Consider the following 230,686-nt stretch of genomic DNA (forward strand, 5'->3'; position numbering starts at 1 on the left):
TAATATTCAGCCATCATGTCGGTGGCGACGTCGCCGGCGCCGGCCCGTGAACGGGTCATGGGCGGCATGACGATGCGATTGTTCAGCGATAAACCGTTTAAAGAATACGAGTCAAAAAGCATGACGCTTCCCTCATGTGAATTAGGCCGTAGGGCGATGATGTTTTGCTGAGGCCATTATATTTCGTCGTTTAATTCTAAAAACGCGCACAATAACAAAACACTTTTGCTCTGTGTTCAATAGTCGCGGCAGCCGCCGGTGAGCCGGTATGGCGGGCGGACCAGGTGGCGAGAATGAACCCGATGTGCGCACGGGCGACGGCGGCTATTGCCTGTCGGCGCGTGGCTGAGATAGAGTCGGCTGCTGTTTTCCCCACGATTTTTAACAAAATCGCAAAAGTCTTTTAGCCTTCCGCCTGCTTATCTTTGGTGTGATCAATGTCATACTTTTGGCATCTTAACTTTCCCGCGCTTCGGCAGCGGTTAACCGGAGTTGTTGAATGAAAATTAACTTTCCCTTATTAGCCCTGGCGGTGGGGGCGTTCGGCATCGGCACGACCGAGTTTTCCCCGATGGGGTTGCTGCCGACGATCGCCAAAGGGGTGGACGTCTCCATCCCGATGGCCGGCATGTTGATCAGCGCCTATGCCGTTGGCGTGATGGTCGGCGCACCGCTGATGACGTTGCTGCTTTCTCACCGGGCGCGCAGAAGCGCGCTGATCTTCCTGATGGCGATCTTTACCCTGGGTAACGTGCTGTCGGCGGTTGCGCCTGACTACACCACCCTGATGCTGTCGCGCATCATCACCAGCCTGAACCACGGCGCGTTCTTTGGCCTCGGTTCAGTGGTGGCCGCCAGCGTGGTGCCGAAGGAGAAACAGGCCAGCGCCGTGGCGACCATGTTTATGGGCCTGACCATCGCCAATATCGGCGGGGTGCCCGCCGCGACCTGGCTGGGTGAAACCATCGGCTGGCGCATGTCGTTCCTGGCGACGGCCGGGCTGGGCGTGATCGCCATGCTGGGGCTGTGGTTCTCGTTGCCGAAAGGCAGCGCCGGCGCGCGCCCTGATGTGAAACGCGAGCTGTCGGTGTTGGTGCGCCCGCAGGTGCTGTCCGCCTTGCTGACGACCGTGCTGGGCGCGGGCGCAATGTTCACGCTCTATACCTATATCTCGCCGGTGTTGCAGCACATCACCGATGCGACGCCGCTGTTCGTGACGGTCATGCTGGTGTTGATCGGCGTCGGTTTCTCCATCGGCAACTACCTGGGCGGTAAATTCGCCGACCGCTCCGAGAGCGCGACGCTGAAGGGTTTCTTGCTGCTGCTGGTGGTCATTATGCTGGTGATCCCGTTCCTGGCGCGCAGTGAAATCGGCGCCGCGGTCAGCATGGTGATTTGGGGGGCGGCGACCTTTGCCGTGGTGCCGCCGCTGCAGATGCGCGTGATGCGTGTCGCCAGCGAAGCGCCGGGCCTGTCGTCCTCGGTCAACATCGGCGCCTTTAACCTGGGCAATGCGCTGGGCGCCGCCGCCGGTGGCGCGGTAGTCTCCGCCGGGCTGGGATACAGCTTCGTGCCGGTGATGGGGGCTATTATTGCCGGATTGGCGCTGTTGCTGGTGCTGTTCACCCACCGTCAGGCCGAAAAAGTGGCCTACGCCAACGGGTAAACGATAACGTGCGGCGGGGTTCCCCGCCGCGCTCACTCAAAGCCGAGCAGGCTGAACGCATCGTCCTGCGGGGCGTAGCCGAGCAGGCGACGGGTCTCTTCCAGCGACAAACGCGTATAGCGGTTATTGGAAACCCCGTGCACCACCGCATATTGCACCCCTTCGACACGAATGCAGCGATCCAGCAGATCGGCGGCATCGCGATGGCTGAGAAAAGCGCTCATGTCGCGGGCGCTAAGCTGTTCGCCCCGGCTCAGAGTGGTGAAGTTGGCGATGCGCACCGACAGGGCGGAAAGCCCCTCCTGATGGGCGAAATAGGCGGCGATGCCTTCGCCGAACGCCTTGCTGGCGCCGTACAGATTTTTCGGCTTCGGCGCGTCATCCGGACGGATTTGATAATCGAGCGGGTAGCCTTCCACCGCCTGCGCGCTGCTGGCGAACACTACCCGGCAGCAGCCGGCGTCTTTCGCCGCGCGGAAGATATTGAAGGTGCCGAGAATGTTGTTGTCCATCAGCGAACCGCAAAAATCGGCGTCGGGAGCCGGATCGGCGGCCAGGTGCAACACGGTGTCGATATTGGCGCAGGCCTCACGGCAGGCGTCGAGATCGGCGATGTTGAAGCTGATGACCTCATCGCCGGGCCGGCGATCGCGCAACAGAGCGAGATCTCGTTCCGCCAGCCGCAATGCATAGCGATCGCCCACTGCCTGGCGAAACGCGGTGGCGACTCGGCCGCCGGCGCCGGTAATCAAAATCCGTCCTACATCAGTACGCAACACCATGGTGACTGTCATCCCTACTCTCGATTAAGCGTTGACCAGTAATAATCCCCCGTGTGATTTTTGTCTAGTTGTTTTAATTAGTTATTCTGATGTTTATTCGCCGTATTCAATTGCGCACGGTGATTTTTGCGCGGGTGAATATCGTGGAATGCTAACAATATTCGATGAGGTTTGGCGATGTATTTGCCTTAATGGCTGCGAATATTGCCAGAAAAGCCGATTGGCCGCTGGAAAATGCGTGTTTCGCTTTAGCTTGATAGTGAATTATTAGGTTAGTTAATCTTATGTTTTTTGGCGTGAAGCCAGGCGATACTCTCTCATCCCTCTCTATCGCTCGCGCGATATATCATCGGCGCAGTGATCCCGGTAGAGGGCGGCATGCATTATTTCGCGCATTGAGGCCGTTTTGCCTTTGCGATCACAGTTCGGCAATTTGCCGTCGCAAAGCCTTGCTCCGCTAAAATCTGCGGTGTTAACGTCATAACTCAACCGATTTAGGGTTGTTACTGCTGCGGCAGGCAAAACCTAAACCTCGCGTTTCTGTTCCCCGATGGGGCAGAGGCCGCGAGGTTTAGGTTTTTTTTTGCGCCGAATTTCGCTCCTGCGCCAGGCCAGCGCAAAGGCGGGATCGGCAGAACGCGAAGTCTAAGGATAACCGTATGAAATATGACACATTAGCCAGTGAGATTTTGGCCGGCGTCGGTGGCCGCGACAATGTGAAAAGCCTGGTGCATTGCGCCACCCGCCTGCGTTTCAAGCTGCGTGACGACCGCCGCGCCAACGCGGCAGCGCTGAAGAAAAACCCGGGCGTCATCATGGTGGTGGAGAGCGGCGGCCAGTTTCAGGTGGTGGTGGGCAACCACGTGGCCGAGGTGTTCGACGCGGTCAACCGGGTCGGCGGGTTGGCCGAAGGCGCGTCGAGCGGCAGCGATGCGGACGGTAAAAAAGACAATCTGCTCAGCCGCTTTATCGACGTGGTTTCCGGCATCTTCACCCCATTGCTCGGGGTGATGGCTGCCTCGGGGGTGTTGAAGGGATTGCTGGCGCTGAGCCTGGCCTGCGGCTGGCTGCTGGAAAGCAGCGGCGCCTTTAAAATGTTGTTCGCCGCCAGCGACGCATTGTTCTATTTCTTCCCGATCATGCTCGGCTACACCGCCGGGAAAAAATTCGGCGGCAACCCGTTCGTCACCATGGCGATCGGCGGCGCGTTGACGCATCCGCTGATGATGGCGGCGTTCGAGGCGGCGCAACAGCCGGGCGCGGTGCGCGAATATTTCTTCGGCATTCCGCTGACTTTTATCAACTACAGCTCGTCGGTGATCCCCATCATCTTTGCGGCCTGGGTATCCTGCCGTCTGGAGCCGCTGTTTAACCGGGTGATCCACAGCGCGCTGCGCAATTTCATCACGCCGCTGCTGTGTCTGGCGATCACCGTGCCCCTGACCTTCCTGCTGATCGGCCCGGCGGCGACCTGGCTCAGCCATCTGCTGGCCAACGGCTATCAGGCCATTTACGCCTTCAACCCGATCATCGCCGGCGCTTTCATGGGGGCGATGTGGCAGGTGTGCGTGATCTTCGGCCTGCATTGGGGGCTGGTGCCGTTGATGATCAACAACCTGAGCGTGCTGGGGCGCGACACCATGGTGCCGCTGCTGCTGCCGGCGGTGATGGGGCAGGTCGGTGCCACGCTGGGCGTGATGCTGCGCACCCGCGACGCCAAGCTGCGGGCGCTGTCCGGTTCGGCCATCGGCGCGGGGATTTTCGGCATCACCGAACCGGCGGTGTACGGCGTCACCCTGCCGAACAAGCGTCCGTTCATCTTCGGCTGCATCGGCGGCGCGCTGGGCGGGGCGGTGATCGGTTACTTCCATACCTCGGTCTACTCGTTCGGCCTGGTGAACGTGTTCACCTTCGCGCAAATCATTCCCAACGGCGGCATCGACGCCACGGTGTGGGGCGCGATCGGCGGCACTCTGCTGTCGTTTGTGTTCGCCGCGCTGGCCAGCTACCTGTTCGGCGTCGCGCCGGCGGAAGAGACGGCGCAGACTGAAGCCGCCGCGCCGCTTAACCGCAAGCAGGCCATTCTCAGCCCGATTGCCGGCGACATCGTGCCGCTGGAGCAGGTGAACGACGCGACCTTCGCCAGCGGCCTGCTGGGGAAAGGCGTGGCGATCGCGCCGCAGCAGGGGCGAGTGGTGGCGCCGGTGAGCGGCAGCGTGGCGTCGCTGTTCAAAACCAAACACGCCATCGGCATCGAATCGGACGACGGCGCGGAGATTCTCATCCACGTCGGCATCGATACCGTGAAGCTCGACGGGGCGCATTTCACCGCCCACGTGCGGGAAGGCGAGCGGATCGTGCCGGGCGATCTGCTGATCGAGTTCGACCAGGCGGCGATCCATGCCGCCGGCTATGACACCACCACGCCGATCATCATCAGCAACAGCGATGACTACGTGGACGTGTTGACCAGCGGCCTGTCTCCGGTGCAGGAACAGGCGCCGCTGCTGACTTTATTACGTTAATTGAGGAGCAAGCGATGAACGGCAAGTTTCCGCAACATTTTCTGTGGGGCGGCGCGGTAGCGGCGAACCAGGTAGAAGGCGCGTATCAGGCCGACGGCAAGGGGCTGTCGACCTCCGATCTGCAGCCGCAGGGCATCTTCGGCGCCATCACGCCGCGCACGGCGGGCGACAGCGGCATCAAGGACGTGGCGATCGATTTCTATCATCGTTACCCGGAGGATATCGCGCTGTTCGCCGAGATGGGTTTCAAGTGCCTGCGCACCTCGATCGCCTGGACGCGCATTTTCCCGCAGGGCGATGAAGAGACCCCGAACGAAGCCGGGCTGGCGTTTTACGATCGGCTGTTCGATGAGATGGCGAAATACGGCATTCAGCCGCTGATCACGCTGTCGCACTATGAGATGCCTTACGGTCTGGTGAAGCGCTACGGCGGCTGGGGCGATCGCCGCACCATCGATTTCTTCGAGCGCTATGCGCGCACCGTGTTCGAACGCTATAAGCACAAGGTTAAATACTGGCTGACCTTCAATGAGATCAACATGTCGCTGCACGCGCCCTTCACCGGGGTTGGCCTGCCGCAAGAGAGCGACAAGAGCGCCGTCTATCAGGCGATCCACCATCAGCTGGTGGCCAGCGCCAGAGCGGTGAAGGCCTGTCACGAGATCGTGCCGGAGGGGCAAATCGGCAACATGCTGCTGGGCGGCATTCTGTATCCGCTGAGCTGCAAGCCGGAAGATCTGCTGGAAACCCAGCGGCAAAACCGCGACTGGCTGTTCTTCGGCGATGTGCAGGCGCGCGGCTATTACCCGGCCTACATGCAGCGCTTCTTCCGTGAAAACGGCATTCAGGTGGCGATCACCGAGGAAGATCGGCAAACGCTGCGCGAAACCATCGACTTCATCTCGTTCAGCTACTACATGAGCGGCTGCGTTACCGCCGACCCGGAGCAGTATGAAACGGCGCGCGGCAACATTCTCGATATGGTGCCGAACCCGCACCTGGCCAGTTCGGAGTGGGGGTGGCAAATCGACCCGATCGGGCTGCGCTACCTGCTCAACGTGCTGTACGACCGCTATCAGAAGCCGTTGTTCATCGTCGAGAACGGGCTGGGCGCCAAAGACCGCGTCGAGGCCGACGGCAGCATCAACGACGACTACCGCATCAACTACCTCAATGACCACCTGGTGCAGGTGGCCGAGGCGATCGACGACGGCGTCGAGGTGATGGGCTACACCAGCTGGGGGCCGATCGATCTGGTCAGCGCCTCGAAGGCCGAAATGTCGAAGCGCTACGGCTTCATTCACGTCGACAGAGACGATGCCGGCAACGGTAGTCTCGAGCGCCGCCGCAAGAAGAGTTTCTACTGGTATCGCGATGTGATCCACAGCAACGGCGCCAGCCTGAAAGACCGACGCTAACCCTTCAGCCCGGCGGCAAGCGCCGGGCGTTAACTAACCTTATTCGCTGCTGTTCATGATGGGAAATTCTCTCCCAGGGAATGCTGTTGCCCGCAGTCAGCCGTTATGCGGAGAAATATAATAATGATGAAAAGCTTATTACCTCGTTCCATGACCCTGGCGGCGCTGGCGCTGCTCTGTAGCCAGGCGCAGGCGAAAACGCTGCAAACCGGCAAGGACGTTGAAGCTCCCACCGCCAAATGGGAAGGGGTGGCGCTCGGCTTTGAACCGCCGCAGCCTGGGCTGTTGGGGGATATGCTGGGGATCAGGCCGATCCTGGAGGATCACGGTTTCCACTATAATCTCGGCTACCTCAGCCAGCTGTCGTATAACGCCGGCGGCGGTTACAACCACGATAAACAGGCGTCGTACATCGACCAATTTTCGCTGACCTTCAGCCAGGATCTGCAGGCGCTGACCGGCATTCCGGATGCGGCGATCGAAGGCAATATCGTCAACCGCAACCATGACAACAACCTGACCCGCGATCGGCTGCAGGATCCGCGCGTCGGCCTGACCGATCTGTCGCAGGAGAGCTTTGGCGGGCAGTCGATCACCCGGCTGGGCTGGTTGACCTTCAGCCGTTCCTTCCTCGACAGCCGGCTGCAATGGCGTATCGGCATGATGAACAAGGTGCAGGATTTCGATCAGATCATCCCCTGCGATTTTCAGACGCTGACGCTGTGCGGCGGCAAGTCCGCCAACTCGTTGACCTGGTACAACTGGAACGTGCATTACTGGGGCACCACGCTGCAATACAAGCTGACCGACGGCCTGACGCTCAAGGGCGGCGTGATGGAGCAGAACCCGAGCGCCCCCAGCCGCAGCCACGCCTGGAGTTGGTCCACCAAGGGCAGCAAAGGCTTCCTGTTGCCGATGGAGCTGGAGCTGAAAACCCACGCCGTCAACCAGCTGCCGGGGGTGTATAACCTGGGCGTGCTGTTCACCAACGCGCGCCAGCGCGATCTTTATGAAGGGGTGTCCGGCGGGCCGGGCGCCAGCGATCCGCAGGGCTATCGCAGCCACGATCGCACCTGGTTCCTGTATACCGGTTTCAACCAGCAGGTGACGCGCCATGCGGATGACGTCAACCGTGGCCTGAGCGTGTTCTACAGCCTGGGGCTGGGGGATCAGCGCAGCAACTACCTGCACTGGTCCACTTCGACCGGTATCCGCTATCGCGGGCTGTTCGATGCGCGGCCGGACGACTGGCTGGGGCTGGGCGTTTCGGTGGTGAAACTGAGCGACCGCTATAAAGACAATCAGCGTTACCTCAACGAGATGAGCGGCATCAGCGATTATCACGATCCGAACTACCGGCCGGTGCCGGGCCACTCGGTGACGGCGGAGCTGTACTACCGCGTTAACGTCACGCCGTGGCTGCAGCTGCAGCCGGGCCTGCAATACTGGCATCATCCGGCGGGCGTCAGCGAGACGCAGGACGCCTGGGTGACGGCGTTGAAAACGGTGGTGACCTTCTGATCAGGCCGCGTCGTTCTCGCGGTAGCGCCGGCGGGCGTGCTCAAACCAGCTGGCCGGCACGTTGTGCGGCGGCTGCTGTAATCTGAGCAGCCCCTGTTCGACGATATGGCTGGCCTGATGCCACAGCGTCGGGTCGCCTTCGGTCAGCACTTCCAGCAGGCGCTGTTTCTCGATCAGATAGGTTTGGGCGAAGTGGCTGTCGTAGTCCAGCAGCGAGCGGGTGTTGTCGATCAGATCCGCCAGTTTGATGGTTTTGGCCTGCGGCGATGCGCCGGCGCTGTGGCGCCGATCGCGGTTTTTACGCTCGAAGCGGTTGCCGTCCTCGGCGTGGCTGACGTTGGTCAACATCCGCACCAGCTCCGCTACCTGCGGCCCAAAGTGGCTTTCGATATCGCCGAGGGTGGTGGGCGTGTCTTCCACCGTGTCATGCAGCCAGGCGGCCGCCAGCATCTCTTCGGTGTGCGGCACGCTGCGCACCAGCTCCATGACCGCCTGCGGGTGGACGATGTACGGATCGTTGGTGTATTTGCGGCGCTGATCGATGGCCGCATGCGCCTTGGTGGCGTAGCGGCGCGCGCGTTCTGCAAGCGTATTCGTCATTTCCTTTTCCTCCAGGCATCCTCTGCATGAAAAAAATGTAGCATACCTCACAAGAAATAGCTTGCGATTACATCGTGCGCTATCTATATTCACTCACATGAAAAGCACCGATACCGAACAACCCAACGCGAAGAACCTGCTGCTGCTCGATCAGCAGCTCTGTTTCGCGCTGTACTCCACCAACCTGGCGCTGCACAAAGTCTACCGCAAGCTGTTGAATCAGCTCGAGCTCACCTACCCGCAGTATCTGGTGATGATGGTGCTGTGGGAACGCGATCGGGTGACGGTATCGGATATCGGCGAGCGGCTGTTCCTCGATTCCGCCACGCTGACGCCGCTGCTGAAACGGCTGGAAACCGCCGGTTTGCTGGTGCGCTATCGCGCCACCACCGACGAGCGCCAGGTGATCATCGCGCTCACCGAAGCCGGCCGCGCGCTGCGTGAACGGGCGCAGTCGGTGCCCGAGGCGGTGATGTGCGCCACCGACTGCAGCCTGGACGAGATCGTCTCGCTCAAACAGCAGCTGGAAAAGCTGCGCGGCAGCCTGATCGATCAGATTTGACCCACCGACGCCGGACGCAAGAACGGCAGGGGTGGTCTACACTGGTTAATAAGCGTCAAAAATAAGTAGTGCACGATTTAATCGTAAAAGATATATCTGTGACCGGCTACCCCTCGCGGGGGCTGTTGTCATCTCGCCAACCAGCAAGAAGGAATGAACGATGTCTATTGAGAAAGTGGTTTACCGCGCTCACGCCACCGCAACCGGCGGCCGCGACGGCCGTGCGACCTCCTCCGACGGCGTGTTGGACGTGAAACTGGGCGTACCGAAAGAGATGGGCGGCGCCGGCGGCGAAGTCACCAACCCCGAGCAGCTGTTCGCCGCCGGTTACTCGGCCTGTTTCCTCGGCGCGTTGAAGTTTGTCGCGGCGAAAGAAAAGGTCAAAATCCCGGCCGAAGCGAAGATCGACGGCACCGTCGGCATCGGTGAAATCCCGAACGGCTTCGGCATCGAAGTGCAGCTGGATATTTCGCTGCCGGGCATCGAGCGCAGCGTGGCGGAAGATCTGGTGAAAAAGGCGCACGTGGTGTGCCCGTATTCCAACGCCACCCGCGGCAATATCGACGTCACGCTGAACGTTAAGTAAGTTTTTTGCCGACACCATGGAAAAAATGGAGGGTTTATCCCTCCATTTTCTTTGATATCCCGTCTGAAAAGTGCTCAAAAAAGCGGTAAATTTTGCCCGTTTTGTGAGAATTCTCTTGATTATTACTCGCAAAATAACGCTTATTGCCGGTTGGCTGAACCAGAAGCCGCAATCAGTGTCTGACTGAGTCAGAACCGCTACACCGTCCCCGGAGCCACCGCGTTACATGAACAAAGTTAAATCGCTATCACAGCAGAATTTATCGTTATTGTTAGCGATCTATATCGGCATCTTTCTAAACCTGTCCGTTTTTTATCGCCGTTTTGATTCGCTGGCGCACGGCATTCAGGGAATTAAGCTTATTTCGGCGGTGACGGAAGTCATCGCTATCGTCCTGTTCACGTTCTTCATCATGCGGCTGGTGTCCCTCGGCGGCCGGCTGTTTTATCGCATCGTCGCCTCGCTGCTGGTGCTGATTTCGGTTGCCGCCAGCTACTACATGACGTTTTTCAACGTGGTGATCGGCTACGGCATCGTGGTGTCGGTGATGACCACCGATATCGATCTGTCGAAAGAGGTGGTCGGCCTGCATTTCGTGCTGTGGATGGTGGCGCTCAGCGCCTTGCCGCTGCTGCTGATCTGGAAAAACAGCCTGCGCTTCACCCTGATCGAACAGCTGAAAACCCCCGGTCACCGCATCAAACCGCTGCTGGTGTTGTTGGCGGTGGTGGCGTTGGTCTGGCTGCCGCTGCGCATGCTGGACGACGAGCAAAGCGTGCAGGAGAAGCTTTCCAACGTCGATCTGCCGAGCTACGGCGGCGTGGTGGCGCACTCGTACCTGCCGTCTAACTGGCTGTCGGCGCTGGGGCTGTTCGCCTATACCCGCTATGACGAAAGTCAGGATCAGAGCACGCTGTTCGATCCGGGCAAACACTTTACCTATGTGCCGCCGGCGGACATCGACGATACCTACGTGGTGTTCATCATCGGCGAGACCACGCGCTGGGATCACATGGGCATGCTGGGCTACGAGCGCGATACTACGCCGCGCCTGTCGAAAGAGAAGAATCTGGTGGCGTTCCGCGGCGAGTCTTGCGACACCGCCACCAAGCTGTCGCTGCGCTGCATGTTCGTGCGCGAAGGCGGTACCGAGGACAACCCGCAGCGCACGCTGAAAGAGCAAAACGTGTTCGCGGTGATGAAGGAACTGGGCTTCTCTTCCGAGCTGTTCGCCATGCAGAGTGAGGTGTGGTTCTACAACAACACCGAGGTGAACAACTATTCGTTCCGCGAGATGATCGCGTCCGAGAAGCGCAACGACGGCAAGGCGGTCGACGATATGCTGCTGGTGGATGAAATGAAGGAGTCGCTGGCGCGTTATCCGAAGGGCAAACACCTGGTGATCCTGCATACCAAAGGCTCGCACTACCTGTACTCGCAGCGTTATCCGCGCAGCTATGCGCGCTATCAGCCGGAGTGCATGGGGGTGGATGACTCCTGCACCAAGGCGCAGCTGATCAACGCCTTCGACAATACGGTGCTGTATACCGACAGCTTTATCAGTAATGTTATCGACCAGGTGCGGGACAAGAAGGCCATCGTGTTCTATGCCGCCGATCACGGCGAGTCGATCGGCGAGAATACGCACCTGCACGGCACGCCGCGCGAAATGGCGCCGCCGGAACAATTCCGCGTGCCGATGATGGTGTGGGCGTCGGACAAGTTCCTCGAGAACCCGCAGCACCTCAGCGCCTTTGAGCAACTGCAGGCGCAGCAGCGCATCGGCAGAACGCATCGCCACGTCGAGCTGTTCGACACCATCCTCGGTTGCCTCGGCTACACCTCGCCGAACGGCGGCATCGTGGATAAAAACAACTGGTGCCATCTCCCGCAGAATAAAACGGCGCCTGCCAGCCTGTAATCCCTCCCGCCGGGTGCCTTGCGCACCCGGTAATTTCCGCCAATACATTCTCTTCATCAATTATTCCGGTGTGTGCATACGGTATACTTGCGCACTTCCCCTTCTAACCGGAGATTTCCATGACCCTGCGCGTGGCGTTTATCGACGATCATGACATTGTGCGTTCGGGCTTTGTGCAGCTGCTGTCGCTGGAGGCCGATATTCAGGTAGTGGGCGAGTTCAGCAGCGCGGCGCAGGCGCGCGCTGGCCTGCCGGGGCTGGAGGCGGAAATCTGCATTTGCGACATTTCGATGCCCGACGGCAGCGGGTTGGATCTGCTGGCGGACATTCCCTCCGGCATCCGCGTGGTGATGCTGTCGATGCACGATAATCCGGCGCTGGTGGAAATGGCGCTGGAACGCGGCGCCAGCGGCTTTCTCTCCAAGCGCTGCAAGCCGGAAGATCTGATCACCGCCGTGCGCACCGTCGCCGGCGGCGGCGTCTATCTGATGCCGGAAATCGCCCAGCAGCTGGCGCGGGTGAAGGTGGATCCGTTGACCCGCCGCGAGCGCGAGATCGCGCTATTGCTGGCGCAGGGCCAGGAGGTGCGCGAGATCGCCGCCGCGCTGGGGCTGTCGCCGAAGACGGTGCATGTGCATCGCGCCAACCTGTTCGCCAAGCTGGGCATCACCAATAACGTCGAGCTGGCCAGACGGATGCTGAACCTGTGACGCAGCGTCTGATCACCCAGCTGGCGCTGTTCTTCATCTATGCCGCCAGCGCATTTTGCCTGTGGGGCATCGGCACCGCGCTGATCGACCCGCCCTGGCAGGCGCTGTTGCTGTTCCCGTTCGGCCTGCGCATGGGCATTTTGCTGCAGAGCCCGTACCGTTTCTGGCCGGGGATCCTGCTGGCCGACCTGCTGCTGATGGCGCTGCTGGCGGACCAGTACGGCTACGGCCCGGCGCTGTGGGCGTCGGTGGCGGTACTGGTGCTGACGGTGCTGCTCAGCCTGCTGGCCTCGCCGTGGCTGTTGCGCCATCAGCAGAGCGACAGCGAATGGCGGTGGCCGCTGTTGCAGGGCGCGGTGGTGGCCGCCGCCGCTTTGCTGCAGGCACTTGTGTGGCAGCTGGTGAGCGGCGAAGGCGCCCGCGCGCTGCTGCTCGGCCTGACCGGCGGTTTCACCATCGCGCCGACCTGCCTGCTGTTGTGGCACTATCTGGCGCGCCAAATCTGGGTGCCGCTGGAGCCGGGGCTGATCCACAAGCCGGTGGAGCTGCGCCTGGGCCACCTGGCCAGCTATCTGCTGCTGTTTGCATTCAGCATCTGGCTGCAGCAGCAGGTTAACGCCGCCGAGCTGCGCCGCTTTGCGCCTTTCTGCCTGGCGATCCCGATCGTGTTCATGTCTTACCGTTATGGCTGGCAGGGCGCGCTGTTGGCGACGCTGCTCAACGGCGTGGCGTTGATGGTCAACGAGCCGCCGCAGCCCGAGTCGCACCGCGACTTGCTGTTGTCACTGCTGGCCCAAAGCCTGACCGGGCTGCTGCTGGGCGCCGGTATTCAGCGCCAGCGCGAACTGAATCAGCAGCTGCGGCTGCGGCTGGCGGAGAACCGGCAGCTGGCGCGGGCGCTGGTGACGGCGGAGGAACAAACCCGGCGCGAGGTGGCGCGCGAGCTGCACGATGAAGTGGGGCAGACCATCACCGTGATCCGCACACAGGCCAGCATCGTTAAACGCCTGGCGCCGGAGCCGGCGGTGATCGGCTGCGCCGACACCATCGATGCGTTAGCGCTGCGGGTCTACGATGGGGTGCACGATGTGCTGACCCAGCTGTGGCCGGCGGCGCTGAACAACCTGCCGCTGTCGGCGGCGGTGGCGGCGATGCTGCGGGAGTCGCTGCCGCAGGACGCCTCGCTGGTGAGCAGCATGCAGTGGCAGGTGCCGGACGAACTGCTGGATGAAACGCTGAAAATCACGCTGTACCGGGTGTGTCAGGAAGGGGTGACCAATGTGTGCCGCCACGCCGGCGCCAGCCGCCTGGAATTGGACGCGCGTCTGCAGCCGCGCAAAGGCGCCGCGCCGCAGATTGCCTTGACCATCCGCGATAACGGCGTGGGCTTCGATGCGGACCACCATCAGCCGGGGTACGGCCTGCGTGGCATGCAGGAGCGCATCAGCGCTCTCGGCGGCAGCCTGCGGCTCACCTCTGAGCGGGGCGCCTGTTTGAGTGTGATCTTGCCCACAGTTTCACCGGCGCAAGCGCAAAACTAGGAAAAACTCCTAACCGAGTCGGGAATCCGGCGTAAGCCTCCCGCGCGCGCGGGGAGCATCATAGCGGCACTTTATTCAATCCTCTGAGGTTCCACATGTGGTCTTTCCTTAAAAGCCGCCCGGATGCGCCGCAGGTCACCGATCAACGGCAGATCGACGCCAGCTACAAATACTGGCGCATCCAGCTGATGTGCACAATGTACATCGGCTACGCCGCGTTTTACTTCACGCGCAAAAGCTTCAACTTCATCATGCCGGCGATGCTGAGCGATCTGGGCCTGACGATGTCCGACGTCGGCATCCTCGGCACGCTGTTCTACATCACCTACGGCTGCTCGAAATTCATTTCCGGCATGATCAGCGATCGCTCCAACCCGCGTTACTTTATGGGGCTGGGCCTGATCATGACCGGGGTGCTGAATATCTTCTTCGGCCTCAGTTCGTCGTTGCTGATGCTCGGCACGCTGTGGATCCTCAATGCCTTCTTCCAGGGTTGGGGCTGGCCGCCGTGCTCCAAAATCCTCACCAGCTGGTATTCGCGCTCCGAGCGCGGCAGCTGGTGGGCGATGTGGAACACTTCGCACAACGTCGGCGGCGCGCTGATCCCGCTGCTGGTGGGCTTTATCTCGCTGCACTTCAGCTGGCGTTACGGCATGATCATTCCCGGCATCATCGGCGTGGTGCTCGGCCTGCTGATGTGCTGGCGCCTGCGCGACAAGCCCTCCACCCTGGGGCTGCCGAGCGTCGGCAAATGGCGCAACGACGCCATGGAGCTGGTGCAGGAATCGGAAGGCCAGGGGCTGAGCAACCGCGAGATCATCAAGCGCTACGTGTTGACCAACAAGTACATCTGGCTGCTGGCGGTCTCTTACGTGCTGGTGTACATCGTGCGCACCGCGATCAACGACTGGGGCAACCTCTACCTGACGCAGGAAAAGGGCTATTCGCTGATGACCGCCAACTCGGCCATTTCGCTGTTTGAAGTGGGCGGCTTTATCGGTTCGCTGGTGGCCGGTTGGGGTTCCGACAAGCTGTTCCGTGGCAACCGCGGCCCGATGAACCTGATCTTCGCCATCGGCATCTTCCTGTCGGTGGCGGCGCTGTGGCTGATGCCGGGCGTCACCTACCTGCTGCAGGCCTGCTGCTTCTTCGCCATCGGCTTCTTCATCTTCGGCCCGCAGATGCTGATCGGCATGGCGGCGGCGGAGTGCTCGCATAAAGATGCGGCGGGCGCGGCGACCGGTTTCGTCGGCCTGTTCGCCTACCTGGGCGCGGCGCTGTCCGGTTACCCGATCGCGCGGGTGATGGAAATCTGGCACTGGAACGGTTTCTTTGTGGTGATTTCCATCGCCGCCTGCCTGTCGGCGCTGTTCCTGCTGCCGTTCCTGCGTGCGCAGACGCCGGTGCTGAAAACCGCCAAAGCCTGAGTAAAATGCGCTGCGCAACCCCCGGCGCAGCGCATTATGGCGCTTTTATCACCACTTGAAATGCAGGGGAAAAAAAGTGATTGACGCCTATAACCGCCAGCAGTAAGATGCGCCCCGCATCGGCGAGTAGCGCAGCTTGGTAGCGCAACTGGTTTGGGACCAGTGGGTCGGAGGTTCGAATCCTCTCTCGCCGACCACCATTCGAAAAACCTGCTTTTAAAGCAGGTTTTTTTTTCGCCTGCGGTTTATGAGGATGAGCACCTCCTGCGATACGACCGGCTTCGCTTTATGGCACGTGTCAATCCGCCATCCTCGTGAAATATATTTATCCTTTACGCTTAATTAATTCAAACTCCTTATTCCAGTTAGGTTCTTTTTCTCATATTTAAATAAATTCACGCTTGCTGAATAAAACCCAGTTGATAGCGCTCTTGTTTTCACGCCTTTTTTATTTATAGTCTGAATGTACGCGGCGGGAATGATTTTTTCCGTTACGTGGAAAAACGCTGTTTTTATTTGTTGACTTTAATCTTCGTGGATTATTGCGGAATTTTTTCGCTTCGGCAATGCGTAGCGACGATTAACTCTTTTATGTTTATCCTCTCGGAATAAAGGAATCAGTTATGCGCAAATTTAATAAACCGCTGTTGGCGCTGTTGATCGGCAGCACGCTGTGTTCCGCGGCGCAGGCCGCCGCGCCGGGCAAGCCGACCATCGCCTGGGGCAACACCAAGTTCGCCATCGTTGAAGTTGACCAGGCGGCTACTGCTTATAATAATTTGGTGAGGGTAAAAAATGCCGCCGATGTTTCCGTCTCCTGGAATTTATGGAATGGCGACGCGGGCACGACGGCCAAGATTTTATTAAATGGCAAAGAGGCGTGGAGCGGCCCTTCAACCGGATCTTCCGGTACGGCGAATTTTAAAGTCAATAAAGGCGGCCGTTATCAAATGCAGGTGGCATTGTGCAATGCCGACGGTTGCACCGCCAGCGACGCCACTGAAATTGTGGTGGCCGACACCGACGGCAGCCATTTGGCGCCGTTGAAAGAGCCGCTGCTGGAAAAGAACAAACCGTATAAACAGAATTCCGGCAAAGTCGTCGGTTCTTATTTCGTCGAGTGGGGCGTTTACGGGCGCAATTTCACCGTCGATAAGATCCCGGCGCAGAACCTGACTCACCTGCTGTACGGCTTTATCCCGATCTGCGGCGGCAACGGCATCAACGACAGCCTGAAAGAGATTGAAGGCAGCTTCCAGGCGCTGCAGCGCTCCTGCCAGGGCCGCGAGGATTTCAAAGTCTCCATCCACGATCCGTTCGCCGCGCTGCAAAAAGCGCAGAAGGGCGTCACCGCCTGGGATGACTCCTACAAGGGCAACTTTGGCCAGCTGATGGCGCTGAAGCAGGCGCGTCCCGATCTGAAAATCCTGCCGTCGATCGGCGGCTGGACGCTGTCCGACCCGTTCTTCTTCATGGGCGACAAGGTGAAGCGCGATCGCTTCGTCGGCTCGGTGAAAGAGTTCCTGCAGACCTGGAAGTTCTTCGACGGCGTGGATATCGACTGGGAGTTCCCGGGCGGCAAAGGCGCCAACCCGAATCTGGGCAGCCCTCAGGACGGGGAAACTTATGTGCTGCTGATGAAAGAACTGCGGGCGATGCTGGATCAGCTGTCGGCGGAAACCGGCCGCAAGTATGAGCTGACCTCCGCCATCAGCGCCGGCAAGGACAAGATCGACAAGGTGGCATACAACGTCGCGCAGAACTCGATGGATCACATCTTCCTGATGAGCTACGACTTCTACGGCGCCTTCGATCTGAAAAACCTGGGGCATCAGACCGCGCTGAATGCGCCGGCCTGGAAACCGGACACCGCCTACACCACGGTGAACGGCGTGAATGCGCTGCTGGCGCAGGGCGTCAAGCCGGGCAAGATCGTCGTCGGCACCGCCATGTATGGCCGCGGTTGGACCGGGGTGAACGGCTACCAGAACAACATTCCGTTCACCGGCACCGCCACCGGGCCGGTCAAAGGCACCTGGGAGAACGGCATCGTGGACTACCGCCAGATCGCCAGCCAGTTCATGAGCGGTGAGTGGCAGTACACCTACGACGCCACGGCGGAAGCGCCTTACGTGTTCAAACCTTCCACCGGCGATCTGATCACCTTTGACGATGCCCGCTCGGTGCAGGCCAAAGGCAAGTACGTGTTGGATAAGCAGCTGGGCGGCCTGTTCTCCTGGGAGATCGACGCGGACAACGGCGATATTCTCAACAGCATGAACGCCAGCCTGGGCAATAGCGCCGGCGTTCAATAATCGGTTGCAGTGCGTTGCCGGGGGATATCCTTTCGCCCCCGGCTTTTTCGCCGCCGAAAGTTTTTTTACGCCGCACAGATTGTGGGCCTGCCCGGCGAAAAATGCGCTCATCGGACTCACCCTTTTGGGTAATCCTTCAGCATTTCCTTCTGTCTTTAACGGCGATCACAAAAATAACCGTTCAGATATTCATCGTTCAGCAACAAAGTTTTGGGGTTTTTTAGCGGAGTTTAAAACCAGTAAATTTATCAGGGTCAGACCAATGCGCTAAAAATGACCGCTTAGCATAAATTTTCATGCTGGAACTGTTAACAAAAGGTTTTTTTTATTGTTTGTTTGCTGTTTCTCACAGTCTGCGTAAATCCCCACTGGTTATATTGACGACACCCCAAACAGTTGGCAACTTGATAGCCTCAGGGGTAAGAGCGAGAGTTGTTTGAGTGAATTCCACGCGCTCAGACGTCCCCGTCGCGATGCGTTCCATCCGGCATCCTCTCATCGTACGCCTTCTGCCTTCGGGCGCTGACCGCACAGGCCACGCAATAAAAAATACAGGTCTGGCGGCAATTACACACATCACATCACACAATGGAGCACTAACGATGACACGTTCCTTGGGTAAATCGGGGGTTCTGAAATTCGGCATTGGGCTGATCGCGCTGACCGTGGCGGCCAGCGTACAGGCCAAGACGTTGGTTTACTGTTCTGAAGGTTCCCCGGAAGGGTTCAACCCGCAGCTGTTCACCTCCGGCACCACCTACGACGCCAGTTCGGTACCGATCTACAACCGCCTGGTCGAATTCAAAGTCGGCACCACCGAACTGCAGCCGGGCCTGGCTGAGAAGTGGGACGTCAGCGAAGACGGCAAAACCTATACCTTCCACCTGCGCAAAGGCGTGAAGTGGCAGAGCAGCAAAGATTTCAAACCGACGCGCGACTTCAACGCCGACGACGTGGTGTTCTCCTTCGAACGCCAGTTGGATGCCAATAACGCCTACCACAAAGTGTCCGGCGGCAGTTACGAATACTTTGAAGGCATGGACATGCCGAAGCTGATCGCCAAGATCGAAAAAGTAGACGACAACACCGTGCGTTTCGTGCTGAACCGCCCGGAGGCGCCGTTCCTGGCTGACCTGGGCATGGACTTCGCGTCCATCCTGTCCGCCGAATACGCTGACGTCATGATGAAAGCCGGTACGCCGGAAAAAGTCGACCTGAACCCGATCGGCACCGGTCCGTTCCAGCTGCTGCAATACCAGAAAGACTCCAAAATCCTGTACAAGGCGTTCGACGGTTTCTGGGGCACCAAGCCGAAGATCGATCGTCTGGTGTTCTCCATCACGCCTGACGCTTCCGTGCGTTACGCCAAGCTGCAGAAAAACGAATGCCAGGTGATGCCGTTCCCGAACCCGGCCGATATCGCCCGCATGAAGCAGGACAAATCCATCAACCTGATGGAGCAGCCGGGGCTGAACGTGGGTTACCTGTCGTTCAACACCGAGAAAAAACCGCTGGATAACGTGAAGGTGCGTCAGGCGTTGACCATGGCGGTCAACAAGCAGGCGATCATCGACGCGGTTTATCAGGGCGCGGGCCAGGCGGCCAAGAACCTGATCCCGCCGACCATGTGGGGCTATAACGACGCGGTGCAGGATTACGCTTACGATCCGGCCAAGGCGAAAGAACTGCTGAAAGAAGCGGGCATGGCCGATGGTTTCAGCATCGACCTGTGGGCGATGCCGGTACAGCGTCCTTACAACCCGAACGCGCGCCGCATGGCGGAAATGATCCAGGCCGACTGGGCCAAGATCGGCGTGAAAGCCAAAATCGTGACCTATGAGTGGGGTGAATACCTCAAGCGCGCCAAAGCGGGCGAGCACCAGACGGTGATGATGGGCTGGACCGGCGACAACGGGGATCCGGACAACTTCTTCGCCACGCTGTTCAGCTGCGCGGCGGCGAAAGACGGCTCCAACTACTCCCGCTGGTGCTACAAGCCGTTTGAAGATCTGATTCAACCGGCGCGCGCCGAGTCCAACCACGACAAACGCATCGAACTGTACAAGCAGGCGCAGGTGGTGATGCACGATCAGGCTCCGGCGCTGATCGTCGCGCACTCCACCGTGTATGAGCCTGTGCGTAAGGAAGTGAAGGGCTACGTCGTGGATCCGCTCGGCAAGCATCACTTCGAGAATGTCTCTGTAGACTGATTCCGACCTAAACCGGAGATGCACGAATGGATTTGCAGGGGCGCAACAGGTTTGCGCCTCTGCTGACCAGTCTCCGGCGTATGGCCGTTGGATCGTTCAAAGGCATGTGAGCGTTAATAAGCCTGGCGGACGATGAGCTGCCGGGCATTGATACAGAGAGTTCGGGATATGTTGCAGTTCATACTCCGACGTTTGGGGTTAGTTATCCCAACGTTTATCGGCATTACATTGCTGACTTTTGCATTCGTCCATATGATCCCCGGCGACCCGGTGACCATCATGGCCGGGGAACGCGGTATCTCCGCCGAGCGCCACGCGCAGCTGATGGCGGAAATGGGGCTGGACAAGCCGCTCTATCAACAATACTTCTCCTATGTGTCCAACGTGCTGCACGGCGATCTGGGCACCTCACTCAAAAGCCGCATCTCCGTCTGGAGCGAGTTCGTTCCGCGCTTTCAGGCCACGCTGGAGCTGGGCCTGTGCGCGATGATCTTCGCGGTGCTGGTGGGCATCCCGGTCGGGGTGCTGGCGGCGGTCAAACGCGGCTCGGTCTTCGACCATACCGCGGTGGGCATCTCGCTGACCGGCTATTCGATGCCGATTTTCTGGTGGGGCATGATGCTGATCATGCTGGTGTCGGTGCAGCTTAACCTGACGCCGGTGTCGGGGCGCATCAGCGACACGGTATTCCTCGACGACAGCCACCCGCTGACCGGCTTCATGCTGATAGACACCCTGATCTGGGGCGAACCGGGCGACTTTATCGATGCGGTGATGCACATGATCCTGCCGGCCATCGTGCTGGGCACCATCCCGCTGGCGGTGATCGTGCGCATGACCCGCTCCTCGATGCTGGAGGTGTTGGGCGAAGACTATATCCGCACCGCGCGCGCCAAGGGCGTGAGCCGCATGCGGGTGATCGTCGTTCACGCGCTGCGCAACGCGCTGCTGCCGGTGGTGACGGTGATCGGGCTGCAGGTCGGCACCATGCTGGCCGGCGCCATTCTGACCGAAACCATCTTCTCCTGGCCGGGTCTGGGCCGCTGGCTGATCGATGCGCTGCAGCGCCGTGATTACCCGGTAGTGCAGGGCGGGGTGTTGCTGGTCGCCTGTATGATCATTCTGGTTAACCTGCTGGTAGACGTGCTCTACGGCGTGGTCAACCCGCGTATTCGCCACAAGAAATAAGGGGCGCTCTCATGTCTCAAATCACTGAGTCTGCAGTTAAAGGTGCGCCGAAGCCGATGACCCCGTTTCAGGAGTTCTGGCACTATTTCAAGCGCAATAAAGGGGCCGTGGTCGGCCTGGTGTATATCGTTTTGATGCTGGTGATCGCGCTCGGCGCCGGGGTGCTGGCGCCGCATGCGCCGGCGGACCAGTTCCGCGACGCGCTGCTCAAGCCGCCGGTGTGGCAGGAGGGCGGCAGTTGGCAATACATCCTGGGCACCGACGACGTGGGCCGCGATGTGCTGTCGCGCCTGATGTACGGCGCGCGCCTGTCGCTGCTGGTCGGTTGTCTGGTGGTGGTGCTGTCGCTGGTCATGGGCGTGGTGTTCGGCCTGCTGGCCGGCTACTTCGGCGGCGCGGTGGACGCGGTGATCATGCGCGTCGTCGACATCATGCTGGCCCTGCCGAGCCTGCTGCTGGCGCTGGTGCTGGTGGCGGTATTCGGACCGTCGATCGTCAACGCCTCGCTGGCGCTCACCTTCGTCGCCTTGCCGCACTATGTGCGTCTGACGCGCGCGGCGGTGCTGGCGGAGGTGAACCGCGATTACGTCACCGCTTCGCGGGTGGCGGGCGCCGGCGCGCTGCGTCAGATGTTCGTCAATATTCTGCCTAACTGCCTGGCGCCCTTGATCGTTCAGGCTTCTCTCGGTTTCTCGAACGCCATTCTCGACATGGCCGCTCTCGGCTTTCTGGGCATGGGCGCGCAACCGCCGACGCCGGAGTGGGGCACCATGCTCTCCGACGTGTTGCAGTTCGCGCAAAGCGCCTGGTGGGTAGTGACCTTCCCCGGCCTGGCGATCCTGCTGACGGTGCTGGCATTCAACCTGATGGGGGACGGTTTGCGTGACGCTCTCGACCCCAAACTCAAGCAGTAACAGAGGACGAGAGAGATGGCGTTATTGAATGTAGACAAGCTTTCGGTGCACTTCGGTGACGAAGGCACCCCGTTCCGCGCGGTAGACCGCATCAGTTACAGCGTGGATCAAGGTCAGGTGGTCGGCATCGTCGGTGAATCCGGCTCCGGCAAATCCGTCAGTTCGCTGGCGATCATGGGCCTGATCGATTTTCCCGGCAAAGTGATGGCCGACAAGCTGGAGTTCAACGGCCAGGACTTGCGCAAGATCTCCGAAAAAGAGCGCCGCCAGCTGGTGGGCTCCGAAGTGGCGATGATCTTCCAGGATCCGATGACCAGCCTGAACCCGTGCTACACCGTCGGTTATCAGATTATGGAGGCGCTGAAGGTGCATCAGGGCGGCAACCGCCGCACCCGCCGCCAGCGCGCTATCGACCTGCTGACGCAGGTGGGGATTCCCGATCCGGCCTCGCGGCTGGACGTGTACCCGCATCAGCTTTCCGGCGGCATGAGTCAGCGCGTGATGATCGCCATGGCTATCGCCTGTCGGCCGAAGCTGCTGATCGCCGATGAGCCGACGACCGCGCTCGACGTGACCATCCAGGCGCAGATCATCGAACTGCTGCTGGATCTGCAGCAGCGCGAGAACATGGCGCTGTTGCTGATCACCCACGATTTGGCGCTGGTGGCGGAAGCGGCACATCACATCATCGTGATGTACGCCGGCCAGGTGGTGGAATCCGGCAAAGCGGCGGAGATTTTCCGCGCGCCGCGCCACCCGTACACCCAGGCGCTGCTGCGCGCGCTGCCGGAGTTCGCCGCCGACAAGGCGCGGCTGGCTTCGCTGCCGGGCGTGGTGCCGGGCAAATACGATCGCCCGACCGGCTGCCTGCTCAATCCGCGTTGTCCGTACGCCAACGAGCGCTGCCGTAACGAGGAGCCGGAACTGCGCAGCATTCCCGGCCGTCAGGTTAAATGTCACACACCGCTGGATGATGCGGGGAGGCCGACCGTATGAGCCAGAATCAACCTTTACTGCAGGCGATCGACCTGAAAAAGCATTACCCGGTGAAAAAGGGCCTGTTCGCGCCGGAGCGGCTGGTCAAGGCGCTGGACGGCGTGTCGTTCACTCTGGAGCGCGGTAAAACGCTGGCGGTAGTCGGTGAGTCGGGCTGCGGCAAATCCACGCTCGGCCGCCTGCTGACGATGATCGAAGTGCCGACCGGCGGCGAGCTGTACTACCAGGGACAGGATCTGCTGAAGCCGGACGTTTCCGCCGAGAAATTGCGGCGCCAGAAGATCCAAATCGTGTTCCAGAATCCTTACGGATCGCTCAACCCGCGCAAGAAGGTCGGGCAGATCCTCGAGGAGCCGCTGTTGATCAACACCTCGCTCAGCGCCGCCGAACGGCGGGAAAAAGCGCTGGAGATGATGGCGAAGGTCGGCCTGAAGACCGAGCATTACGATCGCTATCCGCACATGTTCTCCGGCGGCCAGCGTCAGCGTATCGCCATCGCCCGCGGGCTGATGCTGAATCCGGACGTGGTGATCGCCGATGAGCCGGTGTCGGCGTTGGACGTGTCGGTGCGCGCGCAGGTGCTGAACCTGATGATGGATCTGCAGCAGGAGCTGGGGCTGTCCTACGTGTTCATCTCGCACGATCTGTCGGTGGTGGAACACATCGCCGATGAAGTGATGGTGATGTACCTGGGCCGCTGCGTGGAAAAGGGCAGCAAAGAGGCGATCTTCAACAACCCGCGCCATCCGTACACCCAGGCGCTGCTCTCGGCGACGCCGCGGTTGAACCCGGATATGCGCCGCGAGCGCATCAAGCTGACCGGCGAACTGCCCAGCCCGATGAACCCGCCGCCGGGCTGCGCATTCAATGCCCGCTGCCGCCGCGCCTTCGGTACCTGCGTACAGCTGCAGCCGCAGCTGAAGCAGTACGGTGAGCAGATGGTGGCCTGTTTTGCGGTCGATCAGGACGAACATCCGGGGGCGTAAAGCGTCGGATTTCACCGCATAAACCCACGCCGGCTTAACGCCGGCGTTTTTTATTATTTAATCAATCAGTTAATCGAATCGCTTTTCGGGGCGTTATTGAATGCTTAACGAAAATCTGACGAATGCTTATTTTTATAGGAATTTTCGCAATGAATTAATAAGCGAATAAAAAATTTAACGGGAGGTGAGTAATAATATTTTTGCCAGACGGTTAACTTCGCCTTTTGTCGGACTTGCTCAATAAAAAAAGCACGCCGTCGGCGTGCTTTGGGTCGATAAGGCCGCGCTTATTGCGGATAAGGCACCCAATCGCCGCCGTTCAGGCGAATGTAAGGTTTCCCCTGATATTGCATCACGATGGCGTTGTCGTTTTCGGAGATGACCGGCGTCTGCGGCAGCCCTTGCGTCAGCGCCTGCCAGTCGACGCTGGACTCGCTGAAGACTTTGCCGTCCACCAGACGTGATACCAGCCCCGACAGCGCCAGATAGCTGCTCGGCGTTTTGATCTGCAGCGGGCTGCCCTGATGCGGCGCCTTCATGCCGATCAGTTTGATGCCGACCGGCGTATGGGTGATGTTCGGGCTGGGGATATCGCGCAGGCCGGACATTTGCATCTTGTCACCCACCAACGCCGCGCCGTGCTCCGGCACGATCACCACCACCACTTTGCGGCCGGATTTTTCCAGCTGATCGAGGAAAGTGTTCAGCTGATCGAACAGCTTCTGCGCGCGCGGCTGATAGTCGGCGCTCTTGTTAGAGCCGACGAAGCGGTTGCCGTCGTGCAGCGGAATGACGTTGAAGAAGGTGGCGGTGCGGGCGTCTCCGGCTTTTTGCTGCTGATCCAACCAGCGGGTCAGCAATTCCAGATCGTTATAAATCGGCTCACCGTCGAACGACGTCAGTTCGTTGCCGACGCCGGCCTGCGACATCAGCGGCGCCTGCATATCACCCTGTTCACGCAGCTCTTTCAGGAAGTTGCCGAACACCCCGGAGTGATCGAGCATCAGCTGTTCCTTGAAGCCGAGCTTCGCCAGGTTGTCGAACAGGTAACACTGCTGGTTCACCGGCTGGTACAGATCGTGATGCGAAAGCTGGCCGCAGCTGGCGCGCAGCAACCGTATGGCCGCCGGGCCGCTGTAGGCGGTGGCCGAGTTGAAGCTGTCGAACATGATATCCATCTTCGACCACAGCGGATGATTCTGCAGGTTGACCGCCTCCATATCGGCCCAGGCCAGCGAGCAGATGTTGATCACCAACAGATCGAACGGTTGGGCGTCGGCGGGCAAAGTGGCCGGGAACGCGGTGGCGCGGCCTTTTTCCCGCTCGTAGAACTGGTTCAGATAGGCCGTCAGGTTGGCGCTGGTCGGCGGCAGGCTGTCTGCCGGCGCATTATCTCCTGCCGTCGGCGCGGCCGTGGCCGGCGTGCCGGCGCCGCCGGCGGCAGCCGTGGAACTGGCGGGCAGCAGTGAGACCGCCGGCCCGGCGATGTTGACGATATTGAGCCACACCAGCGCGGCCACGGTGAACACCGTAACGCGCACCCACTGGGCGACGAACAGGTAAGCGATAAGCAACACGAAGGCGGCGCCGACCATCTGCCAGTTGATAAAGCGGCTGACCAGCTCCAGCAGGTACTGGGCGCTGAAGCCGGCCAGCTGAGAGCCCTGGCTGAGAATGCTGTTGATGCCCGGCAGCCAGGTATCGTGGTAGAACAACGCGATGCCGATCGGGATGGCGAGGTAATGGCGCCAGCGGTGCAGCCGCGGCGAGGGGATCGGCATCAGCAGATAGGCCATGAACACCAGGTTCGGCAGCGCGTGGAAATTCAGGTAGCCGAACCACAGCAGGGCGAATTTCGCCAGAAAGTAGAGGTTCCAGCCACCCAGCCCGCGCCAGTAGCGCCACAGAGCGTTATCGGATTGCGTATTTGAGTTTGGATTCATGGCTGCTTCTTATGACGTTTAATCTGGGAGGATGAGCCTGTGCGCACCCATAAACCGGCGGATTTCAAATAGCGCGGCGATAACAACAGGTTTTGCCAGTATTGACGCAAATGCGGAAAACGCCGGTGAAAGGCGTAGCCCAGCGGAATGAAGACCAGCGCGCACAGCAAGATCAGTTGCAGGATGTCGTTAAGGTTCAGCATGCTTTTCCTCCTGCGGGCCAAGCGGCAGCGTGAAAGCGATCGGCTGGCGGCGTTCTGCGGGCTCTGCGGCCGTCACCACGGGGGGCGGCGGCGCGACGCCCGCGGCGCCGGTGGCGGTAAGCTGCCAGCGCCCCTGAGCCATGCGTTTGATTTCCGAAATGATATCGACATCCTGGTGCCACACCACCCGGTTGCTGAAGGCTTCATCCACCGGCAGGCGGAAGATGAACTTCAGCGCGGTGTTCAGATCGTTGATGCGGCAGGTGGAGAGGAACAGCACCAGGCGCCCCTGCACCACGGTCATCACGTCGCCGAAACGCCGCAGGTGGCACAGGGTCATCGCCTGTTCGGCGCGCAGGCCGGTGGCCGGGCGCAACGCCACCATCACGCCTTTGCCGTCCTCGGGCAGCAAGGTGTTGGCCATCAGCGAAAGCACCGCCTGGCTAAACGGTTCCGGCCGCATGTAGCCTTTCAGCTGCAGCGGACGCAGCCCGGCCAGCAGTGCATCGATGTCGGCGGGCACGTGACGTGAGAAACGCTGCCCCTGAATGCCCTCAAGCATGGTCAGAAAACGTGACAGCGGCGCGACGTGCGGCACGATCAGGTTGGCGCCGCAGGCCAGCAGCAGCCGTTCGTCGCTGTAACGCAGGCTGGCGCTCATTTCGCGCACCGCGATTTTCATCCCGTTGCCGCGGCTGCGGCGCAGGGTGTGGATCTGGTGCGCCAGGTGATCGATTTGGTCGCTTTGGTACAGGGCGAAAATCAAGGTCGCCGAGAGTCTCAGCATGCCGTGCTGCGCCAGCTCGTCGTTGCTCTCCAGCAGTTGCCAGTTGGCGGACAGCGGCGGCGCGCCTTCCAGAATGCTGCGTTCGGCCAGATACAGGCCTTCGTCGCTGCGCAAGGCGGTGGGGGAGGGTTGGCTATTTTCATCCTCGCCCTGCCAGCCGCCCTCCGCGGCGTACAGCGTCAGCAGCTGATTGGCGTTGATGCCGTTCTCGGTGCTCCACCAGTTCACCAGGTATTGCGCGCTGTCCTGCTGCCATTGCAGGCTGGACAGGCCGTTCAGGATGCGGTGCTGTGTACTGAGCTGCCCTTTGAGCTTATTGATGCCGCCGCCGTGGCTGAGGATCAACAGCGTACACCCCTGCCGCCGCAGCCAGGCGGCGAGGGTGCGCGTCCATTCGCGCAGTTCTTCGGTGGTGAAGGTTTGCCACAGGCTGGCGTGGGCCAGCAGGATAAGTAAGCGATTTTGCGGTCGCAGGGCGCGCATCAGATCGTCGCTCAACTGCGCCAGCGCGGCTTTTTTCTCCGGTAGTTGATACAGCGGCAGCTTCTGCAAAGCGGGCGCAGCCAGCTCGGCCAGCAGGCGATCGGGTTTGTCTCCGCTGCAGATCAGGGCGACTTTGTGGGTGGCCGGTTGGGCGGCGATGGCCTGACGACACAGCAACGCGGCATCGCTTTGCCGATCGATATTCACCCAATAAAGGCCGGGGGCCTGCATCACCGACAGCTCTTCCCAAATCTGCCGAATGCCTAGAGAAAAAGAGTGCGCCATAGGATGTGTTCTACTTTCGTTGAAAGCCGACTAAAGGCGTTTATATTTAAAGATAGCCATTTTTACGCTGGCAATAACAAATCTCCGATGCTCTTCAATAATATTTGTTGAGAATCATCTTATTGCCTGTCTCTTTTTGTATCGTTGCTATAGTTAATTAACATAGCCTATTTTCGCCAAGGCGGAAGAATGAATAACGCACCCAGCCATTTTCGTGCAGCGGCGCCGGAGGAGAGCCAGGATGACCTGCAGGCGCTCAGCCAGGCTTTTTCATTACCAAAATTAAGCTATGTCGATATTTCGCGGCAGGAGCGGTTAACGCAAATGATGACGCGCTGGCCGCTGCTGGCCGAATTGGCGCAAAACGCGGGGAGCCACTGATCTATGCCGGCGATCGCGCTGCAAGGGTTGCGGGGTGGAATGGGGACGACGTCAGTCACGGCGGCGCTCGCCTGGGCGTTGCGCCAGCTTGGCGAGTCGGTGCTGGCGATAGACTTTACGCCGGACAATCTGCTGCGCCTGCATTTCAACACGCCGTTCGAACTGGCGCGCGGCTGGGCACGCGCGGAACAGGACGGCGGCGGTTGGCGGGAAGGCGCGCTGCGTTATTGCGAAAACCTCGACTTTTTACCGTTTGGCCGCCTGAATGCGGCGGAACGGCTGGAAGTGCAACATCGGTGTCAGGCGCATCCCGATCGCTGGCGCGATAATTTGCGCCAGCTGATGGCCGGCGATCCGCAGCGCTGGATCCTGCTGGACGTCCCGGTCGGGGACGGCGTTTTGGCGCAGCAGGCATTGCAACTGGCCGACAGCGTGTTCGTGCTGTTGAACCCCGACGCCAACTGCCAGGTGCGGCTCCATCAGCAGGCGCTGCCGCACGAAAGTCATTTCCTGATTAACCATTACTCTTCGGCCAGCCGGCTGCAGCAGGATTTGCATCAGCTGTGGCTGCAAACGCTGAGCGGCCTGTTGCCGGTGGTTATCCACCGCGATGAAGCGTTGGCGGAAGCGCTGGCGGCCAAACAGCCGCTGGGCGAGTACCGCCCCGAGAGCCTGGCGGCGGATGAAGTGCTGACGCTGGCCAACTGGTGCCTGATCAACCTCAAACGGGGCATTGCGCCATGAGTCGGGTGCTGAGCCTGCTGCTGGTGCCGCCGGTGCGCCAGGCGGTGCAGGCGCGCTACCGCGCCTATCGCCGCAGCGGGGCGTCGGCGCTGACCGCCTTTTTCACTACGCTGTTGGTGGCGCTGGGGTGGATGCTGCTGCGTTTGGAGTCACCGGCCTGGCGGCGCGTGCGCGCCGGCCGCGCTTACTGGTTCCCGCATCTGTCCGCCGAACGCCCCCGTCCGGCGGATGCGCTGCGCTATTTGCTGCAGGGGGCGTGGCTGCTGCTGTTCCGCAGCGGCCGCGCGCCGGTGCAGCGCGATTATTTCGCCGGTTGGCGGCGGCTGCAGCAGCGCTATGCCGACTGGCTGCAGGGCTTGCCGCAGCGGCTGAAAAACGCCGGCGTGGAACAGCGCTCGGTAGAGCGACTCGGCCGCATGAACCGCGGATTACGGCGCGCGCTGTTCATTCTGGTCGGCGTGCTGGCGGCGATCCTCGCCATGCTGTGCATCTCGCAACCCTTCGATCTGTCGGCGCAGTTCGTGTTCGTTCTGCTGCTGTGGGGGATCGCGATGGTGGTGCGCCGGGTGCCGGGGCGCTTGCCTGCGTTGATGCTGATCGTGCTGTCGTTGACCGTCTCCTGCCGTTACCTGTGGTGGCGCTATACCGCCACGCTGAACTGGGACGATCCGCTCAGCCTGGTATGCGGCCTGCTGTTGCTGGTGGCGGAAACCTACGCCTGGGTGGTGTTGGTGCTGGGCTATTTCCAGACTATCTGGCCGCTTAACCGCCAGCCGGTGCCGTTGCCCGAAGACAGCGCCACCTGGCCGACCATCGATCTGATGGTGCCGACCTACAACGAAGACCTCGGGGTGGTGAAGCCCACCATCTATGCGGCGCTGGGGATCGACTGGCCGAAAGAAAAAGTGAACATCTATATCCTTGATGACGGTAATCGCCCCGAGTTCCGGGCGTTCGCCGCCGAGGTGGGAGTGAAGTACATCGCCAGGCCGACTCACGAACACGCCAAGGCCGGCAACATCAACAACGCGCTGAAGCAGGCCACCGGCGAGTTCGTGGCGATTTTCGACTGCGACCATGTCCCGACGCGCTCCTTCCTGCAGCTGACCATGGGGTGGTTCTTCAAAGACAAAAAGCTGGCGATGCTGCAGACCCCGCACCACTTCTTCTCGCCGGATCCCTTCGAGCGCAACCTTGGCCGCTTCCGTCAGACGCCCAACGAGGGCACTTTGTTCTACGGGCTGGTGCAGGACGGCAACGACATGTGGGACGCCACCTTCTTCTGCGGCTCTTGCGCCATCCTGCGCCGCAGCGCGCTGGACGAAATCGGCGGCATCGCGGTGGAAACCGTCACCGAAGACGCCCATACCTCGCTGCGTTTGCACCGGCGCGGGCATACCTCGGCCTATATCCGCATTCCGCAGGCCGCCGGGCTGGCGACCGAAAGCCTGTCGGCGCACATCGGCCAGCGCATTCGCTGGGCGCGTGGCATGGTGCAGATCTTCCGGCTCGACAACCCGTTGCTGGGCAAGGGGCTGAAACTGGCGCAGCGCCTGTGCTACGCCAACGCCATGCTGCACTTCCTGTCGGGCATCCCGCGGCTGATCTTCCTCACCGCGCCGCTGGCGTTTTTGCTGTTGCATGCCTACATCATCTTCGCGCCGGCGCTGGCGATCGCGCTTTACGTGCTGCCGCACATGATCCACGCCAGCCTGACCAACTCGCGCATCCAGGGGAAATACCGCCATTCGTTCTGGAGCGAAATCTATGAAACGGTGTTGGCCTGGTATATCGCGCGGCCGACGACGGTGGCGCTGTTCAATCCGCACAAGGGCAAATTTAACGTGACCGCCAAGGGCGGGCTGGTGGAGGAGGAGCACGTCGACTGGGTGATCACCCGGCCTTACATGTTCCTGGTGGTTCTTAACCTCGCCGGGCTGGCGTTCGGCGCCTGGCGGCTGGCCTATGGCCCGACGGACGAGGTGATGACGGTGATCATCAGCCTGGTGTGGGTGCTGTACAACATGACCATTCTCGGCGGCGCGGTGGCGGTGGCGGTGGAAGCCAAACAGGTGCGTCAGGCGCACCGCGTGGAGATCGCCATGCCGGCGGCGATCGCGCGTGCCGACGGCCATCTCTACCCCTGCACGCTGCGCGATTACTCCGATGGCGGCGTGGGCATCGAGATGCGGGTGGCGGACACGTTGAAAGAGGGCGACAAGGCCTCGCTGCTGCTCAAACGCGGCCAGCAGGAGTACAGCTTCCCCTGCGTGGTGACGCGCGCCTTCGGCAACAAGGTGGGGGTGCGTCTGGTCAGTCTTTCCACCCGCGAACACATCGATTTTATTCAGTGCACCTTCGCCCGCGCCGATACCTGGGCGCTGTGGCAGGACGGGTTCCCTGAAGACCGGCCGATCGAAAGCCTGCGCGACGTGCTGGCGCTGGGCTTCCGCGGCTATGTGCGCATGGCGGACTACGCGCCGCCGCTGGTGCGCGGTCTGCTGGTCGGGGTCACGTCGCTGACCGCGTGGGTAGTGTCGTTTATTCCGCGCGGCGTCGGCAGGGATCCGACCTTGGGTCAACAAGAAACCGTGGGTTAGCTGCGAGTTCAACCGCCCGCTCACTCGCCCGGTGAACAGGCTCCAACATTGATGATGATACGATGACGAGAAAAATAACCTGGTTAACAGCTCTGGCCTTAGGCATCAGCACCCTGTCGCAGGCCGAAACCGCCACCGCGCCGACCGTGGCGGCCCAGCCGCCGATCGCCGCGACGGCCGATACGGCGACCGCGCCGCAGGATCCGAATGCGCCGGTGCGCGACGTGTCGCTGCCGTTCGCGCAGATAGCGCCGCCGCCGGGCACCTTTGTTCTGCGCGGCACCCGGCCGGACGGGCAGATCGAATTCGGCGTGCGCAGCGATGAGGTGGTCTCGCAGGCGATGCTCGACCTGGAATTTACGCCGTCGCCGGCGCTGATCCCGGTCGAGTCGCACGTCAAGGTCTACCTCAACGACGAGCTGATGGGCGTGACCACGATCGCCAAGGAGCAGTTGGGCAAGCCCAATCGCATCCAGATGGCGATCGATCCGCGCTATATCACCGATTTTAACCGCGTCCGGCTGGTGTTCGTCGGCCATTATCAGAACATCTGCGAAAACCCGGCCAGCACCTCGCTGTGGCTCGACGTCAGCAAATCCAGCGCGCTGAAGCTGCGCTTCCAGACGCTGCCGGTGAAAAACGAGCTGTCGCACTTCCCTGAGCCGTTCTTCGACAGCCGCGACAATCGGCCGCTGACGCTGCCGATGGTGTTCGCCGGCCAGCCGGATCTGGCCCAGCAGCGCGCGGCGGGCATTCTGGCCTCGTGGTTCGGCAGCAAGGCGCAGTGGCGCGGGCAATCCTTCCCGACGCTGTATAACGCGCTGCCGACGCAGCACGCGGTGGTGTTCGCCACCAATAAGCAGCGCCCGGATTTCCTGCGCGATTACCCGGCGGTCAACGGCCCGACGGTGGAGATGATCAGCCACCCCGACAATCCCTACGTCAAACTGCTGCTGATTCAGGGGCGTGACGACAACGATTTGATCACCGCGGTGAAGGGCATCGCGCAGGGCGACATTCTGTTCCGCGGCCAGAACGTGACGGTGGACAAGGTGGAACAGCTGGCGCCGCGCCAGCCTTACGACGCGCCGAACTGGGTGCGCACCGATCGGCCGATGACCTTCGCCGAACTGCAGCAATACGCCGAACAGCTGCAAACCAGCGGTATCGAGCCCGGCCCGATTTCATTGACCATGAACCTGCCGCCGGATCTGTTCCTGATCCGCAGCACCGGCATCGACATGCACCTCAAGTACCGTTATACCGCACCGCGCATTCAGGACGGTTCGCGGCTGAGCGTCAGCCTGAACAACCAGTTCGTGCAGGCCTACTCGCTGGTGCCGGAACACGAACAGGGGGCGCAGCTGCTGCGCCTGCCGTTGACGCAGGGGCTGCTCGATTCCGACAAGAACGTCAGCATTCCGGCGCTGCGGCTCGGGGCCACCAACCAGTTGCGCTTTGACTTTGACTACACCACGCTGCTGGCCAGCGGCGCGGAAGGGCGCTGCGAAACCTACTCCTTCACGCCAAACCACGCGGTGATCGACGGCGCGTCCACCATCGATTTCTCCGGCTACCGCCACTTTATGGCGATGCCGGACCTGCGCGCTTTCGCCAACGCCGGTTTCCCGTTCAGCCGCCTGGCGGATCTGTCGCAAACGCTGGTGTTGGTGAACCAGAAACCGCAGCCGGCGCAGGTCAGCGCGCTGCTGAACGCGCTCGGCGTGATCGGCGCGCAAACCGGTTATCCGGCGCTGGCCTTCACGCTGAGCGACGACTGGTCGCAGGCCAAGGATCGCGACGACGACATCCTGATGGTCGGCACCATTCCGCCGGAGCTGCGCGACGACAAGAAAATCAGCCTGCTGGTGGACGCGACCCAAAGCTGGGTGAAACAGCCGACGCGCCAACCGCCGCTGCCCAGCTCGGAAGTGCTGGCGGAGGACGCCAAGCCGGACAGCAAGACCACCGTCAGTTCCGAGGGGGCGATGTCGGCGATCATTGGCGTGCAGTCGCCGTTCAACGACCAGCGCAGCATCGTGGCGCTGTTGGCGGACAGCCCGCGCGGCTATGAGCTGCTGAACAATGCCCTGCTGGACAGCGGCAAGCGCGCCGCGGTGTTCGGCTCGGTGGCGGTGATCCGCGAATCGGGGGTCAACAGCCTGCGCGTCGGCGATGTTTACTATGTCGGTCACCTGCCTTGGTGGGAGCGGCTTTGGTATGCCCTCTCCACCCATCCGGTCCTGCTGGCGGTGCTCGCGGTGGTGCTGGTAGTGATCCTGGGGTTGATGCTGTGGCGCGGCCTGAAGGCCTTCAGCCGGCGGCGTCTGGCGCCTGAAGATCGGGATTGACGGCGGTGAACGCGATGCTGCAACGCCTGTCGCTCGGCATGCTGCTGCTGTGCGCTTTCAGCGCGGCGGCGGCCTGCGAATGGCCGGGCTGGCAACAGTACAAGCAGTTCTACATCAGCCCGCAGGGGCGGGTGATCGATCCGAGCAGCCCGAACAAAATCACCACGTCGGAGGGGCAGAGTTACGGCCTGTTCTTCGCCCTGGTGGCCAATGACCGGCCGACCTTCGACCAGCTGTTGACCTGGACGGAGAACAACCTGGCGGCGGGCGATCTCAGCGCCCGTTTACCCGCCTGGCTGTGGGGCGAGGGCGACGACAAGCAGTGGAAGGTGCTGGACGCCAACTCGGCGTCGGACGCCGATCTGTGGATTGCTTATAACTTGCTCGAAGCCGGCCGCCTGTGGAAAAGCCGGCGTTATCAAACCCTGGGGACGCTGCTGTTGCAGCGCATCGGCCGCGAGGAAGTGGCCGACATCCCCGGCCTGGGGCTGATGCTGCTGCCGGGCAAAGTCGGGTTCGTGGCGGAAGATCGCTGGCGGCTGAACCCCAGCTACCTGCCGCCGCAGCTGTTGACGCGTTTTGCGGCGCTGAACGGCCCGTGGCGCGCGATGCGCGAGATCAATCAGCGGCTGTGGTTGGAGACCGCGCCGCACGGCTTCTCGCCGGACTGGGTGGTATGGCGGGTCGGTGCCGGCTGGCAGCCGGACACCGTCAAGCCGAACGTCGGCAGCTACGACGCCATTCGGGTCTATCTGTGGGCCGGCATGCTGGCGGACGACGATGAACACAAGGCGGCGCTGCTCAAACGCTTCCAGCCGATGGCGCAGCTCACCGCCAGCCAGGGCGTGCCGCCGGAGAAAACCGATACCGCCAGCGGCAAAACCACCGGCGACGGCCCGGTCGGCTTTTCCGCCGCGATGTTGCCGATGTTGGCGGCGCAGGCCGACGCGCTGGCGGCCCAGCGGCAACGGATCGGCGAACACCCGCCGGGTGACGACGCCTATTTCAGCGCCTCGCTGACGCTGTTCGGCCAGGGGTGGGATCAACAACGTTATCGCTTTAATCGTCAGGGTGAATTGCAACCCTCGTGGGACGGCCAATGCACAACTTCAAAATAAACTGGCTGAATTTGATTCCGCTGAGTCTGGCGATGCTGCCGCAGGCGCGCGCTGCGGAGGCCGTGGCGCCGGAGCAGTGGCTGCTGGAGCAGGTGCGCATTGGCGAGGCCGGCAACAAGGACGATCTGGTGCGTCAATCGCTGTACCGGCTCGAACTGATGGATCCGAACAACCCGGACGTGATCGCCGCGCGCATGCGTTTGGCGCTGCGGCAGGGCAACATGGCGCTGGCGCAGCAGCAGTTGGACAAGCTGAAAACGCTCGCGCCGCAGTCCAGCGCTTATCGCCAGGCGCAAATGAACATGCTGCTGACCCAGCCGGAAACCCGGCAAAAGCTGCAGCAGGCGCGCCTGATGGCGACCGCCGGCCGGTTGCCGGAGGCCAAGGCGCAGTACGATGCGTTGTTCCACGGCGAGCCGCCGACGCTCGATCTGGCGGTGGAATACTGGCGGTTGGTGGCGCGCTTGCCGGGACAGGAGGCGAAGGCGTTAAAGCAGCTGCAGGCGCTGGATCAGCAATATTCCGGCAACGCGGCGCTGCGCATGTCGCTGGCGCGCATGCTGTTCAGCCAGAATCAGGACGCGCAGGCCTATGAACTGCTGCAGAAGATCGCCGCCGATCCGGCCGGGCGCGGCGATGCCGCCGATCTGTGGCTGGACAAGGTCAAAGCGATGCCGGTCAGCGCGCAGAGCGTAGCGGCGCTCAACCGTTTCCTCGGCGTGTTCGACACCGGCGATCAGGCGACCAGCGCCCGTGAAGAGCTGGCCAGACAGCAGAAACTGTTGGCCGATCCGGCTTATCAGGCGCGGGTGCGCGGCCTGGCGCAGGTGGATAAAGGCGGCAGCCGGGCGGCCATTCCTGAGTTGCAAAAGGCGTTGGCGGCGACGCCGAACGACGCCGAGGTACTGGGCGCGCTCGGCCAGGCCTATTCACGCGCCGGTGACCGCCCGCAGGCGCTGAAGCTCTTTCGCCAGGCGCTGGCGGCCGACAAGAATGGCTACGGCAGCGGCAAATGGCAGAGCCTGATCAAAAGCACCAGCTACTGGCTGGCGATCGACGAGGGCGACAAAGCGCTCAAGGCCGGCAATCTCGCGCTGGCACGGCAGAAATATCAGCAGGCGCGCCAGCTCGACGACAGCAACGGCGACGCGTTTCTCGGCCTGGGCGATGTGGCGGTGGCGAGCAAGGATGACGCCGCGGCGGAAGGGTTTTATCAGCAGGCGCTGCGGCGCGATCCCGGCAACGGCAGCGCGCTGCGGGGCCTGGTGAATATCTATCAGCGCCAGTCGCCGGAAAAAGCGCTGGCCTACCTTGACGGCCTGCCGCGCAGCCAGCAGGCCAAGCTGCGCAGCACTCTCGATGGGCTGCGGCTCGACAGGCTGAAACAGCAGGCGGAGACGCTGGCGCAGCAGCAACAGTGGCAGCAGGCGGCGGAAATCTATCGGCGCGCCCAGCCGATGGCGCCCGACGATGTCTGGCTGACCTATCGCTATGCCCAGGCGCTGCGTCAGGCCGGGCAGCCGCAACAGGCGGACGCCTTATTCCGGCAGCTGACGCAGCGCCAGCACGCCAATCCGCAGCTGACCTACGCCTATGCGCTCTATCTTTCCGGCAGCGATCGCGACAGGCAGGCGCTGGCGCAGCTCAATACGCTGCCGGCGGCGCAGTGGAACGACAATATGCGCGAACTGGCGCAGCGGCTGAAAATGCAGGCGACGATCGCACATGCCGAAGGGCTGCGGGCGGCCGGTGACGAACCGGCGGCGGAAGCCTATCTGCGCCGGCAGCCGGCGGACACGCGCATCGATTTGCTGCTCGCCGACTGGGCGCTGGCGCGCGGGGAGTATGCGGCGGCGCTGGACGACTATCAGCGGGTGAAACGTCGTGAACCGAACAATCCGGATGCGCAACTGGGCGAGATCGAAGCCTATGTGGCGCAGGGGGATCTGGACGCGGCGCGCCAGCGGCTGAAAACCGAACCGCAGCCGCAAGACGCTTCGCTCAACAGCCAACGGCGGGTCGCCAATGCCTGGGGCGCGGTCGGCGATGCGCAGCAGGCCGACGCGCTCTTCGGCCGGCTGAAAACGGCGGCGGCTTCAGAACCCGTCGGGCAGACCAAAGCGCTGATCTACCGCGACGCCGCCCGCCTGGAGCGGGCTCAGCAACAGCCGGAGCGGGCGCAGCAGGATTACCGCCAGGCGATGGTGGCCGGCGGCATCACGCCGACGCTGCCGCAGGACAATGACCGCTACACCTATTTGACGCGCAATAATCCGGGCGACGACTGGCTGAAACGCGGCATCCGCTCCGATGCCGCGGATCTGTATCGGCAGCAAGACGTGAACGTCACGCTCGATCACGATTACTGGCGCTCGAGCGGCACCGGCGGCATTTCCGACTTCAACGCGCACGACACCATGCTGCAGGTGGATATGCCGCTGTATGACGGGCGCGCCTTCTTGCGCACCGACACCGTGCAGCTGGATGCCGGCCGCTTCTCGACCGACGGCAGCGGCAAATACTACGAAACCTTCGGCACCTGCCACACGCAAGGGTGCCGCGGCGATGAACACCAGAAAACCACCGGCACCAGCGTGGCGGCCGGTTGGAAAAACGATCGCTGGGCCGCCGATATCGGCACGACGCCGATGGGCTTCGAGGTGGTCGACTGGAGCGGCGGCCTGGCCTACAGCGGCGACTGGAACCACATCGGCTGGACGCTGGCGGCCTCGCGGCGGCCGATCTCCAGCTCGTTGCTGGCGTTTGGCGGCGCCAAGGATCCGAATACCGGCACTACCTGGGGCGGCGTGCGCGCCACCGGCGTCAGCCTGAGCACCAGCTACGATCGCGGCGAGGCGAACGGCGTGTGGGCCGATCTCAGCGCGCACCAGATCACCGGCAAGAACGTGGCGGACAACCAGCGGCAGCGGTTGATGGCCGGCTATTACTACAAGGTGATCAACGAAGACAATCGCCGCCTGAGCGTTGGGCTCAATACCATGCTGTGGCACTACCAGAAAGACTTGAGCGGCTACTCGCTGGGACAGGGCGGCTATTACAGCCCGCAGCAATATCTGTCGCTGTCGCTGCCGGTCAACTATCGTCAGCGCACCGAGAACTGGTCGTGGGAGCTGGGCGGTTCGGTTTCGCTGTCGCATTCGAAAACCGACAGCCAGCGCCGTTATCCGCTGCAAGGCCTGATCCCGGATTCACTGCCCGATAAGTTCGCCGTCGAGGACGGCAGCGCCTCGAGCGGCGTCGGTTATACCCTGCGGGCGATCGTCGAACGCCGTCTCAGTTCGCACTGGACGCTCGGCGCGGGCATCGATATTCAGCAGGCGAAGAACTATACGCCGAGCCACGCGTTGATTTATCTGCGTTATTCCCTGGCCGGCTGGCAGGGGGACCTCGATTTACCGCCGCAGCCGCTGACGCCTTATGCCGACTTCAAGTAACCGGGAGGAGAGAGATTCGGAGTGTCGGACACCGGGGAGTTTTGTTACCCTGTGTCCGGGTCGTGTTTGTTCGCTCTAGGAAAAGACTGAAACCCGCGATTTTCTTGGTTATGCCTGCGGCATAGCCAGATAAAAACAGCCGATGATCGAGTATACTCAGCCCGGTTCGAGGGGGCGGGTGAGAGTCAGCCCCCTTTTTGTTTCAGCCCGATTTTACGGAGAGCAGGTTTGCGGGTCAGGCGTTCGTTAACGATTAAGCAGATGGCGACAGTGTCCGGCGTGGCGCTGGTCACGATCTGTATCTTTATCGTGATTCAGTTGTTCCATTTTGTGCAGCAGCGCAGGGATGACTACGCCCAGCAACTGGAGAATATCGCTCACTCCGTACGCCAGCCGCTGGCGGAAGCGGTGCTGCGCATGGACGTGCCGGAAGCCAAAAAGGTGCTGAATACGCTGTTGCCGGTCGGCATTCTGAGCCGGGCGGATATCGTCTTGCCGAACGAGTTTCAGGCGCTGCACGCCAATTTCCCGCCAGAGCGGCCGGTGCCGACGCTGATCGCCCGGCTGTTTGAGCTGCCTATCCAAATTTCCGTGCCGCTCTATTCGCTGGAACGGGTGCCGGCCAACCAGCAGCCGCTGGCCTACCTGGTGCTGCAGGCCGATTCGTTCCGCATGTATCAGTTTATCCTCAGCATATTGTCGACCATGCTGTCGACCTACCTGCTGCTGGCGCTGATCCTGTCGGTGTCCATCACCTGGTGCATGAACCGGCTGATGGTGCATCCGCTGCGCGCGATGGCCAAAGAGCTGGAAAACATCTCGCAGGACGAAGCGCCTTATCACCAGCTGATGCTGCCGGCGCTGCACCAGGACGACGAGCTCGGCCTGCTGGTGCGCAACTACAACCGCAATCAACAGACGCTGGCCAAGGCGCATGCCGACATGAGCCGCCTGAGCACCCGCCACCCGGTGACCGAACTGCCGAACCCGGCCTTGCTGAACGCGTTGCTGGAACAGCATATCGCCTCCAGCCTGCGCCCCGAGCGTTTTAACCTGCTGGTGATCGGCATCGAGACGCTGCATGAAGCGTCGGGCGTGATGAGCCCGGCGATGCGCGAGGCATTGCTGTTGGCGCTGGCGAAGAAGCTGCGCGGCTGCATCGACGAAAACGGCGTGCTGGCACAGCTGAGCAATACCGAATTCGCCATCCTGGCCAAGGGCATCGAGCGGCCGTTCCACGCCATGCAGCTGGCGCGACGCATCATGGCGGAGATCAACGCGCCGTTGACGCTGGAAGGCCTGGCGCTGCGGCCCAACGCCAGCATCGGCATCGCCCACTACCTCAATCAGGGGGAGAGCGCGGAACAGCTGCTGCGCAGCGCTACCTCGGCGATGATGTCCGCGCATCGCGAAGGGAAAAATCAGATCCTGTTCTTCGAACCCAGCCTGACGGAGCGCACGCAGAAGCGATTGACGCAGGAGAGCGAGATCCTGCACGGCATTGAGCAGCGGCATTTCACGCTGTTCCTGCAGCCACAGATCGACATGCAGTCCAACGAGGTGATTGGCGCAGAAGCGTTGCTGCGCTGGCAGCAGTACGACGGCAGCTATACCCTGCCGGCCGACGTCATTCCGCTCGCGGAAGAGCTGGGCGTGATTGTGCCGCTCGGCAACTGGGTGCTGGAAGAGTCCTGCCGTATCCTGGCGGACTGGCAGCAGCGCGGCATTGCGCTGCCGCTGGCGGTCAACGTTTCCGGCATTCAGATGCAGGACGAGGCGTTTGTTCCGCATCTGAAAAATCTGCTGGCGCAGTATCGGATCGATCCGCGCAAGCTGCTGCTGGAGATCACCGAGACGGTACGCATCGACGATCTCGACCGCGCGCTGGCGCTGCTGCGCGAGCTGCACGATCTGGGGCTGTCGATCGCGCTGGACGACTTCGGCATGGGCTACTCCAGCCTGGAGTACCTGAACCGGTTGAAATCCCTGCCGATCGATTTGATTAAAATCGACCGCAGTTTCATTCAGGGGCTGCCGGCCGACGATGCGATGGTGCGCATCGTCAGTTCAATCTCTGAAGTGCTGGCGTTGCCGGTGATGGCCGAAGGCGTGGAAAACGCCGAGCAGCGCGACTGGCTGCTGAAGCACGGCATTCGCAGCGGGCAAGGGTTCCTGTTCGCTCGGCCGCTGCCGCGTGAAGCGTTCGAAACCGAGTTTTGCCGCGCGGCGCCGTGAGCGCCGCGTTACCTTTCCGGTACTTTTCCCCGTCCGAAAATCGCTATTCCCCTCATACCTCTTTTGCGTTAGTGCAAACAAAGGCTTACGCAATTTTCAGCTTTGCACCCGGACTGACGCGTTTCAGCTCTTAAATTCACATCAACCCTGAGGGGTGGGTGCAACAAATTATTTCCATGTTGTTAAGTGGGTGTTATTTTCCGCGCAAGCAATGAACAGGCTGGATTTTTAGACTGCCGCCTGGTGCGTGTCTTCCCCCCATAGGATGTTCATATGAAAACAACAATTTTTAAGAGCCTCTATTTTCAGGTGCTGACGGCGATCACGCTGGGTATCCTGCTTGGCCACTTCTACCCTGACCTCGGCGCCCAGATGAAACCCTTGGGCGATGGCTTCGTCAAACTGATCAAGATGATTATCGCCCCGGTGATTTTCTGCACCGTGGTGACCGGCATCGCCGGCATGGAAAGCATGAAGGCGGTGGGGCGCACCGGCGCCATCGCGCTGCTGTATTTTGAAATCGTCAGCACCCTCGCGCTGATTATCGGCCTGGTGATCGTCAACCTGGTGCAACCGGGCGCCGGCATGAACGTCGATCCCGGTACGCTGGACGCCAAAGCGGTGGCGATCTACGCCGAGCAAGCGCAGCAGCAGGGCATCATTCCGTTCCTGCTGGACATCATCCCCGGCAGCGTGATCGGCGCGTTCGCCAGCGGCAACATTCTTCAGGTGCTGCTGTTCGCGGTGCTGTTCGGCTTCGCCCTGCATCGTCTGGGCGACAAAGGGCAGCTGATCTACAACGTGATCGACAGCTTCTCGCGGGTGATTTTCGGCATCATCAACATGATCATGCGCCTGGCGCCGCTGGGGGCCTTCGGCGCCATGGCGTTTACCATCGGTAAATACGGCGTCGGCACGCTGGTGCAACTCGGCCAGCTGATCGTGTGTTTCTATATCACCTGCATTCTGTTCGTGGTGGTGGTGTTGGGCAGCATCGCCCGCGCCAACGGCTTCAGCATCTTCAAATTCGTCAACTACATCAAAGAAGAGCTGCTGATCGTGCTGGGGACCTCGTCGTCTGAATCCGCGCTGCCGCGCATGCTGGATAAAATGGAGAAGTTGGGCTGCAAGAAATCGGTGGTGGGTCTGGTGATCCCGACCGGATACTCCTTCAACCTGGACGGCACCTCTATCTACCTGACCATGGCCGCGGTGTTTATTGCGCAGGCGACCAACACCCACATGGATATCATGCATCAGATTACCCTGCTGGTGGTGTTGCTGCTCTCCTCCAAAGGGGCGGCGGGCGTGACCGGCAGCGGCTTTATCGTGTTGGCCGCCACCATCTCCGCCGTGGGCCACCTGCCGCTGGCCGGCCTGGCGCTGATCCTCGGCATCGACCGCTTTATGTCGGAAGCTCGCGCGCTGACCAACCTGGTGGGCAATGGCGTGGCGACCGTGGTCGTAGCCAAATGGTGTAATCAGCTGGATGAGAAGCAGCTGAAAGACACCCTGAACAACAAAAATACCGGCGCGGACAAAACGCTGCCTTCCGCCTGATTTCGGCGGTAAATCACCGGTCGCATCCGCGGCCGGTGAGCTTCTTCCCCTGCCTCGTAACGATTTTTTGCATTAAAAACCCCGCAATCTATTATTTTTCACTCTAATGAGTGACATCCGCAAAGGCGCGCGGTCTAACACGATGGTACACTTTCTGCTTTCCGCCCCACCGTGAAACTCAGGGCGTATTTTTATGATTCCATTGAATGGAATACACGCATTTGCATAAGAAATTGGATAGTCATTAAGTAGGGGTTCACATGCAGGGCACCAGAATTCATCTTATAGTTGGTGGGCTGCTACTGGCGGCAGCCAGTGGCAGCGTGCAGGCTGAAGCACTACAACCCGATCCTGCCTGGCAGCAGGGGGCGCTGGCCAACGGGTTTTCATGGCAGATTCTCGATACGCCGCAGCGGCCGAGCGACCGCGTGGAACTGCGGCTGATCGTCAATACCGGCTCTTTGGTGGAGTCTTCGCAGCAGACCGGTTTTGCCCACCTGCTGCCGCGGCTGGCGTTGACGCGCAGCGAAAGCTTCACGGCGCCGCAGCTGCGGGCGCTGTGGCAGCAGAGTGTAGATAACGAGCGGCCGCTGCCGCCGGCTATCATCTCGTACGATTTCACCATGTATAACCTCAGCTTGCCGAACAACCGACCCGATCTGTTGAAAGAAGCGCTGGCCTGGCTGGCGGACACGACCGGCAAACTGGCGATCGACGAGCACACGGTGCACGCGGTGATGAATTCCAGCATCAATCCGGTCGGCACTTTCCCCCCAAATACCAAAGACGCCTGGTGGCGTTACCGCCTGAAAGGCTCGACGCTGCTGGCGCACGATCCGGCGCAGCCGGCGAAACGGCCGGTCAACCTTGAGCAGTTGAAGAAATTCTATCAGCAGTGGTACACACCGGACGCCATGACGCTGTTTGTGGTCGGCAAGGTTGACAGCCGTAGCCTGGGCGAGCAGATCAACAAGGCCTTCTCGCCGCTGCAGGGCAAACGTGAAACCCCGGCTCCGATGCCGACCCTGACGCCGCTGCCGCAGCAGCCGGTGAGCCTGATCAGCGAGCAGGTGAAGCAGGATACGCTGTCGATCATGTGGGATTCGCCGTGGCACCCGATTCGCGATTCGCAAAGCCTGCTGCGCTACTGGCGTGGCGATCTCGCCCGCGAGGCGTTGTTCTGGCACCTCCAGCAGACGCTGGAAAAAAGCGACCAGAAAAACCTGCATTTGGGCTTTGACTGCCGCGTGCAGTACCAGCGCGGGCAGTGCGCCATCCACCTGGATACGCCGAACAACAATCTGAACGGCAGCCTGGGCTTCATTGCCCGCGAACTGGCCAACGTGCGTGACAACGGCCTGTCGAAAGAGGAATTCGATGCGCTGCTGGCGCAGAAAAACGATCAGCTGAGCAAGCTGTTCGCGACCTACGCCCGTACCGACACCGACGTGCTGATGAGCCAGCGTCTGCGGTCGCAGCAGAGCGGGGTGGTGGATATCGCGCCGGAGCTGTACCAGAAGCTGCGCCAGGAGTTCCTGTCCAGCCTGACGCTGGAGACGCTGAATCAGGCGCTGAAGCTGCAGTTGTCTCAGGACGCGACGCTGGTGCTGATGCAGCCGAAGGGCGAGCCGGAAATGAGCATGAAGCAGCTGCAGGATACCTATAACGGCATCATGATGCCGCCGCCGGCGGTGGTGACGGAAGAAGCCAAACCGGCGGACACCGCAGTCGCTTCGCCGGCGACGGACGCCGCTGGCGCGCAGTAATTCGTGGCAGGGGGCTCAGGCCCCCTCAGTTGCGGTACAGCACCTTGATGATATGGTAACCGAACTGGGTTTTGACCGGGCCGTAAGGTTTGAGCAGCGGGATGCTGAACACCGCTTTATCGAACGCAGGCACCATTGCGCCTTTGTTGAATTCGCCCAGCGAGCCGCCGTTGCGTTTTGACGGGCAGCTCGAGTATTTGCGCGCCAGCGTGTCGAAGCTGACGCCACGCTTAAGCTTGGCCAGCAGCTCGTTGGCCAGCTTTTCATTGTCTACCAGAATGTGCAGGGCGCACGCCGTTTTTGCCATGGTATTGCCTTTGTCGATGCGAAAATTGCGCTGATTATACCCGCTAAATCTCATCGGCGCTTTCTGCTACAATTCCCTTCCACGTTTTACAGTCGAGCAAGTCAGCGCCATGCGATTAAACCCCAGCCAACAACAAGCCGTCGAATTCGTTACCGGGCCCTGCCTGGTGTTGGCCGGTGCCGGCTCCGGCAAGACGCGCGTTATCACTAATAAGATAGCCCACCTGATCCACCACTGCGGCTATCAGGCGCGGCACATCGCCGCCGTGACTTTTACCAACAAAGCCGCGCGCGAGATGAAAGAGCGCGTGTCGCAAACCCTGGGACGCAAAGAGGCGCGCGGGCTGATGATTTCCACCTTCCACACTCTGGGGCTGGAAATCATCAAGCGGGAATATGTGGCGCTGGGCATGAAGTCCAACTTCTCGCTGTTCGACGACCAGGATCAGCTGGCGCTGTTGAAAGAGCTGACCGAAAAGTGGCTGGAAAGCGATAAGACGCTGGTGGCGCAGCTGATTTCGACCATCTCCAACTGGAAAAACGACCTGATCGATCCCCAGCGGGCGGCGGAGCTGGCGCGCTCGGAGCGCGACAAGCTGTTCGCCCACTGCTACGGCCTTTACCACGCCCATATGCGGGCGTGTAACGTACTGGACTTCGACGATTTGATCCTGTTGCCGACGCTGCTGCTGCAACGCAACGAAGAGGTGCGCGAACGCTGGCAGCAGCGCATCCGCTATCTGCTGGTGGATGAGTATCAGGATACTAACACCAGCCAATACGAGCTGGTGAAGCTGTTGGTGGGCCATCGCGCGCGCTTTACCGTGGTGGGCGACGACGATCAGTCGATTTACTCCTGGCGCGGCGCGCGGCCGCAGAACCTGGTGCTGCTGAAGGAAGATTTCCCGGCGCTGCAGGTGATCAAGCTGGAGCAAAACTACCGTTCCAGCGAGCGCATTTTGAAGGCGGCCAATATCCTGATCGCCAATAACCCGCACGTGTTTGAAAAAAGGCTGTTTTCCGAGCTGGGGTATGGCGAAGAGCTGAAGGTGGTGACCGCCAACAACGAGGATCACGAAGCCGAGCGCGTGGTGGGGGAACTGATCGCCCACCACTTCGTGAAAAAAACCAACTACGGCGACTATGCGATTCTCTACCGTGGCAACCACCAGTCGCGGGTGTTTGAAAAGATGCTGATGCAGAACCGCATCCCGTACAAGATTTCCGGCGGCACGTCGTTCTTCTCTCGCCCCGAGATCAAGGATCTGCTGGCCTACCTGCGCGTGCTGACCAACCCGGACGACGACAGCGCCTTCCTGCGCATCGTCAATACCCCCAAGCGCGAGATCGGCCCGGCGACGCTGCAGAAGCTCGGCGAATGGGCCAACCAGCGCAACAAGAGTTTATTCCACGCCAGTTTCGATCTGGGGCTGAGCCAGCACTTGACCGGGCGCGGGCTGGAATCGCTCCAACGCTTCACCCACTGGCTGGGCGGCATCGCCCAACAGGCGGAGCGTGAGCCGGTGGCGGCGGTGCGCGATCTGATCCGCGGCGTGGATTATGAAAGCTGGCTGTTTGAAACCTCGACCAGCCCGAAGGCCGCCGAAATGCGGATGAAAAACGTCAATACGCTGTTCGGTTGGATGACGGAGATGCTGGAAGGCAACGATTTGGACGAGCCGATGACGCTGACCCAGGTCGTGACGCGCTTCACCCTGCGCGACATGATGGAGCGCGGTGAAAGCGAAGAGGAGCTGGATCAGGTGCAGCTGATGACGCTGCACGCTTCCAAAGGGTTGGAGTTCCCCTACGTGTTCCTGGTGGGTATGGAAGAGGGGCTGCTGCCGCACCAGAGCAGCATCGACGAAGACAATGTCGATGAAGAGCGGCGTCTGGCCTATGTAGGGATCACCCGCGCGCAAAAAGAGCTGATCTTCACCCTGTGCCGCGAACGCCGTCAGTACGGTGAGTTGGTGCGGCCGGAGCCGAGCCGATTCCTGCTGGAGCTGCCGCAGGACGATTTGGCGTGGGAAACCGAGCGCAAAGTGGTGAGCCCCCAGGAGCGGATGCAGAAGGGGCAGAGCCATCTGGCCAATATCCGCGCCCAGCTGGCCAAGGCCAAAGGCGGGAATTAAAAAGAAAGGGCGCTCATCGCGCCCTTGCTATTTCAACGTTGTTCTTCCAACCGCAGCGTCCAGTGGACGTAACTCTGCCAGTGGCTTTCCTGCTCCAGCGCCTCGGCGCGCAGCGGATGCTGCTCCAGCCAACCCGGCGGCAAGATCACCGTCAGTTCATCGTCCTGATTGGCGCGTAAACGCACCGCCGGCAGCGTGTCGTCGCGGCGGCGGCTGGCGAAGATGATCGCCAGGCGCAAAATGCGGCACAGACGCTGCGCGGTGCGCGGCGGCAGGGCGTTTTGCTGGTTCAACAGCGACAGGTCGAGGGTGTTGCTCTGGTTTTGCAGCAGGGTGGCCAGCAGTTTTTTCTGCGCGGGGGTAAAGCCGGGTAAGTCCAGGTGGCGGATCAGGTAGGCGGCGTGTTGCGGCGCCTGCTTGAAATCGACGCTGAGGCCGAGTTCGTGGATCAGGCTGGCGCTGTGCAACAGCTCGCGACATCGCGCATCCAACTGCCACTCGTTGGCGACCTGCTGCGAGAAGTTGGCGGCGAGCTGGCTGACGCGCTCGGCCTGCTCGGTGTCGATCAGGTAGCGACGCTGCAGGTTGCGGATGGTGCGGATGCGAATATCCTGCTCCACCGGCAGATGCAGCATGCCGTAAACCAGGCCTTCACGCAGCGCCCCGCCGGCCAGCATCATGCTTTCGATGCCCAGCTCCTGGAAGATGGCCAGCAGAATGGACAGGCCGCTCGGGAAGACCAGCGCGCGTTCCAGCGTCAACCCTTCGATCTCCAGCTCTTCCAGCTTGCCGCACTGAATGGCCCGCTGTTTCAACTGGCGCAGCTTGGGCAGGGTGATGCGTTCATCCATGCCTTGCGCCACCATGATTTCCTGCAGCGCTTGTACGGTGCCGGAAGCGCCGACGCAGATTTGCCAACCGTGCTGGCGCAGCTGCGGCGCGATCGGCCGCACCATGTCGCGCGCGGCCTGTTCGGCGCGCTCGAAGTTTTCTTGCCCGAGGTTGCGATCGCTGAAATAGCGCTCCAGCCAGGTGACGCAGCCCATCGACAGGCTGTACAGCTGCGATGCCTGTGCGCCGGTGCCGGTGACCAGTTCGGTGCTGCCGCCGCCGATATCGACGACCAGCCGCCGATCCGGCCCGCCGGTGGTGTGCGCGACGCCATGATAAATCAGCCGCGCTTCTTCTTCGCCGCTGATGACCTGCACCGGGCAGCCGAGGATTTGCTCGGCTGCCTGCAGGAACTCATCGGCGTTGGACGCCAGGCGCAAGGTGGCGGTGGCGACGACGCGGATCTGCTCGCGCGGGATATCCTGCAGGCGTTCGGAGAACAGCCGCAGGCACTGCCAGCCGCGTTGCATGGCCTCATGCGACAGGTGATTGTGCTGATCCAGCCCGGCAGCCAGGCGCACCTTGCGCTTTATCCGCGCCAGAGTCTGAATGCTGCCGGCCACCTCGCGCACCACCAACATATGGAAGCTGTTGGAGCCGAGATCGATGGCAGCATAAAGCGTGCTGGAGCTGAGCATGGCGATCAGCTCGAGCGTTTACGGTTGCTGCGCGGCGCGCCGCCGCGACGTGGCGCGGAGTTGCGACGTGGGCCGTTGCCGCCGCGCGGACGCGACAGGCGCTTCGGCGCCGGCAGATCGGTCAGCAGCGCATCGCTGTTGTACTTGCTCACCGGAATGCTGTGATCGATATAGGTCTCGATCGCCGGCAGGTTGAGCGCGTACTCTTCACAAGCCAGGCTGATGGAGTGGCCGCTGGCGCCTGCTCGGCCGGTACGGCCGATGCGGTGCACGTAGTCTTCGCAGTCGTCAGGCAGATCGTAGTTGAAGACGTGCGTGACGGCGGGAATGTGCAGACCGCGCGCGGCGACGTCGGTGGCGACCAGGATATCCAGATTGCCCTTGGTGAAGTCGTCGAGGATGCGCAGGCGTTTTTTCTGCGCCACGTCGCCGGTCAGCAGGCCGACGCGGTGACCGTCGGCGGCCAGGTGGCCCCAGATGTCTTCGCAGCGGTGCTTGGTGTTGGCGAAGATGATGGCGCGATCCGGCCACTCTTCTTCGATCAGCGTCTGCAGCAGACGCATTTTTTCTTCGTTGGACGGGTAGAACAGCTCTTCTTTAATGCGGTGGCCGGTTTTCTGTTCCGGTTCCACTTCAACATATTCGGCGTTGTTCATCTGCTCGAAGGCCAGTTCGCGTACGCGATAGGACAGCGTGGCGGAGAACAGCATGTTCAGGCGTTGATCGGCCGCAGGCATGCGGCGGAACAGCCAGCGGATGTCTTTGATAAAGCCGAGATCGTACATGCGATCGGCCTCATCCAGCACGACGACCTGCATCGCGCCGAGATCGACATAGTTCTGCTTGGTGTAATCGATTAAACGGCCGGTGGTGCCAATCAGAATGTCCACGCCGCTTTCCAGCACTTTCAGCTGTTTGTCGTAGCCGTCGCCGCCGTAGGCCAGGCCCAGCTTCAGGCCGGTGCTCTGGGAGAGGGCTTCCGCATCGGAGTGGATTTGCACCGCCAGTTCACGCGTAGGCGCCATGATCAAGGCGCGCGGCTGATTGGTCTGGCGATCCTGTTTCGCCGGGTGGGTCAGCAAATAGTGAAAAGTAGACGCCAAAAACGCCAGCGTCTTTCCGGTACCGGTTTGCGCCTGACCTGCAACGTCACGCCCGGAGAGCGTGAGCGGCAATGCTAACGCCTGGATGGGCGTGCAATTGTGAAACCCTTTTTTCTCAAGGGCTTCAAGGACTAACGGGTGCAGGGCGAAGTCGGAAAACTTCTGTTCAGTCAAGTGTGTTTTGCTCATAGTGTGGTAGAATATCAGCTAACTATTGCTTTACGAAAGCACATCCGTTGAAATAAACGCGGTGCAATAAAATCACCTTGAGTTGGTTAATGCTACACCAACAAGGTAGACATAATCCTGTGGAGTAGAACATGAGCGATAAAATTATTCACCTGACTGACAGCAGCTTCGAAGCTGACGTGCTGAAAGCGGAAGGGCCGATCCTGGTCGATTTCTGGGCTGAATGGTGTGGGCCGTGCAAGATGATTGCTCCGATTCTGGATGAGATTGCCGAAGAGTTCGAAGGCAAACTGACCATCACCAAGCTGAATATCGATCAGAACCCGGCTACCGCGCCTAAGTACGGTATCCGTGGCATCCCTACGCTGTTGCTGTTCAAGAACGGTGAAGTGGCCGCGACCAAGGTTGGCGCGTTGTCCAAAGGTCAGCTCAAAGATTTCCTGAACGCGAATCTGTAATCGGGCGGGAAGCCCAGTATCAGGCGCCTGGCGGTGATGTTCAATTCACCGCTAGACGCCTGCCAAGAAGCGTGTTAAGTTTAACCACACTGCATATAGAACTTGCCCGAAGTTTTAAATCTAAAGAGTTTGAATCTAAAGCTATACTCTGTGTCGAACCACTGGCGTTGAAAGTAAACTGAACTCAACCCGTGTTTTGGCAATCAAACGGTTTTGCAAAAATCATTTTTAAGGTACCTTCGATCTTCAACCGTCAATGCGTGCGCCCGATGTAAGCCATTTCTTACCGCGACGGCTCTGCGCCCGGTGATCGAACGTCCAGTAAACAGGCACGCATCTCGCTGCCATACCATTCACGATACAAGTTCGAGACATACCCCGAGTTTAAGAACCCACCACTATGAATCTTACCGAATTAAAGAATACGCCGGTTTCTGAGCTGATTACTCTCGGCGAAAATATGGGGCTGGAAAACCTTGCCCGCATGCGCAAGCAGGACATCATCTTCTCCATTCTGAAGCAACATGCGAAAAGCGGAGAAGATATCTTCGGCGACGGCGTGCTCGAGATATTGCAGGATGGATTCGGTTTCCTCCGCTCTGGAGACAGTTCCTACCTCGCCGGTCCCGACGACATCTACGTATCCCCTAGCCAAATCCGCCGCTTCAACCTCCGCACAGGTGACACCATTTCCGGTAAGATTCGTCCGCCAAAAGAAGGCGAGCGCTATTTTGCCCTGCTGAAAGTCAACGAAGTCAACTACGACAAGCCGGAAAACGCCCGCAGCAAGATCCTGTTCGAGAACTTGACGCCGCTGCACGCCAATTCCCGTCTGCGGATGGAGCGCGGCAACGGCTCGACCGAAGACTTGACGGCGCGCGTACTGGATCTGGCGGCGCCAATTGGCCGCGGCCAGCGTGGCCTGATCGTGGCACCGCCGAAAGCCGGTAAAACCATGCTGCTGCAGAACATCGCGCAGAGCATCGCCTACAATCACCCAGACTGCGTGCTGATGGTGCTGCTGATCGACGAACGTCCGGAAGAAGTGACCGAGATGCAGCGCCTGGTGAAAGGCGAAGTGATCGCATCGACCTTCGACGAGCCGGCTTCGCGTCACGTGCAAGTGGCTGAAATGGTGATCGAGAAGGCCAAGCGCCTGGTTGAGCACAAGAAAGACGTGATCATTCTGCTCGACTCCATCACTCGTCTGGCGCGCGCCTACAACACTGTGGTGCCGGCCTCGGGCAAGGTGTTGACCGGTGGTGTGGACGCCAACGCCCTGCATCGTCCGAAGCGCTTCTTCGGTGCGGCGCGTAACGTGGAAGAGGGCGGCAGCCTGACCATCATCGCGACCGCGCTGGTTGATACCGGTTCGAAGATGGACGAAGTGATCTACGAAGAATTTAAAGGTACCGGCAACATGGAATTGCATCTGGCGCGTAAAATCGCCGAGAAACGCGTATTCCCGGCTATCGATTACAACCGCTCCGGTACCCGTAAAGAAGAGCTGCTCACCACCTCTGAAGAGCTGCAAAAAATGTGGATCCTGCGCAAAATCATTCATCCGATGGGTGAAATCGACGCGATGGAGTTCCTCATTAATAAGTTGGCGATGACTAAAACCAACGATGAATTCTTCGATATGATGAAACGCTCATAATTCGTTAAAAAATTCGCTGAACGCCACGCCTAGTCGTGGCGTTTTTCGCTTTTGGCGGATACGATAAGTAGCAGTAATGGAAAAGTAAGTTGTTTCCTCGACTTATTGAGAATTCATCTTGTTTGTCGGTCGGTTTCGCGCCGGTCGGCTTTGCTGCTGTCATTTTGTCAGTCGATGCGAAGAAAATAGGCATGAATCACCGTTGTCATAGGAAATGACCGAAAGGTAGCGGGGGCCGATGGCACAAGCCTTAGCCCGTGGTAAGCTGCCTTATCTTCTACAGAGATCTGTTAACTGTGAACTTACTCACTATGAGTACTGAAATTCTATTTGTTTTCCTGTTTTCTTTGGCTTTTCTCTTTGTTGCCCGCAAGGCGGCAAAACGTATTGGTCTGGTAGATAAACCCAATTATCGCAAACGCCATCAGGGGCTGATTCCTCTGGTCGGCGGTATTTCCGTTTATGCCGGGTTGTGCTTCGCGTTTTGGATCTCTGAACAACCCATCGCACACGCCAAGCTTTATCTCACCTGCGCCGGTATTCTGGTGTTTGTGGGGGCGCTCGACGATCGTTTCGATATCAGCGTTAAAATTCGCGCCCTGGTGCAGGCGCTGGTCGGCATCGCCATGATGGTGTTCGCCGGTCTGTATCTGCGCAGCTTCGGCCATGTGCTGGGTGACTGGGAGATGCTGCTGGGGCCGTTCGGCTATCTGGTGACGCTGTTCGCGGTATGGGCGGCGATCAACGCTTTCAATATGGTCGACGGCATCGATGGTCTGCTGGGCGGTTTGTCGTGCGTCTCCTTCGGGGCGCTGGGCCTGCTGCTGTACCTGAGCGGCCATCATGAGCTGGCGTTCTGGTGCTTTGCGATGATCGCCACTATCGTTCCCTATATTTTGCTCAATCTCGGTATCCTCGGCCGCCGTTATAAGGTGTTTATGGGGGATGCCGGCAGCACCCTGATCGGCTTTACCGCCATTTGGCTGCTGCTGCAAAGTTCACAGGGAAAGGCGCACTCGATCAACCCGGTGACCGCGCTGTGGATCATCGCTATTCCGCTGATGGACATGATAGCAATCATGTATCGTCGTTTACGCAAGGGGATGAGCCCCTTCTCTCCCGATCGTCAACATATTCACCACCTGATCATGCGCGCCGGCTTTACGCCGCGGCAGGCTTTCGTGCTGATCACCCTGGCGGCTGCGTTGCTGGCTGCGGTGGGCGTGATCGGCGAACGCCTGACTTTTATCCCTGAGTGGGTTATGTTGGCATTATTCTTGCTTGCCTTCTTCCTGTACGGTTACTGCATCAAGCGCGCCTGGCGGGTTGCGCGGTACATTAAGCGTATCAAGCGCCGGCTGCGGCGTTCGGGCGATAACAAGCAAGTACCTTAACCAGAGACCAGAGGCTTTTTGGCTGTGATGAATCCAGAAACAACGTCTGACAAGCATACCCCGGCGGTGGATAACGAACTCGATATCCGCGGCCTGTGCTGCACCCTGTGGCGCGGCAAACCGTGGATTATCGGCATTGCGGTGCTGTTCGCGGCGGTCGCGCTGATCGTTTCTTACCTGGTTAAGCAAGAGTGGAGCGCCACCGCGATCACCGACAGGCCGACGGTGAATGCGCTGGGCGGTTATTACTCCCAGCAGCAGTTCCTGCGCAATCTGGATGTGCGCACGCTGCCGGCGGCGGCGGCCGGCGATCAGCCGAGCATCGCGGATGAAGCGTACAATGAGTTCATCATGCAGCTGGCGGCTTACGACACGCGTCGCGATTTCTGGCTGCAGAGCGATTACTACAAACAGCGTCAGGAAGGGGATGCCCGTGCCGATGCGGCATTGCTCGACGAGCTGATCAATAACATCCTGTTCACGCCGCGCGACGACAAAAAAGTCCCGAACGACGGCGTGAAGCTGACGGCGGAAACCGCCGCGGACGCCAACCGCCTGCTGCGCCAATACGTGGCCTTCGCCAGCCACCGCGCAGCCCTGCACCTGAACGAAGAGATCCAGGGCGCGTGGGCCGCTCGCACCACCTCGATGAAGGCACAGGTCAAGCGTCAGGAAGCGGTCGCGGAGTCGGTTTACAAGCGCGAGCTGAACACCACGCAACAGGCGTTGAAAATTGCCGAGAGCCAGGGGATCAGCCGTACGCAAACCGACACTCCGGCCGAACAGTTGCCGGATTCGGATCTGTTCTTGCTGGGCCGGCCAATGCTGCAGGCGCGTCTGGAAGGCCTGCAGGCCTCCGGCCCGACCTACGATCTGGATTACGATCAGAACCGCGCAATGCTGGCGACGCTGAACGTTGGCCCGACGTTGGATGAGAAGTTCCAGACCTATCGCTATTTGCGCACGCCGGAAGAGCCGGTAAAACGCGACAGCCCACGCCGGGTCTTCTGGCTGATTTTGTGGGGCGCGATGGGCGCGTTGGTTGGCGCCGGTGTGGCCTTGGCGCGTCGGCCGCGTAGTTAAAAAAATAATATAATAATCTGATGCAGGGCGCGTGAGCGCCCCATTCGCAGGCGGGGCCTGCGATTAACCGACCAAAAGAGATTCGCTGTGAAAGTGTTGACTGTTTTCGGCACCAGACCTGAAGCCATTAAAATGGCGCCGCTGGTACATGCACTGGCCCAGGATGAGGCCTTTGAAGCAAGAGTCTGCGTAACGGCACAGCATCGTGAGATGTTGGATCAGGTATTGCGGTTGTTCGAGATCACGCCGGATTACGACCTGAACATCATGAAACCCGGCCAGGGGCTAACGGAAATCACCTGTCGTATCCTGGAAGGGCTGAAAGGGGTGCTGGAAGACTTCAAACCGGACGTGGTGCTGGTGCACGGCGATACCACCACCACGCTGGCGACCAGTCTGGCGGCGTTCTATCAACGCATCCCCGTTGGGCATGTCGAAGCCGGGCTGCGTACCGGCAATCTGTATTCTCCCTGGCCGGAAGAGGCCAACCGCAAACTGACCGGCCATCTGGCGATGTACCACTTCGCGCCGACCGAGAACTCACGCCAAAATCTGCTGCGCGAGCTGCTGCCGGACAACCACATTTTCGTGACCGGCAATACGGTGATCGACGCGTTGTTCTGGGTGCGCGATCGCGTGATGAGCGATGCTGCGCTGCGCGCCAGCCTGGCGCAGCGTTACCCGTTCCTCGATGCCGACAAAAAACTGATTCTGGTCACCGGCCATCGCCGGGAAAGCTTTGGCGGCGGTTTTGAGCGGATTTGCAGCGCGCTGGCAGAGATCGCCCGCAGCCACCCGGAAGTGCAGGTGGTGTACCCGGTGCATCTTAATCCGAATGTCAGCGAGCCGGTGAATCGCATTTTGAAAGGCATCGACAACGTCATGCTGATCGAGCCGCAGGATTATTTGCCGTTTGTCTATCTGATGACCCACGCTTACATGATCCTCACCGACTCCGGCGGCATTCAGGAAGAGGCGCCCTCGTTAGGCAAGCCGGTGCTGGTGATGCGCGACACCACCGAGCGCCCGGAGGCGGTAGATGCGGGCACGGTGCGCTTGGTCGGCACCGATGTGGCCAAAATTGTTGAAGCGGTGACCCGGCTGTTGACGGACGAAAGCGAATATCACGCGATGAGCCGGGCGCACAACCCATACGGCGACGGGCATGCCTGTCAGCGTATCCTCGAAGCTTTAAAGAATCATCAGGTGACACTATGAGTTTTGACACTATTTCGGTTATCGGCCTGGGTTATATCGGCTTGCCAACGGCGGCGGCGTTTGCTTCCCGCAAGAAAAAAGTGGTGGGCGTAGATGTTAACCAACATGCGGTAGATACCATTAATCGCGGTGCTATCCACATCGTCGAACCGGATCTGGATAAAGTGGTCAAGGATGCCGTCGACGGCGGTTTCCTGCAGGCGGTGACCAAACCGCTGGCGGCCGATGCGTTCCTGATCGCGGTGCCTACACCGTTCAAGGGCGACCATGAGCCGGATCTGGCCTATGTCGAGGCGGCGGCGAAGTCGCTGGCGCCGGTGCTGAAAAAAGGCGATCTGGTGATCCTTGAGTCCACCTCGCCGGTGGGCGCCACTGAACAGATGGCGGAATGGTTGGCGCAGGCGCGCAGCGATCTCAGCTTCCCGCAACAAGCGGGCGAAGCGGCGGACGTGAATATCGCCTATTGCCCTGAGCGCGTGTTGCCGGGGCAGGTGATGGTGGAGCTGATTCAAAACGATCGCGTGATCGGCGGCATGACGCCGAAGTGCTCCGCGCGCGCCAGCGAGCTGTACAAGATTTTCCTCGAGGGGGAATGCGTGGTCACCAACTCACGCACTGCCGAGATGTGCAAGCTGACGGAAAACAGCTTCCGCGATGTGAACATCGCCTTTGCTAACGAACTGTCGCTGATTTGCGCCGAACAGGGGATCAACGTCTGGGAACTGATTCGCCTGGCGAACCGTCACCCGCGGGTGAACATTCTACAGCCTGGCCCAGGCGTCGGCGGCCACTGCATCGCCGTCGATCCGTGGTTTATCGTGGCGCAGAACCCGCAGCAGGCGCGCTTGATCCATACCGCACGTCTGGTGAACGACGGCAAACCGTTGTGGGTGGTCGACCGGGTGAAAGCGGCGGTGGCCGATTGCCTGGCCGCCACCGACAAGCGGGCGTCAGAGGTGAAAATCGCCTGCTTCGGTCTGGCCTTCAAGCCGAATATCGACGATCTGCGCGAAAGCCCGGCGGTGGAAGTGGCCCACCTGATCGCCGAATGGCACGTCGGTGAAACGCTGGCGGTGGAACCGAACGTCGAACAGTTGCCGACTTCGCTGGCGGGCCATGTAACGTTGACGCCAATCGCGGAGGCGTTGCAACAGGCCGATGTGATCGTGATGTTGGTCGATCATCAGCAGTTCAAGGCCATCCGGCCGGAAGAGATTAAGCAAAGCTGGGTGGTGGATACCAAGGGAGTTTGGCGTTGAAGCGTATCTTAGTCACCGGCGGCGCCGGATTTATCGGCTCTGCGGTCGTGCGGCATATCATCGAGGCCACCGGCGACAGCGTGGTGGTAGTGGATAAGCTGACCTATGCCGGTAACCTGGAGTCGCTGGCGGTAGTGGCCGACAGCGATCGTTATGCCTTCGAGCAGGTCGACATCTGCGATCGCGCCGGGTTGGATCGGGTGTTTGCCCGTTATCAACCGGACGTGGTGATGCACCTGGCGGCGGAAAGTCACGTCGATCGCTCTATCGACGGCCCGGCGGCGTTTATTGAGACCAATGTGGTCGGCACTTACACCCTGCTGGAAGCGGCGCGCCATTACTGGCAGCCGTTGGCGGCGGAGAAGAAGCAGGCTTTCCGCTTCCATCATATCTCCACCGACGAAGTGTACGGCGATCTGCACGGCACTGACGATCTGTTCACCGAAACCACGCCCTATGCGCCGAGCAGCCCGTATTCCGCCTCCAAGGCGTCGAGCGATCATCTGGTGCGCGCCTGGCTGCGCACCTATGGTTTGCCGACCCTAGTGACCAACTGTTCGAACAACTACGGCCCTTATCACTTCCCGGAGAAGCTGATCCCGCTGGTTATCCTGAATGCCGTCGCCGGTAAACCGCTGCCGGTATACGGCAACGGCGCGCAGGTGCGCGACTGGCTGTATGTCGAGGATCACGCACGCGCGCTCTATCAGGTGGTGACCGAAGGTGTGGTGGGCGAAACTTACAATATCGGCGGCCATAACGAGCGCAAGAATATCGAAGTGGTGCAGACCATCTGTGACCTGCTGGAAGAACTGGCGCCAAACAAACCACAGGGCGTGGCGCACTACCGCGATCTGATCACTTACGTTAAGGATCGCCCGGGCCACGACATGCGTTACGCCATCGACGCCGGCAAGATCGACCGTGAGTTGGGATGGCAACCGCAGGAAACGTTCGAAAGCGGCATTCGCAAAACCGTGGTTTGGTACCTGAATAACGAAGTCTGGTGGCGCCGGGTGCAAGACGGTTCTTATGCCGGCGAGCGTTTGGGGCTGTCCGATTGAATGTCACGCCGTGCGGCCTGTGCGCGGTGCGGCGGATTTGGGAGCAAGTATGAAAGGTATTGTGCTGGCAGGGGGTTCCGGGACGCGTCTGCATCCAATTACCCGCGGCGTATCGAAGCAGCTGTTGCCGATTTACGATAAACCGATGATCTATTACCCGCTGTCGGTGCTGATGCTGGCGGGGATCAAAGACATTCTGATTATCTCCACGCCGGAAGATCTGCCTTCTTTCAAGCGTTTGTTGGGCAGCGGCGAAGCGTTTGGCATCAATCTCAGCTATGCCGAGCAGCCTAGCCCCGATGGCCTGGCTCAGGCATTTCTGATTGGCGAAGAATTCTTGGCCGGCGAGCCGAGCTGCCTGGTGTTGGGCGATAATATTTACTTTGGCCAGGGATTCAGTCCCAAGCTGAGAAGCGTTGCGGCGCGCACCGCCGGCGCCACGGTGTTTGGCTATCAGGTGATGGATCCCGAGCGTTTTGGCGTAGTGGAATTCGATGACCGCTATCGGGCATTATCGATCGAAGAAAAGCCGGTTAAACCGAAGTCTAACTGGGCGGTGACCGGGTTGTATTTCTATGATGCTCAGGTTGTGGAGTTCGCCAAGCAGATCAAACCGTCACCTCGGGGTGAGCTGGAGATCACCAGCATCAACCAGATGTATCTGGAGCGCGGAGAACTGACCGTCGAGCTGCTGGGGCGCGGTTTTGCCTGGCTGGATACCGGCACTCACGACAGCCTGCTGGAAGCCAGCAGTTTCGTGCAGACGGTCGAGAAACGTCAGGGCTTTAAAATCGCCTGTCTTGAAGAGATCGCCTGGCGCAATGGCTGGCTGGATGATGAGGGCGTGAAACGCGCGGCTCAGACGCTGGCCAAGACAGGTTACGGCAAATACTTACTGGATTTATTGCATGCGCGTCCACGCCAGTATTGAACCGCTGAATTGGGAGAGCGACTTCTTCCAATTGAAAAGCGCCAAGTTACATTTCGACGACTCTGCGGCCCCCGTCAGCCACGCTGATTTGGATGCTTATGCGTTGGTGCAGGCTAAAATCCCCGCTTACCGATTGGAGTGGGCCGATGCGCTGTCGGCGCTGGGCTTCCGGCTGGTCGAAGGCGAAGTGGACCTGGCAGTGAACATTGCAACTGGACGGGAGACGGTCGATACCGCTGCGGCCGGGGTGCGGATGGCCGTACCCGAGGACATCCCGTCGTTGCGGGCTGCCGCCGGTGACGTGTTCGCCGCCAGCCGATTTCGCGCACCGTGGTACGATCGCGCCGATAGCGGGCGATTCTATGCGGCCTGGATCGAAAAAGCGGTGCTGGGCACCTTTGATCATCAATGCTTGCTGGTATTGGACAACCAGGGGCAACCCGAAGGATTTGTCAGCCTGCGTGACATTGGCGACCAGGAAATGCGTATCGGCTTGCTGGCGGCCTATCCCGGCGCATCAGGCCGGGGCATTGGCTCCAGACTGATGGCGGCGGCGCTGGCCGAATGCCGGCGGCAGGGGATGCAGCGCCTGCGGGTCGCGACCCAGGTAGGCAATATCGCCGCATTAAGACTCTATCAACGACAGGGTGCCGTGATTGAAAGCACCGCGTATTGGTTATACAGAGGTAGACATGATTCCATTTAACGCTCCACCGGTTGTTGGCACTGAACTGGAATATATGCAGGCTGCGATGAGCAGCGGCAAGTTGTGCGGCGACGGCGGTTTTACCCGTCGCTGCCAACAGTGGATGGAACAGCATTTCGGCAGCGCGAAAGTGCTGTTGACGCCTTCCTGCACCGCGTCGTTGGAAATGGCCGCCATCCTGCTGGATATTCAGCCGGGCGACGAAGTGATCATGCCGAGCTTTACCTTCGTTTCAACCGCCAACGCCTTTGTGCTGCGCGGCGCCAAAGTGGTATTCGTCGATCTGCGTCCGGACACCATGAACATCGACGAAACCAAAATCGAAGCGGCGATTACCGATAAAACCCGCGCGATCGTGCCGGTACACTACGCCGGCGTCGCCTGCGAGATGGATACCATCATGGCGCTGGCGAAGAAATATAACCTGTTCGTGGTGGAAGACGCCGCGCAGGGCGTGATGTCGACCTACAAAGGCAAGGCATTGGGCACCATCGGCCATATCGGCTGCTTCAGCTTCCATGAAACCAAAAACTATACCGCCGGCGGCGAAGGCGGCGCGACGCTGGTGAACGATCCGGCCCTGATCGATCGGGCGGAAGTCATCCGCGAGAAAGGCACCAACCGCAGCCAGTTCTTCCGTGGCCAGGTCGACAAATATACCTGGCGCGACATCGGCTCCAGCTACTTGATGTCTGACCTGCAGGCCGCCTACCTGTGGGGGCAACTGGAAGTGGCGGAGCGCATCAATCAGCGCCGCCTGTCGCTGTGGCAGAAGTACTACGACAGTTTCCTGCCGTTAGCGCAGGCCGGCCGTATCGAGCTGCCGACTGTGCCGGCGGACTGCGAGCACAATGCGCACATGTTCTATATCAAGCTGCGCGATATCGAAGAGCGCACCGCATTTATCGACTATTTGAAAGAAGCCGAGATCATGACGGTGTTTCACTATATCCCGCTGCATGCGTGCCCGGCCGGCGAACAGTTTGGCCGCTTTGCCGGTGAAGATCGCTATACCAGCCAGGAAAGTGCGCGTCTGGTGCGTTTGCCGCTGTTCTACAATCTGTCCGATGCCAATCAACGTACGGTTATCAATAGCATACTGAGCTTCTTCGCCTGATATGTCGTTGGCAAAAGCGTCGATATGGACCGCCGGCTCCACGCTGATCAAAATTGGCGTGGGGCTATTGGTGGTGAAACTGCTGGCGGTGGCGTTTGGCCCCAGCGGCGTGGGGCAGGCGGGTAACTTTCGCCAGTTGATCACCGTGCTGGGCGTGCTGTCCGGCGCGGGCATTTTTAACGGCATCACCAAGTACGTGGCGGAGTACCACCAGGACTCGCAGCGTTTGCGTCTGGCGGTCGGCACCGCGTCGAGCATCGTGCTGGGCTTTTCGACCTTGCTGGCGCTGGTGTTTTTGTTCGCCGCCGAGCCGATCAGCATCGGGCTGTTCGGGCATGCCGATTACGTCGGCGTGGTGCGCGCCGTCGCCTTCATTCAGATGGGCATCGCCTACGCCAACCTGTTCATGGCGGTGCTGAAAGGCTATCGCGACGCGATGGGCAACGCGCTGGCGGTGATCGGCGGCAGCCTGATCGGCGTGGTGGCTTATTATCTGTGCTTCAAGCTGGGCGGCTATGAAGGCGCGCTGGCAGGGCTGGCGTTGGTGCCGGCGTTGGTGGTGGTGCCGGCCGGGCTGATGCTGTGGCGGCGCAAAACGTTGCCGCTGCGCTACCTGGCTCCGCGCTGGGACAAAGGGGTGGCCGGCAATCTCGGCAAATTCACCCTCATGGCGTTGATCACCTCGGTGACGCTGCCGGTGGCTTACGTGATGATGCGTAACCTGTTGGCCGCGCATTACGGTTGGGATGAAGTGGGGATCTGGCAAGGCGTCAGCAGCATTTCCGATGCCTATCTGCAGTTTATCACCGCCTCGTTTACCGTCTATCTGCTGCCGACGCTGTCGCGGTTGACGGACAAGGGCGCCATCTCGCGGGAGATCGTGCGCTCGCTGAAATTCGTGCTGCCGGCGGTAGCGGCGGCGAGCTTTACGGTGTGGTTGCTGCGTGATTTCGCCATCTGGCTGCTGTTCTCGGACAAGTTCGTCGCCATGCGCGATCTGTTTGCCTGGCAGCTGGTGGGCGACGTGCTGAAAGTCGGGGCCTATGTGTTCGGCTATCTGGTGATCGCCAAAGCGTCGCTGCGCTTTTATATCCTGACGGAAGTCAGCCAGTTTCTGCTGCTGACGCTGTTCTCGCACTGGCTTATCCCGCTGCGCGGCGCGCTGGGGGCGGCTCAGGCCTATATGGCAACCTACATCGTGTATTTCGCGCTCTGTAGCTGCGTGTTTCTTATTTATCGTAGACGAGTATGACCACACTGATTCACGTTCTGGGATCCGATATCCCGCATCATAACCAGACAGTGCTGCGCTTCTTCAACGACGTGCTGGCGCCGCGTTTGCCGGCTGAGCAGACGCGGCATTTTATGGTGGCGGCCAAGGATGTGGCGGCACTGGGGGATTTCCCCGCCCTGAACATTGAGCCTTACGCCGACAAGAAGAGCCTGGCGGCGGCGGTGATCGCCCGCGCCCAGGCCGATCGCGATGCGCGCTTCTTCCTGCACGGTCAGTTTAACCCGGGGCTGTGGCTGGCGCTGCTGAGCGGCAAGATCAAGGCGCATCAGGTCAGTTGGCATATTTGGGGCGCCGATCTGTATGAAGACGCCACCAGCTGGAAGTTTCGGCTGTTTTACCTGCTGCGCCGCATTGCTCAGGGGCGAGTGGGGAACGTGTTCGCCACCCGCGGCGACGTGATCCACTATCAGCAGCGCCATGCGCGGGTGCCGGCCTCGCTGTTGTACTTCCCGACGCGGATGGATCCGGCGCTGACCGACGTTCACGTCGAGAAAAATCTGGCCGGGCCGATGACGATTCTGGTGGGCAACTCCGGCGATCGCAGCAACCGGCATATCGAAGCGCTGCAGGCGATACATCAGCAGTTCGGCGCTGACGTGCGCGTGATCCTGCCGATGGGCTATCCGGCCAATAACGACGCCTACATCGAGCAGGTGCGCGCCGCCGGGTTGCCGCTGTTTGGCGAGAAAAACCTGCAGCTGCTCACGCAGCAGGTGGCGTTTGAGGACTACCTCAACATCCTGCGCGCCTGCGATCTGGGTTATTTCATTTTCAATCGCCAGCAGGGGATAGGCACCCTGTGTCTGCTGATTCAGTTTGGCGTGCCTTTCGTGCTCAGCCGGCAGAACCCGTTCTGGCAGGATTTGGCGGAACAGCACCTGCCGGTGCTGTTCTACGGCGACTCGCTCGACGAGGCGGTGGTGCGCGAAGCGCAGCGTCAGCTGGCGGCGGTGGACAAGCAGACTATCGCCTTCTTTAATCCGAACTATGTCGATGGCTGGCAGCAAGCCCTGGCGCTGGCGGCGGGAGAGCACTCATGACGTTGGCGCAATTCGGCGGCCTGTTCGTCGTCTACCTGGTCAGCCTGACGTTTATTCTGACGCTGACCTACCAGGAGTTTCGGCGCGTGCGCTTTAACTTCAACGTCTTCTTCTCGCTGCTGTATTTGCTGACGTTTTATTTCGGCTTCCCGCTGACCTGTCTGCTGGTGTTTCAGTTTGACGTCGAGGTGGTGCCGGTGGAGTTTCTGCTGTACGCCTTGCTGTCGGCGACGGCGTTTTACGCCATCTATTACGTCACCTACAAGACCCGGCTGCGCAAGCGCCGCTCTCAGCCGCGTGCGGCGCTGTTCACCATGAACCGGGTGGAAACCCATATGACCTGGGTGCTGCTGGCGCTGGTGGCGATCGGGACCGTGGGTATCTTCTTCATGCAGAACGGCTTCCTGCTGTTCAAGCTCAATTCCTACAGCCAGATCTTCTCCAGCGACGTGTCCGGCGTGGCGCTCAAACGGTTCTTCTACTTCTTCATTCCGGCGATGCTGGTGGTCTATTTCCTGCGGCAGGATCTGCGCGCCTGGTTCTTGTTCCTGGTGGCGACGGTGGCGTTCGGCATTTTGACCTACGTGATCGTCGGCGGCACCCGCGCGAATATCATCATCGCCTTCGCGCTGTTCCTGTTTATCGGCATCGTGCGCGGCTGGATCACGCTGTGGATGTTGGCGGCGGCCGGCATATTCGGCGTGGTCGGCATGTTCTGGCTGGCGTTGAAGCGCTACAGCCTGGACGTCAGCGGCGCGGAAGCGTTTTATACCTTCCTCTATCTGACCCGAGACACCTTCTCGCCGTGGGAAAATCTGGCGCTGCTGCTGCAAAATTACGACAAGATCGATTTCCAGGGCCTGGCGCCGATCCTGCGTGATTTCTACGTCTTTATCCCAACGTGGCTATGGCCGGGCCGGCCGGACGTGGTGCTGAACTCGGCCAACTATTTCACCTGGGAAGTGCTGAACAACCACTCCGGGCTGGCGATATCCCCGACGCTGATCGGTTCGCTGGTGGTGATGGGCGGCGCGCTGTTCATCCCGCTCGGCGCGATTCTGGTGGGCATGATCATCAAGTGGTTCGACTGGCTGTATGAGTTGGGCAAAACCGAACCGAACCGCTATAAGGCGGCTATCCTGCAAGGATTCTGCTTCGGCGCGGTGTTCAACATGATCGTGTTGGCGCGCGAAGGGGTGGACTCATTCGTTTCGCGCGTGGTGTTCTTCTGCATTATTTTCGGCGCCTGTCTGGTGCTGGCGAAGTTGCTGTATTGGCTGTTCGATACCGCCGGGCTCATCAAGGCCAGAGTGACGCGCGCCCGCGCGCTGGCCTCTCCCCCACGGGCGGACGGTCTTTTGTAAGGGTAATGACGACGATGGAAACAAAGATTTCGGTGCCGCAGTATGAGCTGCGCGGTTTCAGCCTGTGGGGCTTTCGCGATATGGCGCACTGCATGGACTTTCTGTTCGACGGCGGCCGGGTCAAACAGGGCACGTTGGTGGCCATGAATGCGGAAAAGATTCTGAAGGCGGAAGAGGACCCGGCGCTGCATGCGTTGCTGGATGAAGCGGAGTACAAGTACGCCGACGGCATCAGCATGGTGCGCTCGATTCGCCGCAAATACCCGGCGGCGGACGTTTCGCGCGTCGCGGGCGCCGACCTTTGGGAAGCCTTGATGCAGCGCGCCGGCCGTGAAGGCACGCCGGTCTTCCTGATCGGCGGCAAGCCGGAGGTGCTGGCGGAAACCGAACGGAAGCTGCGCAGCCAGTGGAACGTTAACCTGGTGGGCAGCCAGGACGGCTATTTCAAACCGGAGCAGCGAGAGGCGCTGTTCGAGCGTATTCGCGCCAGCGGCGCCGCCATCGTGACGGTGGCGATGGGATCGCCGAAGCAGGAGATCCTGATGCGCGACTGCCGCAAGGTGCATCCGCAGGCGCTGTATATGGGCGTGGGCGGCACCTACGACGTGTTTACCGGCCATGTGAAGCGTGCGCCCAAGGTGTGGCAGAACCTCGGTCTGGAGTGGCTTTACCGCCTGCTTAGCCAGCCCAGCCGCATCGGCCGGCAGCTGAAGCTGTTGAAGTTTGTCGGCTACTACTACAGCGGCAAAATGTAATCGCTTATCCGGGGGAAATGTGTCGGTTCGCCCCGGTCTGCTGTACCAATAATCTGCTTTTGCCTATTTCTCCCACATATCTATAACCCCCAGCCCTAAACGTCGCCGCATTTATTCCATAAAGTTTTAAATTGCGGTTTGCTTATAGCGACGAAATGCGAAACGATACCGCCCGGAAATTATCCCTGGCCGCTGAAGCCTGATGCGACAGCGCTGAACGATGTTCTTCTCACGGTAACTTCGCTCCGACTACCCGTTGATGCCAACCCGAACGGCAGGGGATGATTTATTCTTTTAATAATGACAATAACGACCGGCAGCGGCCGGCAGGCAAACACAACCCGAGAAAAATTATTGAGGATTTATGGCACACAAAGAGAAACCGCAAGGGCTACATCGAGGCCTTGAGGCCCGGCACATCGAGCTTATCGCTCTCGGGGGCACCATTGGTGTCGGCCTGTTTATGGGATCGGCCAGTACGCTGAAATGGGCCGGGCCGTCGGTACTGCTGGCTTACATCATCGCCGGGCTGTTCGTGTTCTTCATTATGCGTTCGATGGGGGAGATGCTGTTCCTCGAGCCGGTCGCCGGGTCGTTCGCCGTTTACGCGCATAAATACATGAATCCCTATTTCGGCTACCTCACCGCCTGGGGGTACTGGTTTATGTGGATCGCCGTCGGCATTTCGGAGATCACCGCCATCGGGGTGTATGTGCAGTTCTGGTTCCCGGAAATACCGCAGTGGGTCCCCGCGCTGATCGCCGTGGCGATGGTGGCGCTGGCCAACCTGGCGGCGGTGCGCCTGTACGGTGAGCTGGAGTTCTGGTTCGCCATGATCAAGGTCACGACCATCATCGTGATGATTTTGGTGGGGCTGGGGGTGATCTTCTTCGGTTTCGGCAACGGCGGTGAACCTATCGGTTTCGCCAATCTGACGGCGCACGGCGGCTTCTTTGCCGGCGGCTGGAAGGGCTTCCTGTTTGCGCTGTGCATCGTGGTGGCGTCCTATCAGGGGGTTGAGCTGGTGGGCATCACCGCTGGTGAAGCCAAAAACCCGCAGGTGACGCTGAAACGCGCGATCAACAATATCCTGTGGCGCATCCTGATCTTCTATGTCGGCGCGATCTTCGTCATCGTGACCATCTTCCCGTGGAACGGCATCGGCACTACCGGCAGCCCGTTCGTGCTGACCTTCGCCAAGATCGGCATCGTCGCTGCTGCCGGCATCATTAACTTTGTGGTACTGACCGCCGCGCTTTCCGGTTGCAACAGCGGCATGTACAGCGGCGGCCGCATGCTGTACGCCCTGGCCAAGAATCGCCAACTGCCAGCGGCGCTGACCAAGCTTTCCGCCAGCGGCGTGCCGGTCAACTGCATCGCCGTCACCATCGGCTGCCTGTTGGTGGGCTCCGCGCTGAACTACATCATCCCTAATCCGGAGCAGGTGTTCGTCTATGTCTACAGCGCCAGCGTGTTGCCGGGCATGGTGCCGTGGTTCGTGGTGCTGATAAGCCAACTCTATTTCCGCCGCGCGCACAAGGAAGCGATCAAAAACCACAGCTTTAAGTCGATCATGTTCCCGTATGTGAACTATCTGACCATCGCTTTTCTGGTTTGCGTGCTGGTCGGCATGGGAATCAACCCGGATACGCGAATTTCCCTGCTGGTCGGGGCGATTTTCTTAGCGGGCGTCAGCCTGTGCTACTTCGCTTTCGGCATGCATAAGAAACATCATCCGGCTGAAAATCGGGTAGAAACGCGGCAATAAACGGTGAAAAGGGGCTACGGAGTGCGCTTTCCTGCGCAGGAGTGAGCAAAGCGTAATCAAACGCAACATTTCTGCGAAAAAGCACTAGACAGGATTGGCGTAAATCCGTAGTATCCCCTCCCGCAACGGCGCTACGCGCCCGTAGCTCAGCTGGATAGAGCGCTGCCCTCCGGAGGCAGAGGTCTCAGGTTCGAATCCTGTCGGGCGCGCCATTAAGTTTGTGCGCAGGAGCTGCGGTGGTAATATTACCGCGTGAGTAAGAAGAAGTAGTAATGGTGGCTATAGCTCAGTTGGTAGAGCCCTGGATTGTGATTCCAGTTGTCGTGGGTTCGAGTCCCATTAGCCACCCCACTTCCTAAGCGAAGTGAAGATTTAGCAGTATTTTGTGACAGTGCGAAGGTGGCGGAATTGGTAGACGCGCTAGCTTCAGGTGTTAGTGTTCTTACGGACGTGAGGGTTCAAGTCCCTCTCTTCGCACCACGCAAAATATCTGATAAATATAAGATTTATATGGACAACGGTCTGATAAATCGGGTAGTATGAGCAACACAAATCGGCGAGTAGCGCAGCTTGGTAGCGCAACTGGTTTGGGACCAGTGGGTCGGAGGTTCGAATCCTCTCTCGCCGACCACTTTCAAAGAAACCGACGCAAGTCGGTTTTTTTACGCCTGCAGTTTATGAGGATGAGCACCTCCGCAGGAGGTTCGAGCCTCGTGAAGCGAGACGACGTTGCTTTAGCAACGGCTCGAAGGGCGTTTACATCCTGGGGCGCGCGTCATCTTTCTCTCGCTGACCAGTTTCAAAGAAACCGACGTAAGTCGGTTTTTTTACGTCCGCCGTTTATGAGGGTAAGTCCTTCCCGCCGCGACGAAACGCATAGCGACCAACCCGTGCAGCATTGCACGGGTTTTTGCGTATCTGAACATTGGCATTTTGTCTCAACCGGCACGTGTGTAGGTTTTCAGCGACAATGTGGTTCGACGTTGTCGCCAGTTTGAGACATATAATCCATTGATTTTAAACATTAAAAGTGGCTTTGGCTTAAGTCGTCGTTTTACGGCGACAGCATCAGATCGGCCGTGGGTAAAGAATGACAGGGGACGGCATGCTGAGCGAAAGTTAGGAAGTAAATAAAAATTCAATATTTTCAATCAATTGAATGCTATTTTTTATAGCAACTTTCCTGGGTCTGAAAGTTGGCACGCCAAGTGCAATACCTACAGCGTAGATGCTCATTCCATTTCTTATGTTCGCCTTAGGCTTCATAAACCCTGGGAATGACGCAGAGCCGATTTAGGGTGCCTATCGCCCACGAGAACGATGACTAACCCGTCATCACGCTCAGGGCAAAACGTTGAGTGAGGCACCGCCCCTGTTGTCCTAGACCTGATTGCTTCTTTATACACTTGCCATGCGGCAAGTGTTTTTTTTTGCGCTGCAGCAAGCTAACGGGCAAAAAAAAGCGTGGCACCGAGGCCACGCTTTCTCTGCCGGGCGGGCGGTTATTCGCCGCCGTTCTGTTTCAGCGTCAACATCAGTCCTTCACGCCGCATCTGCGCCGCTTCATCCGAACGATGCAGTTTCTCCAGCGTATCGGCCAGCCAGGCGTAATCGTAGGCGTCCGGACGCTGTTTCAGCGCTTCGCGGAAGGCGTCGGCCGCCTGCTGCCACTCGCCGTGCTTCATCAGCAACTGCCCCAGCGTGCTGTTCAACAGCGGCGTCGCGCCGTGCTGCTTCATCTGCTGACGCAGCGCTTTCTCAAGCTGCTCGGGGTTGCCGGACTTCAGCCGTGGCAGCAACAGCACCAGGCGCTCGTCATATTGGCGTTTCAGGCCGTCGAGCACAATCTCCTGCGCCAGTTCGTGGTCGTTGCATTCGATCAGGTGCTCCACCATCGCGATTTGCAGCGGCACTTCGTGACGCGTCTTGCGGCTCTGATCTTTCCACCAGCGCTTCAGGCCTTCGCTGCCTTCGTCCGCCATCGCCTGATTCATCAGCCCGATGTAAGCCTGTTGCTGCAACGCCTGCAGCTGCTCTTCGCTGTGCAGTTCGATTTTACGCATCGACGGCAGCACTTCCAGCAGCGACGCATAGGCGCCGGTGCGCAGATAGGCTTGTTCCGCCAGGCGCAACACTTCCGGATGGCGCGGCGCTTGGTTCAGCAGGCGATCGACGCCGTGGCGCGCGGCGTGGTTCTCGCCCTGCGCCAGCTGGATGCGAACCCGGGTGATATCCACCGGCAGCTGATCGGTATCGGCGGCTTCGGCGGCCCGCTCCAGATATTGGTTGGTGCGGAAGTCATCGCCGCGTTGCTGCGCAGCCTCGGCGGCCAGCAGATAGTTCACCACCGGCTGTTCGGCGTGATCGGCGTTGCGCGTCATCAGCTTTTCAACCTGCTTGTAGTCGCCCTCCGCCAGTTTGATCAGCGCGGCTTTGGTTTGCTGACGCGCGCGGGTGCGCTTGCGGCCGATAAACCAACCGCGCGTGCGGGCGCCGGTACGGAAGATGCGGCGCAGGATCCACTCGATCGCCAGCAGCACCACGAACAGCAGCACCAACATGATCACCAGGCCGGTGACGCTGGTTTCAATATTGTAGTTATCGGTCTGGATCAGCACATAGCCCTGATGCCCGGCCAACATCGGCCCGAGCACCACGCTGGCGATCACCACCAGGAACAGAAATAGCACGCGTAACATGGCTTAACCCTCCTGATGAGCGGCAGGGGACTGGGTCATCAGGTTGCGCACCCGGGTCTGCATCACTTTTTCGAGCAGCGGCTGGCTTTTCAGCTGATCCGGCACGTCCATCGAGATCGACTGTTGGCTCAGGCTGTCCAGCTCTTCAAGGAAGGCCTTGGTCGCCGGGTCGGTGGTGTCGAAATAGGCGCGCACCCAGGTGGAGACGGTTTCCAGCGACTGCTTGTAGGTCTCGTTCTGGTGACGCGGAATGGCCTGTGCGGCCACCAGCAGGCGCGAACGGATGTTTTCGCGCAGGTAGATGTCCTGATTCGGGGCCAGCAGCGGTTCGGCGCTGGTATCGCGACGGCGGATGGTGATGAAGTCGGCCATGAAATTGCGCCAGCTCTTGGCCAGGTTCTGCCGCCATTCGCCGATCGAGCCGGAGAGCTCGCTGCTGTTTTGATCCATCGGCGCTTCGTCGGTGTCGTTATCGGCCAGGCGTAGGTTATCCACCTGATTGGACAGCTGATTGACCTTGAGGATGATGCCGTCGTAATCGACCTGGGTCAGCGTAGAAAGCGTGCTGATGTCTTCGGTAATGGCGCGGCGCACGTCGAGCAGGCTCGGATCGTTCATGTCCGCCAGGCTGGCGTCGGCGCTTTTCAGCAGCGCGGCGGCGCTGGTCACGTCCTGATCGCTCCATAGCTTGCGGCCGGCCATTTTCACCAGGAAATCGGCCTGCGCCAGCAGCCAGGTTTTGGCGTCGCTGCCGGAGATGGTCGCCACTTTTTCCTGCAGCTCGCTCAGTTGGCGCGCCAGGTTCGCCTGCTCGCGATCGGCGGCGTCCAGGGTTTTACCCTGCTGTTGCAACAAGCCTTCCAGCGCATTTCTTTCCTGCTGCTGGCTCTGCTTCACGCCGTCAAGCTGCTGCTGCAGCGCCTGATTGGCGGCGATCAGCTGTTGTGCCTGCTTGTGCGTATGGTAATAACCGCCCGCGCCGAGGGCGATGACCAGCACGATAGCGATCGCGCCGAGCACCGGGCCGGTGTTCTTGCCTTTGCGGCTGGCAGCGGCTGGCTGCTGGGAGCTCTCAACCGCGGTGGTGGGTTCTTCAACCGGGGCGGCTGGGGTATTTTGTTCCGTCATAGTGGCACATCCCATAGTCAGATTATTGTAGCGCGCGGATCAGCGCGTCATTATCGGCGTTGTCAGCTACCCGAATCGTACGCCAGCCCAATTCCCGGGCGAGGGTAGCCAGGCGTTCGCTCACTACTACCAGGCGGCAACGCAGCAGCCATGAAGAACGATAGTAATCAGGAACTAAAGTATAGAGCTGTTGTAACATTTCACCGCTGGTCACCACCAGCGTATCCACACCGGCGCGCTGCCAGTGGGCGCTTTGCTCGCTGCCGTCGTAGTGCACCGGGCTGCGTTGATAGCATTCATAATAGCTGACCTCGGCGCCGCGCTCGCTCAGCGTCGACCCCAACAGTTCGCGGCCGCCGTTGCCGCGTAAAATCAGCGCGCGTTTGCCCGCCAATTTTTGCAGCGCCGGCAGCAGCAGCAGCGTTTCGCTGATCTCGCGTTCGCGCGGGTATTCCACCGGCAAACTGCTGATGCGGTGCAGCGCCAGCCCGGTGGTGCGGCCGATGGCGTAATAAGCCAGGTGAGCGGGCCAGCTCAGCCCGGCGCGGCCGATAACCGAATCGGCATAACTCACCGAATGTTGCGACAGCACGAAGACCAGATCGCCGGCGCTAAGCTGCTGCAACGCCTGCGGCAGCTTCGGCAGATCGCCGCCCGGCGCGAAGTCGATCAGCGGTGCATGATAGGCAACCCGGCCGAGTGCGCGCAGCCGGCTCACTAACAGCTCCCCCGAAGGCGATGGGCGGGTTACCAGGATCGTCATGCCGGCGGATTTCCCTGATAAACCTTGCGCAGGATCTCGCGCGCGCCGCGCGCCAGCAACTCTTCCGCCAGCTCAACGCCCATCCGTTCGGCCTCGGCGGCCGGGCCGCGGCGTTCGCCGCGCACCATCTGGCTGCCGTCCGGCGCGCCGACCAGGGCGCGCAGCCACAGGCTGTCGCCATCCAGTTCGGCATAGCTGCCGATCGGCACCTGGCAGCCGCCTTCCAGGCGGGTGTTCATCGCCCGCTCGGCGCGCACGCGGGTTTCGGTGGCCGCATGGTTCAGCGGCGCCAGCAGCGCGCGGGTGACGCTGTCGTCGAGACGGCATTCAATGCCGACCGCACCCTGGCCGACCGCCGGCAGGCACTCTTCGGCGCTCAGCGGGCTGCGGATGCGTTGCTCCAGGCCTAAACGCTTCAGGCCGGCCACCGCCAGGATAATCGCGTCGTAGTCGCCGTTGTCCAGCTTGGCCAGGCGAGTGCCGACGTTACCGCGCAGGTCGCGCACGACAAGATCCGGGCGGCGTTCACGCAGCTGGCACTGACGGCGCAGGCTGGAGGTGCCGACCACGCTGCCCAGCGGCAGCTGATCGAGCGAGGCGAAACGATTGGAAACAAAAGCGTCGCGCGGATCTTCGCGTTCGCAAATGGTGGTCAAACCGAGCCCGGCAGGGAAATCGACCGGCACGTCTTTCATCGAATGCACGGCGATGTCGGCGCGGCCTTCCAGCAGCGCGAGCTCGAGTTCTTTAACAAACAGGCCTTTACCGCCGACTTTCGCCAACGGCGTATCCAGAATAACGTCGCCGCGGGTGACCATCGGCACCAACTCGACCTGCAGGCCGGGATGGCAGGCCATCAGACGTTGCTGCACATAATGTGCTTGCCAAAGTGCAAGCGGGCTTTGTCGGGTGGCAATTCGAATAATTTTGTCTAACATGCTTGTTACCGTTTTTATATTTCGCCATCCATCCTACCACTGAGAGTCAATACTGTCAGTGCAAGAAGCCGGAGGCGGAAAAAGGACAACGGAATCAAAGGGACGTGTGATGTGCTTTGGGGCAGTTAACACTGCGGGTAAATCGTTTAGGGAAGCGCTACAATAATTGTGAAGCGTTACCTCCTTTACGGTCAATCAGCAAGGTGTTAAATTGATCACGTTTCCAGCAATAAGTCGCCAAATATTCTTCTTACACTAACGGCGCTTATGGAATACGGGTTTTTTCTAAACACCGGGATAATCAGGCGAGACGTCTTGTACCTCTACATCGAGACATTGAAGCAGAGACTGGATGCGATCAATCAGCTACGCGTCGATCGCGCCCTGGCGGCTATGAAGCCCGCGTTTCAACGGGTATACAGTCTGCTGCCCACCTTACTGCACCACCACCACCCGCTGATGCCGGGTTACCTGAACGGTAACGTTCCCCACGGCATTTGCCTCTACACGCCTGATGAAACTCAACAAGATTACCTGAACGATTTAGAAGACAAATGGGGCAGCCCGTTTGACAAACCGGCCAGCGGCGAGCTGCCGATCACCGGCGTCTATTCGATGGGCAGCACCTCGTCTATCGGCCAAAGCTGCAGCTCGGATCTCGACATCTGGGTCTGCCACCAGTCCTGGCTGGACAACGAAGAACGCACCCGCCTGCAGCAAAAATGCAGCCTGCTTGAGAAGTGGGCCGCGTCGATGGGGGTGGAAGTCAGCTTCTTCCTGATCGACGAAAACCGCTTCCGCCATAATGAAAGCGGCAGCCTGGGCGGCGAAGACTGCGGCTCGACGCAGCACATCCTGTTGCTGGACGAGTTCTACCGCACCGCGGTGCGCCTGGCCGGCAAACGCATCCTGTGGAACATGGTGCCGGGCGAAGAAGAAGCGCACTACGATGAATACGTGCTGTCGCTGTACGCGCAGGGCGCGCTGACGCCGAACGAGTGGCTGGATCTCGGCGGCCTGAGTTCGCTGTCGGCGGAAGAGTACTTCGGCGCCAGCCTTTGGCAGCTGTACAAGAGCATCGATTCGCCTTACAAGGCGGTGCTGAAGACCCTGCTGCTGGAAGCCTATTCCTGGGAATACCCCAATACCCAACTGCTGGCGACGGACATCAAACATCGCCTGCACCAGGGCGAGATCGTCAGCTTCGGGCTCGACGCCTACTGCATGATGCTCGAGCGCGTCACCCGCTACCTCACCGACATCAACGACACCACCCGCCTCGATTTGGCCCGTCGCTGTTTCTACCTGAAAGTGTGTGAAAAGCTGTCGCTGGCCAAGGCCTGCGTCGGCTGGCGGCGCGAGATCCTCAGCCAATTGGTCAGCGAGTGGGGCTGGAGCGAAGAGCGTCTGGCGATGCTGGACAACCGCGCCAACTGGAAGATCGAGCGAGTGCGCGAAGCGCACAACGAACTGCTCGACGCGATGATGCAGAGCTACCGCAACCTGATCCGTTTCGCCCGCCGCAACAACCTCAGCGTCAGCGCCAGCCCGCAGGATATCGGCGTGCTGACCCGCAAACTGTATGCGGCGTTCGAAGCGCTGCCCGGCAAGGTGACGCTGGTGAACCCGCAGATTTCACCGGACCTGTCGGAAAACGATTTAACCTTTATTCATGTGCCGGTTGGCCGCGCCAACCGCACCGGCTGGTACCTGTATAATCAGGCACCGGCTATGGATTCGATCGTCAGCCATCAGCCGCTGGAATATAACCGCTACCTGAACAAGCTGGTGGCCTGGGCCTATTTCAACGGCCTGCTAACGCCGCAGACCCGCCTGCACATCAAGAGCGGCAATCTGTGCGACACCGCCAAGCTGCAGGAGCTGGTGGCCGACGTTTCCCATCACTTCCCGCTGCGCCTGCCGGCGCCAACGCCGAAAGCGTTGTACAGCCCGTGCGAGATTCGCCATCTGGCGATCATCGTCAATCTGGAAAACGATCCGACCGCCGCCTTCCGCAATCAGGTGGTGCACTTCGATTTCCGCAAGCTGGACGTGTTCAGCTTCGGCCAGCAGCAGCAGTGTTTGGTGGGCAGCATCGATCTGCTGTATCGCAACTCCTGGAACGAAGTGCGTACCCTGCATTTCAGCGGCGAGCAGTCGGTGCTGGAAGCATTGAAAACCATTCTCGGCAAAATGCACCAGGACGCCGCGCCGCCGGAGTCGGTGGAAGTGTTCTGCTACAGTCAGCACCTGCGCGGCCTTATTCGTACCCGCATTCAGCAGCTGGTGTCGGAGTGCATCGAGCTGCGCCTGTCCAGCACCCGGCTGGAACCCGGCCGCTTCAAGGCGGTGCGCGTCGCCGGGCAAACCTGGGGGCTGTTCTTCGAGCGCCTGAGCGTGTCGGTGCAGAAGCTGGAGAACGCGGTGGAGTTTTACGGCGCCATCTCCAACAACAAGCTGCACGGCCTGTCTATCAAGGTGGAAACCGATCAGGTGCATCTGCCGCCGGTGGTGGACGGTTTCGCCAGCGAGGGGATCATCCAGTTCTTCTTCGAAGACACCTCAGACGACAAGGGCTTCAACATCTATATTCTGGATGAGTCGAATCGGGTGGAGGTGTATCACCACTGCGAGGGCAGCAAAGAGGAGCTGGTGCGCGACGTCAGCCGCTTCTATTCCTCGTCGCACGACCGCTTTACCTACGGCTCCAGCTTCATCAACTTCAACCTGCCGCAGTTCTATCAAATCGTGCAGCTCGACGGGCGCACGCAGGTGATCCCGTTCCGCAGCAACGTGCTGTCCAGCCTGTGCGTGACGGTGGCCGACGGCGCCGCTCAGCCGCTGAAGCAGCAGTTCCAGCTGCATTGACGCCGCAAGGGCTCGGTTGCCGAGCCCTGCTTAGCCTCAGGAAAAACTCAGTTCCTCGCCGGCCTGCGCGCTGGCCGCTTCGCTGAGCAGTTGGTAAAACGGCTGCCCGCTGCGATCGCATACCCAGACGCCGTCGCGGTAGTTGAAGTGGTAACCGCCGGCCTTGGTGGCGAGCCACACCTGGTGCAGCGGCTCCTGGCGGTTGATGACGATTTTGGTGCCGTTTTCGAAGCTTAGCGTCATCACGCCGCCATTGGTTTCGTAATCGATATCCGCATCGCCGTCAAAATCGTCCAGTGTCTCTTCAATATTCAGCATCAGCTGGTCGGCCAACTGGTGAAACTCACTGTCGTTCATATTCAATTCCTATTGCTTTTCATGATCCACCTGCGATTATAGAGACCTTGGACGCATGAATTACAGGCATTAATGCAAATGAAAAAACAACTACGCTATGCGCTGATGGCCGTTCTGGTTACCGGCCTCGCCGGCTGTGGTCTGAAAGGCCCGCTTTACTTCCCACCTGCCGACTCCGCCGGCCAAAAACCGGCCAAACCGCCGGTGCAAACGGGCGATCAGCTGCAAAAGAACCAGCAGGAGCAGTCTGGCTCTCAGCAAAAACCGTCGATGGTTGCCCAGTAACACCCGGTTTGCGGTGGCGAGCGCCGCCGCAAAATCAAGACGGATAGCGCGTCCAGATAGCGGAGTATGATATGCAGTTCTCCAAAATGCACGGTCTGGGCAACGACTTTATGGTGGTCGATGCCGTTACACAGAATGTCTATTTTTCACCTGAGCTGATCCGCCGGCTGGCCGATCGGCACCTGGGCGTCGGCTTTGACCAGATGCTGGTGGTAGAACCGCCTTACGATCCCGAGCTGGATTTTCACTACCGAATTTTTAACGCCGACGGCAGCGAAGTGGCGCAGTGCGGCAACGGCGCGCGCTGTTTCGCGCGCTTTGTGCGGCTGAAAGGGTTGACCAACAAGCGCGATATCCGCGTCAGCACCCAAACCGGGCGTATGGTGCTCAGCGTCACCGACGACGATCTGGTGTGCGTCAACATGGGTGAGCCGAATTTCGATCCGCAGGCGGTGCCGTTCCGCGCCGCCAAGGCGGAAAAGACCTACATCATGCGCGCGGCGGAACATACCGTGCTGTGCGGCGTGGTGTCGATGGGCAACCCGCATTGTGTTTTGCAGGTGGATGATGTAAAAACCGCCAAGGTGGAGCTGCTTGGGCCGGTGCTGGAAGGGCACGAGCGCTTCCCGGAACGGGCCAACATCGGCTTTATGCAAGTGGTCAGCCGCGATCACATCAAGCTGCGCGTTTACGAGCGCGGCGCCGGTGAAACGCAGGCCTGCGGCAGCGGCGCCTGCGCGGCGGTGGCGGTAGGGATCCAACAGGAATTGCTGTCAGAAGAGGTGCATGTAGAACTGCCGGGCGGCAGCCTGCATATTCGCTGGAAAGGGCCGGGCAATCCGCTGTTTATGACCGGTCCGGCAACCCATGTCTATGACGGATTTATTCATCTATGAAAAGCGTAGAAGAACAGAGCGTCGCCGGCCTGGCGCTGGATGACGACGCCGTGATGCAGTACCTGCTGCAGAACCCGGATTTCTTTATTCGCAACGCGCGCCAGGTTGAGCAGATGCGCGTGCCTCACCCGGTGCGCGGCACCGTTTCGCTGGTGGAATGGCATCTGGCTCGCCAGCGCAATCACATCGAACGGCTGGAAGAAGAGATCACGCTGTTGATGGAGCAGGCCAGCGCCAACGAAGGGCTGTTCGCTAGACTGCTGCACCTGCAGGCCGATCTGGCCACCGCCGACAGCCTGCAGGACATGCTAAACCGGCTGCAGCGCTGGGCGCGCGGCTTCGGTTTGGCCGGCGCCACGGTTCGGCTGTTCGCCGAGCGCTGGAATATCGGCGCGCCTTCCGATTTCACCCACCTGGCGCTGATGCGTTCGGCGTTCGAGCCGTTCCGCATTCAGCGGCTGGGCAGCGAACAACACTATCTCGGCAGCCTGAACGGCCCCGAGCTGCTGCTGCTGTTGCCGCAGGCCAAACAGATTGGCCAAATTGGCTCGGTGGCGCTGTCGATGTTGGGCGACGACGGCGAGCTGGGCATGGTGATCTTCAGCAGCCGCGATACGCAACATTATCAGCAGGGCATGGGTACGGTGATGCTCAATCAGCTGGCGCGCATGCTGCCGGCGCTGCTGGAACGCTGGATCGAACGCGCATGACGCCGATTGCGCCCAGCCTGCAGCAGCCGGTGGACGCTTTTCTGCGTTATCTCAAGGTAGAACGGCAACTCAGCCCGCTGACGCAGCTCAGCTATTCACGCCAGCTGACGGCGCTGATGCGCCTGGCGCAGGAGATCGGCGTCACCGACTGGACGACGCTGGACGCCGCCCGGGTGCGCATGCTGGCGGCGCGCAGCAAACGCGCCGGTCTGCAGTCCGCCAGCCTGGCGCTGCGGCTCTCTTCGTTGCGTAGCTTCCTCGATTGGCTGGTCAGCCAGGGCGTGCTGCACGCCAACCCAGCCAAGGGCATCCGCACGCCGCGCAGCGGCCGCCATCTGCCGAAAAACATCGACGTCGATGAAATGAACCAACTGCTGGAGATCGATCTCAACGATCCGCTGGCGGTGCGCGATCGCGCCATGCTCGAGGTGATGTACGGCGCCGGCCTGCGCCTCTCCGAGCTGGTGGGGCTGGATTGCCGCCATGTCGATATGGCGGCCGGCGAGGTGTGGGTGATGGGGAAAGGCAGCAAAGAACGCAAACTGCCGATTGGGCGCACCGCCGTCACCTGGCTGGAACACTGGCTGGCGATGCGCGATCTGTTTGGGCCGCAGGACGACGCCATGTTCCTGTCCAATCAGGGGCGACGCATCTCGACGCGCAACGTGCAAAAACGCTTCGCCGAATGGGGCGTGAAGCAGGGCGTCAATAGCCATATCCATCCGCACAAGCTGCGCCACTCCTTCGCCACCCATATGCTGGAGTCCAGCGGCGATCTGCGCGCGGTGCAGGAGCTGCTCGGCCACGCCAACCTGACCACCACGCAAATTTATACCCACCTCGACTTTCAACATCTGGCGAACGTGTACGATGCCGCGCATCCGCGCGCCAAACGGGGGAAATCCTGATGCATTTTTATCGCCCGCTGCGCCCGCTGGCGGCGCTGACTTTCGATCTGGACGACACGCTGTATGACAACCGTCCGGTGATCCGGCAAACCGAGCAGCAGTCGGTGGCCTTCCTGCAGAGCTACCATCCCGGCCTGAACGGCTTCCAGTCGGCGGATTTCCACCGCCTGCGCCAGGAACTGCGCGAGCAGGATCCGGAGATCTACCACGACGTCACCCAGTGGCGCTGGCGCGCCATTCATCTGGCGTTGAGCCGGCAGGGGCTGCGCGACGCCGAAGCGGCGATCGGGGCCGATGCGGCGATGCAGAATTTCGCGCTGTGGCGCAGCCGTATCGAGGTGCCGGAAGCGACCCATGCCACGCTGAAGGCGCTGGCGGCGCGCTACCCGCTGGTGGCGATCACCAACGGCAACGCCGATCCGGCGCAGTGCGGCCTGGACGGCTACTTTCAGTTTGTGCTGCGTTCCGGGCCGGACGGGCGCGCCAAGCCGTATCAGGACATGTATCACCTGGCCGTCGAGCGGCTGGGCGTGGCGCCCGAGCAGATCCTGCACGTGGGCGACGATCTGACCACCGACGTGGCCGGCGCGCTGCGCGCGGGGCTGCAGGCCTGTTGGATCAACGATCGGCAACGCAGCCTGATGCAGGCCGCCGACAGCCGCCTGCTGCCGCATATTGAGATTTCGCAGTTGGCATCGCTGACAGCATTGTTATAATCCCTGCCAGAACTCTGTATAAATTTCCAGTGAAAAACCCGTCGCCGGCGGGTTTTTCCTTAACCATTAGTGGTGCCTATGGACGTCTCCGATCTGCTCGACAGCCTGAATGAAAAACAACGTGAAGCCGTGGCGGCGCCGCGCAGCAACCTGTTGGTTCTGGCCGGAGCGGGCAGCGGCAAGACGCGGGTGCTGGTGCATCGCATCGCCTGGCTGCTGTCGGTGGAGAACTGCTCACCGTATTCGATCATGGCGGTGACCTTCACCAACAAGGCGGCGGCGGAAATGCGCCACCGTATCGAACATCTGATCGGCACCAGCCAGGGCGGCATGTGGATCGGCACTTTCCACGGTCTGGCGCACCGCCTGCTGCGCGCTCATCATCTGGAAGCCAACCTGCCGCAGGATTTCCAGATCCTCGACAGCGACGACCAGCTGCGGTTGCTCAAGCGCATCATCAAGGCGCTGAACGTCGACGAGAAACAGTGGCCGCCGCGTCAGGCGATGTGGTACATCAACGGCAAGAAAGACGAAGGCCTGCGCCCGCAGCACGTCGAGACCTACAACAACCCGGTAGAGGCCACCTGGCTGCGCATCTACCAGGCCTATCAGGAAGCCTGCGATCGCGCGGGGCTGGTGGATTTCGCCGAGCTGCTGCTGCGCGCGCACGAGCTGTGGCTGAACAAGCCGCATATCCTCAACCACTACCGCGAGCGTTTCACCAACGTGCTGGTGGACGAATTCCAGGATACCAACAGCATCCAGTACGCCTGGATCCGCCTGCTGGCGGGCGGCAACAGCAACGTGATGATCGTCGGCGACGATGACCAGTCTATCTACGGCTGGCGCGGCGCGCAGGTGGAAAACATCCAGCGCTTCCTGAAGGATTTCCCCGGCGCGGAAACCATCCGCCTGGAGCAGAACTACCGTTCCACCAGCAACATCCTGAAAGCGGCCAACACCCTGATCGCCAACAACGACGGGCGCATGGGTAAAAACCTGTGGACCGAAGGCGGCGAAGGCGAGCCGATTTCCCTCTACTGCGCCTTCAACGAACTCGACGAAGCGCGCTTTGTGGTCAACCGCATCAAGACCTGGCAAGACAACGGCGGCGCGCTGAACGATTGCGCCATTTTGTACCGCAGCAACGCCCAGTCGCGCGTGCTGGAAGAGGCGCTGCTGCAGACGGCGATGCCGTACCGTATCTACGGCGGCCAGCGGTTCTTCGAACGTCAGGAAATCAAGGATGCGCTGGCTTACCTGCGCCTGATCTCCAACCGCAACGACGACGCGGCCTTTGAGCGCGTGGTCAACACCCCGACGCGCGGCATCGGCGATCGCACCCTCGACGTGGTGCGCCAGGCGGCGCGCGATCGCCAGCTGACGCTGTGGCAGGCGACGCGCGAACTGATGCAGGACAAGGTTCTGGCCGGCCGCGCCGCGTCGGCGCTGCAGCGCTTCATCGAGCTGGTGGAGTCGCTGGCCCATGAAACCGCCGATATGCCGCTGCACGTGCAGACCGATCGGGTGATCCGCGACTCCGGGCTGTTCATCATGTATGAGCAGGAAAAGGGCGAGAAGGGACAGGCGCGCATCGAAAACCTTGAGGAACTGGTGACGGCGACGCGCCAGTTCAGCTATCAGGAAGAAGATCAGGATCTGATGCCGCTGCAGGCATTCCTGTCGCACGCGGCGCTGGAAGCGGGCGAAGGCCAGGCCGACGCCTATCAGGACGCGGTGCAGCTGATGACCCTGCACTCAGCCAAGGGGTTGGAGTTCCCGCTGGTGTTTATCGTCGGCATGGAAGAAGGCATGTTCCCGAGCCAGATGTCGCTGGACGAAGGCGGCCGTCTGGAGGAGGAGCGCCGTCTGGCCTATGTGGGCGTGACGCGCGCCATGCAGAAACTGACGCTGACCTATGCTGAAACGCGCCGTCTGTACGGCAAAGAGGTTTATCACCGGCCGTCGCGCTTTATCGGCGAATTGCCGGAGGAGTGCGTGGAAGAAGTGCGCCTGCGCGCCAGCGTATCGCGCCCGGTCAATCACCGCCGCATGGGCACGCCGATCAGCGAGAACGACACCGGTTACAAGCTGGGCCAGCGCGTGCGTCATCCCAAGTTTGGCGAAGGCACCATCGTCAATCTGGAGGGCAGCGGCGAGCACAGCCGGCTGCAGATCGCCTTCCCGGGTGAGGGCATCAAATGGCTGGTGGCGGCCTACGCGCGTTTGGAAACGGTATAAAGAGAGAGGCGTTGCAGGGGCCAGCCCCTGCAACCTTTCACGATCAGTGAGGGTACCGGTCGCCGACCTGTGCGGTGGCATACCAGCGCATCACCGCTTCGGTGCCTTCACCGCCTTCCTGCGGCGCCCACTGCATGCAGTCTTCTTCGGTCAGCGCCTGATACGGGCCCTGCTTCACTTCGAACACTACGCCGCCGGCATCGACCGACAGCACCGCATGCCAGGTAAAGGCCGGCATCTCCAGCACTTTGGTTTCTTCGCCGAGCAGGGTGCGCTGTGTTACGACGCCGTCATCGTTGAACTGCAGCACCACAAAGCGGCCGCGCAGCGGCGTCAGCAGCTCCCAGGTTTGCGGGTGGCGGTGCGGGCGGATATAGGTGCCGGGTTCCATGGCGATCGCCAGGCGTTGCACCGGGTCGCTCAGCTCTTCGTGTAAGGTGCGGTGCGCGCGCAGGCGGGCCACGCTGGCGGCCTGTTCGCTCATCGCGGTCAGTTCATGGGCGGTAATCTGTTTCATCATTTAAATCCGCATGCTTGTCGTACCATTAGGGTGATGTCATCTTAGCAACATTCTTGGTGGCGGTAAGCGATCGCCGCGACTTTTTCAGTACGGTTTAAGCCCCATTTCTGCTATTGATCATCGTGATGATTTGTTGCGCAATTATCCCGCCTAACGTGTTGACAGGCTTTTTCTTCTCGGCGTAACATGCGCGCACTATTATCATTGAGGACAGACGCCTTGGACACACCCAGTAGATACTGGCTCACTGACCTGCGCCGCAGGTATAACTTCTAAGGCTCTCCGTTTTTGCTGATAGCCTTCGTGGTTGTCGGCGACCCCGCAAAGTGTCGCTATGAGTCAGATCTCTTCATGGTCTGAAACAAATCGGTGATACGCATCTCCCTCTGTTTCTGTGCTTCAACGCGTTGTCCGCACCCGTTACCTTCACGGAGTTTTGGCACATGCTGAGCGCTTTTAAATTAGATAACCGCCGCTTGTCCCGTCTGGAACTGGACGACTCAGATGATCTCACGTCATCGCTGTGGGTTGATCTGGTCGAGCCGGAAGAGGGCGAGCGTGAGCGCGTGCAGAATGAGCTGGGACAAAGCCTGGCGACGCGTCCTGAACTGGACGACATCGAAGCCTCCGCCCGTTTCTTCGAAGACGAAGACGGTCTGCATATCCACTCCTTCTTCTACTTTGAAGATGCGGAAGATCACGCCGGCAACTCCACGGTGGCCTTCACCATCCGCGACGGCCGCCTGTATACCCTGCGTGAGCGCGAACTGCCGGCGTTCCGCCTGTACCGCATGCGCGCCCGCAACCAGACGATGCTCGAAGGCAACGCTTACGAACTGCTGCTGGATCTGTTCGAGACCAAGATTGAACAGCTGGCGGACGAGATAGAGAATATCTACAGCGATCTGGAACAGCTCAGCCGGGTGATCATGGAAGGGCATCAGGGCGACGAATACGACGCCGCGCTGTCGACGCTGGCGGAGCTGGAAGATATCGGCTGGAAGGTGCGTTTGTGCCTGATGGATACCCAGCGCGCGCTCAACTTCCTGGTGCGCAAGGCGCGTTTGCCGACCGGTCAGCTGGAGCAGGCGCGTGAAGTGCTGCGCGACATCGAATCCCTGCTGCCGCACAACGAATCGCTGTTCCAGAAGGTGAACTTCCTGATGCAGGCGGCGATGGGCTTCATCAATATCGAACAGAACCGCATCATCAAGATCTTCTCGGTGGTGTCGGTGGTGTTCCTGCCGCCTACGCTGGTGGCCTCCAGCTACGGCATGAACTTCGAATTCATGCCGGAACTGAAATGGTCGTTCGGCTACCCGGGCGCGATCACGCTGATGATCCTGGCGGGCCTGGCCCCTTACCTGTACTTCAAGCGCAAGAACTGGCTGTAACCCGGCGGCGCCGGGCTCAGCGCAGCTTGCGCTGGGTATAGAGCGCGTCGAGGGTGAACAGGATCAGCGCCGCCCAGATAAAGCCGAAGGTCACCAGCTTGTCCTGGCCGACGGTCTCGCCGTAGAAGGTGACCGCCAGCAGGAACATCAGCGTCGGGCCGAGATACTGGAAGAAACCGAGCGTCGATAGGCGCAGCCGGGTAGCCGCCGCGGTGAAGCACAGCAGCGGCACGGTGGTGACGATGCCGGCGGCGACCAGCAGCAGGTTCAGCGACCACGGGTTGGCGCTCAGGTGGCTGGTGGGGCTGTCGGCGAACAGGAACAGATAGGCCGCCGCTACCGGCAGCAGCCACAGCGTTTCAATCAGCATGCCGGTCTGCGCGTCGATGGCGATTTTCTTGCGCAGCAGGCCGTAGAAGGCAAAGCTGAACGCCAGCCCCAGACCGATGATCGGCAACGACCCGAACTGCCAGAGCTGCACCAGCACCCCGGTGAACGCCAGCGCCACCGCCACCCACTGCATGCGGCGGAAACGTTCGCCGAGAAACAGCATCCCCAACAGCACGTTAACCAGCGGGTTGATGAAGTAGCCCAGGCTGGCTTCCAGCATATGGTGATTGTTCACCGCCCAGATGAACAGCAGCCAGTTGCCGCCGATCAACAGCGCGGTGACCGCCAGCAACAGCAGCCGTTTGCGATTTTGGCAGGCGGCGCGCACTTTAGGCCAGTTGCGGCCCAGCGTGATCAGCGCCAGCATGAAGAAAAACGACCAGATGATCCGGTGGGTGAGGATCTCATCCGCGGACACTTGCTGGATCAGTTTGAAATAAGCCGGGGCGATGCCCCACATAAAATAGGCGGCCAGGGCAAAGAAAATGCCCTGACGCGTTTGCTTTGCGTCCATGACGTCACTCTGGTGGGGAACTTAAGATGCGGTGAGTGTACTGAAGACGCTCACCGCACACAATCATCAGCCGACCAGGTAGGTGGCGGTGGCGGTCGCGATATGCAGGCCGTCGTGGTTATGCAGTTCTACGCGCGCGACGGCGACTTTGTTGCCGCTGCGCAGCACGCTGGCGGAGGCGACGAAGTGCTCGCCGCGGCCGGGGCGCAGGTAGTCGACGCGCAGGTCGATGGTGCCCATGCGCGACAGCTTGGCGGCGATCTCCTCTTCAACCAGCGGCTCCAGGCGCGTCAGCACGCCGCCGGCGCAGGCCAGCCCGGCGGCGACGTCAAGCACGGCGGCGATCACGCCGCCGTGCAGAATTTCCTGCGCGGCGTTGCCGACCAGCTTGCGCTGGTTGGTGAAGCTCAGCTCGACGTAGTCATCGTCGAAGCGGCGCAGCTCCAGGCCAAGCTCGCGGTTGAACGGCATGTGGTAGACAAAAATTTCGCCGATCTTGCGGCGGGCGGCTTCCAGGGTCAGTGGTGTTGTCGACATAGCGGGTTTCCGTTTTTCTTTTGCGTTTTAAGGGAGCTAACTGGTCAGTCCAGGTTAATGGAATGTTGATTTTATGCTTAACCTTTGTTGCTTGCCAGCCCGTTTAGGCAAAAGAGTCACGCGCGCGTTGGTGTCATGCTGAACGATATTGTGTAATCATACCCGGTGGGTGTGTACCGATGAAAAAATGGGGAAGTGTGTGTCAACCGCAGCAGTGATTAACAGAGAGTTGCTGGCCGAGCAGGTATTGCGCGATACCTTCGGCTACCAGCAATTCCGTCCGGGGCAGCAAACGATTATCAATGCCGCGATCGGCGGGCAGGATTGCCTGGTGGTGATGCCGACCGGCGGCGGCAAGTCGTTGTGTTACCAAATCCCTGCGCTGGTGATGGACGGCCTGACGCTGGTCGTTTCTCCGCTGATCTCGCTGATGAAGGATCAGGTCGACCAACTGTTGGCCTACGGCGTTTCCGCCGCCTGCTACAACTCGACGCAAACCCGCGAGGAGCAGCTGGACGTCATGGCCGGCTGCCGCAACGGCACCATCAAGATGCTGTACATCGCACCGGAGCGGCTGATGATGGAAAGCTTCCTCAACCTGCTCGATCACTGCCCGCCGGCGATGCTGGCGGTGGATGAGGCGCACTGCATCTCCCAATGGGGCCACGACTTCCGGCCGGAATACCGCGCGCTGGGTCAGTTGAAACAGCGCTTCCCGTCGATGCCGGTGATCGCGTTGACCGCCACTGCCGACAAAGCCACACGCGGCGATATCGTGCGTCTGCTGTCGCTGCAGGATCCGCTGGTGCAGGTCAGCAGCTTCGACCGGCCGAACATCCGCTACACGCTGGTGGAAAAATTCAAACCGCTCGACCAGCTGTGGCGCTTCGTGCAGGATCAGCGCGGCAAGAGCGGCATTATCTATTGCAACAGCCGCGCCAAGGTGGAAGACACCGCCGCGCGCCTGCAAAGCCGCGGGCTGAGCGTCGGCGCTTACCACGCGGGGCTGGACAACGATCGCCGCGCCCAAGTGCAGGAAGCGTTCCAGCGTGACGATCTGCAGGTGGTGGTGGCCACCGTCGCCTTCGGCATGGGCATCAACAAACCCAACGTGCGTTTTGTGGTGCATTTCGACATCCCGCGCAATATCGAATCCTATTATCAGGAGACCGGCCGCGCCGGGCGCGACGGCCTGCCGGCCGAAGCCATCCTGCTGTACGATCCGGCCGACATGGCCTGGCTGCGCCGCTGTCTGGAGGAGAAACCCGCCGGGCAACAGCTGGACATCGAGCGTCACAAGCTGAACGCCATGGGCGCTTTCGCCGAGGCTCAAACCTGCCGTCGCCTGGTGCTGCTCAACTACTTCGGCGAAGGCAAGCACGAAAACTGCGGCAACTGCGATATCTGCCTCGATCCGCCCAAGCGCTACGACGGGCTGGAGGACGCGCGCAAGGCGCTGTCTTGCGTGTACCGCGTCGGCCAGCGCTTCGGCCTCGGGTACATCGTGGAAGTGCTGCGCGGCTCCAACAATCAGCGCATTCGCGAATACGGTCACGACAAGCTGCCGGTGTACGGCATCGGCCGCGATCAAACCACGGAGCACTGGACCAGCGTGCTGCGCCAGCTGATCCACCTGGGCTTTATCACCCAGAACATCGCCATGCACTCGGCGCTGCAATTAACCGAGGCGGCGCGTCCGGTGTTGCGCGGCGAGGTGGCGCTGCAGCTGGCGGTGCCGCGCATTCAGAGCCTGAAGTCGCGCAGCAGCGCCAACCAGAAATCCTACGGCGGCAATTACGATCGCAAGCTGTTCGCCAAGCTGCGCAAACTGCGCAAGTCGATCGCCGACGAAGAAAACATTCCACCCTACGTGGTGTTCAACGACGCCACGCTGCTGGAAATGGCCGAACAGATGCCGATCAAGGCCGGCGATCTGCTGAGCGTCAACGGCGTGGGGCAGCGCAAACTGGAGCGCTTCGGCGCGCCCTTTATGGCGATGATCCGCGACCATCTCGACAATGACGAAGACTGAGGGCGATAAATCATGCTGATGCTGTTTCTCACCGTGGCGCTGGTGCATCTGATTGCGCTGATGAGCCCGGGGCCGGACTTCTTTTTCGTGTCGCAGACCGCCGCCAGCCGCTCGCGCCGCGAGGCGATGATGGGCGTGGTCGGCATTTCGCTCGGCATCGTGGTATGGGCCGGCGTGGCGTTGATGGGGCTGCATCTGATCCTGCAGAAGATGGCCTGGCTGCATCAGATAATCATGGTCGGCGGCGGCATTTACCTGTGCTGGATGGGGTGGCAACTGCTGCGTTCCGCGCGGGCGCAGCAAGCGCAGCCGGCGGCGGAGGCCCAGGTGGCGTTGCCGAAGGCCGGGCGCAGCTTTATTCGCGGCTTCTTGACCAACCTGTCCAACCCGAAAGCGGTGATCTATTTCGGCAGCGTGTTCTCGCTGTTCGTCGGCGACAGCGTCGGCGCCGGGGCGCGCTGGGGGCTGTTCTTGCTGATCGTCGCCGAGACCTTCGTCTGGTTCAGCCTGGTGGCGGTGGTGTTCGCGCTGCCGGCGATGCGCCGCGGTTATCAGCGGTTGGCCAAGTGGATAGACGGGGTGGCGGGCGTGCTGTTTACCGGCTTCGGGTTACACCTGATCTTTACCCGCTAACCGGCAGTGAAATGCCCAAGGCCGAGCAGCGATGCCCGGCCTTTTTTGTCAGGCTTTGCGGGCGGTCGCCAGCAGCCCCGCCACCAAAATGAACAGCGAACCGAACACCCGGTTGAGCAGCTGCATTTGACGCGGGGTCTTCAGCCAGCCGGCGATGCGCGTCGCCAGGGTGGCGTAACCGATCATCACCAGAATATCCACCACCACGGTGGTGACGCCGAGCACCAGATACTGTTCGGCCTGCGGCTGATGGGGCAAGATGAACTGCGGGAACAGCGCGGCGAGGAACACGATGCTTTTCGGGTTGGTCAGGTTGACCAGCACCGCGCGGCGGAACAGGCGGCGGCGCGGCATGCTGCCCGCCAGCGCATGCAGATCCAGCGCGCCGGCGGCGCGCCACTGTTGGATGCCGAGCCACACCAGGTAGGCGGCGCCCAGCCATTTCAGCAGCTCGAACGCCAGCAGCGATTGCGATATCAGCGCGCCGAGGCCGATGCCCACCAGCACGATGTGCGCGCTCAGCCCGGCCTGCAGCCCGGCGATTGACGCGGCGGCGCCGCGATAGCCGTGGCTGATGCCGGTGCTCATGGTGTTGATGGCGCCGGATCCGGGGGAGAGGCTAAGGATAAGCGTGGTCAGCAGGTAGGTTAACCACCAGTCCAAGGTCATGGTTCTCGGCTCCCTGAAAGTGTCGTTTTGTGCCACAATGCGCCGAGGCGGCGCCGTTTTTTGTCAGAATTGAATCACAATACGCTAGTATGATTTCTTGTGCCAGCGGTCACATTTTCCGCCGGCTCCACAGGGAAAACGCTCTCGATGACCTCGTTCACTCTCAGCTCCGATGACTGGTTAACGCGTGAAACGCAGTTCGCTGCCTTCGCCACCGGGCCGCTGCTGGATTTCTGGCGGCAACGCGAAGAAGGCGAGTTCAGCGGCGTGGACGGCGTGCCGATCCGCTTTGTGCGCTTCCGTTCCGCGCGGCATCAGCGGGTGGTGGTGGTCAGCCCCGGCCGCATCGAAAGCTACGTGAAATACCCTGAGGTGGCCTACGACCTGTTCCACAGCGGTTACGACGTGGTGATCGTCGATCATCGCGGCCAGGGGCGCTCCGGGCGTTTACTGGCGGATACGCACCGCGGTCATGTGGTAAACTTTGCCGACTACGTGGACGATTTCGAGCAGCTGTGGCTGCGCGAGGTCGAGTCGCGCGGTTACCGGCAGCGTTTCGCGCTGGCACATTCGATGGGCGGCGCGATCCTGGCGCAGTTCCTGCAGCGCCGGCCGCAGGCGTTCGACGCGGCGGCGTTTTGCGCGCCGATGTTCGGCATCCAGCTGCCGATGCCGGGCTGGCTGGCCGACCGCATTCTCGACTGGGTGGAGACACGCCCGGCGATCCGTGATTATTACGCGGTGGGCACCGGCCAGTGGCGTCCGCTGCCCTATGTGGTCAACGTGTTGACCCACAGCCGCGAGCGCTACCGGCGCAGCCTGCGTTATTACGCCGACTATCCCGAGCTGCAGGTGGGCGGGCCGACTTACCATTGGGTGCGTGAGAGCATCCGCGCCGGCCGGCAGATCATCGCGCAGGCCGGGAAAATCACAACGCCGCTGTTGCTTTTGCAGGCCGGTGAAGAACGGGTGGTTGACAACCGTTCGCACCAGGCTTTTTGTCAGGCTCTGTCAGACGCGGGGCGCCCTTGCGAAGGGGGGCTTCCGTGGGTTATCAACGGCGCACGCCATGAGATCCTGTTCGAGCGGGACGCGATGCGCGCCGAAGCACTGAACGCAATCCTGCGCTTCTTTGCTCAACACTTAGGCGGCGCGCTGCCGCCGACAACTCCATCAGAGGTTAGAACATAACGCTATGTATCACGTCGTCGCTTCCGATTTAGATGGCACGCTGCTGTCTCCCGACCATACCCTGTCGCCGTACGCCAAAGAAACGCTGAAGTTGCTGACCCAGCGAGGCGTGCATTTCGTGTTCGCCACCGGCCGCCACCACATCGACGTGGCGCAGATCCGCGACAGCCTGGAAATCAGCGCCTTTATGATCACCTCCAACGGCGCGCGGGTGCACAACACGGCCGGCGAGCTGATCTTCAGCCATAACCTGGACGGGGATATCGCCCGCGATCTGTACGGCATGCTGCACGACGATCCGCAGATCACCACTAACGTCTACCGCAACGACGATTGGTTTACCAACCGCGAAAGCCCGGAGCAGGAAGAGTTCTTCCAGGAGTCTGTGTTCAAATATCAGCTGTTCGAGCCGGGCCTGCTGGAAACCGATGGCGTCTGCAAGGTTTACTTCACCTGTGAAGACCACGAGCGGTTGCTGCAGGTGGAAGACGCCATCAACGCCCGCTGGGGCGATCGGGTCAACGTCAGCTTCTCGTTCCCAACCTGCCTGGAAGTGATGGCGGGCGGTGTGTCGAAAGGGCATGCGCTGGAAGAAGTGGCCAAGATCATCGGTTATACGCTGCAAGAGTGCATCGCCTTCGGCGACGGCATGAACGATCTGGAGATGCTGTCGATGGCCGGCAAGGGCTGCATCATGCGCGATGCGCATCAGCGCCTGAAGGATATGTTGCCGGAGCTGGAGGTGATCGGTTCCAATGCCGATAACGCGGTGCCGCACTACCTGCGCAAGATGTTCCTCTGAAATAATCAGGGCGCCTTGCGGCGCCCTTGTTATTACTTGTGCTGGCCCTGCTTCTGCAGGAACTGCACGCCCTTGTCCGGGAAGTCGGTGAACACGCCGTCGACGCCGGCCTGGTTGTAAATCACGTCATACAGTTGGTTCACGTCGGTCACGTACTTCGGCAGCGCATCGGCGCGAATGGTGAACGGATGCACCGCCAGCTTGCTGGCGTGCGCTTCTTTCACCATGTCGGTCAGCACGATGTGGCCTGGCTTGGATTGATCCGCCACCACCAGCATGTGGTAGTCCGGCCCGATGCCGTCGGCATACTGAGCGATTTTCTTCATCGCGCCCGGTTTGAACATCCAGTCATAGTCGTATTCCACCCACTTGCCGTCGGCTTTCTGCTCGTAGGTTTCCTGCCAGTCGTTATAGGCGATCAGCTGCACCAGCTTCAGATCCATGCCCAGCTTCGGCTCCAGCTCGTTCTTGATGCGTTTGAGCTCGTTGGCGTCGAAGCACTGCAGGTAGACGTTGTCGTTCTTGCCGGTGTAGCCGTACTGCTTGAGCACCGCCAGCACTTTGCTGGAGATGTCTTTGCCTTCCTGCTTGTGGAACCAAGGCGCTTTGATTTCAGGATAGATACCGATGTTTTTGCCGGTCGAATGGTTCAGACCCTGTACGAACTCGATCTCTTCCTGGAAGGTGTGGACGCGGAAGTCGGATTTGCCCATCGGGAAGCGGCCAGGGTAACCCTGTACCTTCTTGCCGTTTTCGATGTCAAAGCCTTCGGTGAACTTCAGCGATTTGATCTCCGCCAGCGTAAAGTCGATGGCGTAATAACGACCGTCTTTGCGTGCGCGGTTCGGGAAACGTTCGGCGACGTCGGTGACGCGATCGAGGTAATGGTCGTGCAGCACCACCAGCTCGTTGTCCTTGGTCATCACCAGATCTTGCTCGAGGTAATCGGCGCCTTGCGCGTAGGCCATCGCCTTCGCCGGCAGGGTGTGTTCCGGCAGGTAGCCGCTGGCACCGCGGTGGGCGATCACCACTTTGTCCGCCGCCTGCGCGGCGCTGACCATTGAGGTGGCGAGAATGATCCCTGTCAGCAGGGCTTTGACTTGAGTCCGCATTCCGTTTTCTCCGTGTTGTTGGGGGCAGGGTAGTAAAAAGGCCGCAGGGCGGCCTTTAAATCATGCAAAAGTCGTGTGACGGTTAGCCGCGCTTGCCGGCAGCGATTTCCGCGTGGTGTTTCTTCTCGTTCAGCATGGTCAGCAGCAGCAGGATAACCGCCAGCACGCCGCCGCCGATCATCACCATGAAGCCGCCGTCCCAACCGAAGAAGTCTACGGTGTAACCGACGATGGCGCTGGCCGCAACCGAGCCGCCCAGGTAGCCGAACAGGCCGGTGAAGCCCGCGGCGGTGCCGGCGGCTTTCTTCGGCGCCAGCTCCAGCGCGTGCAGGCCGATCAGCATCACCGGACCGTAGATCAGGAAGCCGATGACCAGCATACAGATCATGTCCACGGTCGGGTTACCGGCCGGGTTCATCCAGAACACCACGGTGGCGATGGTCACCAGCGTCATGAAGAACACGCCGGTGGCGCCGCGGTTGCCTTTGAACACTTTGTCCGACATCCAGCCGCACAGCAGGGTGCCCGGGATACCGGCGTATTCATACAGGAAGTAGGCCCAGGAAGACTTGTCCAGCGCGAAGTGCTTCACTTCTTTCAGGTAGGTCGGCGACCAGTCCAGAATGCCGTAACGCAGCAGGTAGACGAACACGTTGGCGACCGCGATGTACCACAGCAGCTTGTTCGGCAGGATGTACTGCATGAAGATCTGCTTGGCGGTCAGCTCTTCTTCGTCTTTTTCGCTGTAGTCGTCCGGGTAGTCGTTTTTGTACTCTTCAATCGGCGGCAGGCCGCAGGATTGCGGGGTGTCGCGCATCAGGCCGAAGGCGATCAGGGCCACCAGGATGGCGCCGAAGGCCGGCATGTACAGCGCCGCGTGCCAGTCGTTGAACCAGGCCATGCCCAGCAGGAACAGCAGCGGCGGCAGGCCGCCGCCCACGTTGTGGGCGCAGTTCCAGATGGAGACGATGCCGCCGCGTTCTTTCTGCGACCACCAGTGCACCATGGTGCGGCCGCACGGCGGCCAGCCCATGCCCTGGAACCAGCCGCACAGGAACAGCAGGACGAACATGATGGCGATGCTGGAGGTTGCCCACGGCACGAAGCCCATGAACAACATCACCGCCGCCGCCAGGATCAGGCCGGCAGGCAGGAACACTCGCGGGTTGGAACGGTCGGAGACCGAACCCATGATGAATTTGGAGAAGCCGTAGGCGATGGAGATGCCCGACAGCGCGAAGCCGAGGTCACCGCGGCTGAAGCCTTGTTCGATCAGGTAAGGCATGGCCAGGGTGAAGTTCTTACGCACCAGATAGTAGGCGGCGTAACCGAAGAAGATCCCCAGGAAAATTTGCCAGCGCAGCTTACGGTAGAGCGGGTCTACCTTATCGCTCGGCACACGGGCGATGTGTGCGGCCGGCTTAAAAATACTCAACATGAGCGCCTCCGATGGCTTTATCTGTTATCACATCAATATGACCTTTTACGTTCATTTGATGATTGAGCGGATATCGAATGTGGTGTTTTTGTGTTCCATAACGAGCGCCATTGTCATCAAATACGCCTGGTGTCGCTGTGACGAATGGCGCAATTGTTACACTTTCATGAAACCACGGCGGATTTTGAGCGATTCGTTAACGTTATGAAATAGAAAAACGTCCAAAAATCGTGATTATGATCACATTGATGGTTTTTTGTGGACATTTTTATTTCGTTTTATGTTCGTTATTGTTCTTTATCAAACAAAGACCCTAATAACCGTGGCTCAATAGGCTCATAACTACCGATCCTGAGGGAGCGACATGAGCAGCTATTTTGACGGCGGCGAAACGGATGTGATCATCATCGGCGGCGGCGCCACCGGCGCAGGCATTGCCCGCGACTGTGCGCGGCGCGGCTTGCGATGCATTTTGCTGGAGCGCCACGACATCGCCACCGGCGCCACCGGCCGCAACCACGGTTTGCTGCACAGCGGCGCGCGCTATGCGGTGACCGACGGCGAGTCGGCGCGCGAATGCATAGAAGAGAACCGCATCCTGAAACGCATCGCGCATCACTGTATCGAGCGCACCAACGGGCTGTTCATCACCTTGCCGCAAGACTCGCTGGACTATCAGCAGCAGTTTATCGCCGCCTGTCGCCAGGCCGACATCGACGCCGAAGCGATCGACCCGCAGCTGGCGCTGCGGCTTGAGCCGGCGGCTAACCCGGCGCTGATCGGCGCGGTGCGGGTGCCGGACGGCACCGTCGATCCTTTCCGGCTGACCGCCGCCAATATGCTGGACGCGCGCGAGCACGGCGCGCAGATCCTGACCTACCATCAGGTGGTGGGGTTGCTGCGCAGCGGCGATCGGGTGACGGGCGTGCGCGTTTACGACCATCAGAATCAGCGGCGCTATGAGCTGCACGCGCCGGTGGTGGTCAACGCCGCCGGTATCTGGGGCCAGCAGATCGCCGAATACGCCGATTTGCGCATCCGCATGTTCCCGGCCAAGGGAGCGCTGCTGATCCTCGGCCATCGCATCAACAACATGGTGATCAACCGCTGCCGCAAACCGGCGGACGCCGACATCCTGGTGCCGGGCGACACTATCTCGCTGATCGGCACTACCTCGACCCATATCGACTACGACCAAATTGACAACATGCTGGTGACCCCGCAGGAGGTGGACATTCTGATCCGCGAAGGGGCGCTGTTGGCGCCCACCCTGGCGCAGACCCGCATTTTGCGCGCCTATGCCGGGGTGCGGCCGCTGGTGGCCAGCGACGACGATCCCAGCGGGCGCAACGTCAGCCGCGGCATTGTGCTGCTCGATCACGCCGCCCGCGACGGGCTGGAAGGGTTTATCACCATTACCGGCGGCAAGCTGATGACCTACCGCCTGATGGCGGAGTGGGCCACCGACAAGGTATGCGAAAAGCTCGGCGTAAATAGTCCGTGCACCACCGCGCAGGACGCGCTGCCCGGATCCCGTCAGTCGGCGGAGGAAACGGTGCGCAGCGTGGTTTCTCTGCCCGCCAGCATTCGCGGCTCGGCGATCTATCGGCACGGCGACCGCGCCAGCCAGGTGCCGGCGGCCGATCGGCTCGACACCAGCCTGGTGTGCGAATGCGAGGCGGTGACCGCCGGGGAAGTGCGCTATGCGGTCAACTCGCTGACCGTCAATAACCTGGTGGATCTGCGCCGCCGCACCCGTGTCGGCATGGGCACCTGCCAGGGCGAACTCTGCGCCTGCCGCGCCGCCGGGCTGTTGACGCGCTTTAACGTCAGCACGCCGCAGCAATCCATCGCGCAGCTGTCGCAGTTCCTCAACGAACGCTGGAAAGGCGTACGGCCGATCGCCTGGGGCGATGCGCTGCGCGAGAGCGAATTCACCAGCTGGGTGTACCAGGGATTATGCGGGCTTGAAGCCCAGGCCGACCAGGAGCAGGAGGCGGATGATGCGATTTGACGTCGTGGTGATTGGCGGTGGTCTGGCGGGCCTGAGCTGCGCCATTGCCGTGGCCGAACAGGGCAAGCGCTGCGCGGTGGTCAGTTCTGGCCAGAGCGCGCTCTACTTCTCCTCCGGCTCGCTCGATCTGCTGGCGAGATTGCCGGACGGCACACCGGTCGAGATGCCGCTGGCGGCGTTGCCGCAGCTGGCGCAACAGGCGCCGCAGCATCCGTACGCCCTGATCGGGCCCGGCCGGGTGGCGGCGCTGTCCGCCGCCGCGCAGCGGCTGCTGGAACGCTGCGGGCTGAATCTGCAGGGCGAGGGGGTGAACAACCATCTGCGCATCACGCCGCTCGGCACGCGCCGCGCCACCTGGCTCAGCCCGCAAGCGATCCCGACGCTGCCGCTGACCGGCCAACTGCCGTGGCGGCGCATTGCGGTGATCGGCATCGAAGGGTTCCTCGACTTCCAACCGCAGATGGCCGCCGACGCCCTGAGCCGCGAGCTCGGCGTGCAGACGGACGTGGCCTATCTGCACATGCCGGCGCTGGACAGATTGCGCAATAACCCCAGCGAGTTCCGCGCGGTGAACATCGCCCGGGTACTGGATTTGATGGAAAGCCTGCCGCCGATGGCCGAAGAACTGCGGCGGCTGGCGGGCGAGGCCGAGGCGCTCTTCCTGCCGGCCTGTCTGGGCCTGGAGGACGACGCGTCGCTGGCGGTGCTGCAGGATGCGGTCGGCAAGCCTATCCGACTGCTGCCGACGTTGCCGCCTTCGGTGCCCGGCATGCGCTTGCATCAGGCGCTGCGGCGACGTTTCCAGCAGTTGGGCGGCGTTTTCATGCCGGGCGACAGCGTGCTGCGCGCCGAGAGCGAAGCCGGCCGCGTCACCGGTTTGTACACCCGCAACCACGGTGATATTCCGCTGCGGGCGCAGCAGGTGGTGCTGGCCAGCGGCAGCTTCTTCAGCAATGGGTTGGTGGCCGATTTCGACGGGGTGCGCGAACCGATCTTCGGGCTGGACGTACACAGCCGGGCGGATCGCGCCGACTGGAGCCGACGCGAGCTGTTCGCGCCGCAGCCTTACCTGCAGTTCGGCGTGCGCACCGACGGCAGACTGCGGGCGATGAAGCAGGGAGTGCCGTTCGACAACCTGTACGCCATCGGCGCGGTCGCCGGCGGCTACGATCCGCTGCAGCAGGGCTGCGGCGCCGGCGTGTCATTGATCGGCGCGCTGCACGTCGCGCAGCAGATCGCCGCGGAGGAGAACGTATGAGCCTGCATCGGGACCACAGCTTTGAAAGCTGCATCAAATGCACCGTCTGCACCACTTACTGCCCGGTGGCCAAAGTGAACCCGCTCTACCCGGGGCCGAAACAGGCGGGGCCGGACGGCGAGCGGTTGCGGCTGAAAGACCCGGCGCTGTACGACGAAGCGCTGAAATACTGCACCAACTGCAAGCGTTGTGAAGTGGCCTGCCCGTCCGACGTCAAAATCGGCGACATCATTCAGCGCGCCCGCGCCGACTTCGCCCAGAGCAAGCCGACGCTGCGCGATGCCATCCTCAGCCATACCGATATCATGGGATCGCTGTCGACGCCATTTGCGCCGATCGTCAACGCCGCCACCGGGTTGAAACCGGTGCGCAAGCTGCTGGACAAGGCGCTGAAGATCGATCACCGGCGCGAACTGCCGAAATATTCCTTCGGCACCTTCCGCCGCTGGTACCGGCAACAGGCGCAGGCTCAGCAGCGTTACGCCGAGCAGGTGGCATTTTTCCACGGTTGCTTCGTCAACTATAACCACCCGCAGTTGGGCAAGGATTTGGTCCGGGTGTTCAACGCGCTGGATATCGGCGTGCAACTGCTGAAACGCGAGAAATGCTGCGGCGTGCCGCTGATCGCCAACGGGTTTATCGACCAGGCTAAAAAGCAGGCCAGGGTCAATGCCGAATCGCTGCATGAAACGGTGCTGGAGCGCGGCATTCCGGTGGTGGCGACCTCATCGAGCTGCACCTTCACCCTGCGTGACGAATATCCTCATCTGCTGGACGTAGACACCACTGCGGTGCGCGATCGGGTGGAGCTGGCGACGCGCTATCTCTATCGCCTGATCAATCAGGGGCGCAGCCTGCCGCTCAAGCGCACGCCGCTGCGGGTGGCTTATCACACGCCTTGCCATATGGAGAAGATGGGCTGGACCGCCTACACCCTGGAGCTGCTGCGGCAGATACCGGGGCTGGAGCTGGTGGTGCTGGATTCGCAGTGCTGCGGCATCGCCGGCACTTACGGGTTCAAATCGGAGAACTACGCCACGTCGCAAGGCATTGGCGCGCCGCTGTTCCGACAGATAGAAGAGAGCGGAGTGGATCTGGTGGTGACCGACTGCGAGACCTGCAAGTGGCAGATCGAAATGTCCACCAGCAAACGCTGCGAACACCCGATCACCCTGCTGGCGCAGGCGTTGGCATAAAGACTCAGGGGCCGGCGAACCGGCCCCTGCGGGATTACTGCTTCAGTTTCAGGGTGGAGATGATGCCTTCGGCCTCAGTCTGCGCCTGCTGCTGGTTGTCCGCCGGCAGCGTCACCTGAATGGTCAGCATGTTGTTGTTCAGCGAACCGATCAGGACGGAAGAATAGGCTTTCTCGCCGCCGCTGGTGATGATGCTGTCCAGCTGACGCAGCGGCACACCGTTGACGTCGAGCGCTTTGTTGGTGATCACCTGCAGGTTGGCGTCACGCGCGCGCTGGGTGTTCTCCAGGCGCTTGGCCAGAGTCTCCAGGCTGTCGGCGGTCTTGTCGCCCAAGATGACGATCACTGCGCGCTGACCGGTGCTGTCTGCGTAAACATGCATGTTGTTGGCCTGGTTGCCCAGCTTGCCGCTCTGATCCGCCATGCCGACCGGCAGGGTGAACGCCAGTTTACCGTCCAGCAGGCTCACCTGCTGCCCGGCCGGCGCGCTGGCCGCCGCGCCGTCTGGCGCTGCCTTGGTGTCTTTGGTGTTGCCGTCGCAGGCCGCGAGGCCAAGCGCCAGCAGGCTGATACCCATCAATTTCGCTACTTTACGCATCGGGCTTCCTTCTTCCTTTCCGGTAGGGATTCACTGTCGTATCGCAACCTATTCCAGGTTGAAATGCAAGGCAGATGTTGTCACAAGTTTTTTTCCAGTAATAGCCGATAATCAGCCACTTCGCCTTTCTTTTCCAGATGAACAATCTGATAGTGATGGGCGAGCAGCATCGTCAGCATGGCGCGGAACCGGTTACGGGTTTTGACCGTCAGTTGGCGATAGCCTTGCGCCCGCGCCCAGCGCTCTTGTTCGGCCAACAAGGCCTGCGCCACGCCGTGGCGACGGAATGCCGGCAGCACGCCGCCCAGCCAGCTGTAAAACACCGTTTCCTGCCGTTGATAACCGAGTTTGAAACCGGCCGGCTGTCCGTCTATCTCGGCGATCAACAGGCTGGCGGGGGCGGCGCCGATACGTTGCTGCAGAACGGCCAGGCTGTGCAGGCCGCCGAATTCGGGGATGCGTTGGTAAAGGCGGTGGATTTCTTCGAGCGTGGCGGTGCGGACGATTGGGGTCATGAGCGGCCTCCAAAGGATAAGGCCGCCCAGAATAGCACGGCTCAGCTCGGCTGCAGGCTGCCGCTGCGCGCCGCGATGCGTTTGAGCAGCATGTTCAGCAACACGCCGTACATCGGCAGGAAGAACAGCAGGCAGATCATCACCTTGAAGCTGTAATCCACCAGCGCGATCTCCACCCAGTTGTTGGCCATGAAGGGATCGCTGCTCTTATAGAAGGCGATGAAGAAGAACGCCAGCGTATCGCTGATGTTGCCGAGGAACATCGCCGCCGCCGGCGCCACCCACCAGGCGCTGCGTTGACGCAGGCGGTTGAAGACGTGTACGTCGAGGATCTGGCCGAGCACATAGGCCATAAAGCTGGCCACCGCGATGCGCGCCACGAACAGGTTAAAACTGCTCAGCGCGGCGAAGCCCTGCCATTCTCCCTGATAGGTGACGGTGGAGATCACGTAGGAGATGAACAGCGCCGGCACCATCACCGCCAGGATGATGCGTCGCGCCAGCGGCGCGCCGAAGATGCGCACGGTCAGATCGGTCGCCAGAAAGATAAACGGGAAGGTAAAGGCGCCCCAGGTGGTATGGAAGCCGAAAACGCTGATCGGCAGCTGCACCAGGTAGTTGCTGGAGGTAATGATGGCGATATGAAACAGCGAAAGCCAGACCAACGCCGTGAAGCGCTGCTGTGCGGTAAACGAATACATACTTGTAGCCTTTTTAGCAGTGGGGTGAGGGAACCCAGTGTGTCTTGTCAAAACAGCAAAAAAAAACGCTGCGCGGCGGCATGATACGCGTTTGCGCAACCAATGCAATGGTTAAATTTAACGCAAACGTTAACGCATCTTGCGCAGAAAAACTACCGGCGTAAACTAGGCGCTAATGAGATGCGGCGAGCGTTCGCCGATCGTTTTTGAACGAGAAAAATTGCATGACTGACTTATTTGCCCAGGCAGACCAGACGCTCGACGCGCTGGGGCTGCGTTGCCCGGAACCGGTGATGATGGTGCGCAAAACCGTGCGCCATATGGACAACGGCGAAACGCTGCTGATTATCGCCGACGATCCGGCCACTACCCGCGATATCCCGGGGTTCTGCCGCTTTATGGAGCACACGCTGGTGGCGCAGGAGACCGAGCAGGCGCCATACCGTTATCTGTTACGGAAAGGTGTATAGTTTTTAATCGTCTCGTAAGATAAGCTCCCTGCGATTGGGGAGCGTTAGAAAGGGACAAACGATGATGAGTATTTTACTACTGCCTACGGTTGCCAAGATGGAAAATGAGGAACACACACAGGGCTATGAGCGCTGGTTTCTTGAAAGAGTTCAGGAAGCCATGGATGAGCCGTGGCCCGGTATTCCTCATGATGACGTGATGGCTGAAATGGATGCTGTTATCGCTGCTGCAGAAGCCAGGATCAACGCGAAGCAGGCATAATGCTCAACATCGAATGGACTCGAGCCGCACGTCAGGATCTGGCGGAGATTGTGGGATTCATCGCCAACGATAACCCTCTGGCAGCCAGAAAAATGAAGGTTCTCATCATGGAGGCCGTCACTCCCGCCGCCAGGCATCCTCGAATTTTCCGGCGTGGTAGAGTGGACGGCACGCATGAAATCCCCTTGCATCCCCATTATCTCCTGATTTACCAGGTGCTGGAAACTCACATCCGGGTGTTGCGGGTATTACATACGCGCCGACAATATCCTTAGTATCTTCGCTGCAATCGATAATGGCGGGTTCCCATTGAGGAACCCGGCCTGGCGTCACGTTATTGGCGCTTTCTCAACAGCCGCAGCGCGTTGGCGGTGACCAGCGCGGTGGCGCCGGAGTCCGCCAGCACCGCCAGCCACAGCCCGGTTAACCCCAGCAGGCTGGTGATCAGAAAGACCCCTTTCAATCCCAGCGCGATGGTGATGTTTTGCCGGATATTGGCGTGGGTGGCGCGCGAGATGCGGATCATTTCCGCGACGCCCACCAGCCGGTTGTGGGTCAGGGCGGCGTCGGCGGTCTCCAGCGCCACGTCGGTGCCGCTGCCCATGGCGATGCCGATGTTGGAGGCTTTCATCGCCGGGGCGTCGTTGATGCCGTCGCCGATCATCGCCGTCGGGCGCAGTTCGTTCAGCTCGGTAACCGCGGCGACCTTATCTTCCGGTAACAGACCGGCGCGATAGTCGAGGCCCAGCTCGCCGGCGATCGCCGCGGCGGCGCGCGGGTTGTCCCCGGTCAGCATCACGCCGCGAATACCGAGCTCGTTCAGTTCGGCTATCGCCTGTTTGGCGTCGCTGCGTAGCGTATCACGCAGCGCCAGCAAGCCGATGGGCGCGCCGTTTTCCAGCACCACCACCGCCGTTTTACCGGCGTTTTCCAACTTGTCTACCTGGCTCTGCCATTGGGTGGCGAGCAGGCCCGGCGCCAGCTTGCCCGGCGCGCTGATCAGCACGGTCTTGCCGTCCACGATCCCTTCCACACCGACCCCGGCCAGCGCGCGGCGCGCCTGCGCCAGCGGCAGCTCAGCCCCGCTGGCGGCGGCGCGGTTAATGATCGCTTGCGCCAGCGGGTGATGCGAACCGGCCTCTACCGCGGCGGCAAGCTGCAACAGCCGTTGTTCGGTCAGCGCGCCGATGGGCAGCACGTCGGTGACCGTCGGCTTGCCTTCGGTCAGGGTGCCGGTTTTATCGAAGGCGATGGTTTGAATCTGGCCCAGTTGCTCCAGCGCCGCACCGCCTTTAATCAGCGCGCCGCGCCGCGTGGCGGCCGCCAGCCCAGATGTGATGGCCGCCGGCGTCGAGATCACCAGCGCGCATGGACAGCCGATCAGCAGCAGCGTCAGGCCGCGATAGATCCAGGTCTCCCACGGCTGCGAGAACAGCAGCGGCGGCACCAGGATCACCGCGACGGCCAGCAGCATGATGGCCGGGGTGTAGTAGCGGCTGAAGCGATCGAGGAAGCGTTCGATCGGCGCGCGGCGCTCTTCGGCCTCTTCAATCAATTGCAGAATGCGGTCGATGGCGTTTTTGCCGGGCTCTGAGATCACCTTCATCTGTGCCGCCTGATCGACGGACAGGCTGCCGGCGGCCACTTTTTCCCCCCGTTGACGCTCGACCGGCACCGATTCGCCGGTCAGGGCGCTTTCGTCGAAGCTGGCGAACGGATTGAGCAGCTCGGCGTCGGCCGGCAGACGCCCGCCGGGCGCGATTTCAATCACGTCGCCGGGGCGCAGGCTGGCGACCGGCACGCGTTTGCGTTCCGTGCCTTGCAGCAGCAGCGCATCTTCCGGCACCAGCTCCATCAGCGCCTTCACCCCGCGCCGCGCACGGTTGGCGGCGTAGGATTCCAGCAGCTCGCCAACCATAAACAGCAGTAGCACCATCGCCGCCTCGGCGGTGGCGCCAATGAACAGCGCGCCGATGGCCGCCACGCTCATCAGCGTTTCGATGGCGAACGGCGTGCCGGAGCGAATCAGACGCAGCGCCTTGGCGGCGACCGGCGCCAACCCGACCAGCGTGGTGGCGATAAAGGCGATGCGACCCAGCTCCGGGTTAATCCGATCCAGCACCCAGCTGACCACCATCAGGGTGGTTAACAACAGCAGCGGCGCAAATTCGCCGAAGCGCGAGGCTTTTGGCGCGGCATCTTTGGCGGTCTGAGCGCCGAGCAGGGTAAAACCGGCCTGGGCGACCGCGTCCTGGATCCGCAGGCTGATATCGGACTGTGCGTCGACCACCAGTTTTTCGGTGGCGAACAATACGCGTGCGCTGTCAACGCCGGGGAGCGCGGTGACGGCATTTTCGATTTTCTTGGCGCAGCTGGGGCAGTCCATACCGGTGACTTTCCAGCTGAAACGTTGGCTGCCGGAAGGGGGAGCGGCGGCCAGCCTGTCGCTTTCCTCGTCCGGATCGTCGTGGGCGGCGGCGCAGCAGCCGCTCTCGCCATGATCGTGATGGTGATGGGCGTGTTCGGTCTGCGCAGCGGCGTTTTTCGGCTCGCTGCTGCAGCCATGCTGGGTTTTGCTGTGGCTGTGGTTGCAGCCGCATCCGCCTTCGGCGTGGTGATGTTCCTGATGATTATGATTTTGCTGATTGTGCATAACGTCCCCCTTCGGGCAGTTAACCGGGTTTGCTCAGCTGACTCTACACCCTGGAGTCCACTCCAGAGTCAAGCGCCGGATGAGAATTATTGCTAACGGCATTCAGGCGTTATGGGGGGATTCATTCAATAATGAATAATGCGAATTTTAATCTATTGCTTTTTCTTATTACCTATTTCGAGAAAAAGTCTCGCCGCCGTTAGTTTAAATAAGAAAATAATATTCCTATAGAAACTAAAAAGTCGCCCGGTCTAATAATAAAGAGTTATTTATCTATAACGCGTTAGCAAAATTTATCTTTTGGCGCCTAATTAGCCAGCATGATTCGCTTGTGTCTGCAAGCCGCATTGCTATTGAAGTTTGGTGCCAACTTCTCCTCTCTAAGTTTCATTTGTTTTGTAAATAAGCGCAAAAAGTAGCATAACAAACTTTCGTTGCGATAATAAATGGTTGATTATTTTATGTGCAGTTTTGCGGTCCTGCCTATAATTGGAATCGATTACCATTTTTAATGGTGATCTTATTTGCTGATATATATGCATTAATTCTACCAAACACACTGCCGGTAACGGCGCATAAGCCCCTTCCAGCAAGCTTAAGGTTCATTAACCGTGGCTTACGGGGAGGTTATGTCTATCTGTCTGATTGATATCAATCAGGTAATGAGTGGAATCGAACCAATGCAATCTACTAAAAAGGCAATTGAAATTACTGAATCCAACTTCGCGGCCGCCACAACCGGCTACGATGCTGTAGACGACCTGTTGCATTATCATGAGCGGGGCAACGGGATTCAGATTAATGGCAAGGATTCATTTTCTAACGAGCAAGCTGGGCTGTTTATTACCCGTGAGAACCAAACCTGGAACGGTTACAAGGTATTTGGCCAGCCGGTCAAATTAACCTTCTCCTTCCCGGACTATAAGTTCTCTTCCACCAACGTCGCCGGCGACACCGGGCTGAGCAAGTTCAGCGCGGAACAGCAGCAGCAGGCTAAGCTGTCGCTGCAGTCCTGGGCCGACGTAGCCAATATCACCTTTACCGAAGTGGCGGCCGGACAAAAGGCCAACATCACCTTCGGTAACTACAGCCAGGATCGTCCCGGCCACTATGATTACGGCACCCAGGCCTACGCCTTCCTGCCGAACACCATTTGGCAGGGGCAGGATCTGGGAGGCCAGACCTGGTACAACGTCAACCAGTCCAACGTGAAGCATCCGGCGACCGAAGACTACGGCCGCCAGACGTTCACCCATGAGATTGGCCATGCGCTGGGTCTGAGCCACCCGGGCGATTACAACGCCGGTGAAGGCAACCCGACCTATCGCGACGTCACTTATGCGGAAGACACCCGCCAGTTCAGCCTGATGAGCTACTGGAGCGAAACCAACACCGGTGGTGATAACGGCGGTCATTACGCCGCAGCTCCGCTGCTGGATGACATTGCCGCCATTCAACATCTGTATGGCGCCAACCTGTCGACCCGCACCGGCGACACCGTGTACGGTTTTAACTCCAACACCGGTCGTGACTTCCTCAGCACCACCAGCAACGCGCAAAAACTGATCTTTGCGGTGTGGGATGCGGGCGGCAACGATACCTTCGACTTCTCCGGTTATACCGCTAACCAGCGCATCAACCTGAACGAGAAGTCGTTCTCCGACGTGGGCGGCCTGAAAGGCAACGTCTCGATCGCCGCCGGTGTGACCATCGAGAACGCCATTGGCGGTTCCGGCAACGACGTGATCGTCGGCAACGCGGCCAATAACGTGCTGAAAGGCGGCGCGGGTAACGACGTGCTGTTCGGCGGCGGCGGGGCGGATGAGCTGTGGGGCGGTGCCGGTAAAGACATCTTCGTGTTCTCTGCCGCCAGCGATTCCGCGCCGGGCGCTTCAGACTGGATCCGCGACTTCCAGAAAGGGATCGACAAGATTGATCTGTCGTTCTTCAACAAAGAGGCGCAGAGCAGCGATTTCATTCACTTCGTCGATCACTTCAGCGGCGCGGCGGGTGAAGCGCTGCTGAGCTACAACGCGTCCAACAACGTGACCGATTTGTCGGTGAACATCGGTGGTCATCAGGCGCCGGACTTCCTGGTGAAAATCGTCGGTCAGGTAGACGTCGCCACTGACTTTATCGTGTAACGCAGCAACGGAGCGCCCGGCGCAGTCTCGGCCGGGCGTGATGTGGGAGCCGGTATGAAAGGTACTTTAACGCGCGCCGCCCTGGCGGCGGGAGGCATGATGGTGACGAGTGCGGTGATGGCCGGCAGTCTGGCGCTGCCGACCGCGCAGTCGCTGGCGGGGCAATGGCAGGTAGCCGACAGCGAACGGCAATGCCAAATCGAGTTTCTGGCCAATGAGCAAAGCGAGACCAACGGCTACCAGCTGGTGGATCGGCAGCGTTGTCTGCAAAGCGTATTTGCGGCCGAGGTGGTGGGCTGGCGCCCGGCGCCGGACGGCATCGCCCTGCTGCAGGCGGATGGCAGCACGCTGGCGTTCTTCTCGCGCGACGGCGATCTGTACCGCAATCAACTGGGTGCGGGTGATGCCCTGACGTTGAAAGCGCTGGCTTGATGAAGAAACGGGTTCGGCGCGCCGAACCCGCGGCAGGTCTCTACAGGTAGAGCGAACGCACGATCAGGAAGTGGCCGGAGAAGTAACAGAAAGCCACGATGGCGTCCGCCGCGCGGAAGGTGAAGCGGTAGCGGTTGAGCAGCCAAACCACGTTGGCCAGCAGCAGCAGCGAGGTGCCGGTCAGCAGCGAGAAGCCGAAATCGGTGCTGCGCAGGAAATATTGCTCGCCCGCCAGCCAGACCATCAGCAGCGTCATCGCCACATAGGTGACGATCGGCCAACGCATCTCTTCCAGCCGGGTCCAAAGGGCGGCCAGCAGCAATGCGCCGATCGCCAGCAGCGCCAGCGGCAGCGGCCAGAACAGACTGAACGTCATCTGGCTGGCGAAACTCAGGGTGTACAGCAAGTGGGACAGGAAAAAGGCGCCGATGGCGTACAGCACCCGCTCGCGCGGCAACAGAAGCAGCGCATCGCCGATCAGCGTTGCCAGCAGGCCGAGTACGATCAGATAACCCGCGGCGCTGAGCACCGGTGCCTGCCAGGCCAACAGCAACAGCAGCAGCAGCGTGACGGGTTTGAACACCCAACGCTGCCAGCGCGGCCCACGGTAAGAGGCGTCGACGAACAGCCAACCGGAAAAGAATACGGCAAGGAACGGCCAACTCATTTATGTCTTCCTTATGTAGGAGGGAGCCGCAACCACCGGCTCCAAACTGTCACCCATGTCACTTCTTCATTTCAGTGTAGGTAGCCTGCCGACGATCGACAATGCTTTCTTGAGAATGCTATGTTTACGCCGATTTGACCGTGAAGGAAATGGGAAACCGATGAGTAAGCCACCGTTATTTTTTGTCGCCGTCATTGCGTTGATCGCCGTGCTGGCCACGCAACGTTACTTCAAACAGCGCCAGCAGGAGGCGGAAAACGATCGCGCGCCGATGCGCAGTCTGCAGGTGACGGTGAGCGACAAACGCGCGGTGCCGGTCGCCAAGACCCGTGCGCCGCAGCGCGAGCCGTTGGTCAATGAACCGATGTATTACGAGGTGGTGTTCAGCCCTAACCAGGGCGGTGAAAACATTACGCTGCGGCTGAAGCAATGGCAGTACAACCCGATAGAAAAAGGCGCGCAGGGCACGTTAAACATGCAGGGCACGCGCTTCGTCTCGTTCACCGTTCAGCCGTAGCGGTCACTTTTTCTTGATGGGCGGCTGTTTCTTTTGCCAGGCCAGCAGCTCGAACACGCCAAAGATAAAGATCTTGGCCTCTTGCCAGTAGCTGATCGGCTGATCCTTCGGCTGGGTGGATTTCAACAGCACCAGCTGCAGGCCGTGCATCACCACCATAAAGAACAGCGCCACGTCGATGAAATACTTCAGCGGCTTGGGAAACGGATGGAACAGGTTAGAGAGCAGGAAGCCCCATACGCACAGCATCAGCAGGCGGCCCAGATTAATCAGCATGGTCGGTTTTCTCTTGCGAACGAAGATAAAGGCGATAAGCCACCTGACCGGCGACCTTCTCCCGGTGCAACTGCCAGCTGGCAGGCACGTCCGCCGCGGCGCTTTCCGCCTCGGCTTCTACATAGATCCAGGCCTCGTCGGCCAGCCAGCCCCGCTGCTCCAGCAACAAGACGGTCTCCGCCAGCAGGCCTTTGCGAAACGGCGGATCGAGGAACACCACGTCGAACGGTTGACCGTCGCCCGCCAGCCAGCTCAGCGCGTTGGTGTTGATAACCACCCCTTTGCCCTGCAGCAGCGCCAGATTTTTTTCCAGCTGCTGCGCCACCGGCCGCTCGAATTCCAACAGCGTGGCGCTGCCGGCATAGCGCGACAGCGCCTCCAGCCCTAATGCGCCGCTGCCGGCGAAGCAGTCCAGGCAGCGCGCGCCCTGAATCACCGGCGCCAGCCAGTTGAACAGGGTTTCGCGTACCCGATCGGTCGTGGGGCGCAGCCCCGGGCTGTTCGGCACCGGGAGCTTACGGCCGCGCCATTGGCCGCCGATGATGCGGATCTGTCCGGCTGCGGCCTGGGGCGGTTTTTTGGCCGCCGCCCGTGGCGAGAGTCTTGTCATAAGCGTTGTTTGATTTCTTTTGCGGCGCGGGGCCGCAGAGGTTAACGAAAAGTTGTCCCTATTCTACCGGTGACGGGCGTCGGGGGAACGGTAAAACTTTGTTGTCTGATTTCACACCGGAAAGCATGCCGGATGCGTGTTGCTGCGCGAGGGAAAGTGATAGACTCGGCGGATTATTGTCAGCATATATCCTTCAGGTATGTAGGGTAAGCGAGCCTTCGGTACGGAGTAGAGTCATAACATGGCAAAAGATAAGAAACGTGGGTTTTTCTCCTGGCTGGGCTTTGGCCAGAAGGAAAAGGAAGAAGAGCAACAGCAACCTGAGCAGCCGGTAGAGCAGGCGGAAGCTCAGGCCGCGGAGACGCCGGCTGCACCGGCCGCCGCCAAGCTGGACGACAAGCTCCCCGCCCAGGAATCTGAACCTGCCGCCTCCGTCGACACCCCGGGAGAGTGGGATAACGGTCAGGCCGGCGAGCAAATCGCGGAAAATTTGCCGGCGGCGGCTGAACAGCCGGCGGCGCAAGCGCTGGCCGAAGAGATCGTCAGCGTCACCGAACAGGCGGCGGCGCAACAGCAACCGGTCGTTGAGCCTGAGCCGGTCGTTGAGCCTGAGCCGGTCGTTGAACCTGAGCCGATCGTCGAGCCTGAGCCGGTCGTCGAGCCTGAGCCGGTCGTCGAGCCTGAGCCGGTCGTTGAGCCTGAGCCGGTCGTTGAACCTGAGCCGGTCGTTGAACCTGAGCCGGTCGTCGAGCCTGAGCCGGTCGTTGAGCCTGAGCCGGTGGTTGAACCCGAGCCGGTGGTTGAACCCGAGCCGGTCGTCGAGCCTGAGCCGGTTGTTGAGCCTGAGCCGGTCGTCGAGCCTGAGCCGGTCGTTGAACCTGAATCCGTGCCGGAAGTGGAAGAAGAACCGCTTGAGCCGGTGGTGCCGGCCGCGGCGCAAGAACAGGAAAGGCCGACCAGAGAAGGCTTCTTCGCCCGCCTGAAACGCAGCCTGCTGAAGACCAAACAAAACCTCGGCTCCGGCTTTATGGGGCTGTTCCGCGGTAAAAAGATCGACGACGATCTGTTCGACGAGCTGGAAGAACAGCTGCTGATCGCTGACGTCGGCGTGGATACCACGCGCAAAATCATCACCTCCCTGACCCAGCACGCCAGCCGCAAGCAGCTGAAAGACGCCGAAGCGCTGTACGGCAAGCTGAAGGAGGAAATGTCCGAAATTCTGGCCAAGGTCGATCAGCCGCTGGATGTCAGCGGGAAAACCCCGTATGTCATCCTGATGGTCGGCGTGAACGGCGTGGGTAAAACCACCACCATCGGCAAGCTGGCGCGTCAATTCCAGGCGGAAGGCAAGTCGGTGATGCTGGCGGCGGGGGATACCTTCCGCGCCGCCGCGGTGGAGCAGCTGCAGGTGTGGGGTGAACGCAACCGCATTCCGGTGGTGGCGCAGCATACCGGCGCGGATTCCGCTTCGGTGATCTTCGATGCGGTGCAGGCCGCCAAGGCGCGCGGCATCGATGTGTTGATCGCCGATACCGCCGGCCGTCTGCAGAACAAATCGCACCTGATGGAAGAGCTGAAGAAGATCGTCCGCGTCATGAAAAAACTGGACGACCAGGCCCCCCATGAGGTTATGCTGACGCTCGATGCCAGCACCGGCCAGAATGCGGTCAGTCAGGCGAAATTATTTAATGAGGCCGTGGGCTTAACCGGCATCACGCTGACTAAACTGGACGGTACCGCCAAGGGCGGGGTGATCTTCGCCATCGCCGATCAGTTCGGTATCCCGATCCGCTATATCGGCGTCGGGGAAGGCATCGAAGATTTGCGGCCGTTTAAGGCTGACGATTTTATTGAGGCACTTTTTGCCCGAGAGGATTAATACGGATGATTCGCTTTGAACAGGTCAGTAAAGCTTATCTGGGCGGACGGCAAGCGCTGCAGGGGGTTGATTTCCATCTGCGCCCGGCGGAGATGGCGTTTCTGACCGGCCATTCCGGCGCGGGGAAAAGTACCCTGCTGAAACTGATTTGCGGTATCGAACGGCCCAGCGCCGGCCACATCTGGTTTGGCGGTCACGACATCAGTCGCTTGAAAAACCGCGAGGTGCCGTTCCTGCGTCGGCAGATCGGCATGATCTTCCAGGATCACCACCTGCTGCTGGATCGCACGGTGTATGACAACGTGGCGATGCCGCTGATCATCGCCGGCGCCAGCACCGAAGATATCCGCCGCCGCGTTTCCGCCGCGCTGGACAAGGTCGGTTTGCTGGATAAAGCGAAAAACTTCCCGATTCAGCTGTCCGGCGGTGAGCAGCAGCGCGTGGGCATCGCCCGTGCGGTGGTGAACAAGCCGGCGGTGCTGCTGGCGGATGAACCGACCGGTAACCTGGATGACGCGCTGTCGGAAGGCATTCTGCGCCTGTTTGAAGAATTCAACCGCGTCGGCGTGACCGTACTGATGGCGACGCACGACACCGGGCTTATCGCCCGCCGCAATTACCGCATCCTGACGCTGAGCCAGGGCCGCATGCAAGGGGGCGCTCACCATGGCCAATAACGCAAAAACCGCCAAGAGCAAGGCGCTGCGCGGCGGCTGGCGCGAACAGTGGCGTTACGCCTGGATGAACGCCATCAAAGACATGCTGCGTCAGCCGTTGGCGACGCTGCTGACGGTGATGGTGATCGCCATTTCCCTGACGCTGCCGAGCGTGTGCTACATCGTGTGGAAAAACGTCAGCACCGCGGCCAGCCAGTGGTATCCAACGCCGCAGCTGACCGTTTATCTGGATAAATCGCTCGATGACGACGCCGCGCTGAAAGTGCTCGACGCCATCAAGGCGGAAGCCGGCGTGGAGAAGGTCAATTACCTGTCGCGTGAAGAAGCGCGCGGCGAGTTCCGCAACTGGTCGGGCTTTGGCGGCGCGCTGGACATGCTGGAAGAGAACCCGCTGCCGGCGGTGGCGATCGTCACGCCGAAGATGAGCTTCCAGAGTTCGGATACCCTCAACACCCTGCGCGATCGCGTAGCGGCGGTGCAGGGCGTGGAAGAAGTGCGTATGGATGACAGCTGGTTTGCCCGCCTGGCGGCGCTGACCGGGCTGGCGGGCCAGATCGCGGCGATCATCGGCGTGCTGATGATCGTGGCGGTGTTCCTGGTGATCGGCAACAGCGTGCGTCTGAGCATCTTCAGCCGCCGCGACACCATCAACGTGATGAAGTTGATCGGTGCTACCGACGGCTTTATCCTGCGGCCGTTCCTCAACGGCGGGGCGATGCTGGGCTTTGCCGGCGCGCTGCTGTCGCTGGTGCTGTCCGGCGCGCTGGTGTGGCAGCTGGAGTCGGTGGTCGCCGGGGTGGCCAAGGTATTCGGCACCACCTTCACCTTGCATGGGCTGGGCTGGGATGAGGCGCTGCTGCTGCTGATCATCTCCGCGATGATCGGCTGGATCGCCGCCTGGCTGGCGACGGTGCAACATTTACGCCGATTTACACCACAGTAAGATTTTTTTGGTATACTCTTCTCCTGCTGCTTTTGATCGCGTTGCGGGAGAAGAGTGACCTCAAGCGAAGTCAGCACCATCCCTCTCTTCTTAGCGCACAAATTCCCTATCGGCCTGCACCCTCGTCACGTATTGTCAGCAACAATGCTTGCAAAAAAGGGTGAACTTTTAGGGCGGAGTACGGTCAAAAATTGCAGCAAATGTTAAGGTGCCCGGCGTGTGGAACCGCTTTTGCTTCAGCAACTGCCGTAGAATCAATCATTTCCCCGCTGTAATAATCACCTGCATGATTTTGTATTCTCATAGAGAGGGTTTGAATGACCAAAGAAATGCAAACTTTAGCCTTAGTACCCCAAGGTAGCTTGGAAGCCTATATCCGGGCAGCCAACGCCTATCCGATGCTGACGGCAGAGGAAGAGCGGGAGCTGGCTGAACGGCTGCATTATCAGGGCGATCTGGATGCCGCTAAGCAGCTCATCCTGTCTCACCTGCGCTTTGTCGCTCATATTGCCCGCAACTATTCAGGCTATGGTCTGCCGCAGGCGGATCTGATTCAGGAAGGCAACATCGGCCTGATGAAAGCCGTTCGCCGCTTCAACCCGGAAGTCGGCGTGCGTCTGGTTTCCTTTGCGGTGCATTGGATTAAGGCGGAAATCCACGAGTACGTATTGCGCAACTGGCGCATCGTGAAAGTGGCGACCACCAAAGCGCAGCGCAAGCTGTTCTTTAACCTGCGCAAAACCAAACAGCGTTTGGGCTGGTTCAACCAGGACGAAGTGGAACTGGTGGCCCGTGAGCTGGGCGTAACCAGCAAAGACGTGCGCGAGATGGAATCGCGCATGGCGGCGCAGGACATGACGTTCGATCCGACTCCGGACGACGAGGCCCGCGATGGCCAGTCGATGGCACCGGTGCTGTACCTGCAGGACAAGAGCTCAGACTTCGCCGAAGGCATCGAGGAAGATAACTGGGAAAGCAACGCCGCAGACAAACTGGCCTATGCGCTGGAAGGTCTGGACGAGCGCAGCCAGCATATCATCCGCGCCCGTTGGCTGGATGACGACAATAAGTCGACGCTGCAGGAGCTGGCCGATCAGTACGGCGTTTCCGCCGAACGCGTGCGCCAGCTCGAAAAGAACGCCATGAAGAAACTGAAAATGGCGATCGAAGCCTGAGTCGATGCGAGATTCGATAAAAAAAGCCCGGCAAGCCGGGCTTTTTAGTGCCTGAAATTCGGCGTTATGGCGCCACGGTAGCGAAGTCCGGCGCCGGGCAGTCGTAGCCGAATTTCGCCGCCCACGGATAACGGGTGCCGGTGTTGATATAGCGCTGATAAAGCGCCCGGCCGGTTTTGGCATCGCGTTTGATAACCCAGCTGGCGGCGTTACACAGCACGGCGGCATAGGCCTGGCTCTTCGGCGGCAGCAGATCGGCCGCCTGTTGCGCCAGCCCCACCGCCTGCCAGCGATAGTGCAGGAAACGGTTGTCTTCCTCCGGTAGCGCTGCCTTGGCGCGCGCCGCTTCGGCGCTGTCGATCCAGCTTTTATGCTTCAGCTCGCGGGTATCGAACGCATCCCCCAGATAGGAATAGCCGGCGCCATAGATGGCGTAATCCGGCGTCATCTCATAGCCGGTAAACTCCAGCCCCTGGGCGCGCAGCAGGTTGGCGGCGCGATAGTAAGCCTGTGCGCGCGCCAGCGGCGCAGCGGATTTGTCCTTGGCGGCCTTCAGCTCGTCGGCGAACTGCTGCGCCGCTTGCCGGTAGTTGGGGATATCGAAGTAGGCCAGCGCCTCCGGCGATCGCCCGGCGCGCATCAGCCGCCGCGCCAGCAGTTCGCGCAGCTGCACCTCCGGCGTGATCTGCTGGCCGCCGTAATCGTCCGGATTAACCGGCTTGAGCGGCGTCGTCGGCGCCGGGGCGTGCTTATCGACAAAGCCTTTCAACTCATCGACGGTCAGCACCCGTTCCGCCACGTCGGCCACGTCGGCCCAGTAGAGCGCTTTGCCGCGATACAGCAGGTCCATCGCCTGCAGATAGTCGCCGCGGTTCAGCGCCAGGATGGCCTGTTCGCCGGCCACCCGGCACTCGGGCACGATGGTTTCCGCGACGAAGTCGGCGTTGCGCTGTTCACCCCAGCTTTCGTCGGCGGGGAACGCGCTTGCCGCCTTGGCGTAGGCGGCGGTGGCGGCTTTCACGTCACCGTCGCGCAGCGCCATTTTGGCGCGCAGCCACCATGCTAGGCCGCTGTCGCCGGCGTTTTTCAGCAGGCTCGCCGCCATCGGGTACTGCCCCGAACGGTAAGCCAGCGCCGCCAGCCGATCGCTGCCGGCGAAGCCGCTTTTCACTGAGCCGTCCAGCAGCGTCAGGATCTGGTTGATGATTTGCGCGGAGCGGCCGTTGCCGTCGGTATCCGCCATTTGCAGGTTGCCGCTGCGGGCGAACAGCTCAATGGTCACCAGCTGCTGGATCAACGGATCGCCGATAATCCGTTTCAGCGTGTCCAAATGGTCGGGGTTGACCAGGAAGCTGGAGACGTACTGCAGCGACTGCCCGCCGCTCGGATCGCCCTGCGCCGCCTGTTGCGCGTACAGATGGGCGGCGGGGGCGACGTCACCCAGCCACAGGTGGATGCGCGCCTGCTGCCCAAGGCTGCTCAGCGCCAACTGATCGGGATCGGCGGCGCCGCTTTTCACCCGGTCGATCACCTGCTGGAATGCCGTCAGCGCCTGTTCAAGCGCGGCTTTTGGCGGGTGCTCGGCGGCGGGGGCCGCTTCACCGGATTCGTTTACCGGCGTCCCGTGGTCAGCCATCAGTACGCGGCCAAGCGAATACTGCGCCCGCAGTCCCCAGTCGCCCTGCTCGGCGGCCGGTAGCTTCAGCACCTGTTGGAAATAGTCTGCGGCGCGCGGATCGTGGCTGGCGAAAGCCACGGCGCCCAGTTGATAGAGACGCGCGGCGTTGGACAACCCCTGCGTATTGACGGCGTCAGCCTCTTCCACCGTTTTGGCGGCGCGCATTTTGCCTATCGCTATCGTTTCCGGCGATTGCGGCATCGGTTTCGGCGGCATCGGCGGCGGCGGGGCTTGCCAGTGCGGCAACTGTTTATCCATCGGCACCAGCCGGCCGGCTTCGAAGGCGAAATTGCCCTCCGGCATATACAGCAGGGTGCCGTTGCGATCGATCAGCAGCCGGTTAGGAAAATCCGGGCCGCAGGCATAGCCGCCCAGCGGCAGTGCGGCGCCGATCAGCATGGCCAGCGGAAGAAGGCGGCGGGTGTTCCGTGCCGCGCGCGAATCAAGGTGTGACAAGGGTGCCTCCTGGCGTCAGTTGTTGGCAGCGCAGCCAGCCCAGCGGCCGGGATTGCCCGGCGCGCAGCTGGTCGCTGCTGATGCGAATAAAGCGTTGCCGTTGCGGTGCGGATTCCAGCCGGTAGTTGCCGACCGCGTCCGCCGCCAGGCAGTCGTCGGCGCGGATGACCACCTCTTGCGGCAGCGGGGCGTCCACCGGCCCGTTGTTATGAATTATCAGATCATACAGCCCGTTTTGCTGCGGCTGAGGCCTAAATTTTACCTGCCAGTCGACATTCAGCGGCCGCCGTTCGATCACCGCTCGTAGCGTGGCGAGCGACCAGGCGCGCCGATCGTCCGCCAGCGGCAGTCGGAACCAAATCACGCCGCGCAGCCGGGGCGGCGTTTGCTGCGCCAGCGTTTGCAGAAAATCGGCGATCTGCTGCGGCGCGACCGTCAGTTCGCGGCCGTTGCCGGCCACGCGCAGCGAGGATTCGCTCTCCACCTGCGCGCCTTGCGCATCAAACCCCAGCAGCGCCATGCCATAGGCCGGCAGCGCGACGCGAAACGGTTTCGGTGTGACGGCGGCGTACTGCCGCACCCAGCGCAGCGCCAAGGGGCCGTCAAACAGCCCCTGCTGCGGTGAGAGCACCGCATGCACTTGCAGAACGGAACTGTCGGCCTGTTGCAGTACGCCGGGCAAGTTGGGCGAGCCGATCCAGGCCGGCAGGGCGGTGATGCCGAGTTGCAAAGCGGCGGGCAGCCGTTGGCGCAGCCGCTGTAGAAAGCGTTGGTAGTCCGGCAGGCGAGCCGTGGCGGCATCATGATCGATCTCGACGCCGGTGACGGGCAGCCCGGCCGCCTGCCAGCGCTGGGTGATCGCCAGCAGACGCTGGATAATGGCTTCTTGGTCCAGCTGCGGCAGCTGGCCGTCGAGGCGCGCTACCAGCCAGAGCGGGCGGCCGTCCTGCTTCAGCAGGCTGAGATCGGCCGGGATTTCCCGCCAGCTCTCGCGTGGATGCACCTGCAGCGCCAGCACCCGCAGCCCGGCGAACAGATCGCGGCTGTGCGCCAGCGCATCGGCGTGTTGCGGCGTCCAAACCCGCTGCCAAACGTAAACCTGCTGATCCCAACCTGAGACCTGGCGCAGCGCCTGCTGACGCCCGGCGAACCAGGCCGCCAACCCCAGCGCAATCAAAACCAGCGCCGCCGGCAGACGCTTCATTTTTGCCAGAGATCGCCCTGCGGCGCGAAGCCGCAGGCGCGCATGAAGTTATCGACTTCCCCACGTTCGCGCGGCGCCAGACCGGCGGTCGACAGCTGCCAATGGGCGACCTGCGGCAGCTGACGCTGTGCATCTTGCACCAGGTAAAGACCGACGCCGCGGCGGCGAGTCACTTCGCGTACCAGCAGATCCTGCAGTTCGGCGCGGTCGTCCTGCAGCGCAATTTTCACCGCGCCCAGCAGACGCTCGTTGAAGCGGGCGGCGAACAGCGCCTTGCCGCCGCTCAGCCAGCTCTGCCACTGTTCCGGCTGCTGGTGCGGCCAAATTTTACCGAGGTCGATAAGGTCTTGCGGGGACAGCGCGGTCAGGCGCTCGATGGTCAGTTTCATGCAGAATTTCCGCGCAGTTAAATGATGCCGACAGTGTAATAGATCTTGTGCAGAGCGTTGTGTAAGTTTTTCTGTACGATTACTGTGCAATATGTTTTTTGCACGGGGCATTTTCCGAGTAAATAGTTAGTAAACGGATTGTTAACCAGCACAACGCGCTACGCCTCAAGGTAAACAGCGCAGATTTAATTCGAATTTTATCCTGTTTACACCGCTTGTTTCTGCCGGATGAAGTTGATTTGCAGCAGAAAATTCCTGTTTAATGGTATGAAAAATAAAGTCTTATTAGAAAATAATGCCAACAAAACGCCTAAATCATTATTACTTATAACAAAAGCGGTCAATAACGATCGGGCGCAGGCAAACACAACAGGTACGTTCACAACGACAGATGGGGATTTGCGGATGAAATTAACAACAGGTAAGGCACTGCTGGCGGGTTGTATTGCGATGGCCATGAGCCAGGCGGCCATGGCGAAAGACATCAAGGTGGCGATCGTCGGGGCAATGTCCGGCCCGGTCGCGCAGTATGGCGACATGGAATTTACCGGCGCGCGCCAGGCGATTGCCGACATTAATGCCAAGGGCGGCATCAAGGGCGACAAGCTGGTCGGCGTGGAATACGACGACGCCTGCGACCCGAAACAGGCGGTTGCGGTCGCCAACAAGGTGATCAACGACGGCATTCGCTACGTGATCGGCCACCTGTGCTCCTCTTCCACCCAGCCGGCGTCCGATATCTATGAAGACGAAGGGGTGATCATGATTACCCCGGCGGCCACCAACGCCGATCTGACCACCCGCGGCTACAAGATGATCCTGCGCACCACCGGTCTGGATTCGGATCAGGGCCCGACCGCCGCCAAATACATTCTCAGCGACATCAAGCCGAAGCGCATCGCCGTGGTGCACGACAAGCAGCAATACGGCGAAGGCCTGGCGCGCTCGGTGCGCGACAGCCTGAAAAAACAGGGCACCGAAGTGGCGATGTTCGAAGGCATCACCGCCGGCGACAAAGACTTCTCCACCCTGGTGGCGCGCCTGAAGAAAGAGAATATCGACTTCGTGTACTTCGGCGGTTACTACCCGGAAATGGGCCAGATCCTGCGTCAGGCCAAGCAGGCCGGGTTGACCACCCGCTTCATGGGGCCGGAAGGCGTGGGCAACTCCTCACTGTCCAACATCGCCGGCGCCGCTTCGGAAGGCATGCTGGTGACGCTGCCGAAACGCTACGATCAGGTGCCTGCCAACCAGCCGATCGTCGATGCGTTGAAAGCCAAGAAGCTGGATCCGACCGGCCCGTTCGTCTGGACCACCTATGCCGCGCTGCAGTCGCTGACCACCGGCATGGAGCGCAGCGGCAGTCAGGAACCGGCGGACATCGTCAAGGATCTGAAAACCGGCAAGCCGGTGGAGACCGTGATGGGGCCGCTGACCTGGGATGACAAGGGCGACCTGAAAGGCTTCGAGTTCGGCGTGTTCGAATGGCATGCCAACGGCACGTCCACACCGATCAAATAAGCCATAATGATTAGGGTGGGGCGCAGCCCGCTGCGCCCGGCGGGTCGGCTTGTCGGCCCCGTCTCCCTTTACCCGCCGGTTCTCCGTCGGCGGGTTTCGCAGCCAAGGGTTCAGAGTATGTCAGAGCAGCTCCTCTATTTTCTGCAGCAGATGTTCAACGGCTTAACGTTGGGCAGCACCTATGCATTGATCGCCATCGGTTACACCATGGTTTACGGCATCATCGGCATGATCAACTTCGCCCACGGCGAGGTGTACATGATCGGCAGCTATGTCTCCTTTATCGTTATCGCCGCCCTGATGATGCTCGGCATCGACGTCGGCTGGCTGCTGATCGGCGCCGCGTTCCTGGTCTCTATTGTCATCGCCAGCGCCTACGGCTGGAGCATCGAGCGGGTGGCCTACAAGCCGGTGCGCAACTCCAAGCGCCTGATTGCGCTGATCTCGGCCATCGGCATGTCGATATTCCTGCAAAACTACGTCAGCCTGACGCAGGGCTCACGCGATCTGGCGCTGCCCAGCCTGGTCACCGGCCAGTGGGTGCTGGGGGAAAGCAACGGCTTCGCCGCCACCATCAGCACCATGCAGCTGACCATCTGGCTCGTGACCTTCCTGGCGATGCTGGCGCTGACGCTGTTTATCCGCTATTCGCGCATGGGCCGTGCCTGCCGCGCCTGTGCGGAAGATCTGAAGATGGCCAGCCTGCTGGGCATCAACACGGACCGGGTGATCTCGCTGACCTTCGTCATCGGTGCGGTGATGGCGGCGGTGGCCGGGGTGTTGCTCGGCCAGTTCTACGGCGTCATCAACCCTTACATCGGCTTTATGGCCGGTATGAAAGCCTTCACCGCCGCGGTTCTGGGCGGCATCGGCAGCATTCCGGGCGCGATGATCGGCGGCCTGGTGCTGGGCGTGGCGGAAGCGCTGACCTCCGCCTACCTGAGCACCGAATACAAAGACGTGGTGTCGTTCGCGCTGCTGATCGTGGTGCTGCTGATCATGCCGACCGGCATCCTCGGGCGTCCGGAGGTTGAGAAAGTATGAAACTCAATCTGCTCAATGCGCTGATCGCCACGGCGGTGCTGTTCGTGATGGCGTCGTTCCTGATGGGCATGCAGCTGAGCCTGGACGGCACCAAACTGGTGGTGCACGGCGCGGCGGAAGTGCGCTGGATGTGGATCGGCATCGGCTGCGTCATCGTCTTTTTCTTCCAGCTGTTGCGCCCGCTGCTGCAGCAGGGCCTGAAAAAGGTCTCCGGCCCGGCGTTCGTGCTGCCGAGCTTCGACGGCACCACGCCGCGGCAAAAGCTGCTGGCGGCTCTGCTGCTCGTCGCGGCGGTCGCCTGGCCGTTCCTGGTGTCGCGCGGCACGGTGGATATCGCCACCCTGACGCTGATCTACGTGATGCTGGGCCTCGGCCTCAACGTGGTGGTGGGCCTGTCCGGTCTGCTGGTGCTCGGCTACGGCGGTTTCTACGCCATCGGCGCCTACACCTATGCGCTGCTGAATCATTATTACGGCCTCGGCTTTTGGGAGAGCCTGCCGCTGGCGGGTATCGTCACCGCCGCCTTCGGCTTCCTGCTCGGTTTCCCGGTGCTGCGGCTGCGCGGCGACTATCTGGCGATCGTGACGCTCGGCTTCGGTGAGATCGTGCGCATTCTGCTGCTGAACAATACCGAGATCACCGGCGGGCCGAACGGCATCAGCCAGATCCCGAAACCGACCTTCTTCGGCCTGGAGTTTAACCGCAGTGTGCGCGACGGCGGCTGGGATACCTTCCATAACGTCTTCGGCCTGAAATACGATCCGAGCGATCGCATCGTATTTTTGTACCTGGTGGCGTTGCTGCTGGTGGTGCTGACGCTGTTCGTCATCAACCGCCTGCTGCGCATGCCGCTCGGGCGCGCCTGGGAAGCGCTGCGCGAAGACGAGATCGCCTGCCGCTCGCTGGGCCTCAGCCCGACGCGCATCAAGCTGACCGCCTTTACTATCAGCGCCGCGTTCGCCGGGTTTGCCGGCACGCTGTTTGCCGCGCGCCAGGGTTTCGTCAGCCCGGAATCCTTCACCTTCGTCGAGTCGGCCTTCGTGTTGGCGATCGTCGTACTGGGGGGCATGGGATCGCAGTTCGCGGTCATTCTGGCGGCGATCCTGCTGGTGGTTTCGCGCGAGCTGATGCGCGATCTGAATGAATACAGCATGCTGCTGCTGGGGGCGCTGATGGTGCTGATGATGATTTGGCGGCCGCAGGGGCTGTTGCCGATGAAGCGGCCGCAGCTGAAGCTGCAGGCGGCGGACATTCACGCGGGCAAGGGGGAACAGGCATGAGCGTTCAACCTTTACTGCAGGTGGAAGGCCTGTCGATGCGTTTTGGCGGGCTGCTGGCGGTCAACAATGTCGCGTTGACGCTCAATGAAGGCGAAATTGTCTCGCTGATCGGCCCCAACGGCGCCGGTAAAACCACGGTGTTTAACTGCCTGACCGGTTTCTACCGCCCGAGCGGCGGCACCATCAAATTGCGCGATTGCCATCTGGAGGGGCTGGCGGGGCAGGCCATCGCCCGTATGGGCGTAGTGCGCACCTTCCAGCATGTGCGGCTGTTCCGTGAAATGACGGTGATTGAGAACCTGTTGGTGGCGCAGCATCAGCACCTGAAAAGCGGCGTGTTCGCCGGGCTGCTGAAAACCCCGGCCTTCCGCCGTGCCGAAGCCGAGGCGCTGGCGCGCGCAGCGGAGTGGCTGGAGCGCGTCGGCCTGCTATCGATGGCCAACCGTTCGGCGGGCAACCTGGCCTACGGGCAGCAGCGTCGGCTGGAGATCGCCCGCTGCATGGTGACCCGGCCGGAGCTGCTGATGCTGGACGAACCGGCCGCCGGTCTGAACCCGAAAGAGACCGACGAGCTGGATCATCTGATCGTCGAGCTGCGCGATCGGCATAAGGTCTCGGTGTTGCTGATCGAGCACGACATGAAGCTGGTGATGGGCATCTCCGATCGCATTTACGTGGTGAATCAGGGCACGCCGCTGGCGCAGGGCACACCGGCGGAGATCCGCAACAACCCGGACGTGATCCGGGCTTATTTGGGCGAATAATAATATGTTGTCATTCAATCAGGTATCCGCCCATTACGGCAAAATTCAGGCGCTGCATCAGGTCAGTCTCACGATTAGTCAGGGCGAAATCGTGACGTTAATCGGCGCCAACGGCGCCGGTAAAACCACGCTGCTCGGCACCCTGTGCGGCGAACCGCGCGCCAGCGAAGGCAGCATTGTCTTCCAGGGGCAGGACATCACCCAGTGGCAAACCTCGCGCATCATGCGCGAAGCGGTGGCGATCGTGCCGGAAGGGCGGCGAGTCTTCTCGCGCATGACGGTGGAAGAAAACCTGGCGATGGGCGGCTTCTTCGCCGATCGTCACCAATATCAGCAGCGCATCGAACGGGTGTTCACGCTGTTCCCGCGCCTGCTGGAGCGCCGAAGCCAGCGTGCCGGCACCATGTCCGGCGGCGAACAGCAGATGTTGGCCATCGGCCGCGCGCTGATGAGCCAGCCGAAGCTGCTGCTGCTCGACGAACCTTCGCTTGGGCTGGCGCCCATCATCATCCAGCAGATTTTCGACATCATTCAGCAGCTGCGGGAAGAGGGCATGACCATCTTTCTGGTGGAGCAAAACGCCAATCAGGCGCTGAAATTGGCGGACCGCGGTTATGTGCTGGAAAACGGCCGCGTGGTGTTGGAAGATACGGGGGCTGCATTGTTAGCCAACGAAGCAGTGAGGTCGGCGTATCTGGGCGGTTAATCCGCCCCCCTACGAATTAAAATAATCAGGTACGAGAAGAAGAAATGAAGACAGAAGGGTTACTCGCGCAGCGTATCGTTAACGTAAAAAGTTCGGCCATCCGTGAATTGCTTAAGCACAGCAAGATGGAACACGTCATTTCGCTGGCGGGCGGCATCCCCTCTGATGCGTTGTTCGATTTCGAAGGATTGAGCATCGCCACCCAGCAGGCGATCACCGAACAGCCGAAAAGCGCATTCCAGTACGGCCTGACCGAGGGCAGCCCGCTGCTGCGTGAGCGCATTTGCGCGCTGTGCGCCGAGCGCGGCGTCACCGCGCGCGCAGAAGAGGTGATGGTCACCGCCGGCTCTCAGCAGGCCCTGGATTTGGTGATGCGCGCCATCGTCAACCCGGGCGACGTGTTCGTGGTGGAGCGCCCGACCTACCTGGCGGCGCTGCAAACGCTGGAACTGGCGGAGGCCAACATCATGTCGGTCTCGTCCGACAGCGACGGCATGGTGGTGGAAGAGCTGGCCGAGCTGCTGAAAACCCAGCGCATCAAGGGCGTGTACGTGGTGCCGAACTTCGGCAACCCCAGCGGCATCACCCTCAGCGCCGCGCGCCGCGAACTGCTGGTGAAGCTGGCCGCCGAACATAACTTCCTGATCATCGAAGACGATCCGTACGGCGAGCTGCGTTTCACCGAAGAGCGCCACCCGACGCTGCATCAGGTGTCGCAGCAGGTGCTGGGCAACACCGACCACATCATCTATACCTCGACCTTTTCCAAGATCCTGGCGCCGGGCCTGCGTTTGGGCTGGGCGATCCTGCCGCCGTTCCTGCTGCATAAAGTGGCGATCATCAAACAGGCGGCGGATCTGCACGCCAGCGCCCTGTCGCAAAGCATCGTCGAATGCTACCTTGGCCTGGATCGCCTGCCGGCGCAGATCGACAAGATCCGCGCCGCCTACAAACACAAGGGCGAGATCCTGGCCGGTTTGGTGGAGCAGGAGCTGGGCGACTACATCACCTTCGATAAACCGAAGGGCGGCATGTTCCTGTGGGCGCGTTTCCGCCAGCCGTTCAACGCCACCGAATGGCTGAACACCACGCTGCAGCAGGGCGTGGTGTTCGTGCCGGGGGAATACTTCTTCTCCGACAACCCGGATCGTTCGACCTTCCGCCTGTCGTTCGCCACCGCCACCGAGCAGCAGATGCAAGAAGCGGTCGCGCGCCTGCGCCGTTCGCTGTAATCCTCGCGGCGGCGGAGCCCATGCCCGCCGCCGACATCAAACCGCCATCTTCACTTCACCTTGCCGTCATGTGGCTGTCATCTAACGGTTATTTTTCTGTCATCCGCGCATGGCATGTTAGCTTCCGAACAAAAAACTGATTCTTTTCGCTCACGCGCTTTTACACCAGCTTTTTCAGGAGTTAGGCATGCTCACCTACGCTATTCGCAAAACCACGCTGTGCGTCGCATTGACCCTGGCGGTCAGCGCACAGGCGCTGGCGGCGACAGAAATCCCGTTCTGGCATTCGATGGAAGGCGAACTGGGTAAAGAAGTGGACTCTCTGGCGGATCGCTTCAACCAGTCGCACAGCGACGTCAAGATTGTGCCGGTTTATAAAGGCAACTACGAACAGAGCCTGGCGGCGGGCATCGCCGCTTACCGCTCCGGCAAGGCGCCGGCGATCCTGCAGGTTTACGAGGTGGGCACCGCCACCATGATGGCCAGCAAAGCCATCAAACCGGTCTATGAAGTGTTTAAAGAGGCCGGCATCAACTTCGACGAGTCGGTGTTCGTGCCGACGGTTGCTGGCTATTACACCGACAACAAGAGCGGCCATCTGCTGTCGCAGCCGTTCAACAGCTCCACGCCGGTGCTGTACTACAACAAAGACGCCTTCAAAAAGGCCGGCCTGAACCCGGAACAACCGCCGAAAACCTGGCAGGAACTGGCGGCGGATACCGCCAAACTGCGCGAAGCCGGCATGAAGTGCGGTTACGCCAGCGGCTGGCAGGGCTGGATCCAACTGGAGAACTTCAGCGCCTGGCACGGCGTGCCGTTCGCCAGTGAAAACAACGGCTTTGGCGGCACCAGCGCCAAGCTGGAGTTCAACCAACCGCTGCAGGTCAAACATATTGCGCTGCTCGAAGCGATGAACAAGAAGGGCGACTTCACCTATTTCGGCCGCAAAGACGAATCCACCGAGAAGTTTTATAACGGCGACTGCGCCATCACCACCGCCTCATCCGGTTCGTTGGCGGACATCAAGCACTACGCCAAATTCAACTACGGCGTCGGCATGATGCCGTACGACGCCGACGCGAAAAATGCGCCGCAAAACGCCATCATCGGCGGGGCCAGCCTGTGGGTGATGAACGGCAAAGACGCCGCCACCTACAAGGGCGTGGCCGAATTCCTGCAGTACCTGGCGCAGCCGGAAATCGCCGCCGAATGGCACCAGAAGACCGGCTATCTGCCGATCACCACCGCGGCTTACGATCTGACCAAGCAGCAGGGCTTCTACGACAAGAATCCGGGTGCCGACGTCGCCACTCGCCAGATGCTGAACAAGCCGCCGTTGCCGTTCACCAAGGGCCTGCGCCTGGGCAACATGCCGCAGATCCGCAGCGTGGTGGATGAGGAACTGGAAGGCGTGTGGACCGGCAAGAAAACGCCTCAGCAGGCGTTGGACGCCGCCGTGCAGCGCGGTGACGTGCTGCTGCGCCGCTTCGAAGCTTCGACCAAGTAACCCCGCGTCGCGGGCCCGGTAGACCGGGCTCGCGTCTTCACGCCGATCCTTCCGTACCCGATTAATGGTTTAACTGCTATGTCATCTTCCCGTCCCGGTTTCGGCTGCAGCTGGTTGCCCTATGCGCTGGTGCTGCCGCAGCTGCTGATTACCGCCGTCTTCTTTTTATGGCCCGCCGGCGAAGCGCTGTGGTATTCGGTGCAGAGCCTCGATCCGTTCGGCCTGTCCAGCCAGTTTGTCGGGCTGGATAACTTTAAACAGCTGTTCCAGGATCCTTACTACCTCGACTCGTTCTACACCACGCTGATCTTCAGCTTCCTGGTGGCGGGCATCGGGCTGGCGGTTTCGCTGTTCTTCGCTGCGTTGGTGGACTACGTGCTGCGCGGCAGCCGCCTCTATCGCACGCTGATGATCCTGCCCTACGCGGTGGCGCCGGCGGTGGCGGCGGTGCTGTGGATCTTTCTGTTCAACCCCGGTCTGGGGTTGATCACCCATTTCCTCAACGGTCTGGGCTATAACTGGAACCATGCGCAAAACAGCGGCCAGGCGATGTTCCTGGTGGTGCTGGCCTCGGTATGGCAGCAGATAAGCTATAACTTCCTGTTTTTCCTCGCGGCGCTGCAGTCGATCCCGCGTTCGCTGGTGGAAGCGGCGGCCATCGACGGCGCCGGCCCGGTGCGGCGTTTCTTCCATCTGGTGCTGCCGCTGATCGCGCCGGTGAGCTTCTTCCTGCTGGTAGTCAATCTGGTGTACGCCTTCTTCGATACTTTCCCGGTGATCGACGCCGCCACCGGCGGCGGGCCGGTGCAGTCCACCACCACGTTGATCTACAAGATCTACCGCGAAGGCTTCGCTGGGTTGGATCTCTCCAGTTCCGCCGCGCAGTCGGTGATCCTGATGCTGCTGGTGATCGGCCTGACGGTGATCCAGTTCCGCTTCGTTGAACGTAAGGTGCGCTACCAATGATTGAGAATCGACGCGGGCTGGATGTCTTCAGCCATGTGATGCTGATTATAGGCGTGCTGGTGGTGCTGTTCCCGCTGTACGTGGCCTTTGTCGCCGCCACGCTGGACGACAAGCAGGTGTTTCAGGTGCCGATGACGCTGGTGCCCGGCGGGCACCTGTGGGAGAACATCCGCAATATCTGGCAGGGCGGCGTGGGCAACCTCAAGGTGCCGTTCTCGCTGCTGCTGCTCAACAGCGTGATCATGGCGCTGGCGATCACCTGCGGCAAGATCGCGGTGTCGGTGCTGTCGGCTTACGCCATCGTGTATTTCCGTTTCCCGCTGCGCAGCCTGTTTTTTTGGCTGATTTTCCTCACCCTGATGCTGCCGGTGGAAGTGCGTATTTTCCCAACGGTGGAGGTGATCTCCAACCTCAACCTGCTGGACAGCTATACCGGCCTGACGCTACCGCTGATGGCCTCGGCCACCGCCACCTTCCTGCTGCGCCAGTTCTTCATGACGCTGCCGGATGAGCTGCTGGAGGCGGCGCGCATCGACGGCGCCGGGCCGATGCGTTTCTTCTGGGACATCGTGTTGCCGCTGTCGAAAACCAATCTGGCGGCGCTGTTCGTCATCACTTTTATCTACGGCTGGAACCAATATCTGTGGCCGCTCCTGATCACCAGCGACGCTTCGATGGGCACCGCGGTGGCGGGCATCAAGAGCATGATCTCCACTTCCGGCGCGCCGACCCAGTGGAACCAGGTGATGGCGGCGATGATTCTGACTTTATTGCCACCGCTGGCGGTGGTGCTTCTGATGCAGCGCTGGTTTGTGCGCGGTCTGGTTGATAGCGAGAAATAACGACGATGGCAGGATTAAAACTACAGGCGGTCACCAAGTCTTACGACGATAAAACGCCGGTGATCAAACAGATCGACCTCGACGTGGCGGACGGTGAATTCATCGTGATGGTCGGCCCGTCCGGCTGCGGCAAATCCACGCTGCTGCGGATGGTGGCTGGGCTGGAGCGCACCACCAGCGGCGATATCTATATCGATACCCGGCGCGTGACCGATCTGGAACCCAAGGATCGCGGCATCGCGATGGTGTTCCAGAACTACGCGCTCTATCCGCACATGAGCGTGTACGACAACATGGCTTATGGCCTCAAGATCCGCGGTTTCGGCAAGGAGCATATCCGCCAGCGGGTGGAGGAAGCGGCGCGCATCCTGGAGCTGGAGCCGCTGCTCAAGCGTAAACCGCGCGAACTTTCCGGCGGCCAGCGCCAGCGCGTGGCGATGGGGCGCGCCATCGTGCGCGAACCGGCGGTGTTCCTGTTCGATGAACCGCTGTCCAACCTGGACGCCAAGCTGCGGGTGCAGATGCGCCTGGAGCTGCAACAGTTGCACCGCCGTCTGAAAACCACCAGCCTGTACGTGACTCACGACCAGGTGGAGGCGATGACGCTGGCGCAGCGGGTGATCGTAATGAACAAGGGCGTGGCGGAACAGATCGGCACTCCGAGCGAGGTGTATCAGCGGCCGGCTTCGCTGTTCGTCGCCAGCTTTATCGGCTCGCCGGCGATGAACCTGTTGCCCGGCACCCTGAGCGCCGACGGCGGCCAGCTGCTGCTGGCGGACGGCATGACGCTGCCGTTGCCGGCGGCCAAGCCGCAGTGGGCGGGGCGGCAGTTGACGCTGGGCATTCGGCCGGAGCATATTCAGCTGGTGGCGCAAGGCCAGGGCGTGCCGCTGCAGCTGCAGACGCTGGAACTGCTGGGGGCCGACAATCTGGCGCACGGCCAGTGGGGCGGTCACGGGGTGATCGCGCGGTTGTCGCATGAAACCTTGCCGACGGCGGGCAGTACGCTATATTTGCAGCTGCCTGCTCAGGCGCTGCACTTCTTTGACACCCACAGCGGATTACGGATGGATTGATGACGAGACCCTGGCCTTACCCTCATATCGTTGCCCACCGCGGCGGCGGTTCTCTGGCGCCGGAAAATACCCTGGCGGCGATCGACGTCGGCGCGCGCCACGGCCACAAGATGATCGAGTTCGACGCCAAACTGGCGCAGGACGGACAAATTTTCCTGCTGCATGATGATACGCTGGATCGCACCAGCAACGGCTGGGGCGTGGCGGGCGAGCTGCCGTGGGATAAGCTGGTGCAGCTGGACGCCGGCAACTGGTACAGCTCGGCCTTCAAGGGCGAGCGGCTGCCGCTGCTGTCGGAGGTGGCGGAACGCTGCCGGGAACACGGCCTGATGGCCAATATCGAGATCAAACCGACCACCGGCAGCGACGATGAAACCGGCCGGGTGGTGGCGCTGGCGGCGCGGCTGCTGTGGCAAGGGCAGACCGACCCGTTGCTCTCCTCCTTCTCGGTGGAAGCGCTGGCGGCGGCGCAACGCACCGTGCCGGATTTGCCGCGCGGCTTGCTGCTGGAGGACTGGGACGACAACTGGCGCGAGCTGACCGAACGTCTGGACTGCGTCTCGCTGCATATCGACCACAAGGCGCTGACCGCCGAGCGGGTGAAAGCGTTGAAAGACGCCGGTCTGCGCATTCTGGTGTATACCGTTAACCAGCCGGATCGCGCGCGCCTGCTGCTCGACTGGGGCGTTGACTGCATTTGCACCGACCGGATAGATTTGATTGGCCCGGAGTTCTAATCCGGCGCCGATGAATCCTGCGACGACAAGCCTTGCCGCCGCACCACCGGAAGGAATGCGATGCCAGGCTTTATGATGTCACTGTGGCACCAGATCGTGCTGTCATTACCGCTGTTCGTCCTGATCGCGTTGGGTTATGGGCTGATTCGCTGGGGGAAATGGCCCACCAGCATCACCGATGGCCTGACGCGCTTTGTGTTTTCCCTCGCCTTGCCCGCCATGCTGTTTCGCATGATGTGCGACTTCTCGCAGCGCCCGGCGGTCGACGCCCGGCTGCTGATCGCGTTCTTCGGCAGTTGCCTGATCGTGTTCGTGCTCGGCCGTCTCGTCGCCCGGCACCTTTTCCGGCTGGATGGCGTCGCCGGGTCGGTGTTTGCGCTGGGCGGTATTTTCTCCAATAACGTGATGCTCGGTTTACCGATCGCCAGCGTGATGCTGGGGGAGGCGGCGATCCCGTCGGTGGCGCTGGTGCTGGTGTTCAACGGCCTAATCCTGTGGACGCTGGTCACGGTGTCGATCGAATGGGCGCGCAACGGCTCGCCGACGCTGGGGGGCTTTGCTAAAACCGCGCGCAGCGTGCTGACCAACCCGCTGATCGTCGGCATTTTGTCCGGCACGCTGTTTAGCCTGACCGGCCTGCCGCTGCCGGACTTCGTCGATCGGCCGGTCAGCATGCTCGGCCAGGTGGCGGCGCCGCTGTCGCTGGTGGTGCTTGGCATGGGGCTTGCCGAGTACCGCATCAGCGAAGGCTGGCAACTGAGCAGCGCCATCTGCGTGCTGAAGTTGCTGGTACAGCCGTTGGTGATTTGGCTGCTGGCCTGGATGATGGATCTGCCGCCGATGGAGACCCGCGTGGTGGTGCTGCTGGGCTCAATGGCGGTGGGGGTGAATGTCTACCTGATGTCGCGCCAGTTCAATACGCTCACCGGCCCGGCCGCCACCAGCCTGGTGATGTCCACCGTGCTGGCGGCGATCACCACGCCGCTGATCCTCACCGTTATGGGCGTGCGGGCGTAGCCGGCAGCGGGGCCTGCGGCACCGCCGGCGCGGTACGGTTGAACGGATCGCGCGGCTGGTTGCCGTTAGGCAGCAACTGGCCGCCGTTCGGCGTGGTTTGCAACAGCTGTTGCCGTTGATTGTCGAACTGGCGCTGCTGTTGCAGGCGGCGTTGATCCATCTGCCGGTTGTTCAACAAGCGCTGTTGCTGCGCCTGTTGGCTGTTTTGGTTGAGAAGCTGCTGCTGTGAACGCAGATCGGTTACGCCGTTGGCCGCTGCAGCCAGGCCGGGCAGCAACAGCAGAGCGAACAGAATGTGAGAAGTTTTCATGATGGTTACCTCGCTTTTTTATTAAGCCTAACCCAGCGGTGAAATTTTGCTGGTAGTTTGTATTTCGTTCAAATGTAAACCGCCTTTTCGCCAACGCGGTGCCCATCTTCCGTTACAATCGCCCTTTCGGTCTTTTTAGGGTGAACCCATCGTGCTGCTTTTGGTTATAACCACCATTCTGTGGGCGTTTTCTTTCAGCCTGATCGGCGAGTATTTGGCGGGTCAGGTCGACAGCGGGTTTTCGGCGCTGGTGCGCATCGGGCTGGCGGCGCTGGTGTTCCTGCCGTTCCTGCGTTGGCGCAATATCAAGCCCAGGGTGATCCTGCTGTATATGCTGGTGGGCGCCTTCCAGCTGGGCATCATGTATCTGTTCAGCTTCCGCGCCTATCTCTACCTGACGGTACCCGAATTCCTGCTGTTCACCGTGTTGACGCCGCTGTACATCACGCTGATCTACGACTTACTGAGCGGCCGACGTTTACGCTGGGGCTATGTGTTCAGCGCGCTGCTGGCGGTGCTGGGCGCGGCGATCATTCGCTATCACCAACTGAGCGAACACTTCTGGTGGGGGCTGCTGTTGGTGCAGGCGGCGAACATCAGCTTCGCCATCGGCATGGTCGGCTATAAGCGCCTGATGGAAGTGCACCCCTTGCCGCAGCACACCGCCTTTTCCTGGTTCTACCTGGGGGCGGCGGCGGTGGCGGTGGTGGCCTGGTTCCTGTGGGGCAATCCGCAGCAGCTGCCAACCACCAATCTGCAGTGGGGCGTGCTGATCTGGCTGGGTGTGGTGGCGTCGGGGCTGGGCTATTTCATGTGGAACTACGGCGCGACGCAGGTCGATGCCGGCACACTCGGCATCATGAACAACATGCATGTGCCGGCCGGCTTGTTGGTCAACCTGGCCATTTGGCAGCAGCAGCCGCACTGGCCGAGCTTTATCCTCGGCGGGGCGGTGATCGTCGCTTCGCTGTGGGTGCACCGCCGCTGGGTGGCGCCGAAACAGCTCGGCTAAATGAGGGCCGACAGTTTACACGCCGGCCGCCAACGCTTTGGCGCCGGTCGCGCCGGGGCGTGCCGCGTCGCGCACGAACGGCAGATGATCGCAGGCGTGCTGGCGGGCCGAGCGGATAAAGGCTTCGGTCACCGCCTGGCGCTGTTCGCCGTCGCGCACGGCGGCGTACAGGCGGCTCCACAGGCCGTCACCCAGGGTTTTGGTCACCACCAGCCCCTGCCGTTCGAAACTTTCCACCACCCAGTGCGGCAGCGCCGCAATCCCCATCCGCGCCGAGACCATCTGGATCAGCAGCAGCGTGTTATCGACGTTCTTCAACGCCGGGTTGACGCCCGCCGGCTGCAGGAAATGCCGCCAGATATCCAGCCGCTGGCGCTGCACCGGGTAAATCAACAGCGTTTCATCGCTCAAGTCTTCCGGCTCGATGTGCGGCTTGCCGGCGAGCGGATGATCCGGCGCCAGCACTAGACGCACCTCAAAATCGAACATCGGCGAATAGTGCAGGCCGCTGCGCGGCAGGATATCCGACGTCATCACCAGATCCAGCTCGCCCTGTTGCAGGGCCGGCTGCGGATCGAAAGTGACGCCGGAGGTGAAGTCCATCACCACCTGCGGGAAACGCTGGCGGAAGTTGTCCAGCGCCGGCGTCAGCCACTGAATGCAGCTGTGGCATTCGATGGCGATGCGCAGCGTGGTTTGATGCGGCTCGTGGCAGGCCTGCAGCGCCTGCTGGATCTGCGGCAGCACCTGTTCTGCCAGCTGCAGCAGGATCTCGCCCTGGGCGGTGAAGCGCAGGGGCTGGCTCTTGCGCACGAACAGCTTGAAGCCCAGACGTTGCTCAAGATCGCTGAACTGGTGCGACAGGGCAGACTGCGTCTGATGAAGTTGGGCCGCCGCCCCCGCCAACGAACCGCTGTTGCGCAGAGCCTGCAGCGTCCGTAAATGTTTCAGTTCGATCATGAGAGTCCTTCACATTGACAGTGAATAAATTGCGCTTGTGGTTAATACAGTACCTGCTGATTATGGATGTGTAAACATCTGGACGGCTAAATGGGGAATATGACGATGGCAATCTTGAATCACACACTGGGTTTTCCTCGCGTTGGGCTACGACGTGAGCTGAAAAAAGCTCAGGAAAGCTACTGGGCCGGCAACTCAACGCAGGAAGAGCTGTTGGCGGTTGGCCGCGAGCTGCGCGCTCGTCATTGGCAGCAGCAACGGCAGGCCGGGGTGGATTTGGTGCCGGTCGGCGATTTCGCCTGGTACGATCATGTGTTGACCACCAGCCTGCTGCTGGGCAACGTGCCGGCGCGCCATCAGAATGCGGATGGCTCTATTGATCTGGACACGCTGTTCCGCATCGGCCGTGGCCGCGCACCGACCGGCGAGCCGGCGGCCGCGGCGGAAATGACCAAATGGTTTAACACCAACTATCACTACATGGTGCCCGAATTCCAGCAAGGCCAGCAGTTCAAGCTGGGCTGGACCCAACTGCTGGACGAAGTGGACGAAGCGCTGGCGCTGGGGCATCACATCAAGCCGGTGCTGCTTGGCCCGGTGACTTATCTGTGGTTGGGTAAAGTGAAGGGCGAGCCGTTCGACCGCCTGTCGCTGCTGAAAGAGATCCTGCCGGTTTACCAGCAGGTGCTGGCGGAACTGGCGAAGCGCGGCGTCGAGTGGGTGCAAATCGACGAACCTGCGCTGGTGCTGGAGCTGCCGCAAGCCTGGCTGGACGCCTTCAAACCGGCGTATGACGCGTTGCAGGGGCAGGTTAAGTTGCTGTTGACCACGTATTTCGACAGCGTCGGCCACAACCTCGACACCATTCGCACGCTGCCGGTGCAGGGGCTGCACGTCGATCTGGTCGCCGGCCATGACGATATCGCCGCGCTGAGCGCCGTATTGCCGCAAGACTGGCTGCTGTCGCTGGGCGTGATCAACGGCCGCAACGTTTGGCGCGCCGATCTGAGCCGCTGGTTCGAACGTCTGCAGCCGCTGGTGGGACAGCGCCCGCTATGGATCGGCACCTCCTGTTCACTGCTGCACAGCCCGATCGATCTGAGCGTGGAAAGCCGTCTGGACGAAGAAGTGAAAAGCTGGTTCGCCTTCGCCCTGCAAAAATGCGCCGAGCTGGCGCTGTTGAGCTCGGCGCTGAACGCGCCTGACGCGACGAAACAGGCCGAGCTGGACGCCTACAGCGCGCCGATCCGCGCCCGTCGCCAGTCGAACCGCGTGCATAACCCACAGGTTGAGCGCCGTCTGGCCGCGATCACCGCGCAGGACTGCGAACGCCGCAGCGCGTACGCCGAGCGCGCCAGGGCGCAGCGCGAGCGTTTCAAGCTGCCGGCCTGGCCGACGACGACCATCGGTTCGTTTCCACAGACCACCGAAATCCGCGGCCTGCGTCTGGACTTCAAACAGGGCCGTTTGGACGGCAGCAACTACCGCACCAGCATCGGTGAGCACATCAAACAGGCGATCGTCGAGCAGGAGCGCCTCGGGTTGGACGTACTGGTGCACGGTGAAGCCGAGCGCAACGACATGGTGGAATATTTCGGTGAGAACCTCGACGGCTTCGTGTTTACCCAGAATGGTTGGGTGCAGAGCTACGGTTCCCGCTGCGTGAAGCCGCCGGTGATCATCGGTGACGTCAGCCGCCCGGAAGCCATTACCGTCGAATGGGCCAAATTCGCCCAGTCGTTGACCGACAAGCCGGTGAAAGGCATGTTGACCGGGCCGGTGACCATCCTGTGCTGGTCGTTCCCGCGTGAAGACGTGACCCGCGAAGTGATCGCCAAGCAGATTGCGCTGGCGCTGCGCGACGAGGTGGAGGATTTGGAAAAAGCCGGCATCGGCATCATTCAGATCGACGAACCTGCGCTGCGCGAGGGGCTGCCGCTGCGACAATCCGACTGGGCCGCCTACCTGAACTGGGCGGTGGACGCCTTCAAATTGAACGCCGCCGTGGCGCAGGATGACACCCAGATCCACACCCACATGTGTTACTGCGAGTTCAACGACATCATGGACTCCATCGCCGCGCTGGACGCCGACGTGATCACCATCGAGACCTCGCGTTCCGATATGGATCTGCTGGAAGCCTTCAAAGAGTTCGAATACCCGAACGAAATCGGGCCGGGCGTCTACGATATCCACTCGCCGAACGTGCCGAGCGTGGAATGGATCGAAGCGCTGCTGCGTAAAGCAGCGCAGAACATCCCGGCGGAACGCCTGTGGGTCAACCCCGATTGCGGCTTGAAAACTCGCGGTTGGCCGGAAACCCGGCAGTCGCTGGCCAACATGGTATTGGCGGCGCAGCGCCTGCGCGAGCACGCGTGATGCCGTGCGGCGGGTAAACCGCCGCAGATAGATTTACTGGTGTGATGATTGGGCGCTTCGGCGCCCTTTTTTATGCGAGGAGGATTACTTGACGCCGTGCTGGGCGAACCACGCCAGCATGCGCTGCCAGCCGTCTTCCGCCGCTTCGGCGTTGTAGCTGGGGCGATAGTCGGCGTTGAATGCGTGCCCGACGCCAGGATACACCACGATTTCGGCATCGGCGTTGGCGGCGCGGATCGCCTGACGCATGTTTTCCACCGTATCCAGCGGAATGCCGCTGTCCTGCCCGCCATACAGCCCCAGCACCGGCGTTGACAAGTGTGTGGCGACATCGACCGGATGCTTCGGCGAATTCAGCGTTTTTTCACCCACCAGTTTGCCGTACCAGGCGACGGCCGCTTTTAACTGCGGGTTGTGCGCTGCGTACAGCCAGGTAATGCGGCCGCCCCAGCAAAAACCGGTGATCGCCAGCTTGCCGGCGTCGCCGCCGTGGCGGATAGCCCAGTGCGCGGCGTGATCCAGATCCGACAGCACCTGACGATCCGGCACCTTGGTCACCAGCTGCTGGAACAGCTCGCCGATATCGGTGTAGTCGTTGGCGTCGCCCTGGCGGAAATAGAGCTCGGGGGCAATCGCCAGATAGCCCTGTTTGGCCAGACGACGGCACAGATCCTGAATATGTTCATGGACGCCGAAGATTTCCTGCACCACCAGCACGATGGGGAAGGGGCCGTTGTGGTCGACGGGTTTGGCGACGTAGGCCGGCAGCGCGTCTCCCTGGGAAGGAATAGTCGTTTGCCCGGCGTGAATGCCCTGTTCATCGGTGATAATCGCGGAGGCGGCTACCGGCGCGGCGGCCGGGGCGAATCCTCCCTGAGCCTGTTCTAATGTCATCACATGTTCGGTTTTCATTGCGGTCTCCGTGCAATAGAAAAAAGCGCTGAGATTAACTATAGGAAAGATTACCCATTATTGGCGCTGTGTGGCGCACTTTCGGACAAGTCGATAAAAAACGGCTAATTATCTGGCTTTACGGCATTTTTAAGCGCTTTTTATCATGTTATTACGCGTTTTGGCCCGCGTAAGTGCCATAAGGTGCGTTAGAGGGCTTTTTTGTCCCTAAGCAACCGATAAGATGGGGGTATTTCGAATTGATGAGCTAAATAGTTTCAGCCGGCAATCAACGGGCAGGGAGCGGCAAGGTTTGTCGGCTAGACTGAGGTTTAGCGGTGCGTTCTGGATGCCTTATAGTGCTTTTTTTGTGATAAAAATCACAAAAAATATGTAGCATGTAATTTGTTTCTCTTTTCATAGTGACTATCGTCACGAAATTAAGCGGCGATTTTCAGTAGAGTGCTTTTTTTGTTCCTCCCAATAAACATGATCCATGAGGAGTCTCGTATGTCTCAGTCTGATGTTTTTCATCTCGGCCTCACCAAGAACGATTTACAAGGGGCCCAGCTTGCCATCGTGCCGGGCGATCCGCAGCGCGTAGAGAAGATTGCCAAGCTGATGGAAAATCCGGTGCATCTGGCCTCCCATCGTGAATTCACCACCTGGCGCGCAGAGCTGGATGGCAAGGCGGTGATCGTCTGCTCCACCGGCATCGGCGGCCCGTCTACCTCTATCGCGGTGGAAGAGCTGGCGCAGCTGGGCATCCGCACCTTCCTGCGCATCGGCACCACCGGCGCCATTCAGGCGAACATCAACGTCGGCGACGTGCTGGTGACTACGGCAGCGGTACGCCTCGACGGCGCCAGCCTGCACTTTGCGCCGATGGAGTTCCCGGCGGTCGCGGACTTCGCCTGCACCACCGCGCTGGTGGAAGCGGCCAAAGCCAGCGGCGCCACCACCCACATTGGCGTGACGGCTTCTTCCGATACCTTCTATCCGGGCCAGGAACGTTACGATACCTACTCTGGCCGCGTGGTCAGCCGTTTCAAAGGCTCGATGGAAGAATGGCAGGCGATGGGCGTGATGAACTATGAAATGGAATCCGCCACGCTGCTGACCATGTGCGCCAGCCAGGGCCTGCGCGCCGGCATGGTGGCTGGGGTGATCGTTAACCGCACCCAGCAAGAGATCCCGAACGCTGAGACCATGAAAAACACCGAAAGCAAAGCGGTGCAGATCGTGGTGGATGCCGCCCGCCGTCTGCTGTAATCACCTTCCCTCAACGGGCCGCCGACGCGGTCCGTTGAGATTGATGACAAACCTCATGCCATTGCCCGGTTTGCAGAAAGCAGCGGATAACAAACAGGGAAAATCAATTCATTGATTTTCGGCTGATGACCACAAAGGAGGAAAAACCGCGTTTTTTCCTCCTTTGTCAACGGACTGAACGGGCCGCCGACGCGGTCCGTTTTTCCATTCGCGGCTAATCTGTTACGGTGATACTCCTCAGCGCTGCGCCGATGGCTGCCGCGCGTTGTCAGAACAAAAACAACGAGGACGTTTATGACCGCCCAGATCCTGCTTCATCCTTCGCTTGCGCCGCTCGACGGCGGCATTAACTTCCGTGACTTCGGCGGCAACGGCGTGGCCGACGGGCGCCGCATCAAACGCGGCCTGCTGTTCCGCTCCGGTTCTCTCGAGCGGCTGACGGAAAACGACTGCACTTTCCTCGCTGGGGTGCCGGTGCGTTCGGTGCTGGACTACCGCGATGCCGACGAAGTGCAGGCCAAACCGGATATTCTGTGGAATGGCGCCGACTATCACCACGTGCCGGCCAACCCGCTGAGCAGCGAAGTCAACGCCAACCTGGAAAAGCTCACCAACGAAACGCTGGCCGCTTTCGACGCCCGGGCGTTCATGCTGGAGCTGTATCGCCGCCTGCCGTTCGGCAATGCGGCCTATCAGCGGTTGGCGCAGCTGTTGAGCAACCCCGGCGGCGGCGCAATCGTGCAACACTGCGCGGTCGGCAAGGATCGCACCGGGGTCGGTTCGGCGCTGGTGCTGTTCGCGCTGGGGGCCGACGAAGCGACGGTGCTGGAAGACTATCTGCTGACCGAAACCACGCTGGCCGCTTTCCGCGAGCAGATGCTGGATCAGCTGTCTATCAAGTTGAATGCGGCGGCGCTGGAGCAATTCGCCTACGTGCTCAGCGCGCGCGAGGAGTTCCTGATGACGGCGCTGGGCTGCATCCGCCAACAATACGGCTCCACCGACCGCTGGCTGGAAGCGGAATACGGCCTGGGCGCGGCCCAGCGCGAAGTGCTGCGGGCGTTCTACCTCGAGTAAATTGCCGCGTGTTTAGCCGGGGTTTAACTCGCCCCGGCTTATCCTAGGCGGCGAACCATCGCGTATCAGGAGCCCCGCATTGAGCCTCAATGACGTTATTAACTGGGTCAGCGACGTCGTGCGTCAGCACGAAGGCTGGGCCATTCCCATTATCTTCTTCCTGGCGTTCGGCGAGTCGCTGGCGTTTTTGTCGCTGCTGCTTCCGGCCACGGTGATCCTGCTGGCGCTGGGCGCGCTGATCGGCGAAAGCGGCATCGCCTTTTGGCCGATTTGGGCCGCCGCCGCCGCCGGGGCGTTTTTCGGCGACTGGCTCTCGTACTGGATCGGCTATCACTATCAGGATCGGGTGGCCCATATGTGGCCGCTGTCGCGCAATCCGCAGCTGCTGGCGCGCGGCCACGCCTTCTTTGAGCGCTGGGGCGTGCTGGGCATTTTCATTGGCCGCTTCTTCGGCCCGCTGCGCGCCGTGGTGCCGCTGGTGGGGGGCATTTGCGGCATGCCGCAGCGCTACTTCCAGTTGGCCAACGTCACGTCGGCGATGATCTGGGCGTTCGGCATTCTGGCGCCGGGGGCGTTCGGCATCAAGTGGCTCAGCCAGTGGCTGGGCTGATTTCTCGCTAAATTGCGCAGCGCCGCGCAATATTGTGCGCGGCGGGCAAAATCAGGCTGGACATCCATACAGCCTCCCCTTAACGTGACGGGCAATGGGCGTGCGAAACGCCGGAACGGCAAGGTGCAACAGGAGGCAGGGTGGATACCAGTCTGATTTATGGGATTGGCGGCGTCGCGATCGGCATGCTGTTGGGGTGGCTGATCGCCAGTCTGCGAGTGCAGCAGACGAACGCGCAACATGAAACCGAACTGCGGTTGCTGGAGCAAGCGTTGCAGCAGGCGCAGCAGGAGACGGCCGTGCGGCAGGAGGCCCTGCTGCGCCACGAACAGCAGTCGCGCCAGAACGAGCTGGAGCTGCGCAACCTGCACAGCCAGCTGGCGGCCGGGCATGAAAAACTGCAACAGCTCAACCATTGGCGCAACGAATGCGAGCTGCTCAACCAAGAGCTGCGCGCCCAGCGCGAGGTGAACAGCGCGCAGGAGGCCGAGCTGCGCGAAGTCACCATCCGTCTGGAAGAGACGCGCATGGCGGCGGAGGAGAAGCAGCGTCTGCTGATCAACAGCGAACAGCGCCTCACCACCCAGTTTGAAAACCTCGCCAACCGCATTTTTGAACACAGCGGCCGCAAGGTGGACGAGCAAAATAAGCAAAGTTTGGATCGGTTACTGCTGCCGCTGCGCGAACAACTGGACGGTTTCCGCCGACAGGTGCAGGACAGCTTTGGCCAGGAGGCGCGTGAGCGCCACACGCTGACGCACGAGATACGCAATCTGCAGCAGTTGAATGCGCAAATGGCGCGCGAGGCCATCAACCTCACCAAGGCGCTGAAAGGCGACAACAAGACCCAGGGCAACTGGGGTGAAGTGGTGCTGAGCCGGGTGCTGGAAGCCTCCGGCCTGCGCGAAGGGCACGAGTATGAAACGCAGGTCAACGTGCGGGTAGATCATCAGAGCCGCATGCAGCCCGATGTGATCGTGCGCCTGCCGCAGGGCAAGGATGTCGTGATCGACGCCAAGATGTCGCTGATCGCCTACGAGCGCTATTTCAACGGTGAAGACGAGGCGGAGCGCGAAGCGGCGCTGAGCGAACATATCGCTTCGCTGCGCGGCCACATTCGCATGCTGGGCCGCAAGGACTACCAGCAGCTGCCGGGGCTGCGTTCGCTGGACTATGTGCTGATGTTCATTCCGGTCGAGCCGGCCTTCCTGCTGGCTATCGATCGCGAGCCGGAGCTGATCAGCGAAGCGCTCAAGCACAACATCATGCTGGTCAGCCCGACCACGTTGCTGGTGGCGCTGCGTACCATCACCAACCTGTGGCGCTATGAGCATCAGAGCCAGAATGCCCAGCGCATCGCCGAGCGCGCGGCGAAACTGTATGACAAGATGCGGCTGTTCGTGGACGATATGTCTGCGCTGGGACAGAGCCTGGACAAGGCGCAGGGCAGTTATCGTCAGGCGATGAACAAACTGAGCGAAGGCCGTGGTAATCTTATCGGCCAAATTGAAGGTTTCCGCGCGCTGGGGGTTGAGGTCAAGCGGCCGATAAACCCGCTGCTGGCGCAGCAAGCCGGCGCGCAACACGATGAAGCGGAAGAGGCGAACGACGACGAGGTCGCCGCGCTGCCGCAGACGAACGACGATGATGATACCACCGGGGAACCGGGCTTCGTTTCGCACGGCTGAGGCCGTGGCGAGGTGGGGTATTCCTCGGGCTTCTGGTACACTCATCCACACAAAATTGACTGAATAGCAGGCAGGACAATGGCAGATCAATCGCAGGAAACCACCGATTTCGGTTTTCGCACCGTCGCTAGAGACGAAAAACAGGCCATGGTGGCGGACGTTTTTCATTCGGTAGCGGCAAAGTATGACGTGATGAACGACCTGATGTCGTTCGGCATCCACCGTATCTGGAAGCGTTTCACCATTGACTGCAGCGGCGTGCGCCGCGGGCAGCGCGTGCTGGATCTGGCCGGTGGTACCGGCGACCTGGCCGCCAAGTTCTCCCGCATGGTTGGCGAGCAGGGGCAGGTGGTGCTGGCGGACATTAACGATTCGATGCTGAAGATGGGGCGCGAGAAGCTGCGCGATCGCGGTATCGTCGGCAACATCAACTACGTGCAGGCCAACGCCGAGGCGCTGCCGTTCCCGGATAACTACTTCGATTGCATCACCATCTCCTTTGGCCTGCGTAACGTCACCGACAAAGACAAAGCGCTGCGTTCGATGTTCCGCGTGCTGAAGCCGGGCGGCCGCCTGTTGGTGCTGGAGTTCTCCAAACCGCTGCTGGCGCCGCTGAGCAAAGCTTACGACGCATACTCTTTCCACGTGCTGCCGAAGATCGGCGAGCTGGTAGTGAAAGATCCGGACAGCTATCGCTATCTGGCGGAATCGATCCGTATGCACCCCGATCAGGAAACCCTGAAGGGCATGATGGGCAACGCCGGTTTTGAAAACGTCACCTATTTCAACCTGACCGGTGGGATTGTCGCCCTGCATCGCGGCTTCAAGTTCTGAGAGGGAGATGCCGATGCTGTTTACCCCTCTGCTGACCGGTGCGCTGGAAACCTCGCTGAATAACCTGCTGTTTCGCGATCGCAGCATGAAAGCCGCTCGCCAACGCCTGGCGGGCAAGGTGCTGCGCATCGAACTGGAAGAGTTGGCTTCACCGCTGGTGCTGGTGTTCAGCGAACTGCGCGTGGATGTGCTGGGGCAGTCTGAAGACAGCGCCGATTGCACGGTGCGCAGCCGCATTCCCTCCTTACTGAGGCTGCGCGATCGCCAGCAGTTGCCGGTGCTGATGCGCAGCGGCGAATTGATGGTGGAAGGGGATATTCAGGTGGTGCAACAGCTGGTTGGCCTGCTCGATCTGGCGGAGTGGGATCCGGCGGAATGGCTGGCGCCCTATATCGGCGATATCGCCGCTCAAGGCATTACGCAGGCGCTGGGCAAAGGTGCTTCGTTACTCAAGGCCGGATTGATGCGTCGGCAGCAAGACATGGCTGAGGCGCTGACGGAAGAGTGGCGTCTGGCGCCGGGGCCGCTGGAAGTGGTGTGGTTCAATGAAGAAGTGGATGCGCTCGCCCGCAGCGCGGAAGCGCTGATTGCCCGCATGGATAAGTTGGAGGGCAAGCGATGACCCCAGGCGAACTGCGTCGTTTGTATTTTATCGTCCGCGTTTTTCTCAGCTATGGGCTGGACGAGCTGATCCCGACAATGCGTTTGACGCTGCCGCTGCGCTTCGGCCGCCGGCTGCTGTTCTGGATGCCTAATCGGCACAAGGACAAACCGCTGGGCGAACGTCTGCGGCTGGCGCTGCAGGAATTGGGGCCGGTCTGGATCAAGTTCGGCCAGATGATGTCGACCCGCCGCGATCTGTTCCCGCCGCACATTGCCGATCAGCTGACGCTGCTGCAGGATCGGGTGGCGCCTTTCGACGGTGCGCTGGCGCGCAAGCATATCGAGCTGGCGATGGGCGGCCCGCTGGAAACCTGGTTCGACGACTTCGAGCAGCAGCCGCTGGCGTCCGCCTCGATCGCGCAGGTGCATACCGCGCGGCTGAAAACCACCGGCCAGGAAGTGGTGCTGAAGGTGATCCGGCCGGATATCGGGCCGATTATCAAAGCCGACGTGCGCTTGATGTACCGGCTGGCAGGCTGGGTGCCGAAGCTGTTGCCGGACGGCCGCCGCCTGCGTCCGCGCGAAGTGGTACGCGAGTACGAAAAAACCCTGCTGGACGAATTGAACCTGCTGCGCGAAGCGGCCAACGCCATTCAGCTGCGTCGCAATTTCGACGGCAGCCCGATGCTGTACGTGCCGGAAGTTTACTCCGACTACTGCCGCGAAAGCGTGTTGGTGATGGAGCGTATCTACGGCATTCCGGTCTCGGACATCGCCACGCTGGAGCAGCAGGGCACCAACATGAAACTGTTGGCGGAACGCGGCGTTCAGGTGTTCTTTACCCAGGTATTCCGCGACAGCTTCTTCCATGCGGACATGCATCCCGGTAATATTTTCGTCAGCTACGAACATCCGGAAGATCCTTGCTACATCGGCATCGACTGCGGCATCGTCGGTTCGTTGAACAAGGATGACAAACGCTATCTGGCGGAAAACTTCATCGCCTTCTTCAACCGCGATTACCGTAAGGTGGCGGAACTGCACGTCGACTCCGGCTGGGTGCCGCGCGACACCAACGTGGAAGACTTCGAATTCGCCATCCGTACCGTGTGCGAACCGATTTTCGAGAAGCCGCTGGCGGAGATCTCCTTCGGCAACGTGCTGCTGAACCTGTTCAACACCGCGCGCCGCTTCAATATGGAAGTGCAGCCGCAGCTGGTGTTATTGCAGAAGACCTTGCTGTATGTTGAAGGGCTGGGGCGTCAGCTTTACCCGCAGTTGGATCTGTGGACCACCGCCAAGCCGTTCCTCGAGAGTTGGCTGCGCGATCAGGTCGGCATTCCCGCCGTGGTGCGCGCGCTGAAAGAGAAGGCGCCGTTCTGGGCGGAGAAACTGCCCGAGCTGCCCGAGCTGTTTTACGACAGCCTGCAGCAGCATAAACTGTTGCAACAAAGCGTTGATAAGCTGACCAACCAGATGCAGGCTCAGCGGGTTCGTCAGGGGCAGTCACGTTATTTGTTCGGCGTTGGCGCTACACTGTTGGTAAGCGGCACGCTGTTGCTGCTGGGGCAAATCGAGGTGTTCCCCGCCTGGATGATGGCCGCCGGCATCGTATGCTGGGTGATTGGCTGGAAGCGAACCACCTGATTTAATTCGTTACTCTGGTGAAGTCGGCTCTATAATGCGGGCTGGCTTTAAAAGACCCCTTAAAATTAGAGGTAATTAAAATGGGCGGTATTAGTATTACGCAATTGTTGATCATCGCAGTGATCGTGGTGCTGCTGTTCGGCACCAAAAAAACTGCGCACGCTGGGTTCCGATCTCGGCGCCTCGATCAAGGGCTTCAAAAAAGCGATCGGTGACGATACGCCGTCGACCCCCAACACGGCTGAAAAAAGCAGCCTGGATGACGCTGATTTCTCGGCCAAGCCTATTACCGATAAGCAGCCGGAAGTGAAACCGGAAGAGTCGAAGAACAAAGAGCAGGTATAAACCGTGTTTGACATTGGGTTTAGTGAGCTGCTGCTGGTGCTGGTGATCGGCCTGGTTGTTCTGGGGCCGGAACGCTTGCCGGTTGCGGTCAGAACGGTATCGGGCTGGATCCGCGCGCTGCGCTCGCTGGCGGCCTCGGTGCAGCACGAACTGTCTCAGGAGCTGAAGCTGCAGGAGCTGCAGGACAGCCTGAAGAAAGCCGAACAGGCCGGCCTGCAGAACCTGACGCCGGAGTTGAAGGCGTCGATGGATGAGCTGAAAGACGCGGCGGAATCCTTGAAACGCACCTACCGGGGCGAGAAAGAAGAGCTGGCGAACACCATCCATAACCCGCAGGCCATCGATCCGGAAGCCTTGCACGACGGCGTGACGCCGGCGGAAGCGGCAACCAGCGCCAGCGCGCCCGCCGCCGTGCCAAAACCGGCAGTGGAACCTGAAGCCGTCGTGGCTGCGCCAGTGGCGGCGCAACCCGCTAAAGCGCCGGTGGAAACCGCGCCTGCTCCTGTCGAACCTGTTGCGGATAAAACCCCAGCGTCTCACCAACCTAGTGGCGATCGTTAATACATGGCTGTTGAAGATACCCAACCCCTTATCAGTCATCTGATAGAGCTGCGCAAGCGGTTGTTGAACTCGATTATTTGCGTACTGGCGGTGTTCGTGGTGCTGGTGTTTTTCGCCAACGACATCTACCAGCTGGTTTCTGCGCCGCTGCTCAAGCAGTTGCCGGCCGGCGCGAGCATGATCGCCACCGACGTGGCGTCACCGTTTTTCACCCCGATCAAGCTGACCATGATCGTTTCGGTGTTCGTCTCCGCGCCGATGATCCTGTATCAGGTATGGGCGTTTATCGCGCCTGCGCTGTACAAGCATGAACGCCGCCTGATGATGCCGTTGCTGGTGTCCAGCAGCCTGTTGTTTTACCTCGGCATGGCCTTCGCCTACTTCATCGTGTTCCCGCTGGCCTTCGGCTTCTTCGCCAAGACCGCGCCGATGGGGGTGACCATTGCGACCGACATTAAAAACTACCTCGATTTCGTCATGGCGCTGTTTATGGCGTTTGGCGTCGCCTTCGAAGTGCCGGTCGCCATCATTCTGCTGTGCTGGAGCGGCGTCACTTCGCCGGAAGACCTGAAGAAGAAACGGCCGTATGTGTTGGTCGGCGCGTTTGTGGTCGGCATGTTGTTGACGCCGCCGGACGTGTTCTCGCAAACCCTGCTGGCGATACCGATGTATCTGCTGTTTGAAGTGGGGGTATTCTTCGCTCGCTTCTATACCGGCAAACGCCGTCCGCAGGCGGAAGACGACGACGAGGGTGACGAACCCCCAGCGCCCTGATCCACATTGATTGCGAAGCCGCCCATAGGGCGGCTTTTGCTTTGGAAAAAACCATGTTTGATATCGGCGTTAACCTCACCAGCAGCCAATTCGCCAAAGACCGCGAGACCGTGGTGGAGCGCGCCCGCGCGGCGGGCGTTACCGGGATGCTGATTACCGGCACCGATCTGCCTGAGAGCCGCGAGGCCGCCAAACTGGCGCAGCAGCATGCGGGCTATTGCTGGTCCACCGCCGGTGTGCATCCGCATAACGCCGGCAGCTGGGATGAACGCAGCGCTGAGCAGATTTATGCCTTGGCCGCCGGCCCAGAAGTGGTGGCGATCGGTGAATGCGGTCTGGATTTCAACCGCAACTTCTCGACGCCGGAGCAGCAGGAAGCGGCGTTCAGCGCGCAACTGGCGCTGGCGGCGGAGTTGGCGCTGCCGGTGTTTCTTCACTGTCGCGACGCACACGCACGTTTTGCCGAGCTACTGACGCCGTGGTTGGATAAACTGCCCGCGGCCGTGGTGCACTGCTTCACCGGCACCGCCGAAGAATTAGCAAGCTGCCTGTCGCTGGGCCTGTCGATCGGGATTACCGGTTGGGTATGCGACGAGCGGCGCGGTCTGGAATTGCGCGCCCTGCTGCCGCAGATCCCGGCTGAGCGTCTGCTGCTGGAAACTGACGCCCCTTATCTGTTGCCCCGGGATTTACAGCCTAAACCCGCATCTCGCCGCAACGAACCCTGTTTCCTGCCCCACATCGTGCATCAGGTCGCCGTCTGGCGGCAGGAAGAGCCGCAATGGCTGGGGCAAAAAACCGATGAGAACGCCCGCCGGCTATTCCGGCTGGTTTGAGCTAGGAGAAAACTATGAGCTATGCATTCCCGGGCACCTTTCCTGGTCGCCGTATGCGCCGCGTGCGCCGTCATGACTTCAGCCGCCGTCTGGTCGCCGAAAACCAACTGACGGTCAATGACCTGATTTATCCGGTGTTCGTCATGGAAGGCAGCAACCGTCAGGAAGAAGTGGCCTCGATGCCGGGCGTATCGCGCATGACGATCGATCTGCTGGTCAAGGAAGCGGAAACCATCGCCAAACTCGGCGTGCCGGTGATCTCCCTGTTCCCGGTGATTGAACCGGGCTTGAAGTCGCTGCATGCGGAAGAAGCCTACAACCCGGAAGGGCTGGTGCAGCGCACGGTGCGCGCGCTGAAAGACGCGGTGCCTGAGTTGGGCATTCTGACCGACGTAGCGCTCGATCCCTACACCACCCACGGTCAGGACGGGGTGATCGATGAGCAGGGCTACGTGATTAACGACGTGACCAAAGACATTCTGGTGCGTCAGGCGCTGTCTCATGCCGAAGCGGGCGCGGAAATCGTGGCGCCGAGCGACATGATGGACGGCCGTATCGGGGCGATCCGCGATCGTCTGGAACTGCAGGGCCTGGTGAACACCCAGATCATGGCCTACTCCGCCAAGTACGCTTCCTGCTATTACGGTCCGTTCCGCGATGCGCTGGGTTCCAGCGGCAACCTGAAAGGCGGCAACAAAAAGACCTATCAGATGGATCCGGCCAACAGCGATGAAGCGCTGCAAGAGATTGCGCAGGATCTGCAGGAAGGCGCGGACATGGTGATGGTGAAACCGGGCATGCCTTACCTGGATGTGGTGCGCCGGGTGAAGGATACCTTCGGTGTGCCGACTTTCGCTTATCAGGTGTCCGGTGAGTACGCCATGCACATGGCGGCGATTCAGAACGGCTGGCTGCAGGAGCAGCCTGCGGTGATGGAGTCGTTGATGTGCTTTAAACGCGCCGGCGCCGACGGCGTGCTGACCTACTTCGCCAAGCGTGTCGCCCAATGGCTGCATGAAGAAGCGCTGCGCCGCTAAGCGCGATACCGTAAAAAAGGCGCCTGAGGGCGCCTTTTTGCATTACATTTTCTGGAATTGCCGATTGTCGATGCTTTGACTGACCTGTTTGTTGATCAGGTTGAGCAACAGCATCGAGCGGGCCTCGCCGTCCGGCTCGGTGTAGATCGCCTGCAGCCCTTCGAATACGCCATCGACGATCAGAACGGTATCGCCCGGCTGCGGGGTTTCCGGATCGACGTAGGTCTCGCTGGTGTGCGTGCGCAGTTCATCGATCACCTTGCTCGGGATGACGCTCGGCAGCGCGCCGAAACGCACGAAGTGGCTGACGCCGCGGGTGGCGCTGATGGTGGTGGTGTGAATGCGCTCCGGGTCGAATTCCACAAACAGATAATTGGGAAACAGGGGTTCGCTGACCGCGATGCGCTTACCACGCACGATTTTTTCCAGCGTGATGATCGGGCTGAGGCAGTTTACCTGCTGCCGCTCCAGATGTTCCTGCGCTCGCAACAGCTGACCGCGTTTGCAATAAAGTAGATACCAGGATTCCATAATTTCACATGCCTTTCTGCCAGCCGGTAAGCATATCAAAAGCTATTCCGGATACATAGTGATGCAAGTTTCAGCATGTAACATCGCCTATCTTTCTGAATCTACGGCTATTAGCGAGGGGTCACACACTTATCGATACGGCGCTGGTATAACAGAGGGCTAAAAATTTGTTACCGTCACAGTATGGCAAGGCGTTGCGCCGCCGGCTGTGACGCTATTCATCGTTTTTGACCGAGGGGAGAAAAATGGAGCTGTTTCTGTTGAGCAACGGCAAGCTGTCTGGCGAAGCCGAGCTGCTGGGGTACGCCAAAAGCCAACTGCTGGCGATGATTGCGCGCCGCGGCATCAAATCCGCCGTCTTTATCCCTTACGCGCTGATCCGTTACGACTACGATCGGCGCGCGCAGGAGCTGGCGCAAACATTGGGCATTGAAGTCACCAGCATTCACCACGCCGCTTCACCGGCGGCGGCGATCGCGCAGGCCGAATGCATTTTGGTCAGCGGCGGCAACACCTGGTTGCTGAACCAGATGCTGCACGAACAAAGCCTGATCGTGCCTATCCAGCGCGCGGTGCGCGAGCGTGAAGTGCCTTACGTCGGCTGGAGCGCAGGTTGCAACGTGGCGACGCCGAGTATTCGCACCACCAATGACATGCCGGTGCGCTGCAGCGTGGTGTTGCCGGCGCTGGGGTTGTTCCCGGTGCAGATTAACCCGCATTACATCGATGCGCACATCAGCGGCCACATGGGCGAAACCCGTGACGAACGTCTCGCGGAGTTCTGTGCGATCAACCCGAGCGAATCGGTAGTGGCGTTGCGTGAAGGCAGTCTGTTGCACGTTGAAGGCAATGCGCTGCGTTATTTCAGCGCCAACGGGCAGGGCTTTAAGGTGTTCCGCCACGGCGAAGAGACGCGCGAATATCAGGATACGCGCGCACTGGCTGCGCTGGTGCCGTTCAACTGCGGCTGAGAGCCACCCGACAGCGGGCGGCGTTAACAAAATTGCAGCAACAACCTTGAAGAGGGCTTATAATGCCCTCCCCACTGGCCGCTATAATGATCAGCATGAAATACCGTGACTTACGCGATTTCCTCTCGTTGCTGGAGAAGAGAGGGGAACTAAAACGCATCAGCCAGCCGATCGATCCTTACCTGGAAATGACGGAAATTGCCGATCGCACCCTGCGGGCGGGCGGCCCGGCACTGCTGTTTGAAAACCCGAAAGGGTACGACATGCCGGTGCTGTGCAACCTGTTCGGCACCGCCAATCGCGTGGCGATGGGCATGGGGCAGGAAGACATCAGCGCGCTGCGCGAAGTCGGCAAACTGCTGGCTTTCCTCAAAGAGCCGGAGCCGCCGAAAGGTTTCCGCGATCTGTTCGACAAAATACCGAAGTTCAAGCAGGTGCTGAACATGCCGACCAAGGTGCTGGGATCCGCGCCTTGTCAGGAGCAGGTATGGCAGGGCGATGATGTCGATCTGGGCCGCATTCCGGTGATGCACTGCTGGCCGGAAGACGCCGCGCCGCTGATCACCTGGGGGCTGACGGTGACCCGCGGCCCGCATAAGGAACGGCAAAACCTCGGTATCTATCGTCAGCAGGTGCTGGGCAAGAATAAAGTGATTATGCGCTGGCTGTCGCACCGCGGCGGCGCGCTGGATTACCAGGAGTGGTGCCAGGCGCACCCCGGCGAGCGTTTCCCGGTTGCGGTGGCGCTGGGCGCCGATCCCGCCACTATCCTCGGCGCGGTGACGCCGGTGCCGGATACCCTGTCTGAATATGCCTTTGCCGGGCTGCTGCGCGGCAATAAAACCGAAGTGGTCAAGTGCCTTTCCAACGATCTGGAAGTGCCCGCCAGTGCCGAAATCGTGCTGGAAGGCTATATCGAGCCGGGTGAAATGGCGCCGGAAGGCCCCTACGGTGACCACACCGGTTACTACAATGAAATCGACCAGTTCCCGGTATTCACCGTCACGCACATCACCCAGCGTCGCAACGCGATTTACCACTCGACCTACACCGGTCGGCCGCCGGATGAGCCGGCGATCCTGGGCGTGGCGCTGAATGAAGTGTTCGTGCCGATCCTGCAAAAACAGTTCCCGGAAATCGTTGATTTTTATCTGCCGCCGGAAGGGTGCTCGTATCGCCTGGCGGTGGTGACCATGAAAAAACAGTACGCCGGCCACGCGAAACGCGTGATGATGGGCGTCTGGTCGTTCCTGCGGCAGTTTATGTACACCAAATTTGTTATCGTCTGTGACGATGACGTCAATGCGCGCGACTGGAATGACGTGATTTGGGCGATCACCACACGAATGGATCCGGCAAGGGATACGGTTCTGGTGGAGAATACGCCGATCGACTATCTGGACTTCGCCTCGCCGGTTTCCGGACTGGGTTCGAAGATGGGGCTGGACGCCACCAACAAATGGCCGGGTGAAACCGATCGCGAATGGGGCCGTCCGATTCAGATGGATGAAAAGGTACGTGCGCGCGTCGACGAAATCTGGGATGAGCTCGCAATTTTCAGTGACAGGGAACCGACGTTATAGCGTCAGGCCCTGTTCTCAGCTTTGCATTGATGACCCGACAGAGGGAACGCATGACAATATTGAGCTGTAAAGTGACCTCGGTAGAGGCCATTACCGATACGGTTTATCGGGTACGTCTGGTGCCCGAGCAGCCGTTTTCTTTCAAGGCAGGGCAATATCTGATGGTGGTGATGGACGAGCGCGACAAACGTCCGTTCTCGCTGGCATCAACCCCGACGCAGCAAGATTACATCGAGCTGCATATCGGTGCTTCGGAGCTGAATCTGTACGCCATGGCGGTGATGGATCGCATTCTGAAAGAGCAGGCGATCACCGTCGATATGCCGCACGGCGACGCCTGGCTGCGGGAAGAGGGCAGCCGCCCGCTGGTGCTGATCGCCGGCGGCACCGGCTTCTCCTATGCGCGCTCAATCCTGTTGACCGCGTTGGAGCAGCAGCCCGATCGCGACATTTCCATCTACTGGGGCGGGCGTGAGCTGAAGCACCTGTACGATCTGAGCGAGCTGGAAGCGCTGTCGGTGCAACACCCGAACCTGAAGGTGATCCCGGTGGTCGAGCAGCCGGAGGCGGAATGGCGTGGCCGCAGCGGCACCGTGCTCAGCGCGGTGTTGCAGGATTTCGGCACGTTGGCGGAGCATGACATCTACATCGCCGGGCGTTTCGAGATGGCGAAAATCGCCCGTGAGCGTTTCTGCGCCGAGCGCGGCGCGCAGGAAGCGCATATGTTTGGCGACGCGTTTTCGTTTATCTGACAGAGGCGATGCGCAGTGAACGGGGTGGCCGAGGGTCGCCCCGTTTTTATTTGGGCGTCGGCAAATTTCAGGCATAAAAAACCCGCCCCTGACAGGCGGGAAGAACGGCAACTAAACTTGGCGGGATGCCGCGATTTGAAGTGGTGACGCGGTCATCCCAAGATAGACACAGCTAAACGCGTTCAAACACGGTGGCGATACCCTGGCCCAAGCCGATGCACATGGTTGCCAGGCCGAACTGCGCGTCGCGACGTTCCATGTTGTTCAACAAGGTGGTCGAGATGCGGGAGCCGGAACAGCCCAGCGGGTGGCCGAGCGCGATGGCGCCGCCGTTCAGGTTAATCTTGTCGTCGATGCTGTCCATCAGCCCCAGATCCTTGATGCACGGCAGCGACTGGGCGGCGAACGCTTCGTTCAGCTCGAACAGATCGATGTCCTGCACGCTCAGACCGGCGCGTTTCAGCGCCAGCTTGCTGGCCGGCACCGGGCCGTAGCCCATGATGGAAGGATCGCAGCCGACGACCGCCATCGAGCGGATGCGGGCGCGGGCTTTCAAACCGAGCGCTTTGGCGCGTGATTCGCTCATCAGCAGCATGGCGGAAGCGCCGTCCGACAGGGCGGAAGAACTGCCGGCGGTGACGGTGCCGTTGACCGGATCGAACGCTGGACGCAGGGCCGACAGGCTTTCGACGGTGGTTTCCGGGCGGATGACTTCATCAAAATCGTAACGGGTCAGCACGCCGTCGGCGTCGTGGCCGTTGGTCGGAATGATCTCGTTTTTGAAGTAACCCGCCAGCGTCGCCGCATGTGCGCGTTGGTGGGAGCGTGCGGCGAACTCATCCTGCATCTGGCGGCTGATGTTGTGCATCTTGGCCAGCATTTCAGCGGTCAGCCCCATCATCCCGGCGGCCTTGGCCACGCTGCGGCTCAGGCCCGGATGGAAATCCACGCCGTGGTTCATCGGCACATGGCCCATGTGTTCCACGCCGCCGATCAGGCTGATGTGCGCGTCGCCAACCATGATGGCGCGCGCCGCGTCGTGCAGCGCCTGCATCGAAGAGCCGCACAGGCGGTTGACGGTCACCGCCGGCACACGGTGCGGGATCTCGGCCAGCAGCGCGGCGTTGCGGGCGATGTTGAAGCCTTGTTCCAGCGTCTGCTGCACGCAGCCCCAGTAAATGTCATCGATCTCGTCGGCGTTCAGCGCCGGATTGCGGCTCAGCACTTCACGCATCAGATGAGCGGAGAGATCTTCGGCGCGCACCTGGCGGAAGGCGCCGCCCTTGGAGCGGCCCATCGGCGTGCGTACGGCATCAACAATAACTACGTTTTCCATCTTTATGACCTCATGCCGGTTGGCGGGTTGCGACGTCGGACAGCGGTGTCGCCACCGGGTAGTAGCTTTCATTGCGTTCGGCCTTGGCGCGCAGACCGGCCGGCACTTGATACAGGGCGCCGAGGTGTGCGTAACGCTGGGCCAGCTCAACGTAGTTGGCGGTGCCGAGCGTATCCAGGTAGCGGAACGCGCCGCCGTGGAACGGAGGGAAACCGATGCCGTAGACCAACGCCATATCGGCTTCGGCCGGACTGGCGACGATCTTCTCTTCCAGGCAACGCACCACTTCGTTGATCATCGGGATCATCATGCGCGCAACGATCTCTTCGTCGCTGATGGTCTGGCGCGGTTGGCTCACTTCGGCCAGCAGCGCATCGGTCTGCTCGTCGTTGTCCTTGCGCGGCTTACCTTTGTTGTCCTGGCTGTAGCGGTAGAAGCCCAGCTGGTTTTTCTGACCGAAGCGCTGGTTGTCGAACATCACGTCAATGGCGTCGCGATAGTCTTTGCACATGCGCTCCGGGAAGCCGGCCGCCATTACCGCTTGCGCGTGGTGTGCGGTGTCGATGCCCACCACGTCGAGCAGGTAGGCCGGGCCCATCGGCCAACCGAACTGTTTTTCCATCACTTTATCGATCTGACGGAAGTCGGCGCCGTCGCGCAGCAGCAGGCTGAAGCCGGCGAAGTATGGGAACAGCACGCGGTTGACGAAGAAGCCCGGGCAGTCGTTCACCACGATCGGCGTTTTGCCCATGCGGCTGGCGTAGGCCACCACTTTGGCAATGGTCTCGTCGCTGGTTTGTTCGCCGCGGATGATTTCGACCAGCGGCATACGGTGTACCGGGTTAAAGAAGTGCATGCCGCAGAAGTTTTGCGGACGCTTCAACGATTTTGCCAGATGATTAATCGGAATGGTCGAGGTGTTCGACGCCAGAACGGTGTCTTCGCCGATCAGGTTTTCCACTTCCGACAGCACGGCGGCTTTGACCTTCGGGTTCTCCACGACCGCTTCGACGATCACCTGCGCGCGCTCGATGCCGGCGTAGTCCAGCGTCGGCTGAATGGTCGACAGCACCTGCGCCATTTTCAGGCCATCCAGCTTGCCGCGTTCCAACTGCTTATTGAGCAGCTTGGCCGCTTCGTTCATGCCCAACGTCAGCGATTTGTCGCTGATGTCCTTCATGATCACCGGCACGCCTTTCAACGCCGATTGGTAAGCGATGCCGCCGCCCATGATGCCGGCGCCCAACACCGCCGCCTGTTTCGGCGCGTCCACATTCTTGGCCAGCTTTTTCGCCTGGCCCTTCACGAACTGATCGTTAAGGAAGATGCCGACCAGCGCACGCGCTTCGTTGGAGCGCGCCAACGGCACGAAGCTGGCGGTTTCCAGTTTCAGCGCTTCATCGCGGCCCAGCTTGGCGGCGGCTTCAATGGTTTTCACCGCGGTCATCGGCGCCGGGTAATGTTTGCCGGCGGTCTGCAGCACCATGCCTTTGGCGGTGGTGAAGCTCATTGCCGCCTCGATCGGGCTGAGCTTCAGCGGCTCCAGCTTCGGTTGACGCGCGGCGCGCCAGTTCAGCTTGCCGTCGATCGCCTGTTGCAGCATGTTGAGCGCGGCTTCGGCCAGTTTTTCCGGTGCCACTACCGCATCGACCAGGCCGACTTTCAAGGCGTCTTTGGCGCTGACGTCTTTGCCGGCGGCGATGATTTCCAGCGCACTGTCGTTACCCAGCAGGCGCGGCAGGCGGACGGAGCCGCCGAAGCCCGGCATGATGCCCAATTTGGTTTCAGGCAGGCCGATGCGCGCGTCCGGTGAGGCGACGCGGAAATCGGTCGCCAAAATGCATTCGCAACCGCCGCCGAGCGCATAGCCGTTAATGGCCGAAATGGTCGGCACCGGCAAATCTTCCAGCCGGTTAAAGACGTTGTTGGCGAATACCAGCCACTCCTGCAGCTTTTCAGCCGGCGCGGCGAACAGAGAAAGGAATTCGGTGATATCGGCGCCGACGATAAATGCGGCTTTGGTGGAGCGCAGCAGCAGCCCCTTGAGCTCTGGCTGGTTTTCCAGCACGGTGAGCGCTTCGCCCAGGCTGGCGACGGTGCGGGTGTCCAGCTTGTTGACCGAGCCCGGTGCGTTGAACACCAGCTCGGCGATGCCGTTATCGAGCCAGTGCAGTTGTAATGTTTCGCCTTGGTAGAGCATGTCTATCTCCTGAATCAGCGTATGATCTGGTATGACCAGATGATGAGGAGTGTGGTTTTTATGTTAACAATATGCAAATGAGAGATTGCATTTTTGCTGGTCTGATCACATGTCGCCAAGTTAGTTTTTTGATTTGAAACGAAGTTATATTTTATGTGCTATCGGCATTTGCCGGAGCTTGTCGGCCCTCATACACTTGCTCGCAGCGAATGAACATTCAGACGAGGTTACGCATGACTAAGGCGGCTTGTGTTAAACGCAGCGGCTTATGGAGCATTCCCGCCAGAACCATGACGCTGGCGTGTCTGTTGGTGTTTATGGCGCAAATGGCGACGACCGTGTACTTGCCTTCGCTGCCGACGGTGATGCGGGAGCTGGCGATGAGCCGGCGCGCTACCGAGCTGTCCATTTCAATCTTCGTCATCGGCGCCGCCTTGCCGGTGCTGTTCTGGGGCGCGGCCGCCGATCGCTTTGGCCGCCGCGTGCCCCTGACGCTGTCTTTATTTCTTTTCATTGGCTGCAGCGGGCTGTTGGCGCTGTGCAGCAACGGCGCCCAATTGCTGACGCTGCGTGCGCTGCAGGGCGTGGGTGCCGGCGGTGCGGCGATCATCGCGCGCATCATCGTGCGGGATAACTGGAGCGGGGACGAACTGGCGCGGCGTCTGTCGGTGCTCTCCATCGCCTTTATCACCGCGCTGGGCGGCGGTCAGTTTATCGGTGGCCTGCTGAGCCAATATGCGCACTGGCAGATGGGCTTCGTCCTGATGGGCGCCACCGGTTTGATCATTCTGGTGCTGATGGCGACGCTGCCGCTGGAGGCGGGACGGGCAGGGGGCGTGCGCCCGGCGATGGCGGCAACCTACTTTGCCATCCTGCGGCGGCCTGGGTTCTTTTGGCCGGCCTGCGTCGGCGGGCTGGGGTTTGCCACCACGGTGACACTGCAGGAAGTGAGTCCGTTCGTCATGCAGCAGGAGTTTGGTCTCAACGTCACGGCGTTCGGCGCCCTGGGGCTGGTGATCGGCGTCGCCTACTTCAGCGGGGCGCTGACGGTGAACCGTACGGTGGCGCGTCTCGGCGGGAAAAAACTGATGCAGGCCGGCAGCGGCATCGTGGCGCTGGCGACGGCGGCGATCCTGCTGCTGTGGTGGAGCGGCGTTCTGGCCGGCCTTTCCGGCATGGCGCTGTTCATCGCGCTGTATTGCCTGACCATTTTTGGCCAGGCGGTGCTGTTTCCCAACAGCATGGCGATGGCGGTCAGCGATGCCAAAGAGTACGGCGCTTATGCGATGGCGCTGTGTGGCTTTCTGCAGCAGTGTCTGGCGGGCGTCGCCGCGGCCGGCGCGGTGTTGTTGGAACACCATGGCCTGTGGGCGCTGGCGATAGCGCTGCTCGGTTTGGGCGGCTGGTTAATGGTTAAGCTGCGGATGTAACGGCATTTGCAGGGAATTGCGAGCTGCTCCGCATGCCCAACGCGATGAGGTTGGTGCGTCGGAGCGCTGTGTTAAGATGGCTTCTTTCGTGCTAAGGCATAAGGGTACTGTGATGGAAACGCTGGCTTCTTTGTATAACGACCACCTGGCAGAGCTGCAAAAACGCGCGCGTGAAGTGCTGGAGCGCAACAAGTTGGATGCGCTGCTGATTCACTCCGGGGAACTGCAAAAGGTATTTTGGGACGACCATAGCTACCCGTTCAAAGTGAACGCGCATTTCAAAGCCTGGGTGCCGGTGACGTCGGTGCCGAACTGCTGGTTGTGGATAGATGGCGTCAACAAGCCGAAGCTGTGGTTCTACTCCCCGGTTGACTACTGGCACAGCGTAGAGCCGCTGCCGAACAGTTTCTGGACCAAGTCCCTCGAATTGATGCCGCTGGCCAACGCCGATGCGATCGCGCAGCAGCTGCCGCCGCAGCGTGAGCGCGTCGGCTATATCGGTTATGCCCAACAGCGCGCCCGCGATCTCGGCATCCCTTCGGAAAACATCAACCCGAAAGCGGTGCTGAACTACCTGGATTTCCACCGTTCGATTAAAACCGGCTATGAGCTGGCCTGCATGCGCGAAGCGCAGAAGACGGCGGTAACCGGCCATCGTGCAGCGCATGAGGCCTTCCTCTCCGGCATGAGCGAGTTCGACATCAATCTGGCCTACCTGACGGCTACCGGCCATCGCGATACCGATGTGCCTTACGACAACATCGTGGCGTTGAACGAGCACGCTTCGGTGCTGCACTACACCAAGCTGGATCATCAGCCGCCGGCCGAGTCCCTGAGTTTTCTGATCGACGCCGGGGCGGAATATAACGGCTACGCCGCCGATCTGACGCGTACCTATGCGGCGCAAAGCGGCAGCGAGTTCGCTCATCTGGTGAAAGATCTCAATAGTGAACAGCTGGCGCTGATCGACACCATTAAAACCGGCGTGCGTTACACCGACTATCATGTGCAGATGCATCAGCGCATCGCCAAGCTGCTCAAGAATCACAAACTGGTGAATGGCCTCAGCGAAGAGGCGATGGTCGAAACGGGTATCACCACGCCGTTCCTGCCGCACGGGTTGGGCCATCCGTTGGGCCTGCAGGTGCACGACGCCGCCGGTTTTATGCAGGATGAGCAAGGCACCCATCTGGCGGCGCCGTCCAAGTACCCATTCCTGCGTTGTACCCGCGTGTTGCAGCCGGGCATGGTGTTGACCATCGAACCGGGTCTGTACTTCATCGAGTCTCTGTTGGCGCCGTGGCGCAGCGGCGAGTTCAAGCAGCACTTCGCTTGGGATCGCATCGATGCGCTGAAACCGTATGGCGGTATTCGCATCGAAGACAACATCGTGATCCATGAAAAGCGCATCGAGAACATGACGCGCGATCTGAATCTGGCTTGATGCGGCCGTACCCGATACCGGCGGAAGCAACCTGCTTTACCGAAGAGATAAAGAAGAGCCGTTTCATCACCCTGCTGGCGCCGACCGGCGGGGTGGAGGCGGCAAAGGCGTTTATTCAGCAGGTGCGGGATGAGCACCCGGCGGCGCGGCACCACTGTTGGGCTTTCGTCGCCGGTAGCCCCGATGATTCGCAGCAACTGGGGTTCTCCGACGATGGAGAACCGTCGGGCACCGCCGGCAAACCTATCCTCGCGCAGCTGATGGGCAGCGGTATCGGTGAAGTGACCGCCGTAGTCGTTCGGTACTACGGCGGTGTCAAGCTGGGCACCGGCGGGCTGGTGAAAGCTTATGGCAACGGTGTTCAACAGGCATTGAAGCAGCTGGCGCTGGCGCAAAAGGTGCCCGAAGCCGAATATATCTTGCAGTGCGACTATGCGCAGTTGGCGCTGGTGGAGAACTTGTTGCAGCAAACCGCAGGTCGGATCCTGCAGGGTGAATACGGCGCCGCCGTCGTGCTGCATTTGGCGCTGCCGGCGACTGAGGTCGAGCTGTTTGGGAATAAATTGCGTGATCTCAGTCGCGGTAATTTGCAATTAACCCCCATTTCGCAATAATTCCTCCCAATCGAATTGCTAAGGATCGTGCTGAAATGCATTTTCGCGCCATAACCCGTATCGTTGGTCTGCTGGTCATCCTGTTCTCCGGGACGATGTTTATTCCCGGCCTGGTGGCATTGATTTATCGCGATGGGGCGGGGCGAGCGTTCAGCCAAACGTTCTTCGTGGCGTTGACCATCGGGCTGATGCTGTGGTGGCCGAACCGTAAGCAGAAACACGAGCTGAAGCCGCGTGAAGGTTTCCTGATCGTCGTGCTGTTCTGGACCGTGCTGGGCAGCGTGGGGGCATTGCCGTTCCTGTTTTCGGAACGTCCTAATTTGTCGCTGACCGACGCCTTCTTTGAATCCTTCTCGGGATTGACGACTACCGGCGCAACGACGCTGGTGGGGCTGGACTCGTTGCCTAAGGCCATCCTGTTCTATCGCCAAATGCTGCAATGGATGGGCGGGATGGGGATCATCGTGTTGGCGGTGGCGATACTGCCGATACTCGGCGTCGGGGGCATGCAGCTGTATCGGGCGGAAATGCCCGGGCCGCTGAAAGATAACAAGATGCGTCCGCGTATTGCCGAAACCGCCAAAACCCTGTGGCTAATCTATGTGTTGCTGACCGTCGCCTGTGCGCTGGCGCTCTGGGGGGCCGGGATGTCGGTGTTCGACGCCATCGGCCACAGTTTCTCGACCATCGCCATTGGCGGGTTTTCTACCCACGATGCCAGTATCGGTTATTACGCCAGCCCGACCATCAACACCATCATTGCCGTGTTCCTGCTGATTTCCGGCTGTAACTACGGTCTGCACTTCGCTTTGCTAAGCGGCCGCAGTCTGAAGGTCTATGGGCGCGATCCTGAATTCCGCATGTTTATCTTCGTTCAACTGACGCTGGTGGTGGTGTGCACGTTGGTGCTCTGGGGACATGGCGTCTATAAGAGCGGTATGGAAACGCTCAATCAGGCGTTCTTCCAGGTGGTATCGATGGCGACCACGGCCGGTTTTACGACCGACAGCATCGCCAAGTGGCCGCTGTTCCTGCCGATGCTGTTGCTGTGTTCGGCATTCATCGGCGGTTGCGCCGGTTCGACCGGCGGCGGCCTGAAGGTGATCCGTATTCTGCTGTTGTACCTACAGGGCTCGCGCGAGTTGAAAAGGCTGGTGCACCCCAACGCGGTCTATACCATCAAATTGGGCAATCGCGCATTGCCGGAACGTATTCTGGAAGCGGTGTGGGGATTCTTCTCCGCCTATGCGCTGGTGTTTATCGTCAGCATGCTGGCGATCATTGCGACCGGCGTTGATGATTTCTCCGCGTTTGCCGCAGTGACGGCAACGCTGAATAACCTTGGTCCTGGTCTGGGCGTGGTGGCGGACAACTTCACCACGATGCCGGCGGCGGCCAAGTGGATCCTGGTGGTGACGATGCTGTTCGGGCGCCTGGAAGTGTTTACATTGCTGGTGCTGTTCACGCCAACCTTCTGGCGTGAGTGAGCCTGTTATAAGGAGTACGCCATGAAGGCATTGATACTTTATTCGAGCCGTGACGGGCAAACACGTGCTATCGCTTCTTATATAGCAAGCAAATTGCAGGATACGCTGCGCTGTGAGGTTATCGATCTGTTGCAGGCGGAACAGATCGACCTTAGCCAGTATCAGCAGGTGATGATCGGCGCTTCTATTCGCTACGGGCACTTTAACCCGGTGCTGGATAAATTCGTTAAACGTCATGCCGAACAGTTGAATCGGATGCCCAGCGCATTCTTTGCCGTCAATCTGACCGCGCGCAAACCGGAAAAGCGTTCGCCGCAAACCAACGCCTATACCCGCAAGTTCCTGTTGGCGTCGCCGTGGCAGCCAAAACAGTGTGCGGTGTTTGCCGGGGCATTGCGTTATCCACGTTATCGCTGGTTCGATCGCATCATGATTCAATTTATTATGCGTATGACCGGTGGAGAAACGGATACCAGTAAGGAAGTTGAGTACACAGATTGGCAGCAAGTCGATCGTTTCGCCCAGGAATTTAGCCAGATTCAGTACGAAAAGTGACAAAAATGCGGGTTTGGTCAGCGTTTTGCCGAAAAAATCCGCGCTTGAAAAGTTTTTTGCATTTAGGGGTTGCGGCCTGCCGAGAACTCCCTATAATGCGCCTCCACTGACCGGGAACAACGACTGACAAGCCGCCGGGTCAGCGAGAGGAAAGCGAAATAAACGCTTGACTCTCCGGGTGAAAAGCGTAATATACGCCACCTCGAGTTAGCAAGCGAAAGCGCCTAACTCACTGCTCTTTAACAATTTATCAGACAATCTGTGTGGGCACTCCACAAGACGATATCCAGCATCTTCGGATGCAAAAAATATCAAGTCTTGAAGAGTGACTAACTGAAGTAAAATTCATGCAGTAAATCTTTGAGCATCGCTTCTCGAGTGGAAGCACATCAAGCTTTTAATTGAAGAGTTTGATCATGGCTCAGATTGAACGCTGGCGGCAGGCTTAACACATGCAAGTCGAGCGGTAGCACAGGGGAGCTTGCTCCCCGGGTGACGAGCGGCGGACGGGTGAGTAATGTCTGGGAAACTGCCTGATGGAGGGGGATAACTACTGGAAACGGTAGCTAATACCGCATAACGTCGCAAGACCAAAGAGGGGGACCTTCGGGCCTCTTGCCATCAGATGTGCCCAGATGGGATTAGCTAGTAGGTGGGGTAATGGCTCACCTAGGCGACGATCCCTAGCTGGTCTGAGAGGATGACCAGCCACACTGGAACTGAGACACGGTCCAGACTCCTACGGGAGGCAGCAGTGGGGAATATTGCACAATGGGCGCAAGCCTGATGCAGCCATGCCGCGTGTGTGAAGAAGGCCTTCGGGTTGTAAAGCACTTTCAGCGAGGAGGAAGGTGGTGAACTTAATACGTTCATCAATTGACGTTACTCGCAGAAGAAGCACCGGCTAACTCCGTGCCAGCAGCCGCGGTAATACGGAGGGTGCAAGCGTTAATCGGAATTACTGGGCGTAAAGCGCACGCAGGCGGTTTGTTAAGTCAGATGTGAAATCCCCGGGCTCAACCTGGGAACTGCATTTGAAACTGGCAAGCTAGAGTCTCGTAGAGGGGGTAGAATTCCAGGTGTAGCGGTGAAATGCGTAGAGATCTGGAGGAATACCGGTGGCGAAGGCGGCCCCCTGGACGAAGACTGACGCTCAGGTGCGAAAGCGTGGGGAGCAAACAGGATTAGATACCCTGGTAGTCCACGCTGTAAACGATGTCGATTTGGAGGTTGTGCCCTTGAGGCGTGGCTTCCGGAGCTAACGCGTTAAATCGACCGCCTGGGGAGTACGGCCGCAAGGTTAAAACTCAAATGAATTGACGGGGGCCCGCACAAGCGGTGGAGCATGTGGTTTAATTCGATGCAACGCGAAGAACCTTACCTACTCTTGACATCCAGAGAACTTAGCAGAGATGCTTTGGTGCCTTCGGGAACTCTGAGACAGGTGCTGCATGGCTGTCGTCAGCTCGTGTTGTGAAATGTTGGGTTAAGTCCCGCAACGAGCGCAACCCTTATCCTTTGTTGCCAGCGGTTCGGCCGGGAACTCAAAGGAGACTGCCAGTGATAAACTGGAGGAAGGTGGGGATGACGTCAAGTCATCATGGCCCTTACGAGTAGGGCTACACACGTGCTACAATGGCGTATACAAAGAGAAGCGACCTCGCGAGAGCAAGCGGACCTCATAAAGTACGTCGTAGTCCGGATTGGAGTCTGCAACTCGACTCCATGAAGTCGGAATCGCTAGTAATCGTAGATCAGAATGCTACGGTGAATACGTTCCCGGGCCTTGTACACACCGCCCGTCACACCATGGGAGTGGGTTGCAAAAGAAGTAGGTAGCTTAACCTTCGGGAGGGCGCTTACCACTTTGTGATTCATGACTGGGGTGAAGTCGTAACAAGGTAACCGTAGGGGAACCTGCGGTTGGATCACCTCCTTACCTAAAGATATTAGTTCGAGTGGCGTGCTCACACAGATTGTCTGATAGAAAGTAACGAGCAGAAATACCTTTATAGGCTTGTAGCTCAGGTGGTTAGAGCGCACCCCTGATAAGGGTGAGGTCGGTGGTTCAAGTCCACTCAGGCCTACCACTTCTTGTAAGTGGAAAAGGTACTGCACGTGACTGTATGGGGCTATAGCTCAGCTGGGAGAGCGCCTGCCTTGCACGCAGGAGGTCAGCGGTTCGATCCCGCTTAGCTCCACCATATAGTCCGGTATTGAATACTTCAGAGTATATTGGCGACAGTATGCTGCGAAGTATTTTGCTCTTTAACAATCTGGAACAAGCTGAAAATTGAAACATGACGGCTGAAATTTATCCCTCCGTAGATGTACTGGGATGAAGAGTAACCTGTCATAGAGTCTCTCAAATGTTTGCAGCGCGAACGATGGAAACATCTTCGGGTTGTGAGGTTAAGTGACTAAGCGTACACGGTGGATGCCTAGGCAGTCAGAGGCGATGAAGGGCGTGCTAATCTGCGAAAAGCGTCGGTAAGGTGATATGAACCGTTATAACCGGCGATACCCGAATGGGGAAACCCAGTGTGTTTCGACACACTATCATGTCATGAATACATAGTGGCATGAGGCGAACCGGGGGAACTGAAACATCTAAGTACCCCGAGGAAAAGAAATCAACCGAGATTCCCCCAGTAGCGGCGAGCGAACGGGGAGGAGCCCAGAACCTGAATCGGCTTGTGTGTTAGTGGAAGCGTCTGGAAAGTCGCGCAGCAAAGGGTGATAGCCCCGTACACTAAAATGCACAGGTCGTGAGTTCGATGAGTAGGGCGGGACACGTGACATCCTGTCTGAATATGGGGGGACCATCCTCCAAGGCTAAATACTCCTGACTGACCGATAGTGAACCAGTACCGTGAGGGAAAGGCGAAAAGAACCCCGGCGAGGGGAGTGAAATAGAACCTGAAACCGTGTACGTACAAGCAGTGGGAGCACCTTCGTGGTGTGACTGCGTACCTTTTGTATAATGGGTCAGCGACTTATATTTTGTAGCAAGGTTAACCGTATAGGGGAGCCGTAGGGAAACCGAGTCTTAACTGGGCGATTAGTTGCAAGGTATAGACCCGAAACCCGGTGATCTAGCCATGGGCAGGTTGAAGGTTGGGTAACACTAACTGGAGGACCGAACCGACTAATGTTGAAAAATTAGCGGATGACTTGTGGCTGGGGGTGAAAGGCCAATCAAACCGGGAGATAGCTGGTTCTCCCCGAAAGCTATTTAGGTAGCGCCTCGTGAACTCATCTTCGGGGGTAGAGCACTGTTTCGGCTAGGGGGCCATCCCGGCTTACCAAACCGATGCAAACTCCGAATACCGAAGAATGTTATCACGGGAGACACACGGCGGGTGCTAACGTCCGTCGTGAAGAGGGAAACAACCCAGACCGCCAGCTAAGGTCCCAAAGTCATGGTTAAGTGGGAAACGATGTGGGAAGGCATAGACAGCCAGGATGTTGGCTTAGAAGCAGCCATCATTTAAAGAAAGCGTAATAGCTCACTGGTCGAGTCGGCCTGCGCGGAAGATGTAACGGGGCTAAACCATGCACCGAAGCTGCGGCAGCGACGCTTAGCGTTGTTGGGTAGGGGAGCGTTCTGTAAGCCGTTGAAGGTGGCCTGTGAGGGTTGCTGGAGGTATCAGAAGTGCGAATGCTGACATAAGTAACGATAAAGCGGGTGAAAAGCCCGCTCGCCGGAAGACCAAGGGTTCCTGTCCAACGTTAATCGGGGCAGGGTGAGTCGACCCCTAAGGCGAGGCTGAAAAGCGTAGTCGATGGGAAACAGGTTAATATTCCTGTACTTGGTGTTACTGCGAAGGGGGGACGGAGAAGGCTAGGCTGGCCGGGCGACGGTTGTCCCGGTTTAAGCGTGTAGGGGGTGTGACCTGGTAAATCCGGTTGCATATCAACCCTGAGGCGTGATGACGATGCACTACGGTGCAGAAGTAGTTGATGCCCTGCTTCCAGGAAAATCCTCTAAGCTCCAGGTAACATTAAATCGTACCCCAAACCGACACAGGTGGTCAGGTAGAGAATACCAAGGCGCTTGAGAGAACTCGGGTGAAGGAACTAGGCAAAATGGTGCCGTAACTTCGGGAGAAGGCACGCTGGCATGTAGGTGAAGTCCCTTGCGGATGGAGCTGAAGCCAGTCGAAGATACCAGCTGGCTGCAACTGTTTAATAAAAACACAGCACTGTGCAAACACGAAAGTGGACGTATACGGTGTGACGCCTGCCCGGTGCTGGAAGGTTAATTGATGGGGTCAGCCGCAAGGCGAAGCTCTTGATCGAAGCCCCAGTAAACGGCGGCCGTAACTATAACGGTCCTAAGGTAGCGAAATTCCTTGTCGGGTAAGTTCCGACCTGCACGAATGGCGTAATGATGGCCAGGCTGTCTCCACCCGAGACTCAGTGAAATTGAACTCGCTGTGAAGATGCAGTGTACCCGCGGCAAGACGGAAAGACCCCGTGAACCTTTACTATAGCTTGACACTGAACATTGAGCCTTGATGTGTAGGATAGGTGGGAGGCTTTGAAGCGTGGACGCCAGTCTGCGTGGAGCCATCCTTGAAATACCACCCTTTAATGTTTGATGTTCTAACTCGGCCCCGTAATCCGGGGTGAGGACAGTGTCTGGTGGGTAGTTTGACTGGGGCGGTCTCCTCCCAAAGAGTAACGGAGGAGCACGAAGGTTAGCTAATCACGGTCGGACATCGTGAGGTTAGTGCAAAGGCATAAGCTAGCTTGACTGCGAGAGTGACGGCTCGAGCAGGTACGAAAGTAGGTCTTAGTGATCCGGTGGTTCTGAATGGAAGGGCCATCGCTCAACGGATAAAAGGTACTCCGGGGATAACAGGCTGATACCGCCCAAGAGTTCATATCGACGGCGGTGTTTGGCACCTCGATGTCGGCTCATCACATCCTGGGGCTGAAGTAGGTCCCAAGGGTATGGCTGTTCGCCATTTAAAGTGGTACGCGAGCTGGGTTTAGAACGTCGTGAGACAGTTCGGTCCCTATCTGCCGTGGGCGTTGGAAGATTGAGAGGGGTTGCTCCTAGTACGAGAGGACCGGAGTGAACGCACCACTGGTGTTCGGGTTGTCATGCCAATGGCATTGCCCGGTAGCTAAGTGCGGAAAAGATAAGCGCTGAAAGCATCTAAGCGCGAAACTTGCCTCAAGATGAGTCTTCCCTGGGCCTTTAAGGCCCCTGAAGGAACGTTTAAGACTAAGACGTTGATAGGCTGGGTGTGTAAGTGCAGCGATGCATTGAGCTAACCAGTACTAATGATCCGTGAGGCTTAACCTTACAACACCGAAGGTGTTTTTAGAGAGATTTTCAGCGACGTTCCAAGATTGGTTCTGATGGCTTCATGGAAGTGAGGCGGTTGGAATGAAACAGAATTTGCCCTGGCGGCAATAGCGCGGTGGTCCCACCTGACCCCATGCCGAACTCAGAAGTGAAACGCCGTAGCGCCGATGGTAGTGTGGGGTCTCCCCATGCGAGAGTAGGACACTGCCAATGCGTAAAATAAATCCCCTGATCGTATCTATTGCTTAGAAAAATACCTATTTCAGCGGACGTGGCTTATTTACATAAGCACGTATAATGCTTTTGAGCAGGAGAATAACCAGCTCAATATATAATTGATAGATTCAGATTATTATTTAAATAATAAAAATGCCTATTTATGAACATGTTGATAAGAATTATCCTGTTATATCAAAGATAAATCCTAATTCTTCAGTGCATTACTCGATAAATTTCACGTTAATTAAAACAAATATTAGCCAGACGCTTCGAATCGAGTAGACTAAGCAAAAGATTATTTCCGCATGGGTACTGAACGTTATGTCTACTGAAAGCGCGTCTTTAAAAAACCACAATACTTTTGCGCTCCCGGTCAACGCAGCGCACCTGGTCATCGCCGATAGAATTGAGTTGATGCTCAAAGTCTGGCAACAAACGCGCAAGCGTCAGGAGCCGCTGCTGATTCTCGGTGAAGGTAGCAACGTACTGTTCCTGGAAGACTTTTCGGGTACGGTCATGGTTAACCAACTGAAGGGCATCGATGTTCGAGAAGATAACGATGCCTGGTATCTCCATGTCAGCGCCGGTGAGAATTGGCACGATCTGGTGCAATATACGCTGCAGGCCGGGATCTGCGGGTTGGAGAACTTGGCGTTGATTCCTGGACTGGCCGGCTCCGCGCCTATCCAGAATATCGGTGCCTATGGCGTCGAATTGAAAGATGTCTGTGAGTATGTCGACCTGCTGGACTTCTCTACGGGTGCCATCGATCGCATTCCGGCAGCCGATTGTGGTTTCGGCTATCGGGAAAGCATTTTCAAACATCGCTTCCAAACTGGGCATGCCATTGTCGGGCTGGGTCTGCGTCTGAGCAAGCAGTGGCAACCCAAGTTGAGCTATGGCGATCTGGCCAAGCTGGATCCCGCCACGGTGACGCCACTTCAGGTATTCGAATCCGTATGTGCCATGCGCCGCAGCAAGCTGCCGGACCCGCGCGAAACCGGTAATGCCGGCAGTTTCTTCAAGAATCCGCTGGTGAACGCGGGGAAAGCCGCAGAACTCATCACACAATATCCCGGCATGCCGCATTATCCGCAACAGGATGGTCAGGTGAAGCTGGCCGCTGGCTGGCTGATCGATCAGTGCGAACTGAAGGGGCATCGCATCGGTGGCGCAGCCGTACACCGCCAGCAGGCGCTGGTGCTGGTGAATATCGATAATGCGCATAGTCAGGATGTGGTGGCTCTGGCGCGCCATGTCCGTAAGACTGTGGCCGATAAATTCGGCGTATGGCTGGAACCTGAGGTGCGTTTCATTGGCGCAACTGGCGAATTGAACGCTGTGGTGGTGCTGTCATGAGAGATACCAAGGTCCCGTTAAAACTGATCGCGCTATTGGCCGACGGTGAATTCCATTCCGGGGAACAGCTCGGTGAGTCATTGGGCATGAGCCGCGCCGCGATCAATAAGCATATTCAAACCGTTCGCGAGTGGGGGCTGGATGTCTTTACTGTACCGGGGAAAGGATACAGCTTGCCTGCTCCCATGCAGCTATTGGAGGCGGAACGCATTCTTAGAGGGCTGGACGACAAGCGAGTTACCGTGCTGCCGGTCGTAGACTCTACCAATCAATATTTGCTGGATCGTATCGAAACGCTGCAATCTGGCGACGCCTGCATCGCTGAGTACCAACTGGCCGGCCGCGGTCGTCGTGGGCGTCAGTGGATTTCGCCGTTTGGCGCCAATTTATACCTGTCGATGTTTTGGCGATTGGAGCAGGGGCCGGCTGCGGCGATGGGGCTGAGCCTGGTGATCGGCATGGTGATGGCGGAGGTCTTGCAGCGTCTTGGCGCTAAAGACGTGCGAGTCAAATGGCCCAACGATCTTTACCTGAACGATCGCAAATTGGCAGGAATCTTGGTCGAGTTGACGGGGAAAACCGGCGATGCGGCTCAGTTGGTCATCGGCGCCGGCATTAATTTGGCGATGCGGGATACCAATGCGAGTGGGATCAATCAAGGTTGGATCAACCTGCAAGAAGCCGGTATTAACATCGATCGTAATGAGCTCACCGCCACTCTGCTTAATGAATTGCGGCAGTCATTAAAACAATTCGAGATAGATGGGCTGGCGCCATTCATTGGCCGTTGGCGCACGCTGGATAATTTTATCGACAGACCGGTCAAACTGCTGATTGGCGAGCGACAGATTGTGGGTATCGCCCGGGGTATCGACGCGCAAGGTGCACTCCTGCTGGAACAAGAAGGGGAAATCAAACCCTTTATCGGCGGAGAGATATCGCTGCGCAGCGCGGAATAGTGAGAAAAGACAAGGGGACGGCAGCGTCCCCTTGATCGTTCGGTAGGCTTATTTTCTTAAACGCACGCTTTCAACGGCATGGTTGGCGCTTTTGGTCATAATCAGGCTCGCGCGTTCGCGGGTAGGCAGTATGTTCTGCTGCAAATTCAATCCATTGATTTCATTCCATAATTGCGTGGCGATATTAATCGCCTCCGGTTCCGGCAATTTTGAATAATTATGGAAATAAGAATCAGGATTGGAAAATGCGCCCTGACGGAATTTCAGGAAACGGTTGATATACCAGCTTTGCAATAGCGTCTCCGGCGCATCGACATATATAGAGAAGTCGACGAAGTCGGAAACGAATACGCGATGCGGATCGTGAGGATAATCCATACCGCTTTGCAATACGTTAAGCCCTTCCAGGATAAGAATGTCCGGCTGTTCGATGACTTTATTACCTTCGGGCACAACGTCATAGATCAAATGGGAATAAACCGGGGCGGTGACACGTTTGGCGCCGGATTTCACTTCCGACACGAACTTCACCAGGCTATGCATATCGTAAGACTGCGGGAAGCCTTTTTTCTTCATCAAACCGCGTTCGTTCAGCACCTTGTTTGGATGCAAGAAGCCGTCGGTCGTGATCAGCTCAACGCTGCGGTGTTCCGGCCAGCGGCTCAGTAGCGCCTGCAACAGACGTGCGGTCGTGCTCTTGCCGACGGCTACGCTGCCGGCGATGCCGATGACATAGGGAATCTTTTGCCCGTCGGTGCCGAGGAATTGTTCCAGTACCGCCTGCCGGCGCAGGTTGGAACTGATATAGAAGTTCAACAGTCGTGACAGCGGCAGATAAATCTGCGCAACTTCTTCCAACGAGAGATCTTCGTTAATCCCTTTCAGTTTAACGATCTCTTCTTCCGACAACGTCAGCGGCACCGAATCTCGCAACGCAGCCCACTGGGTACGATCGAACTGTAGGTAAGGCGTTGCTAAAGATTGATCTCTTTTTATCATAAGCCAAATTCTGCCTGTTAACGCAGGTTGGGAAAGGCGCCGGACGCCAACTCCAGAGAATAAACAAGCTGCATATTATAGACAGCTTCGTTTTTGGCGTAGACTTTTTTCGCAAAAGTTGTCGATAGGCAGCAGTTTATGTCAATTGTGCGAAGCGGCGCGCAGTTGATAAAGCGGGGTTGCAAGGCGGTATCATGGAGTCAGGATACCGCCTGAAGGTTAGCTGGCGATAGCGCGTGAAGACGGGGTCACGGTGAACAGACGTTTGTAATAAATGACGGTTGAGTGGTAATAGCCATCGGGTCCGGCCGCATAGTCAGGCATTTCACCCAGGCAGCGATAGCCCAGACTGCGATAAAGTGCTTCTGCCGCCGAACCGGCCTGTGTATCCAGATACAGTAGCCCGCGCTGCTGTTGCAGTGCTGCTTGCTCCAACGTCTTCATTAGCGCCAGGCCTACGCCGTTGCGACGAGCGCGGCTATGAACCAGCAGTTTCACTACCTCCGCACGATTACGGCCATTCGGTTTCTGGCAGAGCTCGAGTTGAACGGTGCCAACGACGCCGCGTTCGTCGCGGGCAATCCACAATAGCAGCTCACCCTTGGCCAAGGCCGGACGCAGGCTGTGGAAGTAACTCTCGGCGTCTTCATGCGGGATTAAGGTGTCGTAGCCCACTGAAGCGCCGTGGGTGACCGCATCGGTCAACAGGCGAGCCAATTCATCGCGATAAATCGGGAGCGTAGCGGCGTTGATAGGCACTATTTTCATCGGTCATTCCTCCAGATATGGGGGTAATGAAGATAAGCAATAACTGCGCCAGAGCGATAAAAGGCATAGCCACGGCGAAAGAGCAAGGAATAAGTGTAGTTCACGCCACGAACCAGGGCAGCCATCCTCTTTTTGGTGCATCGATCCCGCTCACGGTTTACCGCCGTGGGTTACGTGTTTTGAGAAGCCCGACACGGAGAAAGGGGCGTTCAAAGCTTGCAAAAAGTGGATAAAATTGTAGAGAATGATTGCCGCAAGTGATGAATGTTTGCACGCCACAGGCTGCGAATTGCATGACAGCATGCAAAATTGACTGATTTATGAGCGAAAGTGCGCGTAAAGCAATTTTTTTGTTGCATAGGTCGCCCGCTCTACCTAGAATGCGCTGCACTTGATGCCGGCTTAGCTCAGTAGGTAGAGCAACTGACTTGTAATCAGTAGGTCACCAGTTCGATTCCGGTAGCCGGCACCATTCAAGTCACAAGTAGTTAAAATCTGGTGGGGTTCCCGAGCGGCCAAAGGGAGCAGACTGTAAATCTGCCGTCACAGACTTCGAAGGTTCGAATCCTTCCCCCACCACCAAATCTTGCCTTCGGCGATTAACTGAGATGCGATAAACACCGCAACGGTTGATGGCGGGAGGAGAGGGCGAAAGCCTTCGGCAAGGTTCGAGTTGTGCAGCGCGAGGCGCAGCCGGCCCGAAGGATACGAGCCGAGTGATGAACAATCCTGCTCTATCCCCAAAATTCTACAGAAAAATCAGGTAGCCGAGTTCCAGGATGCGGGCATCGTATAATGGCTATTACCTCAGCCTTCCAAGCTGATGATGTGGGTTCGATTCCCACTGCCCGCTCCAAGATGTGCTGATATAGCTCAGTTGGTAGAGCGCACCCTTGGTAAGGGTGAGGTCGGCAGTTCGAATCTGCCTATCAGCACCACTTCTTAATTTCTCGCCCCCTGATTTTCTTTCTGTTCTGGATTCAACGAGCAAATGCTTGGTTGATGTGGTGATACCACCGATTTATCCGTGTCTTAGAGGGACAATCGATGTCTAAAGAAAAGTTTGAACGTACAAAACCGCACGTTAACGTCGGTACTATCGGCCACGTTGACCACGGTAAAACTACCCTGACTGCAGCGATCACTACCGTACTGGCTAAAACCTACGGCGGTTCTGCACGTGCTTTCGACCAGATCGATAACGCACCAGAAGAAAAAGCTCGTGGTATCACCATCAACACCTCTCACGTTGAGTATGACACCCCGACTCGCCACTACGCGCACGTTGACTGCCCAGGGCACGCCGACTACGTGAAAAACATGATCACCGGTGCTGCTCAGATGGACGGCGCGATCCTGGTAGTTGCTGCGACTGACGGCCCAATGCCTCAGACCCGTGAGCACATCCTGCTGGGTCGTCAGGTTGGCGTTCCTTTCATCATCGTATTCATGAACAAATGCGACATGGTTGATGATGAAGAGCTGCTGGAACTGGTAGAAATGGAAGTTCGCGAACTGCTGTCCGCGTACGACTTCCCAGGCGACGACCTGCCAGTGATCCGCGGTTCCGCGCTGAAAGCGCTGGAAGGCGAAGCTGAGTGGGAAGCGAAAATCATCGAACTGGCCGAAGCCCTGGACAGCTACATCCCAGAGCCAGAGCGTGCTATCGACAAGCCGTTCTTGCTGCCAATCGAAGACGTATTCTCCATCTCCGGTCGTGGTACCGTTGTTACCGGTCGTGTTGAGCGCGGTATCATCAAAGTTGGCGAAGAAGTTGAAATCGTTGGTATCAAAGACACCGTTAAGTCTACCTGTACTGGCGTTGAAATGTTCCGCAAACTGCTGGACGAAGGCCGTGCCGGTGAGAACGTAGGTGTTCTGCTGCGTGGTATCAAACGTGAAGAAATCGAACGTGGTCAGGTACTGGCTAAACCAGGCTCTATCAAGCCGCACACCCAGTTCGAATCTGAAGTGTACATCCTGAGCAAAGATGAAGGTGGTCGTCACACGCCATTCTTCAAAGGCTACCGTCCACAGTTCTACTTCCGTACTACTGACGTGACCGGTACCATCGAACTGCCAGAAGGCGTAGAGATGGTAATGCCAGGCGACAACGTGAACATGGTTGTAACCCTGATTCACCCAATCGCGATGGACGACGGTCTGCGTTTCGCAATCCGTGAAGGCGGCCGTACTGTAGGCGCTGGTGTTGTTGCTAAAGTTATCGCTTAATCGCTGATAAAGTTTGACGCGACACGCGGTAAAAGGGCATCATTTGATGCCCTTTTTCTACGCTGTGAACTAGAACCTATCTCATCAGCGATTTTGCAGTCATAATCATTGGTGAGATGGGCTCTTAAACCGTATTGACTGAATACGTCATGGCGTAAAACACCGGGATATCGCTAGTGCGGTATCCGATCGGTTTGGTTTGCCTCGCAATGCGAGGCAAAGTTGTTTGTTCTGAATCATCATTGTGACAGGTTGGTTTATGAGTGCGAATACCGAGGCTCAAGGGAGCGGACGCGGCCTGGAAGCGGCAAAGTGGCTGATCGTCGCCGTTCTGTTGGTTGTGGCTATTGTCGGTAACTATTACTACCGTGATTTAAGCCTGCCATTGCGCGCGCTGGCAGTTGTGCTGATCATCGCCGTTGCAGGTGCAGTGGCTCTGATGACCACCAAAGGCAAAGCTACCGTTGCGTTTGCCCGCGAAGCGCGTACCGAAGTACGTAAAGTGATTTGGCCAACTCGTCAGGAAACGCTACACACCACGTTGATCGTTGCCGCGGTAACCGCCGTGATGTCACTGATTCTGTGGGGGCTGGATGGTATTCTGGTCCGTCTGGTGTCGTTTATTACTGGCCTGAGGTTCTAAAATGTCTGAAGCTCCAAAAAAACGTTGGTACGTCGTTCAGGCGTTTTCCGGTTTTGAAGGTCGCGTAGCGCAATCGCTGCGTGAGCACATCAAACTGCACGATATGGAAGAGCTGTTCGGCGAAGTGATGGTGCCTACGGAAGAAGTGGTTGAAATCCGTGGTGGCCAGCGTCGCAAGAGCGAGCGTAAATTCTTCCCTGGCTACGTGCTGGTGCAGATGGTGATGAATGACGCCAGCTGGCACCTGGTGCGCAGCGTACCGCGTGTCATGGGGTTCATCGGCGGTACGTCTGACCGTCCTGCGCCGATCAGCGATAAAGAAGTTGATGCGATCATGAACCGCCTGCAGCAGGTCGGTGACAAACCGCGTCCGAAAACGCTGTTCGAACCGGGCGAGCTGGTGCGCGTCAACGACGGCCCGTTTGCCGATTTCAACGGCGTGGTCGAAGAAGTCGATTACGAGAAGAGCCGCCTGAAAGTTTCCGTTTCCATCTTCGGCCGTGCAACGCCGGTGGAACTGGACTTCAGCCAGGTTGAAAAAGGTTGATCGAATAATCAGCAATAAGCGGTCCGTTGCCGCTTGTCAAAGGCGCGAAACTGAACTACAATTTCGCGCCTTTTGTTTTTAGATGCCTTGCCTGATGTTTGTCCGGCGAGGTTAAACACGGGGAGCCTCTCACGAGGCGATACTACCCAAACCGAGGAAATTTAAATGGCTAAGAAAGTACAAGCCTACGTTAAGCTGCAAGTTGCAGCTGGTATGGCTAACCCGAGCCCACCAGTGGGTCCAGCTCTGGGTCAGCAGGGCGTTAACATCATGGAATTCTGTAAGGCATTCAACGCTAAAACTGACAGCGTTGAGAAAGGTCTGCCGATTCCGGTTGTTATCACCGTTTATTCTGATCGCTCCTTCACTTTCGTTACCAAAACCCCGCCAGCAGCAGTTCTGCTGAAAAAAGCGGCTGGTATCAAGTCTGGTTCCGGTAAGCCGAACAAAGACAAAGTAGGTAAAGTGACCCGTGCTCAGGTACGTGAAATCGCAGAAACCAAAGCTGCGGACATGACTGGTTCTGACGTTGAAGCGATGACTCGCTCCATCGAAGGTACCGCTCGTTCCATGGGCCTGGTAGTGGAGGATTAAGAGATGGCTAAGCTGACCAAGCGCATGCGCGTGATCCGTGACAAAGTTGATGCTACTAAACAGTATGACATCACTGAAGCTGTTGCTCTGCTGAAAGAGCTGGCCACCGCTAAATTCGTAGAAAGCGTTGACGTTGCCGTTAACCTCGGCATCGACGCTCGTAAATCTGACCAAAACGTTCGTGGCGCTACCGTTCTGCCACACGGCACCGGTCGTTCCGTTCGCGTTGCCGTATTTACCCAAGGCGCTAACGCTGAAGCAGCGAAAGCTGCCGGCGCAGAGCTGGTAGGTATGGACGATCTGGCTGAGCAGATCAAGAAAGGCGAAATGAACTTCGACGTTGTTATTGCTTCTCCGGATGCAATGCGCGTTGTAGGTCAACTGGGCCAGATCCTGGGTCCACGCGGCCTGATGCCAAACCCGAAAGTGGGTACCGTTACTCCGAACGTTGCTGAAGCAGTGAAAAACGCTAAAGCAGGTCAGGTTCGCTACCGTAACGACAAAAACGGCATCATCCATACCACTATCGGTAAGGTTGATTTCGACGCAGACAAACTGAAAGAAAACCTGGAAGCCCTGCTGGTTGCGCTGAAAAAAGCAAAACCTTCTCAGGCGAAAGGCATGTACATCAAGAAAGTTAGCCTCTCCACCACCATGGGTGCTGGCGTTGCTATCGATCAAAGCGGTCTGTCTGCCGCAGCGAACTAATCGCACTTGCGATTATCGCTTTGACTTGGGGCCGAGATTTGTCTAGAATCTTATGCCCCAAGGTTTTGCTATTGGCTATGCCGTAGGCAAAACAAAGATTTTTCGGTTGGAGCCTGGCCTATCCAGGCCTCCGTCCAAGACCGCAGGTGTATCGCAAGATACTTAATCCTTCCTGCGTAGACGGTGACAGAGCCTAAGAAAATTTTTCTTTTTTATAAAAGAATGTCTTTGCTGGATTCTGCTCACCGTGTTAAGCCGCTCGGCGTGGCGTTTTACAAAGCGCCGAGTGAAGTGAGTTCCGGGGGATTTTCCCCGGCTAATCCAGGAGCAAAAAGCTAATGGCATTAAATCTTCAAGACAAACAAGCGATTGTTGCTGAAGTCAGCGAAGTAGCCAAAGGCGCGCTGTCTGCGGTTGTTGCGGATTCCCGCGGCGTTACCGTAGATAAAATGACTGAACTGCGTAAAGCAGGTCGTGAAGCTGGCGTTTACATGCGTGTTGTTCGCAACACCCTGATGCGTCGCGTAGTTGAAGGCACTCCATTCGAATGCCTGAAAGACACGTTTGTCGGTCCAACCTTGATTGCATTCTCTCACGAACACCCGGGCGCTGCTGCTCGTCTGTTCAAAGAGTTCGCGAAAGCGAATGCAAAATTCGAGGTTAAAGCTGCGGCCTTTGAAGGTGAGCTGATCCCAGCGGCGCAAATCGACCGCCTGGCGACGCTGCCAACTTACGAAGAAGCGATCGCACGCCTGATGGCAACCATGAAAGAAGCCGCTGCCGGCAAACTGGTTCGCACTCTGGCTGCAGTACGCGATCAGAAAGAAGCGGCGTAAGCCACTCTTTCTTAGCCTTTGCTAACGTATTTAAACTATTTCTGAATTTTAGGAACAATTGTTATGTCTATCACTAAAGACCAAATCCTGGAAGCAGTTGCCGCTATGTCCGTAATGGACGTTGTTGAACTGGTTTCCGCTATGGAAGAAAAATTCGGCGTTTCTGCTGCTGCTGCTGTAGCTGTAGCTGCTGGCCCAGCTGAAGCTGCTGAAGAGAAAACTGAATTCGACGTTATCCTGAAAGCTGCAGGCGCTAACAAAGTTGCTGTTATCAAAGCAGTACGTGGCGCTACCGGCCTGGGTCTGAAAGAAGCTAAAGACCTGGTTGAATCTGCTCCAGCCGCTCTGAAAGAAGGCGTGAGCAAAGATGACGCAGAAGCTCTGAAAAAATCTCTGGAAGAAGCTGGCGCAGAAGTTGAAGTTAAATAAGCCAACCCTTCCGGTTGCAGCCTAGTCTTTTAGGCTGATGGCTGGTGACTTTTTAGTCACCAGCCTTTTTGCGCTGTAGGGCGCCAGTAGCGTTTCACACTGTTTGGCTGCTGGTTTCGCCTCCCAATGTTTGTTTCTATCGACGACTTAATATACCGCGGTCTTTGCACTACCAGGAGTTCTGGGGGAAGGCGCGATGAAATGGTTTAAGCGTGATAGCAAGAGATATTGCGGAAAGTGTTCCCGCTTTCCGGTCGACAAAACGGTGTTGCATGAACTGTCCCTAATCGGACGGACAGATTGGGTCACTGATCAGCGAGCTGAGGAACCCTATGGTTTACTCCTATACCGAGAAAAAACGTATTCGTAAGGATTTTGGTAAACGTCCACAAGTGCTGGACATACCATATCTCCTTTCTATCCAGCTTGACTCGTTCCAGAAGTTTATCGAGCAAGATCCAGAAGGGCAGTACGGCCTTGAAGCCGCATTCCGTTCTGTTTTCCCTATCCAGAGCTACAGTGGCAATTCGGAGCTGCAATACGTTAGCTACCGTCTTGGTGAGCCGGTCTTCGACGTCAAAGAGTGCCAGATCCGTGGTGTGACGTTCTCTGCACCGCTGCGCGTAAAACTGCGCCTGGTTATCTATGAGCGCGAAGCGCCTGAAGGTACGGTCAAAGACATCAAGGAACAAGAAGTCTACATGGGCGAAATTCCGCTCATGACCGAAAACGGCACCTTTGTGATCAACGGTACTGAGAGGGTTATCGTATCTCAGTTGCACCGTAGTCCTGGCGTATTCTTCGACAGCGATAAGGGTAAAACCCACTCCTCGGGTAAAGTGCTGTACAACGCACGCATCATCCCTTACCGCGGTTCATGGTTGGACTTCGAGTTCGATCCGAAAGACAACCTGTTCGTGCGTATTGACCGTCGCCGCAAACTGCCTGCGACCATCATTCTGCGCGCGCTGAACTACACCACTGAACAGATCCTCGACCTGTTCTTTGACAAGATCGTCTTCGAAATCCGCGACAACAAGCTGCAGATGGAGCTGGTGCCAGAGCGCCTGCGTGGTGAGACCGCTTCGTTCGATATCGAAGCCAACGGCAAGATCTACGTAGAGAAAGGCCGTCGCATCACCGCTCGTCATATCCGCCAGCTGGAAAAAGACGACATTCAGAGCATTGAAGTACCGGTAGAGTACATCGCGGGCAAAGTGGTCGCGAAAGACTATATCGATACCAATACCGGCGAACTGATCTGCGCAGCCAACATGGAGCTGTCGCTGGATCTGCTGGCCAAGCTGAGCCAGTCCGGCCACAAGCGCATCGAAACGCTGTTCACCAACGATCTGGACCACGGCGCGTACATCTCTGAAACGCTGCGTGTCGATCCGACCAACGATCGTCTGAGCTCGCTGGTAGAAATCTACCGCATGATGCGTCCTGGTGAGCCGCCAACGCGCGAAGCTGCCGAAAGCCTGTTCGAGAACCTGTTCTTCTCCGAAGACCGCTACGATCTGTCCGCGGTTGGCCGTATGAAGTTCAATCGTTCTCTGCTGCGCGACGAGATCGAAGGTTCGGGCATCCTGAGCAAAGACGACATCATCGAAGTGATGAAGAAGCTCATCGATATCCGTAACGGCAAGGGCGAAGTGGACGATATCGACCACTTGGGCAACCGTCGTATCCGCTCCGTCGGCGAAATGGCCGAGAACCAGTTCCGCGTAGGTCTGGTGCGTGTTGAGCGTGCGGTGAAAGAGCGTCTGTCTCTGGGCGATCTGGATACCCTGATGCCTCAGGACATGATCAACGCCAAACCGATTTCGGCGGCTGTGAAAGAGTTCTTCGGCTCCAGCCAGCTGTCCCAGTTCATGGACCAGAACAACCCGCTGTCCGAGATCACGCACAAGCGTCGTATCTCCGCACTGGGCCCGGGCGGTCTGACCCGTGAGCGCGCCGGCTTTGAAGTTCGAGACGTACACCCGACCCACTACGGCCGCGTGTGCCCAATCGAAACGCCGGAAGGTCCAAACATCGGTCTGATCAACTCCCTGTCCGTGTACGCACAGACTAACGAGTATGGCTTCCTGGAAACCCCGTACCGCCGCGTGCGTGATGGCGTGGTGACCGATGAAATCAACTACCTGTCTGCTATTGAAGAAGGCAACTTCGTTATCGCCCAGGCGAACTCCAACCTGGATGAAGAAGGCCGCTTCGTAGAAGACCTGGTCACCTGCCGCAGCAAAGGCGAATCAAGCCTGTTCAGCCGCGACCAGGTTGACTACATGGACGTATCCACCCAACAGGTTGTTTCCGTTGGTGCTTCACTGATTCCATTCCTGGAACACGATGACGCCAACCGTGCATTGATGGGTGCGAACATGCAACGTCAGGCCGTACCAACCCTGCGCGCCGATAAGCCGCTGGTCGGTACAGGTATGGAACGCGCTGTAGCGGTTGACTCCGGCGTAACCGCCGTTGCCAAACGCGGCGGTGTGATCCAGTACGTGGATGCTTCCCGTATCGTTATCAAAGTTAACGAAGACGAGATGTACCCGGGCGAAGCAGGTATCGATATTTACAACCTGACCAAGTACACCCGTTCTAACCAGAACACCTGCATCAACCAGATGCCGTGTGTGAATCTGGGTGAGCCAATCGAGCGCGGCGACGTGCTGGCGGATGGCCCATCGACAGACCTGGGCGAACTGGCGCTGGGCCAGAACATGCGCGTAGCGTTCATGCCTTGGAACGGCTACAACTTCGAAGACTCCATCTTGGTCTCCGAGCGCGTGGTGCAGGAAGATCGCTTCACCACCATCCACATCCAGGAACTGGCGTGCGTGTCTCGCGACACCAAGCTGGGGCCTGAAGAGATCACCGCCGACATCCCTAACGTGGGTGAAGCGGCGCTCTCCAAGCTGGATGAGTCCGGTATCGTGTATATCGGTGCTGAAGTGACCGGCGGCGACATCCTGGTCGGTAAGGTAACGCCTAAAGGCGAAACCCAGCTGACGCCGGAAGAGAAACTGCTGCGTGCGATCTTCGGTGAGAAAGCGTCTGACGTTAAAGACTCTTCTCTGCGTGTGCCGAACGGCGTTTCCGGTACGGTTATCGACGTGCAGGTCTTCACCCGCGATGGCGTGGAAAAAGACAAGCGCGCGTTGGAAATCGAAGAGATGCAGCTGAAGCAGGCGAAGAAAGACCTGACTGAAGAACTGCAGATCCTGGAAGCCGGCCTGTTTGCGCGTATCCACGCGGTACTGGTTGCCGGTGGCATCGAAGCCGACAAGCTGAGCAAGCTGCCGCGCGATCGCTGGCTGGAACTGGGCCTGACCGACGAAGAGAAGCAAAACCAGCTGGAGCAGCTGGCTGAGCAGTACGACGAACTGAAATCCGACTTCGAGAAGAAGCTGGAAGCCAAGCGTCGTAAGATCACTCAGGGCGACGATCTGGCGCCGGGCGTACTGAAAATCGTCAAGGTTTATCTGGCCGTTAAACGTCAGATCCAACCGGGTGACAAGATGGCGGGCCGCCACGGTAACAAGGGTGTTATCTCCAAGATCAACCCGATCGAAGATATGCCTTACGATGAAAACGGCACGCCGGTAGACATCGTACTGAACCCGCTGGGCGTACCATCACGTATGAACATCGGTCAGATCCTGGAAACCCACCTGGGTATGGCTGCGAAAGGCATCGGTGAGAAGATCAACCAGATGCTGAAGCAGCAGCAGGAAGTGGCCAAGCTGCGTGAGTTCATCCAGAAGGCCTACGATCTGGGCGACGACGTTTGCCAGAAAGTTGACCTGAACACCTTCAGCGACGACGAAGTGCTGCGTCTGGCAGAGAACCTGAAAAAAGGTATGCCGATCGCAACGCCGGTGTTTGACGGTGCGAAAGAGACTGAAATCAAGAAGCTGCTGGAAATGGGTGGTATCCCGACCTCCGGTCAGATCACGCTGTTCGATGGCCGTACCGGTGAGCAATTCGAGCGCCAGGTTACTGTCGGCTATATGTACATGCTGAAACTGAACCACTTGGTTGACGATAAAATGCACGCCCGTTCAACCGGTTCTTACAGCTTGGTTACTCAGCAGCCTCTGGGTGGTAAAGCGCAGTTCGGTGGTCAACGCTTCGGTGAGATGGAAGTGTGGGCACTGGAAGCATACGGCGCGGCTTATACCCTGCAGGAAATGCTCACCGTTAAGTCGGATGACGTTAACGGCCGTACCAAGATGTACAAAAACATCGTGGATGGCGATCACCGGATGGAGCCAGGCATGCCGGAATCCTTCAACGTACTGTTGAAAGAAATCCGCTCGCTCGGCATCAACATCGAACTGGAAGACGAGTAATCGTCATTCCGGCTCAGGCTCCCCGCCTAAGGGAGCCTGAGAGTGGTTGTTCAGGTCACACGGGTACCTACTGCGGTTGTGGGTGCCCAACAGGTTTAACTCCGACAGGAGCCAATCCGTGAAAGACTTATTGAAGTTTCTGAAAGCGCAAACTAAGACCGAAGAGTTTGATGCGATCAAGATTGCTCTGGCCTCGCCAGACATGATCCGTTCGTGGTCGTTCGGTGAAGTTAAGAAGCCGGAAACCATTAACTACCGTACGTTCAAACCAGAGCGTGACGGCCTTTTCTGCGCCCGTATCTTCGGGCCGGTAAAAGATTACGAGTGCCTGTGCGGTAAGTACAAGCGCTTGAAACACCGCGGCGTGATCTGTGAGAAGTGCGGCGTTGAAGTGACCCAGACCAAAGTGCGTCGTGAGCGCATGGGCCACATCGAGCTGGCTTCCCCGACTGCGCACATCTGGTTCCTGAAATCGCTGCCATCCCGCATCGGTTTGCTGCTGGATATGCCGCTGCGTGACATCGAACGCGTACTGTACTTCGAATCCTATGTGGTGGTCGAAGGCGGTATGACCAACCTCGAGCGTCGTCAGATCCTGACCGAAGAGCAGTATCTGGACGCGCTGGAAGAGTTCGGTGACGAATTCGACGCCAAGATGGGTGCGGAAGCCATTCAGGCCCTGTTGAAAAACATGGATCTGGAAGCCGAGTGCGAGCAGCTGCGTGAAGAGCTGAACGAAACCAACTCCGAAACCAAGCGCAAGAAGCTGACCAAGCGTATCAAGCTGCTGGAAGCGTTCGTACAGTCCGGTAACAAGCCGGAGTGGATGATCCTGACCGTGCTGCCGGTACTGCCGCCGGATCTGCGCCCGCTGGTTCCGCTGGATGGCGGTCGTTTCGCGACGTCGGATCTGAACGATCTGTATCGCCGCGTGATCAACCGTAACAACCGTCTGAAACGCCTGCTGGATCTGGCTGCGCCGGACATCATCGTGCGCAACGAAAAGCGTATGCTGCAAGAAGCGGTAGACGCCCTGCTGGATAACGGCCGTCGCGGTCGTGCGATCACCGGTTCCAACAAACGCCCTCTGAAATCTTTGGCCGACATGATCAAAGGTAAGCAGGGTCGTTTCCGTCAGAACCTGCTCGGTAAACGCGTTGACTACTCAGGCCGTTCCGTTATCACCGTAGGTCCATACCTGCGTCTGCATCAGTGCGGTCTGCCTAAGAAGATGGCGTTGGAGCTGTTCAAACCGTTCATCTACGGCAAATTGGAGCTGCGTGGCCTGGCCACCACCATCAAAGCCGCCAAGAAAATGGTTGAGCGTGAAGAAGCCGTCGTTTGGGATATCCTGGACGAAGTGATTCGCGAACACCCGGTACTGCTGAACCGTGCACCAACCCTGCACCGTTTGGGTATCCAGGCGTTTGAACCGGTTCTGATCGAAGGTAAAGCGATCCAGCTGCACCCGCTGGTTTGTGCGGCATATAACGCCGACTTCGATGGTGACCAGATGGCCGTTCACGTACCGCTGACGCTGGAAGCCCAGCTGGAAGCGCGTGCGCTGATGATGTCCACCAACAACATCCTGTCCCCAGCGAACGGCGAGCCAATCATCGTTCCTTCTCAGGACGTTGTACTGGGTCTGTACTACATGACCCGCGACTGTGTTAACGCCAAAGGCGAAGGCATGGTGCTGAACGGTTCCAAAGAAGCTGAGCGTGTTTACCGCGCCGGCCTGGCGTCGCTGCATGCGCGCGTTAAAGTGCGTATCACTGAAGACGTCAAGAACGCCGAAGGCGAGTGGACCTCTCAGACCAGCATCATCGACACCACCATCGGCCGCGCCATCCTGTGGATGATCGTACCGAAAGGTCTGCCGTACGCGATCGTTAACCAGCCTTTGGGCAAGAAAGCGATCTCCAAGATGCTGAACACCTGTTACCGCATCCTGGGCCTGAAGCCGACCGTTATCTTTGCTGACCAGATCATGTACACCGGCTTTGCTTACGCAGCCCGTTCCGGCGCTTCCGTAGGTATCGACGACATGGTTATCCCGGCCAAGAAGGCGGAGATCATCGAAGAAGCGGAAACCGAAGTTGCCGAGATCCAGGAGCAGTTCCAGTCTGGTCTGGTGACCGCCGGCGAACGCTACAACAAAGTGATCGATATCTGGGCTGCCGCGAACGAACGCGTTGCGAAAGCGATGATGGAAAACCTGTCGGTAGAAGACGTGGTTAACCGTGACGGCGAAGTGGAACAGCAAGTTTCCTTCAACAGCATCTTTATGATGGCCGACTCCGGTGCGCGTGGTTCCGCCGCTCAGATTCGTCAGCTGGCCGGTATGCGTGGTCTGATGGCGAAGCCGGACGGCTCCATCATCGAAACGCCAATTACCGCGAACTTCCGTGAAGGTCTGAACGTACTCCAGTACTTCATCTCCACTCACGGTGCTCGTAAAGGTCTGGCGGATACCGCACTGAAAACCGCGAACTCCGGTTATCTGACCCGTCGTCTGGTTGACGTGGCGCAGGACCTGGTGGTGACCGAAGACGACTGTGGCACCCACGACGGCATTCTGATGACTCCGGTTATCGAAGGTGGCGACGTGAAAGAGCCGCTGCGTGAACGCGTTCTGGGCCGTGTGACGGCAGAAGATGTCCTCAAGCCGGGTACAGCGGACATTCTGGTGCCACGCAACACCCTGCTGAACGAGAAGGCGTGTGACCTGTTGGAAGAGAACTCTGTCGACAGCGTTAAAGTCCGTTCCGTGGTGAGCTGTGAAACCGACTTCGGTGTGTGTGCTAACTGCTACGGTCGCGACCTGGCACGTGGCCACATCATCAACAAAGGTGAAGCCATCGGCGTTATCGCGGCACAGTCCATCGGTGAGCCGGGTACACAGCTGACGATGCGTACGTTCCACATCGGTGGTGCGGCATCTCGTGCGGCTGCTGAATCCAGCATTCAGGTGAAAAACAAGGGTAGCATCAAGCTGAGCAACGCGAAGTTCGTTATGAACGCCGCAGGCAAGCTGGTGATCACCTCGCGTAACACCGAACTGAAACTGATCGACGAATTCGGCCGTACCAAAGAAAGCTACAAGGTGCCTTACGGCGCCGTGATGGGCAAAGGCGACGGTGAAGAAGTTAACGGCGGCGAAACCGTTGCTAACTGGGATCCGCACACCATGCCGGTCATCAGTGAAGTCAGCGGCTTCATTCGCTTCGCCGACATGGTCGACGGCCAGACGATTACTCGTCAGACCGACGAACTGACCGGTTTGTCTTCTCTGGTTGTCCTGGACAGCGCAGAGCGTACCGGTAGCGGTAAAGACCTGCGTCCGGCACTGAAAATCGTTGACGCTAAGGGCGAAGACGTATTGATCCCAGGTACTGATATGCCTGCTCAATACTTCCTGCCGGGCAAAGCGATCGTTCAGCTGGAAGACGGCATTCAGATCGGTGCGGGTGATACCCTGGCGCGTATTCCTCAGGAATCCGGCGGTACCAAGGATATTACCGGTGGTCTGCCGCGCGTTGCCGACCTGTTCGAAGCGCGTCGTCCGAAAGAGCCGGCAATCCTGGCTGAAATCAGCGGGATTATCTCGTTCGGTAAAGAGACCAAAGGCAAACGTCGCCTGGTGATCTCTCCGCTGGACGGCAGCGACGCTTACGAAGAGATGATTCCGAAATGGCGTCAGCTCAACGTGTTCGAAGGCGAAGTGGTGGAACGTGGCGACGTCGTCTCCGACGGCCCAGAGTCTCCGCACGACATTCTGCGTCTGCGTGGCGTGCATGCGGTTACCCGCTACATCACCAACGAAGTGCAGGAAGTTTACCGTCTGCAAGGCGTTAAGATTAACGATAAGCACATCGAAGTTATCGTTCGTCAGATGCTGCGTAAAGGCACTATCGTTAGCGCTGGTGGCTCCGAGTTCCTGGAAGGCGAGCAGGCTGAAGTGTCTCGCGTCAAGATTGCCAACCGTCAGCTGGAAGCTGAAGGTAAGATCCCGGCAACCTTCTCGCGCGATCTGCTGGGTATCACCAAGGCTTCCTTGGCGACCGAGTCCTTCATCTCCGCCGCATCGTTCCAGGAAACGACGCGCGTTCTGACCGAAGCTGCCGTAGCCGGCAAGCGCGACGAACTGCGTGGCCTGAAAGAGAACGTCATCGTGGGCCGTCTGATCCCAGCCGGTACCGGTTACGCTTATCATCAGGATCGCATGCGTCGTCGTGCTCAGGGCGAAGCGCCGGTTGTTCCGCAAGTCAGCGCGGAAGAAGCGACTGCGAACCTGGCCGAACTGCTTAACGCAGGTCTGGGCGGCAGCGACGACGAGTAATCGTCATCCGCTCCGCGGGCCCGCTACGCCGGGCCTATCGCCAGATAAACCGCTCCCTAGGGGGCGGTTTTTTTTCGCCTCGCGCCGGGTTATGACAAACTTTGCTACTATGGTTACAGCAGAAATTGACCGGCGCTTTTTACCTGACAACCAAGGACAGCACAAAACATGGACAGCCTCATTACCTTCGAAAAACTGACGGCGAAACACCTGCCTTACCTGTATGAGATCCGCTTTTCCGTCGAAGAGAATCTGCTGCATCCGCATCAGATCCAGTATCTGCAGCGCAAGCAGGCGCTGGAAGACATCAACCAGGGCGGTGGCTGGATCTGCAAGTATGGCGAGGACTATGCCGGCGTTGGATTCGGGTTGTTCATCCCCGAACCGTTGATCGGCGGACTGTTCGTGAAGCCGGAATACCAATCAATGGGGATGGGTTCAGCCTTGCTGGCGCGCGTCACTGCCTGGATGTTTGAGCACGGCGCCGAAGCCATTCACTTAACCACCGATCCCGGCTCTAAAGCCGAAGGTTTTTATCAACATCACGGTTGGGATGTGATCGGGCGGGATGAGTTCGGTCAGGCGGAACTGGTGAAGCGCAAAGAGGGTGAATAATGAAAATCAAAGGATTGATGACGTTACTGCTGCTTTCGCTGTTCAGCGCACCGCTGTACGCGGCCGTTGACTCTTTTTACCTGAAGCCGGCGGACGGCGAGAAGATCAATGTCACCCGACAGATGCTGGAGGCGATGCCGTCGCACACGATTAAAACCTCGACCAATTTTACCCCGGAAGAGGCGTTCACCGGCGTTGAGTTTTCGGAGCTGGTGAAAGCGTACCATCTGCAAGGGAAGTCGGTGCGCGCCTTCGCGTGGGACGACTATTCCTATTCGATGCCGATTGACGAGATGATTAAATATCGCGTGATTGTCGCCTATCTGCGCGGCGGTAAGCCGATCGACGTGGGGGAGCTGGGGCCGTTCGCTATTATCTATCCGCGCGATCAATACCCCGAGCTGAATAACCTGGACGTGAACGCGAAAACCGTCTGGCAAGTCAAACGGCTGGAGATTAAATGAGATGAGCAAGAAACTGATCGGTACTCTTATCGCGTTGGTTGCCATCTTCTCCTTATTAATTTTGCTGATTGCCATTAACTTCGGTGGCGTAAAAGAGCGCTATAAGCAGATCGAACCCAATCTGGATAACTACTCGGTGGCCGAGATCCTGTTTCTGGCGTTTGAAAGAACCAAAACTGCGCTGCTGCTCAGTGAAAACGACGACTACGACGCTTTCCTGATCAAAAAGAAAATATTTTACTCGAAGATCCAAATCCTGGAGAGCCGCTCCACCTTCAGCGACTCTTTCTATTACGACGACGAATTTATCAAGAACGTCGCTCTGCTGAAGCAACAGTACCGAACGCTGGGCGATCTTTCCGTCGGTTTGCTGGCAGGGCGGAAAAGCAAGGCGGATATCCTCGCTTATATGGATGACATCGAGGGCACGTTGGTCGATATCCAGGAGATTATTTATCGGATACAAATTAAAAACTTCACCGAGGTTAAAGGCATCATCCAGGATAATTCGAGAAAAGCCGAGATGTTCGCCGTCTTATCGCTGATTTTGGTGTTCCTGATGATGTTCCTGGTGGTGAGAAACGCCTTCTCGTTAAAAGAGATCATCAAGAACAAGAACATCTTTATCTCATCCATCTACCATGAAATCGCCGGTTCGACGCAGGCCATCGTCATCGCCGCGGATATCATGGAGCACGAGCTGGCGCAGGAAGAGCTCAAAAAGGAGGCCCGCCTGATCTCCTACCACGGGAACAAGATCGCCGAACAAACGCGTGAGGTGATGGATTATTCGCGGTTTGAAATGGGGGAGGTTAACGTCAATATTTCCACCTTTCGGCTGCATGAGGTGGTGGACGATGCCATGACCAGTATCAGCGCCGGGCGCGGTAATCGCATCGTGGTGCGTCGTTCATCCTATGTTGGTTTGATTTGCTCCGACAAATACAAGCTCTACCGAATATTGGCCAATCTGCTCAGCAACGCGGACAAATTTACTCACCACGGCGCGATCATCCTCAACGTGAAGGTGTGCCATGGCAATCTGTATTTATGGGTCAAAGACAACGGCATCGGATTTAACGTTAATAATCTGGAACGGTTGTACAAGGCGTTCAATCAGGGAGTAGAAAGGGAAACGCGGCAGGGGCTGGGGCTGGGGCTGACCATTATCAAGAATTATGTGACGACGCTGAAAGGCGCCATCAGGGTCAAATCCACCGAAGGCGTTGGCTCATCGTTTTTCATCCGCATTCCGGTCAAACTAATTAAAGAATAAATTCGACAGCAGCAGTGAGGAGATAATCAGCGGTTTGGTCGGTTTTTCCACCAGGTGCACGTCATAGTGCAGGATCATATCGCCGATATTCTTCTCATAGTGATTCAGCTGGCCGGTCAGAATGATGATGCGCGCGTGCGGATCGAGGGTGTCCTTTATTTTCTTCACGACGCGTTCTGAGGTTTCGCCGAAGTCCAACAGCCAGTCCAGAATAAACGCCTCAAAGGACTGTTGCTCAAGTGCGGCCAGCATGGCATCCGCCGTTTGAAAGGTCTCGGTCTCAATGCCGTAGCGGCAGGCGATTTTCTTCAACAGCTCGAGGATATCGCTGTCGTTGTCCAGGATCGCGATGCGTGGCGCCGGCAGAAAGTCTATCTTGTTGACTCTGTACAGCGGTACGTCGGCCTGCGTATCCCGGCTGGTATTGATGATGAAAAGGTCATCTTTTTTGTAGGCGTAGGTTTCGTCGTCGTCCAGCTGTGTCACCGGGTGTTCGTCGACTTCAACCTTACAGCGTTTGTGAATGCTGTTCATGATAAAAACGCCGTTATGCGTTCTTTGGCCGGCGAATGGCTCGTTGAAGTACTGAAACACCTTTCTGACTTCGTCGAGGGTGATGCCCCTTTTACCATCCAGCTTCTGCTTGGCGCTGTTGTACTGAAGGTTCAGTATGTTGGCCATCGTGGAGGCATGTTTTCTGTCGCCAACCCCTTTAAGAGTGAGCAACGCGCTGATTGCATCGATGTAATTTGGCGTTTTCTTCATGACAACCTTGGCTTTTTTGATGTTGACCGCGAGCGTGGCAAATCTGCGCGAGAACCCGTGCTGGATTATAGATGATGCCCCGGAGGTTGCGGTGATATCAGTTTGATTTTCCTTGGCAAACTCAGAATACACTCGATATCAAATAAAAAAACACTCAAAAGACATTCACATTTAATCGTTTGTATGGTTAATTAGCGCACATACTGTGTGATTCGCGTCCTGGGGGGGTTGCCAGTCTCACAAAATAAACCGCCTGCTCTTGTCTGTAAGCAGGGAGCAGGCGGCAAAAAAACGCGACGGCCAACACCAGGGCCATTGGCAGTATCGGGGATTACCCCTCGAGTCACTTTTCGTCTCCGCATCGACTTTTTCCTCGTTCTGCCGTTCTCTGCCGCAACGGGCTCCATTGAAAAACACTCTGCGTGAGTGCTGAACACCGCTATTCCCTCATCATGCCCGTCACCTGAGCCGATAAAACCGCCTGTTCGTGCGTGCCCTCAGGCGCAGGTTCCAGGATGGCCGTTGGTGAGGAACCGGAGTCGCGCAAGAGCGTCTGTGCGCGATCCGGGGTTGGATAAGGCGGGGCCATCGAGAGGGTAACGGCCCCGGCCGACACCGGGTTTGGCGGTCGGCAACGTCACTATAATCGGCGCGTTTGCCGGCGCCAGCGCCACCGTTCGGCATTGCGCGGCCGCTCCAGCGTTTTCTTCGCACGGCGGCAAACGTTGCCGCTTATTGCGCGCTGCGTCCCAGATAATCGTCCCAGTCTTTCCACACCGGCTGCAGCCCGGCGTTGCTGATGGCCTCGGCGACCTGCTGCGGCGTGCGGCCGTCGTGCGGCTCAAACTGTTCCAGCTCAGGCGGTACGTCGTCGGCATAGCCGCCGGGTTGCGTCTTGGATCCGGCGCTGACGCTATTGATCGCCACCGGGATCATATGATCGCGGAAGTACGGCGACTCCCGGGTAGACAGCGACAGCTCAACGTCCGGCGCGAACAGCCGGAAGGCGCAGATCAGCTGCACCAGCTGAGGCTCACTCATGATAGACGCGGGCTCAATGCCGCCGGCGCAGGGGCGCAGGCGTGGGAACGAGATCGAGTAGCGGCTCTGCCAATAGGTTTGCTGCAGGTAGAACAGGTGTTCCGCCAGCAGATAGCAGTCGGTTCGCCAGCTGTGGGACAGGCCGATTAACGCGCCGAGGCCGATCTTGTCGATCCCGGCGCGCCCCAGGCGATCCGGCGTGGCCAGGCGCCAATGGAAATCCTGTTTCTGGCCGCGCAGGTGGTGCTGCAGATAGGTGGCCGGATGGTAGGTTTCCTGATACACCAGCACGCCGTCCAGGCCCAGCGTTTTCAGTTCGGCGTATTCCTCCTGCGCCAGCGGCTGCACTTCCATCATCAGCGAGCTGAAGTGGCGGCGGATCGCCGGAATGTGCTGGCGGAAATAGTCCATGCCGACCTTGGTCTGATGTTCGCCGGTGACCAGCAACAGATGTTCGAACCCCAGCGCCTTGATGGCTTCGCACTCGCGTGCAATCTCCGCCGCATCCAGCGTTTTGCGCTTGATGCGGTTGCTCATCGAAAAGCCGCAGTAGGTGCAGTCGTTGGCGCACAGGTTGGACAGGTACAGCGGCACATAGAAGCTGACGACGTTGCCGAACCGCTGACGGGTCAGCAACTGCGCGCGTTGCGCCAACGGTTCCAGATACGGCGCGGCCGCGGGGGAGATCAGCGCCATAAAGTCGTCGCGCGTCAGCTTGTCGGCGTTCAATGCGCGTTCCACGTCGCGCGCCGTTTTGCCGTTGATGCGCAGCGTAATGTCGTCCCAGTCCAGCTGTTGCCAGCGGCTACTGAAATCGTCGGTCATCACTGCGCCTCCTCTGGCTGGCTGAGGAAAGCGGTCAGCGGGCTGGACGCGACCGCGCCGCGCTGGCTGGAGCCTAATCCTGCGCTGCGTGCCAGCTCGCCGGCCTCCAGCGCCAGGCGAAATGCCCGCGCCATCTGCACCGGATCGCGCGCCACGGCGATGGCGGTATTCACCAGCACCGCGTCGGCGCCCAGCTCCATCGCTTCCAGCGCGTGGCTTGGCGCGCCGATGCCGGCGTCTACCACCACCGGCACCTTGGCTTGCTCGATGATGATTTCGAGGAAGTCACGGGTGCGCAGACCGCGGTTGGAGCCGATAGGGGCGCCGAGCGGCATCACCGCTGCGCATCCCACTTCTTCCAGCCGTTTGCACAGCACCGGATCGGCGCCGCAGTAGGGCAGCACCACAAAACCGTCTTTCACCAGCGTTTCCGCCGCCTTCAGCGTTTCTATCGGATCCGGCAGCAGGTATTTCACATCGGGATGGATCTCCAGCTTCACCCAGTGGGTGCCGAGCGCTTCGCGCGCCAGTCGGGCGGCGAACACCGCTTCGGCGGCCGTTTTGGCGCCAGAGGTATTGGGCAACAGCCTGACGCCCAACTGTTGCAGCGGCGCCAAAATGGCGTCGTTGCCGCCGCGCAGATCGACGCGCTTCATGGCCATGGTCACCAGCTGTGAGCCGGAGGCCGCCAGCGCCTCCAACATCAGCGCCGGGGTGGCGAACTTGCCGGTGCCGGTGAACAGGCGCGAGGTAAAAGTGGTATCGGCGATTTTCAGCATGTCAGCCTCCGGCGATCGCTTGAAACAGCAAAATGTCGTCACCGTCCTGCACCTGATGGTCGGCCCAGTCGGCACGTGGGATGATGGTTTGGTTGATCGCCAGCGCGGTGCCCGGCTGGTGGCGTTCCAGCTGGGTCAGCAGGGCGGCGACGCTGAGCGGCTGTGCCAGCTCCAGCGGTTGGTCGTTCAGACGGATCTTCATGCGGCGCCTCCGCAGACCGGGCAGGCGCGGGCCCGGCTCAGCTGCAGCGTGCTCCAGCTCTGCTGCTTGCCGTCGAACAGCCGCAGCTTGCCGCTGAGGGAGGAAGGCAGGCCGGCCAGCATCTTGATGGCCTCCAGCGCTTGCAGAGTGCCGATCACGCCCACCACCGGGCCGAGCACCCCGGCGGTGCGGCAGTTGCGCTGCGGTTCTTCCTGCTCCGGGTACAGGCAGGCGTAGCAGCCGTGCGCATAGGGCGGCTCGAGCACCAGCAGCTGGCCGCTGAAACCCACTGCGCTGCCGCTGATCAGCGGCTTGGCGGCGGCGATGCAGGCGGCGTTGACCTCATGGCGGGTCGCCATGTTGTCGCAGCAGTCCAGCACCAGATCGGCGCGGGCGACCGCGTCGCGCAGCGCTTGCCCTTGCAGCCGCTGCGCCAGCGGGATGGACTCCACCAACGGGTTCAACGCCTGCAGATGGCGTTGCGCCAGCGCCGCCTTGCCGGTGGCGGTATCGGCGCTGCGGTACAGGATTTGCCGTTGCAGGTTGGTGACGTGCAGCGTGTCGTCGTCGGCCAGCAGCAGCGTGCCGACCCCGGCGGCGGCCAGATACAGCGAAGCCGGGGACCCCAGCCCCCCCAGGCCGACGATCAGCACCGTGGCGCGCTTGAGTTTTTCCTGACCTTCCGGGCCGACATCCTCCAGCAGCAGCTGGCGGCTGTAGCGCAGGAACTCCCGATCGTTAAGCATCGTTCGGCTCCTTACCTTCGATCAGCCGCAGCAGTTCGGCCGTCGCCGCGCGCCAGTCCGGCGCCTGGGTGATGGCGCTGACCACCGCCACGCTGCCGACGCCGCACGCCAGCACCGCCGGTACGCGATCGATACTGATCCCGCCGATCGCCACCGTCGGGTAATCCGCCAAACCGGCGATGTGGCGTTTTAACTCCGCCAGCCCCTGCGGCGCCGAAGGCATGTCTTTGGTCTGGGTGGGGAAGATGTGCCCCAGCGCGATGTAGGAGGGTTTCACCGCCAGCGCGCGCGCCAGCTCGGCATCGTCATGGGTGGAAACGCCGAGCCGCAGCCCGGCGCGGTGAATAGCCGCCAGATCGGTGGTATCGAGATCTTCCTGGCCCAGATGCACGCCGTAGGCGCCGTGCCTGATCGCCAGCCGCCAGTAATCGTTGATGAACAGCCGCGCCTGATAACGCCGACCCAGCGCGATGGCGGCGGCGATATCCTCTTCGACCTGCTCGTCCGGCAGATCCTTGATGCGCAGCTGGATCGTGGTAACGCCGGCCTCCAGCAGGCGAGCGATCCACGCCACGCTGTCGACGACCGGGTAAAGCCCCAGTTTGTGGGGCGTCGCCGGGAAGGGCGTCGTGATATCAGTCATTGCTCGTCTCCTCCTGCAGGTTGCCGGCGCTGTGATACAGCTCGCTGCCGCGGGCGCGGAACTCGGCGGACATTTTCTCCATGCCGGTCAGCTGCACCTCGATCGGTTTGGCGGCCTCTTGGGCGGCGGCGTAGTCGCGCACCTCTTGTGAAATCTTCATCGAGCAGAATTTCGGTCCGCACATCGAGCAGAAGTGAGCGATCTTGCCGGACTCCTGCGGCAGGGTTTCGTCGTGATAAGCGCGCGCGGTGGCCGGATCGAGCGCCAGATTGAACTGATCTTCCCAGCGGAATTCGAAACGCGCCTTGGACATGGCGTTATCGCGAATTTGCGCGCCCGGATGGCCTTTGGCCAGATCGGCGGCGTGGGCGGCGATCTTGTAGGTGATCAGGCCCTGTTTGACGTCCTCTTTATTCGGCAGGCCGAGGTGCTCTTTCGGCGTGACGTAACACAGCATGGCGCAGCCGAACCAGCCAATCATCGCCGCGCCGATGCCGGAGGTGAAATGGTCATAGCCCGGGGCGATATCGGTGGTCAGCGGGCCAAGGGTGTAGAACGGCGCTTCGTGGCAATGTTCCAGCTCTTCGGTCATGTTGCGGCGGATCATCTGCATCGGCACGTGGCCCGGGCCTTCAATCATCACCTGTACGTCGTATTCCCAGGCGATTTTGGTCAGCTCGCCCAGCGTATGCAGCTCGGCGAACTGGGCCTCGTCGTTGGCGTCCTGAATCGAACCGGGGCGCAGGCCATCGCCGAGCGACAGCGAAACGTCGTAGGCGGCGCAGATCTCGCAGATTTCACGGAAGTGCTGATAGAGGAAGTTTTCCTGATGGTGCGACAGACACCATTTGGCCATGATCGAGCCGCCGCGCGACACGATGCCGGTCAGGCGTTTGGCGGTCATCGGCACGTAGCGCAGCAGCACGCCGGCGTGGATGGTGAAGTAATCGACCCCTTGTTCAGCCTGTTCCAGCAGCGTATCGCGGAACATCTCCCAGGTGAGGTTTTCCGCCACGCCGTTGACCTTCTCCAGCGCCTGGTAGATAGGCACGGTGCCGATGGGCACCGGGCTGTTGCGCAGGATCCACTCGCGGGTTTCGTGAATATAGCGGCCGGTGGAGAGATCCATCACGGTGTCTGCGCCCCAGCGGGTGGCCCACACCAGCTTCTCCACCTCTTCTTCGATCGACGACGTGACCGCCGAGTTGCCGATATTGGCGTTCACCTTCACCAGGAAATTGCGGCCGATGATCATCGGCTCCGCCTCCGGGTGATTGATGTTGGCGGGGATGATGGCGCGGCCGGCGGCCACTTCCTGGCGCACGAACTCCGGCGTGATGTTGTCCGGCAGGTTGGCGCCCCAGCCCTGGCCAGGATGCTGGTGGCGCAGCACCTCGCCGCGAATGCGTTCGCGCCCCATGTTTTCACGGATGGCGATGAACTCCATCTCCGGGGTGACGATGCCGGCGCGGGCATAGTGCAGTTGGGTCACGCACTTGCCCGGCAACGCCTTGCGCGGCAGCGGCAGATGTTCGAAGCGCAGGTGATCCAGCCCCTCGTCCGCCAGACGCTGTTGGGTGAAGCCGGAACTGGCGCCGCTCAGGGTCGCGGTATCGCCGCGCGAGTCGATCCAGCCGGCGCGCAGCTTGGCCAGGCCGGCGTGCACATCGAGCTCGGCCTGCGGATCGCCGTATGGGCCTGCGGTGTCATATACCGGGATCGCCTCGTTCTGTTCATACTGCGGGCTATCTTTGCTGCCGCCGACCAGGGTCGGGCTGAGCTGAATTTCGCGCATCGGCACCTGGATATCGCGGCGCGAGCCCTGCAGGTAGATGCGGCGTGAGTTTGGGAAAGCCATGCCTTGCAGCGTGTCGATAAACTGCTGGGCGGCTTCGCGTTGCGCTTTACGGGCGCGCGGTGGATTAACGTTAGACATAGCAAGTTCCTACCAGTGTGTTGGGTTGGGAAAGTTGCTTGTCTGGAGCTCGGAGGGAGTAATGATGGTGGCCGATAAGGCTGGACGCCCGCAAAGGGAAGGCCGTGCCTGTGGCGATAGATTACTCTTGTTCCCTTCGCGGGTATTAGCCCGATCAGGTTCCGCGGATCCCGAATTAACGGTCTCAGCCTGGCTGATTCGATGAACAAATCAGGCGCTAGGCACTCCGACAAGATGCCCCCAGTATAGGAGGGATAAGAAAAAAAACTATAAAATTTTAACGCGCCGGATCCAGCGCCTGGTCCGGCAGCGGTTGCTGCGCGGCCTCCGCTTCCAACAGGATCAGCTTATCTTCCAGCGCAAAGCGCGCCGCCAGCGTTTCGCCGATATCCGACAAGGCCTGATGGAATTCCAGACAGACCTCCTGATCGATATCCACTTCGGTATAGCGATCGTGGAACGCCATGATCTGTTCGGTATTGGCCCATAGCTTGGGGTAGATGTTCACCGCCAGCGACATTTTCGGACTGGCTGCGCCTTCCACTTGTTTGATAATTCTGTCATAGATATGAAAATGCCCTGCTGAGAGGTAATCCACCAGGTTATGGCAAAAGTTCTCCAGCGCTTTTTCATTCAGCGGCGTATGCTTTTCTTTATTCGGTTTGAGGCCTACCAGCGTGCAGTAGGCGACCAGCAACTGCTTGCGGGCCTGAAGCCATTGATCAACTAATTCATTACTACCGCCAACGCGCTGAGTCAGCCTTTCCAAACGGTTGAGCATGTTTGACTCCGTGTAAGTAACAAAAGTAACCGGTAAGTTATTAAAATGTAACAAAGCCGATTTGTAGAGTGCCAGTGAAGCTGAGGTTGTGCAACAACGATATGGAACTTGCATTAACGGGCAATGAAAACGGCTGGTGGATCGTCAGCCATGAAAGCAAACTTTGGTTACCGAACGGTGAATTGCCGTCGGGGACGGCCGCCGCCCTCGGGCTGCAGGGCCACATGGCGCGCGTCATCGGTGAGTGGGAGGGCGCGCCGGTCTGGCTGGTGCGCCAGGCGATGCCGCGGGAGATGGGATCGGTGCGTCAGCTGTTGGATCAGGATCGCGGTCTGTTCCAGCTTGCCGGGCGCGGCGTGCAGCTGGCGGATTTCTACCGCTCCCATCGCTATTGCGGCTACTGCGGCCATGAGATGCATCTCAGCCGCACCGAAAGCGCCTGCCTCTGCGGCCACTGCAAAGAACGGTACTACCCGCAGATTGCGCCCTGCGTGATCGTCGCCATTCGGCGCGACGATCAGATCCTGCTGGCGCAGCACGTGCGCCATCGCGGCGGTATCCACACGGTGCTGGCCGGTTTCGTCGAAGTGGGCGAAACGCTGGAGCAGGCGGTGGCGCGCGAAGTGATGGAAGAGAGCAATATCGAAATCAAGAACCTGCGCTACGTCACTTCACAACCCTGGCCGTTCCCACACTCGCTGATGATGGCCTTTATGGCCGATTACCATCAGGGCGACCTTCGTCACGATCCCAAGGAGCTGCTCAACGCAGGCTGGTATCGCTACGACCAACTGCCGCTGTTGCCGCCGCCCGGCACCGTGGCGCGCCGGTTGATTGAGGACACCGTGGCGCTGTGCCGGGAAGAATAATGTACAATGGCCGGCAGATTATTAAGGGAGCCCCATAAATGACTGAGTTGAAGAACGATCGCTACCTGCGCGCGCTGTTGCGCCAGCCGGTGGATGTGACCCCCGTATGGATGATGCGCCAGGCCGGTCGTTATTTGCCGGAGTACAAGGCGACCCGCGCCCAGGCCGGTGATTTCATGTCGCTGTGCAAGAACGCGGAGCTGGCCTGTGAGGTTACGCTGCAGCCGCTGCGCCGCTATGCGCTGGACGCCGCCATTCTGTTCTCCGACATTCTCACCATTCCCGACGCCATGGGGCTTGGCCTGTACTTTGAAGCCGGCGAAGGCCCGCGTTTCAGCTCACCTATCACCTGCCGTGCCGACGTCGACAAACTGCCGGCGTTCGATCCGGAAGTGGAGCTGGGCTATGTGATGAACGCGGTGCGCACCATCCGCCGCGAGCTGAAGGGCGAAGTGCCTCTGATCGGCTTCTCCGGCAGCCCGTGGACGCTGGCTAGCTATATGGTTGAAGGCGGGAGCAGCAAGGCCTTCACCAAGCTGAAAAAAATGATGTATGCCGAACCGGCCACGCTGCACCTGTTGCTGGACAAGCTGGCGGACAGCGTGATCCTGTACCTCAACGCCCAAATCAAGGCCGGCGCGCAGTCGGTGATGGTGTTCGACACCTGGGGCGGGGTGCTGACCGGGCGCGATTACCGCGAGTTCTCGTTGCACTACATGCACAAGATCGTCGATGGCCTGCTGCGTGAAAATGACGGCCGCCGCGTGCCGGTGACGCTGTTTACCAAAGGCGGCGGGCAGTGGCTGGAGGCGATGGCCGCCACCGGCTGCGATGCGCTGGGGCTGGACTGGACCACCGATATCGCCGACGCGCGTCGTCGCGTGGGCGACACAGTGGCGCTGCAGGGCAATATGGATCCGTCGATGCTCTATGCTTCTCCGGCGCGCATCGCGGAAGAGGTGGAGACCATTCTGGCCGGTTTTGGCCACGGCAACGGTCATGTGTTCAACCTGGGCCACGGCATCCATCAGGATGTGCCGCCTGAGCACGCTGGCGCCTTCGTCGAGGCGGTGCACGCGCAGTCGGCGAAATACCACCGTTAAGGATTCGATGTGACCGATATGCAGGCCCTGCGCGCCGAACAGCTGCGGCGCGCTGCTGAAGTCATTCGCTACGACGATCTGCCGGCCGAACCGCCGGCCTTCATCGCCGGCGCTGACGTGGGCTTCGAGCAGGAGGGGGCGGTGACGCGTGCCGCCATCGCCATACTGCGCTATCCGTCGCTGGAGCTGGTGGAATATCAGGTGGCGCGCATCGCCACCGTCATGCCTTATATCCCGGGCTTCCTGTCGTTTCGCGAATATCCGGCGCTGTTGGCCGCCTGGGCACAACTACGGCAAAAGCCGGGGCTGATCTTCGTCGATGGGCATGGTATTTCACATCCGCGGCGCCTCGGCGTCGCCAGCCATTTCGGCCTGCTGGTCGATGTACCGACCATCGGCGTGGCCAAGAAGCGCCTGTGCGGCAAATTCGCGCCGCTGGAGGCCGCCGTCGGCGCGCTGGCACCGTTGGAAGATAAGGGGGAACAGCTGGGCTGGGTATGGCGCAGCAAGGCGCGCTGCAACCCGCTATTCATCTCTACCGGTCACCGCGTGGGCGCCGACAGCGCGCTGGTGTGGGTGCAGCGCTGTATGGCGGGCTACCGTTTGCCGGAGCCGACCCGCTGGGCCGACGCCATCGCTTCGCGCCGTCCGGCGTTTCAGCGTTGGTTGCAGCAGCATCCGGAGGTGTCGCCATGAGCGATTTCGGGTACACTGCGCCGCAGATAACGCGTAAGAGAGTAAAGCATGCTACGTAACCCGATTCATTTACGTCTGGAACGGCACGAGGCTTGGCAACATTTGACCTTTATGGCCAGTTTGTGCGAGCGTATGTACCCGAATTACCAGATGTTCTGCAAACAGACCGAGTTCGGCGATCCGGCGATTTATCGCCGCATTCTGGATTTGGTGTGGGAAACGCTGGTGGTGAAGGACGCCAAGGTCAACTTCGACAGCCAGCTCGAGAAGTTGGAAGAGGCGATTCCGTCGGCGGAAGATTACGATCTTTACGGCGTTTACCCGGCAATTGATGCCTGTATCGCATTAGGGGAACTGATCCATTCGCGGCTCGGCGGGGAGACGCTGGAGCACGCCATCGCCATCAGCGAAACATCGATTCGCACCGTGGCGATGTTGGAAATGACTCAAGCCGGCAGGGAAATGACCGACGAAGAGTTGGGAAGTTTGCCTGCGGTAGAGGAAGAATGGGACATTCAATGGGAAATTTTCCGCCTGTTGGACGCCTGTGAAGAGCGCGATATAGACCTGATCAAGGGGCTGCGATCCGACCTGCGAGAGGCCGGTGTCAGCAACATCGGGATAAATTTAGCGCAATAAGGCAACAAAACGTGATTTAACGCCTGATTTGTCATGCCTTAAGGCTTCACATCCGCACCCTGTCTGGTCTACATTTGGGGGGCGTAAAAAAAGTGGCTATCGGTGCGTGTATGCAGGAGAGTGCTGTCAATCGGCATATCCGTCGCACTCGATGCTTTGCAAACGATAAACACACTGTAAGGATAACTTATGAACAAGACTCAACTGATTGATGTAATCGCGGACAAGGCTGACCTTTCCAAAGCACAAGCTAAACTGGCTCTGGAATCCACCCTGGCTGCTATTACTGAGTCTCTGAAAGAAGGTGATGCAGTACAATTGGTTGGCTTCGGTACTTTCAAAGTAAACCATCGTAGCGAGCGCACTGGCCGCAACCCACAGACTGGCAAAGAAATCAAAATCGCAGCAGCCAACGTGCCTGCGTTCGTTTCTGGCAAAGCACTGAAAGACGCTGTTAAATAAGACCGCGCCTCGGTGAAAAGATTAAACAGAGGGGCGATGGCGCCCCTTTTGTTTACTCGTCGGGTGCTCATGGCCGCCGGCATCGCCCTCGGTCTGAGCGCCTGCAGTTTCCATTCCGATATTCCCAGCTTTACCGCCAGCGGCTTTGTGGCCGATCAAGGCGTGATACGCCTGTGGCGTAAAGACGATGAGCAACATCGCCCGCAGGTGCTGGTCAGCGTCTACAGTCCCTACCGCGGACCGGGTACCATCACCACGCTGTACACCTATCAGGGCGACGTGCTGCGCCAAATCAAACGCAACGACGCCGACGGCGATCGAGATTCCATTCAACTGCGCTTTGCCGACGACGGCACGGTGAGCTTTATGCAGCGCCAGCTGGCGACACGCCGCGAACCGCTGACCCGCGATGAAATCGCCCTGTATCAATATCAGGCGCGACGTATCCTCGAAGTCAGCAATGCGCTGCGCGCCGGCAAGGTCAAATTGCTGCAGGGGCGTTGGTTGCAGGGCGAAGTGCAAACCTGCGACGGGCAGCGCTTAAAACCCGGGTTGGATGCCTCCGCCATCGCCTGGATCGAAAAACGCGCCCGCAGCAGCAGCCGGCCGGTGAGCGTCGCCTGGTTGGAAGCGCCGGAAGGCAGCGAGCTGCTGCTGGTAGCGAACGACGACTTCTGCAGCTGGGAACCGAAAGAAGACCAGCTATAAAAAAGGCCCCGCGCTGCGGAGCCTCTTGTCATGACCTTATCAGGTCAAATCACTTGCCGCGCGCAATCGCGCGATAACCGATATCTTTGCGGCAGAAGCTGCCCGGCCACTGGATGCCTTCCGCCAGCTGATAAGCGCGTTGTTGCGCCTGCGCTACGGTGTCGCCCAGCGCCGTCACGCACAGAACGCGACCGCCGCTGGTGACGACGTCATTGCCCTGCAGGCGCGTGCCGGCATGGAAGACCTTACCGTCGGCGCTTTCCTGTTGCGGCAGCCCCTGGATCACCTCGCCGTTGCGATAGTCACCCGGATAACCGCCGGCCGCCAGCACCACGCCGAGCGCGGGGCGCTCGTCCCAGTCGGAGGTTTTCTCGTTCAGGCGGCCTTCGGCTCCCGCCAGGCACAGTTCCACCAGATCGGAACGCAGGCGCAGCATGATCGGCTGGGTTTCCGGATCGCCGAAACGACAGTTGAATTCGATCACCTTCGGCTGGCCGTCGGCGGCGATCATCAGGCCGGCGTAAAGGAAGCCGACGTAGGTGTTGCCTTCCGCCGCCATGCCGCGCACCGTCGGCCAGATCACCTGGTCCATGGCGCGCTGGTGGATTTCGTCGGTCACTACCGGTGCGGGAGAATAGGCGCCCATGCCACCGGTGTTCGGGCCGGTGTCGCCGTCGCCGACGCGCTTGTGGTCCTGGCTGGTGGCCATCGGCACCACGTTCTCGCCGTCGACCATCACAATGAAGCTGGCCTCTTCACCGTCAAGGAACTCTTCCACCACGATGCGATGACCGGCGTCGCCGAAGGCGTTGCCGGCCAACATGTCGCGCACCGCCTCTTCCGCTTCCTGCAGCGTCATCGCGACGATCACGCCTTTACCGGCCGCCAGGCCATCGGCCTTGATGACGATCGGCGCGCCTTTGCTGCGCACGTAGGCCAGCGCCGGCTCCACGTCGGTGAAGTTTTCATATTCGGCGGTCGGGATGCGGTGGCGCGCCAGGAAATCCTTAGTGAAAGCTTTGGAGCCTTCGAGCTGCGCGGCGGCCTGCGTCGGGCCGAAGATTTTCAGACCGGCGGCCTGGAAGGCGTCGACCACGCCAATCACCAGCGGGGCTTCCGGCCCGACGATGGTCAGACCGATGTCATGGCTCTGGGCGAAAGCGACCAGGGCGGGGATATCGGTGGCGGCGATCGCCACGTTCTCCAGATTGGCTTCCAGCGCGGTGCCGGCATTGCCCGGCGCAACGTAGACTTTATCCGCCAGCGGAGACTGGGCGGCTTTCCAGGCCAGCGCGTGCTCGCGCCCGCCGTTGCCGATAATCAAAATGTTCATCAGGGGCTCCACGAATGGCGTGCGCCGGAGCGCACGCGGCAAAAGGAATTAATGGCGGAAATGACGCATGTCGGTGAAGATCATCGCGATGCCGTGTTCGTTGGCGGCGGCGATCACTTCGTCGTCGCGGATCGAGCCGCCAGGCTGGATCACGCAGGTGATGCCGACTGCAGCTGCGGCATCGATGCCGTCACGGAACGGGAAGAAGGCGTCGGAGGCCATGGCGGATCCTTTCACTTCCAGCCCTTCGTCGCTCGCTTTGATGCCGGCGATCTTGGCGGAATAAACGCGGCTCATCTGGCCGGCGCCTATGCCGATGGTCATGTTGTCACGTGCATAAACGATGGCGTTGGATTTCACGAACTTGGCCACTTTCCAGCAGAACAGCGCGTCACGCAGTTCCTGTTCGGTCGGTTGGCGCTCGGATACCACGCGCAGATCGGCGGCGGTCACCATGCCGAGATCGCGATCCTGTACCAGCAGCCCGCCGTTGACGCGCTTGAAGTCCAGCCCCGCCACGCGTTGCTGCCACTGGCCGCAGGCCAGCACGCGCACGTTCTGTTTGGCGGCCAGCAGGGAGCGCGCTTCCTGAGTGACGTTTGGCGCGATGATCACTTCCACGAACTGGCGGCTGATGATCGCCTGCGCGGTGGCGGCGTCCAGCTCGCGGTTAAAGGCGATGATGCCGCCGAAGGCGGAGGTCGGGTCGGTTTGGTAAGCGCGCTCATAGGCGGCGAGGATGTCGTCGCCGATCGCCACGCCGCAAGGGTTGGCGTGCTTGACGATCACGCAGGCCGGTTCGGCGAACTCTTTCACGCATTCCAGCGCGGCGTCGGTATCGGCGATGTTGTTATAGGAGAGTGCTTTGCCCTGCAGCTGCTCGGCGGTCGCGACGGACGCTTCCTTTACCTCTTCTTCTATATAGAAGGCGGCCTGCTGGTGGCTGTTCTCACCGTAACGCATATCCTGCTTCTTGATGTAGTTGAGGTTCAGAGTACGAGGGAAGCGGCCGGACGGCTGTTCGGTCTCGCCGTGGTACGCCGGCACCAGCGCGCCGAAGTAGTTGGCGATCATGCTGTCGTAGGCGGCGGTGTGTTCGAAGGCCTTGATGGCGAGATCGAAGCGGGTGGCATAGCGCAGCGAGCCGTCGTTGTTGTCCATCTCGGTAATGATGGCGGCGTAGTCGCTGCTCTTCACCACGATGGCGACGTCTTTATGGTTCTTGGCGGCAGAGCGCACCATGGTCGGGCCGCCGATATCGATATTTTCGACCGCGTCTTCCAGCGAGCAATCTGGGCGCGCCACGGTTTGGGCGAACGGGTACAGATTGACGACCACCATGTCGATAGGCTGGATGTCATGCTGATTCATGACCGCGTCGTCCTGGCCGCGGCGGCCGAGGATACCGCCGTGAACTTTCGGGTGCAGGGTCTTTACTCGTCCGTCCATCATCTCCGGGAAGCCGGTATAGTCGGAAACTTCGGTAACGGGCAGACCGGCGTCTGCCAGCAGGCGGGCGGTGCCGCCGGTTGAGAGCAGTTCAACGCCGCGCTGGGAAAGCGCTTCGGCGAATTCAACGATACCGGCTTTGTCAGACACGCTGAGCAGAGCCCGGCGGATTGGACGAGGTTGTTGCATGGTTTTATCCCTTGGCTTTGAGTCGCAATTAAAGAGCGTTACGTGAATGTCCACCTCGTTCTCTCTATAAAGCGCGGTTTTCTGCCTTATAAAGGGAGGGACAGGCACAAATTCAGGTAACGCCCCCGTAAAAAGGGGGATCGTTTCGTCGCGGGGAATTGTAGCGAAAACGTTTGCGTGGCGCTCGTAAATTTTCCGTACAAATCGCATCTGTGGATAACACTGTGCGCAAGTGGGTATAAAGCGGGGTTTTGCTGTGGAATGCAGCTAACGATCGTTTTTGCTGAAAATACCTGTTGCGGCCTGCGAGGAACTCCCTATAATGCGCCTCCATCGACACGGAACATGTGAACAACTTCACAGAGTATCCGGGGGTCGCAGAGAAAAAATCCTGAAAATTAGGGTTGACTCTGAAAGAGGAAAGCGTAATATACGCCACCTCGAGTTAGCAAGCGAAAGCGCCTAACTCACTGCTCTTTAACAATTTATCAGACAATCTGTGTGGGCACTCCACAAGACGATATCCAGCATCTTCGGATGCAAAAAATATCAAGTCTTGAAGAGTGACTAACTGAAGTAAAATTCATGCAGTAAATCTTTGAGCATCGCTTCTCGAGTGGAAGCACATCAAGCTTTTAATTGAAGAGTTTGATCATGGCTCAGATTGAACGCTGGCGGCAGGCTTAACACATGCAAGTCGAGCGGTAGCACAGGGGAGCTTGCTCCCCGGGTGACGAGCGGCGGACGGGTGAGTAATGTCTGGGAAACTGCCTGATGGAGGGGGATAACTACTGGAAACGGTAGCTAATACCGCATAACGTCGCAAGACCAAAGAGGGGGACCTTCGGGCCTCTTGCCATCAGATGTGCCCAGATGGGATTAGCTAGTAGGTGGGGTAATGGCTCACCTAGGCGACGATCCCTAGCTGGTCTGAGAGGATGACCAGCCACACTGGAACTGAGACACGGTCCAGACTCCTACGGGAGGCAGCAGTGGGGAATATTGCACAATGGGCGCAAGCCTGATGCAGCCATGCCGCGTGTGTGAAGAAGGCCTTCGGGTTGTAAAGCACTTTCAGCGAGGAGGAAGGTGGTGAACTTAATACGTTCATCAATTGACGTTACTCGCAGAAGAAGCACCGGCTAACTCCGTGCCAGCAGCCGCGGTAATACGGAGGGTGCAAGCGTTAATCGGAATTACTGGGCGTAAAGCGCACGCAGGCGGTTTGTTAAGTCAGATGTGAAATCCCCGGGCTCAACCTGGGAACTGCATTTGAAACTGGCAAGCTAGAGTCTCGTAGAGGGGGTAGAATTCCAGGTGTAGCGGTGAAATGCGTAGAGATCTGGAGGAATACCGGTGGCGAAGGCGGCCCCCTGGACGAAGACTGACGCTCAGGTGCGAAAGCGTGGGGAGCAAACAGGATTAGATACCCTGGTAGTCCACGCTGTAAACGATGTCGATTTGGAGGTTGTGCCCTTGAGGCGTGGCTTCCGGAGCTAACGCGTTAAATCGACCGCCTGGGGAGTACGGCCGCAAGGTTAAAACTCAAATGAATTGACGGGGGCCCGCACAAGCGGTGGAGCATGTGGTTTAATTCGATGCAACGCGAAGAACCTTACCTACTCTTGACATCCAGAGAACTTAGCAGAGATGCTTTGGTGCCTTCGGGAACTCTGAGACAGGTGCTGCATGGCTGTCGTCAGCTCGTGTTGTGAAATGTTGGGTTAAGTCCCGCAACGAGCGCAACCCTTATCCTTTGTTGCCAGCGGTTCGGCCGGGAACTCAAAGGAGACTGCCAGTGATAAACTGGAGGAAGGTGGGGATGACGTCAAGTCATCATGGCCCTTACGAGTAGGGCTACACACGTGCTACAATGGCGTATACAAAGAGAAGCGACCTCGCGAGAGCAAGCGGACCTCATAAAGTACGTCGTAGTCCGGATTGGAGTCTGCAACTCGACTCCATGAAGTCGGAATCGCTAGTAATCGTAGATCAGAATGCTACGGTGAATACGTTCCCGGGCCTTGTACACACCGCCCGTCACACCATGGGAGTGGGTTGCAAAAGAAGTAGGTAGCTTAACCTTCGGGAGGGCGCTTACCACTTTGTGATTCATGACTGGGGTGAAGTCGTAACAAGGTAACCGTAGGGGAACCTGCGGTTGGATCACCTCCTTACCTAAAGATATTAGTTCGAGTGGCGTGCTCACACAGATTGTCTGATAGAAAGTAACGAGCAGAAATACCTTTATAGGCTTGTAGCTCAGGTGGTTAGAGCGCACCCCTGATAAGGGTGAGGTCGGTGGTTCAAGTCCACTCAGGCCTACCACTTCTTGTAAGTGGAAAAGGTACTGCACGTGACTGTATGGGGCTATAGCTCAGCTGGGAGAGCGCCTGCCTTGCACGCAGGAGGTCAGCGGTTCGATCCCGCTTAGCTCCACCATATAGTCCGGTATTTCAATACTTCAGAGTATATTGGCGACAGTATGCTGCGAAGTATTTTGCTCTTTAACAATCTGGAACAAGCTGAAAATTGAAACATGACGGCTGAAATTTATCCCTCCGTAGATGTACTGGGATGAAGAGTAACCTGTCATAGAGTCTCTCAAATGTTTGCAGCGCGAACGATGGAAACATCTTCGGGTTGTGAGGTTAAGTGACTAAGCGTACACGGTGGATGCCTAGGCAGTCAGAGGCGATGAAGGGCGTGCTAATCTGCGAAAAGCGTCGGTAAGGTGATATGAACCGTTATAACCGGCGATACCCGAATGGGGAAACCCAGTGTGTTTCGACACACTATCATGTCATGAATACATAGTGGCATGAGGCGAACCGGGGGAACTGAAACATCTAAGTACCCCGAGGAAAAGAAATCAACCGAGATTCCCCCAGTAGCGGCGAGCGAACGGGGAGGAGCCCAGAACCTGAATCGGCTTGTGTGTTAGTGGAAGCGTCTGGAAAGTCGCGCAGCAAAGGGTGATAGCCCCGTACACTAAAATGCACAGGTCGTGAGTTCGATGAGTAGGGCGGGACACGTGACATCCTGTCTGAATATGGGGGGACCATCCTCCAAGGCTAAATACTCCTGACTGACCGATAGTGAACCAGTACCGTGAGGGAAAGGCGAAAAGAACCCCGGCGAGGGGAGTGAAATAGAACCTGAAACCGTGTACGTACAAGCAGTGGGAGCACCTTCGTGGTGTGACTGCGTACCTTTTGTATAATGGGTCAGCGACTTATATTTTGTAGCAAGGTTAACCGTATAGGGGAGCCGTAGGGAAACCGAGTCTTAACTGGGCGATTAGTTGCAAGGTATAGACCCGAAACCCGGTGATCTAGCCATGGGCAGGTTGAAGGTTGGGTAACACTAACTGGAGGACCGAACCGACTAATGTTGAAAAATTAGCGGATGACTTGTGGCTGGGGGTGAAAGGCCAATCAAACCGGGAGATAGCTGGTTCTCCCCGAAAGCTATTTAGGTAGCGCCTCGTGAACTCATCTTCGGGGGTAGAGCACTGTTTCGGCTAGGGGGCCATCCCGGCTTACCAAACCGATGCAAACTCCGAATACCGAAGAATGTTATCACGGGAGACACACGGCGGGTGCTAACGTCCGTCGTGAAGAGGGAAACAACCCAGACCGCCAGCTAAGGTCCCAAAGTCATGGTTAAGTGGGAAACGATGTGGGAAGGCATAGACAGCCAGGATGTTGGCTTAGAAGCAGCCATCATTTAAAGAAAGCGTAATAGCTCACTGGTCGAGTCGGCCTGCGCGGAAGATGTAACGGGGCTAAACCATGCACCGAAGCTGCGGCAGCGACGCTTAGCGTTGTTGGGTAGGGGAGCGTTCTGTAAGCCGTTGAAGGTGGCCTGTGAGGGTTGCTGGAGGTATCAGAAGTGCGAATGCTGACATAAGTAACGATAAAGCGGGTGAAAAGCCCGCTCGCCGGAAGACCAAGGGTTCCTGTCCAACGTTAATCGGGGCAGGGTGAGTCGACCCCTAAGGCGAGGCTGAAAAGCGTAGTCGATGGGAAACAGGTTAATATTCCTGTACTTGGTGTTACTGCGAAGGGGGGACGGAGAAGGCTAGGCTGGCCGGGCGACGGTTGTCCCGGTTTAAGCGTGTAGGGGGTGTGACCTGGTAAATCCGGTTGCATATCAACCCTGAGGCGTGATGACGATGCACTACGGTGCAGAAGTAGTTGATGCCCTGCTTCCAGGAAAATCCTCTAAGCTCCAGGTAACATTAAATCGTACCCCAAACCGACACAGGTGGTCAGGTAGAGAATACCAAGGCGCTTGAGAGAACTCGGGTGAAGGAACTAGGCAAAATGGTGCCGTAACTTCGGGAGAAGGCACGCTGGCATGTAGGTGAAGTCCCTTGCGGATGGAGCTGAAGCCAGTCGAAGATACCAGCTGGCTGCAACTGTTTAATAAAAACACAGCACTGTGCAAACACGAAAGTGGACGTATACGGTGTGACGCCTGCCCGGTGCTGGAAGGTTAATTGATGGGGTCAGCCGCAAGGCGAAGCTCTTGATCGAAGCCCCAGTAAACGGCGGCCGTAACTATAACGGTCCTAAGGTAGCGAAATTCCTTGTCGGGTAAGTTCCGACCTGCACGAATGGCGTAATGATGGCCAGGCTGTCTCCACCCGAGACTCAGTGAAATTGAACTCGCTGTGAAGATGCAGTGTACCCGCGGCAAGACGGAAAGACCCCGTGAACCTTTACTATAGCTTGACACTGAACATTGAGCCTTGATGTGTAGGATAGGTGGGAGGCTTTGAAGCGTGGACGCCAGTCTGCGTGGAGCCATCCTTGAAATACCACCCTTTAATGTTTGATGTTCTAACTCGGCCCCGTAATCCGGGGTGAGGACAGTGTCTGGTGGGTAGTTTGACTGGGGCGGTCTCCTCCCAAAGAGTAACGGAGGAGCACGAAGGTTAGCTAATCACGGTCGGACATCGTGAGGTTAGTGCAAAGGCATAAGCTAGCTTGACTGCGAGAGTGACGGCTCGAGCAGGTACGAAAGTAGGTCTTAGTGATCCGGTGGTTCTGAATGGAAGGGCCATCGCTCAACGGATAAAAGGTACTCCGGGGATAACAGGCTGATACCGCCCAAGAGTTCATATCGACGGCGGTGTTTGGCACCTCGATGTCGGCTCATCACATCCTGGGGCTGAAGTAGGTCCCAAGGGTATGGCTGTTCGCCATTTAAAGTGGTACGCGAGCTGGGTTTAGAACGTCGTGAGACAGTTCGGTCCCTATCTGCCGTGGGCGTTGGAAGATTGAGAGGGGTTGCTCCTAGTACGAGAGGACCGGAGTGAACGCACCACTGGTGTTCGGGTTGTCATGCCAATGGCATTGCCCGGTAGCTAAGTGCGGAAAAGATAAGCGCTGAAAGCATCTAAGCGCGAAACTTGCCTCAAGATGAGTCTTCCCTGGGCCTTTAAGGCCCCTGAAGGAACGTTTAAGACTAAGACGTTGATAGGCTGGGTGTGTAAGTGCAGCGATGCATTGAGCTAACCAGTACTAATGATCCGTGAGGCTTAACCTTACAACACCGAAGGTGTTTTTAGAGAGATTTTCAGCGACGTTCCAAGATTGGTTCTGATGGCTTCATGGAAGTGAGGCGGTTGGAATGAAACAGAATTTGCCCTGGCGGCAATAGCGCGGTGGTCCCACCTGACCCCATGCCGAACTCAGAAGTGAAACGCCGTAGCGCCGATGGTAGTGTGGGGTCTCCCCATGCGAGAGTAGGACACTGCCAGGCATCAAATAAAGCCGATTGCTGTGCGTGAAACGTAAAAAAGCGCAGCTACGCTGCGCTGCTTTCTCCTCCTTCTTCTCCGTCAGCGAGCCAGAGAAAAGGCCCCGAAGGGCCTTTGATTAGGGTGTGTTTGCTTTTTTCACTTATTATTCGGTCAATGCGAGCTGCCCTGAGAAATGCCCAGCCCGGTTTGCGAACGAACAAACTGCGCCCGGAAGCGTTCCCGCTCTTGCTGCCCGGCCAGTGAGCTGTCGGTGATCGAGAACAGCCAGGTGCCGACAAAGGCCACGATCATCGAGAACAGCGCCGGGTATTCGTACGGGTAAATCGGTTTCTCATGGCCGAGGATCTGCACCCAGATCGTCGGGCCGAGGATCATCAGAATCACTGCCGTCAGCAGGCCTAACCAGCCGCCAATCATCGCGCCGCGGGTCGTCAAACGCGACCAGTACATCGACAGGATGATGATAGGGAAGTTACAGCTGGCGGCGATGGAGAACGCCAGCCCGACCATAAAGGCGATATTCTGCTTCTCGAACAAAATCCCCAGGGCAATGGCGACCAGGCCTAATACCACGACGGTGATCTTGGAGACCTTCAGCTCATCGCGCTCGGTCGCCTTGCCGTTTTTAATCACGCTGGCGTACAGATCGTGGGACACGGCCGAGGCGCCGGCCAGCGTCAGGCCTGCAACCACCGCCAGAATGGTGGCGAACGCCACCGCCGAGATAAAGCCGAGGAAGAAGTTGCCGCCAACGGCATTGGCCAGGTGCACTGCCGCCATGTTGGTGCCACCCAGCAACGCGCCGGTGGCATCTTTGAACGCCGGATTGGCGCTGACCAGCAAGATGGCGCCGAAGCCGATGATAAAGGTCAGAATATAGAAGTAACCGATAAAGCCGGTGGCGTAGAACACGCTCTTGCGCGCTTCCTTGGCGTCACTCACGGTGAAGAAACGCATCAAGATGTGCGGCAGACCGGCGGTGCCGAACATCAGCGCCAGGCCAAGCGACAGCGCGGAAATCGGATCGGACACCAGCCCGCCGGGGCTCATGATGGCGATGCCTTTCGGATGCACCTTCACCGCTTCGGCGAACAGGGTATTGAAGTCGAAGTTAACCGACTTCATCACCATCAGCGCCATAAAGCTGGCGCCGGCCAGCAGCAGCACCGCTTTGATGATCTGCACCCAGGTGGTGGCCAGCATGCCGCCGAACAGCACGTACAGCACCATCAGGATACCGACCAGGATCACCGCCACATGGTAGTTGAGCCCGAACAGCAGCTGGATCAGCTTGCCGGCGCCGACCATCTGCGCGATCAGATACAACGCCACCACCACCAACGAGCCGCAGGCCGAGAGGGTGCGGATCGGTTTCTGCTGCAGACGGTAAGAGGCGACATCGGCGAAGGTATAGCGGCCGAGATTACGCAGGCGTTCCGCGATCAGGAACAGAATGATCGGCCAGCCGATGAGGAAGCCGATGGAGTAGATCAGGCCGTCATAGCCCGAGGTATAGACCAGTGCGGAGATGCCGAGGAACGAGGCGGCGGACATGAAGTCGCCGGCGATCGCCAGCCCGTTTTGCAGACCGGTGATGCGCCCGCCCGCAGTGTAGTAGTCCTGACGGGAACGGGTGCGTTTGGAGGCCCAATAGGTGATGTAGAGCGTGGCGCCGACAAACAGGATAAACATCACGATCGCCTGGATGTTCAGCGGCTGACGATGCACCTCGCCGCCAATGGCGTCGGCGCAGGCCAGGCCCGGCAGCAACAGCAGCGCGGCGGCGGACAATAAGCGCTTCATTGTTTCACCTCGCGCAGAATCTCTGCGGTGAGGCGATCGAATTCGCCGTTGGCGCGGAACACATAGATCCCGGTCAAGACGAAAGAGATCACGATCAGCCCGACGCCGACCGGGATCCCGCGGGTAATGGTCGATCCGGCGGCGATCGGCGTGCCGAGCCATTGGGGATCGAAGGCGATCAACAAAATGAAGCCGACGTACAGCGCCAGCGTAATCAGCGAAAGCAGCCAGGCGAACCGGCCGCGTTTTCTCACCAGCTCTTTAAAGCGCGGGTTTTCTTCAATCCCTTGATAAATGGTGTCATTCATCAGAGTGTCTCCAGTAGGTATTGATAGAGTACGCCGCGCCAGGGCCGCTCAACGGCGCGTTATCCGAATGAGCGGCCTGAAGCGGCGTAAATTATGACGGCACTTTCATTGATTGTTTTTCTTCCAACAGCTTGTCGACTACAGCCGGATCCGCCAGCGTGGAGGTATCCCCCAGGTTGCTGGTGTCGCCGGCGGCAATTTTGCGCAGGATACGCCGCATGATCTTGCCGGAGCGCGTTTTGGGCAGCGAGTCTGTCCAGTGCAGCACGTCCGGCGTGGCGATTGGCCCTATCTCTTTGCGCACCCAGTTGCGCACTTCGGCATAGAGCTCCGGCGTCGGTTCTTCGCCGTGGTTCAGCGTGATATAGGCGTAGATCGCCTGGCCTTTGATGTTATGAGGAATGCCGACCACCGCCGCTTCGGCGATTTTCGGGTGAGATACCAGCGCGGACTCGATCTCGGCGGTGCCCAAACGGTGGCCGGAGACGTTCAGCACGTCATCGACGCGGCCGGTGATCCAGTAGTAACCGTCCTCGTCGCGGCGGGCGCCGTCGCCGCTGAAATACATGCCTTTGAAGGTCGAGAAGTAGGTTTGCTCGAAGCGGTCATGATCGCCGAACAGGGTGCGCGCCTGGCCCGGCCAGGAATCGACGATCACCAGGTTGCCTTCGCAGGCGCCTTCCTGCGGCGTGCCGACATTATCGACCAGCGCCGGCTGTACGCCGAAGAAAGGCCGCGTGGCGGAACCGGCCTTCAGCTCGGTGGCGCCCGGCAGCGGGGTAATCATGAAGCCGCCGGTTTCAGTTTGCCACCAGGTGTCGACGATCGGGCATTTGGCGTTGCCTATCTTGTTGTAGTACCACTCCCAGGCTTCCGGGTTGATCGGTTCGCCGACCGAGCCCATGATGCGCAGCGAATCGCGCCGGGTGCCTTCGATCGCCTTGTCGCCTTCGGCCATCAGGGCACGAATGGCGGTCGGCGCGGTATACAGAATGTTGACCTGGTGTTTGTCTATCACCTGCGACAGACGATTGACGCCCGGATAGTTAGGTACGCCTTCGAACATCAGCGTGGTGGCGCCGCAGGCCAGCGGGCCGTACAGCAGATAGCTGTGACCGGTGACCCAGCCGACGTCGGCGGTGCACCAGTAAATGTCGCCGTCGTGATAGTCGAACACATACTTAAAGGTCATCGCGGCGTACACCAGGTAGCCGCCAGTGGTGTGCAGCACGCCTTTTGGCTTGCCGGTCGAGCCGGAGGTGTACAGGATAAACAGCGGATCTTCGGCGTTCACTTCTTCCGGCGGGCAATCGGCGGAAACGCCCTGGGTCAGCTCATGCCACCACAGATCGCGCCCTTCCTGCCAGTAACCCGGTTTGCCGGTGCGCTGGAACACCACGACGTTGGCCACGCTGACCACGCCGGGGTTTTTCAGCGCATCGTCGACGTTCTTTTTCAGCGGCACGGCGCGGCCGGCGCGCAGGCCTTCATCGGCGGTGATCACCAGTTTGGCGTTGGAGTCGATAATGCGCCCGGCGACCGCTTCCGGCGAGAAGCCGCCGAAGATCACCGAATGTACGGCGCCGATGCGGGCGCAGGCCAGCATCGCGACCGCCGCTTCCGGCACCATCGGCATATAGATAGCCACCACGTCGCCTTTTTTCACGCCGAGCTTTTTCAGCACGTTGGCGAATTGGCAGACATCATGGTGCAGCTGTTTGTAGGTCACTTTCTTGGATTGGGTCGGGTCATCGCCTTCCCAGATAATGGCGGTCTGGTCGCCGCGCTCGGCCAAATGACGGTCCAGGCAGTTGGCCGCCAGGTTCAACGTGCCGTCTTCAAACCAACGGATGCTGACGTGGCCCGGATCGAACGAGGTGTTTTTGACTTTGGTATAGGGTTTGATCCAGTCCAGGATTTTGCCATGCTCACCCCAGAAAGCTTCTGGGTCTTGAACCGACTGTTGATAATACTGTTGGTATTGTGCCGGATTAATCAGGGCGCGTTCTGCAATTGCAGAAGGAATAGCGTGTTTATGCAGTTGGCTCATAGCTTTTCTCCTTGAAGTTGTTAATGATATGTCAACTGAAGGTTAAGTATAGTTTGCTACGATTCTTTGTTTCTTTTTTGCGCGGCAGATCACGCAACAAAGATATTGATTTGTAATAGTTCTGTCGCATTTGCAGTACGTATCTATCTATTTGGCGTTTAAATCATCATAAACCCGCTTTTTTAGCCAAAAACACTTATCTAAAGAACAAAAAAGAATAAACAAAGGCGAGGGTATTTGCCTTGCGCTTAATAAGGGTGGGAGAGACCGACATTATTTCGCGCTATAAATCTTTTTTGATTATTTTTTGCTATTAATATTCGAAGTTGGTATTAACGCGATATAACGATGGACGGCACATCGTGAAATAACGTTCTATTAACGTTTAATTCCTGATGAAAACTCGGGAAATACCGTGTGGCATTCATCCTGCTGAATTGTTCGATTTTTAATCGGAATATAAAACGGCGCTGCATTTATGGGTGAAAATGTCACTCGGCCAATTCCCATTTATTTGACTTTTGAGTAACAAAATATAAACATTTGATGCGGACTAAATATGCAGAATGGACGAAAAATAACGCATTTTAATCGCGTTCAAAAAAACGTCGCCGGCGCGGTTATGTGCTTCATTATATGAAAAATTATGTTTTTAATAACAAGCAATTATGCCATTTGAAATAGTTGCGCGAATTTTTTATGATTCGATTCAGCGCTCAACCCTGACAAATCAAGGCTTGCAGAGCATGCCGCCCGGATGATACAGATTTATACTGCGTCGCACCCAGGGCAGGTGAACGCTTCCACTGAATTAACATAAGCCTGTAATAAATGATTAAGTATTCTTTTCGCCGTGTTGCGACTTTGTACGGCGCAAAGAGTCTTTGAGGACTTTTTGGGTATGAAAAGTGTAAAAATTAGCCTGGCTTGGCAAATCCTGATCGCGTTGGTGCTGGGTATTATTGTTGGCGCGGTATTGCACAACCAGACCGAATCTCGTGAGTGGCTGGTGAGCAATATTCTCAGCCCGGCGGGTGATATCTTTATTCGTCTGATTAAGATGATTGTGGTGCCGATCGTTATTTCCACGCTGATCGTCGGTATTGCCGGCGTGGGGGATGCGAAAAAGCTGGGCCGCATCGGATTGAAAACCATTATTTACTTCGAAGTGATCACCACGATCGCCATCGTGGTGGGGCTCACCTTGGCCAACGTCTTCCAACCGGGCCACGGCATCGATATGTCGACGCTGACCACGGTGGACATTTCGCAGTATGAGAAAACCACCGAACAGGTGCAAAGCGGTTCGCACAGCCTGGTGGCGACCATTCTGTCGCTGATCCCGTCGAACGTCTTCTCGTCGATGGCCAAGGGCGACATGCTGCCGATTATCTTCTTCTCGGTGCTGTTCGGTCTGGGGCTGTCGTCGTTGCCGAAAGAGACCAAAGAGCCGCTGCTGAAGGTCTTCAAGGCAGTGTCCGAGAGCATGTTCAAAGTCACCCACATGATCATGCGCTATGCGCCGATCGGGGTGTTTGGTCTGATTTCGGTCACGGTGGCGAACTTCGGTTTCGCTTCGCTGCTGCCGTTGGCCAAGCTGGTGGTGCTGGTGTACTTCGCCATCGCGTTCTTCGCCCTGGTGGTGCTGGGGGCGGTCGCTCGGCTGTGCAACCTGCGCATCTGGACGCTGATCCGCATCCTGAAAGACGAACTGATCCTGGCTTATTCCACCGCCAGTTCGGAAACGGTGCTGCCGCGCATCATCGAAAAGATGGAGGCTTACGGCGCGCCCAAGTCGATCACCAGTTTCGTGGTGCCGACCGGTTACTCCTTTAATTTGGATGGTTCGACGCTGTACCAGAGCATCGCCGCCATCTTTATCGCCCAGCTGTACGGCATCGAGCTGTCGTTGGGGCAGGAGATCGTGCTGGTGCTGACGCTGATGGTGACCTCGAAAGGGATCGCCGGCGTGCCGGGCGTCTCGTTCGTGGTGCTGCTGGCGACGTTGGGCAGCGTCGGCATTCCGCTGGAAGGTCTGGCGTTTATCGCCGGCGTGGACCGTATCCTGGATATGGCGCGCACCGCGCTGAACGTCGTGGGCAACGCGCTGGCGGTACTGGTTATCGCCAAGTGGGAGCACCAGTTCGATCGCAAGAAGGCGCTGGCCTACGAAACGGAGTTCCTGGCGCAGAAGGTGAAGCCGGCCAATCAAGGCTAATCACCGGCTAGCGGGATATGAAAAACGCCCCGGGCATCCGTGCCCGGGGCGATTTGTTTTTATGCCCTTTCAGCCTGCCACTTTCTTTTCTCTGCCCCACTGCGTCGCTTGCATCCCCGCTTAACAGAATCTAAAGTGTTACCAAATTATTGGAAATGATAATAGATGTTATTATCATTTTCATTTGATGATGTATGGAGACACACAAAAGCCGTTGAATGGCGGGGTATCGCCCGTTCGGCGCTTTTATTCAGGCTTATCAAAGGTAGGTAACATGTCGGACACCGCTTTGGCCTCTGAATGGTTGCCGCTGGCGCCAGCGCAGCTTGATTTCTGGGAAGAATACACCTTGCACCCTGGGCAGACCTTATCCACCGTCGCCCATTGCACCGAACTGTGCGGCGCAATAGAGGAAGCGGCGCTCTGCCGGGCGATCGCCGCCACCCTCGCCGAGACGCAGGCGTTTGCCCTGCGCTTTGGCGAACGGCGTGGCGACCATCCTCCGCCGCTACGGCACGAGCCACAGCGCATACCGTCATTGCAACGTATCGATCTGCAAACGCATCGCGATCCCTGGCAGGCGGCGCAAAGCCTGATGCACGAGGATATCGCGCAGCACCGGGCGTTGCACCGCGAACCGTTAGCCGCCGCCTGGCTGCTGAAGCTGGGACCGGAGCGTTACCTCTGGTACGTGCGTGCGCACCATATTCTGGTCGACGGTTTCGGTATGGCGCTAATCGAACACCGCTGCGCCGCGCTATATGCGCACTACCTCGGCCAGGGGAGCGCGGGCATCCCTTTGGGTGCTTTCGCCCCCTTTCAACAGGCCGAGTTGGCCTACGTCGATTCTGAACGCTGCGAGCGCGATCGGCGCTTTTGGCAGGCCTATCTGCCGCCGTCGCAGGCGCTGCCGACGGTGCGTAAGGGCGGCGGGGAGTATGGCGTGCGACGCCTGAGCGTCAACCGTCGGTTGCCGACAGAAGTCGCGCAACGTCTGGCGCAGCAGTCGGAACGCAGTGGCATCAATTGGCCCGACTTGCTGGTGGCGCTGTCGGCGGCCTGGCTGTTTCAGGTCATGCCGCGCCACGTCCGGCAGGGCGATGCGTTGCCGATGTGGATGCCGGCGATGAATCGCCGCGGGCAAGCCGCCACCAACGTCCCTTCGTTGGCGGTTAATACCCTGCCGCTGCTGGTATCGCCGTCGCCAATGGAGACGCTGGGGAGCTTTCTGACCACCCTGACGCAGCAGCTGCGCGAGCTGCGCAGCCACGCTGGCTATCGTCTGCGCCAACTGGCCGCCGATCGCGGCGTGGATCCGAACTCGCGCTTCTTTATTTCTCCCTTCATCAACGTGCAACCCTTCGATGCGCCCCGTTTTGTCGGCTGTCGCGGCGCCCGGCGCGTATTGGCCGGCGGCTCGGGCGACGGTTTCAACCTGACGTATCGCGGCCGCACCGACGCCCGCGATCTGCAGGTGGATATCGATATTTATCTGGAACAGTTCCCGACGGAGGATGCGCTGGACTATGGCGAGGCGCTGCAAGAATTTCTGCTGCGCGCGCTGCAGCGGGAAGCCTGGGAGCAACCGCTCGCGGCCCTGACGGCATTGCCCGCCTGATAACCTGCGGGCGGGGGATATCCCCGCCCGAGTGGTGTGGCTTCAGCTGGTCAGTAACGCCGCCACTTCGCGCGCATTCTTGCACGGCAAGAGCGCACTGCTCACCAGCCGGGTGCCGAAAGCGTCATTGAGGCGCTCCGCCACCTGTTTGATATGCGGCAGCTTCAGCCCCATGGCGATAAACGCCGTCTCTTCTCCCCATTCCGGGCGCGGCGTCACGCCGATCGCCTGCCAATAGATGGTCAGGATCTCTGCGCTGCGCGCCAAAGGCGCGTTCGGCGGCGGGGCTGCGCAGGCGTTCAGCGCCGGCGCGGTTTGCCGCTGGCTCAGGTCGGCGCGGATACGATGGCGGTCGGTTTTGCCGTTGGCAGACAGCGGCAGCGCCTCGGCGTGGATAAAGCGCGTGGGAATATGGGTACAGGGCAGATAGCCGGTGGCGAAGGCGCGGATCTCGGACAGCGGCAGCGGCTTGCCGTCGCGGGTCAGATACAGGGCGCCGAGCGCCGCCTCGTTGTTCTCTCCGCTGGGATAATCCACCACCACCATATCCCGGATCGCCGGATGGCGGCGCAGCACGTCTTCGATTTCCGGCAGCGAGACGCGCACGCCGCGGATCTTCACATAACCGTTCACCCGGGTGGCGAACATGATGTTGCCGTCCGGACGGTAATAGCCCTGATCGCCGGTGCGGAAAGCGCGCTGCGGCTGCCCGTCCGGCCCTGCGAGGGTGACGAAGTCGTGCTGCTTCAGCTCCCCCTGCTCCAGGTAGCCCAACGCCAGGTTGACCCCGGCGGTATGGATGCGGCCGACCACGCCGGCCGGGCAGTGGCTGCCGTCGTCATGGCAGATGAAATAGCGGTTGGCCGGCAGCGGGCGGCCGTAAGGCACGGTGCCGCTCTCCTGCGGGGCGATCGGGTGCCAGATGCTCCAGATGGTGGTTTCGGTCGGCCCGCCGAGTGAGAACAGCGCGAGATCCGGGCGCAAGGTGCGCAGGGTTTGCACCGTCGCCGGCTTGATGTAGTCGCCGCCCTGCGCCACCAAGCGCAGCGAGCGCAGGCTGTCGGCCGTTTTACAGGTGAGCAGCATCTCCAGAATGGCGGGCACCGAGCACCACAGGCTGACCCGATGTTTTTCCACCAACTGGTTCCAACTGATGGCGTCTTTTTCCTGATGCGGCGCCGGCAGTACCAGTGTGGCGCCGGCGCACAGCGAACCGAACAGATCGAACATCGACATGTCATGGTGCGGCGGCGTCACGGAAATAAAGACGTCGTCGGCGGTGACGCTCCAGCGCTGTTGGGTTTGGTGCACGACGTTGGCGGTGGCGCGGTTGTTGAGCACCACGCATTTGGGCTTGCCGGTGGTGCCAGAGGTATACAGGTAATAGCTCGCGGCCTGGCTGGCGCTGCGTTCCGCCAACGCCTGTTCATCCGGCAGCGCGGGCGCGCGATCCGTCGGCGTCAGCAGGGTAGCCGGCGTCACGCCGATCGGCGTCTCCAGATCGCCGCCGTGTACCACCAGCGTCGGCCGGCAGTTCTCCAGCAGGTAGGCGGTGCGCTCCGGCGGCGAGTTGATGTCGATAGGCACCCAGATCACCCCCTGTAGGGCGCAGGCGAGGCTGAAGATGATCTGTTCCGGGCTGCGCGGCAAATACAGCGCCACCACGTTGCCCGGCTGTACGCCGCGGCTCTGCAGGTTGGCGATCGCCGTGGCGATCCGCTGGCCCAGCTCGCGATAGGTCAGCGTCTGCTCGCCACAGATAAGCGCGTTGCCGCCGTTATGCGCGCCGAACAGCCGCTCGGCCAGCTGCGCCAGATAAGGATAAGGCGTGTAATTCGCTTCGCTGTCGTTGTGGCGGTAATGCGCCAGATCGATGAAATCTCGCGGGGCGATCGCCAGATCGGCGCGTTGGCAACTGTGCAGGATGCGCCGCTGCAAGGCCGCCAGCATGGCCGCTACCTGCTCGCCGTGCAACGCCTGCTCGGCGTAATCCACGCACAGCTGCAGGTTTTTTTCGCTGTCCAGCGTCAGACGGATATCAATGGCGACCTGCGGCGTTTGGGTCAGGCCATCGTGGAAGCGCACCGGCGCCTCGGCCGGCAGCGTTTCCCAACCTAAACAGTTGGTCAGGATCACCGGCAGCGCCGGGCCGCCCTGGCTTTGGCCGAGCAACTGACGCGCCAGATCGACGCCGGAAAACGCCAGGTGATCGAGCGCGCCGAGCACATCGTCCTGCAAGGCTTGCGCGCGCTGGATAAAGTCTTCGCCATAGCGCGAATAGCGCACCGCCACGAAGCTGGAGGCGTTGCCCAGCGCGCCGTCGGCGGCGGGGAACGCCACCGGCACCCCGACGCACAGCTCCCCGTCGGTGGTCCAGTGGGCCAGCGTATCAAGGATCAGCGCCGAGAGCAGGCTGTTGCGCAGCAGCGCATGCGGCGATCCCAGGCGGCCGAGTTGTTTGACCGTGTCGTGCGGCAGCGTCAGGGTGGCGCGGCGATAGCGTGATGCGGTGAGATTGGCGAGCGGGGCGCGCCACGGCAACGCCGACGGGGTGGTGACATCCTGCAGCTTCTCGCGCCAATAGGCGGCATCGGCCTGGCGTTGCGCCGCCGATGCCGCAGGGGGCGGCAGCGCGGCGGCGGTCGGCGTCAGAGGGCGATCGTCGAACAGGCGCGCGATCACGGCGGAGATCCCCTGGCCGTCGAGGATCAAGGCATCAAAGCTGGTAAAGATCAGCGTATCGTACGGCGATCCTGTCGGATCCTGCTGTTCGGCAAGTTGGATCACGGCGATGCGCCACAGCGGTTGGCTCGGATCGTGGCGCTGGTGGGAGTAACGCTCGCGCAGTTGTTCCGTCTGGCGCTGCGCCGCTTCGTCATCCAGCGAGCGCAGGTCGTGGCGATCCAGATGCAGCGTGATTTCCGGGCGCACGTGCTGCGTGCCGCGCTGCACATCGATGCAGGTGCGCAACGCCGGGTAGTGCTGTACCAGCTCGGCCAGGCGTGCTTCAAGGCGCAGCACATCCCGCTGCCGGGCGCGGTATTCGCGGAAGTCGTGCATCGCCACGCCGCCGAGCGGCCATCGATCGCTGCGGCCGAGAAGATAGGCCTGCTGCAGTGCGGTTAATGGTGTCTCCATGGTGCTTCCCTATAGTCGCTAACCGATTAAAACGTGCCGGACGTCGCGCGCCCGGAAACCGATCTCAGTGCTGCGGCGCCAGCGCGGCGAGCAGCGTTTTCGCATGTCGTCCTGCCTCGGGCGACCGTTGGCAGATCAACGCCGCCAGCGCCGCGGGGGAGGGATGCGCCGCCAGATCCTGCGCCGTCAGCGCCGCCGCCAGATACCTGTTGAGCACCGTCAGCAGCGCGTTCACCCCAGCATCCGACAGAGGCAACCGGTGGATATCGTCGTGGTCGCGCAAGTCGGCCTCGGGAGCCACCCGCGCCAGCAGCCGGTGCAACACCTGGCGCACCGGCGCCTGCTGCGCCAGCGCGTCGGGGGTACACTGCGCCAGCAGTTGCGACAGCGGGCGATCGAACGCCCCCGCTTGCCGCGCGGCCAGGTGCAGCAGCGCCCGGTAACAGGCCAGCAGGCGTGGCAACACGTGCTCGGGAAACGCGTCCAGCCGCACGTCCCAGTTGATCAGAATGCCGTCGTCGACGTGGGCGACCTGCGCATCCAGCGCGACCTGCGGCCCCTGAGAGATGACCCAGCCGAGAGGGCCGAAGGTGTCGGCGACCCGTTCGGAAAACAGCGTCTTGCCGCGGATGCCGAAACCGGCGGTAAACACCACCGGCGAAGGCTGCAGGCTGCCGTGCAGGCGTGACAGATCGCGCATCACGCTGACGCCGGGATAATCCGCATGCTCGATCAGCTCCGCCAGCTGCGCCATCAGGCGTTGGCAGAAGGCGTTCAGGTTTTCCGTCGGGTTCAATTCCACGCCGAGCAATACCAGATTAGAGAAGTCGCCGACGAGGCGATGCGCGTCTTCCCGTTCGCTCTCGCGGTGGAACAGCGGCACGTTGAGCCGGAAGCGCGTCATGTTCCAACCCTGGCCGACGGCCAGCGCGAACAGCGCCAGAAACAGCGTCGAGAGGGAGGTGTGGTGCCGCTTGGCCACGCTCTCCAGCGCGCGGCTTTCTTCTGCATTCAACTGGATGGCCAAACGATCGCTGCGGCAGCGGTCCGGCGTGCGCAGCAGGCGCGGCGCCGGCGGCACCTGCGCCAGGCGAGCACGCCACCAACGCTGGCCGCGTTCGCGCCGCTGGCGCAGCGCCTCGTCGGCGTTGCGTCGTTCGAGGTGATCGAAGTAGGCCGGCGGCGCGTCATGGGAGGGCGCCGCCGGACACTGGTGATAAAACGCCGTCAGATCCTCCATCAGCAGGCGAAAGCTCATGGCATCGCCGGCGATCATGTCGAGATCGACGTGCAAGCGGCTGCGCCCTTCCGGCAGCAGGCTCAGGCTGATATCGCAGGGAACGCCCTGTTCCAGCGGCAGCAGCTGGGTGCTTTTCGCCTGGCGTTTGGCGGCGAGCGCGGCCGCCAGCGTCGCTTCATCGGCGTGTCGCCAGTCGTCGAGATGCAAGGTATGCCGGGGACCGGGGGGCGCGATCGTCTGTTGGCCATCGTCGGTAATGCGCAGGCGCAGCAGCGGATGATGCAGGTACAACATCTCTACGGCCTGGCGGAGCCGAGCAGCATCCAGCTCGCCGCCGTCGAACTCCGCATACAGGTGGGCGGCCATGCCGCCCAGAGGGGGAGCGGACTGTCGGCCTACCCAATAGGCGGCCTGCATCGTGGTTAACGCTTTCATCGGGTATCCATTTTGATTCAGCCAACGAGACTGCAAGAATATATCCAAATGTTAATAGGAATGAAAATTATTATTATTTGATCCATTTGGCGCACGGGTGCTATCTATAAGGCGTTTTAGCAATACCGAGCAGAGAGGGCGTTGGGCGTGAATAATTTATCTATATTATTCTTAGCATTGAAATGATTGCTTGTTATTACAGCGCTCGTTTTTCCTGCGAAAGTATAAGGGTTTCTGGCAGTTATCTTGTCAGCCCTCACACCTTTATTGATAATGATTTGCATTAGAAAATGCAAAATATTATCATTCTTAACATTATTTTACGTTTTTATACAAGCTGCCGGCCGCTCCGCCGGCGGCTTGGCCGTGGACGGGGCCGCGCCCGTTCGGCCGCGAAAGACATGGGTTTGCCGCAGGGATAAGCAACAGCAAGGCCGGGAAGGCCGCAGCGTCATGATCTGTGTGAGTGTCGATGTAGGTTGTGTAAAAAAAAATCAAATTTTGTGCACCTCTGGGATGAAAGGAGAAGACATCTATGGGCAAGCATTTTGCGGCTCAACGGCATGAAAGCGTAGGAAACGGGGAAAAGGCGGGGTTGAAAGCCATTGGGGCATTTTCCTCCGTATTTTTAGGGGTTTGTTCACTGGCGATCGGTAACGTCAACGCGGCGGAAACGAAGAGCAACGAAACCTACCAGGACGCGGAAACGCTGCTGGTCACCGGTGAGAAGATCAAACGGTCCATTTTCGACACCGGCTCCAGCGTGCAGGTGTTCGACAGCAACCGCATCGCCTCGATGCCCGATGCGGTGCAGATCCCCGATCTGCTGCGCATGACCCCCAACGTGGTGGATCTGGGCATCGGCAACGAACTGCCGACCGTGCGCGGCATCGACGGTTCCGGCCCGAACGTCGGCGCCAACGCTTTCCTCAGCGGCACCCGCCCGCGCCTCAATCTGTCATTGGACGGCCGTTCGCTGACTTATAACGAACAGGCGTTCGGTCCGCAGTCGCTGTGGGATCTGGATCGCGTCGAAGTGTTCCTCGGCCCGCAAAGCTACATCCAGGGGCGCAACGCCATCGCCGGCGCCATCGTCATGGCCAGTAAGGATCCGACCTTCGAGTGGGAAAGCGCCTTCAAGGGCGGGGCCGGCAACCAGCACTCTTCACAGTTGGCGGCTATGGCGTCCGGCCCGCTGGTGGAAGATCAACTGGCGTTCCGCGTCAGCGTCGATCGCCAGCGCCGCCGCAGCGAAGCCGATTTGCCGGCCTATGCGCCGGTGGGCGATCCGCGCGAAGTGGAAGCCACCACCGCCCGCGCCAAGCTGTTGTTCAACCCGGCCGGCCTGCGCGATCTGACCACCAAGCTGACCTTCAACCACTTCGGCAGCACCGCGCCGCAGAACGAAAGCCTTAACCCGCAGCCGCATCCGACCAACCCGCGCCACGATCCGCGCCGCGCCGTGTTCAAAAGCAACATGAACAGCACCATCTGGGATCTGGCCTGGGAGCAGTCCGACGCACTGACGTTGGAAAACCGCGTTATCTACACCGACTTCAACATCAACCGTCCGACCGCTTACAACATCCAATACGCCGAGATCGACGGCCAGGAAGTTCACGTGGAGCCGGTAGTGCGCTTCGGCGGCGCGGACAGCCGCCTGCACGGGCTGGCGGGGCTGCGTTACTTCCACGGCACGCAGGATGAGTTCGTCAACATCTTCGGCGGCTCGGCCTTCAAGGATAAGACCGATACCCATTCGGCGTTCGCCGAGCTGACCTATGCGCTGACGCCGCAGGTGGACGTGACCGCCGCCAGCCGTCTGGAGCGCGAACATCGTCGCCGAGACGGCGGCAGCCAGGCGGTGCGCATCGATTTCGATGAAACCTACACCGTGTTCCTGCCGAAGCTGGACGTGGCCTGGAAACCGACGGATACCCAAACCTACGGCGCCAAGATCGCACGCGGCTATAACGCCGGCGGCGGCGGCATCACGATCGGCACGCCGGTGGTCAGCTACACCTACGGTTCCGAGTATGTCTGGAACTACGAGCTGTACACCCGCCATCACTTGAAAGACGCCAACGTGGTGCTGACGGGTAACATCTTCTACAACGATTACAAGGATATGCAGCTGCCGTACTCGCTGGGCGAGAACTCCAGCGTGATCCGTAATGCCGACAAGGTGGAAACCTACGGCGCGGAAATCGGTGCCACCTGGCAGCCGCGCTGGGATTTCGAACTGTTCGGCAACCTCGGCCTGTTGAAAACCGACATCAAGAAGTTCTCGGGCAGCGGCGTGGAAGGGCATGAGCTGGCGCGCGCGCCGGCTTACACCGCCAACATGGGCGCCAAATATCAGTTCCTGAAAGGGTGGGAGCTGAGCAGCAACGTGGCGTTTACCGACTCCTACTATTCGCAATACGACAACGACTCGCGCGGGCGCATCGGCTCCTATTGGACGGCCAACGCCCAGCTGGCTTACACCTTCGACTACGGTCGCGCCACGCTGTATGCGAAAAACCTGTTTGATTCCGACCGCCGCGAGATGGTCAGAAGCAATGACATTTACACGGCGACTCTCCAGCGAGGCCGCCTGGTCGGCGCAGCGGTTGAGCTGACTTTCTAACGCTATCGCGGTGACGGGGGACGAATGTCCCCCGTTTTATGCGCTATCCCGGCACGGCCGGGCAAAGGAGATAACGCAGTGATCGGTGATTTTGACAGCATTCTGAGCGATGAAGAGGCCCAGCGGCTGGAGAGCGCGTTTCAGGCGCTGGGCGCGGGGGCGGCGAACGGCGAGCGGCCGGTAAGCGAAGCCGAAGAGCGGGCATGGTTTGCCCATCTGCAGCAGGGTGACGCACGCGGGCAGCGGGCGCTAGCCTGGCGCCTGACGGGAGAGGTGGATATCGCCCAACTGACGGCGGCGCTGCAGGCGCTGGTGCGGGAAACGCCGGGCGTGAACGTGCATTACGTTTTTGATGACGAAAACGGTCTGATTAAACGCGCCGCCGATTCGGCGCCGTTGCCGGTGAGCCTGCGTCAGGTGGCGGATGAACAACACGCCATGGATTGCCTGCTGCAGGCGCAGGCGGCGCCGTTTGAACTGGAAGGCGAAGCGCCGCTGCGCTTCTTGCTGTTGCTCACGCCGGGCGGTGATGTGATGTTGGGCGCGGTATTGCATGACATCCTGGCGGAAACGCTGCCGTGGCGCCACCTGCCGGCGATGTTGTCCGCCCGTTATAACGGAGATGCGATGCCTCTGCCTTTCGCGGCGGAGCCGGCCGAGCCGGCGGAAATCCCGGAGCCACAGCTGCCCTGGAGGCGCCAGGCGGTTTCGCTGCAGGATTACCGCAGCCCGGCGCAGCGTGCTGAAGCCTTGCCGCCGGTGGGGGAGCGCGTGGTCACGCGCATTGCGCGTTCGCTGTTGCCCGCCAACGACGCGCCGCGGGCGTTGCTGGCGGCGGTGGCGGCGCGTTTTGCCGAGTTCATCGCCGCGCAGGCCGGTGGGCAAGCCGTGCAGCTGTGCGTGCCGACGGCGGAGACGGCGGAGTGCATCGGTCTGGAGCTGGGGCTGACGGCGGTACCGCTGATGCGCCTGACCGTGCTGCATGGCGAGGGCGACATCGGGCAACGGCTGCTGGCGCAGACCGTGGCCGAACAGCCGGATCCGCAGCGGGCGCAGCTGCTGGTGGCCTGGCGTGACGATCTGGCTGCGGACTGGCGCATGGAAGGCGTTCACGCCGAACGCCTGTTGCTGCCGCCGCTGCATACGCCGTTTGAACTGGCGCTGCTGTTGGGCTTGCCGGAGGCAGAAACGCTGACGCTGGAGCTGGCCACCGACCCGCGCCTGTCTCCGCACGCGGCGCCTTTCCTGCTGGAGCAGTTCAGCGCGTTCCTGGCCGGGCAGCGAATTACCGTCGCATTGCCGGCGGCTTCCCCGGCGATGGCCGCGCCAGCGGCGAACGGCGACGCGGACGAAAGCGTTGCGCCGCTGATTTTGCAGGCGTTCCGTGAGGCGCTGGCGGCGCCGGAAATGACCCTGGATGAAGACTTCTTCGATCGCGGCGGCCATTCGCTGGTCGCCACCCGGGTGATCGGCCGCTTGCTGAGCCTGCATCAGATCGAAATCAATATTAACGATCTGTTCAGCCATCCCACGGCGCGCGGGCTGGCGGGGTACGCCAAACGCCTGAACGTCGCGCAGCCGAATGCTGCACCGACGACCGCCGACGATCATGATCGGGCGCAGGCGCCGCTGTCGTTGGCGCAGGAATCGTTGTGGAAGGTGTATGAAGCCTTTGGTCATGACGAGATCTTCAACCTGCCGTTCTCCCTGCGTTTCTTCGATGAGGTGGATGAAACGGCGCTGCGTCAGGCGTTTATCGACGTCATGACTCGCCATACCGTGCTGCGTTCACGCTTCGTCGAGCAGCAGGGCGAGGTGGCGCAGGTGGTGGTGCCGGCTGCCGAACTGTCGGATTACCAATGGTTCCGCTTCTCTCAGGAAACGCCGGCGGGCAACGCCGCCGCCCTGTTGGCCGACGCCGGCCAGCACCGTTTCGATCTGGCCGCCGAGCTGCCGCTGCGCGTCACGCTGCTGCGCGATGCGGACAACGGCCAGCAGCTGCTGTCGCTGCTGTTCCACCACGTGGTATTGGATGAATGGTCGCTCAACCTGATGATGGATGAGCTGGGCGTCGCCTACCGCCATCGCGTCGTCGGCCAGGCGCCGCAGTGGAGCGGACAGCCGCCGCAGTTCCACACCTTCGCCCGGCAGCAGCGGGCCTCCGGGGTGCAGCAGCAACATCTGGATTACTGGCTCGACGCGTTGCGCGGCGCGCCGGTCGGCCAGCCGATCTTCCGGCAAGAACCGTCCACCCATCCGGCGGTGCCGGCGCCGGCGGACGTCAACGGCGGCTGGCTGGAGTTCGAGGTCGATCCCGCCGTGGCGGAAGGCCTGTATCAGCTCGCTCGCCGCAACAACGCTTCGTTGTTTAACGTAGTGTATGCCGGGATTACCTCGGCGCTGCGCCTGCTGGGCGGCCCGGCGGATCTGCTGGTGGGCACCTCGACCTCCGGCCGTAACGACGCCGAGTTCTTCGATACCGTCGGCTACTTCACCACCGTGGTGGTGCACCGCGTGCGCTTCGACGAAGGGCTGACGGTCGCCGGGTTGGTCAGTCAGGTGAAAAACACCATCAATGGCTCGCTGCCGTACACCGACATTCCGATCGACCTGGTGGAAGAAGGGCTGTTCGGCGTGGATGCCGACCGCAAAAACCACATGTTCGAAGTGTTCATCCAGATCCACAGCCGCATCAAGCTGAACGGCGAGTTCCGGCTGCAGGACGGCCGTGCGATCGCCTACCGTCAGGTGGAGCCGGAGAAAGCCGAATCGCTGCTCGGCCTGCAGTTTGAGGTGATGGAAGACGATCTGGCCGGGAAGAAATCCCTGCGGGTGATGATGACCTATCGCCAGGATCACTACAGCAGGGAGCAGGCCACTCTGATCGCCGACGGCGTTCAGCACGTCTTTACCCAGTTTGCGCAGCACATCGCTGGCGATATCGCTCTGGCGGCGCTGCCGCCCGGGCCGCAGGCATGACGTTGTTTCACTCTAACCGAAAGCATGATTTTCAAGGAGATAAAAGGATGTCTGGAACCCTAGCAACCCCGCGCGCGTTACTGTCGCTGCTGGTGGCGGCCTCTCTGGTGGTCGCCGGCGCCGCGCAGGCGGACGATGCCGGCATCAAACCGCAGGACATCAAGCGCCAGGCGCTGTCGTCGGCGGTGGTGGAGATGGCCTACAGCACCTCGCAGCAGGCGCTGTTCGTCAGCGCGCCGGACTGGAAGGAAGAAGCGCGCTCCCGCGTGCTGCGGCTGGATCCCAACACCCTGGCGATCAAGGCGGAGATCCCGCTGAAGGTGAAAGGCTTCGGCGTGGCGCTGAACGATGCGGGCAACCGTTTGTACCTGACGCAGGCCTTCAACGGCGAAGTCGGGGTGGTGGACACCACCACCAACCATGCGCTCGACAGCATCAAGCTGCTGGATAAAGCGGTGCTTGAGCAGGCCTACAAGCAGGCGGGCATCAGCGGCAAGCGCCTGGATTTCCTGCTGGCGGAGCTGAAGAAGTTCAAGATCACTGAGGACTACCTGTACCGCATCCGCGAGATTAAATATGACGCGCAAAGCGGCCGCCTGTTCCTGCCGGGGCTGGGCTTCGGCGTCGACAGCGTGCTGTACGTGGTCGATACCAAGGCCGGCAAGCTGGAAAAAGTGATCCCGGGCTTCGGTTACAACGCGGTGGGCATCACGCTGGATGAGAAGGGCCGCAGGGTGTTCGTCTCCAACATGCAGGGGCAGGTGATCACCCTGAACGCCGACACGCTGGCGATCGCCGCCACGCACGAGGTGCAGGCCGATCAGTTGCTGAACCTGGTGTATGACCCGGCGAGCAACCGCCTGTTGGGCGTCGATCAGGGCATCGACCGCGACGACTACCGCAACCATCATCTGGGGCGCGACTACGTGAAGCGCAGCAGCGGCCACCGGGTGTTTGCGCTGGATGCGGACAGCGGCAAGGTGCTGGCCAGCGAACTGACGGATGAAGTGCCGATCGGTCTGCTGCTCGACGAGCGCAGCCAGCGGCTGTATGTCGCCAACCGCAAGGGCGTGCGCGTGGATCACGGCGCCGGGACGCTGACGGTGTTCGACGCCAAGACCCTCAAGCGCCTGCAAACCGTGGACCTGCCGCCGCACCCTAACAGCCTGGCGTTGGATCCGAAAGGCGACGCGCTGTTCGTAACGGTGAAAAACGACGGCGCTGCCACCAAGGCCGGCAAAGCCGAAAGCGTGGTGCGCATTCAGCTACACACCAAATAACTGAATGGAAAGATAAAAAAAGGGCGCCGCGGCGCCCTTTCTCGTGGCTGACAAAGGAGGAAAAAGCGTCGTTTTTCCTCCTTTGTGGTTATCAGCCGAAAATCAATGAATTGATTTTCCTTGTTTTCTATCTGTCGCCTAATGAAAGCCCGGCAACGTCATCCGCTTTGTCATTTACCTCAAGGGGTGCTGAGCACCCCTTTGTCGTTGGTTCATGTCATCAGAAGTGGGTGTTGATGCTCATGTAGTAGGTGCGGCCCGGTTCGTTGTAGGTGGCCGCGCCCGCACCGGCGATGTTGATCGCACCGGTGTTCGGATCGCCGACGTTCTGCGCGTTGCCGAGCAGGTAGCAGCCGTTTCTGGTATCGCTACCGGCGCATCCCTGGCCTTTGCTGTACAGCAGATAGTTGCCGTTGGTCTGGAACAGGGTCGGCGCCTTGTAGGAACGGGCGATGCCCATCTTCAGCGTGAAGTAGTCGCCCAGTTCCTGCGACAGGTTCAGCGCCGGGCTCCAGTTGTTGCCGGATTCCGAATGCAGATCGTAGCGCAGACCCGGCGTCAGCATGGTGGTGTCGGTCAGTTCAATGTTGTCTTCGGCGAACAGCGAGAAGATATGCGCGGAAGCGTAAGGGCTGCGCGTACCGGTCGTCATGCCGGGAATGGTGCCGCCCATCAGCGTTTGGCTGGTGGAGGTGCCGTCCTTCATGCGTTGCTGGCTCCATTCGGTGCCCAGCGTAGCGGTTTGCGCGACGCCCAGCTCGAACGGCACGCTGACTTCGCTGTGCGCCAGGAAGTCATCCAGCTTGGTGGTGCCGAAACCGGTGTTCTTGGTATCGAAGATGCCTTCGGTGCCGCCGGCCAAGCCTTCGTTCAGGCGGGTGTTGCGGGTGCGTTCGAACTGCACGTAGTTGTTGGTGCTCACGCCGTTGTCCCAGGCGCCGCGGTGGGTCAGGCCGAAGGTTTCACGGTAGATGCGGTTGGTCTCTTTGCCGTAGTTGCTCTGTACCAGGGCGTTGGTGTTGGTGTTCTGGGTATCGCCGGCGTACAGGTTGCCCTGGCGGCCATAGGCGTATTCGAACTCCAGCGACTGCAGATGGGCGAAATCCCAGTGCAGCAAGGCGTCGATGTTTTTATCGACCACCCCTTCGCGCCCGGCGGGCACGCTGTTGGCGTAGGCGCCGACGCGTTCGGATTTGTGCGATTCGTTAATGTCCCAGGCATCGGCCTGCGTTTTGCTGTAGCCGCCGAACAGGCGGAAGCTTAGGGAATCGCTCAGCGGGCCGGACAGGCTGAAATCGGTGCGCTTGGTGGCGCCTTCCTGCTTGTGCTGCGGCACGTTGAAGTAGCCGTTCAGCGAGCCGTGCAGCGCATCGCCGGCCTTCTTGGTGATGATGTTGACCACGCCGCCCGCGGCGCCGTTGCCATAGCGCGCCGCAGCCGGGCCGCGCAGCACTTCGATGCGTTCGATCATTTCCGGCGGCACCCAGGCGGTATCGCCGCGTGAGTCACGTTCGCCGCGCCAGCCCTGACGCACCGAGTTGCGGCTGGAGGCCGGTTTGCCGTCGATCAGAATCAGGGTGTTTTCCGGGCCCATGCCGCGGATATCGATCTGGCGGTTGTTGCCGCGCTGGCCGCTGGTGGAGTTGCCGGTCAGGTTAACCCCGGGCATGGTGCGGATCAGCTCGCTGATGTCGCGCGCCGGCGGGCGTTTCTTGATCTCATCGGCGGTGATGGTGGATACCCCCGGCGCCTGCAGGTTCTGCCGGGCGGCGGTCACGACGATGGTGTCTTCGCCGCGCGGCTTTTTATCCGCTGCGCCGCTGTTTTCTTCCGTGGTGGGGGTGTCGGTCTGCTGCGCGGCGTTGGCGAACGCGGACGCGCCCAATCCCAAGCCGATAAGAGTGGCCAAAGAATAACGTGATAGCTTGCTTTTCATTTGAGTGTCCTACCTTGCTGCCCTCCCTCGCCGAATGGGGGAAAGGCGGTTGTAGTTTTTGTGTAGTCGGAATAGAAAATCGGCTGCGGCAAGGGATGCCATTGATGTATCCCCGATCACTGTCCGTTGCGCGCAATACCAGCACGATCTCCAAGCCTTACACACTATTGCAAATGCAAATTATTATCAATAGTATTTGGCCTACAGTGTGTTCGGGCGGTGGCCGGCGATAGGGAAAAGTCGACGTTCCCGGTGCCGCCAACTACAAAATGGGTAGGCGTTGTGAATACAGAACTAGAGTCAGAAAGCAGCAGATTATTGGCCAGCAGCAATGCGGGCAGTCCAGGGTGGTGGTTGACGGTGGCACGACGCGGTACGCCATGGGTAGAACCGGCGGGTAACGGCCGGTGGCGAACCACCTTTTTCTGGCGCGATCCGCAGGGATGCGAATTGACTTCCGCCTACCGCCGGGTGTGGATCAACATCAACTGCCTGACCGACCACCATCAGCCGAATCCGCCGCAAAGCCTGCTGCGTTTGGCCGGTACCGACGTATGGTACTGGCAGACCGAGCTGAACGGCGCCTGGCGCGGCAGCTACTGCTTTATTCCTTGTTTTGACGAGCGGCCGCCGGCGTTCAGCGACGACGACGCGCACGCCAACATGCACAACCTGCGTCACTGGTGGCACCAGGTGTTCGCCTGCGCCACTCCCGATCTGCTCAACCCCTATCGCTCCTGGCAAAGCGCCAGCGGCCACAGCGTTTCCGGTCTGCACATGCCGGATGCGCCGCCGCAGCCGGTGTGGCGCTCGTTCGATGAGTATGAGATCGCCAGCGGGCGCTGCACGCCGCCGCTGCCGGCGCGTTTGCAGCGCCATACCTGGCAGAGCGAGCGTCTGGGCAACAGCCGCGATGTCTGGATCTACACCACCGGCGACAGCAAGCCGGCCGAACGCCCGCTCGCGATCCTGCTCGACGGCCAGTTCTGGGCGAAGCAAATGCCGGTCTGGGCGCCGTTGATGCAACTGACCCGCGAGGGGGCGTTGCCGGAAGCGGTGTATGTGCTGATCGACATCATCGATCTGCCGCACCGGGCGCGTGAGCTGACCTGCAAGGACGATTTCTGGCTGGCGGTGCAGGAAGAACTGATGCCGCAACTGGCCGAATGGGCGCCGCACAGCGACAATCCGGCTGAGACGGTGGTGGCGGGGCAAAGCTTTGGCGGCCTGGCCTCTCTGTACGCCGGGCTGCGCTGGCCGCAGCGCTTCGGCGCGGTGATCACCCAGTCCGGCTCCTATTGGTGGCCGCGGCGCGACATGCTGCAGCTGCCGAGCATTCCCGACGACGCCTGCTGGCTGATGCAACAGGTCGAACGCCACGGCCTGGGCAACCACGGCGCGCTGAAGGTATTTATGGAAGCCGGTACGCAGGAAAAGCTGGTGCATCAGGTCAGCGGGCAAATGGCGGCGCGCCTGAGCGAAGCCGGCCATCGGGTGCACTACCGGGTGGTGGAAGGCGGGCACGACGCGCTGTGCTGGCGCAGCGGCCTGACCGACGGGCTGCAGGCGGTGTGGGCTTCCGCTTTCGCCACCGCTTATCCGGCATCGGTAACGACGGCGGCACAAGGAACGCAGGATGGAAAGCCTGAATCCGTTCGATGATCAACAGCAGCGCAGCCTGGTGCTGCGCAACGTACAACAACAATACAGTTTGTGGCCGGATTTCCGCGCCATTCCACCCGATTGGACGATCGTATTTGGCCCGGCGGCGCGCACCGAGTGCGCCGAGTGGCTGGAACAGCATTGGCAAGATATTCTGCCGGTCGCAGCACGCAAGGCGTGACCGGCGCCTGGTAATCACGGGAGCAATAAGCAGTGTCACACACCCCTAACTCTCTCAGCGGCCCGGCGCTTGCGGGCGAATGGCCGCTGGTCGCGGCGCAACCCGGCATTTGGGTCGCCGATCAAATCTCCCCGCATCGCAATGCTTACGCGGTGGCGCATGCCATCGAACTCAACGGCCCCGTCGCCGTGGAGCCCCTGCTGCGGGCCATCACCCAGGGCCTCGGCGAGGTGGACATGCTGCGGCTGCGTTTTGCGGAACGCGACGGCGTGCCGGTGCAATGGCTGGATGACTCGCTGGCGGTGCACGCGCCGGAACTTGTCGATCTGACGACGTCGCCGGATCCCGAAGCCGCCGCTCGCGCGCTGATGGATATCGATCTGGCGAGCGATCTGCGCGCCGGCAGCGGCGTACCGCTGTATCGCCATGTGGTGATGCGCCTGGCGGACGATTGCTGGTTTTGGTATCAGCGCTATCACCATCTGCTGGTGGACGGTTTCAGCTTCACCGCCATCGCTCGCCGCGTGGCGGCGATTTATACCCATCTTTGCCGCGGCGACGCGCTGGAGCCGACGCCTTTCACGGCGTTCAGCGACGTGGTGGCGGAATACCAGGCTTACCGGCAGGCACCGGCCTGGCAACGCGACGCCGATTTCTGGCGCGAAAAAGCGCGGCAGCTGCCGCCGCCGGCCACGATCTGCCCGCAGCCGCTGGCCGGGCAAACGCCCACGCCGCGCATCCACCGGCTGGAACAGCGCTGCGATCCGCAGGCCTTCGCCGAACTGGTGCAGCGTGGCGCGCAGCAGAAGCTGAACGCCGCCGATATGGCGGTGGCGTTGGTGGCGCTGTGGGTATCGCGCTTGAGCGGCCAACCGAGCTTCAGCGCCGGTTTTATCTTCATGCGCCGTACCGGCTCGGCCGCCCTTTGCGCCGCCGGCCCGGTGATCAATGTGCTGCCGATGGAGATGCATCTCGAGCCGCAGGCCACGCTGTATGAGGCCGCCGCCCGCATCAGCCGCGAGCTGAAAACGGTGCGCCGCCATCAGCGCTACGACGCCGAACAGGTGCAGCGCGATCTGGGGCGCATCGGCGACGGCGAACCGCTGTACGGCACGGTCTTCAACTTCAAAATGTTCGATTACCAGCTGGATTTCGCCGGCATCGAGGGCATTACCCACGATCTGGCCTCCGGGCCGGTGCGCGATCTGGAGATTGCGCTGTTTATCGATGAACACCACCAATTGAAGGTGGAGCTGCTGGCCAATGCCGAACGTTACAGCTGTCAGGAGCTGCAGGCGCACCTGCAACGGTTGCCGCTGCTGCTGGCGCAGTTCGCCGCGCAGGCAACGTTGCCGATCGGCGAGGCCGATATGCTGACCGCCGACGATCGCGCGCTGCTGGCGCGGATCAATGACACGGCGCATCCGGTGCCGGCGACCACGCTGAGCCAATTGCTGGCGCAGCAGGCGCAAGCCACGCCGGACGCGCCGGCGTTAGCGGATGCGCATTTCAGCTTCACCTACCGCGAAACGCGCGAGCAGGTCACGGCGCTGGCGCGCCAACTGGTGGCGCAGGGCGTGCGGCCGGGCGACATCGTGGCGGTGGCGCTGCCGCGCTCGGTGTTCCTGTCGCTGGCGTTGATGGCGATCGTCGAAGCGGGCGCCGCCTACCTGCCGCTGGACACCGGTTATCCGGACGAGCGGCTGGCGATGATGCTGGAAGACGCCGCGCCCCGCTTGATCATCACTCACCCGACGCAGCAGGCGCGTTTCGCCGACAAGGGCGACATGTTGCTGTATGACGCGCCGCTGGCGGCCGATCACGCCGCCGGGGTGGCGATCGCGGGCCCGACGCCGGACCATGCGGCCTATATCATCTTTACCTCCGGCTCCACCGGGCGCCCGAAAGGCGTGCTGGTCGGCCATCAGGCGATCGTCAACCGCCTGCTGTGGATGCAACACCAGTATCCGCTGGGGGCGGACGACGCGGTGCTGCAGAAAACGCCGTGCAGTTTCGATGTCTCGGTGTGGGAATTCTTCTGGCCATTGATGGTCGGCGCCCGGCTGGTGATGGCGCCGCCGGAGGCGCACCGCGATCCGCAGCAGCTGCAACAGCTGATCGCCCAACACCGCATTACCACGATGCACTTCGTACCGTCGATGCTGGCGGCTTTCGTTGCCGCCCTGGACGACGACGCGGCGGTGGCGAGCTGCGCCGCGCTGCGCCAGGTGTTCTGCAGCGGCGAAGCGCTGCCGGCGGAGCTGTGCCGCCTGTGGCAAAGCCGCACGGCGGTGCCGCTGCACAACCTCTACGGCCCGACCGAAGCGGCGGTGGACGTGACCTGGCATCCGGCCTACGGCGAGGCGCTGGCGAAGGTGACCGGCGCCAACGTGCCGATTGGCCTGCCGGTGTGGAACACCGGGCTGCGCATTCTGGACGCGCGTCTGCGGCCGGTGCCGCCGGGCGTGGCGGGCGATCTGTATCTGACCGGCGTCCAGTTGGCGCACGGCTACCTTGGCCGGCCGGATCTGACCGCCAGCCGCTTTGTCGCCGATCCGTTC

General features: G+C 59.8%; 180 protein-coding genes, 13 tRNA genes, 6 rRNA genes, 1 other RNA gene, 2 pseudogenes and 1 riboswitch (2 of these 203 only partly in view). Of the genes and pseudogenes, 148 read left to right on the forward strand and 54 right to left on the reverse strand.

The genetic code is table 11. The features are described from left to right. On the reverse strand, positions 1–122 hold the beginning of the coding sequence (locus SERRSCBI_RS00510) for an alkene reductase (RefSeq protein ID WP_042783419.1). Its footprint begins 979 nt before the window's first position; 122 of the gene's 1,101 nt are visible here — the first part of the coding sequence; its start codon is at positions 120–122; the stop codon falls past the left edge of the window. 377 nt (positions 123–499) lie between these two features. Between SERRSCBI_RS00510 and SERRSCBI_RS00515 the strand changes: the two genes are divergently transcribed. Continuing rightward, entirely contained in the window at positions 500–1,666 is a 1,167-nt protein-coding gene (locus tag SERRSCBI_RS00515; RefSeq protein WP_033645072.1) for an MFS transporter, read from the forward strand. 32 nt (positions 1,667–1,698) lie between these two features. Here SERRSCBI_RS00515 and SERRSCBI_RS00520 read toward each other — a convergent pair whose 3' ends face one another. After that, a complete protein-coding gene (locus SERRSCBI_RS00520) occupies positions 1,699–2,448 on the reverse strand; it encodes an NAD(P)-dependent oxidoreductase (protein WP_042783420.1) in 750 nt (249 codons plus the stop codon). A gap of 659 nt (positions 2,449–3,107) precedes the next feature. Between SERRSCBI_RS00520 and bglF the strand changes: the two genes are divergently transcribed. From bglF to SERRSCBI_RS00535, 3 genes are all read left to right on the forward strand, one after another. Further along, entirely contained in the window at positions 3,108–4,973 is a 1,866-nt protein-coding gene (bglF, locus tag SERRSCBI_RS00525; RefSeq protein ID WP_042783421.1) for a PTS beta-glucoside transporter subunit IIABC, read from the forward strand. Positions 4,974–4,987: 14 nt separating this feature from the next. Next, positions 4,988–6,391, forward strand: a complete 1,404-nt coding sequence (locus tag SERRSCBI_RS00530; RefSeq protein WP_042783423.1) for a glycoside hydrolase family 1 protein — start codon at positions 4,988–4,990, stop codon at positions 6,389–6,391. 150 nt (positions 6,392–6,541) lie between these two features. Continuing rightward, positions 6,542–7,912 (forward strand): carbohydrate porin, encoded by a 1,371-nt coding sequence (locus SERRSCBI_RS00535; protein ID WP_369795940.1) that lies wholly within the window; start codon positions 6,542–6,544, stop codon positions 7,910–7,912. Here the strand turns inward: SERRSCBI_RS00535 and SERRSCBI_RS00540 are convergent, their stop codons facing one another. Continuing rightward, the gene (locus tag SERRSCBI_RS00540; protein ID WP_042783425.1) at positions 7,913–8,512 is read right to left on the reverse strand and encodes an HD domain-containing protein; all 600 of its coding nucleotides are present in this window, start codon (positions 8,510–8,512) and stop codon (positions 7,913–7,915) included. Positions 8,513–8,609: 97 nt separating this feature from the next. On the opposite strand from SERRSCBI_RS00540, the gene SERRSCBI_RS00545 reads away from it, so the two are divergent. From SERRSCBI_RS00545 to dppF, 13 genes are all read left to right on the forward strand, one after another. Then, entirely contained in the window at positions 8,610–9,074 is a 465-nt protein-coding gene (locus SERRSCBI_RS00545; RefSeq protein ID WP_042783427.1) for a MarR family winged helix-turn-helix transcriptional regulator, read from the forward strand. Positions 9,075–9,234: 160 nt separating this feature from the next. After that, positions 9,235–9,660, forward strand: coding sequence for an organic hydroperoxide resistance protein (locus SERRSCBI_RS00550; protein WP_004934114.1), 426 nt, complete (start codon positions 9,235–9,237; stop codon positions 9,658–9,660). Between the two features lie 226 nt (positions 9,661–9,886). Beyond that, a complete protein-coding gene (gene eptB / locus SERRSCBI_RS00555) occupies positions 9,887–11,581 on the forward strand; it encodes a kdo(2)-lipid A phosphoethanolamine 7''-transferase (protein ID WP_042783428.1) in 1,695 nt (564 codons plus the stop codon). A 119-nt stretch (positions 11,582–11,700) separates the two neighbouring features. Further along, positions 11,701–12,291 carry a transcriptional regulator UhpA gene (gene uhpA / locus SERRSCBI_RS00560; RefSeq protein ID WP_033645065.1) on the forward strand — a complete coding sequence of 197 codons (591 nt, stop codon included), beginning with the start codon at positions 11,701–11,703 and terminating at the stop codon, positions 12,289–12,291. Further along, a complete protein-coding gene (gene uhpB / locus SERRSCBI_RS00565) occupies positions 12,288–13,832 on the forward strand; it encodes a signal transduction histidine-protein kinase/phosphatase UhpB (protein ID WP_033652277.1) in 1,545 nt (514 codons plus the stop codon). Before uhpA ends, uhpB begins: the two co-directional genes overlap by 4 nt. A 95-nt stretch (positions 13,833–13,927) precedes the next feature. Continuing rightward, on the forward strand, positions 13,928–15,259 hold the full coding sequence (locus SERRSCBI_RS00570; RefSeq protein WP_033652276.1) for an MFS transporter: 1,332 nt from the start codon (positions 13,928–13,930) through the stop codon (positions 15,257–15,259). A gap of 120 nt (positions 15,260–15,379) precedes the next feature. After that, a tRNA-Pro gene (locus SERRSCBI_RS00575) sits at positions 15,380–15,456 on the forward strand. A gap of 426 nt (positions 15,457–15,882) precedes the next feature. After that, positions 15,883–17,574 (forward strand): glycosyl hydrolase family 18 protein, encoded by a 1,692-nt coding sequence (locus tag SERRSCBI_RS00580; RefSeq protein WP_042783429.1) that lies wholly within the window; start codon positions 15,883–15,885, stop codon positions 17,572–17,574. A gap of 602 nt (positions 17,575–18,176) precedes the next feature. After that, on the forward strand, positions 18,177–19,784 hold the full coding sequence (gene dppA / locus SERRSCBI_RS00585; RefSeq protein WP_042783430.1) for a dipeptide ABC transporter periplasmic-binding protein DppA: 1,608 nt from the start codon (positions 18,177–18,179) through the stop codon (positions 19,782–19,784). Between the two features lie 168 nt (positions 19,785–19,952). After that, positions 19,953–20,972 (forward strand): dipeptide ABC transporter permease DppB, encoded by a 1,020-nt coding sequence (gene dppB, locus SERRSCBI_RS00590; protein WP_033645060.1) that lies wholly within the window; start codon positions 19,953–19,955, stop codon positions 20,970–20,972. An 11-nt stretch (positions 20,973–20,983) separates the two neighbouring features. Continuing rightward, complete coding sequence (dppC, locus tag SERRSCBI_RS00595; RefSeq protein ID WP_033645059.1) at positions 20,984–21,886, forward strand: dipeptide ABC transporter permease DppC; 903 nt, start codon at positions 20,984–20,986, stop codon at positions 21,884–21,886. A gap of 15 nt (positions 21,887–21,901) precedes the next feature. After that, positions 21,902–22,882, forward strand: coding sequence for a dipeptide ABC transporter ATP-binding protein (gene dppD, locus SERRSCBI_RS00600; protein WP_033645058.1), 981 nt, complete (start codon positions 21,902–21,904; stop codon positions 22,880–22,882). Continuing rightward, the gene (dppF, locus tag SERRSCBI_RS00605; protein ID WP_015376237.1) at positions 22,879–23,868 is read left to right on the forward strand and encodes a dipeptide ABC transporter ATP-binding subunit DppF; all 990 of its coding nucleotides are present in this window, start codon (positions 22,879–22,881) and stop codon (positions 23,866–23,868) included. The genes dppD and dppF overlap by 4 nt, the downstream gene beginning before the upstream one ends. 287 nt (positions 23,869–24,155) lie before the next feature. Here the strand turns inward: dppF and bcsG are convergent, their stop codons facing one another. The 3 genes from bcsG to bcsE are packed head-to-tail and all read right to left on the reverse strand — an operon-like array spanning position 24,156 to position 27,569. After that, positions 24,156–25,811, reverse strand: coding sequence for a cellulose biosynthesis protein BcsG (gene bcsG / locus SERRSCBI_RS00610; RefSeq protein WP_042783432.1), 1,656 nt, complete (start codon positions 25,809–25,811; stop codon positions 24,156–24,158). Continuing rightward, complete coding sequence (bcsF, locus tag SERRSCBI_RS00615; RefSeq protein ID WP_033645228.1) at positions 25,808–26,014, reverse strand: cellulose biosynthesis protein BcsF; 207 nt, start codon at positions 26,012–26,014, stop codon at positions 25,808–25,810. Before bcsF ends, bcsG begins: the two co-directional genes overlap by 4 nt. Beyond that, positions 26,001–27,569 (reverse strand): cellulose biosynthesis protein BcsE, encoded by a 1,569-nt coding sequence (bcsE, locus tag SERRSCBI_RS00620; RefSeq protein WP_042783434.1) that lies wholly within the window; start codon positions 27,567–27,569, stop codon positions 26,001–26,003. Before bcsE ends, bcsF begins: the two co-directional genes overlap by 14 nt. 189 nt (positions 27,570–27,758) lie before the next feature. Between bcsE and bcsR the strand changes: the two genes are divergently transcribed. The 9 genes from bcsR (at position 27,759) to SERRSCBI_RS00665 (ending at position 43,779) form a co-directional block, all read left to right on the forward strand. Further along, complete coding sequence (gene bcsR / locus SERRSCBI_RS00625; RefSeq protein WP_033645055.1) at positions 27,759–27,950, forward strand: cellulose biosynthesis protein BcsR; 192 nt, start codon at positions 27,759–27,761, stop codon at positions 27,948–27,950. A 3-nt stretch (positions 27,951–27,953) separates the two neighbouring features. Continuing rightward, positions 27,954–28,694, forward strand: coding sequence for a cellulose biosynthesis protein BcsQ (gene bcsQ, locus SERRSCBI_RS00630; protein ID WP_042783435.1), 741 nt, complete (start codon positions 27,954–27,956; stop codon positions 28,692–28,694). Beyond that, positions 28,691–31,294: a UDP-forming cellulose synthase catalytic subunit gene (bcsA, locus tag SERRSCBI_RS00635; protein ID WP_033645053.1), complete on the forward strand. Its 2,604-nt coding sequence runs from the start codon at positions 28,691–28,693 to the stop codon at positions 31,292–31,294. Before bcsQ ends, bcsA begins: the two co-directional genes overlap by 4 nt. Positions 31,295–31,356: 62 nt before the next feature. Continuing rightward, on the forward strand, positions 31,357–33,645 hold the full coding sequence (bcsB, locus tag SERRSCBI_RS00640) for a cellulose biosynthesis cyclic di-GMP-binding regulatory protein BcsB (protein WP_042783436.1): 2,289 nt from the start codon (positions 31,357–31,359) through the stop codon (positions 33,643–33,645). Between the two features lie 5 nt (positions 33,646–33,650). Further along, entirely contained in the window at positions 33,651–34,763 is a 1,113-nt protein-coding gene (gene bcsZ, locus SERRSCBI_RS00645; protein ID WP_080273430.1) for a cellulose synthase complex periplasmic endoglucanase BcsZ, read from the forward strand. Next, the gene (gene bcsC / locus SERRSCBI_RS00650) at positions 34,745–38,218 is read left to right on the forward strand and encodes a cellulose synthase complex outer membrane protein BcsC (RefSeq protein ID WP_042783437.1); all 3,474 of its coding nucleotides are present in this window, start codon (positions 34,745–34,747) and stop codon (positions 38,216–38,218) included. The genes bcsZ and bcsC overlap by 19 nt, the downstream gene beginning before the upstream one ends. A gap of 228 nt (positions 38,219–38,446) precedes the next feature. After that, entirely contained in the window at positions 38,447–40,453 is a 2,007-nt protein-coding gene (hmsP, locus tag SERRSCBI_RS00655) for a biofilm formation regulator HmsP (protein ID WP_042783438.1), read from the forward strand. 273 nt (positions 40,454–40,726) lie between these two features. Then, positions 40,727–42,013: a dicarboxylate/amino acid:cation symporter gene (locus SERRSCBI_RS00660; protein WP_033645049.1), complete on the forward strand. Its 1,287-nt coding sequence runs from the start codon at positions 40,727–40,729 to the stop codon at positions 42,011–42,013. 260 nt (positions 42,014–42,273) lie between these two features. Then, positions 42,274–43,779 (forward strand): pitrilysin family protein, encoded by a 1,506-nt coding sequence (locus SERRSCBI_RS00665; protein ID WP_033645048.1) that lies wholly within the window; start codon positions 42,274–42,276, stop codon positions 43,777–43,779. Between the two features lie 25 nt (positions 43,780–43,804). Here SERRSCBI_RS00665 and ppiC read toward each other — a convergent pair whose 3' ends face one another. After that, a complete protein-coding gene (gene ppiC, locus SERRSCBI_RS00670) occupies positions 43,805–44,086 on the reverse strand; it encodes a peptidylprolyl isomerase PpiC (protein WP_004934175.1) in 282 nt (93 codons plus the stop codon). Between the two features lie 109 nt (positions 44,087–44,195). Between ppiC and rep the strand changes: the two genes are divergently transcribed. After that, on the forward strand, positions 44,196–46,220 hold the full coding sequence (gene rep, locus SERRSCBI_RS00675; protein WP_033645047.1) for a DNA helicase Rep: 2,025 nt from the start codon (positions 44,196–44,198) through the stop codon (positions 46,218–46,220). A 32-nt stretch (positions 46,221–46,252) separates the two neighbouring features. Here rep and ppx read toward each other — a convergent pair whose 3' ends face one another. Next, positions 46,253–47,749, reverse strand: coding sequence for an exopolyphosphatase (gene ppx / locus SERRSCBI_RS00680; protein WP_042783439.1), 1,497 nt, complete (start codon positions 47,747–47,749; stop codon positions 46,253–46,255). Between the two features lie 5 nt (positions 47,750–47,754). Continuing rightward, positions 47,755–49,041: an ATP-dependent RNA helicase RhlB gene (gene rhlB, locus SERRSCBI_RS00685; RefSeq protein ID WP_033645045.1), complete on the reverse strand. Its 1,287-nt coding sequence runs from the start codon at positions 49,039–49,041 to the stop codon at positions 47,755–47,757. A gap of 131 nt (positions 49,042–49,172) precedes the next feature. Between rhlB and trxA the strand changes: the two genes are divergently transcribed. The 19 genes from trxA (at position 49,173) to SERRSCBI_RS00780 (ending at position 66,783) form a co-directional block, all read left to right on the forward strand. Then, the gene (gene trxA, locus SERRSCBI_RS00690; protein ID WP_004934187.1) at positions 49,173–49,499 is read left to right on the forward strand and encodes a thioredoxin TrxA; all 327 of its coding nucleotides are present in this window, start codon (positions 49,173–49,175) and stop codon (positions 49,497–49,499) included. Positions 49,500–49,899: 400 nt separating this feature from the next. Then, entirely contained in the window at positions 49,900–51,159 is a 1,260-nt protein-coding gene (rho, locus tag SERRSCBI_RS00695; RefSeq protein WP_004934188.1) for a transcription termination factor Rho, read from the forward strand. 296 nt (positions 51,160–51,455) lie between these two features. After that, complete coding sequence (wecA, locus tag SERRSCBI_RS00700; protein ID WP_025160399.1) at positions 51,456–52,553, forward strand: UDP-N-acetylglucosamine--undecaprenyl-phosphate N-acetylglucosaminephosphotransferase; 1,098 nt, start codon at positions 51,456–51,458, stop codon at positions 52,551–52,553. Positions 52,554–52,580: 27 nt separating this feature from the next. Beyond that, positions 52,581–53,636, forward strand: coding sequence for an ECA polysaccharide chain length modulation protein (wzzE, locus tag SERRSCBI_RS00705; protein ID WP_033652438.1), 1,056 nt, complete (start codon positions 52,581–52,583; stop codon positions 53,634–53,636). 87 nt (positions 53,637–53,723) lie between these two features. Further along, a complete protein-coding gene (gene wecB, locus SERRSCBI_RS00710; RefSeq protein WP_033652437.1) occupies positions 53,724–54,854 on the forward strand; it encodes a non-hydrolyzing UDP-N-acetylglucosamine 2-epimerase in 1,131 nt (376 codons plus the stop codon). Beyond that, positions 54,851–56,113: a UDP-N-acetyl-D-mannosamine dehydrogenase gene (gene wecC / locus SERRSCBI_RS00715; RefSeq protein ID WP_033652436.1), complete on the forward strand. Its 1,263-nt coding sequence runs from the start codon at positions 54,851–54,853 to the stop codon at positions 56,111–56,113. Before wecB ends, wecC begins: the two co-directional genes overlap by 4 nt. Beyond that, positions 56,110–57,177, forward strand: a complete 1,068-nt coding sequence (gene rffG / locus SERRSCBI_RS00720; RefSeq protein WP_042783440.1) for a dTDP-glucose 4,6-dehydratase — start codon at positions 56,110–56,112, stop codon at positions 57,175–57,177. The genes wecC and rffG overlap by 4 nt, the downstream gene beginning before the upstream one ends. A 49-nt stretch (positions 57,178–57,226) precedes the next feature. Further along, positions 57,227–58,108, forward strand: coding sequence for a glucose-1-phosphate thymidylyltransferase RfbA (gene rfbA / locus SERRSCBI_RS00725; protein ID WP_042783441.1), 882 nt, complete (start codon positions 57,227–57,229; stop codon positions 58,106–58,108). Beyond that, the gene (gene rffC / locus SERRSCBI_RS00730) at positions 58,086–58,814 is read left to right on the forward strand and encodes a dTDP-4-amino-4,6-dideoxy-D-galactose acyltransferase (protein WP_042783442.1); all 729 of its coding nucleotides are present in this window, start codon (positions 58,086–58,088) and stop codon (positions 58,812–58,814) included. Before rfbA ends, rffC begins: the two co-directional genes overlap by 23 nt. Continuing rightward, positions 58,801–59,931: a dTDP-4-amino-4,6-dideoxygalactose transaminase gene (gene rffA / locus SERRSCBI_RS00735; RefSeq protein WP_033652432.1), complete on the forward strand. Its 1,131-nt coding sequence runs from the start codon at positions 58,801–58,803 to the stop codon at positions 59,929–59,931. The genes rffC and rffA overlap by 14 nt, the downstream gene beginning before the upstream one ends. A gap of 1 nt (position 59,932) precedes the next feature. Continuing rightward, positions 59,933–61,183, forward strand: a complete 1,251-nt coding sequence (gene wzxE, locus SERRSCBI_RS00740) for a lipid III flippase WzxE (protein ID WP_042783443.1) — start codon at positions 59,933–59,935, stop codon at positions 61,181–61,183. Further along, positions 61,180–62,265 (forward strand): TDP-N-acetylfucosamine:lipid II N-acetylfucosaminyltransferase, encoded by a 1,086-nt coding sequence (locus SERRSCBI_RS00745; protein ID WP_033645035.1) that lies wholly within the window; start codon positions 61,180–61,182, stop codon positions 62,263–62,265. Before wzxE ends, SERRSCBI_RS00745 begins: the two co-directional genes overlap by 4 nt. After that, positions 62,262–63,629 (forward strand): ECA oligosaccharide polymerase, encoded by a 1,368-nt coding sequence (wzyE, locus tag SERRSCBI_RS00750; RefSeq protein ID WP_033631481.1) that lies wholly within the window; start codon positions 62,262–62,264, stop codon positions 63,627–63,629. The genes SERRSCBI_RS00745 and wzyE overlap by 4 nt, the downstream gene beginning before the upstream one ends. A gap of 14 nt (positions 63,630–63,643) precedes the next feature. Continuing rightward, positions 63,644–64,384, forward strand: a complete 741-nt coding sequence (wecG, locus tag SERRSCBI_RS00755) for a lipopolysaccharide N-acetylmannosaminouronosyltransferase (RefSeq protein WP_033631482.1) — start codon at positions 63,644–63,646, stop codon at positions 64,382–64,384. Between the two features lie 364 nt (positions 64,385–64,748). Beyond that, complete coding sequence (locus SERRSCBI_RS00760; protein WP_004934226.1) at positions 64,749–66,152, forward strand: amino acid permease; 1,404 nt, start codon at positions 64,749–64,751, stop codon at positions 66,150–66,152. Between the two features lie 135 nt (positions 66,153–66,287). Further along, positions 66,288–66,364 (forward strand) — tRNA-Arg (locus tag SERRSCBI_RS00765). A 63-nt stretch (positions 66,365–66,427) separates the two neighbouring features. After that, a tRNA-His gene (locus SERRSCBI_RS00770) sits at positions 66,428–66,503 on the forward strand. Positions 66,504–66,545: 42 nt separating this feature from the next. Next, positions 66,546–66,632, forward strand: a tRNA-Leu gene (locus tag SERRSCBI_RS00775). Positions 66,633–66,706: 74 nt separating this feature from the next. Next, positions 66,707–66,783: transfer RNA gene (locus SERRSCBI_RS00780), tRNA-Pro, on the forward strand. Positions 66,784–67,654: 871 nt separating this feature from the next. Here the strand turns inward: SERRSCBI_RS00780 and hemY are convergent. Genes hemY through hemC form a run of 4 tightly spaced genes read right to left on the reverse strand, consistent with a single transcriptional unit; the run spans position 67,655 to position 71,680 of the window. Further along, complete coding sequence (gene hemY / locus SERRSCBI_RS00785) at positions 67,655–68,851, reverse strand: protoheme IX biogenesis protein HemY (RefSeq protein ID WP_033645031.1); 1,197 nt, start codon at positions 68,849–68,851, stop codon at positions 67,655–67,657. Between the two features lie 3 nt (positions 68,852–68,854). Next, entirely contained in the window at positions 68,855–69,979 is a 1,125-nt protein-coding gene (gene hemX / locus SERRSCBI_RS00790) for a uroporphyrinogen-III C-methyltransferase (protein ID WP_033645029.1), read from the reverse strand. Between the two features lie 22 nt (positions 69,980–70,001). Beyond that, the gene (gene hemD / locus SERRSCBI_RS00795) at positions 70,002–70,742 is read right to left on the reverse strand and encodes a uroporphyrinogen-III synthase (protein WP_004934231.1); all 741 of its coding nucleotides are present in this window, start codon (positions 70,740–70,742) and stop codon (positions 70,002–70,004) included. After that, the gene (hemC, locus tag SERRSCBI_RS00800; RefSeq protein ID WP_033652430.1) at positions 70,739–71,680 is read right to left on the reverse strand and encodes a hydroxymethylbilane synthase; all 942 of its coding nucleotides are present in this window, start codon (positions 71,678–71,680) and stop codon (positions 70,739–70,741) included. The genes hemD and hemC overlap by 4 nt, the downstream gene beginning before the upstream one ends. Before the next feature lie 315 nt (positions 71,681–71,995). Here hemC and SERRSCBI_RS00805 point away from each other — a divergent pair, with 315 nt between their 5' ends. Next, the gene (locus SERRSCBI_RS00805; protein WP_019452546.1) at positions 71,996–74,548 is read left to right on the forward strand and encodes a class I adenylate cyclase; all 2,553 of its coding nucleotides are present in this window, start codon (positions 71,996–71,998) and stop codon (positions 74,546–74,548) included. A gap of 36 nt (positions 74,549–74,584) precedes the next feature. Here the strand turns inward: SERRSCBI_RS00805 and cyaY are convergent, their stop codons facing one another. Continuing rightward, positions 74,585–74,905, reverse strand: coding sequence for an iron donor protein CyaY (cyaY, locus tag SERRSCBI_RS00810; protein WP_033645025.1), 321 nt, complete (start codon positions 74,903–74,905; stop codon positions 74,585–74,587). A gap of 78 nt (positions 74,906–74,983) precedes the next feature. Here cyaY and SERRSCBI_RS00815 point away from each other — a divergent pair, with 78 nt between their 5' ends. The 6 genes from SERRSCBI_RS00815 (at position 74,984) to uvrD (ending at position 80,661) form a co-directional block, all read left to right on the forward strand. After that, a complete protein-coding gene (locus tag SERRSCBI_RS00815; RefSeq protein ID WP_084587942.1) occupies positions 74,984–75,190 on the forward strand; it encodes a lipoprotein in 207 nt (68 codons plus the stop codon). 71 nt (positions 75,191–75,261) lie between these two features. Beyond that, entirely contained in the window at positions 75,262–76,086 is an 825-nt protein-coding gene (gene dapF, locus SERRSCBI_RS00820; RefSeq protein WP_004934244.1) for a diaminopimelate epimerase, read from the forward strand. Beyond that, positions 76,083–76,796: a DUF484 domain-containing protein gene (locus tag SERRSCBI_RS00825; protein WP_042783445.1), complete on the forward strand. Its 714-nt coding sequence runs from the start codon at positions 76,083–76,085 to the stop codon at positions 76,794–76,796. Before dapF ends, SERRSCBI_RS00825 begins: the two co-directional genes overlap by 4 nt. Further along, a complete protein-coding gene (xerC, locus tag SERRSCBI_RS00830) occupies positions 76,793–77,704 on the forward strand; it encodes a tyrosine recombinase XerC (protein WP_033645020.1) in 912 nt (303 codons plus the stop codon). Before SERRSCBI_RS00825 ends, xerC begins: the two co-directional genes overlap by 4 nt. Then, positions 77,704–78,420 (forward strand): 5-amino-6-(5-phospho-D-ribitylamino)uracil phosphatase YigB, encoded by a 717-nt coding sequence (gene yigB / locus SERRSCBI_RS00835; RefSeq protein ID WP_033636653.1) that lies wholly within the window; start codon positions 77,704–77,706, stop codon positions 78,418–78,420. The genes xerC and yigB overlap by 1 nt, the downstream gene beginning before the upstream one ends. 78 nt (positions 78,421–78,498) lie before the next feature. Next, on the forward strand, positions 78,499–80,661 hold the full coding sequence (uvrD, locus tag SERRSCBI_RS00840; protein WP_025304874.1) for a DNA helicase II: 2,163 nt from the start codon (positions 78,499–78,501) through the stop codon (positions 80,659–80,661). A 43-nt stretch (positions 80,662–80,704) separates the two neighbouring features. Here the strand turns inward: uvrD and SERRSCBI_RS00845 are convergent, their stop codons facing one another. Next, a complete protein-coding gene (locus SERRSCBI_RS00845) occupies positions 80,705–81,178 on the reverse strand; it encodes a WbuC family cupin fold metalloprotein (RefSeq protein WP_025160392.1) in 474 nt (157 codons plus the stop codon). Positions 81,179–81,624: 446 nt separating this feature from the next. On the opposite strand from SERRSCBI_RS00845, the gene corA reads away from it, so the two are divergent. Further along, positions 81,625–82,575, forward strand: a complete 951-nt coding sequence (gene corA / locus SERRSCBI_RS00850; protein ID WP_004934262.1) for a magnesium/cobalt transporter CorA — start codon at positions 81,625–81,627, stop codon at positions 82,573–82,575. 16 nt (positions 82,576–82,591) lie between these two features. Here corA and rarD read toward each other — a convergent pair whose 3' ends face one another. Together rarD and SERRSCBI_RS00860 are read right to left on the reverse strand one after the other, a co-directional pair. Beyond that, positions 82,592–83,479, reverse strand: a complete 888-nt coding sequence (rarD, locus tag SERRSCBI_RS00855; RefSeq protein ID WP_033645018.1) for an EamA family transporter RarD — start codon at positions 83,477–83,479, stop codon at positions 82,592–82,594. A 66-nt stretch (positions 83,480–83,545) separates the two neighbouring features. Next, positions 83,546–84,016: a thioesterase family protein gene (locus tag SERRSCBI_RS00860; protein ID WP_033645017.1), complete on the reverse strand. Its 471-nt coding sequence runs from the start codon at positions 84,014–84,016 to the stop codon at positions 83,546–83,548. Positions 84,017–84,215: 199 nt separating this feature from the next. Here SERRSCBI_RS00860 and recQ point away from each other — a divergent pair, with 199 nt between their 5' ends. Together recQ and rhtC are read left to right on the forward strand one after the other, a co-directional pair. Then, positions 84,216–86,048, forward strand: coding sequence for an ATP-dependent DNA helicase RecQ (recQ, locus tag SERRSCBI_RS00865; protein WP_042783448.1), 1,833 nt, complete (start codon positions 84,216–84,218; stop codon positions 86,046–86,048). Between the two features lie 12 nt (positions 86,049–86,060). Beyond that, positions 86,061–86,681, forward strand: a complete 621-nt coding sequence (gene rhtC, locus SERRSCBI_RS00870; protein ID WP_016929486.1) for a threonine export protein RhtC — start codon at positions 86,061–86,063, stop codon at positions 86,679–86,681. 48 nt (positions 86,682–86,729) lie between these two features. Here rhtC and rhtB read toward each other — a convergent pair whose 3' ends face one another. Next, positions 86,730–87,350 carry a homoserine/homoserine lactone efflux protein gene (gene rhtB / locus SERRSCBI_RS00875; protein ID WP_042783450.1) on the reverse strand — a complete coding sequence of 207 codons (621 nt, stop codon included), beginning with the start codon at positions 87,348–87,350 and terminating at the stop codon, positions 86,730–86,732. Between the two features lie 147 nt (positions 87,351–87,497). On the opposite strand from rhtB, the gene pldB reads away from it, so the two are divergent. Continuing rightward, positions 87,498–88,541: a lysophospholipase L2 gene (gene pldB, locus SERRSCBI_RS00880; RefSeq protein WP_042783452.1), complete on the forward strand. Its 1,044-nt coding sequence runs from the start codon at positions 87,498–87,500 to the stop codon at positions 88,539–88,541. A 4-nt stretch (positions 88,542–88,545) separates the two neighbouring features. Further along, positions 88,546–89,343 carry a sugar/pyridoxal phosphate phosphatase YigL gene (yigL, locus tag SERRSCBI_RS00885; protein ID WP_033652427.1) on the forward strand — a complete coding sequence of 266 codons (798 nt, stop codon included), beginning with the start codon at positions 88,546–88,548 and terminating at the stop codon, positions 89,341–89,343. Between the two features lie 32 nt (positions 89,344–89,375). On the opposite strand, the gene glpQ is transcribed toward yigL, so the two are convergent. After that, a complete protein-coding gene (glpQ, locus tag SERRSCBI_RS00890) occupies positions 89,376–90,455 on the reverse strand; it encodes a glycerophosphodiester phosphodiesterase (protein ID WP_025304882.1) in 1,080 nt (359 codons plus the stop codon). A gap of 82 nt (positions 90,456–90,537) precedes the next feature. Beyond that, positions 90,538–91,893, reverse strand: coding sequence for a glycerol-3-phosphate transporter (gene glpT / locus SERRSCBI_RS00895; protein ID WP_033645009.1), 1,356 nt, complete (start codon positions 91,891–91,893; stop codon positions 90,538–90,540). A 364-nt stretch (positions 91,894–92,257) separates the two neighbouring features. Here glpT and glpA point away from each other — a divergent pair, with 364 nt between their 5' ends. The 3 genes from glpA to glpC are packed head-to-tail and all read left to right on the forward strand — an operon-like array spanning position 92,258 to position 96,361. Beyond that, on the forward strand, positions 92,258–93,907 hold the full coding sequence (gene glpA, locus SERRSCBI_RS00900; RefSeq protein WP_038874123.1) for an anaerobic glycerol-3-phosphate dehydrogenase subunit A: 1,650 nt from the start codon (positions 92,258–92,260) through the stop codon (positions 93,905–93,907). Further along, positions 93,897–95,165 (forward strand): glycerol-3-phosphate dehydrogenase subunit GlpB, encoded by a 1,269-nt coding sequence (gene glpB, locus SERRSCBI_RS00905; RefSeq protein WP_038874127.1) that lies wholly within the window; start codon positions 93,897–93,899, stop codon positions 95,163–95,165. Before glpA ends, glpB begins: the two co-directional genes overlap by 11 nt. Further along, complete coding sequence (gene glpC / locus SERRSCBI_RS00910) at positions 95,162–96,361, forward strand: anaerobic glycerol-3-phosphate dehydrogenase subunit GlpC (protein ID WP_033652425.1); 1,200 nt, start codon at positions 95,162–95,164, stop codon at positions 96,359–96,361. The genes glpB and glpC overlap by 4 nt, the downstream gene beginning before the upstream one ends. 34 nt (positions 96,362–96,395) lie before the next feature. Here the strand turns inward: glpC and SERRSCBI_RS00915 are convergent, their stop codons facing one another. The 3 genes from SERRSCBI_RS00915 to SERRSCBI_RS00925 all read right to left on the reverse strand — a co-directional run bounded on the left by SERRSCBI_RS00915 (position 96,396) and on the right by SERRSCBI_RS00925 (position 98,175). Continuing rightward, the gene (locus SERRSCBI_RS00915) at positions 96,396–96,959 is read right to left on the reverse strand and encodes a DcrB family lipoprotein (RefSeq protein WP_025304887.1); all 564 of its coding nucleotides are present in this window, start codon (positions 96,957–96,959) and stop codon (positions 96,396–96,398) included. Positions 96,960–97,039: 80 nt separating this feature from the next. Continuing rightward, positions 97,040–97,474, reverse strand: coding sequence for a GNAT family N-acetyltransferase (locus SERRSCBI_RS00920; protein WP_042783453.1), 435 nt, complete (start codon positions 97,472–97,474; stop codon positions 97,040–97,042). Between the two features lie 41 nt (positions 97,475–97,515). Then, positions 97,516–98,175 carry a 7-cyano-7-deazaguanine/7-aminomethyl-7-deazaguanine transporter gene (locus tag SERRSCBI_RS00925; protein WP_042783454.1) on the reverse strand — a complete coding sequence of 220 codons (660 nt, stop codon included), beginning with the start codon at positions 98,173–98,175 and terminating at the stop codon, positions 97,516–97,518. Between the two features lie 224 nt (positions 98,176–98,399). Between SERRSCBI_RS00925 and tusA the strand changes: the two genes are divergently transcribed. The 3 genes from tusA (at position 98,400) to SERRSCBI_RS00940 (ending at position 99,182) form a co-directional block, all read left to right on the forward strand. Continuing rightward, the gene (tusA, locus tag SERRSCBI_RS00930) at positions 98,400–98,645 is read left to right on the forward strand and encodes a sulfurtransferase TusA (RefSeq protein WP_025304890.1); all 246 of its coding nucleotides are present in this window, start codon (positions 98,400–98,402) and stop codon (positions 98,643–98,645) included. A gap of 61 nt (positions 98,646–98,706) precedes the next feature. Then, a complete protein-coding gene (locus tag SERRSCBI_RS00935) occupies positions 98,707–98,907 on the forward strand; it encodes a stability determinant (RefSeq protein ID WP_223524348.1) in 201 nt (66 codons plus the stop codon). Continuing rightward, a complete protein-coding gene (locus SERRSCBI_RS00940; RefSeq protein ID WP_033645001.1) occupies positions 98,907–99,182 on the forward strand; it encodes a type II toxin-antitoxin system mRNA interferase toxin, RelE/StbE family in 276 nt (91 codons plus the stop codon). Before SERRSCBI_RS00935 ends, SERRSCBI_RS00940 begins: the two co-directional genes overlap by 1 nt. Positions 99,183–99,241: 59 nt before the next feature. On the opposite strand, the gene SERRSCBI_RS00945 is transcribed toward SERRSCBI_RS00940, so the two are convergent. Beyond that, positions 99,242–101,560 (reverse strand): zinc/cadmium/mercury/lead-transporting ATPase, encoded by a 2,319-nt coding sequence (locus SERRSCBI_RS00945; RefSeq protein ID WP_042783455.1) that lies wholly within the window; start codon positions 101,558–101,560, stop codon positions 99,242–99,244. Between the two features lie 680 nt (positions 101,561–102,240). Here SERRSCBI_RS00945 and SERRSCBI_RS00950 point away from each other — a divergent pair. Further along, positions 102,241–103,704, forward strand: a complete 1,464-nt coding sequence (locus tag SERRSCBI_RS00950; RefSeq protein ID WP_033652421.1) for a serralysin family metalloprotease — start codon at positions 102,241–102,243, stop codon at positions 103,702–103,704. A gap of 54 nt (positions 103,705–103,758) precedes the next feature. Next, positions 103,759–104,136, forward strand: a complete 378-nt coding sequence (locus tag SERRSCBI_RS00955; RefSeq protein WP_025304893.1) for an AprI/Inh family metalloprotease inhibitor — start codon at positions 103,759–103,761, stop codon at positions 104,134–104,136. A gap of 40 nt (positions 104,137–104,176) precedes the next feature. Here SERRSCBI_RS00955 and SERRSCBI_RS00960 read toward each other — a convergent pair whose 3' ends face one another. After that, positions 104,177–104,803 carry a lysoplasmalogenase gene (locus SERRSCBI_RS00960; protein WP_033644998.1) on the reverse strand — a complete coding sequence of 209 codons (627 nt, stop codon included), beginning with the start codon at positions 104,801–104,803 and terminating at the stop codon, positions 104,177–104,179. 160 nt (positions 104,804–104,963) lie between these two features. Here SERRSCBI_RS00960 and SERRSCBI_RS00965 point away from each other — a divergent pair, with 160 nt between their 5' ends. Continuing rightward, positions 104,964–105,320: a DUF2500 domain-containing protein gene (locus SERRSCBI_RS00965; RefSeq protein ID WP_042783456.1), complete on the forward strand. Its 357-nt coding sequence runs from the start codon at positions 104,964–104,966 to the stop codon at positions 105,318–105,320. 3 nt (positions 105,321–105,323) lie between these two features. Here SERRSCBI_RS00965 and SERRSCBI_RS00970 read toward each other — a convergent pair whose 3' ends face one another. Next, the gene (locus SERRSCBI_RS00970; protein WP_004934327.1) at positions 105,324–105,596 is read right to left on the reverse strand and encodes a DUF1145 family protein; all 273 of its coding nucleotides are present in this window, start codon (positions 105,594–105,596) and stop codon (positions 105,324–105,326) included. Next, the gene (rsmD, locus tag SERRSCBI_RS00975; protein WP_042783457.1) at positions 105,586–106,206 is read right to left on the reverse strand and encodes a 16S rRNA (guanine(966)-N(2))-methyltransferase; all 621 of its coding nucleotides are present in this window, start codon (positions 106,204–106,206) and stop codon (positions 105,586–105,588) included. Before rsmD ends, SERRSCBI_RS00970 begins: the two co-directional genes overlap by 11 nt. Before the next feature lie 241 nt (positions 106,207–106,447). Here rsmD and ftsY point away from each other — a divergent pair, with 241 nt between their 5' ends. From ftsY to rpoH, 4 genes are all read left to right on the forward strand, one after another. Then, positions 106,448–108,085 (forward strand): signal recognition particle-docking protein FtsY, encoded by a 1,638-nt coding sequence (ftsY, locus tag SERRSCBI_RS00980; RefSeq protein WP_042783458.1) that lies wholly within the window; start codon positions 106,448–106,450, stop codon positions 108,083–108,085. Positions 108,086–108,090: 5 nt separating this feature from the next. After that, positions 108,091–108,762 (forward strand): cell division ATP-binding protein FtsE, encoded by a 672-nt coding sequence (gene ftsE, locus SERRSCBI_RS00985; protein ID WP_004934337.1) that lies wholly within the window; start codon positions 108,091–108,093, stop codon positions 108,760–108,762. Then, positions 108,752–109,705: a permease-like cell division protein FtsX gene (gene ftsX / locus SERRSCBI_RS00990; RefSeq protein ID WP_033636680.1), complete on the forward strand. Its 954-nt coding sequence runs from the start codon at positions 108,752–108,754 to the stop codon at positions 109,703–109,705. Before ftsE ends, ftsX begins: the two co-directional genes overlap by 11 nt. Before the next feature lie 317 nt (positions 109,706–110,022). Next, entirely contained in the window at positions 110,023–110,880 is an 858-nt protein-coding gene (rpoH, locus tag SERRSCBI_RS00995; protein WP_004934345.1) for an RNA polymerase sigma factor RpoH, read from the forward strand. Positions 110,881–110,944: 64 nt separating this feature from the next. Here rpoH and SERRSCBI_RS01000 read toward each other — a convergent pair whose 3' ends face one another. From SERRSCBI_RS01000 to panM, 3 genes are read right to left on the reverse strand one after another with little or no spacing between them, the layout of a single operon-like run. After that, the gene (locus tag SERRSCBI_RS01000; RefSeq protein WP_369795941.1) at positions 110,945–112,957 is read right to left on the reverse strand and encodes a hypothetical protein; all 2,013 of its coding nucleotides are present in this window, start codon (positions 112,955–112,957) and stop codon (positions 110,945–110,947) included. Positions 112,958–113,000: 43 nt separating this feature from the next. Continuing rightward, on the reverse strand, positions 113,001–114,218 hold the full coding sequence (locus SERRSCBI_RS01005; RefSeq protein ID WP_042783460.1) for a DUF3142 domain-containing protein: 1,218 nt from the start codon (positions 114,216–114,218) through the stop codon (positions 113,001–113,003). Then, complete coding sequence (gene panM, locus SERRSCBI_RS01010) at positions 114,215–114,607, reverse strand: aspartate 1-decarboxylase autocleavage activator PanM (protein ID WP_004934355.1); 393 nt, start codon at positions 114,605–114,607, stop codon at positions 114,215–114,217. Before panM ends, SERRSCBI_RS01005 begins: the two co-directional genes overlap by 4 nt. Positions 114,608–115,012: 405 nt before the next feature. On the opposite strand from panM, the gene SERRSCBI_RS01015 reads away from it, so the two are divergent. The 12 genes from SERRSCBI_RS01015 to SERRSCBI_RS01070 all read left to right on the forward strand — a co-directional run bounded on the left by SERRSCBI_RS01015 (position 115,013) and on the right by SERRSCBI_RS01070 (position 127,299). Beyond that, positions 115,013–116,128, forward strand: a complete 1,116-nt coding sequence (locus tag SERRSCBI_RS01015) for a branched-chain amino acid ABC transporter substrate-binding protein (protein WP_025304902.1) — start codon at positions 115,013–115,015, stop codon at positions 116,126–116,128. Between the two features lie 117 nt (positions 116,129–116,245). Then, complete coding sequence (livH, locus tag SERRSCBI_RS01020; RefSeq protein WP_015376290.1) at positions 116,246–117,172, forward strand: high-affinity branched-chain amino acid ABC transporter permease LivH; 927 nt, start codon at positions 116,246–116,248, stop codon at positions 117,170–117,172. Continuing rightward, a complete protein-coding gene (locus SERRSCBI_RS01025; protein ID WP_042783462.1) occupies positions 117,169–118,452 on the forward strand; it encodes a high-affinity branched-chain amino acid ABC transporter permease LivM in 1,284 nt (427 codons plus the stop codon). Before livH ends, SERRSCBI_RS01025 begins: the two co-directional genes overlap by 4 nt. After that, a complete protein-coding gene (gene livG / locus SERRSCBI_RS01030) occupies positions 118,449–119,216 on the forward strand; it encodes a high-affinity branched-chain amino acid ABC transporter ATP-binding protein LivG (protein ID WP_042783463.1) in 768 nt (255 codons plus the stop codon). The genes SERRSCBI_RS01025 and livG overlap by 4 nt, the downstream gene beginning before the upstream one ends. A 4-nt stretch (positions 119,217–119,220) precedes the next feature. Further along, positions 119,221–119,922: a high-affinity branched-chain amino acid ABC transporter ATP-binding protein LivF gene (gene livF, locus SERRSCBI_RS01035; RefSeq protein ID WP_015376292.1), complete on the forward strand. Its 702-nt coding sequence runs from the start codon at positions 119,221–119,223 to the stop codon at positions 119,920–119,922. Positions 119,923–119,966: 44 nt separating this feature from the next. After that, positions 119,967–121,154 (forward strand): PLP-dependent aminotransferase family protein, encoded by a 1,188-nt coding sequence (locus SERRSCBI_RS01040; RefSeq protein ID WP_033652643.1) that lies wholly within the window; start codon positions 119,967–119,969, stop codon positions 121,152–121,154. Positions 121,155–121,341: 187 nt separating this feature from the next. Further along, positions 121,342–122,661 carry a sn-glycerol-3-phosphate ABC transporter substrate-binding protein UgpB gene (ugpB, locus tag SERRSCBI_RS01045; protein ID WP_033644983.1) on the forward strand — a complete coding sequence of 440 codons (1,320 nt, stop codon included), beginning with the start codon at positions 121,342–121,344 and terminating at the stop codon, positions 122,659–122,661. A 78-nt stretch (positions 122,662–122,739) separates the two neighbouring features. Further along, positions 122,740–123,627, forward strand: coding sequence for a sn-glycerol-3-phosphate ABC transporter permease UgpA (gene ugpA / locus SERRSCBI_RS01050; protein ID WP_015376293.1), 888 nt, complete (start codon positions 122,740–122,742; stop codon positions 123,625–123,627). Continuing rightward, positions 123,624–124,469 (forward strand): sn-glycerol-3-phosphate ABC transporter permease UgpE, encoded by an 846-nt coding sequence (gene ugpE / locus SERRSCBI_RS01055; RefSeq protein ID WP_042783464.1) that lies wholly within the window; start codon positions 123,624–123,626, stop codon positions 124,467–124,469. The genes ugpA and ugpE overlap by 4 nt, the downstream gene beginning before the upstream one ends. A 5-nt stretch (positions 124,470–124,474) precedes the next feature. Beyond that, the gene (locus SERRSCBI_RS01060) at positions 124,475–125,545 is read left to right on the forward strand and encodes a sn-glycerol-3-phosphate import ATP-binding protein UgpC (RefSeq protein WP_042783465.1); all 1,071 of its coding nucleotides are present in this window, start codon (positions 124,475–124,477) and stop codon (positions 125,543–125,545) included. Beyond that, the gene (gene ugpQ / locus SERRSCBI_RS01065; protein WP_015376295.1) at positions 125,545–126,282 is read left to right on the forward strand and encodes a glycerophosphodiester phosphodiesterase; all 738 of its coding nucleotides are present in this window, start codon (positions 125,545–125,547) and stop codon (positions 126,280–126,282) included. The genes SERRSCBI_RS01060 and ugpQ overlap by 1 nt, the downstream gene beginning before the upstream one ends. A gap of 60 nt (positions 126,283–126,342) precedes the next feature. Continuing rightward, positions 126,343–127,299 (forward strand): AEC family transporter, encoded by a 957-nt coding sequence (locus SERRSCBI_RS01070; RefSeq protein WP_042783466.1) that lies wholly within the window; start codon positions 126,343–126,345, stop codon positions 127,297–127,299. On the opposite strand, the gene SERRSCBI_RS01075 is transcribed toward SERRSCBI_RS01070, so the two are convergent. After that, positions 127,280–127,609, reverse strand: a complete 330-nt coding sequence (locus tag SERRSCBI_RS01075; protein ID WP_016929457.1) for a hypothetical protein — start codon at positions 127,607–127,609, stop codon at positions 127,280–127,282. The genes SERRSCBI_RS01070 and SERRSCBI_RS01075 overlap by 20 nt on opposite strands. A 151-nt stretch (positions 127,610–127,760) precedes the next feature. On the opposite strand from SERRSCBI_RS01075, the gene SERRSCBI_RS01080 reads away from it, so the two are divergent. Beyond that, entirely contained in the window at positions 127,761–128,621 is an 861-nt protein-coding gene (locus SERRSCBI_RS01080) for a carboxylate/amino acid/amine transporter (protein ID WP_042783467.1), read from the forward strand. A gap of 15 nt (positions 128,622–128,636) precedes the next feature. Here the strand turns inward: SERRSCBI_RS01080 and metR are convergent, their stop codons facing one another. Then, positions 128,637–129,581, reverse strand: coding sequence for an HTH-type transcriptional regulator MetR (metR, locus tag SERRSCBI_RS01085; protein WP_016929455.1), 945 nt, complete (start codon positions 129,579–129,581; stop codon positions 128,637–128,639). 90 nt (positions 129,582–129,671) lie between these two features. Here metR and metE point away from each other — a divergent pair, with 90 nt between their 5' ends. Next, complete coding sequence (metE, locus tag SERRSCBI_RS01090) at positions 129,672–131,960, forward strand: 5-methyltetrahydropteroyltriglutamate--homocysteine S-methyltransferase (protein WP_084587943.1); 2,289 nt, start codon at positions 129,672–129,674, stop codon at positions 131,958–131,960. Between the two features lie 84 nt (positions 131,961–132,044). On the opposite strand, the gene SERRSCBI_RS01095 is transcribed toward metE, so the two are convergent. Next, positions 132,045–132,872, reverse strand: coding sequence for a dienelactone hydrolase family protein (locus tag SERRSCBI_RS01095; protein ID WP_042783468.1), 828 nt, complete (start codon positions 132,870–132,872; stop codon positions 132,045–132,047). 489 nt (positions 132,873–133,361) lie between these two features. On the opposite strand from SERRSCBI_RS01095, the gene udp reads away from it, so the two are divergent. The 12 genes and pseudogenes from udp to hemB all read left to right on the forward strand — a co-directional run bounded on the left by udp (position 133,362) and on the right by hemB (position 144,135). Further along, positions 133,362–134,123 carry a uridine phosphorylase gene (udp, locus tag SERRSCBI_RS01100; RefSeq protein ID WP_004934432.1) on the forward strand — a complete coding sequence of 254 codons (762 nt, stop codon included), beginning with the start codon at positions 133,362–133,364 and terminating at the stop codon, positions 134,121–134,123. 294 nt (positions 134,124–134,417) lie between these two features. Continuing rightward, a complete protein-coding gene (locus SERRSCBI_RS01105; RefSeq protein WP_033644975.1) occupies positions 134,418–135,200 on the forward strand; it encodes a tyrosine-protein phosphatase in 783 nt (260 codons plus the stop codon). A 79-nt stretch (positions 135,201–135,279) separates the two neighbouring features. Continuing rightward, complete coding sequence (locus tag SERRSCBI_RS01110; RefSeq protein ID WP_004934438.1) at positions 135,280–135,810, forward strand: DedA family protein; 531 nt, start codon at positions 135,280–135,282, stop codon at positions 135,808–135,810. A 140-nt stretch (positions 135,811–135,950) separates the two neighbouring features. Further along, the gene (gene rmuC, locus SERRSCBI_RS01115) at positions 135,951–137,498 is read left to right on the forward strand and encodes a DNA recombination protein RmuC (RefSeq protein WP_033644974.1); all 1,548 of its coding nucleotides are present in this window, start codon (positions 135,951–135,953) and stop codon (positions 137,496–137,498) included. Positions 137,499–137,576: 78 nt separating this feature from the next. Continuing rightward, positions 137,577–138,332, forward strand: a complete 756-nt coding sequence (ubiE, locus tag SERRSCBI_RS01120) for a bifunctional demethylmenaquinone methyltransferase/2-methoxy-6-polyprenyl-1,4-benzoquinol methylase UbiE (protein ID WP_004934443.1) — start codon at positions 137,577–137,579, stop codon at positions 138,330–138,332. Positions 138,333–138,345: 13 nt separating this feature from the next. Then, the gene (locus SERRSCBI_RS01125; protein WP_042783469.1) at positions 138,346–138,954 is read left to right on the forward strand and encodes an SCP2 domain-containing protein; all 609 of its coding nucleotides are present in this window, start codon (positions 138,346–138,348) and stop codon (positions 138,952–138,954) included. Next, on the forward strand, positions 138,951–140,582 hold the full coding sequence (gene ubiB / locus SERRSCBI_RS01130; protein WP_033644971.1) for a ubiquinone biosynthesis regulatory protein kinase UbiB: 1,632 nt from the start codon (positions 138,951–138,953) through the stop codon (positions 140,580–140,582). The genes SERRSCBI_RS01125 and ubiB overlap by 4 nt, the downstream gene beginning before the upstream one ends. An 80-nt stretch (positions 140,583–140,662) precedes the next feature. Next, a pseudogene (gene tatA, locus SERRSCBI_RS01135) lies at positions 140,663–140,927 on the forward strand (Sec-independent protein translocase subunit TatA). A 3-nt stretch (positions 140,928–140,930) separates the two neighbouring features. After that, complete coding sequence (tatB, locus tag SERRSCBI_RS01140; RefSeq protein WP_033644970.1) at positions 140,931–141,488, forward strand: Sec-independent protein translocase protein TatB; 558 nt, start codon at positions 140,931–140,933, stop codon at positions 141,486–141,488. Between the two features lie 3 nt (positions 141,489–141,491). Further along, positions 141,492–142,262 carry a Sec-independent protein translocase subunit TatC gene (tatC, locus tag SERRSCBI_RS01145; RefSeq protein ID WP_033644968.1) on the forward strand — a complete coding sequence of 257 codons (771 nt, stop codon included), beginning with the start codon at positions 141,492–141,494 and terminating at the stop codon, positions 142,260–142,262. A gap of 53 nt (positions 142,263–142,315) precedes the next feature. Then, complete coding sequence (gene tatD, locus SERRSCBI_RS01150) at positions 142,316–143,098, forward strand: 3'-5' ssDNA/RNA exonuclease TatD (protein WP_042785623.1); 783 nt, start codon at positions 142,316–142,318, stop codon at positions 143,096–143,098. Positions 143,099–143,112: 14 nt separating this feature from the next. Further along, on the forward strand, positions 143,113–144,135 hold the full coding sequence (hemB, locus tag SERRSCBI_RS01155; protein ID WP_042783470.1) for a porphobilinogen synthase: 1,023 nt from the start codon (positions 143,113–143,115) through the stop codon (positions 144,133–144,135). Between the two features lie 42 nt (positions 144,136–144,177). Here hemB and rfaH read toward each other — a convergent pair whose 3' ends face one another. Continuing rightward, entirely contained in the window at positions 144,178–144,666 is a 489-nt protein-coding gene (rfaH, locus tag SERRSCBI_RS01160; RefSeq protein WP_033644965.1) for a transcription/translation regulatory transformer protein RfaH, read from the reverse strand. 245 nt (positions 144,667–144,911) lie between these two features. Here rfaH and pepE point away from each other — a divergent pair, with 245 nt between their 5' ends. From pepE to fre, 3 genes are all read left to right on the forward strand, one after another. Continuing rightward, complete coding sequence (gene pepE / locus SERRSCBI_RS01165) at positions 144,912–145,637, forward strand: dipeptidase PepE (RefSeq protein ID WP_033644964.1); 726 nt, start codon at positions 144,912–144,914, stop codon at positions 145,635–145,637. A 62-nt stretch (positions 145,638–145,699) separates the two neighbouring features. Then, positions 145,700–147,220 (forward strand): 4-hydroxy-3-polyprenylbenzoate decarboxylase, encoded by a 1,521-nt coding sequence (gene ubiD / locus SERRSCBI_RS01170; RefSeq protein WP_033644963.1) that lies wholly within the window; start codon positions 145,700–145,702, stop codon positions 147,218–147,220. A 50-nt stretch (positions 147,221–147,270) separates the two neighbouring features. Further along, the gene (fre, locus tag SERRSCBI_RS01175) at positions 147,271–147,972 is read left to right on the forward strand and encodes an NAD(P)H-flavin reductase (protein WP_033644962.1); all 702 of its coding nucleotides are present in this window, start codon (positions 147,271–147,273) and stop codon (positions 147,970–147,972) included. Positions 147,973–148,144: 172 nt separating this feature from the next. Here fre and fadA read toward each other — a convergent pair whose 3' ends face one another. Then, on the reverse strand, positions 148,145–149,308 hold the full coding sequence (gene fadA / locus SERRSCBI_RS01180) for an acetyl-CoA C-acyltransferase FadA (RefSeq protein WP_033644961.1): 1,164 nt from the start codon (positions 149,306–149,308) through the stop codon (positions 148,145–148,147). A gap of 10 nt (positions 149,309–149,318) precedes the next feature. Further along, entirely contained in the window at positions 149,319–151,508 is a 2,190-nt protein-coding gene (fadB, locus tag SERRSCBI_RS01185) for a fatty acid oxidation complex subunit alpha FadB (protein ID WP_042783471.1), read from the reverse strand. Positions 151,509–151,741: 233 nt separating this feature from the next. Between fadB and SERRSCBI_RS01190 the strand changes: the two genes are divergently transcribed. The 12 genes from SERRSCBI_RS01190 (at position 151,742) to birA (ending at position 164,895) form a co-directional block, all read left to right on the forward strand. Next, positions 151,742–152,938: an MFS transporter gene (locus SERRSCBI_RS01190; RefSeq protein ID WP_042783472.1), complete on the forward strand. Its 1,197-nt coding sequence runs from the start codon at positions 151,742–151,744 to the stop codon at positions 152,936–152,938. Positions 152,939–153,050: 112 nt separating this feature from the next. Then, the gene (gene pepQ, locus SERRSCBI_RS01195) at positions 153,051–154,382 is read left to right on the forward strand and encodes a Xaa-Pro dipeptidase (RefSeq protein WP_033652657.1); all 1,332 of its coding nucleotides are present in this window, start codon (positions 153,051–153,053) and stop codon (positions 154,380–154,382) included. Next, the gene (locus tag SERRSCBI_RS01200) at positions 154,382–154,996 is read left to right on the forward strand and encodes an IMPACT family protein (protein ID WP_033652658.1); all 615 of its coding nucleotides are present in this window, start codon (positions 154,382–154,384) and stop codon (positions 154,994–154,996) included. Before pepQ ends, SERRSCBI_RS01200 begins: the two co-directional genes overlap by 1 nt. Positions 154,997–155,031: 35 nt before the next feature. After that, on the forward strand, positions 155,032–156,483 hold the full coding sequence (trkH, locus tag SERRSCBI_RS01205; protein WP_004934492.1) for a Trk system potassium transporter TrkH: 1,452 nt from the start codon (positions 155,032–155,034) through the stop codon (positions 156,481–156,483). A 21-nt stretch (positions 156,484–156,504) separates the two neighbouring features. Continuing rightward, positions 156,505–157,038, forward strand: coding sequence for a menaquinone-dependent protoporphyrinogen IX dehydrogenase (hemG, locus tag SERRSCBI_RS01210; RefSeq protein ID WP_033652659.1), 534 nt, complete (start codon positions 156,505–156,507; stop codon positions 157,036–157,038). A gap of 398 nt (positions 157,039–157,436) precedes the next feature. Beyond that, positions 157,437–158,977, forward strand: a 16S ribosomal RNA gene (locus tag SERRSCBI_RS01215). A gap of 74 nt (positions 158,978–159,051) precedes the next feature. After that, a tRNA-Ile gene (locus SERRSCBI_RS01220) sits at positions 159,052–159,128 on the forward strand. A gap of 38 nt (positions 159,129–159,166) precedes the next feature. Then, a tRNA-Ala gene (locus tag SERRSCBI_RS01225) sits at positions 159,167–159,242 on the forward strand. A 206-nt stretch (positions 159,243–159,448) separates the two neighbouring features. Beyond that, positions 159,449–162,355, forward strand: a 23S ribosomal RNA gene (locus tag SERRSCBI_RS01230). A 100-nt stretch (positions 162,356–162,455) separates the two neighbouring features. Beyond that, positions 162,456–162,571, forward strand: a 5S ribosomal RNA gene (gene rrf / locus SERRSCBI_RS01235). Together the 16S, 23S and 5S rRNA genes with 2 tRNA genes alongside form the textbook arrangement of a ribosomal RNA operon. Before the next feature lie 327 nt (positions 162,572–162,898). Further along, positions 162,899–163,936 (forward strand): UDP-N-acetylmuramate dehydrogenase, encoded by a 1,038-nt coding sequence (murB, locus tag SERRSCBI_RS01240; protein ID WP_042783473.1) that lies wholly within the window; start codon positions 162,899–162,901, stop codon positions 163,934–163,936. After that, positions 163,933–164,895, forward strand: coding sequence for a bifunctional biotin--[acetyl-CoA-carboxylase] ligase/biotin operon repressor BirA (birA, locus tag SERRSCBI_RS01245; RefSeq protein WP_033644354.1), 963 nt, complete (start codon positions 163,933–163,935; stop codon positions 164,893–164,895). The genes murB and birA overlap by 4 nt, the downstream gene beginning before the upstream one ends. A gap of 48 nt (positions 164,896–164,943) precedes the next feature. Here the strand turns inward: birA and coaA are convergent, their stop codons facing one another. Beyond that, entirely contained in the window at positions 164,944–165,894 is a 951-nt protein-coding gene (gene coaA, locus SERRSCBI_RS01250) for a type I pantothenate kinase (RefSeq protein WP_025304936.1), read from the reverse strand. A 219-nt stretch (positions 165,895–166,113) separates the two neighbouring features. Next, positions 166,114–166,662: a GNAT family N-acetyltransferase gene (locus SERRSCBI_RS01255; RefSeq protein WP_033644356.1), complete on the reverse strand. Its 549-nt coding sequence runs from the start codon at positions 166,660–166,662 to the stop codon at positions 166,114–166,116. 396 nt (positions 166,663–167,058) lie between these two features. Here SERRSCBI_RS01255 and SERRSCBI_RS01260 point away from each other — a divergent pair. The 17 genes from SERRSCBI_RS01260 (at position 167,059) to SERRSCBI_RS01335 (ending at position 183,709) form a co-directional block, all read left to right on the forward strand. Next, positions 167,059–167,134: transfer RNA gene (locus SERRSCBI_RS01260), tRNA-Thr, on the forward strand. Between the two features lie 25 nt (positions 167,135–167,159). Then, positions 167,160–167,244: transfer RNA gene (locus SERRSCBI_RS01265), tRNA-Tyr, on the forward strand. Positions 167,245–167,290: 46 nt separating this feature from the next. Then, positions 167,291–167,406, forward strand: a non-coding RNA gene (locus tag SERRSCBI_RS23870) — RtT sRNA. Positions 167,407–167,443: 37 nt separating this feature from the next. Next, positions 167,444–167,518: transfer RNA gene (locus tag SERRSCBI_RS01270), tRNA-Gly, on the forward strand. Between the two features lie 6 nt (positions 167,519–167,524). After that, positions 167,525–167,600, forward strand: a tRNA-Thr gene (locus tag SERRSCBI_RS01275). 109 nt (positions 167,601–167,709) lie between these two features. Further along, entirely contained in the window at positions 167,710–168,894 is a 1,185-nt protein-coding gene (tuf, locus tag SERRSCBI_RS01280; RefSeq protein WP_015376315.1) for an elongation factor Tu, read from the forward strand. Between the two features lie 259 nt (positions 168,895–169,153). Beyond that, positions 169,154–169,537 carry a preprotein translocase subunit SecE gene (secE, locus tag SERRSCBI_RS01285; protein ID WP_004929916.1) on the forward strand — a complete coding sequence of 128 codons (384 nt, stop codon included), beginning with the start codon at positions 169,154–169,156 and terminating at the stop codon, positions 169,535–169,537. Between the two features lies 1 nt (position 169,538). Further along, positions 169,539–170,084, forward strand: a complete 546-nt coding sequence (nusG, locus tag SERRSCBI_RS01290) for a transcription termination/antitermination protein NusG (protein WP_004929914.1) — start codon at positions 169,539–169,541, stop codon at positions 170,082–170,084. Between the two features lie 165 nt (positions 170,085–170,249). Next, positions 170,250–170,678: a 50S ribosomal protein L11 gene (gene rplK, locus SERRSCBI_RS01295; protein WP_015376316.1), complete on the forward strand. Its 429-nt coding sequence runs from the start codon at positions 170,250–170,252 to the stop codon at positions 170,676–170,678. 3 nt (positions 170,679–170,681) lie between these two features. Continuing rightward, positions 170,682–171,386, forward strand: coding sequence for a 50S ribosomal protein L1 (rplA, locus tag SERRSCBI_RS01300; RefSeq protein WP_004929908.1), 705 nt, complete (start codon positions 170,682–170,684; stop codon positions 171,384–171,386). 338 nt (positions 171,387–171,724) lie between these two features. Further along, positions 171,725–172,222 carry a 50S ribosomal protein L10 gene (gene rplJ, locus SERRSCBI_RS01305; protein ID WP_004929905.1) on the forward strand — a complete coding sequence of 166 codons (498 nt, stop codon included), beginning with the start codon at positions 171,725–171,727 and terminating at the stop codon, positions 172,220–172,222. A gap of 63 nt (positions 172,223–172,285) precedes the next feature. Beyond that, complete coding sequence (gene rplL, locus SERRSCBI_RS01310) at positions 172,286–172,651, forward strand: 50S ribosomal protein L7/L12 (RefSeq protein WP_004929903.1); 366 nt, start codon at positions 172,286–172,288, stop codon at positions 172,649–172,651. A gap of 332 nt (positions 172,652–172,983) precedes the next feature. Beyond that, positions 172,984–177,012 (forward strand): DNA-directed RNA polymerase subunit beta, encoded by a 4,029-nt coding sequence (gene rpoB, locus SERRSCBI_RS01315; protein WP_004929900.1) that lies wholly within the window; start codon positions 172,984–172,986, stop codon positions 177,010–177,012. Between the two features lie 118 nt (positions 177,013–177,130). Next, positions 177,131–181,354, forward strand: coding sequence for a DNA-directed RNA polymerase subunit beta' (rpoC, locus tag SERRSCBI_RS01320; RefSeq protein ID WP_033644357.1), 4,224 nt, complete (start codon positions 177,131–177,133; stop codon positions 181,352–181,354). A gap of 168 nt (positions 181,355–181,522) precedes the next feature. After that, a complete protein-coding gene (locus SERRSCBI_RS01325) occupies positions 181,523–181,969 on the forward strand; it encodes an N-acetyltransferase (protein ID WP_033652702.1) in 447 nt (148 codons plus the stop codon). Next, a complete protein-coding gene (locus SERRSCBI_RS01330; protein ID WP_033644359.1) occupies positions 181,969–182,433 on the forward strand; it encodes an oxidoreductase in 465 nt (154 codons plus the stop codon). Before SERRSCBI_RS01325 ends, SERRSCBI_RS01330 begins: the two co-directional genes overlap by 1 nt. A gap of 1 nt (position 182,434) precedes the next feature. Beyond that, positions 182,435–183,709, forward strand: a complete 1,275-nt coding sequence (locus tag SERRSCBI_RS01335) for a sensor histidine kinase KdpD (protein ID WP_033644360.1) — start codon at positions 182,435–182,437, stop codon at positions 183,707–183,709. Here the strand turns inward: SERRSCBI_RS01335 and SERRSCBI_RS01340 are convergent. The 8 genes from SERRSCBI_RS01340 to SERRSCBI_RS01375 all read right to left on the reverse strand — a co-directional run bounded on the left by SERRSCBI_RS01340 (position 183,695) and on the right by SERRSCBI_RS01375 (position 191,427). After that, positions 183,695–184,390 (reverse strand): response regulator, encoded by a 696-nt coding sequence (locus SERRSCBI_RS01340; RefSeq protein WP_033644361.1) that lies wholly within the window; start codon positions 184,388–184,390, stop codon positions 183,695–183,697. The genes SERRSCBI_RS01335 and SERRSCBI_RS01340 overlap by 15 nt on opposite strands. Positions 184,391–185,206: 816 nt before the next feature. Continuing rightward, on the reverse strand, positions 185,207–186,340 hold the full coding sequence (thiH, locus tag SERRSCBI_RS01345; protein ID WP_033644362.1) for a 2-iminoacetate synthase ThiH: 1,134 nt from the start codon (positions 186,338–186,340) through the stop codon (positions 185,207–185,209). Then, a complete protein-coding gene (locus SERRSCBI_RS01350) occupies positions 186,340–187,119 on the reverse strand; it encodes a thiazole synthase (RefSeq protein WP_033652706.1) in 780 nt (259 codons plus the stop codon). The genes thiH and SERRSCBI_RS01350 overlap by 1 nt, the downstream gene beginning before the upstream one ends. Position 187,120: 1 nt before the next feature. After that, the gene (thiS, locus tag SERRSCBI_RS01355) at positions 187,121–187,321 is read right to left on the reverse strand and encodes a sulfur carrier protein ThiS (RefSeq protein WP_016929423.1); all 201 of its coding nucleotides are present in this window, start codon (positions 187,319–187,321) and stop codon (positions 187,121–187,123) included. Continuing rightward, positions 187,318–188,067: a HesA/MoeB/ThiF family protein gene (locus SERRSCBI_RS01360; protein ID WP_033644364.1), complete on the reverse strand. Its 750-nt coding sequence runs from the start codon at positions 188,065–188,067 to the stop codon at positions 187,318–187,320. The genes thiS and SERRSCBI_RS01360 overlap by 4 nt, the downstream gene beginning before the upstream one ends. After that, entirely contained in the window at positions 188,060–188,710 is a 651-nt protein-coding gene (gene thiE, locus SERRSCBI_RS01365) for a thiamine phosphate synthase (protein ID WP_033644365.1), read from the reverse strand. Before thiE ends, SERRSCBI_RS01360 begins: the two co-directional genes overlap by 8 nt. Continuing rightward, positions 188,703–190,646, reverse strand: coding sequence for a phosphomethylpyrimidine synthase ThiC (thiC, locus tag SERRSCBI_RS01370; protein ID WP_042783474.1), 1,944 nt, complete (start codon positions 190,644–190,646; stop codon positions 188,703–188,705). Before thiC ends, thiE begins: the two co-directional genes overlap by 8 nt. A 114-nt stretch (positions 190,647–190,760) precedes the next feature. Continuing rightward, a riboswitch (TPP riboswitch) is annotated at positions 190,761–190,885 on the reverse strand. A 38-nt stretch (positions 190,886–190,923) separates the two neighbouring features. Next, positions 190,924–191,427: an Rsd/AlgQ family anti-sigma factor gene (locus SERRSCBI_RS01375; RefSeq protein WP_019456431.1), complete on the reverse strand. Its 504-nt coding sequence runs from the start codon at positions 191,425–191,427 to the stop codon at positions 190,924–190,926. Positions 191,428–191,528: 101 nt separating this feature from the next. Between SERRSCBI_RS01375 and nudC the strand changes: the two genes are divergently transcribed. The 6 genes from nudC to SERRSCBI_RS01405 all read left to right on the forward strand — a co-directional run bounded on the left by nudC (position 191,529) and on the right by SERRSCBI_RS01405 (position 195,904). Beyond that, positions 191,529–192,296 (forward strand): NAD(+) diphosphatase, encoded by a 768-nt coding sequence (gene nudC / locus SERRSCBI_RS01380; RefSeq protein WP_033652716.1) that lies wholly within the window; start codon positions 191,529–191,531, stop codon positions 192,294–192,296. Positions 192,297–192,334: 38 nt separating this feature from the next. Then, a complete protein-coding gene (gene hemE / locus SERRSCBI_RS01385) occupies positions 192,335–193,399 on the forward strand; it encodes a uroporphyrinogen decarboxylase (RefSeq protein ID WP_042783475.1) in 1,065 nt (354 codons plus the stop codon). A gap of 9 nt (positions 193,400–193,408) precedes the next feature. Continuing rightward, positions 193,409–194,095, forward strand: a complete 687-nt coding sequence (gene nfi / locus SERRSCBI_RS01390) for a deoxyribonuclease V (protein WP_042783476.1) — start codon at positions 193,409–193,411, stop codon at positions 194,093–194,095. A gap of 48 nt (positions 194,096–194,143) precedes the next feature. Continuing rightward, positions 194,144–194,734 (forward strand): YjaG family protein, encoded by a 591-nt coding sequence (locus SERRSCBI_RS01395; RefSeq protein WP_033644369.1) that lies wholly within the window; start codon positions 194,144–194,146, stop codon positions 194,732–194,734. 189 nt (positions 194,735–194,923) lie between these two features. Further along, complete coding sequence (hupA, locus tag SERRSCBI_RS01400; protein WP_004929874.1) at positions 194,924–195,196, forward strand: nucleoid-associated protein HU-alpha; 273 nt, start codon at positions 194,924–194,926, stop codon at positions 195,194–195,196. A 36-nt stretch (positions 195,197–195,232) separates the two neighbouring features. Beyond that, complete coding sequence (locus tag SERRSCBI_RS01405; RefSeq protein ID WP_080273415.1) at positions 195,233–195,904, forward strand: DUF1481 domain-containing protein; 672 nt, start codon at positions 195,233–195,235, stop codon at positions 195,902–195,904. A gap of 49 nt (positions 195,905–195,953) precedes the next feature. On the opposite strand, the gene purD is transcribed toward SERRSCBI_RS01405, so the two are convergent. Continuing rightward, positions 195,954–197,237, reverse strand: a complete 1,284-nt coding sequence (gene purD / locus SERRSCBI_RS01410) for a phosphoribosylamine--glycine ligase (protein ID WP_042783477.1) — start codon at positions 197,235–197,237, stop codon at positions 195,954–195,956. A gap of 48 nt (positions 197,238–197,285) precedes the next feature. After that, entirely contained in the window at positions 197,286–198,875 is a 1,590-nt protein-coding gene (gene purH / locus SERRSCBI_RS01415) for a bifunctional phosphoribosylaminoimidazolecarboxamide formyltransferase/IMP cyclohydrolase (protein WP_089181545.1), read from the reverse strand. A gap of 636 nt (positions 198,876–199,511) precedes the next feature. Between purH and SERRSCBI_RS01420 the strand changes: the two genes are divergently transcribed. The 5 genes from SERRSCBI_RS01420 (at position 199,512) to rrf (SERRSCBI_RS01440) (ending at position 204,647) form a co-directional block, all read left to right on the forward strand. Next, positions 199,512–201,052 (forward strand): 16S ribosomal RNA (locus SERRSCBI_RS01420). A 74-nt stretch (positions 201,053–201,126) separates the two neighbouring features. Then, positions 201,127–201,203 (forward strand) — tRNA-Ile (locus tag SERRSCBI_RS01425). A 38-nt stretch (positions 201,204–201,241) separates the two neighbouring features. Then, a tRNA-Ala gene (locus tag SERRSCBI_RS01430) sits at positions 201,242–201,317 on the forward strand. 207 nt (positions 201,318–201,524) lie between these two features. Next, positions 201,525–204,431: ribosomal RNA gene (locus SERRSCBI_RS01435) — 23S ribosomal RNA — on the forward strand. A 100-nt stretch (positions 204,432–204,531) separates the two neighbouring features. Further along, positions 204,532–204,647, forward strand: a 5S ribosomal RNA gene (rrf, locus tag SERRSCBI_RS01440). A gap of 151 nt (positions 204,648–204,798) precedes the next feature. On the opposite strand, the gene actP is transcribed toward rrf (SERRSCBI_RS01440), so the two are convergent. From actP to acs, 3 genes are all read right to left on the reverse strand, one after another. Continuing rightward, on the reverse strand, positions 204,799–206,451 hold the full coding sequence (gene actP, locus SERRSCBI_RS01445) for a cation/acetate symporter ActP (protein ID WP_004930048.1): 1,653 nt from the start codon (positions 206,449–206,451) through the stop codon (positions 204,799–204,801). Beyond that, complete coding sequence (locus SERRSCBI_RS01450) at positions 206,448–206,759, reverse strand: DUF485 domain-containing protein (protein ID WP_004930047.1); 312 nt, start codon at positions 206,757–206,759, stop codon at positions 206,448–206,450. The genes actP and SERRSCBI_RS01450 overlap by 4 nt, the downstream gene beginning before the upstream one ends. 91 nt (positions 206,760–206,850) lie before the next feature. After that, a complete protein-coding gene (acs, locus tag SERRSCBI_RS01455; protein ID WP_033652607.1) occupies positions 206,851–208,809 on the reverse strand; it encodes an acetate--CoA ligase in 1,959 nt (652 codons plus the stop codon). Positions 208,810–209,710: 901 nt separating this feature from the next. Between acs and gltP the strand changes: the two genes are divergently transcribed. Together gltP and SERRSCBI_RS01465 are read left to right on the forward strand one after the other, a co-directional pair. Next, a complete protein-coding gene (gltP, locus tag SERRSCBI_RS01460; RefSeq protein WP_033641576.1) occupies positions 209,711–211,027 on the forward strand; it encodes a glutamate/aspartate:proton symporter GltP in 1,317 nt (438 codons plus the stop codon). A 274-nt stretch (positions 211,028–211,301) separates the two neighbouring features. Next, a complete protein-coding gene (locus tag SERRSCBI_RS01465) occupies positions 211,302–212,645 on the forward strand; it encodes a condensation domain-containing protein (RefSeq protein WP_042783479.1) in 1,344 nt (447 codons plus the stop codon). A 42-nt stretch (positions 212,646–212,687) separates the two neighbouring features. On the opposite strand, the gene SERRSCBI_RS01470 is transcribed toward SERRSCBI_RS01465, so the two are convergent. Both SERRSCBI_RS01470 and SERRSCBI_RS01475 read right to left on the reverse strand, forming a co-directional pair. Further along, positions 212,688–215,783 (reverse strand): amino acid adenylation domain-containing protein, encoded by a 3,096-nt coding sequence (locus SERRSCBI_RS01470; protein ID WP_042783480.1) that lies wholly within the window; start codon positions 215,781–215,783, stop codon positions 212,688–212,690. A 64-nt stretch (positions 215,784–215,847) separates the two neighbouring features. Then, positions 215,848–217,458, reverse strand: coding sequence for a condensation domain-containing protein (locus SERRSCBI_RS01475; RefSeq protein ID WP_042783481.1), 1,611 nt, complete (start codon positions 217,456–217,458; stop codon positions 215,848–215,850). A 535-nt stretch (positions 217,459–217,993) separates the two neighbouring features. On the opposite strand from SERRSCBI_RS01475, the gene SERRSCBI_RS01480 reads away from it, so the two are divergent. The 3 genes from SERRSCBI_RS01480 (at position 217,994) to SERRSCBI_RS01490 (ending at position 224,346) form a co-directional block, all read left to right on the forward strand. After that, on the forward strand, positions 217,994–220,087 hold the full coding sequence (locus tag SERRSCBI_RS01480; RefSeq protein ID WP_042783482.1) for a TonB-dependent receptor: 2,094 nt from the start codon (positions 217,994–217,996) through the stop codon (positions 220,085–220,087). Between the two features lie 78 nt (positions 220,088–220,165). Beyond that, a complete protein-coding gene (locus tag SERRSCBI_RS01485; protein ID WP_042783483.1) occupies positions 220,166–223,066 on the forward strand; it encodes a condensation domain-containing protein in 2,901 nt (966 codons plus the stop codon). 47 nt (positions 223,067–223,113) lie between these two features. Next, on the forward strand, positions 223,114–224,346 hold the full coding sequence (locus tag SERRSCBI_RS01490) for a YncE family protein (protein WP_033641583.1): 1,233 nt from the start codon (positions 223,114–223,116) through the stop codon (positions 224,344–224,346). 334 nt (positions 224,347–224,680) lie between these two features. On the opposite strand, the pseudogene SERRSCBI_RS01495 reads toward SERRSCBI_RS01490, so the two are convergent. After that, positions 224,681–226,282: pseudogene (locus SERRSCBI_RS01495) on the reverse strand (FepA family TonB-dependent siderophore receptor); the annotation flags it as partial. A gap of 282 nt (positions 226,283–226,564) precedes the next feature. Here SERRSCBI_RS01495 and fes point away from each other — a divergent pair. The 3 genes in view from fes to SERRSCBI_RS01510 are tightly spaced (at most 32 nt apart) and all read left to right on the forward strand, a layout consistent with a single transcriptional unit that may run on beyond the window. Continuing rightward, entirely contained in the window at positions 226,565–227,944 is a 1,380-nt protein-coding gene (gene fes / locus SERRSCBI_RS01500; RefSeq protein ID WP_080273360.1) for an enterochelin esterase, read from the forward strand. Then, complete coding sequence (locus SERRSCBI_RS01505) at positions 227,919–228,125, forward strand: MbtH family protein (protein WP_033644173.1); 207 nt, start codon at positions 227,919–227,921, stop codon at positions 228,123–228,125. The genes fes and SERRSCBI_RS01505 overlap by 26 nt, the downstream gene beginning before the upstream one ends. 32 nt (positions 228,126–228,157) lie before the next feature. Then, a protein-coding gene (locus tag SERRSCBI_RS01510; RefSeq protein WP_042783485.1) for an enterobactin synthase subunit F crosses the window boundary here: on the forward strand, positions 228,158–230,686 show its 5' portion. Its footprint extends 1,416 nt past the window's final position; only the first 2,529 of its 3,945 coding nucleotides appear in the window; the start codon lies at positions 228,158–228,160; the stop codon falls past the right edge of the window.

Origin of the sequence: Serratia sp. SCBI, assembly GCF_000747565.1 — a bacterium.
Lineage (GTDB): Bacteria > Pseudomonadota > Gammaproteobacteria > Enterobacterales > Enterobacteriaceae > Serratia > Serratia ureilytica.

Excerpts from the sequence above, each read along its gene's own strand:
- bcsQ (WP_042783435.1), top strand. The coding sequence starts at position 27,954 with ATGCCGGCGATCGCGCTGCAAGGGTTGCGGGGTGGAATGGGGACGACG.
- thiS (WP_016929423.1), bottom strand. The coding sequence starts at position 187,321 with ATGAAGATCCGTCTGAACGACCAACCGCTGGAGCTGGCACAGCCGCTC.
- thiC (WP_042783474.1), bottom strand. The coding sequence starts at position 190,646 with ATGTCTAACGTTAATCCACCGCGCGCCCGTAAAGCGCAACGCGAAGCC.
- ubiE (WP_004934443.1), top strand. The coding sequence starts at position 137,577 with ATGGCAGATCAATCGCAGGAAACCACCGATTTCGGTTTTCGCACCGTC.
- rffA (WP_033652432.1), top strand. The coding sequence starts at position 58,801 with ATGATTCCATTTAACGCTCCACCGGTTGTTGGCACTGAACTGGAATAT.
- cyaY (WP_033645025.1), bottom strand. The coding sequence starts at position 74,905 with ATGAACGACAGTGAGTTTCACCAGTTGGCCGACCAGCTGATGCTGAAT.
- SERRSCBI_RS01330 (WP_033644359.1), top strand. The coding sequence starts at position 181,969 with ATGAAAATCAAAGGATTGATGACGTTACTGCTGCTTTCGCTGTTCAGC.
- yigL (WP_033652427.1), top strand. The coding sequence starts at position 88,546 with ATGTATCACGTCGTCGCTTCCGATTTAGATGGCACGCTGCTGTCTCCC.
- livH (WP_015376290.1), top strand. The coding sequence starts at position 116,246 with ATGTCAGAGCAGCTCCTCTATTTTCTGCAGCAGATGTTCAACGGCTTA.
- SERRSCBI_RS00935 (WP_223524348.1), top strand. The coding sequence starts at position 98,707 with ATGATGAGTATTTTACTACTGCCTACGGTTGCCAAGATGGAAAATGAG.
- SERRSCBI_RS00970 (WP_004934327.1), bottom strand. The coding sequence starts at position 105,596 with ATGCTGATTAATCTGGGCCGCCTGCTGATGCTGTGCGTATGGGGCTTC.
- SERRSCBI_RS01395 (WP_033644369.1), top strand. The coding sequence starts at position 194,144 with ATGCTACGTAACCCGATTCATTTACGTCTGGAACGGCACGAGGCTTGG.
- SERRSCBI_RS00945 (WP_042783455.1), bottom strand. The coding sequence starts at position 101,560 with ATGCACAATCAGCAAAATCATAATCATCAGGAACATCACCACGCCGAA.
- SERRSCBI_RS01350 (WP_033652706.1), bottom strand. The coding sequence starts at position 187,119 with ATGCTGAAAATCGCCGATACCACTTTTACCTCGCGCCTGTTCACCGGC.
- SERRSCBI_RS01095 (WP_042783468.1), bottom strand. The coding sequence starts at position 132,872 with ATGAAAACCGAACATGTGATGACATTAGAACAGGCTCAGGGAGGATTC.
- ppiC (WP_004934175.1), bottom strand. The coding sequence starts at position 44,086 with ATGGCAAAAACGGCGTGCGCCCTGCACATTCTGGTAGACAATGAAAAG.
- hemG (WP_033652659.1), top strand. The coding sequence starts at position 156,505 with ATGAAGGCATTGATACTTTATTCGAGCCGTGACGGGCAAACACGTGCT.
- hemC (WP_033652430.1), bottom strand. The coding sequence starts at position 71,680 with ATGTTAGACAAAATTATTCGAATTGCCACCCGACAAAGCCCGCTTGCA.
- rhlB (WP_033645045.1), bottom strand. The coding sequence starts at position 49,041 with ATGAGCAAAACACACTTGACTGAACAGAAGTTTTCCGACTTCGCCCTG.
- tuf (WP_015376315.1), top strand. The coding sequence starts at position 167,710 with ATGTCTAAAGAAAAGTTTGAACGTACAAAACCGCACGTTAACGTCGGT.
- ppx (WP_042783439.1), bottom strand. The coding sequence starts at position 47,749 with ATGCTCAGCTCCAGCACGCTTTATGCTGCCATCGATCTCGGCTCCAAC.
- SERRSCBI_RS01000 (WP_369795941.1), bottom strand. The coding sequence starts at position 112,957 with ATGCTGATCGGCGCCGCACTGCCGCTGGGCGGCTATGCCTGCGGCCCG.
- SERRSCBI_RS00545 (WP_042783427.1), top strand. The coding sequence starts at position 8,610 with ATGAAAAGCACCGATACCGAACAACCCAACGCGAAGAACCTGCTGCTG.
- SERRSCBI_RS00940 (WP_033645001.1), top strand. The coding sequence starts at position 98,907 with ATGCTCAACATCGAATGGACTCGAGCCGCACGTCAGGATCTGGCGGAG.
- livF (WP_015376292.1), top strand. The coding sequence starts at position 119,221 with ATGTTGTCATTCAATCAGGTATCCGCCCATTACGGCAAAATTCAGGCG.
- dppF (WP_015376237.1), top strand. The coding sequence starts at position 22,879 with ATGAGCCAGAATCAACCTTTACTGCAGGCGATCGACCTGAAAAAGCAT.
- SERRSCBI_RS00530 (WP_042783423.1), top strand. The coding sequence starts at position 4,988 with ATGAACGGCAAGTTTCCGCAACATTTTCTGTGGGGCGGCGCGGTAGCG.
- wzxE (WP_042783443.1), top strand. The coding sequence starts at position 59,933 with ATGTCGTTGGCAAAAGCGTCGATATGGACCGCCGGCTCCACGCTGATC.
- rfaH (WP_033644965.1), bottom strand. The coding sequence starts at position 144,666 with ATGGAATCCTGGTATCTACTTTATTGCAAACGCGGTCAGCTGTTGCGA.
- bglF (WP_042783421.1), top strand. The coding sequence starts at position 3,108 with ATGAAATATGACACATTAGCCAGTGAGATTTTGGCCGGCGTCGGTGGC.
- wzzE (WP_033652438.1), top strand. The coding sequence starts at position 52,581 with ATGAATCCAGAAACAACGTCTGACAAGCATACCCCGGCGGTGGATAAC.
- tusA (WP_025304890.1), top strand. The coding sequence starts at position 98,400 with ATGACTGACTTATTTGCCCAGGCAGACCAGACGCTCGACGCGCTGGGG.
- tatC (WP_033644968.1), top strand. The coding sequence starts at position 141,492 with ATGGCTGTTGAAGATACCCAACCCCTTATCAGTCATCTGATAGAGCTG.
- trxA (WP_004934187.1), top strand. The coding sequence starts at position 49,173 with ATGAGCGATAAAATTATTCACCTGACTGACAGCAGCTTCGAAGCTGAC.
- SERRSCBI_RS01015 (WP_025304902.1), top strand. The coding sequence starts at position 115,013 with ATGAAATTAACAACAGGTAAGGCACTGCTGGCGGGTTGTATTGCGATG.
- nusG (WP_004929914.1), top strand. The coding sequence starts at position 169,539 with ATGTCTGAAGCTCCAAAAAAACGTTGGTACGTCGTTCAGGCGTTTTCC.
- udp (WP_004934432.1), top strand. The coding sequence starts at position 133,362 with ATGTCTCAGTCTGATGTTTTTCATCTCGGCCTCACCAAGAACGATTTA.
- uhpA (WP_033645065.1), top strand. The coding sequence starts at position 11,701 with ATGACCCTGCGCGTGGCGTTTATCGACGATCATGACATTGTGCGTTCG.
- bcsR (WP_033645055.1), top strand. The coding sequence starts at position 27,759 with ATGAATAACGCACCCAGCCATTTTCGTGCAGCGGCGCCGGAGGAGAGC.
- SERRSCBI_RS01335 (WP_033644360.1), top strand. The coding sequence starts at position 182,435 with ATGAGCAAGAAACTGATCGGTACTCTTATCGCGTTGGTTGCCATCTTC.
- rpoH (WP_004934345.1), top strand. The coding sequence starts at position 110,023 with ATGACCAAAGAAATGCAAACTTTAGCCTTAGTACCCCAAGGTAGCTTG.
- tatD (WP_042785623.1), top strand. The coding sequence starts at position 142,316 with ATGTTTGATATCGGCGTTAACCTCACCAGCAGCCAATTCGCCAAAGAC.
- SERRSCBI_RS00950 (WP_033652421.1), top strand. The coding sequence starts at position 102,241 with ATGCAATCTACTAAAAAGGCAATTGAAATTACTGAATCCAACTTCGCG.
- actP (WP_004930048.1), bottom strand. The coding sequence starts at position 206,451 with ATGAAGCGCTTATTGTCCGCCGCCGCGCTGCTGTTGCTGCCGGGCCTG.
- SERRSCBI_RS01060 (WP_042783465.1), top strand. The coding sequence starts at position 124,475 with ATGGCAGGATTAAAACTACAGGCGGTCACCAAGTCTTACGACGATAAA.
- SERRSCBI_RS00760 (WP_004934226.1), top strand. The coding sequence starts at position 64,749 with ATGGCACACAAAGAGAAACCGCAAGGGCTACATCGAGGCCTTGAGGCC.
- fre (WP_033644962.1), top strand. The coding sequence starts at position 147,271 with ATGACAATATTGAGCTGTAAAGTGACCTCGGTAGAGGCCATTACCGAT.
- pldB (WP_042783452.1), top strand. The coding sequence starts at position 87,498 with ATGACCTCGTTCACTCTCAGCTCCGATGACTGGTTAACGCGTGAAACG.
- SERRSCBI_RS00955 (WP_025304893.1), top strand. The coding sequence starts at position 103,759 with ATGAAAGGTACTTTAACGCGCGCCGCCCTGGCGGCGGGAGGCATGATG.
- birA (WP_033644354.1), top strand. The coding sequence starts at position 163,933 with ATGAGAGATACCAAGGTCCCGTTAAAACTGATCGCGCTATTGGCCGAC.
- hemY (WP_033645031.1), bottom strand. The coding sequence starts at position 68,851 with ATGTTACGCGTGCTATTTCTGTTCCTGGTGGTGATCGCCAGCGTGGTG.
- ftsY (WP_042783458.1), top strand. The coding sequence starts at position 106,448 with ATGGCAAAAGATAAGAAACGTGGGTTTTTCTCCTGGCTGGGCTTTGGC.
- SERRSCBI_RS01340 (WP_033644361.1), bottom strand. The coding sequence starts at position 184,390 with ATGGCCAACATACTGAACCTTCAGTACAACAGCGCCAAGCAGAAGCTG.
- livG (WP_042783463.1), top strand. The coding sequence starts at position 118,449 with ATGAGCGTTCAACCTTTACTGCAGGTGGAAGGCCTGTCGATGCGTTTT.
- dppA (WP_042783430.1), top strand. The coding sequence starts at position 18,177 with ATGACACGTTCCTTGGGTAAATCGGGGGTTCTGAAATTCGGCATTGGG.
- SERRSCBI_RS00845 (WP_025160392.1), bottom strand. The coding sequence starts at position 81,178 with ATGAAACAGATTACCGCCCATGAACTGACCGCGATGAGCGAACAGGCC.
- SERRSCBI_RS00915 (WP_025304887.1), bottom strand. The coding sequence starts at position 96,959 with ATGCGTAAAGTAGCGAAATTGATGGGTATCAGCCTGCTGGCGCTTGGC.
- SERRSCBI_RS00550 (WP_004934114.1), top strand. The coding sequence starts at position 9,235 with ATGTCTATTGAGAAAGTGGTTTACCGCGCTCACGCCACCGCAACCGGC.
- SERRSCBI_RS00540 (WP_042783425.1), bottom strand. The coding sequence starts at position 8,512 with ATGACGAATACGCTTGCAGAACGCGCGCGCCGCTACGCCACCAAGGCG.
- SERRSCBI_RS00535 (WP_369795940.1), top strand. The coding sequence starts at position 6,542 with ATGACCCTGGCGGCGCTGGCGCTGCTCTGTAGCCAGGCGCAGGCGAAA.
- purD (WP_042783477.1), bottom strand. The coding sequence starts at position 197,237 with ATGAACATTTTGATTATCGGCAACGGCGGGCGCGAGCACGCGCTGGCC.
- rhtB (WP_042783450.1), bottom strand. The coding sequence starts at position 87,350 with ATGACCTTGGACTGGTGGTTAACCTACCTGCTGACCACGCTTATCCTT.
- panM (WP_004934355.1), bottom strand. The coding sequence starts at position 114,607 with ATGAAACTGACCATCGAGCGCCTGACCGCGCTGTCCCCGCAAGACCTT.
- rho (WP_004934188.1), top strand. The coding sequence starts at position 49,900 with ATGAATCTTACCGAATTAAAGAATACGCCGGTTTCTGAGCTGATTACT.
- SERRSCBI_RS01360 (WP_033644364.1), bottom strand. The coding sequence starts at position 188,067 with ATGCTTAACGATCGGGAGTTCCTGCGCTACAGCCGCCAGCTGCTGCTG.
- SERRSCBI_RS00580 (WP_042783429.1), top strand. The coding sequence starts at position 15,883 with ATGCGCAAATTTAATAAACCGCTGTTGGCGCTGTTGATCGGCAGCACG.
- rep (WP_033645047.1), top strand. The coding sequence starts at position 44,196 with ATGCGATTAAACCCCAGCCAACAACAAGCCGTCGAATTCGTTACCGGG.
- SERRSCBI_RS00520 (WP_042783420.1), bottom strand. The coding sequence starts at position 2,448 with ATGGTGTTGCGTACTGATGTAGGACGGATTTTGATTACCGGCGCCGGC.
- acs (WP_033652607.1), bottom strand. The coding sequence starts at position 208,809 with ATGAGCCAACTGCATAAACACGCTATTCCTTCTGCAATTGCAGAACGC.
- bcsB (WP_042783436.1), top strand. The coding sequence starts at position 31,357 with ATGACGAGAAAAATAACCTGGTTAACAGCTCTGGCCTTAGGCATCAGC.
- murB (WP_042783473.1), top strand. The coding sequence starts at position 162,899 with ATGTCTACTGAAAGCGCGTCTTTAAAAAACCACAATACTTTTGCGCTC.
- rhtC (WP_016929486.1), top strand. The coding sequence starts at position 86,061 with ATGCTGATGCTGTTTCTCACCGTGGCGCTGGTGCATCTGATTGCGCTG.
- SERRSCBI_RS01490 (WP_033641583.1), top strand. The coding sequence starts at position 223,114 with ATGTCTGGAACCCTAGCAACCCCGCGCGCGTTACTGTCGCTGCTGGTG.
- glpC (WP_033652425.1), top strand. The coding sequence starts at position 95,162 with ATGAGCCTGCATCGGGACCACAGCTTTGAAAGCTGCATCAAATGCACC.
- wecG (WP_033631482.1), top strand. The coding sequence starts at position 63,644 with ATGGAAACAAAGATTTCGGTGCCGCAGTATGAGCTGCGCGGTTTCAGC.
- bcsE (WP_042783434.1), bottom strand. The coding sequence starts at position 27,569 with ATGGCGCACTCTTTTTCTCTAGGCATTCGGCAGATTTGGGAAGAGCTG.
- rplL (WP_004929903.1), top strand. The coding sequence starts at position 172,286 with ATGTCTATCACTAAAGACCAAATCCTGGAAGCAGTTGCCGCTATGTCC.
- SERRSCBI_RS01505 (WP_033644173.1), top strand. The coding sequence starts at position 227,919 with ATGGAAAGCCTGAATCCGTTCGATGATCAACAGCAGCGCAGCCTGGTG.
- SERRSCBI_RS01480 (WP_042783482.1), top strand. The coding sequence starts at position 217,994 with ATGGGCAAGCATTTTGCGGCTCAACGGCATGAAAGCGTAGGAAACGGG.
- SERRSCBI_RS00745 (WP_033645035.1), top strand. The coding sequence starts at position 61,180 with ATGACCACACTGATTCACGTTCTGGGATCCGATATCCCGCATCATAAC.
- SERRSCBI_RS01475 (WP_042783481.1), bottom strand. The coding sequence starts at position 217,458 with ATGAAAGCGTTAACCACGATGCAGGCCGCCTATTGGGTAGGCCGACAG.
- bcsC (WP_042783437.1), top strand. The coding sequence starts at position 34,745 with ATGCACAACTTCAAAATAAACTGGCTGAATTTGATTCCGCTGAGTCTG.
- thiE (WP_033644365.1), bottom strand. The coding sequence starts at position 188,710 with ATGACTGATATCACGACGCCCTTCCCGGCGACGCCCCACAAACTGGGG.
- purH (WP_089181545.1), bottom strand. The coding sequence starts at position 198,875 with ATGCAACAACCTCGTCCAATCCGCCGGGCTCTGCTCAGCGTGTCTGAC.
- ugpB (WP_033644983.1), top strand. The coding sequence starts at position 121,342 with ATGCTCACCTACGCTATTCGCAAAACCACGCTGTGCGTCGCATTGACC.
- nudC (WP_033652716.1), top strand. The coding sequence starts at position 191,529 with ATGGAACTTGCATTAACGGGCAATGAAAACGGCTGGTGGATCGTCAGC.
- pepQ (WP_033652657.1), top strand. The coding sequence starts at position 153,051 with ATGGAAACGCTGGCTTCTTTGTATAACGACCACCTGGCAGAGCTGCAA.
- SERRSCBI_RS01125 (WP_042783469.1), top strand. The coding sequence starts at position 138,346 with ATGCTGTTTACCCCTCTGCTGACCGGTGCGCTGGAAACCTCGCTGAAT.
- SERRSCBI_RS01105 (WP_033644975.1), top strand. The coding sequence starts at position 134,418 with ATGACCGCCCAGATCCTGCTTCATCCTTCGCTTGCGCCGCTCGACGGC.
- hemE (WP_042783475.1), top strand. The coding sequence starts at position 192,335 with ATGACTGAGTTGAAGAACGATCGCTACCTGCGCGCGCTGTTGCGCCAG.
- hupA (WP_004929874.1), top strand. The coding sequence starts at position 194,924 with ATGAACAAGACTCAACTGATTGATGTAATCGCGGACAAGGCTGACCTT.
- SERRSCBI_RS01005 (WP_042783460.1), bottom strand. The coding sequence starts at position 114,218 with ATGAAGCGTCTGCCGGCGGCGCTGGTTTTGATTGCGCTGGGGTTGGCG.
- SERRSCBI_RS00665 (WP_033645048.1), top strand. The coding sequence starts at position 42,274 with ATGCAGGGCACCAGAATTCATCTTATAGTTGGTGGGCTGCTACTGGCG.
- bcsG (WP_042783432.1), bottom strand. The coding sequence starts at position 25,811 with ATGAATCCAAACTCAAATACGCAATCCGATAACGCTCTGTGGCGCTAC.
- pepE (WP_033644964.1), top strand. The coding sequence starts at position 144,912 with ATGGAGCTGTTTCTGTTGAGCAACGGCAAGCTGTCTGGCGAAGCCGAG.
- dapF (WP_004934244.1), top strand. The coding sequence starts at position 75,262 with ATGCAGTTCTCCAAAATGCACGGTCTGGGCAACGACTTTATGGTGGTC.
- trkH (WP_004934492.1), top strand. The coding sequence starts at position 155,032 with ATGCATTTTCGCGCCATAACCCGTATCGTTGGTCTGCTGGTCATCCTG.
- ftsE (WP_004934337.1), top strand. The coding sequence starts at position 108,091 with ATGATTCGCTTTGAACAGGTCAGTAAAGCTTATCTGGGCGGACGGCAA.
- rplK (WP_015376316.1), top strand. The coding sequence starts at position 170,250 with ATGGCTAAGAAAGTACAAGCCTACGTTAAGCTGCAAGTTGCAGCTGGT.
- rplA (WP_004929908.1), top strand. The coding sequence starts at position 170,682 with ATGGCTAAGCTGACCAAGCGCATGCGCGTGATCCGTGACAAAGTTGAT.
- thiH (WP_033644362.1), bottom strand. The coding sequence starts at position 186,340 with ATGACCGACGATTTCAGTAGCCGCTGGCAACAGCTGGACTGGGACGAC.
- SERRSCBI_RS01450 (WP_004930047.1), bottom strand. The coding sequence starts at position 206,759 with ATGAATGACACCATTTATCAAGGGATTGAAGAAAACCCGCGCTTTAAA.
- SERRSCBI_RS01405 (WP_080273415.1), top strand. The coding sequence starts at position 195,233 with ATGGCGCCCCTTTTGTTTACTCGTCGGGTGCTCATGGCCGCCGGCATC.
- xerC (WP_033645020.1), top strand. The coding sequence starts at position 76,793 with ATGACGCCGATTGCGCCCAGCCTGCAGCAGCCGGTGGACGCTTTTCTG.
- SERRSCBI_RS01375 (WP_019456431.1), bottom strand. The coding sequence starts at position 191,427 with ATGCTCAACCGTTTGGAAAGGCTGACTCAGCGCGTTGGCGGTAGTAAT.
- wecC (WP_033652436.1), top strand. The coding sequence starts at position 54,851 with ATGAGTTTTGACACTATTTCGGTTATCGGCCTGGGTTATATCGGCTTG.
- SERRSCBI_RS01025 (WP_042783462.1), top strand. The coding sequence starts at position 117,169 with ATGAAACTCAATCTGCTCAATGCGCTGATCGCCACGGCGGTGCTGTTC.
- SERRSCBI_RS01470 (WP_042783480.1), bottom strand. The coding sequence starts at position 215,783 with ATGGAGACACCATTAACCGCACTGCAGCAGGCCTATCTTCTCGGCCGC.
- SERRSCBI_RS00925 (WP_042783454.1), bottom strand. The coding sequence starts at position 98,175 with ATGTATTCGTTTACCGCACAGCAGCGCTTCACGGCGTTGGTCTGGCTT.
- SERRSCBI_RS00815 (WP_084587942.1), top strand. The coding sequence starts at position 74,984 with ATGAAAAAACAACTACGCTATGCGCTGATGGCCGTTCTGGTTACCGGC.
- SERRSCBI_RS00965 (WP_042783456.1), top strand. The coding sequence starts at position 104,964 with ATGAGTAAGCCACCGTTATTTTTTGTCGCCGTCATTGCGTTGATCGCC.
- rplJ (WP_004929905.1), top strand. The coding sequence starts at position 171,725 with ATGGCATTAAATCTTCAAGACAAACAAGCGATTGTTGCTGAAGTCAGC.
- rpoB (WP_004929900.1), top strand. The coding sequence starts at position 172,984 with ATGGTTTACTCCTATACCGAGAAAAAACGTATTCGTAAGGATTTTGGT.
- metE (WP_084587943.1), top strand. The coding sequence starts at position 129,672 with ATGGGGAATATGACGATGGCAATCTTGAATCACACACTGGGTTTTCCT.
- dppC (WP_033645059.1), top strand. The coding sequence starts at position 20,984 with ATGTCTCAAATCACTGAGTCTGCAGTTAAAGGTGCGCCGAAGCCGATG.
- SERRSCBI_RS01465 (WP_042783479.1), top strand. The coding sequence starts at position 211,302 with ATGTCGGACACCGCTTTGGCCTCTGAATGGTTGCCGCTGGCGCCAGCG.
- ugpA (WP_015376293.1), top strand. The coding sequence starts at position 122,740 with ATGTCATCTTCCCGTCCCGGTTTCGGCTGCAGCTGGTTGCCCTATGCG.
- metR (WP_016929455.1), bottom strand. The coding sequence starts at position 129,581 with ATGATCGAACTGAAACATTTACGGACGCTGCAGGCTCTGCGCAACAGC.
- SERRSCBI_RS00960 (WP_033644998.1), bottom strand. The coding sequence starts at position 104,803 with ATGAGTTGGCCGTTCCTTGCCGTATTCTTTTCCGGTTGGCTGTTCGTC.
- ubiB (WP_033644971.1), top strand. The coding sequence starts at position 138,951 with ATGACCCCAGGCGAACTGCGTCGTTTGTATTTTATCGTCCGCGTTTTT.
- SERRSCBI_RS00660 (WP_033645049.1), top strand. The coding sequence starts at position 40,727 with ATGAAAACAACAATTTTTAAGAGCCTCTATTTTCAGGTGCTGACGGCG.
- coaA (WP_025304936.1), bottom strand. The coding sequence starts at position 165,894 with ATGATAAAAAGAGATCAATCTTTAGCAACGCCTTACCTACAGTTCGAT.
- rfbA (WP_042783441.1), top strand. The coding sequence starts at position 57,227 with ATGAAAGGTATTGTGCTGGCAGGGGGTTCCGGGACGCGTCTGCATCCA.
- glpT (WP_033645009.1), bottom strand. The coding sequence starts at position 91,893 with ATGTTGAGTATTTTTAAGCCGGCCGCACACATCGCCCGTGTGCCGAGC.
- SERRSCBI_RS01325 (WP_033652702.1), top strand. The coding sequence starts at position 181,523 with ATGGACAGCCTCATTACCTTCGAAAAACTGACGGCGAAACACCTGCCT.
- dppB (WP_033645060.1), top strand. The coding sequence starts at position 19,953 with ATGTTGCAGTTCATACTCCGACGTTTGGGGTTAGTTATCCCAACGTTT.
- hemD (WP_004934231.1), bottom strand. The coding sequence starts at position 70,742 with ATGACGATCCTGGTAACCCGCCCATCGCCTTCGGGGGAGCTGTTAGTG.
- glpA (WP_038874123.1), top strand. The coding sequence starts at position 92,258 with ATGAGCAGCTATTTTGACGGCGGCGAAACGGATGTGATCATCATCGGC.
- hemB (WP_042783470.1), top strand. The coding sequence starts at position 143,113 with ATGAGCTATGCATTCCCGGGCACCTTTCCTGGTCGCCGTATGCGCCGC.
- rsmD (WP_042783457.1), bottom strand. The coding sequence starts at position 106,206 with ATGACAAGACTCTCGCCACGGGCGGCGGCCAAAAAACCGCCCCAGGCC.
- rarD (WP_033645018.1), bottom strand. The coding sequence starts at position 83,479 with ATGGACGCAAAGCAAACGCGTCAGGGCATTTTCTTTGCCCTGGCCGCC.
- SERRSCBI_RS01075 (WP_016929457.1), bottom strand. The coding sequence starts at position 127,609 with ATGAAAACTTCTCACATTCTGTTCGCTCTGCTGTTGCTGCCCGGCCTG.
- glpQ (WP_025304882.1), bottom strand. The coding sequence starts at position 90,455 with ATGCGGACTCAAGTCAAAGCCCTGCTGACAGGGATCATTCTCGCCACC.
- SERRSCBI_RS01200 (WP_033652658.1), top strand. The coding sequence starts at position 154,382 with ATGCGGCCGTACCCGATACCGGCGGAAGCAACCTGCTTTACCGAAGAG.
- rffC (WP_042783442.1), top strand. The coding sequence starts at position 58,086 with ATGCGCGTCCACGCCAGTATTGAACCGCTGAATTGGGAGAGCGACTTC.
- SERRSCBI_RS01040 (WP_033652643.1), top strand. The coding sequence starts at position 119,967 with ATGAAGACAGAAGGGTTACTCGCGCAGCGTATCGTTAACGTAAAAAGT.
- SERRSCBI_RS00515 (WP_033645072.1), top strand. The coding sequence starts at position 500 with ATGAAAATTAACTTTCCCTTATTAGCCCTGGCGGTGGGGGCGTTCGGC.
- hemX (WP_033645029.1), bottom strand. The coding sequence starts at position 69,979 with ATGACGGAACAAAATACCCCAGCCGCCCCGGTTGAAGAACCCACCACC.
- SERRSCBI_RS01070 (WP_042783466.1), top strand. The coding sequence starts at position 126,343 with ATGCCAGGCTTTATGATGTCACTGTGGCACCAGATCGTGCTGTCATTA.
- SERRSCBI_RS00825 (WP_042783445.1), top strand. The coding sequence starts at position 76,083 with ATGAAAAGCGTAGAAGAACAGAGCGTCGCCGGCCTGGCGCTGGATGAC.
- uvrD (WP_025304874.1), top strand. The coding sequence starts at position 78,499 with ATGGACGTCTCCGATCTGCTCGACAGCCTGAATGAAAAACAACGTGAA.
- corA (WP_004934262.1), top strand. The coding sequence starts at position 81,625 with ATGCTGAGCGCTTTTAAATTAGATAACCGCCGCTTGTCCCGTCTGGAA.
- SERRSCBI_RS01255 (WP_033644356.1), bottom strand. The coding sequence starts at position 166,662 with ATGAAAATAGTGCCTATCAACGCCGCTACGCTCCCGATTTATCGCGAT.
- SERRSCBI_RS00570 (WP_033652276.1), top strand. The coding sequence starts at position 13,928 with ATGTGGTCTTTCCTTAAAAGCCGCCCGGATGCGCCGCAGGTCACCGAT.
- wzyE (WP_033631481.1), top strand. The coding sequence starts at position 62,262 with ATGACGTTGGCGCAATTCGGCGGCCTGTTCGTCGTCTACCTGGTCAGC.
- dppD (WP_033645058.1), top strand. The coding sequence starts at position 21,902 with ATGGCGTTATTGAATGTAGACAAGCTTTCGGTGCACTTCGGTGACGAA.
- SERRSCBI_RS00920 (WP_042783453.1), bottom strand. The coding sequence starts at position 97,474 with ATGACCCCAATCGTCCGCACCGCCACGCTCGAAGAAATCCACCGCCTT.
- ugpQ (WP_015376295.1), top strand. The coding sequence starts at position 125,545 with ATGACGAGACCCTGGCCTTACCCTCATATCGTTGCCCACCGCGGCGGC.
- yigB (WP_033636653.1), top strand. The coding sequence starts at position 77,704 with ATGCATTTTTATCGCCCGCTGCGCCCGCTGGCGGCGCTGACTTTCGAT.
- gltP (WP_033641576.1), top strand. The coding sequence starts at position 209,711 with ATGAAAAGTGTAAAAATTAGCCTGGCTTGGCAAATCCTGATCGCGTTG.
- ugpE (WP_042783464.1), top strand. The coding sequence starts at position 123,624 with ATGATTGAGAATCGACGCGGGCTGGATGTCTTCAGCCATGTGATGCTG.
- SERRSCBI_RS01190 (WP_042783472.1), top strand. The coding sequence starts at position 151,742 with ATGACTAAGGCGGCTTGTGTTAAACGCAGCGGCTTATGGAGCATTCCC.
- glpB (WP_038874127.1), top strand. The coding sequence starts at position 93,897 with ATGCGATTTGACGTCGTGGTGATTGGCGGTGGTCTGGCGGGCCTGAGC.
- fadA (WP_033644961.1), bottom strand. The coding sequence starts at position 149,308 with ATGGAAAACGTAGTTATTGTTGATGCCGTACGCACGCCGATGGGCCGC.
- SERRSCBI_RS00860 (WP_033645017.1), bottom strand. The coding sequence starts at position 84,016 with ATGTCGACAACACCACTGACCCTGGAAGCCGCCCGCCGCAAGATCGGC.
- ftsX (WP_033636680.1), top strand. The coding sequence starts at position 108,752 with ATGGCCAATAACGCAAAAACCGCCAAGAGCAAGGCGCTGCGCGGCGGC.
- bcsF (WP_033645228.1), bottom strand. The coding sequence starts at position 26,014 with ATGCTGAACCTTAACGACATCCTGCAACTGATCTTGCTGTGCGCGCTG.
- eptB (WP_042783428.1), top strand. The coding sequence starts at position 9,887 with ATGAACAAAGTTAAATCGCTATCACAGCAGAATTTATCGTTATTGTTA.
- secE (WP_004929916.1), top strand. The coding sequence starts at position 169,154 with ATGAGTGCGAATACCGAGGCTCAAGGGAGCGGACGCGGCCTGGAAGCG.
- ubiD (WP_033644963.1), top strand. The coding sequence starts at position 145,700 with ATGCCCTCCCCACTGGCCGCTATAATGATCAGCATGAAATACCGTGAC.
- bcsA (WP_033645053.1), top strand. The coding sequence starts at position 28,691 with ATGAGTCGGGTGCTGAGCCTGCTGCTGGTGCCGCCGGTGCGCCAGGCG.
- fadB (WP_042783471.1), bottom strand. The coding sequence starts at position 151,508 with ATGCTCTACCAAGGCGAAACATTACAACTGCACTGGCTCGATAACGGC.